This is a genomic window from Actibacterium sp. MT2.3-13A, assembly GCF_018139985.1.
In the GTDB taxonomy this organism is placed as follows: Bacteria; Pseudomonadota; Alphaproteobacteria; order Rhodobacterales; family Rhodobacteraceae; genus JAGSOU01.
Genome location: NZ_JAGSOU010000005.1, coordinates 1 through 194,231 on the forward strand (window position 1 = coordinate 1; position 194,231 = coordinate 194,231).

At 68.1% G+C, this 194,231-nt stretch carries 194 protein-coding genes, 5 tRNA genes and 1 pseudogene; 84 read left to right on the forward strand and 116 right to left on the reverse strand.

Annotated elements, in window-relative coordinates:
- Positions 1–563: 563 nt before the first annotated feature.
- On the reverse strand, positions 564–2,003 hold the full coding sequence (locus KCI33_RS06010; RefSeq protein ID WP_212523867.1) for a tetratricopeptide repeat protein: 1,440 nt from the start codon (positions 2,001–2,003) through the stop codon (positions 564–566).
- Between the two features lie 106 nt (positions 2,004–2,109).
- Positions 2,110–2,466: a hypothetical protein gene (locus tag KCI33_RS06015; protein ID WP_212523868.1), complete on the reverse strand. Its 357-nt coding sequence runs from the start codon at positions 2,464–2,466 to the stop codon at positions 2,110–2,112.
- Positions 2,467–2,826: 360 nt separating this feature from the next.
- On the opposite strand from KCI33_RS06015, the gene KCI33_RS06020 reads away from it, so the two are divergent.
- Positions 2,827–3,051, forward strand: a complete 225-nt coding sequence (locus tag KCI33_RS06020) for a hypothetical protein (protein ID WP_212523869.1) — start codon at positions 2,827–2,829, stop codon at positions 3,049–3,051.
- A 40-nt stretch (positions 3,052–3,091) separates the two neighbouring features.
- On the opposite strand, the gene KCI33_RS06025 is transcribed toward KCI33_RS06020, so the two are convergent.
- Together KCI33_RS06025 and KCI33_RS06030 are read right to left on the reverse strand one after the other, a co-directional pair.
- Positions 3,092–4,213, reverse strand: coding sequence for an NAD(P)/FAD-dependent oxidoreductase (locus tag KCI33_RS06025; RefSeq protein WP_212523870.1), 1,122 nt, complete (start codon positions 4,211–4,213; stop codon positions 3,092–3,094).
- A gap of 563 nt (positions 4,214–4,776) precedes the next feature.
- Positions 4,777–6,996, reverse strand: a complete 2,220-nt coding sequence (locus KCI33_RS06030; RefSeq protein WP_212523871.1) for a hypothetical protein — start codon at positions 6,994–6,996, stop codon at positions 4,777–4,779.
- A gap of 542 nt (positions 6,997–7,538) precedes the next feature.
- Here KCI33_RS06030 and KCI33_RS06035 point away from each other — a divergent pair.
- Positions 7,539–7,796, forward strand: a complete 258-nt coding sequence (locus KCI33_RS06035) for a hypothetical protein (RefSeq protein WP_212523872.1) — start codon at positions 7,539–7,541, stop codon at positions 7,794–7,796.
- Positions 7,797–7,801: 5 nt separating this feature from the next.
- On the opposite strand, the gene KCI33_RS06040 is transcribed toward KCI33_RS06035, so the two are convergent.
- The 4 genes from KCI33_RS06040 to KCI33_RS06055 form a co-directional block, all read right to left on the reverse strand.
- On the reverse strand, positions 7,802–8,239 hold the full coding sequence (locus KCI33_RS06040) for a hypothetical protein (protein WP_212523873.1): 438 nt from the start codon (positions 8,237–8,239) through the stop codon (positions 7,802–7,804).
- A 462-nt stretch (positions 8,240–8,701) separates the two neighbouring features.
- Positions 8,702–9,292 carry a hypothetical protein gene (locus KCI33_RS17875; RefSeq protein WP_249138944.1) on the reverse strand — a complete coding sequence of 197 codons (591 nt, stop codon included), beginning with the start codon at positions 9,290–9,292 and terminating at the stop codon, positions 8,702–8,704.
- A gap of 61 nt (positions 9,293–9,353) precedes the next feature.
- A tRNA-Thr gene (locus KCI33_RS06050) sits at positions 9,354–9,429 on the reverse strand.
- 50 nt (positions 9,430–9,479) lie between these two features.
- Positions 9,480–11,141, reverse strand: coding sequence for an iron ABC transporter permease (locus KCI33_RS06055; protein WP_212523874.1), 1,662 nt, complete (start codon positions 11,139–11,141; stop codon positions 9,480–9,482).
- A gap of 88 nt (positions 11,142–11,229) precedes the next feature.
- Here KCI33_RS06055 and KCI33_RS06060 point away from each other — a divergent pair, with 88 nt between their 5' ends.
- Positions 11,230–12,105: a hypothetical protein gene (locus tag KCI33_RS06060; RefSeq protein WP_212523875.1), complete on the forward strand. Its 876-nt coding sequence runs from the start codon at positions 11,230–11,232 to the stop codon at positions 12,103–12,105.
- 19 nt (positions 12,106–12,124) lie between these two features.
- On the opposite strand, the gene KCI33_RS06065 is transcribed toward KCI33_RS06060, so the two are convergent.
- On the reverse strand, positions 12,125–12,385 hold the full coding sequence (locus KCI33_RS06065; protein ID WP_212523876.1) for a DUF2312 domain-containing protein: 261 nt from the start codon (positions 12,383–12,385) through the stop codon (positions 12,125–12,127).
- Between the two features lie 137 nt (positions 12,386–12,522).
- On the opposite strand from KCI33_RS06065, the gene KCI33_RS06070 reads away from it, so the two are divergent.
- The gene (locus tag KCI33_RS06070; RefSeq protein ID WP_212523877.1) at positions 12,523–12,738 is read left to right on the forward strand and encodes a hypothetical protein; all 216 of its coding nucleotides are present in this window, start codon (positions 12,523–12,525) and stop codon (positions 12,736–12,738) included.
- A 4-nt stretch (positions 12,739–12,742) separates the two neighbouring features.
- Here KCI33_RS06070 and KCI33_RS06075 read toward each other — a convergent pair whose 3' ends face one another.
- The 3 genes from KCI33_RS06075 to KCI33_RS06085 form a co-directional block, all read right to left on the reverse strand.
- The gene (locus tag KCI33_RS06075) at positions 12,743–14,722 is read right to left on the reverse strand and encodes an enoyl-CoA hydratase-related protein (RefSeq protein ID WP_212523878.1); all 1,980 of its coding nucleotides are present in this window, start codon (positions 14,720–14,722) and stop codon (positions 12,743–12,745) included.
- Positions 14,723–14,935: 213 nt separating this feature from the next.
- A complete protein-coding gene (locus KCI33_RS06080; RefSeq protein ID WP_212523879.1) occupies positions 14,936–15,148 on the reverse strand; it encodes a hypothetical protein in 213 nt (70 codons plus the stop codon).
- 69 nt (positions 15,149–15,217) lie between these two features.
- Positions 15,218–15,550 carry a TraR/DksA C4-type zinc finger protein gene (locus tag KCI33_RS06085; protein ID WP_212523880.1) on the reverse strand — a complete coding sequence of 111 codons (333 nt, stop codon included), beginning with the start codon at positions 15,548–15,550 and terminating at the stop codon, positions 15,218–15,220.
- Between the two features lie 148 nt (positions 15,551–15,698).
- On the opposite strand from KCI33_RS06085, the gene KCI33_RS06090 reads away from it, so the two are divergent.
- From KCI33_RS06090 to KCI33_RS06100, 3 genes are all read left to right on the forward strand, one after another.
- On the forward strand, positions 15,699–16,562 hold the full coding sequence (locus tag KCI33_RS06090; RefSeq protein WP_212523881.1) for an MBL fold metallo-hydrolase: 864 nt from the start codon (positions 15,699–15,701) through the stop codon (positions 16,560–16,562).
- A 138-nt stretch (positions 16,563–16,700) separates the two neighbouring features.
- Positions 16,701–17,126, forward strand: coding sequence for a YeeE/YedE thiosulfate transporter family protein (locus tag KCI33_RS06095; protein WP_212524052.1), 426 nt, complete (start codon positions 16,701–16,703; stop codon positions 17,124–17,126).
- Positions 17,126–17,545, forward strand: a complete 420-nt coding sequence (locus tag KCI33_RS06100; RefSeq protein WP_212523882.1) for a DUF6691 family protein — start codon at positions 17,126–17,128, stop codon at positions 17,543–17,545. The genes KCI33_RS06095 and KCI33_RS06100 overlap by 1 nt, the downstream gene beginning before the upstream one ends.
- 52 nt (positions 17,546–17,597) lie before the next feature.
- Here KCI33_RS06100 and KCI33_RS06105 read toward each other — a convergent pair whose 3' ends face one another.
- From KCI33_RS06105 to KCI33_RS06120, 4 genes are all read right to left on the reverse strand, one after another.
- On the reverse strand, positions 17,598–20,288 hold the full coding sequence (locus tag KCI33_RS06105) for an ATP-binding protein (RefSeq protein ID WP_212523883.1): 2,691 nt from the start codon (positions 20,286–20,288) through the stop codon (positions 17,598–17,600).
- Positions 20,285–20,566 (reverse strand): hypothetical protein, encoded by a 282-nt coding sequence (locus KCI33_RS06110; protein WP_212523884.1) that lies wholly within the window; start codon positions 20,564–20,566, stop codon positions 20,285–20,287. Before KCI33_RS06110 ends, KCI33_RS06105 begins: the two co-directional genes overlap by 4 nt.
- A gap of 4 nt (positions 20,567–20,570) precedes the next feature.
- Positions 20,571–20,939, reverse strand: a complete 369-nt coding sequence (locus tag KCI33_RS06115; RefSeq protein WP_212523885.1) for a response regulator — start codon at positions 20,937–20,939, stop codon at positions 20,571–20,573.
- A gap of 74 nt (positions 20,940–21,013) precedes the next feature.
- Complete coding sequence (locus tag KCI33_RS06120) at positions 21,014–22,327, reverse strand: helix-turn-helix transcriptional regulator (protein WP_212523886.1); 1,314 nt, start codon at positions 22,325–22,327, stop codon at positions 21,014–21,016.
- Between the two features lie 221 nt (positions 22,328–22,548).
- Here KCI33_RS06120 and KCI33_RS06125 point away from each other — a divergent pair, with 221 nt between their 5' ends.
- From KCI33_RS06125 to acs, 6 genes are all read left to right on the forward strand, one after another.
- Complete coding sequence (locus tag KCI33_RS06125) at positions 22,549–23,895, forward strand: substrate-binding protein (RefSeq protein WP_212523887.1); 1,347 nt, start codon at positions 22,549–22,551, stop codon at positions 23,893–23,895.
- Between the two features lie 111 nt (positions 23,896–24,006).
- Entirely contained in the window at positions 24,007–25,038 is a 1,032-nt protein-coding gene (locus KCI33_RS06130) for a branched-chain amino acid ABC transporter permease (protein WP_212523888.1), read from the forward strand.
- 3 nt (positions 25,039–25,041) lie between these two features.
- Complete coding sequence (locus KCI33_RS06135) at positions 25,042–26,259, forward strand: branched-chain amino acid ABC transporter permease (protein WP_212523889.1); 1,218 nt, start codon at positions 25,042–25,044, stop codon at positions 26,257–26,259.
- A 13-nt stretch (positions 26,260–26,272) separates the two neighbouring features.
- Positions 26,273–27,028, forward strand: a complete 756-nt coding sequence (locus KCI33_RS06140) for an ABC transporter ATP-binding protein (RefSeq protein WP_212523890.1) — start codon at positions 26,273–26,275, stop codon at positions 27,026–27,028.
- Between the two features lie 12 nt (positions 27,029–27,040).
- Positions 27,041–27,796 carry an ABC transporter ATP-binding protein gene (locus KCI33_RS06145; RefSeq protein WP_212523891.1) on the forward strand — a complete coding sequence of 252 codons (756 nt, stop codon included), beginning with the start codon at positions 27,041–27,043 and terminating at the stop codon, positions 27,794–27,796.
- A gap of 79 nt (positions 27,797–27,875) precedes the next feature.
- Positions 27,876–29,825 (forward strand): acetate--CoA ligase, encoded by a 1,950-nt coding sequence (acs, locus tag KCI33_RS06150; protein WP_212523892.1) that lies wholly within the window; start codon positions 27,876–27,878, stop codon positions 29,823–29,825.
- A gap of 227 nt (positions 29,826–30,052) precedes the next feature.
- Here the strand turns inward: acs and KCI33_RS06155 are convergent, their stop codons facing one another.
- A complete protein-coding gene (locus KCI33_RS06155) occupies positions 30,053–30,202 on the reverse strand; it encodes a hypothetical protein (RefSeq protein ID WP_212523893.1) in 150 nt (49 codons plus the stop codon).
- 207 nt (positions 30,203–30,409) lie between these two features.
- Between KCI33_RS06155 and KCI33_RS06160 the strand changes: the two genes are divergently transcribed.
- On the forward strand, positions 30,410–30,685 hold the full coding sequence (locus KCI33_RS06160) for a glucose-6-phosphate isomerase (protein WP_212523894.1): 276 nt from the start codon (positions 30,410–30,412) through the stop codon (positions 30,683–30,685).
- Positions 30,686–30,694: 9 nt separating this feature from the next.
- Here the strand turns inward: KCI33_RS06160 and KCI33_RS06165 are convergent, their stop codons facing one another.
- The 9 genes from KCI33_RS06165 to KCI33_RS06205 all read right to left on the reverse strand — a co-directional run bounded on the left by KCI33_RS06165 (position 30,695) and on the right by KCI33_RS06205 (position 41,070).
- A complete protein-coding gene (locus KCI33_RS06165) occupies positions 30,695–31,498 on the reverse strand; it encodes a 3-hydroxybutyrate dehydrogenase (protein ID WP_212523895.1) in 804 nt (267 codons plus the stop codon).
- Complete coding sequence (locus KCI33_RS06170) at positions 31,495–33,012, reverse strand: AMP-binding protein (RefSeq protein ID WP_212523896.1); 1,518 nt, start codon at positions 33,010–33,012, stop codon at positions 31,495–31,497. Before KCI33_RS06170 ends, KCI33_RS06165 begins: the two co-directional genes overlap by 4 nt.
- A 212-nt stretch (positions 33,013–33,224) precedes the next feature.
- Positions 33,225–34,214, reverse strand: coding sequence for an ABC transporter substrate-binding protein (locus KCI33_RS06175; protein WP_212523897.1), 990 nt, complete (start codon positions 34,212–34,214; stop codon positions 33,225–33,227).
- Between the two features lie 29 nt (positions 34,215–34,243).
- Positions 34,244–35,089, reverse strand: coding sequence for an ABC transporter permease (locus KCI33_RS06180; protein ID WP_212523898.1), 846 nt, complete (start codon positions 35,087–35,089; stop codon positions 34,244–34,246).
- 28 nt (positions 35,090–35,117) lie between these two features.
- Positions 35,118–35,981: an ABC transporter permease gene (locus tag KCI33_RS06185; RefSeq protein ID WP_212523899.1), complete on the reverse strand. Its 864-nt coding sequence runs from the start codon at positions 35,979–35,981 to the stop codon at positions 35,118–35,120.
- A 78-nt stretch (positions 35,982–36,059) separates the two neighbouring features.
- Positions 36,060–36,884: an ABC transporter ATP-binding protein gene (locus KCI33_RS06190; protein ID WP_212523900.1), complete on the reverse strand. Its 825-nt coding sequence runs from the start codon at positions 36,882–36,884 to the stop codon at positions 36,060–36,062.
- A gap of 12 nt (positions 36,885–36,896) precedes the next feature.
- Positions 36,897–38,351 carry a dihydropyrimidinase gene (gene hydA / locus KCI33_RS06195; protein WP_212523901.1) on the reverse strand — a complete coding sequence of 485 codons (1,455 nt, stop codon included), beginning with the start codon at positions 38,349–38,351 and terminating at the stop codon, positions 36,897–36,899.
- A 99-nt stretch (positions 38,352–38,450) separates the two neighbouring features.
- Positions 38,451–39,701: a Zn-dependent hydrolase gene (locus KCI33_RS06200; RefSeq protein ID WP_212523902.1), complete on the reverse strand. Its 1,251-nt coding sequence runs from the start codon at positions 39,699–39,701 to the stop codon at positions 38,451–38,453.
- A 40-nt stretch (positions 39,702–39,741) separates the two neighbouring features.
- Positions 39,742–41,070, reverse strand: a complete 1,329-nt coding sequence (locus KCI33_RS06205) for an aspartate aminotransferase family protein (protein WP_212523903.1) — start codon at positions 41,068–41,070, stop codon at positions 39,742–39,744.
- A gap of 262 nt (positions 41,071–41,332) precedes the next feature.
- Between KCI33_RS06205 and KCI33_RS06210 the strand changes: the two genes are divergently transcribed.
- Positions 41,333–41,947 (forward strand): TetR family transcriptional regulator C-terminal domain-containing protein, encoded by a 615-nt coding sequence (locus tag KCI33_RS06210; protein ID WP_212523904.1) that lies wholly within the window; start codon positions 41,333–41,335, stop codon positions 41,945–41,947.
- Positions 41,948–42,066: 119 nt separating this feature from the next.
- Here the strand turns inward: KCI33_RS06210 and preA are convergent, their stop codons facing one another.
- Both preA and KCI33_RS06220 read right to left on the reverse strand, forming a co-directional pair.
- Positions 42,067–43,371 carry an NAD-dependent dihydropyrimidine dehydrogenase subunit PreA gene (preA, locus tag KCI33_RS06215; RefSeq protein WP_212523905.1) on the reverse strand — a complete coding sequence of 435 codons (1,305 nt, stop codon included), beginning with the start codon at positions 43,369–43,371 and terminating at the stop codon, positions 42,067–42,069.
- Between the two features lie 11 nt (positions 43,372–43,382).
- Positions 43,383–44,717: an NAD(P)-dependent oxidoreductase gene (locus KCI33_RS06220; protein ID WP_212523906.1), complete on the reverse strand. Its 1,335-nt coding sequence runs from the start codon at positions 44,715–44,717 to the stop codon at positions 43,383–43,385.
- Positions 44,718–45,009: 292 nt separating this feature from the next.
- Here KCI33_RS06220 and accB point away from each other — a divergent pair, with 292 nt between their 5' ends.
- Genes accB through aat form a run of 3 tightly spaced genes read left to right on the forward strand, consistent with a single transcriptional unit; the run spans position 45,010 to position 47,527 of the window.
- A complete protein-coding gene (gene accB / locus KCI33_RS06225; RefSeq protein ID WP_212523907.1) occupies positions 45,010–45,501 on the forward strand; it encodes an acetyl-CoA carboxylase biotin carboxyl carrier protein in 492 nt (163 codons plus the stop codon).
- Positions 45,502–45,511: 10 nt separating this feature from the next.
- On the forward strand, positions 45,512–46,861 hold the full coding sequence (accC, locus tag KCI33_RS06230) for an acetyl-CoA carboxylase biotin carboxylase subunit (RefSeq protein ID WP_212523908.1): 1,350 nt from the start codon (positions 45,512–45,514) through the stop codon (positions 46,859–46,861).
- Positions 46,862–46,885: 24 nt separating this feature from the next.
- Positions 46,886–47,527 (forward strand): leucyl/phenylalanyl-tRNA--protein transferase, encoded by a 642-nt coding sequence (gene aat, locus KCI33_RS06235; protein WP_212523909.1) that lies wholly within the window; start codon positions 46,886–46,888, stop codon positions 47,525–47,527.
- Here aat and KCI33_RS06240 read toward each other — a convergent pair.
- The 5 genes from KCI33_RS06240 to KCI33_RS06260 form a co-directional block, all read right to left on the reverse strand.
- Positions 47,491–48,042 (reverse strand): DUF2155 domain-containing protein, encoded by a 552-nt coding sequence (locus tag KCI33_RS06240; RefSeq protein ID WP_349252184.1) that lies wholly within the window; start codon positions 48,040–48,042, stop codon positions 47,491–47,493. The two genes, aat and KCI33_RS06240, sit on opposite strands and share 37 nt — an antisense overlap.
- On the reverse strand, positions 48,039–48,515 hold the full coding sequence (mlaD, locus tag KCI33_RS06245) for an outer membrane lipid asymmetry maintenance protein MlaD (RefSeq protein ID WP_212523910.1): 477 nt from the start codon (positions 48,513–48,515) through the stop codon (positions 48,039–48,041). The genes KCI33_RS06240 and mlaD overlap by 4 nt, the downstream gene beginning before the upstream one ends.
- A 2-nt stretch (positions 48,516–48,517) precedes the next feature.
- The gene (locus tag KCI33_RS06250) at positions 48,518–48,901 is read right to left on the reverse strand and encodes an NADH:ubiquinone oxidoreductase subunit NDUFA12 (protein WP_212523911.1); all 384 of its coding nucleotides are present in this window, start codon (positions 48,899–48,901) and stop codon (positions 48,518–48,520) included.
- A gap of 247 nt (positions 48,902–49,148) precedes the next feature.
- Complete coding sequence (clpX, locus tag KCI33_RS06255) at positions 49,149–50,417, reverse strand: ATP-dependent Clp protease ATP-binding subunit ClpX (RefSeq protein WP_212523912.1); 1,269 nt, start codon at positions 50,415–50,417, stop codon at positions 49,149–49,151.
- Positions 50,418–50,552: 135 nt separating this feature from the next.
- Positions 50,553–51,179: an ATP-dependent Clp protease proteolytic subunit gene (locus KCI33_RS06260; protein WP_212523913.1), complete on the reverse strand. Its 627-nt coding sequence runs from the start codon at positions 51,177–51,179 to the stop codon at positions 50,553–50,555.
- Positions 51,180–51,392: 213 nt separating this feature from the next.
- Here KCI33_RS06260 and KCI33_RS06265 point away from each other — a divergent pair, with 213 nt between their 5' ends.
- Genes KCI33_RS06265 through KCI33_RS06275 form a run of 3 tightly spaced genes read left to right on the forward strand, consistent with a single transcriptional unit; the run spans position 51,393 to position 54,926 of the window.
- On the forward strand, positions 51,393–52,595 hold the full coding sequence (locus KCI33_RS06265; protein WP_249138953.1) for an ABC transporter substrate-binding protein: 1,203 nt from the start codon (positions 51,393–51,395) through the stop codon (positions 52,593–52,595).
- A 4-nt stretch (positions 52,596–52,599) separates the two neighbouring features.
- Complete coding sequence (locus tag KCI33_RS06270; RefSeq protein ID WP_212523915.1) at positions 52,600–54,282, forward strand: ABC transporter permease subunit; 1,683 nt, start codon at positions 52,600–52,602, stop codon at positions 54,280–54,282.
- On the forward strand, positions 54,279–54,926 hold the full coding sequence (locus KCI33_RS06275) for an ATP-binding cassette domain-containing protein (protein ID WP_212523916.1): 648 nt from the start codon (positions 54,279–54,281) through the stop codon (positions 54,924–54,926). The genes KCI33_RS06270 and KCI33_RS06275 overlap by 4 nt, the downstream gene beginning before the upstream one ends.
- 4 nt (positions 54,927–54,930) lie before the next feature.
- Here KCI33_RS06275 and modC read toward each other — a convergent pair whose 3' ends face one another.
- The 10 genes from modC to ppsA form a co-directional block, all read right to left on the reverse strand.
- Positions 54,931–56,022: a molybdenum ABC transporter ATP-binding protein gene (gene modC, locus KCI33_RS06280; RefSeq protein ID WP_212523917.1), complete on the reverse strand. Its 1,092-nt coding sequence runs from the start codon at positions 56,020–56,022 to the stop codon at positions 54,931–54,933.
- Positions 56,023–56,025: 3 nt separating this feature from the next.
- Positions 56,026–56,703 (reverse strand): molybdate ABC transporter permease subunit, encoded by a 678-nt coding sequence (modB, locus tag KCI33_RS06285; RefSeq protein WP_212523918.1) that lies wholly within the window; start codon positions 56,701–56,703, stop codon positions 56,026–56,028.
- A gap of 3 nt (positions 56,704–56,706) precedes the next feature.
- Positions 56,707–57,495 (reverse strand): molybdate ABC transporter substrate-binding protein, encoded by a 789-nt coding sequence (gene modA, locus KCI33_RS06290; protein ID WP_349252185.1) that lies wholly within the window; start codon positions 57,493–57,495, stop codon positions 56,707–56,709.
- Positions 57,496–57,553: 58 nt separating this feature from the next.
- Positions 57,554–57,916 carry a LysR family transcriptional regulator gene (locus tag KCI33_RS06295; RefSeq protein WP_349252186.1) on the reverse strand — a complete coding sequence of 121 codons (363 nt, stop codon included), beginning with the start codon at positions 57,914–57,916 and terminating at the stop codon, positions 57,554–57,556.
- Positions 57,906–58,349, reverse strand: a complete 444-nt coding sequence (locus KCI33_RS06300; protein WP_212523921.1) for an ion channel — start codon at positions 58,347–58,349, stop codon at positions 57,906–57,908. Before KCI33_RS06300 ends, KCI33_RS06295 begins: the two co-directional genes overlap by 11 nt.
- Positions 58,350–58,422: 73 nt before the next feature.
- Entirely contained in the window at positions 58,423–58,671 is a 249-nt protein-coding gene (locus KCI33_RS06305; RefSeq protein WP_212523922.1) for an acyl carrier protein, read from the reverse strand.
- A complete protein-coding gene (locus KCI33_RS06310; protein WP_212523923.1) occupies positions 58,668–59,876 on the reverse strand; it encodes a dihydrolipoamide acetyltransferase family protein in 1,209 nt (402 codons plus the stop codon). The genes KCI33_RS06305 and KCI33_RS06310 overlap by 4 nt, the downstream gene beginning before the upstream one ends.
- A 2-nt stretch (positions 59,877–59,878) precedes the next feature.
- Positions 59,879–61,873 (reverse strand): pyruvate dehydrogenase (acetyl-transferring) E1 component subunit alpha, encoded by a 1,995-nt coding sequence (pdhA, locus tag KCI33_RS06315; RefSeq protein WP_212523924.1) that lies wholly within the window; start codon positions 61,871–61,873, stop codon positions 59,879–59,881.
- Positions 61,870–63,615, reverse strand: coding sequence for an acetate--CoA ligase (gene acsA / locus KCI33_RS06320; RefSeq protein WP_212523925.1), 1,746 nt, complete (start codon positions 63,613–63,615; stop codon positions 61,870–61,872). Before acsA ends, pdhA begins: the two co-directional genes overlap by 4 nt.
- A 42-nt stretch (positions 63,616–63,657) precedes the next feature.
- Positions 63,658–66,027: a phosphoenolpyruvate synthase gene (gene ppsA / locus KCI33_RS06325; protein WP_249138946.1), complete on the reverse strand. Its 2,370-nt coding sequence runs from the start codon at positions 66,025–66,027 to the stop codon at positions 63,658–63,660.
- A gap of 139 nt (positions 66,028–66,166) precedes the next feature.
- Between ppsA and KCI33_RS06330 the strand changes: the two genes are divergently transcribed.
- From KCI33_RS06330 to KCI33_RS06345, 4 genes are all read left to right on the forward strand, one after another.
- Positions 66,167–68,779, forward strand: coding sequence for an HAD-IC family P-type ATPase (locus tag KCI33_RS06330; protein WP_212523927.1), 2,613 nt, complete (start codon positions 66,167–66,169; stop codon positions 68,777–68,779).
- 100 nt (positions 68,780–68,879) lie between these two features.
- Positions 68,880–69,467: an imidazoleglycerol-phosphate dehydratase HisB gene (gene hisB / locus KCI33_RS06335; RefSeq protein ID WP_212523928.1), complete on the forward strand. Its 588-nt coding sequence runs from the start codon at positions 68,880–68,882 to the stop codon at positions 69,465–69,467.
- Between the two features lie 4 nt (positions 69,468–69,471).
- Positions 69,472–70,110, forward strand: a complete 639-nt coding sequence (hisH, locus tag KCI33_RS06340) for an imidazole glycerol phosphate synthase subunit HisH (protein ID WP_212523929.1) — start codon at positions 69,472–69,474, stop codon at positions 70,108–70,110.
- Positions 70,098–70,775 (forward strand): ATP-binding protein, encoded by a 678-nt coding sequence (locus KCI33_RS06345; RefSeq protein ID WP_212523930.1) that lies wholly within the window; start codon positions 70,098–70,100, stop codon positions 70,773–70,775. The genes hisH and KCI33_RS06345 overlap by 13 nt, the downstream gene beginning before the upstream one ends.
- A 3-nt stretch (positions 70,776–70,778) precedes the next feature.
- Here the strand turns inward: KCI33_RS06345 and KCI33_RS06350 are convergent, their stop codons facing one another.
- Positions 70,779–71,165 carry a DUF2147 domain-containing protein gene (locus KCI33_RS06350; protein ID WP_212523931.1) on the reverse strand — a complete coding sequence of 129 codons (387 nt, stop codon included), beginning with the start codon at positions 71,163–71,165 and terminating at the stop codon, positions 70,779–70,781.
- A 142-nt stretch (positions 71,166–71,307) separates the two neighbouring features.
- Between KCI33_RS06350 and hisA the strand changes: the two genes are divergently transcribed.
- The 3 genes from hisA (at position 71,308) to KCI33_RS06365 (ending at position 73,215) form a co-directional block, all read left to right on the forward strand.
- The gene (gene hisA / locus KCI33_RS06355) at positions 71,308–72,030 is read left to right on the forward strand and encodes a 1-(5-phosphoribosyl)-5-[(5-phosphoribosylamino)methylideneamino]imidazole-4-carboxamide isomerase (protein WP_212523932.1); all 723 of its coding nucleotides are present in this window, start codon (positions 71,308–71,310) and stop codon (positions 72,028–72,030) included.
- 112 nt (positions 72,031–72,142) lie between these two features.
- Complete coding sequence (gene hisF / locus KCI33_RS06360) at positions 72,143–72,904, forward strand: imidazole glycerol phosphate synthase subunit HisF (protein ID WP_212523933.1); 762 nt, start codon at positions 72,143–72,145, stop codon at positions 72,902–72,904.
- Positions 72,901–73,215 (forward strand): phosphoribosyl-ATP diphosphatase, encoded by a 315-nt coding sequence (locus KCI33_RS06365; RefSeq protein ID WP_212523934.1) that lies wholly within the window; start codon positions 72,901–72,903, stop codon positions 73,213–73,215. The genes hisF and KCI33_RS06365 overlap by 4 nt, the downstream gene beginning before the upstream one ends.
- 58 nt (positions 73,216–73,273) lie before the next feature.
- Here KCI33_RS06365 and KCI33_RS06370 read toward each other — a convergent pair whose 3' ends face one another.
- The 3 genes from KCI33_RS06370 to rlmB form a co-directional block, all read right to left on the reverse strand.
- Positions 73,274–73,750 (reverse strand): CoA-binding protein, encoded by a 477-nt coding sequence (locus tag KCI33_RS06370; protein ID WP_212523935.1) that lies wholly within the window; start codon positions 73,748–73,750, stop codon positions 73,274–73,276.
- 189 nt (positions 73,751–73,939) lie between these two features.
- A complete protein-coding gene (locus tag KCI33_RS06375) occupies positions 73,940–74,215 on the reverse strand; it encodes a hypothetical protein (RefSeq protein WP_212523936.1) in 276 nt (91 codons plus the stop codon).
- A 7-nt stretch (positions 74,216–74,222) separates the two neighbouring features.
- Positions 74,223–75,008 (reverse strand): 23S rRNA (guanosine(2251)-2'-O)-methyltransferase RlmB, encoded by a 786-nt coding sequence (gene rlmB / locus KCI33_RS06380; protein ID WP_212523937.1) that lies wholly within the window; start codon positions 75,006–75,008, stop codon positions 74,223–74,225.
- A 113-nt stretch (positions 75,009–75,121) separates the two neighbouring features.
- Between rlmB and KCI33_RS06385 the strand changes: the two genes are divergently transcribed.
- The 4 genes from KCI33_RS06385 to KCI33_RS06400 all read left to right on the forward strand — a co-directional run bounded on the left by KCI33_RS06385 (position 75,122) and on the right by KCI33_RS06400 (position 79,305).
- A tRNA-Tyr gene (locus KCI33_RS06385) sits at positions 75,122–75,205 on the forward strand.
- 233 nt (positions 75,206–75,438) lie between these two features.
- Positions 75,439–76,539, forward strand: coding sequence for a TRAP transporter substrate-binding protein DctP (dctP, locus tag KCI33_RS06390; protein ID WP_212523938.1), 1,101 nt, complete (start codon positions 75,439–75,441; stop codon positions 76,537–76,539).
- 93 nt (positions 76,540–76,632) lie between these two features.
- Positions 76,633–77,946 (forward strand): TRAP transporter small permease subunit, encoded by a 1,314-nt coding sequence (locus KCI33_RS06395; protein WP_212523939.1) that lies wholly within the window; start codon positions 76,633–76,635, stop codon positions 77,944–77,946.
- A 3-nt stretch (positions 77,947–77,949) separates the two neighbouring features.
- Positions 77,950–79,305, forward strand: a complete 1,356-nt coding sequence (locus tag KCI33_RS06400) for a TRAP transporter large permease subunit (RefSeq protein ID WP_212523940.1) — start codon at positions 77,950–77,952, stop codon at positions 79,303–79,305.
- A 91-nt stretch (positions 79,306–79,396) separates the two neighbouring features.
- Here the strand turns inward: KCI33_RS06400 and KCI33_RS06405 are convergent, their stop codons facing one another.
- The gene (locus KCI33_RS06405) at positions 79,397–79,813 is read right to left on the reverse strand and encodes a hypothetical protein (RefSeq protein WP_249138947.1); all 417 of its coding nucleotides are present in this window, start codon (positions 79,811–79,813) and stop codon (positions 79,397–79,399) included.
- 108 nt (positions 79,814–79,921) lie between these two features.
- Between KCI33_RS06405 and KCI33_RS06410 the strand changes: the two genes are divergently transcribed.
- Positions 79,922–80,926 (forward strand): hypothetical protein, encoded by a 1,005-nt coding sequence (locus KCI33_RS06410; RefSeq protein WP_212523941.1) that lies wholly within the window; start codon positions 79,922–79,924, stop codon positions 80,924–80,926.
- Here KCI33_RS06410 and KCI33_RS06415 read toward each other — a convergent pair.
- A complete protein-coding gene (locus KCI33_RS06415) occupies positions 80,923–81,336 on the reverse strand; it encodes a VOC family protein (RefSeq protein WP_212523942.1) in 414 nt (137 codons plus the stop codon). The two genes, KCI33_RS06410 and KCI33_RS06415, sit on opposite strands and share 4 nt — an antisense overlap.
- A gap of 82 nt (positions 81,337–81,418) precedes the next feature.
- Complete coding sequence (locus KCI33_RS06420) at positions 81,419–81,784, reverse strand: GIY-YIG nuclease family protein (protein ID WP_212523943.1); 366 nt, start codon at positions 81,782–81,784, stop codon at positions 81,419–81,421.
- Between the two features lie 79 nt (positions 81,785–81,863).
- Between KCI33_RS06420 and KCI33_RS06425 the strand changes: the two genes are divergently transcribed.
- From KCI33_RS06425 to KCI33_RS06435, 3 genes are read left to right on the forward strand one after another with little or no spacing between them, the layout of a single operon-like run.
- Entirely contained in the window at positions 81,864–82,397 is a 534-nt protein-coding gene (locus KCI33_RS06425; protein WP_212523944.1) for a DUF2239 family protein, read from the forward strand.
- Positions 82,390–82,809 (forward strand): DUF1330 domain-containing protein, encoded by a 420-nt coding sequence (locus KCI33_RS06430; RefSeq protein WP_212523945.1) that lies wholly within the window; start codon positions 82,390–82,392, stop codon positions 82,807–82,809. Before KCI33_RS06425 ends, KCI33_RS06430 begins: the two co-directional genes overlap by 8 nt.
- Before the next feature lie 48 nt (positions 82,810–82,857).
- Complete coding sequence (locus tag KCI33_RS06435) at positions 82,858–84,150, forward strand: O-acetylhomoserine aminocarboxypropyltransferase/cysteine synthase family protein (RefSeq protein WP_212523946.1); 1,293 nt, start codon at positions 82,858–82,860, stop codon at positions 84,148–84,150.
- Between the two features lie 3 nt (positions 84,151–84,153).
- Here the strand turns inward: KCI33_RS06435 and KCI33_RS06440 are convergent, their stop codons facing one another.
- Entirely contained in the window at positions 84,154–84,834 is a 681-nt protein-coding gene (locus tag KCI33_RS06440; RefSeq protein WP_212523947.1) for an SIMPL domain-containing protein, read from the reverse strand.
- 158 nt (positions 84,835–84,992) lie between these two features.
- Between KCI33_RS06440 and KCI33_RS06445 the strand changes: the two genes are divergently transcribed.
- Positions 84,993–87,299 (forward strand): hypothetical protein, encoded by a 2,307-nt coding sequence (locus KCI33_RS06445; protein ID WP_212523948.1) that lies wholly within the window; start codon positions 84,993–84,995, stop codon positions 87,297–87,299.
- 15 nt (positions 87,300–87,314) lie between these two features.
- On the opposite strand, the gene hppD is transcribed toward KCI33_RS06445, so the two are convergent.
- Positions 87,315–88,409, reverse strand: coding sequence for a 4-hydroxyphenylpyruvate dioxygenase (gene hppD, locus KCI33_RS06450; RefSeq protein ID WP_212523949.1), 1,095 nt, complete (start codon positions 88,407–88,409; stop codon positions 87,315–87,317).
- A gap of 137 nt (positions 88,410–88,546) precedes the next feature.
- Here hppD and KCI33_RS06455 point away from each other — a divergent pair, with 137 nt between their 5' ends.
- Both KCI33_RS06455 and KCI33_RS06460 read left to right on the forward strand, forming a co-directional pair.
- Positions 88,547–89,002 (forward strand): Lrp/AsnC family transcriptional regulator, encoded by a 456-nt coding sequence (locus KCI33_RS06455; protein ID WP_212523950.1) that lies wholly within the window; start codon positions 88,547–88,549, stop codon positions 89,000–89,002.
- A 74-nt stretch (positions 89,003–89,076) separates the two neighbouring features.
- Complete coding sequence (locus tag KCI33_RS06460; protein WP_212523951.1) at positions 89,077–90,987, forward strand: cation:proton antiporter; 1,911 nt, start codon at positions 89,077–89,079, stop codon at positions 90,985–90,987.
- Positions 90,988–91,212: 225 nt separating this feature from the next.
- Here the strand turns inward: KCI33_RS06460 and KCI33_RS06465 are convergent, their stop codons facing one another.
- The 5 genes from KCI33_RS06465 to KCI33_RS06485 form a co-directional block, all read right to left on the reverse strand.
- On the reverse strand, positions 91,213–91,722 hold the full coding sequence (locus KCI33_RS06465; RefSeq protein ID WP_212523952.1) for a CarD family transcriptional regulator: 510 nt from the start codon (positions 91,720–91,722) through the stop codon (positions 91,213–91,215).
- A 298-nt stretch (positions 91,723–92,020) separates the two neighbouring features.
- Positions 92,021–92,359: a ferredoxin FdxA gene (fdxA, locus tag KCI33_RS06470; RefSeq protein WP_212523953.1), complete on the reverse strand. Its 339-nt coding sequence runs from the start codon at positions 92,357–92,359 to the stop codon at positions 92,021–92,023.
- A gap of 54 nt (positions 92,360–92,413) precedes the next feature.
- Positions 92,414–92,794 carry an RNA-binding S4 domain-containing protein gene (locus KCI33_RS06475; RefSeq protein WP_212523954.1) on the reverse strand — a complete coding sequence of 127 codons (381 nt, stop codon included), beginning with the start codon at positions 92,792–92,794 and terminating at the stop codon, positions 92,414–92,416.
- On the reverse strand, positions 92,795–95,599 hold the full coding sequence (locus KCI33_RS06480) for a helicase-related protein (protein WP_212523955.1): 2,805 nt from the start codon (positions 95,597–95,599) through the stop codon (positions 92,795–92,797). It abuts the gene before it with no gap.
- 21 nt (positions 95,600–95,620) lie between these two features.
- Positions 95,621–96,184, reverse strand: a complete 564-nt coding sequence (locus tag KCI33_RS06485) for a tetratricopeptide repeat protein (protein ID WP_212523956.1) — start codon at positions 96,182–96,184, stop codon at positions 95,621–95,623.
- A gap of 69 nt (positions 96,185–96,253) precedes the next feature.
- On the opposite strand from KCI33_RS06485, the gene KCI33_RS06490 reads away from it, so the two are divergent.
- Together KCI33_RS06490 and KCI33_RS06495 are read left to right on the forward strand one after the other, a co-directional pair.
- A complete protein-coding gene (locus KCI33_RS06490; protein ID WP_212523957.1) occupies positions 96,254–96,541 on the forward strand; it encodes an SCP2 sterol-binding domain-containing protein in 288 nt (95 codons plus the stop codon).
- 5 nt (positions 96,542–96,546) lie between these two features.
- Positions 96,547–97,509, forward strand: a complete 963-nt coding sequence (locus KCI33_RS06495) for an alpha/beta hydrolase (RefSeq protein WP_212523958.1) — start codon at positions 96,547–96,549, stop codon at positions 97,507–97,509.
- A 40-nt stretch (positions 97,510–97,549) separates the two neighbouring features.
- Here KCI33_RS06495 and KCI33_RS06500 read toward each other — a convergent pair whose 3' ends face one another.
- The gene (locus KCI33_RS06500; protein ID WP_212523959.1) at positions 97,550–98,479 is read right to left on the reverse strand and encodes an NAD(P)-dependent oxidoreductase; all 930 of its coding nucleotides are present in this window, start codon (positions 98,477–98,479) and stop codon (positions 97,550–97,552) included.
- Positions 98,480–98,631: 152 nt separating this feature from the next.
- Between KCI33_RS06500 and KCI33_RS06505 the strand changes: the two genes are divergently transcribed.
- Positions 98,632–100,452 carry a M3 family oligoendopeptidase gene (locus KCI33_RS06505; RefSeq protein ID WP_212523960.1) on the forward strand — a complete coding sequence of 607 codons (1,821 nt, stop codon included), beginning with the start codon at positions 98,632–98,634 and terminating at the stop codon, positions 100,450–100,452.
- 12 nt (positions 100,453–100,464) lie between these two features.
- Here the strand turns inward: KCI33_RS06505 and KCI33_RS06510 are convergent, their stop codons facing one another.
- The 4 genes from KCI33_RS06510 to KCI33_RS06525 form a co-directional block, all read right to left on the reverse strand.
- Entirely contained in the window at positions 100,465–100,725 is a 261-nt protein-coding gene (locus KCI33_RS06510) for a DUF4389 domain-containing protein (protein ID WP_212523961.1), read from the reverse strand.
- A 25-nt stretch (positions 100,726–100,750) separates the two neighbouring features.
- On the reverse strand, positions 100,751–101,185 hold the full coding sequence (locus KCI33_RS06515) for a host attachment protein (protein WP_212523962.1): 435 nt from the start codon (positions 101,183–101,185) through the stop codon (positions 100,751–100,753).
- Between the two features lie 222 nt (positions 101,186–101,407).
- Positions 101,408–102,304, reverse strand: a complete 897-nt coding sequence (rpoH, locus tag KCI33_RS06520) for an RNA polymerase sigma factor RpoH (protein ID WP_212523963.1) — start codon at positions 102,302–102,304, stop codon at positions 101,408–101,410.
- Positions 102,305–102,456: 152 nt separating this feature from the next.
- The gene (locus KCI33_RS06525) at positions 102,457–103,497 is read right to left on the reverse strand and encodes an RluA family pseudouridine synthase (RefSeq protein ID WP_212523964.1); all 1,041 of its coding nucleotides are present in this window, start codon (positions 103,495–103,497) and stop codon (positions 102,457–102,459) included.
- On the opposite strand from KCI33_RS06525, the gene KCI33_RS06530 reads away from it, so the two are divergent.
- Positions 103,490–103,801 carry a DUF6476 family protein gene (locus KCI33_RS06530; protein WP_212523965.1) on the forward strand — a complete coding sequence of 104 codons (312 nt, stop codon included), beginning with the start codon at positions 103,490–103,492 and terminating at the stop codon, positions 103,799–103,801. The genes KCI33_RS06525 and KCI33_RS06530 overlap by 8 nt on opposite strands.
- Before the next feature lie 9 nt (positions 103,802–103,810).
- Here the strand turns inward: KCI33_RS06530 and KCI33_RS06535 are convergent, their stop codons facing one another.
- The 3 genes from KCI33_RS06535 to KCI33_RS06545 form a co-directional block, all read right to left on the reverse strand.
- Complete coding sequence (locus KCI33_RS06535; protein WP_212523966.1) at positions 103,811–104,434, reverse strand: CDP-alcohol phosphatidyltransferase family protein; 624 nt, start codon at positions 104,432–104,434, stop codon at positions 103,811–103,813.
- Between the two features lie 88 nt (positions 104,435–104,522).
- Positions 104,523–104,599, reverse strand: a tRNA-His gene (locus tag KCI33_RS06540).
- Positions 104,600–104,642: 43 nt separating this feature from the next.
- Complete coding sequence (locus tag KCI33_RS06545; protein ID WP_212523967.1) at positions 104,643–105,143, reverse strand: GNAT family N-acetyltransferase; 501 nt, start codon at positions 105,141–105,143, stop codon at positions 104,643–104,645.
- 102 nt (positions 105,144–105,245) lie between these two features.
- Here KCI33_RS06545 and KCI33_RS06550 point away from each other — a divergent pair, with 102 nt between their 5' ends.
- Positions 105,246–105,449: a DUF6324 family protein gene (locus KCI33_RS06550; protein WP_212523968.1), complete on the forward strand. Its 204-nt coding sequence runs from the start codon at positions 105,246–105,248 to the stop codon at positions 105,447–105,449.
- Positions 105,450–105,456: 7 nt separating this feature from the next.
- Here the strand turns inward: KCI33_RS06550 and KCI33_RS06555 are convergent, their stop codons facing one another.
- The 4 genes from KCI33_RS06555 to KCI33_RS06570 all read right to left on the reverse strand — a co-directional run bounded on the left by KCI33_RS06555 (position 105,457) and on the right by KCI33_RS06570 (position 108,118).
- A complete protein-coding gene (locus tag KCI33_RS06555; RefSeq protein WP_212523969.1) occupies positions 105,457–105,906 on the reverse strand; it encodes an MmcB family DNA repair protein in 450 nt (149 codons plus the stop codon).
- 236 nt (positions 105,907–106,142) lie between these two features.
- Positions 106,143–106,826, reverse strand: coding sequence for a DUF4386 domain-containing protein (locus tag KCI33_RS06560; RefSeq protein WP_212523970.1), 684 nt, complete (start codon positions 106,824–106,826; stop codon positions 106,143–106,145).
- A 222-nt stretch (positions 106,827–107,048) separates the two neighbouring features.
- Complete coding sequence (locus KCI33_RS06565) at positions 107,049–107,384, reverse strand: hypothetical protein (protein ID WP_212523971.1); 336 nt, start codon at positions 107,382–107,384, stop codon at positions 107,049–107,051.
- 98 nt (positions 107,385–107,482) lie between these two features.
- Positions 107,483–108,118, reverse strand: a complete 636-nt coding sequence (locus KCI33_RS06570; protein WP_212523972.1) for a hypothetical protein — start codon at positions 108,116–108,118, stop codon at positions 107,483–107,485.
- A gap of 78 nt (positions 108,119–108,196) precedes the next feature.
- On the opposite strand from KCI33_RS06570, the gene KCI33_RS06575 reads away from it, so the two are divergent.
- On the forward strand, positions 108,197–108,916 hold the full coding sequence (locus KCI33_RS06575; RefSeq protein WP_212523973.1) for an endonuclease/exonuclease/phosphatase family protein: 720 nt from the start codon (positions 108,197–108,199) through the stop codon (positions 108,914–108,916).
- On the opposite strand, the gene nusB is transcribed toward KCI33_RS06575, so the two are convergent.
- The 4 genes from nusB to KCI33_RS06595 all read right to left on the reverse strand — a co-directional run bounded on the left by nusB (position 108,913) and on the right by KCI33_RS06595 (position 111,779).
- A complete protein-coding gene (gene nusB / locus KCI33_RS06580; protein ID WP_212523974.1) occupies positions 108,913–109,377 on the reverse strand; it encodes a transcription antitermination factor NusB in 465 nt (154 codons plus the stop codon). The genes KCI33_RS06575 and nusB overlap by 4 nt on opposite strands.
- A complete protein-coding gene (locus KCI33_RS06585) occupies positions 109,374–109,925 on the reverse strand; it encodes a 6,7-dimethyl-8-ribityllumazine synthase (protein WP_212523975.1) in 552 nt (183 codons plus the stop codon). The genes nusB and KCI33_RS06585 overlap by 4 nt, the downstream gene beginning before the upstream one ends.
- A 3-nt stretch (positions 109,926–109,928) precedes the next feature.
- Positions 109,929–111,062 carry a 3,4-dihydroxy-2-butanone-4-phosphate synthase gene (ribB, locus tag KCI33_RS06590; protein WP_212523976.1) on the reverse strand — a complete coding sequence of 378 codons (1,134 nt, stop codon included), beginning with the start codon at positions 111,060–111,062 and terminating at the stop codon, positions 109,929–109,931.
- Positions 111,063–111,179: 117 nt separating this feature from the next.
- Positions 111,180–111,779, reverse strand: a complete 600-nt coding sequence (locus KCI33_RS06595; RefSeq protein WP_212523977.1) for a riboflavin synthase — start codon at positions 111,777–111,779, stop codon at positions 111,180–111,182.
- 177 nt (positions 111,780–111,956) lie between these two features.
- Between KCI33_RS06595 and KCI33_RS06600 the strand changes: the two genes are divergently transcribed.
- The 3 genes from KCI33_RS06600 to KCI33_RS06610 all read left to right on the forward strand — a co-directional run bounded on the left by KCI33_RS06600 (position 111,957) and on the right by KCI33_RS06610 (position 116,551).
- Positions 111,957–113,249, forward strand: coding sequence for a capsule biosynthesis protein CapA (locus tag KCI33_RS06600; protein ID WP_212523978.1), 1,293 nt, complete (start codon positions 111,957–111,959; stop codon positions 113,247–113,249).
- A gap of 103 nt (positions 113,250–113,352) precedes the next feature.
- Positions 113,353–114,477: a polysaccharide biosynthesis/export family protein gene (locus KCI33_RS06605; RefSeq protein WP_212523979.1), complete on the forward strand. Its 1,125-nt coding sequence runs from the start codon at positions 113,353–113,355 to the stop codon at positions 114,475–114,477.
- Between the two features lie 7 nt (positions 114,478–114,484).
- Positions 114,485–116,551 (forward strand): capsular polysaccharide biosynthesis protein, encoded by a 2,067-nt coding sequence (locus KCI33_RS06610; RefSeq protein WP_212523980.1) that lies wholly within the window; start codon positions 114,485–114,487, stop codon positions 116,549–116,551.
- 60 nt (positions 116,552–116,611) lie between these two features.
- Here the strand turns inward: KCI33_RS06610 and ribD are convergent, their stop codons facing one another.
- From ribD to KCI33_RS06630, 4 genes are all read right to left on the reverse strand, one after another.
- Entirely contained in the window at positions 116,612–117,715 is a 1,104-nt protein-coding gene (gene ribD / locus KCI33_RS06615) for a bifunctional diaminohydroxyphosphoribosylaminopyrimidine deaminase/5-amino-6-(5-phosphoribosylamino)uracil reductase RibD (protein ID WP_349252187.1), read from the reverse strand.
- Positions 117,712–118,179, reverse strand: a complete 468-nt coding sequence (gene nrdR / locus KCI33_RS06620) for a transcriptional regulator NrdR (RefSeq protein ID WP_212523981.1) — start codon at positions 118,177–118,179, stop codon at positions 117,712–117,714. Before nrdR ends, ribD begins: the two co-directional genes overlap by 4 nt.
- A 108-nt stretch (positions 118,180–118,287) precedes the next feature.
- On the reverse strand, positions 118,288–118,692 hold the full coding sequence (locus KCI33_RS06625; protein ID WP_212523982.1) for a secondary thiamine-phosphate synthase enzyme YjbQ: 405 nt from the start codon (positions 118,690–118,692) through the stop codon (positions 118,288–118,290).
- A gap of 73 nt (positions 118,693–118,765) precedes the next feature.
- On the reverse strand, positions 118,766–119,236 hold the full coding sequence (locus tag KCI33_RS06630; protein ID WP_212523983.1) for a hypothetical protein: 471 nt from the start codon (positions 119,234–119,236) through the stop codon (positions 118,766–118,768).
- A gap of 190 nt (positions 119,237–119,426) precedes the next feature.
- On the opposite strand from KCI33_RS06630, the gene KCI33_RS06635 reads away from it, so the two are divergent.
- Positions 119,427–119,936 carry a hypothetical protein gene (locus KCI33_RS06635; protein ID WP_212523984.1) on the forward strand — a complete coding sequence of 170 codons (510 nt, stop codon included), beginning with the start codon at positions 119,427–119,429 and terminating at the stop codon, positions 119,934–119,936.
- Here the strand turns inward: KCI33_RS06635 and rpoD are convergent, their stop codons facing one another.
- The 5 genes from rpoD to KCI33_RS06660 form a co-directional block, all read right to left on the reverse strand.
- The gene (gene rpoD, locus KCI33_RS06640) at positions 119,937–121,928 is read right to left on the reverse strand and encodes an RNA polymerase sigma factor RpoD (RefSeq protein ID WP_212523985.1); all 1,992 of its coding nucleotides are present in this window, start codon (positions 121,926–121,928) and stop codon (positions 119,937–119,939) included.
- Between the two features lie 119 nt (positions 121,929–122,047).
- The gene (gene dnaG, locus KCI33_RS06645) at positions 122,048–124,000 is read right to left on the reverse strand and encodes a DNA primase (protein ID WP_212523986.1); all 1,953 of its coding nucleotides are present in this window, start codon (positions 123,998–124,000) and stop codon (positions 122,048–122,050) included.
- A 225-nt stretch (positions 124,001–124,225) separates the two neighbouring features.
- Entirely contained in the window at positions 124,226–125,533 is a 1,308-nt protein-coding gene (locus KCI33_RS06650) for a pilus assembly protein TadG-related protein (RefSeq protein WP_212523987.1), read from the reverse strand.
- An 8-nt stretch (positions 125,534–125,541) separates the two neighbouring features.
- Entirely contained in the window at positions 125,542–125,931 is a 390-nt protein-coding gene (locus tag KCI33_RS06655; RefSeq protein ID WP_212523988.1) for a TadE family protein, read from the reverse strand.
- Between the two features lie 155 nt (positions 125,932–126,086).
- Positions 126,087–127,517, reverse strand: coding sequence for a Glu/Leu/Phe/Val dehydrogenase (locus KCI33_RS06660; protein ID WP_212523989.1), 1,431 nt, complete (start codon positions 127,515–127,517; stop codon positions 126,087–126,089).
- A gap of 319 nt (positions 127,518–127,836) precedes the next feature.
- Between KCI33_RS06660 and KCI33_RS06665 the strand changes: the two genes are divergently transcribed.
- The 3 genes from KCI33_RS06665 to KCI33_RS06675 are packed head-to-tail and all read left to right on the forward strand — an operon-like array spanning position 127,837 to position 130,751.
- A complete protein-coding gene (locus KCI33_RS06665; RefSeq protein ID WP_212523990.1) occupies positions 127,837–129,615 on the forward strand; it encodes a TadE/TadG family type IV pilus assembly protein in 1,779 nt (592 codons plus the stop codon).
- On the forward strand, positions 129,612–130,169 hold the full coding sequence (locus KCI33_RS06670; protein ID WP_212523991.1) for a TadE/TadG family type IV pilus assembly protein: 558 nt from the start codon (positions 129,612–129,614) through the stop codon (positions 130,167–130,169). The genes KCI33_RS06665 and KCI33_RS06670 overlap by 4 nt, the downstream gene beginning before the upstream one ends.
- A gap of 3 nt (positions 130,170–130,172) precedes the next feature.
- A complete protein-coding gene (locus KCI33_RS06675) occupies positions 130,173–130,751 on the forward strand; it encodes a hypothetical protein (protein ID WP_212523992.1) in 579 nt (192 codons plus the stop codon).
- 42 nt (positions 130,752–130,793) lie between these two features.
- Here KCI33_RS06675 and KCI33_RS06680 read toward each other — a convergent pair whose 3' ends face one another.
- Complete coding sequence (locus KCI33_RS06680) at positions 130,794–131,267, reverse strand: hypothetical protein (RefSeq protein WP_212523993.1); 474 nt, start codon at positions 131,265–131,267, stop codon at positions 130,794–130,796.
- 168 nt (positions 131,268–131,435) lie between these two features.
- On the opposite strand from KCI33_RS06680, the gene KCI33_RS06685 reads away from it, so the two are divergent.
- Positions 131,436–132,347 (forward strand): pirin family protein, encoded by a 912-nt coding sequence (locus KCI33_RS06685; RefSeq protein WP_212523994.1) that lies wholly within the window; start codon positions 131,436–131,438, stop codon positions 132,345–132,347.
- Between the two features lie 165 nt (positions 132,348–132,512).
- On the opposite strand, the gene KCI33_RS06690 is transcribed toward KCI33_RS06685, so the two are convergent.
- Entirely contained in the window at positions 132,513–133,100 is a 588-nt protein-coding gene (locus tag KCI33_RS06690; RefSeq protein WP_212523995.1) for a TetR/AcrR family transcriptional regulator, read from the reverse strand.
- Between the two features lie 103 nt (positions 133,101–133,203).
- Here KCI33_RS06690 and KCI33_RS06695 point away from each other — a divergent pair, with 103 nt between their 5' ends.
- From KCI33_RS06695 to KCI33_RS06715, 5 genes are all read left to right on the forward strand, one after another.
- A complete protein-coding gene (locus tag KCI33_RS06695; RefSeq protein ID WP_249138948.1) occupies positions 133,204–133,500 on the forward strand; it encodes a hypothetical protein in 297 nt (98 codons plus the stop codon).
- Between the two features lie 77 nt (positions 133,501–133,577).
- The gene (locus KCI33_RS06700) at positions 133,578–134,864 is read left to right on the forward strand and encodes a homoserine dehydrogenase (protein ID WP_212523996.1); all 1,287 of its coding nucleotides are present in this window, start codon (positions 133,578–133,580) and stop codon (positions 134,862–134,864) included.
- A 73-nt stretch (positions 134,865–134,937) separates the two neighbouring features.
- The gene (gene glpX, locus KCI33_RS06705) at positions 134,938–135,903 is read left to right on the forward strand and encodes a class II fructose-bisphosphatase (RefSeq protein WP_212523997.1); all 966 of its coding nucleotides are present in this window, start codon (positions 134,938–134,940) and stop codon (positions 135,901–135,903) included.
- Positions 135,900–137,651, forward strand: a complete 1,752-nt coding sequence (gene recJ, locus KCI33_RS06710; RefSeq protein WP_212523998.1) for a single-stranded-DNA-specific exonuclease RecJ — start codon at positions 135,900–135,902, stop codon at positions 137,649–137,651. Before glpX ends, recJ begins: the two co-directional genes overlap by 4 nt.
- A 114-nt stretch (positions 137,652–137,765) precedes the next feature.
- A tRNA-Glu gene (locus KCI33_RS06715) sits at positions 137,766–137,840 on the forward strand.
- Between the two features lie 275 nt (positions 137,841–138,115).
- Here the strand turns inward: KCI33_RS06715 and KCI33_RS06720 are convergent.
- The 5 genes from KCI33_RS06720 to KCI33_RS06740 all read right to left on the reverse strand — a co-directional run bounded on the left by KCI33_RS06720 (position 138,116) and on the right by KCI33_RS06740 (position 142,694).
- On the reverse strand, positions 138,116–139,099 hold the full coding sequence (locus KCI33_RS06720; protein WP_212523999.1) for a GGDEF domain-containing protein: 984 nt from the start codon (positions 139,097–139,099) through the stop codon (positions 138,116–138,118).
- 11 nt (positions 139,100–139,110) lie between these two features.
- On the reverse strand, positions 139,111–139,695 hold the full coding sequence (locus KCI33_RS06725) for a heme NO-binding domain-containing protein (RefSeq protein ID WP_212524000.1): 585 nt from the start codon (positions 139,693–139,695) through the stop codon (positions 139,111–139,113).
- Positions 139,696–139,761: 66 nt separating this feature from the next.
- Positions 139,762–141,537, reverse strand: coding sequence for a DUF4153 domain-containing protein (locus tag KCI33_RS06730; RefSeq protein ID WP_212524001.1), 1,776 nt, complete (start codon positions 141,535–141,537; stop codon positions 139,762–139,764).
- Between the two features lie 85 nt (positions 141,538–141,622).
- Complete coding sequence (locus tag KCI33_RS06735; RefSeq protein WP_212524002.1) at positions 141,623–142,333, reverse strand: HAD family hydrolase; 711 nt, start codon at positions 142,331–142,333, stop codon at positions 141,623–141,625.
- A 76-nt stretch (positions 142,334–142,409) separates the two neighbouring features.
- Positions 142,410–142,694, reverse strand: a complete 285-nt coding sequence (locus KCI33_RS06740) for a DUF3572 domain-containing protein (protein ID WP_212524056.1) — start codon at positions 142,692–142,694, stop codon at positions 142,410–142,412.
- A gap of 97 nt (positions 142,695–142,791) precedes the next feature.
- Between KCI33_RS06740 and KCI33_RS06745 the strand changes: the two genes are divergently transcribed.
- Positions 142,792–144,171, forward strand: coding sequence for a diguanylate cyclase (locus KCI33_RS06745; protein WP_212524003.1), 1,380 nt, complete (start codon positions 142,792–142,794; stop codon positions 144,169–144,171).
- Between the two features lie 171 nt (positions 144,172–144,342).
- Here the strand turns inward: KCI33_RS06745 and KCI33_RS06750 are convergent, their stop codons facing one another.
- On the reverse strand, positions 144,343–145,137 hold the full coding sequence (locus KCI33_RS06750; protein WP_212524004.1) for an EF-hand domain-containing protein: 795 nt from the start codon (positions 145,135–145,137) through the stop codon (positions 144,343–144,345).
- A gap of 219 nt (positions 145,138–145,356) precedes the next feature.
- Here KCI33_RS06750 and KCI33_RS06755 point away from each other — a divergent pair, with 219 nt between their 5' ends.
- The gene (locus KCI33_RS06755) at positions 145,357–145,734 is read left to right on the forward strand and encodes a DUF983 domain-containing protein (protein WP_212524005.1); all 378 of its coding nucleotides are present in this window, start codon (positions 145,357–145,359) and stop codon (positions 145,732–145,734) included.
- Complete coding sequence (locus KCI33_RS06760) at positions 145,695–146,411, forward strand: NUDIX hydrolase (protein WP_212524006.1); 717 nt, start codon at positions 145,695–145,697, stop codon at positions 146,409–146,411. The genes KCI33_RS06755 and KCI33_RS06760 overlap by 40 nt, the downstream gene beginning before the upstream one ends.
- A 55-nt stretch (positions 146,412–146,466) precedes the next feature.
- Here the strand turns inward: KCI33_RS06760 and KCI33_RS06765 are convergent, their stop codons facing one another.
- The 4 genes from KCI33_RS06765 to KCI33_RS06780 form a co-directional block, all read right to left on the reverse strand.
- Positions 146,467–147,369, reverse strand: a complete 903-nt coding sequence (locus tag KCI33_RS06765; protein ID WP_212524007.1) for a DMT family transporter — start codon at positions 147,367–147,369, stop codon at positions 146,467–146,469.
- A 71-nt stretch (positions 147,370–147,440) separates the two neighbouring features.
- Positions 147,441–148,808 (reverse strand): 3-hydroxyacyl-CoA dehydrogenase NAD-binding domain-containing protein, encoded by a 1,368-nt coding sequence (locus KCI33_RS06770; RefSeq protein WP_212524008.1) that lies wholly within the window; start codon positions 148,806–148,808, stop codon positions 147,441–147,443.
- Positions 148,809–148,912: 104 nt separating this feature from the next.
- Entirely contained in the window at positions 148,913–149,956 is a 1,044-nt protein-coding gene (locus KCI33_RS06775) for an aldo/keto reductase (RefSeq protein WP_212524009.1), read from the reverse strand.
- A 63-nt stretch (positions 149,957–150,019) separates the two neighbouring features.
- Complete coding sequence (locus KCI33_RS06780; RefSeq protein ID WP_212524010.1) at positions 150,020–150,454, reverse strand: DsrE family protein; 435 nt, start codon at positions 150,452–150,454, stop codon at positions 150,020–150,022.
- Between the two features lie 102 nt (positions 150,455–150,556).
- Here KCI33_RS06780 and KCI33_RS06785 point away from each other — a divergent pair, with 102 nt between their 5' ends.
- From KCI33_RS06785 to metG, 3 genes are read left to right on the forward strand one after another with little or no spacing between them, the layout of a single operon-like run.
- Positions 150,557–151,225: a hypothetical protein gene (locus tag KCI33_RS06785; RefSeq protein ID WP_249138949.1), complete on the forward strand. Its 669-nt coding sequence runs from the start codon at positions 150,557–150,559 to the stop codon at positions 151,223–151,225.
- Between the two features lie 10 nt (positions 151,226–151,235).
- Positions 151,236–152,459: an MFS transporter gene (locus KCI33_RS06790; RefSeq protein ID WP_212524011.1), complete on the forward strand. Its 1,224-nt coding sequence runs from the start codon at positions 151,236–151,238 to the stop codon at positions 152,457–152,459.
- A gap of 57 nt (positions 152,460–152,516) precedes the next feature.
- Positions 152,517–154,235: a methionine--tRNA ligase gene (gene metG / locus KCI33_RS06795; RefSeq protein ID WP_212524012.1), complete on the forward strand. Its 1,719-nt coding sequence runs from the start codon at positions 152,517–152,519 to the stop codon at positions 154,233–154,235.
- A 72-nt stretch (positions 154,236–154,307) separates the two neighbouring features.
- On the opposite strand, the gene KCI33_RS06800 is transcribed toward metG, so the two are convergent.
- The 3 genes from KCI33_RS06800 to KCI33_RS06810 all read right to left on the reverse strand — a co-directional run bounded on the left by KCI33_RS06800 (position 154,308) and on the right by KCI33_RS06810 (position 155,511).
- Positions 154,308–154,392 (reverse strand) — tRNA-Leu (locus KCI33_RS06800).
- Between the two features lie 47 nt (positions 154,393–154,439).
- Positions 154,440–154,979 (reverse strand): tetratricopeptide repeat protein, encoded by a 540-nt coding sequence (locus KCI33_RS06805; RefSeq protein ID WP_212524013.1) that lies wholly within the window; start codon positions 154,977–154,979, stop codon positions 154,440–154,442.
- A gap of 43 nt (positions 154,980–155,022) precedes the next feature.
- Entirely contained in the window at positions 155,023–155,511 is a 489-nt protein-coding gene (locus KCI33_RS06810; protein ID WP_212524014.1) for an Lrp/AsnC family transcriptional regulator, read from the reverse strand.
- An 80-nt stretch (positions 155,512–155,591) separates the two neighbouring features.
- Here KCI33_RS06810 and putA point away from each other — a divergent pair, with 80 nt between their 5' ends.
- Together putA and KCI33_RS06820 are read left to right on the forward strand one after the other, a co-directional pair.
- Positions 155,592–159,047 carry a bifunctional proline dehydrogenase/L-glutamate gamma-semialdehyde dehydrogenase PutA gene (gene putA, locus KCI33_RS06815; RefSeq protein ID WP_212524015.1) on the forward strand — a complete coding sequence of 1,152 codons (3,456 nt, stop codon included), beginning with the start codon at positions 155,592–155,594 and terminating at the stop codon, positions 159,045–159,047.
- A 31-nt stretch (positions 159,048–159,078) separates the two neighbouring features.
- Positions 159,079–159,819, forward strand: coding sequence for a rhomboid family intramembrane serine protease (locus KCI33_RS06820; protein WP_212524016.1), 741 nt, complete (start codon positions 159,079–159,081; stop codon positions 159,817–159,819).
- Positions 159,820–159,915: 96 nt separating this feature from the next.
- On the opposite strand, the gene KCI33_RS06825 is transcribed toward KCI33_RS06820, so the two are convergent.
- The 3 genes from KCI33_RS06825 to KCI33_RS06835 all read right to left on the reverse strand — a co-directional run bounded on the left by KCI33_RS06825 (position 159,916) and on the right by KCI33_RS06835 (position 162,392).
- Complete coding sequence (locus tag KCI33_RS06825; RefSeq protein WP_212524017.1) at positions 159,916–160,704, reverse strand: inositol monophosphatase family protein; 789 nt, start codon at positions 160,702–160,704, stop codon at positions 159,916–159,918.
- 145 nt (positions 160,705–160,849) lie between these two features.
- Positions 160,850–161,392, reverse strand: coding sequence for a flavin reductase family protein (locus KCI33_RS06830; RefSeq protein ID WP_212524018.1), 543 nt, complete (start codon positions 161,390–161,392; stop codon positions 160,850–160,852).
- A 94-nt stretch (positions 161,393–161,486) separates the two neighbouring features.
- Positions 161,487–162,392: a LysR family transcriptional regulator gene (locus KCI33_RS06835; protein WP_212524019.1), complete on the reverse strand. Its 906-nt coding sequence runs from the start codon at positions 162,390–162,392 to the stop codon at positions 161,487–161,489.
- A gap of 100 nt (positions 162,393–162,492) precedes the next feature.
- Here KCI33_RS06835 and metF point away from each other — a divergent pair, with 100 nt between their 5' ends.
- Both metF and KCI33_RS06845 read left to right on the forward strand, forming a co-directional pair.
- Positions 162,493–163,359: a methylenetetrahydrofolate reductase [NAD(P)H] gene (gene metF, locus KCI33_RS06840; RefSeq protein ID WP_212524020.1), complete on the forward strand. Its 867-nt coding sequence runs from the start codon at positions 162,493–162,495 to the stop codon at positions 163,357–163,359.
- A 47-nt stretch (positions 163,360–163,406) separates the two neighbouring features.
- Positions 163,407–163,895 (forward strand): PaaI family thioesterase, encoded by a 489-nt coding sequence (locus KCI33_RS06845; RefSeq protein ID WP_212524021.1) that lies wholly within the window; start codon positions 163,407–163,409, stop codon positions 163,893–163,895.
- Positions 163,896–163,999: 104 nt separating this feature from the next.
- Here KCI33_RS06845 and KCI33_RS06850 read toward each other — a convergent pair whose 3' ends face one another.
- The 3 genes from KCI33_RS06850 to KCI33_RS06860 are packed head-to-tail and all read right to left on the reverse strand — an operon-like array spanning position 164,000 to position 168,549.
- The gene (locus tag KCI33_RS06850; protein ID WP_349252188.1) at positions 164,000–165,049 is read right to left on the reverse strand and encodes a DUF2235 domain-containing protein; all 1,050 of its coding nucleotides are present in this window, start codon (positions 165,047–165,049) and stop codon (positions 164,000–164,002) included.
- Positions 165,050–165,053: 4 nt separating this feature from the next.
- Positions 165,054–167,351, reverse strand: coding sequence for a xanthine dehydrogenase family protein molybdopterin-binding subunit (locus KCI33_RS06855; RefSeq protein WP_212524022.1), 2,298 nt, complete (start codon positions 167,349–167,351; stop codon positions 165,054–165,056).
- A gap of 46 nt (positions 167,352–167,397) precedes the next feature.
- Positions 167,398–168,549: a type III PLP-dependent enzyme gene (locus tag KCI33_RS06860; RefSeq protein ID WP_212524023.1), complete on the reverse strand. Its 1,152-nt coding sequence runs from the start codon at positions 168,547–168,549 to the stop codon at positions 167,398–167,400.
- Between the two features lie 129 nt (positions 168,550–168,678).
- On the opposite strand from KCI33_RS06860, the gene KCI33_RS06865 reads away from it, so the two are divergent.
- From KCI33_RS06865 to KCI33_RS06875, 3 genes are all read left to right on the forward strand, one after another.
- A complete protein-coding gene (locus tag KCI33_RS06865; RefSeq protein WP_212524024.1) occupies positions 168,679–169,110 on the forward strand; it encodes an Lrp/AsnC family transcriptional regulator in 432 nt (143 codons plus the stop codon).
- 66 nt (positions 169,111–169,176) lie between these two features.
- A complete protein-coding gene (locus tag KCI33_RS06870; protein WP_212524025.1) occupies positions 169,177–172,185 on the forward strand; it encodes a valine--tRNA ligase in 3,009 nt (1,002 codons plus the stop codon).
- A 55-nt stretch (positions 172,186–172,240) separates the two neighbouring features.
- Positions 172,241–172,573 (forward strand): DUF1992 domain-containing protein, encoded by a 333-nt coding sequence (locus KCI33_RS06875; protein WP_212524026.1) that lies wholly within the window; start codon positions 172,241–172,243, stop codon positions 172,571–172,573.
- Positions 172,574–172,586: 13 nt separating this feature from the next.
- On the opposite strand, the gene KCI33_RS06880 is transcribed toward KCI33_RS06875, so the two are convergent.
- Entirely contained in the window at positions 172,587–173,138 is a 552-nt protein-coding gene (locus KCI33_RS06880) for a cysteine hydrolase family protein (protein WP_212524027.1), read from the reverse strand.
- A gap of 95 nt (positions 173,139–173,233) precedes the next feature.
- Between KCI33_RS06880 and KCI33_RS06885 the strand changes: the two genes are divergently transcribed.
- The 6 genes from KCI33_RS06885 to KCI33_RS06910 all read left to right on the forward strand — a co-directional run bounded on the left by KCI33_RS06885 (position 173,234) and on the right by KCI33_RS06910 (position 179,013).
- On the forward strand, positions 173,234–174,145 hold the full coding sequence (locus KCI33_RS06885; protein ID WP_212524028.1) for a helix-turn-helix domain-containing protein: 912 nt from the start codon (positions 173,234–173,236) through the stop codon (positions 174,143–174,145).
- Positions 174,146–174,236: 91 nt separating this feature from the next.
- Complete coding sequence (gene thrS / locus KCI33_RS06890) at positions 174,237–176,189, forward strand: threonine--tRNA ligase (RefSeq protein WP_212524029.1); 1,953 nt, start codon at positions 174,237–174,239, stop codon at positions 176,187–176,189.
- A 305-nt stretch (positions 176,190–176,494) separates the two neighbouring features.
- Positions 176,495–176,788: a DUF2282 domain-containing protein gene (locus tag KCI33_RS06895; protein WP_212524030.1), complete on the forward strand. Its 294-nt coding sequence runs from the start codon at positions 176,495–176,497 to the stop codon at positions 176,786–176,788.
- A 52-nt stretch (positions 176,789–176,840) separates the two neighbouring features.
- Entirely contained in the window at positions 176,841–177,701 is an 861-nt protein-coding gene (locus KCI33_RS06900) for a DUF692 domain-containing protein (RefSeq protein WP_212524031.1), read from the forward strand.
- A complete protein-coding gene (locus tag KCI33_RS06905; RefSeq protein WP_212524032.1) occupies positions 177,698–178,453 on the forward strand; it encodes a DNA-binding domain-containing protein in 756 nt (251 codons plus the stop codon). The genes KCI33_RS06900 and KCI33_RS06905 overlap by 4 nt, the downstream gene beginning before the upstream one ends.
- Positions 178,450–179,013, forward strand: a complete 564-nt coding sequence (locus tag KCI33_RS06910; protein ID WP_212524033.1) for a DoxX family protein — start codon at positions 178,450–178,452, stop codon at positions 179,011–179,013. Before KCI33_RS06905 ends, KCI33_RS06910 begins: the two co-directional genes overlap by 4 nt.
- Here KCI33_RS06910 and KCI33_RS06915 read toward each other — a convergent pair.
- Positions 178,995–179,351, reverse strand: coding sequence for a hypothetical protein (locus tag KCI33_RS06915; protein WP_212524034.1), 357 nt, complete (start codon positions 179,349–179,351; stop codon positions 178,995–178,997). The genes KCI33_RS06910 and KCI33_RS06915 overlap by 19 nt on opposite strands.
- A 48-nt stretch (positions 179,352–179,399) precedes the next feature.
- The gene (locus KCI33_RS06920; RefSeq protein WP_212524035.1) at positions 179,400–179,726 is read right to left on the reverse strand and encodes an ArsC/Spx/MgsR family protein; all 327 of its coding nucleotides are present in this window, start codon (positions 179,724–179,726) and stop codon (positions 179,400–179,402) included.
- 214 nt (positions 179,727–179,940) lie between these two features.
- On the opposite strand from KCI33_RS06920, the gene KCI33_RS06925 reads away from it, so the two are divergent.
- Positions 179,941–180,147 carry a cold-shock protein gene (locus KCI33_RS06925; protein ID WP_212524036.1) on the forward strand — a complete coding sequence of 69 codons (207 nt, stop codon included), beginning with the start codon at positions 179,941–179,943 and terminating at the stop codon, positions 180,145–180,147.
- A gap of 94 nt (positions 180,148–180,241) precedes the next feature.
- Here KCI33_RS06925 and KCI33_RS06930 read toward each other — a convergent pair whose 3' ends face one another.
- From KCI33_RS06930 to thyX, 4 genes are all read right to left on the reverse strand, one after another.
- Entirely contained in the window at positions 180,242–180,496 is a 255-nt protein-coding gene (locus KCI33_RS06930) for a hypothetical protein (protein ID WP_212524037.1), read from the reverse strand.
- 93 nt (positions 180,497–180,589) lie between these two features.
- The gene (locus KCI33_RS06935) at positions 180,590–181,006 is read right to left on the reverse strand and encodes a DUF1810 domain-containing protein (protein ID WP_212524038.1); all 417 of its coding nucleotides are present in this window, start codon (positions 181,004–181,006) and stop codon (positions 180,590–180,592) included.
- 116 nt (positions 181,007–181,122) lie between these two features.
- Complete coding sequence (locus KCI33_RS06940) at positions 181,123–181,644, reverse strand: hypothetical protein (RefSeq protein WP_212524039.1); 522 nt, start codon at positions 181,642–181,644, stop codon at positions 181,123–181,125.
- Positions 181,637–182,545, reverse strand: a complete 909-nt coding sequence (gene thyX / locus KCI33_RS06945) for an FAD-dependent thymidylate synthase (RefSeq protein ID WP_212524040.1) — start codon at positions 182,543–182,545, stop codon at positions 181,637–181,639. Before thyX ends, KCI33_RS06940 begins: the two co-directional genes overlap by 8 nt.
- Before the next feature lie 223 nt (positions 182,546–182,768).
- Between thyX and KCI33_RS06950 the strand changes: the two genes are divergently transcribed.
- The 3 genes from KCI33_RS06950 to KCI33_RS06960 all read left to right on the forward strand — a co-directional run bounded on the left by KCI33_RS06950 (position 182,769) and on the right by KCI33_RS06960 (position 185,686).
- Positions 182,769–183,809, forward strand: a complete 1,041-nt coding sequence (locus KCI33_RS06950; protein WP_212524041.1) for a hypothetical protein — start codon at positions 182,769–182,771, stop codon at positions 183,807–183,809.
- A 4-nt stretch (positions 183,810–183,813) separates the two neighbouring features.
- Positions 183,814–185,184, forward strand: coding sequence for a hypothetical protein (locus KCI33_RS06955; RefSeq protein WP_212524042.1), 1,371 nt, complete (start codon positions 183,814–183,816; stop codon positions 185,182–185,184).
- Positions 185,185–185,257: 73 nt separating this feature from the next.
- Positions 185,258–185,686, forward strand: coding sequence for a VOC family protein (locus KCI33_RS06960; RefSeq protein ID WP_212524043.1), 429 nt, complete (start codon positions 185,258–185,260; stop codon positions 185,684–185,686).
- Positions 185,687–185,761: 75 nt separating this feature from the next.
- Here KCI33_RS06960 and KCI33_RS06965 read toward each other — a convergent pair whose 3' ends face one another.
- The 3 genes from KCI33_RS06965 to KCI33_RS06975 all read right to left on the reverse strand — a co-directional run bounded on the left by KCI33_RS06965 (position 185,762) and on the right by KCI33_RS06975 (position 187,020).
- Positions 185,762–186,259: a winged helix DNA-binding protein gene (locus tag KCI33_RS06965; protein ID WP_212524044.1), complete on the reverse strand. Its 498-nt coding sequence runs from the start codon at positions 186,257–186,259 to the stop codon at positions 185,762–185,764.
- Between the two features lie 96 nt (positions 186,260–186,355).
- Positions 186,356–186,616, reverse strand: coding sequence for a succinate dehydrogenase assembly factor 2 (locus KCI33_RS06970; RefSeq protein WP_212524045.1), 261 nt, complete (start codon positions 186,614–186,616; stop codon positions 186,356–186,358).
- Complete coding sequence (locus KCI33_RS06975; RefSeq protein WP_212524046.1) at positions 186,616–187,020, reverse strand: helix-turn-helix domain-containing protein; 405 nt, start codon at positions 187,018–187,020, stop codon at positions 186,616–186,618. The genes KCI33_RS06970 and KCI33_RS06975 overlap by 1 nt, the downstream gene beginning before the upstream one ends.
- Before the next feature lie 87 nt (positions 187,021–187,107).
- On the opposite strand from KCI33_RS06975, the gene KCI33_RS06980 reads away from it, so the two are divergent.
- Positions 187,108–188,310 (forward strand): pyridoxal phosphate-dependent aminotransferase, encoded by a 1,203-nt coding sequence (locus tag KCI33_RS06980; protein WP_212524047.1) that lies wholly within the window; start codon positions 187,108–187,110, stop codon positions 188,308–188,310.
- A gap of 11 nt (positions 188,311–188,321) precedes the next feature.
- Positions 188,322–188,729: a hypothetical protein gene (locus KCI33_RS06985; RefSeq protein WP_212524048.1), complete on the forward strand. Its 408-nt coding sequence runs from the start codon at positions 188,322–188,324 to the stop codon at positions 188,727–188,729.
- A 124-nt stretch (positions 188,730–188,853) separates the two neighbouring features.
- On the opposite strand, the gene KCI33_RS06990 is transcribed toward KCI33_RS06985, so the two are convergent.
- The 3 genes and pseudogenes from KCI33_RS06990 to KCI33_RS07000 all read right to left on the reverse strand — a co-directional run bounded on the left by KCI33_RS06990 (position 188,854) and on the right by KCI33_RS07000 (position 191,686).
- Positions 188,854–190,212 carry an MATE family efflux transporter gene (locus tag KCI33_RS06990; protein ID WP_212524049.1) on the reverse strand — a complete coding sequence of 453 codons (1,359 nt, stop codon included), beginning with the start codon at positions 190,210–190,212 and terminating at the stop codon, positions 188,854–188,856.
- Positions 190,213–190,265: 53 nt separating this feature from the next.
- Complete coding sequence (locus KCI33_RS06995) at positions 190,266–190,862, reverse strand: class I SAM-dependent methyltransferase (protein ID WP_212524058.1); 597 nt, start codon at positions 190,860–190,862, stop codon at positions 190,266–190,268.
- Between the two features lie 55 nt (positions 190,863–190,917).
- Positions 190,918–191,686: pseudogene (locus tag KCI33_RS07000) on the reverse strand (polyphosphate kinase 2).
- 436 nt (positions 191,687–192,122) lie between these two features.
- Between KCI33_RS07000 and parE the strand changes: the two are divergent.
- Positions 192,123–194,084: a DNA topoisomerase IV subunit B gene (gene parE / locus KCI33_RS07005; protein WP_212524050.1), complete on the forward strand. Its 1,962-nt coding sequence runs from the start codon at positions 192,123–192,125 to the stop codon at positions 194,082–194,084.
- The last annotated feature ends 147 nt before the right edge of the window (positions 194,085–194,231 follow it).

A 194,231-nucleotide genomic window follows, 5' to 3' on the forward strand; every position in this document is an offset into this window, starting at 1 on the left:
CCAACCGCCCGTCTGGCGCCCCAGCCGCGCCTCAGCGCCGCCGGTGAAGGCGTATTTACGGTTCGACGAAGAGAGTCGCAAGCGCTTTTTTCGGTTTTCGTGACAGAAATCCGAAAAAGCCGCCGCACCCCCTTATTTTCAAGGCCTTCCAAGGCTGCGAAGGCCGTTTGCCCCCCTGGACCGGAACGCGCCGCCCCGCGCGTTCATCCAGTGCCGGATGCCACCGCGATTGAGCCGCTGCCGCAGCGCGCCGCGGTCCCGGAGGCCCCCGGTGCCAAGTATATAGGTATCGCCCCCCGCCGATTCCACCGGCGGCGGCGCCAGGCGGACGGTGCAGGGCCGTAGCCGTCGCGCGGCACCTCGCACGCCGGGATGTCGTCGGCACGGTTTTGGCCGAAGGCGATGTCGTTACGGGCGGTATCTTGACCCCCGCCAATCCGCCCGCCTTCGCCCGGCCGCGGACGGCGATCAGGTCCCGGATCGGAGGGACAGCAAAATCAAGCCGCGGCGGCGGGCGCAGCTGGCGGGTCGTGGCCACCATCGGCGTGCCCCGCCGCCCCCGCTCAACGCGCCAGAAGCGCGCCGATGACGTCGCGCTGCAGGGCGCCGTCGGCGCAGCGCGCGTTGTCGCTGAGGGTCATGCACTCCCGCCACAGGGCGCGCAGCGTCGGCCAGTTGGCATAGCCATCGACCGGTCCGGCATAGAGGCCCCGGCGCGCCAGATCGGCCTGCAGCAGATAGACCGCGAAATTCTCGTTCGCGGCGAAGAGCTGCTCTCCGAACCATTTCGACTTCAGTTCGGGGTGGCTGTCGTATTCCGCCGCCATCGCCGGGTAGGCCGATGCGACCCGGAACCTGGCCGCCTCGATGGTCAGGGCGAGCTGCGCGACCTCGACTGGCGTCAGCAGTTCGGAGAAGCGTTCGAGATAGGCTTGCGCCCGATCCGGCTCCTTGCGGATGTTCAGGTGGTTGCCGTCGCGGACCAGGGCGATGAGGTATTTCAGGGCCGCGGTGTTGCCCGCCTCCGCCGCCTGTTCGAGAATTTCGATCGTGCCGGGGCCGCTGGCGCGCATGCTGATGCCCCACATCCGCCGGATCGCCTCCAGCACCGCGATCCGCTCTTCGCCCGCCGCGCGCGCCTTCTCGGCGTAGCCGTCGAACTTGGCCCGCGACCGTCCCGCCAGGTAGCCATACATCGCCCCTTCGGCCAGCGTGGTCCAGGCCGAGCCGCGCCCCAGTTCCCCGGCGCGGCGCAGATACTCCTCCGCCGCGATGCGGTTGCGGACGCTCCACATCAGCTGGGCACCGTAGCGTTCCAGCCCCTGGCCGTTGCCGGCCTCCGCCGCCTCCTCGAACAGAGCCAGCGCGCGCGCCGGGTCCGGGCTCATCCCGGTGCCGTAGAGCAGGAACGAGCCCAGCGCGACCTTCGCCTTGGCGTCGCCCTTGGCCACGGCCTGCTCCAGCATCGGCAGACCGGTCTCGACGTCGCGGTCGAAAACCCAGGCCCCCACCAGCTGCTCGCCGAGCACGCGCAGGGCCTCGGTGTCGCCGCTCTGGGCGGCCTGGCCCAGCAGCACCCGCGCGCGCGCCGGATCGGCCTCGAGGTGCTCGCCCCACAGCAAGGCGCCCCCCAGCGCCGCCTGCGCGCGCGCATTGCCGGCCGCGACGGCCTCTTCCAGAAGCGGCACCGCCCGTTCCGGGTCCGCCGGGACATAATAACCGTCGAGCAGAATCTTCCCGAGGCTGGCCTTGGCGCGGATGTCGCCGCCCGCCGCGGCCTGCTCCAGCAGACGCAGCCCCGCGGCCTGGTCCTGCTCGGCCCCGCCGATGCCGTATACCAGCGCCTCACCCAGGGTGCGTTGCGCCTTCGCGTCCCCCGTCTGGGCCCCCGATCTGAGCGCGTCCAGATCGAGATCCTGCGCGAGAGCCGTCGAGGCGACGGCGAAATTGATGAGAAAAGCGCCCAGAAGAATGCGCGTTCCGGTCGATACAAGCCCGGTCAAATTGCCGCCTCCCAATCCTGATGGCGAAACGATGAAACGCCGTCACTATCCTGTGGATTGGCCCCGACATCAACAAAAGACGAAACCGGCGCGCGGCGCGGCAGAGTCACAGGCCGACAACGCGGTGGATCGCGGCGATCTCCCGGACCAGCCATTTGCGGAACAGGTCGACATGGGACTGCGCGGCGATGCTGGTTTCGGCGCAGGCCAGCCGGTAGCAGGCGCGCGGCTCGATATGGTTCTCCGAAACGATGGCGCTGCGCTCGCGCCCCACGTCCTGATGGATCAGCGCCCGGTCCACCAGCGCCACGCCCAAACCCGATCGCGCCGCCCCGATGATCCTGTGCTGGTCGTCGAAGACCAGGTTGGGATGCGCGACCGCCTCAAAGGCGCACGGCGCCTTGAGGCTTGGAAACCGGCGGCGCGAGGTTCGCGCGGCAGGCTTTGCATTGGTTTCTCTCATGAATGGAAATAACGGTTTTGCGCTGATGACGCCCGTCCAGCCAGCATACGTTGCCCCCCGGGGACAAGGCAAAACAATCCCGCAGAGAATGATGCAAGAAATCGAATCCCGCGCCCCGTGCGGGACAGGCAGAACTGTGTCGATCCCGGAGCGCAAAGCGGTTTGCCATCGGGCGGCCTGCGATTTACCGAACACCAACACGGAGACAGATGAACACAAAAATCCCTGATCCAAATCACCGGCCTCGCGGCGGCGCTGAGGGCCGCCGGGCTAACCGGCGCGACCGCCGAGACCCTGCGGGTCGGCACCAATTTCGCCTGCCACACCGGGCTGCTGCCCACGCGCGAGAACCTCGGCACCTTGGTCGCCCTGGCCGCGCCGATCGAGGCGCGCACGCGGCGCCCGCTCGACATCCTGTCGGGCGGCAACAGCGCCTCCATCCTGTCGATGCAGCGGGGCGACATCCCGCCGGGGATCAACCAGTTGCGGCTGGGGGCCGGCGACGAGTTGCGCTTCGCGATGAGCTACACCGCGGTGTCCAACGCCATGTCGGCGCCCTATCCGATGGTGGCGGTGCGCGATTGACCCCGCCCGCCCCGGCGCGGTCGTCGCCTCGGGCGCCGGCCTATCGGCTGCGGGTCAGCCTCTCGGCGACGTCCTCGGCGATGGACAGGGACGAGGTGAGGCCGGGCGACTCGATCCCATAGAGGAAGACATGCGGGCCAAGCCCGTGGGTCTCCGGCCCCTCGATGCGGAAATCGGGATACAGCCCGCCGGCGAGTTTGGGACGGACGCCCGCGTAACCGGGATCGAGATCGCCGTCCCGAACCTCGGGCCAGTAGCGGCGGATGGCCTCGGCGAACGCGCCGCGCCGGGTCGCATCCACGGAATAGTCGATGCCGGCCGGATCGCTTTCGGCGAGCCATTCGGTGTCGGGGCCGAACCGCGCGCGCCCCGCGAGATCGAGCGTGAGGTGGATGCCAAGGCCGCCGTCGCGGGGCACGGGGTAGATCAGCCGGGAAAACGGCGCCTTGCGGGACATCAGGAAATAGTTCCCCTTTACCAGCACCAGGTCCGGCGCCGGCGGCAGGCCCTCGATGCGCCGCGCCAGCGCCGGCGCCCACAGGCCCGCGGCATTGACAAAGGACCGCGCGCGCAGGCGCATCGGCTCTTCGCCGCCGATGTCGAGCCGGATCGTCCCGGCGGGCTCCACCGCGCCGCCCTCGACAGGGGCGCGCGTCACGGTCTGCGCCCCGTGGGCCTCCGCCTCCCCCAGGAGCGCGAGCATTAAGGCATGGCTGTCCACGATCCCTGTGGAGGGGGACTGCAGCGCGGCCACCGCGGCGAGCGCCGGCTCCAGCGCCCTCAGGTCTTTTCCCTCGACGAACTCCAGGTCGTCGACACCGTTGGCGCGGGCCCTGGCGGCGATGCCGGAAAGCCTCTGCGCCTCGTCCGCGTCGCCCGCTACGATCAGCTTGCCACAGCGCCGGTGAGGCACGCCGCGGTCCCGGCAAAACGAATAGAGCAGGGCCCTGCCCCGGACGCAGTGCCGCGCCTTCAGCGAGCCCGACTCGTAATAGATGCCGGCATGGATGACCTCGGAATTGCGCGCGCTGGTCTCCTCGCCGATGCCGCCGTTCTTTTCGAGCAGCAGCACCTCGCGCCCGGCCAGGGCCAGCGCGCGCGCGATCGCAATTCCGATGACCCCCGCGCCCGCGATCACCGTATCGACATCATGGGTTTCCATGGAATTGGCCCTTTCCTCAGTTCGCCCTGCCCGCGCACGCCCGGGCAGCCCGCCCTTGGCCCGGAACGGGAACAGGGCGCGCGCGCCTCTCCCGCCATCTGCACAGACACTGCTTCGGAAAGAGATGCGCGCGCAAGACATGCGTTCGCGCAGGCGCGCCCGCGCGGCAACGCCGCCGATCGCCGAACACCGCGGTTTGCCGGCCGTTGCGCGCGGAAACGCCCCACGGCCCCGGCCAGCCCGTCACCGTCGGAGCGCGCCCCTTGCGCCTGGGCTCACCTATTGACCTCGCCGCGCAACGCTTCGGAAACGGCCCCGAAGCGCACGCGATATTCGCCCCTGTCTGCGCCTTGCGTCAGACGAAACGGACCATCCGACAAGAACGCTTTCGGAGCGCGGGAGGGGCAGAGCGCTCAGGCGTGGGACGCATTCCGGAAAAATAAGGTATCGCTGGTGCACCTGAAGGGAGAAACTTCGAACTCTCTTTTTTCAGAGCTATCAAGATGGAGGAAGCAACTTCGCACGCTCGGAAGGGATATGATCCAAGAACGAGTGTAGAGGCTTCAAAATGGCTTCATCTTTGATCTCAGCCGCTCTGCCTCCGCCTGCAAGTCCGAGTAATCAATACGCAGAAGTGATGGCTTTGTTACCCAACGCATCCTGGCTGATGCAATCGATTGGTTCGGCTTCACCGCAAGTTCGAAAAGACGCAACCGATCCACCCCGAACGCTAGCGACAGGGCCTCAGCCTTCCGCGCAATCAAATCGCGGAGTTCTGGAATGTCGAAGCGCATCAGACCAAAGACTGCGACTTCGTCTCCCTGGATCGCAAAAAACGTGACCGGTTTGGCCCTCAGGTTTTGGAAAACGATGGCGAATTTGTCCGCGAACTGCGCTCGCCCTTCTCCAGAGAGGTCGCGTATAAACGCGTCACCAGCCAGCCAGAACTCGCCGTTTTCCCTCTCCAAAGCTTTCAAGAGATCAAGAGTCTTCGCTGGGTATTCTTGTGCAGGAATTGTCGCGTTGGGCCAATCCGGATCTGAGAAGTAAGGTCCGATCACATCCCGGTCCATTCCATCCACCCAAGCGAAATCGACCCCGTGCTCATCAATTAATTCCTTCAGTCGTTGGTCGGCGCGGTTCTGGGAGATGTACGCACCCAAATGGTCCATCTCATCAAAAAGCATCACGTTCTGCATAGCGGCCAAGCCCTGTCGAACATCTAGATAATGTAGGAACTCGCCAGTTCCCCTAAGTATTCGACGTATGACCATGAGATCGTCGATTGAGAGCGAAATGAAATCGTGTTGTCCTTGGATTGCTGACACGTCAGCACTTTCCTTGATGGAGGCGGAGAACGGCGTAAAAGCTTCCACCGTCAAGCCAACGGGAAAGATTTTGCGTAGTTCGGTCGCTTTTACTCTAGCGATCTCTCGATACTTGCCGTCCGGCAACAGTTCGTACAGCGGCGCTTCGGGGCGAGAGTAGAGGTAATCCACGAAGCGTTTGGTCTGCTTATAGGCGCCTCGGACCAGCTTCTCGACTGTCCGAATGTGGTTTTTCAAACTTTCGGCTGGAGGAGCCAGGGCCTCGGCCCCGGCCTTGGCCTCAACGTTTATGAGCACATCGCCCAGTAGAATTACACAATCGGTTTCCGCCCATTGCTTTACACCGATTGGATAGTAGACATCTTTGTATACCTTCGCGCCCCTAAGATGGCCTGACATCAAATCTGCGAACGCATCTTCTGACATGCGCTTTTGCCGCTTGTTCCACTCCTCTCGATATTCAGGATCACGACAGATCAGTGCACGTTGGAGGGAGCGATAAGATGCGTCCCTTATGAAATTGGGTTCGGTGCAGAAATAGCCAGAGTCCAGCTTGACCAGCGGCTTTACTCTTGCAGGAAGTGTCTTAAACGGTGTTCCAGAGATTTCCGATCCATCATCGAACTCGGTGTTCTCGCCGGGATTGAATGCTAGATCTGCAAGCAACGCGTCGGGTAAGTCGCTGTGCTTGCTCAAATTGAAAAGGCCACCATTGAACATGTCATCGAAGACGCTGGCTGCCTCACCAGAAGTCTCGGGCGACGCGCTCTTGTTTTTTTCTACGGCAGTCTCAATCTCCTCGGGCGTCATGCTCTCATCGACACCGACCTCTTTCATGAGTTCAATCATGCGACACCGTGCGTCGTCAAAACCAACTCGTGGAGCATCTGCGATCTTCTGAATTTGTCTTGCCAGATCATTCGAGGTTATGCCGTAAGTGGCTTGGATTGCCTCGTCGTGTGGGGCCAATGTGTAGGAAAAAAACTCTTCTTCGAGAACTTGATAGCGCCGACCACGTATCATCACCCAGTTGCTAAGAATCTGAAAGGCCAATCGCCGGTCTTCGATCTTCAAAGCCGCATTTTCTGGTACCGTTGCTGTAATCTCATACTGGAAGCAAAGCTTCAGCGCCTGATCTGATAGGCGAATGATCTCCTGTCCCACAGCCTCGTCGAACTCTTCAGGTTCATTGGGCACGCCGTCGACGGAAATTGTTGCGTGGACATATTCCATCGCAAACAGAATTGAATTCTCTTGTTGGGAAACACTTGGCAAATCATGACGGTCTTTGTCCGGCGCGTGCCTGGAAATCAAGGACAGGAGCACTTGCGCCCAGAAGTAACCAATAAGCGCTTGTGGCGAATTCCGTCTTATGAGTGCACGAATTGTTTGGCAGGTTTCTCGCAGTTCGAGAAGGACATCTTCTGACGAACGTGTTCCCAAAGGGTTGGTCATAAACTGCTTCCTCAAAAATTCTTGGGTTCAGTATCGCAGTCGCCTCCTATTCGCGCGACCCACGATCAAAGCGATCCACTTAAGGGGGAATCTATGGGGATGATGAGGTAACTTACAACACTGTTGCGGCGAGATTTTTCGCTCCAGCCATTCGATCAGTGAATTCGTGCCTAGGCAGGCAATACCTATCCTAGCCTGCTCCAGATCAGGTTCGCCGCCTCCGAAGGATTTGATCGCACCCGTCAGCCCTCTTCCGAAGCAGCGATTCGTGTAAGTAAAATTGACACTTGGCTTGCCAAGCTGACTTCCGCCTAGCCAGCGCAAAACCGAAATTGTGACATTTCCCAACCATGCGGACTCTGGCCCTGCCAACTGCTTGGATTCCTTGGAGCCGAGAAACCTGAATGTGACATTTTCCAATCTGCTGTGCGCAATTTATTCTAACCAAAACAATGCTTTACATGAAGTCCTCGCTTGCATCAGAAATTAATGCAGGGCGTCATCCATACCCCGTCAATCCAAACTGCAAGGAGGGTTTGAACATGCACAATCATGGTTCGAAGAACCTTAGACCTGATCAGGCGCCACCGGAGGCTTCCGGCTGGGCCGATGATCTCTTTTCCGCCCCGGAACGGATCGCACAGGAGAACGCTGAGTTCACCGAGGCACTAGGGATCATTGTCTCGGCCTTTGTCGATCTCGGGTTCGGCGCATCGGCGGCGCACTACGCCACGCGCGTCGCTAACGACAACCGCCGCCTGATCGCTATCGCCGAAGAATTCCAGCGCAAAGCCGCCTGACACCCTCAATGAAAGGTAAAGTAATGATCGTCAAATCCCCCGATACCCTTCCCAAGAAAAAGTGCATCATCTATGCGCGGGTTTCCTCGTCCAAGCAGACCAGCGACGGATCCGGCCTTACCAGTCAGGAGCGAAGCTGCCGCGAATACGCGGAGCGTAAGAACTACGAGGTCGTGGAAGTCTTCACCGATGTCATCTCGGGGCGCTATGCCGAGCGCCCGGGGATGAACGCCCTGCTCGCCTATCTCCGGCAAGCACACACGACAGACTGCGTCGTCGTCGTCGACGACATCTCCCGCTTCGCGCGTGACGTGTCCACACATGCCACGCTTCGGGACAAGATCACCGCCAGCGGCGCGAAGATCGAAAGCCCGAACCAGAAATTCGGCGAAGACGCTGGGAGCCGCTTCATCGAGACGATCATGGCAGCTATTGCGGAACATGACCGCCTCAAGAACGCGGAGCAGTCGCACCGCAGGACCGTTGCCCGCCTGCAGAACGGCTACTGGGTGTTTCACGCCCCGATTGGCTATCGCTACGAGAAGGCTTCGGGCGGCGGGAAGCGGCTTGTCCCCGACGAACCTCTGGCGAGCATCGTCAAGGAGGCGCTGGAAGGTTACGCGGCCGGTCGCTTTCAGACGCAAGTGGAGGTGAAACGCTTTCTAGAATCCAAGCCCGAAATTCCCAAGAGCTACAAGGGCACCGAAGTCCATTTCGACAAGGTGAAACGGCTGCTCACCAATACCCTCTACGCTGGGTATTTGCAGTTCCCGAAATGGGACATCCCGCTGACCAAGGCACAGCATGACCCCCTGATCAGCTACGCGACCCACCAGGTCATTCAGGACCGCCTCAGGGAGCGGAGCGTGGCCCCCGCACGGAAGGACATCAACAAGGATTTCCCCCTACGTGGCTTTCTCATCTGCGAGACCTGTGGTCATCGGCTCACCGCTTGTTGGGCAAAGAGCCGCACCGGCAAGAAGTATCCCTACTACCTGTGCCAATATCGGGGCTGCTCCGAGAAGGGAAAATCCATCCCGCGCGACAAGCTGGAAACGCAGTTCGGCAACCACCTGAAATCGTTGGTGCCAGCTCAAACCACGTTCGAACTCGCGGAACGCATGTTCAGGGATGCGTGGGACGATCGGAGCAATTCCGCATCGTCTGAAACCAAACGGCTCAAGACGAAGGCTCGCCAGATTGACCGTGACATTCACAATTTGCTCAAGCGTCTTGTTCAAACCGGCAACGAAAAGGCGATCTCTGCCTACGAGAACCGCATCTCTGAACTGGAGCAAGAGAAGGCCCTCATCGAGGAGGAAGCGGCCAGAATCGCCACCCCCGAGCATTCGTTCGACGAAATGTTCGAACACTCGATGCGCTTTCTCGCAAACCCCTATGAAATCTGGGAAAACGGTGACCTTGAGACCAAGAAAACCGTGCTTCGACTGGTATTTTCCGCCCCGCTTGTCGTCAGCCGGAAAACGGGTGTTCAAACCGGAGAAACCACCTTTCCCTTCAAGGCGTTAAAGTTCTTGGAGGGATCGGATTTTAAAGTGGTGCCCCCAGAGAGACTCGAACTCCCGACCCTCTGATTACAAATCAGATGCTCTACCAGCTGAGCTATAGGGGCACTGGCCCGGATGTAGCCGTCCGTTGCCCCCCGCGCAAGGGGCCTGTCGGTCAGGCCCGGCTGGAGCGCGCCAGCAGCAGCACGGCCAGCAAGCCCACCCCGATCACCAGCAGCGCCGCCGGGGCCGCGTCGCCCAGATTCTCCAGCGACGCCTTTTCGTAGACCCGCGTGGCCAGCGTGTTGAAGTTGAACGGCCGCAGCAGCAGCGTGGCCGGCAGCTCCTTCACGCTGTCGACGAAGACCAGCAACAGCGCCGTGCCGACCGAGCCGCGGATCAGCGGCAGGTAGACCGCCGCCAGCGTGCCCCGCGCCGTGCGCCCGAGAGAGCGCGCGGCCATGGGCAGGCTGGGCCGGATCCGCCCCATCGCCGCATCCGCCGCGCCCTGGGCGATGGCGAAGAAGCGCACTGCATAGGCGTAGACGATCGCAACCGCCGAGCCGGTCAGCACCAGCCCGATGTCGAGGCCCAGCACCCGCTCGGCCGCGTCCGCCAGCGCGTGATCTGCCGCGGCCATCGGCACCAGCAGGCCGATGCCCAGCACCGCCCCCGGCGCGGCATAGCCGATGGTCGTGACCGGCAGCAGCATCTTGGGCAGGGCGCGGCCGGTCAGGCGCACGCCGTAGACCAGGAACAGCGCCGCGGCCACGGTCAGCACCGCGGCCAGCCCGCCCACGGTGACGGTGTTGCCCAGCGCCAGCAGCAGCCCGGGATCGAGCCACCCGTCCCCCGCCGCCAGCGCGTGGTCGGCGATCACCCCCACCGGCAGCACGAATCCCAGCCCAAAGGGCAGCGCGCAGGCCACTGTGGCCGCCAGTGCGGGCAGGCCGCGCAGCGCGATCGGCGCGATGGGCCGGTGGTGGCGCGCCAGCGCGTGAAAGCGCAGCCGCCTGCGCGAGGCTTTTTCCAGCGCCATCAGCGCCAGCACCAGCACCAGGATCACGCTGGCGATCTGCGCCGCGCCGCCGGCGTTGCCGCCCTCCAGCCAGACGGCGAAGATGCCGGTGGTCAGCGTCTGCACCGCGAAATATTCGACCACGCCGAAATCGCTCACCGTTTCCATCATCACGATGGCGGTGGCGGCGGCGATGGCAGGGCGCGCCAGCGGCAGCCCCACCCGAAGGAACAGCGACACCGGCCCCGAGCCCAGCGCGCGCGCCACCTCGTAGGAGCAGCCCGACTGCTCGCGGAAGGCGGCGCGGGTCAGCAGGTAGACGTAAGGATAGAGCGCCATCGACAGCACCACCACCGCCGCCCCCTTGGAGCGGATCTCGGGGAACCAGTAGTCGCGCGCGCTGGTCCAGCCGAAGACCTCGCGCAGGCCGGTCTGGACGGGGCCGGCGTATTCCAGGAAATCGACCAGCGCATAGGCCCCCACATAGGCCGGGATTGCCAGCGGCAGCAGCAGCAGCCACTCCAGCCAGCGCGACAGTGGAAAGCGGTACATGGTGATCAGCCAGGCCGCGCCCGTGCCCATCGCCGCGGTCAGAACCGCGACCGAAGCCATCAGCACCCCGCTGTTGGCCAGGTAGCGGGGCAGCGTGGTACGGATCAGGTGCGGCCAGATATTGTCGGCCGGGTTCAGCGCCATCCAGACCACCGCCGCGATCGGCATCAGCACCAGTACGGCGATCACGACCGCCCCCGCCGACCAGGGATCGACGGCGAGGCGGCGGCGCGCGGCGGCGTTTACTTGAGTGTTTTGCTCGACCATGGGCGGTTCTTACAGGAAAGCCGTTGTGCTGTCCAGAATAGCTCGTGTAACAAGGTGCCACCAATCAACAAACAAAATGCGGGGCGCCATGCAGGTCGTCTATCATCTCGGGGTCCATTGCACGGATGAAGACCGGCTGCTGAAGTGCCTCCTGAAGAACAGGGGAACGCTGGCGCAGCAGGGCATCGTGGTGCCAAGCCCCGGGCGCTACCGCAAGCCTCTTCGCGAGGCCCTGCGCGGGCTCAACGGCAACCCCGCGTCGGCCGAGATGCAGGAGATGCTGCTCGATGCGGTGATGGACGAGGACCATGCCGCGCGGCTGGTGTTCTCGCAGGAGACCTTCCTCGCCGCCCCGGCGCGGGCGCTGGACATGAACCTCTTCTACCACGAGGCCGGCGAAAAGACCGCGGCGCTGGCCCGGCTGTTTCCGCAGGCCGGCTGCGAGTTCCACATCGGCATCCGCAACCCCGCCACCTTCATCCCGGCGCTGTTCGCGCGCAGCGGGGAGAGCGATTTCGCCGGCTTCGTCGCCGGAATCGACCCACTGTCGCTGTGCTGGTCGGAGATGGTCGCGCGCATCCGCAACGCCACCCCAGGCGCGACGCTCACGGTGTGGTGCAACGAGGACACGCCGCTGATCTGGACCGAGGTGCTGCGCGCGCTGGCCGACCACGACCCGCTGACCGAGCTCGAGGGCAGCGACGATTTCCTGGCCTCGATCATGAGCCCTCAGGGCCTGGCGCGGATGCAGGACTACCTGGCGGGCCACCCGCCGCTGAACGAGCTTCAGCGGCGGCGGGTGGTGGCGGCCTTCCTCGACAAATACGCGCTCGAGGAGGAGATCGAGATCGAACTCGACCTGCCCGGCTGGACCGAGGAACTGGTCGAGGAGATGACCGAGGCCTACGAGGAGGATCTCTTCGAGATCGAGCGCATGGAGGGCGTGCGTTTCATCACGCCCTGAGCGCGCCCGGCCCCGGCGCTCAGACCATGCCCAGCGCTTCCTTGTACATCTCCAGCACCGCCTCTTCCTCGGCGATGTCGTCCTTGTCGCGCTTGCGCAGGGAAATGACCTTGCGCATGACCTTGGTGTCATAGCCGCGGCCCTTGGCCTCGGCCATCACCTCCTTCTGCTGGTCGGCGATATCCTTCTTCTCGGCCTCCAGCCGCTCCCAGCGTTCGATGAACTGGCGCAGTTCGTCGGCGGTCACGCGGTAGGTGGCGTCGGTCACAGTTTCGTCCATGGTCTGCCTCTGGTGTCTTGATTTTCTTTCCATCGGATACCGCCCCCCCGCCCCTGCCGCAAGCCCCGCCCTTGCGCGGGTGGCGCCGATCGACTAGGCCGCAGCGAAACGCGGAAGGCCACTGAGGGGGACGCAGGATGGAATTGCTGATCTGGGCCGGGGCGGCGGTGTCGCTGGTGGGGCTGGCGGGGCTCGCCTGGTGCATCTGGCTGGCGGCCAGGGCGAAACGCGCGGGGCTTTCCGACGACGCGATGCGCGCCCGGCTGAAAGGCATCGTCGCGCTGAACATGGGCGCGCTGTTCGTCTCGGCCTTCGGACTGATGCTGGTGGTGGTCGGCATCATCCTGGCCTGAGGGCTCAGCCCCCGTTCAGATCCGCGAAGCGGCGGCCGTTCTTGATCAGTTCGGCGAACAGCGGCGCGGGCGCCCAGAACGCCGGGTTCTCCTCGCTCAGGATGTCCAGCGTCCGCTTCACCGCCAGCAGGCCAGTCTGGTCGGCCAGCATCATCGGCCCGCCGCGCCAGCGCGGAAAGCCCTGCCCCAGCATCATCGCCACATCCACATCCGAGGGGCGCAGCACCACGCCGGCATCGACCAGTTTCGCGCCCGCATTGGCCGCCGCCGCCATCATCCTCTGCACGATCTCGTCGCCGGAAAGGCTGCGCTGGGGCCTGCCGCCCTCGGCCTGAAGCGCGCGCAGCAGGGCCAGAACCTCCGGATCCTCGACGCGCGGCTCGGCCTCGCGGTCGTAGCGGTAGACGCCGCGCCCGGCGCCGCGCCCGGTCCAGCCGCGCCGCGCCAGCGCCACGCCCAGCGCGCCGGCCTGCGCCGCCTGCCCGTCGCGGTCCAGCCGCTCATAGGGCCCCAGCGCGAAGCCGAAGCCGCGCAGCGCGTCGTCGATGCGGTAGGGATCCGCGCCCCGGAGCAGCATGTCGCCCGCCGCGCGCAGCATCGCCGCGCTCATCGCCGGACCCACCGGCCCGCCCGCGCAGCGCAGCGCCACCCGGCCCAGCCGCCTGAGCGCGGCAAAGAGCGTGGCGGCGGTTTCGGGGCTCGTCTCGGGCGCCACCAGCACCTCGGCCAGACGCCCGCCTTCGGCGGCGGGCGGCAGGTAGAGCCCGGCGACACGGCCGCCGCCCCGCGCGGCCGCCGCGCCGGCCACGGCCAGCACCGCCTCGGGGGACAGATGGGCCAGGGCCTCGCCCGCCTGCGCGCGCCCGGCGATCACCAGATCGGCCCCGGCCAGCGCCGCCGGATCAGACGTCGCGCTCAACCGCGCCAGCCGCGCCACCTGGGCCTCGTCACCGGGGATCCCCTGCGCCGACACCCCGGCACAATGCCCCGCGACCTCGGCCGTGGCCGCCTCCGGGTCGGGCGCGATCAGCGTCACCGCCAGCCCGGCCTCCAGCGCCGCCGCCGCGAGGCCGGGATCACCCCCCGCCAGCCCCAGCCGCTGCACGGGGCGCGGCGCGGCGGACCCGCGCCCGGGAATCTTCGCCGCGCGGCGCTCGGCCAGGAAGGCATGGCGCAGCGCATGCGAGGCGTCGGAGGTCACGCAATCCTCGAAGGCCGCCCTCTCGAAGGCGAGCCCGGTCTCGAAGGGCAAGAGCAGCGCCGCCTCGACGCAATCGACGATCTTTTCCGGCGCCGGGACCGGCGCGTCGGAAAGCCAGGCGCGGTGATGGCGGATCGCCGCCATATACGCCCGCGTGTCGCGCAGCCCCGCGCGGCTGTCGCGCGTGCGGCGCGGCCCGGCGTCCGCCGCCAGCAACTCCCGCGCATAGGCCCGCGCGGCCTCGGACAGGTCGCCGCGCACCACCCTGTCGAGCAGCCCCAGCCGCTGCGCCTGCGCCGCGTCCACCGGCCGGCCGCCCAGCATGATCTCCAGCGCTGCGGCGCCGCCCGCCAGCCGCGGCAGCCGCTGCGTGCCGCCCGCGCCGGGCAACAGGCCCAGCGTCACCTCGGGCAGGCCGACCTGCGCATCCTCCGCCGCCAGCCGGTAATGCGCGGCCAGGGCCAGTTCGAACCCGCCGCCCAGCGCCGTCCCGTGGAGCACCGCGACCACCGGCTTGGCGCATGCCTCGATCCGGTCGCACAGATCGGGCAGCCAGAGGTCCTGCGGCTTGGCGTGGAATTCGTTGATGTCGGCGCCGGCGGGAAAGGTGCGCCCCTCGGCGGCCAGCAGGATCAGCCGCACGGCGCGGTCGGCCTCGGCGGCCTCCACCGCGTCCCACAGCGCCCGGCGCACCGGATGGCTGAGCGCGTTGACCGGCGGGTTGTCCACCGCGATGCGGGCGATGCCGTCCGCCGCGACGCTGAGCGCGACCGGCCCGCTCATCCCGAGACCCTCGCCCGCGCCGCGACGGCGCGGACGCGAGCCGCCCCGGCCCGGCGCATCGCCGGGGGCGGCATCAGGCGGCCGTTGCGGCCCTTATGAAACCCGCAGCCCATTGAGATCATTAGTAGACGGCCGCCCGCGAAACGCAATAGCGCGCGCCCGCTTCCGCGGGCGCGCGCCACTATCTGGGGTCTTTACCGGCCGCGGCCGGGATCACACCGGCATGTTGTCGAAGATGTCGTCGGCGTCGTCCTGCTCCAGCTCGCTTTCCAGCCGCAGGATGTCTTCGGGCACCGGCAGGCCGAGCGCGTGGAACTCGGCGATCTTTTCGCGCAGCTCCTCCTGCAGGACATGGCGGTCCTCGGGGCGCTTTTCGATCTCTTCGAGGATCAGCGCGATTCCGGCTTTCAGCTGTTCAAAGGCCATCTCGTTCTCCCTTGGGGTGCCGGCCGCGGCGGGTGCCGGGGCGGCAATTACAGTCGGCGGCGCCAGCCGTCACACCGCGCAGCTGCGGCAGAAGGGCGTGGCAGGCAGAAGGTCCAGACGCTCTTCGGCAATCTTGTCGCCGCATTTCGCGCAATAGCCGTAGGTCCCGTCCTCGATCCGCTTGAGCGCCGCGCGAATCTGCCCCATCTCGGCCTGCTCGGCATTGCCGAGCTCCTGCAGCACCTCGTCCTCCTCGCGCTCGAGGAACTGCTCCTCGAAGTCCTGCGACGGATGTTCTTGCGACTGGTGCGTGTCCAGCTCGTCCTCAATGACGTGGAGCCGCGAATCCAACTCGGCCAGCCTTTTTTCCAAGGCGTTCTTGCGTTCGGCAAGTGTGACCATACCCTAGTGTCCTCCGTAAAGATCAACGCACTGTCCCATGCTGGAGCAACGGACGCCTTGATGCACGTCAATAATAGCCTCCCGGCTATTGATAAACATATTCAAAATCGCATATGTTTTTGGAAACCCTATGGAGGAGTCATTCAAGATGTCACCCGAAGTGAAGGCCTTCTTCGACGAAGCCACCAACACCGTGTCCTACGTCGTGCGCGACCCGATGAGCAAAAAGGCAGCGATCATCGACTCGGTGCTCGATTTCGACTACGCCTCGGGCCATACCGACACTCGCTCGGCCGATGAGATCATCGCCTGGGTCAAGGAGCAGGAATTCGAAATCGAGTGGCTGCTGGAAACCCATGTCCATGCCGACCACCTGTCCGCCGCGCCCTATCTGCAGAAGCATCTGGGCGGCAAGATCGGCATCGGCGAGAAGATCAAGGTCGTGCAGGACACCTTCGGCAAGGTCTTCAACGAAGGCACCGAGTTCCAGCGCGACGGCAGCCAGTTCGACCAGCTGTTCAAGCAGGGCGACAGCTTCCATATCGGCCAGCTGCGCGGCGACGTGCTGCACACGCCCGGCCACACCCCCGCCTGCCTGACCTATGTGATCGAGGATGCCGCCTTCGTCGGCGACACGCTGTTCATGCCGGATTTCGGCACCGCGCGCTGCGACTTCCCCGGCGGCTCGGCCGAGACGCTCTACGATTCGGTGCAGAAGATCCTGGCGCTGCCTGACGAGACCCGCATCTTCGTCGGCCATGACTACAAGGCGCCGGGCCGCGACGTCTACGCCTGGGAATCCACCGTGGGCGAGCAGAAGGCCAAGAACATCCATGTCGGCGGCGGTCACGACAAGTCCGATTTCGTCAAGATGCGGACCGAGCGCGATGCGACGCTGGCCATGCCGCGCCTCATCGTGCCCTCGCTGCAGGTCAACATGCGCGCCGGCCAGATGCCGCCAGCCGAAGACAACGGCACGGTCTATCTGAAGGTTCCGGTCAACAAGCTGTGACCGTGACGGGGCGGTTCGGGAAAGCCGCCCCATTCGTGAAGCCGCGGCGCCCCGGCCCGCCGGGACGCCGTTCAAGGGAGACATCCCGCCACCCCTTCGCAACGGGCTGCGCGGGCATAAGGGACATCCGCGAAAATGATTGAACAAGATTGGATCTGGGGCTTTGTTGGTGGCCTCGTCATCGGCACGGCCGGCGCCGTCTACCTGCTGGTCAACGGCCGGATCATGGGGGCGAGCGGCATCCTCGGCGGGCTCGTGGACGGCAGCGGCATGCGCACCATGTGGGAGCGCATCGCCTTCATCGCCGGGGTGATCCTGGCGCCGATCCCGCTCTATCCGCTCTATAAAGAGGTCGACACACACATCACCGGCAACCTGCTGGCGATCGTGGCGGCGGGCCTGCTGGTGGGCATCGGCACGCGCCTGGCCAATGGCTGCACCTCGGGTCACGGGGTCTGCGGCATGTCGCGGCTGTCGCTGCGCGGCATCGTGGCCACCGTGTTCTACATCCTGGCCGGCGGCCTGACGATGGTGGTCTTCAAACATGTGCTGGGGGTGATCTGATGCGAAACCTGTTTGCCTTCATCTCCGGCGCGCTGTTCGGCGGCGGACTTTTCATCTCGGGCATGACCGACACCGCCAAGGTGCAGGGCTGGCTCGACGTGTTCGGCGACTGGGATCCGACGCTGGCCTTCGTGATGGGCGGCGCGATGATCCCCATGGCCATTGCCTGGTGGTTCACGCAAGGGCGCAAGCCCGCGCTCGGCGGCGACTTCCCCGAGCGCCCCGAGCCCCGGATCGGCCGCAACCTGGTCGTCGGCTCGGTGCTGTTCGGCATGGGCTGGGGGCTGGTCGGCCTCTGCCCCGGCCCGTCGCTGGCCTCGCTCACCTATGGCGGTCCCGGACACTGGCTGTTCGTGGCCGCGATGATCGCGGGCATGCTTGCCGCGGTGCCGCTGCGCCGCATGCTGCCGGCGACCTGAGACCCGGAACAACGGCACCGGCCCGTGCCCCGCGCGGGCCGGTGCTCCCGGCTTACGCCGCCTCGGCCCGCGAGGCCGGCAGGATCACGCGGAAGGCCGCGCCGCCCTGCCCGGGCAGATAGGCGATCGAGCCGCCCAGCTTGTCCATGATCTCGCGGCAGATGGCCAGGCCCAGCCCCGCCCCCCCGGCCGAGCTGTGATCGCCCAGCCGCGAGAATTTCTCGAAGATGATGTCCTGGCTCTTTTTCGGGATGCCGGTGCCGTTGTCGATGAAATCGACCGCCGTGCCCTCGGGCAGGCGACGCACCACGATGGTCAGCCGCGGCGCCGCGGCATCGCAGTATTTATGCGCGTTGGCGATCAGGTTGATGAAGACCTGGCTCAGCCGGTCGGTGTCGGTCATCAGCGCCACATCCTCCGAGGCCGGGTCGCGCGCGATCGCCATGCGGGCCTGCGTGTCCAGCGAGCCGGTGGCCGCCACGGCCCGGTCCAGCAACTCGCGCAGGTTGCCGCGCTGGCGGTTGAGCGAGACCTGCCCGCGCTCCAGCACGCTGAGGTCCAGCAGGTCGTCCAGAAGCCGCGTCAGCCGAATCGCCTCCTCGTAGATGATCGAGGAATAGCGCGTGAGTTGGTCCTCGCTCAGCGCCGCGCCTTCCATCAGGATCTCCGAGAACGCCCGGATGGAGGTCATCGGCGTGCGCAGTTCGTGGCTGATCTGGCTGAGGAAGGCGTCCTTCTGCTCCGAGATCTCGGTCAGCTTCTCGTTGGCCTCGCGCAGCTGGCGGGCGGTGCGCGCCAGCTCCTCGGACTTGGCCTCGAGCTGGCTGGAATATTCCATGATCTGCGCCGCCTCGTCGGCAACCGCCATCAGGTCCTCGACCGAGACCGAGGAATGGCCCGCGATCTGCCCCACCATCGCATGCGCCGTGGCCGCCCCGACCGAGCCCGCCAACTCGCGCTCCAGCCGCTCGATGAATTCGGGGGTGGGCTCGGGCAGGTAGCCCGCCTTGCCCTGCTCGGAGGCGGCGCGCTGAAACAGCGCCTGCGCCTCGCGCGAGCCGAGGATGCGCTGCGCCATCATCAGCAGGTCCTCGGCCTCGGCCGCGCCGTGGCTCCAGCCGCGCGCGCCGCTGGAATGCTCGAACACGTTGACGAATTGCGCGCCCTGCAGGCGCTCCATCGGCGAAGGGAAGCCCGACAGCGACACCGCGAAAAAGGCGAAGGTGTTCAGCGTGATGCTCCAGAACACCGCGTGCACCACCGGGTCGATCCCGGTGACCCCGAACAGCGCCTGCGGGCGCAGCCAGTCCAGCCCGAACGGCCCGTTGACCATGATCTCGGCGCTCATCGCCACGCCGGGGCCGAAGCTGGGCAGAAACAGCGTGTAGGCCCAGGTGGCGAAGCCCAGGATCAGACCCGCCGCCGCACCCTTGCGCGTCGCCCCGCGCCAGAAGATGCCGCCCAGCAGCGCCGGCAGCACCTGCGCCACGCCCGCGAAGGACACCAGCCCGATCGCGGCCAGAACCTCCGACCCGCCGGTCAGCCGGTAATAGAGATAGCCCAGCACCAGGATCGCCGCGATCGAGATCCGGCGCGCGCGCAGCACGATCTTTCGGACGTCGCCGGAGACGGTGGCGCCGGCCTCCTTCCAGTGCAGCCAGAGCGGCATGACGATATGGTTGGACACCATGGTCGACAGCGCGATCGCCGCCACGATCACCATCGAGGTCGCCGAGCTGAACCCGCCGAGGAAGGCCAGCGCCGCCAACCCCTCCTGCCCCTGCGACAGCGGCACGGTGAGCACGAAGAGGTCGGGGTTCGCCCCCTCCGGCATCACCCGCAGGCCGGTCACCGCGATCGGCACCACGAAGAGGCTCATCAGGAACAGGTAGAGCGGAAAGGCCCAGGAGGCGGTGGCAAGGTGCCGCTCGTCGGCGTTTTCCACCACCAGCACCTGGAACATCCGCGGCAGCGTGAAGATCGCTGCCGCCGAGAGGAAGGTCAGCCCCACCCAGCGGCCCGAGTTGAAATGCGTCTCGGCCAGGGGCGATGCCTCGATCCGGGTCAGCATCTCGCCCAGGCCCCCGGCCACGCCCCAGATCACGAACAGCCCCACCGCCAGCAGCGCGATCAGCTTGACCACCGCCTCCATGGCGATGGCGGTGACCACGCCGTGGTGGCGTTCGTTGGCATCGAGGTTGCGGGTGCCGAACAGCACCGTGAACAGCGCCAGCCCCGCCGCCACCCACAGCGCGGTGGCGTTCAGGTCGCCCATCGCCCATTGCGCCGGGCCGCGCTCGGCGAAGACGGCGAAGGACAGCGTCACCGATTGCAGTTGCAGCGCGATATAGGGGGTGGTGCCGACCACCGCCATCAGCGTCACGATCACGCCCAGCACGTTCGACTTGCCATAGCGCGACGAGATCAGGTCGGCGATCGAGGTGATGCGCTGGGTCTTTCCGATGCGCACCAGCTTGCGCAGCACCACCCACCAGCCGATCAGCACCAGCGTCGGGCCGAGATAGATGGTCACGAATTCCAGCCCCGAGCGCGCCGCGTAGCCGACCGCGCCGTAGAAGGTCCAGGCGGTGCAGTAGACCGACAGCGACAGCGTGTAGACCAGCGGCGAGCGCAGCCAGGCCACACGGCCCGCCGCCGCCCGGCGCTCGGCCACGAAGGCCACCACGAACAGCAGCACCACATAGGTCAGGCAGACCACCACGAGCATGTTGAAGGTTATCATCGCCCGTCCCCGCCCTCGCGGACCTCGCCCTCCTCGCCGTCCAGTCCCTCGCGCGAGAGCCGCCGCGCCAGCGCCCAGGCCATCACGATCAGCCCGAACCAGGCGAGGAAGAAATAGACCAGGTTGGTCGCGGTGCGGCTGATCCCCTCCGGCCCGCCCAGCAGCGGCAGCATGAAGGCGAACAGCCCCAGCACCGGCAGCAGCCGGGCGAGGTCCATCATCCGGCGACGGCGATAGCTCTGCCGCTCTAGGAACAGGGGCTCACCTCGGCGGGGCACGGCCTCAGCCTTCCGCCAGCTCGCGCACGGCGCTCAGCACGTCGGTGTTGGAAAACGGCTTGGCCATGAAGCGGCTGGCGCCGATCTGCTCGGCCATTTCGCGGTCCTTGGCCTGGCCCTTGGCGGTTAGCATCAGCACCGGCAGCGCCCCGGTCTCGGACCCGCCGCGGATGTCGCGCAGGATGTCGAAACCGCTCTTGCCCGGCAGCATCACGTCGAGAATCACCACGTCGGGTCGCTTCTCCAGCACCGACTGATAGGCCGTGGTGCCGTCGGAATGGGTGTGCACCACCCAGCCGTCGCGGGACAGGATGAAGCGGATCGCCTCTATGATATTCGGTTCATCCTCGATCAGAAGGACAGTCCTGCCCATTCAGATCCTCCCCCCTGTCCGGATGCGCCTTCGCGCTTTTGTTGGCGCAACTATCACCAAGAAGGCCACCGCTGTCAAAACCCATCGGCCAGGATCGAGGGTTCGCGCCGCGCCACGCAATCGCGCCGCGGGCAGATCCGGCAGCTCGTGCCGGCCGGCAGCACCTCGCCCTGCGCCGGCGCGAGCGGCGGGTCGGGCAGGATCAGCATCGCCGCCTCCAGCACCTGCGGCCCGTCGAAACGCGCCATCTGCGCGGGCTGGCAGATCGCATAGGTCAGGAAGCGGCGGGTGCTGCGCCCGGCCAGCTCGATCACCGCGCGCACCGGCGTCATCGGGCGCGACAGCGCCTGGTAGAGCGGCCACAGCGGACAGGCCGCGCCGAAGCGCGGCGGCGAAAACCCCTTTACCGGCTTGCGGAAGGTCAGCGTGCCCGAGCCGTCGCACATCACCAGCCCTGCGGCGACGCCGATCCGCTCTTCGGGCATGGCGGCGACCCGCCGGAACACCGCGCCGAGATCGACGCCGAAACGCTGCGCCAGCCGCGCCGGGTCGAGTTTCATCTCGACCGCTGCCGCGGCGAAGGCGGCCAGCGGCATATGCGCGGCGTCGCGGGCGTAGCGCTCCAGATAGCGCCGGGCGAGGTCGCGCGCCGGGCTCGACGACAGCTCGCGCGCCGCCTCGATCAGGCCGTCGATGCGCGGCGGCAGGTTCCGCTCCAGCGCCGAGACGTGGTAATCCTGCGCCCGCAGATAGGCCTCGACCTCCTCCTGCGGCGAACTGCGGACATGTTCCTCGGCCGCGCTGTCCTCGTCGAGATAGGCCACCAGCGCCTGCGCGCCCTCGGCCAGGCGCTGGCTCTCGTCATAGAGGTTGCGGTGAAAGCGGTCCTGCCAGTCGCTGTCGATGTCCTCGGTCTCGACCAGGATCGACGCGGTGGAGCGGATCGCGGTCACCGTGGACAGCACCTCGTGCAGCGAGGCCGACAGGAACGGGTCGTGGGTCATGCGGTCGGTCAGCAGTTCCACCGTGCGCTCCAGTTCGGCCACCCGGCGGTGGCTGTCGGCCAGAAGCTGCGCCCAGCCCGGAAAGCGGCCGACCAGTTCCTCGATGCGCGGCAGTTCGCGCGCGGCGGCCTCGTGGCCCACCGCGGCGTCGCGCAGCGCCTCCAGCAGCGCCGCCTCCACGCCCTGGGTCAGGGCCGAGGGCTCCACGTCCAGCTTGCGCGCGATATCCATCAGCAGCTTGCCGCCGATTCTGCGCCGGTTGTGCTCGATCAGATTGAGGTAGGACGGCGAGATGCCGACCGAACGGGCCAGATCGGCCTGCCGCAGCCGCATCCCCATGCGGCGTTCGCGGATTCGGGTGCCTGTCAGCGTGCTGCGCGCCATCTGGAAAACTCCGGCCTTTACAAGGGCTTTCTGCGCCTGCGTGATAACTTGTTTACAATGCATACCGTTGCATTGTGTAATTGTTTACAAAAAAAACGTTGCATTGAAAGCAGTTGTTGCGAAATTTTCGATACGACCGCGATACTGATGTTGCCTTGTAAAAGGCCGTGACCCGCGCAGAGGAGGCGCGGCGTCGCAGTTCACATCACGGGAGGATATTCATGTCCAATTCGAAATTCACACGTCGCGGCGTGCTGAAGACCGGGGCCGTTACCGGCGCCGGTCTTGCGCTGCCGACCATCTTCACCGCGTCCTCGGCCTCGGCGTTCACCAACGAGCCCACCGGGGCGTCGGTGACGCTGGGCTTCAACGTGCCCCAGACCGGCCCCTATGCCGACGAAGGCGCCGACGAGCTGCGCGCCTATGAGCTGGCGGTGGAGCACCTGAACGGCGGCGGCGACGGCGGGATGATGAACACCTTCTCGTCGAAGGCGCTGCAGGGCAACGGCATCCTGGGCAAGAAGGTGGAATACGTCACCGGCGACACCCAGACCAAGTCGGACGCCGCCCGCGCCTCGGCCAAGTCGATGATCGAGAAGGACGGCGCCATCATGATCACCGGCGGCTCGTCCTCGGGCGTGGCCGTCGCCGTGCAGGGCCTGTGCCAGGAGGCCGGCGTGATCTTCATGGCCGGTCTGACCCATTCCAACGACACCACCGGCAAGGACAAGAAGGCCAACGGCTTCCGCCACTTCTTCAACGCCTACATGTCGGGCGCCGCGCTGGCGCCGGTGCTGGCCAAGATGTACGGCAATGACCGCAAGGCCTATCACCTGACCGCCGACTACACCTGGGGCTGGACCCAGGAGGAGTCGATCGTGGCCGCCACCGAGGCGCTGGGCTGGACCACCGTGAACACGGTCAAGACGCCGCTCGCCCAGACCGACTTCTCGGCCTACATCACCCCGATCCTGCAGACCGACGCCGACGTGCTGGTGCTCAACCACTACGGCGGCAACATGGTGAACTCGCTGACCAACGCGGTGCAGTTCGGCCTGCGCGACCGGATCGTGAACGGCAAGCAGTTCGAGATCGTCGTGCCGCTCTACTCGCGCCTGATGGCGCGCGGCGCCGGCGAGAACGTGAAGGGCATCTTCGGCTCGACCAACTGGCACTGGTCGCTGCAGGACGCGGGCTCGCAGGCCTTCGTGAAGTCCTTCGGCACCAAATACGGCTTCCCGCCGAGCCAGGCCGCGCACACCTGCTATGTGCAGACGCTGCTCTATGCCGATGCCGTGGAGCGCGCCGGCAGCTTCAACCCCTGCGCCGTGGCAGAGGCGCTGGAGGGCTACGACTTCGACGGTCTGGGCAACGGCCCGACCCATTACCGCGCCGCCGACCACCAGTGCTTCAAGGACGTGCTGGTCGTGCGCGGGAAGGAGAACCCGACCTCCGAGTTCGACCTTCTGGAAGTCGTGGAAGTCACCCCGCGCGCCCAGGTCGAATACGCCCCCGATCACCCGATGTTCGCGGGCGGCTCGCTGGGCACCTGCAACCCGGGCGCGTGATCTGAGTCACTCCCGGCCGGCCGCGCCCTCGCGCGCGGCCGGCTTTTCGGCCTTTACTGCCCGGTCACGCCCGGCGCAGGCCACCAATCCAATGCTGCATGGGTGGGGATAATGGACGCGATCCTACTGCAAATTCTAAACGGTCTGGACAAGGGCTCGGCCTACGCGCTGATCGCCCTCGGACTGACGCTCATCTTCGGCACGCTGGGCGTGGTGAACTTCGCGCATGGCGCGCTGTTCATGATCGGCGCCTTCTGCGCCGTCACGCTGTCGAAGTTCCTGACGCTCAGCTTCGAGACCGTCGACCCGACCAAGACCGACTTCCTCGGCCAGCCGCTGAAGGTGAAGACCCCCTATGTCGAGGCCTGGTTCGGCCCCGACTTCGGCGGCGCGCTCATCGACTGGGCGGTGCCGCTGTCCATCCTCTTCGCCATCCCCGTCATGATCACCGTGGGCTTCGTGATGGAGCGCGGCCTGATCAAGCATTTCTACAAGCGCCCGCATGCCGACCAGATCCTGGTGACCTTCGGCCTGGCGATCGTGTTGCAAGAGATCATCAAGCAGGTCTACGGCGCCAACCCTATCCCGACCCCCGCGCCCGACGCGTTCCGCGGTTCGTTCGATTTCGGGGTGCTGCTGGGCTTCGACCCGAGCGTGATCATCTACCCATACTGGCGGCTGGTCTATTTCCTGTTCGCCGCCGTCATCATCGGCGCGGTCTTCGCCTTCCTGCAGTTCACCACCTTCGGCATGGTTGTGCGCGCCGGCATGGCCGACCGCGAGACCGTGGGGCTGCTGGGCATCAACATCGACCGCCGCTTCACCATCATGTTCGGCATCGCCGCCGCCGTGGCGGGGCTGGCCGGCGTGATGTACACGCCGATCAACTCGCCCAACTACCATATGGGCATGGATTTCCTCGTGCTCAGCTTCGTGGTGGTCGTGGTCGGCGGCATGGGCAGCCTGCCCGGCGCCGTGGCCGCGGGCTTCCTGCTCGGCATTCTCGAAAGCTTTGCCTCGATGAACGAGATCAAGTCGCTCATTCCCGGCATCGACCAGATCATCATCTACCTGGTGGCGATTGTAATCCTGCTCACCCGCCCGCGCGGGCTCATGGGCCGCAAAGGCGTGATGGAGGACTAATTCATGCTCGGTCTCGACAAGAAAGACTGGACCCTTCTGCTGATCGTGGCGGTGCTGGCCCTGGCCGCGCCCTTCATCCTGAACCCATTCCCGGCCGGCAGCGAACTGGCGCAGTTCAACGCAGGCTATCCCGACCTGATGCAGCGCTTCGCGATATTCGGGATCTTCGCCATCGGCTTCAACATCCTGTTCGGCCTGACCGGCTACCTCTCTTTCGGCCACGCGGCCTTCCTCGGGGTGGGGTCCTACTCGGCGGTGTGGATGTTCAAGCTGCTGAGCATGAACGTGGTGCCAGCGATCCTGCTGTCGATGGTGGTGGCGGCGCTGTTCTCGCTGCTGATCGGCTTCGTGTCGCTGCGCCGCTCGGGCATCTATTTCTCGATCCTGACGCTGGCCTTCGCGCAGATGTCGTTCAACCTGGCCTATTCGGTGCTGACCCCGATCACCAACGGCGAGACCGGCCTGCAACTGACGCTGGACGACCCCCGCATCCTCGGCGCCTCGGCGACCGCGGACGGCTCGATCCCGGTGACCAACCTGTTCGGCCTGGAGATGCGCTCCACGTTCGAGCTGGAGATCGGCGCCTGGCTGTTCCAGTTCAACGCCGGCTACTACCTCTGCGCGGTGATCATGCTGCTGGCCTTCTACGCCGCGATGCGGATCTTCCGCTCGCCCTTCGGCATCATGCTGCGCGCGGTCAAGTCGAACCAGCAGCGCATGACCTACACCGGCCTGAACCCGCGGCCCTACACGCTCGCCGCCTTCGTGATCTCGGGCATGTATGCCGGTCTCGCCGGCGGCCTGATGGCCTCGATGGACCCGCTGGCGGGCGCCGAGCGGATGCAGTGGACGGCAAGCGGCGAGGTGGTTCTGATGACGATCCTCGGCGGCGCCGGCACCCTGCTGGGGCCGGTGCTGGGCGCGGGCTTCATCAAGTATTTCGAGAACATCTTCTCGAAGATCAACGACAACGTCCTGCATGGCTGGTTCTCCTTCCTGCCCGACGGGCTGGAGGATCTGCTGGTGAGCATCGTGCACCCCTTCGTCGGCAAGGGCTGGCACCTGACGCTGGGCATCCTGTTCATGCTGGTGGTGATCTTCCTGCCCGGCGGCCTGATCGAGGGCGGCCAGCGCATCGTGCGGCTGTTCCGCAAGAAGAAGGCGCCCAGGGGCGAGGATGCCGATCATCACCCCAAAGAAACGCCCCATGTGGCCGAGTGAGGAGGACGCACAGATGGGAATTCTTGAAGTCAAGGGCGTCAACAAGCGCTTCGGCGGCCTCCAGGCGCTGGGGGATGTGAACCTCAGCGTGCAGGAGAACACCGTGCACGCCATCATCGGGCCGAACGGCGCGGGCAAGTCCACCCTGCTCAACTGCCTGGTGGGCAAGCTGATCCCCGACACCGGCTCGGTGATGTTCGACGGTCAAAGCGTGCTGGGGCGCAAGCCGCACGAGATCAACCAGATGGGCATCTCCCGCGTGTTCCAGACGCCCGAGATCTTCGGCGACCTGACGGTGCTGGAAAACGTGCTCATCCCCTGCTTCGCGCGGCGCGACGGCGCCTTCCGCATGCACGCCTTCGAGACCGTCGCCAATGAGGCCGAGATGATCGAAAAGGCCATGACCATGCTCGAGGACGTGAACATGGCCGACAAGCGGCACATGCACTCTGCCTCGATGTCGCGCGGCGACAAGCGGCGGCTGGAAATGGCCATGTGCCTGGTGCAGGAACCCAAGCTGCTGCTGCTCGACGAGCCCACCGCCGGCATGGCCCGCGCCGACACCAACAACACGATCGACCTGCTCAAGGAGATCAAGGCGAAGCGCGACATCACCATGGCAATCATCGAGCACGACATGCATGTGGTGTTCTCGCTTGCCGACCGGATCACGGTCTTGGCCCAGGGCACGCCGCTGGTCGAGGATACGCCGGAAAACATCAAGGGCCACCCCAAGGTGCGCGAAGCCTATCTGGGCGAAAGCGCGTAAGGAGCCGATGCCATGAACGTCAAACCCGACTTCTCCAAGCACGCCAACCAGGCGGCCACCGCCCCGGCCTTCCTGTCGGTCTGGGACGTGCACGCCTATTACGGCGAAAGCTACATCGTGCAGGGCGTCTCCTTCAACGTGCACGAGGGCGAGATCCTGGCGCTTCTGGGCCGCAACGGCGCGGGCAAGACCTCGACGCTGCGCGCCATCGCCCGGCTCGACAGCCCGCAGGTGACCTATGGCGAGATCTGGCTCGACCACCAGCCGCTGCACAACATGACCTCCTACCAGGCGGCCTCGGTGGGCATGGGCCTGGTGCCCGAGGACCGGCGCATCATCCCCGGTCTCACGGTCGAGGAGAACCTCCAGCTCGCCCAGATCGCGCCGCCCGTCGGCTGGTCGCTGGAGCGCCTCTACGAACTCTTCCCGCGTCTCGGCGAACGCCGCAAGCAGGAGGGCGTGACCCTCTCGGGCGGCGAGCAGCAGATGCTGGCCATCGCCCGGGCGCTGGCGCGCGACATCAAGGTGCTGCTGCTCGACGAGCCCTACGAGGGCCTCGCCCCGGTGATCGTGGACGAGATCGAGAAGACCCTCATCCACATCAAGGAACAGGGCATCACCACGGTGATCGTCGAACAGAACGCCGTGCGCGCGCTGGAACTGGCCGACCGTGCGGTCATCCTCGACACAGGTTCGATCGTCTTCGACGGCACCGCCGCAGAAGTGCTTGAAAACGAATCTCTCCGCGCAGAGTATCTGGCCATCTGAGCCCGTCCCTGCCTGGGGCCGCCGAAACGCGCGCCCCCGGGCAGGGCATTCCAAGACAGACTTCCAAGGGGGGAGACCCATGACCGATCAGGTTTACGCGCCGAGCGCCGAATTTGCGGCGGCGGCGCATGTTGATGCCGCGAAATATGAGGAGATGTATGCCGCCTCCATCGCCGATCCGGCGGCGTTCTGGGGCGAACAGGGCAAGCGGCTGGACTGGATCAAGCCCTATACGAAGGTCAAGAACACCAGCTTTGACCTCGGCAAGGTCAGCATCAAGTGGTTCGAAGACGGCTCGCTGAACGTCGCCGCCAACTGCATCGACCGCCATCTTGCCACCCGTGGCGAGCAGACCGCGATCATCTGGGAGCCCGACGACCCGGAGGAGGCGGCGAAACACATCACCTACCGCGAACTGCACCGCGAAACCTGCAAGATGGCCAACATCCTGGAGGATCTGGGGGTGCGCAAGGGCGACCGGGTGGTGCTCTACCTGCCGATGGTCCCCGAGGCCGCCTATGCGATGCTGGCCTGCGCGCGCATCGGCGCGATCCATTCGGTGGTCTTCGCCGGCTTCTCGCCCGACGCGCTGGCGGCCAGAATCAACGGCGCCGATGCCAAGCTGGTGATCACCGCCGACCACGCCCCGCGCGGCGGCCGCCAGACGGCGCTGAAGGCGAACACCGACGCGGCCCTGCTGCACTGCAAGGACAGCGTGAAATGCCTGGTGGTCAAGCGCACCGGCGGCCAGACCACCTGGATCGACGGGCGCGATTTCGACTACAACGAGATGCGGCTGGAGGCGGACGAGGTCTCGACCCCGGTCGAGATGAACGCCGAGGACCCGCTGTTCATCCTTTACACCTCCGGCTCCACCGGCCAGCCCAAGGGCGTGGTGCACAGCTCGGGCGGTTACCTGCTCTATGCCGCGATGACCCATGAATATGTCTTCGACTACCACGACGGCGACATCTTCTGGTGCTCGGCGGACGTGGGCTGGGTGACGGGCCACAGCTACATCGTCTACGGGCCGCTGGCCAACGGCGCGACCACGCTGATGTTCGAGGGCGTGCCGACCTGGCCCGACGCCGGGCGTTTCTGGGCGGTGTGCGAGAAGCACGGGGTGAACCAGTTCTACACCGCGCCGACCGCGATCCGCGCGCTGATGGGCCAGGGCCCGGAATGGGTGGAGAAATACGACCTGAGCGCACTCAAGGTTCTGGGCACGGTGGGCGAGCCGATCAACCCCGAGGCCTGGAACTGGTACAACACCCATGTCGGCAAGGGCCGCTGCCCGATCGTCGACACCTGGTGGCAGACCGAGACCGGCGGCCACCTGATCACGCCGCTGCCGGGCGCGACGCCGACCAAGCCGGGCTCTGCCACCAAGCCCTTCTTCGGGGTGCAGCCGGTGGTGCTCGACGCCCACACGGGCGCCGAGATCGACAGCACCGCGGCCGAGGGCGTCCTGGCGCTTAAGGACAGCTGGCCGGGGCAGATGCGCACGGTCTACGGCGATCACGAACGCTTCGAGAAGACCTATTTCGCCGATTACAAGGGCTACTACTTCTCCGGCGACGGCTGCCGGCGCGACGCCGACGGCTATTACTGGATCACCGGCCGGGTGGACGACGTGATCAACGTCTCGGGCCACCGGATGGGGACGGCCGAGGTGGAATCGGCGCTGGTGGCGCATCCCAAGGTGGCCGAGGCCGCGGTGGTGGGTTACCCGCACGCGATCAAGGGCCAGGGCATCTACTGCTACGTCACGCTGATGAACGGCGTGGCGCCCAGCGACGAGCTGCGCGCCGAGCTGCGCAACTGGGTCCGCTCCGAGATCGGCCCGATCGCCAGCCCCGACCTGATCCAGTGGGCTCCGGGCCTGCCCAAGACCCGCTCCGGCAAGATCATGCGCCGCATCCTGCGGAAGATCGCCGAGAACGACTACGGCGCGCTGGGCGACACCTCCACCCTCGCCGATCCCACCGTCGTGGACGACCTGATCGAAAACCGCATGAACAAGGTTTGACGCTCCCCGAAGGCGGCCCCGCGGGGCCGCCCTCCTGCGGGCCGGCCTTGCGCCGGCCCTTTTCTTTTTCGGAGAGGCCGAAAACCGCGGCCGGAGGGGCCGGTGCGCTGATCAGGCATCCCGCCTGCCCTTGTCACTGCCCCTCTCCACAAGCGCCCGCCCCAAAGAAAAGCGCCCGCCCTCACCGGACGGGCGCCAACCCCTGTCACGAATGGCAGTCGCCTGTCTCAGCAACCCGGCGGCGTCACCGTGGCCATCTCGCTGATCTCGGCCACGCCGGGCTCGCATTCGCCGATCTCCTCTTCGGTGGCGCAGGCGGTCAGCACGCTCAGCCCGACCAGGCAGGCGGCGATGCGCAGGGCAGTCTTGACGGTCATCTTCTCTCTCCCTCGTTGCGTGATGGGGTCCGGCCCGCATCCCTCCCGGCGATCTTTGCCAAGGCTTCGCGGCGGGTCAAGCGCGCCGGTTGCGCGACCCGACGTCAGCGGCCGGGGCGGGTTTGATGGATATCAATCCGCGCCCGCCGCCAAGCCGCTATCATGAGCGTGGGAAACCATTCCCCCACACGAGAGAGGAGTCTCGAGATGCGCAAGAATATCCTGATGGCCGCCACTGCCGGCCTGTTCACCCTGGCCGCCTGCAACGGCATGTCCCGCGACGAGGAGATGTTCGTTGGCGCCCTGGCCGGGGCCACCCTCGCCATCATCACCGCCGACGCGCTGGACGCCGACCCCAACTGGGTGGTCGTGGCCGCCCTGACCGGGGCCGCGGTGGGCTCGCTGGTCGCCATCGACCGGCGCAACGACCGCTGCGCCTATGCCCGCGCCGACGGCCGCTACCGCGTCACGCGCTGCCGCTGAACCGGCGGCTTACTGCGCCGTCCAGCCGCCATCTACCGGGATGGCGGTGCCGGTGACGTTATGCGCGATGGGCGCGCAAAGCCACAGCGCCAGCGCCCCGATCTCGGACGGGTCCGAGGTGCGGCGCGAGGGTTGCTTTTCGGCCAGGAGATCGGCGATGCCGGCGTCGCGGTCGCCGCCATGCGCCTTGGCGCGCGCCGCGACCTGCGGCTCGATCAGCGAGGTCTCGGTCCAGCCGGGGCAGATGCAGTTGACGGTGACGCCGCCCTGCGCCTTGGTGCCCGCTGCGGCATATTCCAGCGCCGCCACCCGGCTCAGACCCACCAGGCCGAATTTCGCCGCCACATAGGGCGCCTTCTCGACCGAGGCCACCAGCCCGTGCACCGAGGCGATGTTGATCACCCGCCCGTAGCCGCGCGCGGCCATGCCCGGCAGCGCCGCCTGCATGGTGGCGAAGGCCGCCGACAGGTTCACCGCCAGGATCGCGTCCCATGTAGCGCGCGGCATCTCGGCCAGCGGCGCGGTGTGCTGGATGCCGGCATTGTTGACCAGGATGTCCGGCCCGCCCCAGGCCGCCACCGCCTTCATCAGCCGCGCGGTCTCGTCGGCATCGCGCAGGTCTCCGTGAAAGAACTCCGCCTCCGGCGCGCCGGCCTTTTCCAGATGCGCGCAGGCCTCGCGGATCTCCATGTCGCCGGCGATCCCGTGCACCGCGATACGCGCGCCCGCACCCGCCAGCGCCTCCGCGATGGCCAGCCCGATGCCCTGCACCGAGCCCGTCACCAGCGCCGTCTTCCCAGTCAAGTCGGTCATGTCTCCGTCTCCTCCAACATCTTGCGCAGCTCGGTCTTCAGGACCTTGCCGTAATTGTTCTTGGGCAGTTCGGGCAGCATGACATAGGCCTTGGGCCGCTTGAAGCGCGCGATCTGCGCCAGGCAATGCGCGTCGAGCGCCGCCTCGTCGATCCCGGCGCCCGGCGCCGCCACCAGGAAGGCCACCACCTCCTCGCCCCACTCCGCCGATGGCCGCCCCACCACCGCGGCCTCGCGCACCGAAGGATGGCTCAGCAGCACTTCCTCGACCTCGCGGGGGTAGATGTTGCTGCCGCCCGAGATGATCACGTCCCTGGAACGGTCGACCAGCGTCAGGTAGCCCTCCGCGTCCAGCGTGCCGAGGTCGCCGGTCATCAGCCAGCCGTCCCTCAGCGTCTTCCGCGTGGCCTCCGGCGCCTGCCAGTAGCCCGGCATCACCGGCAGGCCGCGCACCGCGATCTCGCCCACCTCGCCCGGCGGCAGCGCCGCGCCCGCGCCATCGACCACCGCCACGTCCACCACCGATTGTGCCCGCCCGACCGAGGCCAGCCGCGCGCGCCAGCGCGGATGGGCGCGGTCGGCGACCTCGGCGCGGGAAAGCGCGGTGATCGCCATCGGGCATTCGCCCTGGCCGTAGATCTGGACGAAGCGCGGGCCGAACCAGTCCACCGCCTCCTCGATGTCCGCGCGGTACATCGGCCCGCCGCCGTAGACGATGGTCTTGATTCCGGCGCCGCGCTTGCCCGTTGCCCGCGCCGCGTCGGTCAGCCGCCGCACCATGGTCGGGGCCATAAACATCGACAGCGGTCCCAGCCGCTCCGCCAGGTCCAGCACTTCGCCGGCGTCGAAGCCCTGCGACGCCGGGCACAGATGCCGGGCCCCCATCCGCACATGGATCGGCGCATAGAGCCCCGCCCCGTGGCTCATCGGGGCGGCGTAGCAGGCCGCATCCTCGGCGCGCACCTCATCGACGTCGATCGGATAGGACAGCGAAGTCGCCGCCAGCATCCCGTGGGTGATCTGCACCCCCTTGGGCCTGCCCGTCGTGCCCGAGGTGTAGAACAGCCAGGCCAGATCCCCCGGCGCGCGCGGCGCCGGCGCCATGCCCACGCCCGCCGTCATCCCGGCGAAGGCCGCGCCGGTGACATCGACCAGCGGCACGTCGGTCTCCGCGGACAGCGCCGCCCCCGGATCGGGCGTCACGAATCCCAGCTTCGCGCCGCTCGCGGCGATGATCCACGCCGCCTCGCGCGCGTGCAGCTTGGCATTGACCGGCACCGCGGCCGCCCCCGCGAACCAGATTCCATAAAGCGCGACCAGATACTCGGGGCAATTCTTCATGAACAGCGCCACCCGGTCGCCGGGCGCCACGCCGCGTCCAGCCAGCGCCGCGCCCAGCGCGGCCGCGCGCGCGGCGAAGCCGGCATAATCGGCCACCACCCGCTCGCCCAGCATCAGCGCCGGCCGGTCGCCCCGCGCCCCCGCCACCCGCTGCAACCAAAGCGCAAGGTTCATGCCGCCCCTCCTCCCCACAGGCTTTCGCCCAGAACGCCACGGCCCGGCAGCCTTGTCAAACCGCCCCCTTCTTCTTGGCGAAAATACTCGTTCCACGGCCGCCCCCGCGCCCCCGCGCGAGGCCCTCGCGCATCGCGTTTTGAGTATTTGCGCCAAGAAGAAAGGGCGCCCGATCCAGGGGCGCCCTTCCGGTCGGGCCGATGGCGCGGGGCCTATTTCAGCGCCGCGTCGGTGATGGCGTGGGTCCAAGCCCCCTCGGGCTCGCGCGAGATCACCGGGTCCGAGCCGCCCGACAGCAGCGAGGCCACCGTGCGCGCGTAATCCCCCGGGTCGAGCGCGCCGTTCGAGCCGGCGGTCAGCTTTGCCACCTCGCGCATCATGCGCTTCTGGTGCTTCTCCGTCTGGGCGCCGGTCTCGTCATTCTCCAGCACGATCTCGGCGGCCTCGTCGGGGTTCTCCTCGGCCCATTTCCAGCCCTTCATGGAGGCCCGGACGAAGCGCACCAGCTTGTCCACCTCGGCCGGATCGGCCAGTTTCTCCTCAAGAACATAAAGCCCGTCCTCCAGCGTCGCCACGCCCTGGTCCTCGTATTTGAAGGTCACCAGATCGTCGGGGCTGAGCCCCGCGTCGATCACCTGCCAATACTCGTTATAGGTCATGGTCGAGACGCAATCGGCCTGCTTCTGCAGCAGCGGATCGACGTTGAACCCCTGCTTCAGCACGGTCACCCCATCCGCCCCGCCATCGGTGGGGATGCCCAGCTGGCTCATCCAGCTCAGGAAGGGGAACTCGTTGCCGAAGAACCACACGCCCAGCGTCTTGCCCGGGAAATCCTCGGGGCCCTTGATCCCGGTCTCGGCGCGGCAGGTCAGCATCATGCCCGATCTCTTGAAGGGCTGGGCGATATTGACCAGCGGCAGCCCCTTCTCGCGCGCCGCCAGCGCCGAGGGCATCCAGTCGATCACCACATCCGCGGCGCCGCCCGCGACCACTTGGGTGGGCGCGATGTCGGGCCCGCCCGGCTTGATCGTGACATCCAGATCCTCTTCCTCGTAGAACCCCTTGTCGAGGGCCACGTAGTAGCCGGCGAACTGCGCCTGCGTGACCCATTTGAGCTGGAGCGTCAGGTCGTCCGCGGCCTGCGCCCCCCCGGCCATCAGGGTGACGGCCCCGGCCAGCGTCGTCGTTAATAGCTTCCTCATGTCTAGACCTCCATGTTGTCGCCTGGTTCTTATCTGCGTTGCGAGGGGTGCCAGAACGTCACCCCTTTCTCGACGGCCGCGACCGCGCCATAAAAGGCCGACCCGGCGAGGGCCGCCACCGCGATCTCCGCCCAGACCATGTCGAGGCTCAGCCGCCCGACCTCGGTGGAAATGCGGAACCCCATCCCCTTGATGGGCGAGCCGAAGAACTCCGCCACGATCGCGCCGATCAGCGCCAGTGTCGTCGCGATCTTGAGCCCGTTAAAGATGAAGGGCATGGCCGCCGGCAGGCGCAGCTTCAGCAGCGTCTGCCAGTAGCTCGCCGACCAGGTCTTCATCAGGTCGCGCTGCATCGCGCTGGTGTCGGCCAGCCCCTGCACGGTGTTCACGAGGACGGGGAAGAACACCATCACCACGACCACCGCCGCCTTCGACTGCCAGTCGAAACCGAACCACATCACCAGGATCGGCGCGGTGCCGATGATCGGCAGCGCCGCGATGAAATTGCCCACCGGCAACAGCCCGCGCTGCAGAAAGGGAGAGCGGTCGATCAGCACCGCCACCAGCACCGCCGCGCCGCAGCCCATCGCGTAGCCCGACAGCGCCCCCTTCACGAAGGTCTGAACGAAATCCACCCACAGGATGTCCAGCGAGCCCCCGATCCGCGCCGCGATCGCGCTCGGCGGCGGCAGGATCACGCCCGGCACCTCCAGCCCGCGCACCAGCCCCTCCCAGACCACCAGGATGGTGATCCCGAAAATCGCCGGCACGGCCAGCCGCGCCGCCCGCCCGCCCGCATGGCGCGATGCCGCGATCCGCGCGTTGAGCCACCACGCCCCGGCCCAGAAGAGAAGCGCCAGCCCGACCAGGATCATGCCCACGCCCCCTGCTTCGCGAACGCCCTCATCGCGCCATCCCCATCCGCCTCAAGGTGATCCGCTGCGCCAGCCCGATCAGCCCGACCAGGGCCGCCGCCAGCACCGCCGCGCCGATCAGCGCACTCCAGATCTGCACGGTCTGGCCGTAATAGCTCCCGGCCAGCAACCGCGCGCCGAGCCCCCGCACCGCCCCCGTGGGCAGCTCGCCCACGATCGCGCCAACAAGGCTCGCCGCCATCCCCACCTTCAGCGAGGCAAAGAGATAGGGCATCGAGGAGGGCCAGCGCAGCTTCCACAGGGTCTGCACGCTGCTGGCGTTATAGGTCTTCAGCAGGTCAAGCTGCATCGCGTCCGGGCTGCGCAGCCCCTTGACCATGCCCACCACCACCGGAAAGAACGACAGATAGGCCGAGATGAACGCCTTGGGCAGAAGCCCCTGCACCCCGACCGAGTTCAGCACCACGATGATCATCGGCGCGATGGCGAGGATGGGAATGGTCTGCGAGGCGATCGCCCAGGGCATCACGCTCATGTCCATGGCGCGGTTGTGCACGATGCCGATGGCCAGCGCGATCCCCGCAGCGGTGCCGATGGCAAAGCCCAGCAGCGTCGCGCTCAGCGTGATCCCAGCGTGATAGACCAGGCTGCGCTTTGAGGTGATCTTCTTCGCCACGGTGGTGTCCCACAACTCGGCGGCCACCTGGTGCGGCGCGGGTAGCTTGGGGCGCTCCTGGTGCAGGGTGTCGGCCACCACCTCGGCCAGCGACAACTCGACCCCGGCGCGCACCGCCTGGTCGCGCGTCCAGGCCGCATTCATGCCCACGGCCGCAGCGTACCACAGCGCCAGGATCGCGGCGACGATCGTCACGATGGGCAGCACGCCTTTCATGGCCGCGCCTCCGTCGCGAAAGGTTTCACACGAGGGCCATATGGCAAACGCATGCTCCCCTGATCGCGGCTTCCGGCTTCAGTCGTCATAGGCATGCCCCGCCCTCAGCCCCTGGCGCACCCGGTGCGCCACCTCCAGGAATTCCGGCGTGTCGCGGATATCGAGCGGCCTCTCCCTCGGCAAAGGGCTCTCGATCACGTCGGTGATCCGCCCCGGCCGGGGCGACATCACCACGATCTTCGTCGACAGATACACCGCCTCGGGGATGGAGTGGGTGACGAAGCCGATCGTCTTTCCCGTCCGCGCCCAGAGCGCCAGCAACTGCTCGTTCAGATGATCGCGCACGATCTCGTCCAAGGCCCCGAAGGGCTCATCCATCAGCAGGATGTCGGCATCAAAGGCCAGCGCCCGCGCGATGCTCGCCCGCTGCTGCATGCCGCCCGACAGCTGCCAGGGGAACTTCTTGCCAAACCCGGCAAGATCAACGAGTTGCAGCACCTTCTCGACGCGCTCCTGCTGCTCCGCCCTGGAAAAGCCCATGATCTCAAGCGGCAGCCTGACATTGCCCGCGATGCTGCGCCAGGGGTATAGCCCCGCCGCCTGGAACACATAGCCATAGGCCCGGCTGCGCCGCGCCTCGTCCGAGGTCATGCCGTTGACGCTGACTGCGCCCCCGGTGGGGTGCTCCAGCCCCGCGATGACCCTCAGAAAGGTGGTCTTGCCGCAACCCGAGGGGCCGATGAAGCTGACGAAATCGCCCTTTTCGATCTCAAGGTTCACATCCTTAAGCGCCTGCACCGGCCCGTCGCCCGTCTGGAAGGTCAGGTCCAGCCCCCGCGCCGCGATCACCGGCGCGGGCGCGTCCGCGGCGCCATCGGAACAGAGGATTTTCTCCTGCTTCATCAAGACCTCGCCTCACACGCCGCTGGCCGGGATTCCGGTCCGTTCCACCTTGCGCGGCGCGGTCAGCTCCTTCCAGCTGGACAGCGCCCGGTTCACCGCCCCGTTCGGGTCGCGCCGGACAAAGCGGCCGTGGCCCTCCCGGGTGCGGATCTCGCCGTCATGCACGGCCACATGGCCGCGCGTCAGGGTAAACCGCGGCAGCCCCTTCACCGCCTTGCCCTCGAACACGTTGTAGTCGATGGCCGATTGCTGGATGGCGGCGCTGATCACCTTTTCCTTCTCCGGGTCCCAGACCACGATATCGGCATCAGCGCCGACCAGGATCGCGCCCTTCTTCGGGTAGCAGTTCAGGATCTTGGCGATATTGGTCGAGGTCACGGCCACGAATTCGTTCGGCGTCAGCCGACCGGTGCTGACCCCGTGGGTCCAGAGCATCGGCATCCGGTCCTCGAGGCCCCCCGTGCCGTTGGGGATCTTGGTGAAATCGCCCAGGCCGTAGCGCTTCTGCTCGGTGGTGAAGGCGCAGTGATCGGTGGCCACGACCGACAGCGACCCCGACTGCAATCCGGCCCACAGGCTGTCCTGGTGCTGCTTGTTTCGGAAGGGCGGGCTCATCACGCGGCGCGCGGCATGGTCCCAGTCCTTGTCGAAATACTCGCTCTCGTCCAGCGTCAGGTGCTGGATCAGCGGCTCGCCCCAGACGCGCTTGCCCTGCATGCGCGCCCGCCGGATCGCCTCATGCGCCTCCTCGCAGGAGGTGTGCACGACGTAAAGCGGCACGCCCGCCATGTCGGCGATCATGATCGCGCGGTTGGTGGCCTCGCCCTCCACCTGCGGCGGGCGCGAATAGGCATGGGCCTCGGGGCCGTTGTTGCCCTCGGCCAGCAGCTTGGCCGACAGCTCCGCCACCACATCACCGTTCTCGGCATGGACCAGCGGGATCGCCCCTAGTTCGGCGCAACGCTTGAAGGAGGCGAACATCTCGTCGTCGTTGACCATCAGCGCGCCCTTATAGGCCATGAAATGCTTAAAGGTGTTGATCCCCTTCTCGCGCACCACGGTCTCCATCTCGTCGAAGACCTGCTCGCCCCACCAGGTCACCGCCATGTGGAAGGAATAGTCGCAGTTCGCGCGCGTCGACTTGTTGTCCCACATCTGGATGGCATCGAGCAGCCCCTGCCCCGGCGAGGGCAGCGCGAAATCCACCACCATGGTGGTGCCGCCGGCCAGCGCCGCGCGCGTGCCGCTTTCGAAATCGTCCGAACTGTAGGTGCCCATGAAGGGCATCTCCAAATGGGTATGCGGGTCGATCCCGCCGGGCATCACGTAGCAGCCCGTGGCATCCAGCACCTCCGATCCCTTCAGATCCGCGCCGATCCCGACAATCTGGCCGCCCTCGACCAGCACATCGGCCTTGTAGGTCAGATCGGCGGTGACAATCGTCCCGCCCTTGATGACCGTGCTCATATCCATTCTCCCTGTTCCAGAGGGACTCTCCGGCCCCTTTTTCTTCTGGCTCGAAATATTCCGGGGGTCCGGGGGCAGAGCCCCCGGCCCGCCCTCAACTCATTCCACGACCTCCGCCACCTCCAGAACCGCGTGCAGCAGCACATCCGCCCCGACGGCAGCCCATTCCGGCGTGATCTCCTCCGCCTCGTTGTGGCTGAGACCATCCACGCAGGGGCACATCACCATTGCGGTCGGCGCCACGCGGTTGATCCAGCAGGCGTCATGGCCTGCGCCCGAGATGATGTCGCGATGCGAATAGCCCAGCCGCTCGGCCGCGTTGCGCACCGCGGCCACGCAGCCCTCGTCGAAGGTCACCGGGTCGAAGCCGCCGACCTTTTCGAATTCGACCTCCAGCCCCATGTTGTCGCAGATCTCGCGCGCGCCGGCCTTCAGCCGCTCTTCCATGTCCAGGATCACCGCCGGCTCCGGCGAGCGGAAATCGACCGTGAACACCACCTTGCCGGGGATCACGTTGCGCGAGTTGGGGTAGACGTCGATATGGCCCGCCGCCCCCACCGCATGCGGCGCATGAGACAGCGCGATCTCGTCCACCAGTTCCAGCACCCGCGCCATGCCCAGCCCGGCGTTGCGCCGCAGCGGCATCGGGGTGGAGCCGGTATGCGCGTCGCGGCCGGTGATCGTGACCTGCATCCAGCTCAGCCCCTGGCCGTGGGTGACCACGCCGATATCCTTGCCCTCGGCCTCCAGGATCGGACCCTGCTCGATATGCAGTTCGAAGAAGGCGCGCATCCTGCGCGCGCCGACCTCTTCCTCGCCGCGCCAGCCGATGCGCTGAAGCTCGTCGCCGAAACGCTTTCCCTGGGCATCCTGGCGCGCGTAGGCCCAGTCCTGCGTGTGGACGCCCGCGAAGACGCCCGAGGACAGCATCGCGGGGGCGAAACGCGTTCCCTCCTCGTTGGTCCAGTTGGTGACCACGATCGGGTGGCGGGTCTTGATGCCCAGGTCGTTGAGCGTGCGGATCAGTTCCAGCCCGCCCAGCACGCCCAGAACACCGTCGTATTTCCCGCCCGTGGGCTGGGTGTCGAGGTGGCTGCCGACATAGACCGGCAGCGCTTGCGCGTCGGAGCCCGGCCGGAGGGCAAACATGTTGCCCATCTGGTCGAGCCCCATCTCGCAGCCGGCCGCCTCGCACCATTTGCGGAACAGGGCGCGCCCCTCGCCGTCCTCGTCGGTCAGGGTCTGGCGGTTGTTGCCTCCCGCCACCCCCGGGCCGATCCTGGCCATCTCCATCAGGCTGTCCCACAGACGGGCGCCGTTCACCCGCAGGTTCTCACCGGGTGCGGTCATCGTAGTCTCCCTGTTGTTTCCGGCCGTTTGCGGCAGGTTGTCAGTCCAGGCCTTGCAGCACCTCCCGCAGTGTGCCGATCAGCTGGTCGATATGGTCCTTTTCGATGATCAGGGGCGGCGACATGGCGATGATGTCGCCGGTGGTGCGGATCATGATCCCCTTGTCATAGGCCTTGAGGAAGGCGGAGAAGGCACGCTTGGTGGGCGCCCCCGCGATCGGCTCCAGCTCGATCGCGCCGATCAGACCCATGTTGCGGATGTCGATGACATGGCGCGTGCCCTTGAGCGAATGCAGCGCGTCCTCCCAATAGGGCGCCATCTCGGCGGCGCGCTCGAAAAGCCCCTCCTCGCGGTAGGTTTCCAGCGTCGCCAGGCCGGCGGCCGAGGCGATGGGCGAGCCGGAATAGGTGTAGCCGTGGAACAGCTCGATCAGGTGCTCGGGGCCCTGCATGAAGGCGTCGTGGATCGCCGGGGTGGTCAGCACCGCGCCCATCGGGATGACGCCGTTGGTCAGGCCCTTGGCGGTGGTCATCAGGTCGGGCAGAACGCCGAAATGGTCGGCGGCGAAGGCCGAGCCCAGGCGGCCGAACCCGGTGATCACCTCGTCGAAGATCAGCAGGATGCCGTGCTTGGTGCAGATCTCGCGCAGCCGCTCAAGATAGCCCTTGGGCGGCAGCAGTACGCCGGTGGAGCCCGCCATCGGCTCGACGATCACCGCGGCGATGGTCTCTGCCCCGTGCAGTGCGACGATATCCTCCAGCTCGTCGGCGAGATGCGCGCCGTGCTCGGGCTGGCCGCGGGTGAAGGCGTTCTGCTCGGGCAGGTGGGTGTGCGGCAGGTGGTCTACGCCGTTCAGCAGCGATCCGAAGACCTTGCGGTTGTTGACGATGCCTCCGACAGAGATGCCGCCGAAATTGACGCCGTGATAGCCCCGCTCGCGCCCGATCAGGCGGGTGCGGCTGCCTTCGCCGCGGGCGCGGTGATAGGCGATGGCGATCTTCAGCGCGGTCTCGACGCTTTCCGAGCCGGAATTGGTGAAGAAGACATGCTCCATCCCCGCCGGCGCCATGTCGCGCACCGCATTGGCCAGTTCGAACGCCTTGGGGTGGCCCATCTGGAAGGCCGGCGCATAGTCCAGCTCGCCCGCCTGCTGCCGGATCGCTTCGACGATCTTGGGGCGGTTGTGGCCGGCGTTGCAGCACCACAGGCCAGCGGTGCCGTCCAGCACATCGCGCCCGTCGGAGGTGCGGTAATGCATGCGGTCGGCAGAGACCAGCATGCGCGGGGCCTTCTTGAACTGGCGGTTCGCGGTGAACGGCATCCAGAAGGCGGACAGATCATTCGGGGCGGGCTTGCGGTCAAGCGCCATGGCAGGTCTCCCTTCGTATCCTTTCCCGGTGCCATGGCCGGAAAAGTTGATTTAATTTGACCAATTGGTCAGGATTACGCTAGCAGAGCGTCTAGGCCAGTCAAGGATTACCATCTTTGTCTACGAAGCGCGAGGTGGGAAGCGGGTGCCGGAGCAGCAGCGAAAAGGGAGAAGTGATGCAAATTTGGGCGTCAGCTGAACAGGTTACCGAGACAAGGCCGGAGGCGCCCGCGCCGCGGAACTGTGCAGCGGGGGGCCGGCCATGACCTTGCCGCGCCCGCGTACGCGAATCCAGCGAAAAAACATCACCGCGATCCTGGAGGCGGCGCTGGAGGTGTTCTCGCAATACGGGTTCCGCGGGGCGACTCTGGACCAGATCGCGCAGGCGTCGGGACTGTCGAAGCCGAACCTGCTGTATTACTTCCCTTCCAAGGAGGCGATCCACGCCGCGCTTCTGGCGCAGCTGCTGGACACCTGGCTCGACCCGCTGCGCGCGCTCGACCCGGCGGGCGACCCGCGGCAGGAACTGCTGGCCTATGTCCGGCGCAAGCTGGAGATGAGTCGCGATTTTCCTCGCGAAAGCAGGCTCTTCGCCAACGAGATTCTGCAGGGCGCGCCGCGCATCATGGACGCGATCGAGGGCGAGCTTAAACCGCTGGTCGACGAGAAGGCCGCGGTTATCCGCGGCTGGTCGGCGGCGGGCAAGATCGCGGATGTGCATCCCTATCACCTGATCTTCTCCATCTGGGCGCTGACCCAGCACTACGCCGATTTCGACGTGCAGGTGCGGGCGGTTCTGGGCGAGGAAGGGGCAGACCCCTTCCCCGAGGCCGAGCGGTATCTGGACATGCTGTTCACCAAGTTGCTGGCGGTTTGAGCGGTTTCGTTTGCGGTGAGGGCAGGTCGGGGGCCCTGCCCGTCGCCATTGTCGCCCGGACCAATGGCGCTCCAATGGCGGCCCCGGAGTATTTCCGCCGATAAAATCAGGGCGGCGGATCATTCGGCCGCGCATGTGGCGCCGGGGTTGTTGGGGTGGGTGGTCCAGTTGACGTAACCGCCGACCACCTGGCCGGTGCGGGGGTCGGTCTGGCCCTTTGGCATTTCGACCATGGTGATGCAGTTCTCCACCGGGCAGACATTGACGCAGAGATTGCAGGCCACGCAGTCCTCGTCCTTCACGGTGAAGGTTCGGTCCCCGGACATGGCGATGGCCTGATGCGAGGTGTCCTCGCAGGCGGCATAGCAGCGGCCGCATTTGATGCAGGCGTCCTGGTCGATCCTGGCCTTGGTGACGTAGTTGAGGTTCAGATACTGCCAGTCGGTGACATTGGGCACGGCGCGGCCCACGACCTGATCGACCGATGCGTAGCCCTTTTCGCCCATCCATTGCGACAGGCCCGATTTCATCTCCTCCACCACGCGGAACCCATAGGTCATGGCGGCGGTGCAGACCTGGACGTTGCCGGCGCCCAGCGCAAGGAACTCGGCCGCGTCGCGCCAGGTGGTGACGCCGCCGATGCCGGAGATGGGCAGCTTGGCGGTTTCCGGGTTGCGGGCGATCTCGGCCACCATATTCAGCGCGATGGGCTTGACCGCCGGGCCGCAATAGCCGCCGTGGGTGCCCTTGCCGTCGATGGTGGGCTCGGGCGCCATGGCGTCGAGATCGACCGCGGTGATGGAGTTGATGGTGTTGATCAGCGAGACCGCGTCAGCGCCGCCCTTCAGCGCGGCGGTGGCGGGGCCGAGGATGCTGGTAATGTTCGGCGTCAGCTTGACGATCACCGGCATCCGGGTGCTGGCCTTGCACCAGCGCGTGACCATCTCGACATATTCGGGGACCTGACCCACCGCCGAGCCCATGCCGCGCTCGGCCATCCCGTGCGGGCAGCCGAAATTCAGCTCCACCCCGTCGGCTCCGGTTTCCTCGACCACCGGCAGGATGGCCTTCCAGGCCTCCTCCTCGCAGGGGACCATGAGCGAGACCACCAGAGCGCGGTCGGGGTAGTCGCGTTTCACCGATTTGATCTCGCGCAGGTTCTGCCGCAGCGGGCGGTCGGTGATCAGCTCGATATTGTTCAGGCCTAAGAGGCGCCGGTCGCCCCCCCATATGGCGCCGTAACGCGGGCCGTTGACGTTGACCACCGGCGGGCCTTCGGAGCCGAGCGTCTTCCAGACGACGCCGCCCCAGCCGGCCTCGTAGGCGCGGCGGACATTGTATTCCTTGTCGGTGGGGGGCGCCGAGGCGAGCCAGAAGGGGTTGGGCGATTTGATGCCCGCGAATTCGCTTGCAAGATGTGCCATTCTGTCCTCCCTCAGCCGATCAGGCTGGCGTGAATGTCTTCGGCGGCGTCGCGCCCCTCGGCCACCGCGGTCACGGTCAGGTCGTCGCCGCCCGCGGCGCAGTCGCCCCCGGCCCAGACCCCGGCGAGGCTGGTGCGCCCCGGCCCGGTGACGGCGATCTTGCGGCCGGACAGCGCCAGCCCCTCCGGCGCACCGTCGAGCGTCTGGCCGATGGCCTTGAACAGCTGATCGGCGCGCAGGTGGAAGGTCTCGGCGGTCATCGCCAGACTGCCGCCCTCGTCGCGCGTGTAGGCGAATTCCACCTCGCGCACCGCGCCGTTGCCGATGATGCGAACCGGCGCGGCGCCGGTGATGATGCGCACGCCCTTGGCGGCGGCTTGGTTCCGCTCGGCCTCGGAGGCGCTCATCTGGGCGCGGTCGCGGCGATAGACGATGGTGACGTTCTCGGCGCCCAGCAGTTTCGACTGCACGGCGGCGTCCACCGCGGTCATGCCGCCGCCGATCACCACCACGTCGCGCCCGACGGGAAGTTTCGACAGGTCGGTGGACTGGCGCAGTTCGGCGATGAAATCGACGGCGTCGCGGACGTGGCCCTTGTCCTCGCCCTCGGCGCGCAGGGCATTGACGCCGGCGAGGCCGATGCCGAGGAACACGGCGTCATAGTCCGCGCGCAGCGCGTCGAGCGTCAGATCGCGGCCCAGCGCCCTGCCGTTTTCGATCGTGATGCCGCCGATGCCGATCAGCCACTCCACCTCGCGCCGGGCGAAGCCGTCCGCCGCCTTGTAGGCGGCGATGCCGTATTCGTTCAGCCCGCCGGGTTTTTCGCGGGCATCGAAGAGCACCACGTCATGCCCCCGCGTCGCCAGACGGTGCGCGCAAGCCAGCCCCGCGGGGCCGGCCCCGACGACCGCCACGCGCCGGCCCGTGGACGCGGCGCGCGCATAGGGATGCGACCCGCCGGCCATCAGCGCGTCGGTGGCGAAGCGCTGCAATCGGCCGATCTCAACCGGCTGCCCCTCTGCCGCCTCGCGCACGCAGACCGCCTCGCAGAGCTGCTCGGTCGGGCAGACGCGGGCGCACATGCCGCCCAGGATGTTCCGGTCGAAGATGGTTCGCGCCGCAGCCTCGGGCCGGCCTGCCGCGATCTGGCGGATGAACATCGGGATGTCGATCGCGGTGGGGCAGGCGCGGGTGCAGGGCGCGTCATAGCAGAAATAACAGCGGTCCGCCGCCACCGCCGCCTCATGCGGGTCGAGCGGCGGCACCTTGTCGGAGAAATTCTCGGCATAGGCGCCGGCGGCCAGTCGGCCCGGGACCACGCCGGGGGTGCGATGGGTGTTGGACAAGGACGAACCCTCCCTGTTGGCTTGTCATTGGCTGGGTCCAGTGTGGCACGAGTCTGTTTTTTATCAAAAGGTAAATTTTAAGCCCGCTCCATTTCCCGCCCGTGGTCCGCACGCACGGCGGTTTTCGGCGCCACGCGCCCAAAAAATCGGCAAAGGCCGCGCGGGCTTGTGTCGGAATGCGGCCCGGATTACCTATCTGAAGCTTTCAACGGCTCCACGCCTCGCGTATAAGCGGGCGCAACAAAAGGCGCAGACCTGCCCCGGTGCAGGCACAAGACCGATCGAGGACGGCATGACAAAACACACCCATGACGCGGACGTGGCCTTCATCCAGGCCCTTGCGGAGCTCCTGCGCGAGAACGACCTGACCGAGTTGCAGGTCAAGCGCGAATACGGCGAGGACGACAGCCTGGACGTGCGCGTGTCGCGCGCCGCCCCCGTGGCTGCCCCCGCCCCGGTGGCCGTCGCGGCCCCTGCCCCGGCACCGGCCGCTGCCCCCGCTCCGGCCGCCGCGCCCGCCGCGCAGACCGTCGAGGATCTGGCCCGCCTGCCCGGCGCCGTGACCTCGCCGATGGTCGGCACCGTCTACCTGCAGCCCGAGCCGGGCGCGCAGCCCTTCGTCAGCGTCGGCCAGACCGTGACCGAGGGCCAGACCCTGCTGATCGTCGAGGCGATGAAGACCATGAACCAGATCCCCGCGCCGCACGCGGGCACCGTCAAGCGCATCCTGGTCGAGGACGGCGCGCCGGTGGAGTTCGGCGCTCCTCTGATGATCATCGAATAAGGCCCGGCCAATGTTCGAGAAAATCCTGATCGCCAACCGTGGGGAAATCGCGCTGCGGGTGATCCGTGCCTGCCGCGAGATGGGCATCAAATCGGTGGCGGTCCATTCCACCGCCGATTCGGACGCGATGCATGTGCGCATGGCCGACGAGGCCGTGTGCATCGGCCCGCCCCCCGGCGGGCAGAGCTACCTGTCGATCCCGGCGATCATCTCGGCCTGCGAGATCACCGGCGCCCAGGCGATCCATCCCGGATATGGCTTCCTGTCGGAAAACGCCAATTTCGTGCAGATCGTCGAGGATCACGACATCACCTTCATCGGCCCCACCGCCGAGCATATCCGCATGATGGGCGACAAGATCACCGCCAAGGACACCATGAAGGCGCTGGGCGTGCCCTGCGTGCCGGGCTCGGACGGCGGCGTGCCGGATCTGGAGACCGCCCGCAAGGTCGCGGCCGAGATCGGCTATCCGGTGATCATCAAGGCGACCGCCGGCGGCGGCGGGCGCGGCATGAAGCTGGCCAAGACCGCCGACGACCTGGACTACGCCTTTCAGACCGCGCGCTCGGAAGCCAAGAGCGCCTTCGGCAACGACGAGGTCTATATCGAGAAATACCTCGGCAAGCCGCGCCATATCGAGATCCAGGTCTTCGGCGACGGCAAGGGCAACGCCGTGCATCTGGGCGAACGCGACTGCTCTCTCCAGCGGCGCCACCAGAAGGTCTTCGAAGAGGCCCCCGGCCCCTGCATCGACGAAGAGACCCGCGCCCGCATCGGCCAAGTCTGCGCCGAGGCCGTGGCCAGGATCAACTATATCGGCGCCGGCACGATCGAGTTCCTCTACGAGGATGGCGAGTTCTATTTCATCGAGATGAACACCCGCCTGCAGGTCGAGCACCCGGTCACCGAATCGATCTTCGGCGTCGATCTGGTGCGCGAGCAGATCCGCGTCGCCGAGGGGCTGCCGATGTCCTTCACCCAGGACGAGCTGCAGCTCAACGGCCATGCGATCGAGGTTCGCATCAACGCCGAAAAACTGCCGAATTTCTCGCCCTGCCCGGGCCGGATCACGGCGTTCCACGCGCCCGGCGGCCTGGGCGTGCGGATGGATTCGGCGCTTTACGACGGCTATGTCATCCCGCCCTATTACGACAGCCTGATCGGCAAGCTGATCGTGCACGGGCGCGACCGCAAGGAGGCGCTGGCGCGCCTGGCGCGTGCGCTGGGCGAGCTGATCGTGGACGGCGTCGACACCACCGTGCCGCTGTTCCATGCGCTGCTGCAGGAGCCCGACATCCTGGCGGGGAACTACGACATCCACTGGCTGGAGCACTGGCTGGAAAGCACCTTGTCCGCCTGAGCCCGGCCGCAAGGCGAGGCGCGATTGGAACCGGAACTGACCCCCGACCTGCTGCTCAGGGCCTATGCCGCCGGCGTGTTCCCGATGGCAGAATCCCGCGACGACCCGGAGATCTTCTGGGTCGATCCGCGGCATCGGGGGATCATTCCCTTGGACGGTTTCCACATTTCCAGGTCTCTGCGCCGGGCGATCCTGCGGGGAAATTACACGATTCGAACAGACAGCGATTTCGCGGGCGTTCTGCGCGGCTGCGCCGACCGTGACGAGACCTGGATCAGCGACACGATCTTCGGCCTCTATCTCGCGCTGCACGAGGCGGGCTTCGCCCACAGTCTCGAGGTCTGGGACGGGGCCGATCTGATCGGCGGCGTCTACGGCGTGGCGCTGGGCGGGGCGTTCTTCGGCGAGAGCATGTTCTCGCGCCGTGCCAACGCCTCAAAGATCGCGCTGGCCTATCTGGTGGACCGGCTGCGCGCCGGCGGCTTCACCCTGTTCGACACGCAGTTCCTGACGCCGCATTTGGCCAGACTCGGCGGCATCGAGATTTCCCGCAAACGCTATCGGGAGCTTCTGGGCGGGGCGTTGCAGGTCGCGGCGGATTTCGACCGTGCCGGCCCGCCGCCCGCGCCTCACTCCCTGATGCAGCGCATGACCCACACGTCATAGCGCGGATGATCCAGCGCGTTCAGCGCCGGGCTCGAGGCGATCATCCAGCCGCCGAAAAGCGGCCTGTCCGCGCGCCGGTCGCGAATCGTCAGATAGGCATAGGCGTCCGAGGACGGATTGTCGGCGGGATATCGGCATTCGCCCAGCGTGATCTCGAGATAGCCGTAATCCGCGCTCTCACCGGCGAGGAGATCGAGATCGGTCAGCTCCCCCGACACCCGGTCGAGCCCGCGCAGGACCGCGCCGGGCGCGACGGCGGCCTCGGGCGCCTGCGGGGCGGTCTCTTCGAGCGGCGTGGTCTCGAGCACCGGGCCGGCGCCAGGCGCCTCTTCCAGCGGGGTGATCTCGATCTGCGGCAGGGTGCCCTGCGCCGGATCCAGCGGCTGGATCTCGATCTGCGGCAGGCTGTCCCGCATCGGGTCGAGCGGCAGGATCTCGATCTGCGGCAGGGGCTCCTGCGCGGCCAGCGGCGCGGCGGCGATCAGCCCCAGGCCCAGCGCCAGGCTGCGGATCACTGCCCGTCTCCGTCGGCGGCCCCGCTGCCGGTGCTGGAGGCGACGAATTTCATCAGCAGCGATACCAGGCTGACCGAGCCCTGCGTGTCCTCGATCTCGGCCCCGGGCTCGAGATTGAAGGGCGAGCCGCCGGGCACGATCTCCACGTAGTTGCCGCCCAGCAGCCCCTCGGAGGAGATCAGGATGGAGCTGTCGTCCGGCAGTTCGAGGCCGTCCTGCACAGTCAGCCGCGCGTCGGCGCGGAACGTGGTCGGGTTCAGGTCGAGATCGGTGATCGTGCCCACCTTGACCCCCGCCATCCGCACATCGGTGCCGACCGAGATGCCCTGCACCGAGCGGAAGCTGGCCGTCAGTTCATAATAACCGTCGCGGCCACCGCCAACATCGGTGGCGTTCGAGGCATAGACCAGGAACCCCACCGCCGCGGCCAGCACCAAGCCGCCCACTGCCACTTCTGTTGCGTTCTCGGCCATGATTATTCCGGTTGCCACGCCTCGTAATCGCGCCGCTCGACCGGCGCGGCCTGGCGGATCGAACCCGGCGGCGCATAGGCGAGAGCGGTGCCGGTCAGGTTCTCCTGATGCGGCCGTTCCCATGCCTTGTGCTTGAGCGGCGCCTTGGTGGGCGGTTCGTCATAGGTGTGGTGCAGCCAGCCGTGCCAGTCGGGCGAGACGCGCGAGGCTTCGCATTCGCCGTTGTAGATCACCCAGCGCCGCTTGCCGTCGCGGGTCTGGTAGAAGACATTGCCCTGCTCGTCCTCACCGACCTTGACGCCGTTGCGCCAGGTGAAGAGCTGCGTGCCGATGGTCTGGTCGTTCCACCAGGTGACGGCGCGAAGAACGGTGTTGATGATACCCATGTAACCCTCCGGGAGCGTTCCCTTTCATATGGACCAAGTGGCGCGCGAGGTCTAGGGCCAAGGCCCGCCCCCGGCGAAAGGATGCGTATCCCTGCGCGCGTCGTCGCAACGGGGGCCGAAATGCAGGGCTGCGCCCGCCCGCAGGCGGAGGCCTGCGCGCTCAGATCCAGGCGCGGCGCGCGGGGGCATCTCCCATGAAAAAGGCGGGCCGAAGCCCGCCTTCCATTCCTGTCCCGTGCCAGCCTCCTCAGCCGGCGCTGGCGCCCTCGGACTTGGAGTCGGCGTAGATCATCAGCGGCTTGGCCTCGGGGTGGATGACCGCCTCTTCGTTCACCACGACCTCTTCGACCTCGTCCATGCCGGGCAGTTCGAACATGGTATCCAGCAGGATGTCCTCCATGATCGAGCGCAGGCCGCGCGCGCCGGTCTTGCGCTCGATGGCGCGCTTCGCGATCGCCTTCAGCGCGTCGTCGGTGAAGGTCAGCTTGGTGTCCTCCAGTTCGAACAGGCGCTGGTACTGCTTGACCAGGGCGTTCTTCGGCTCGGTCAGGATGGTGACCAGCGCCTCCTCGTCGAGGTCCTGCAGCGTGGCGATCACCGGCAGGCGGCCGACGAATTCGGGGATCAGGCCGAATTTCAGCAGATCCTCGGGCTCCAGTTCCTTGAAGACCTCGCCGATGCCGCGGGTGTCCCGTTCCTTCACGTCGGCGCCGAAGCCGATGGCAGACCCCTTGCCCCGCTGGGCGATGATTTTTTCCAGACCGGCGAAGGCGCCGCCGCAGATGAACAGGATGTTGGTGGTGTCCACCTGCAGGAATTCCTGCTGCGGATGCTTGCGCCCGCCCTGCGGCGGCACGGAGGCCACGGTGCCCTCCATGATCTTCAGCAGCGCCTGCTGCACGCCCTCGCCCGACACGTCGCGGGTGATCGAGGGATTGTCGGACTTGCGGGTGATCTTGTCGACCTCGTCGATATAGACGATGCCGCGCTGGGCGCGCTCGACATTGTACTCGCTCGCCTGAAGCAGCTTAAGGATGATGTTCTCGACGTCCTCGCCCACATAACCGGCCTCGGTCAGGGTGGTGGCGTCGGCCATGGTGAAGGGCACGTCGAGGATGCGCGCCAGCGTCTGCGCCAACAGCGTCTTGCCGCAGCCGGTGGGGCCGATCAGCAGGATGTTGGATTTCGCCAGTTCGATATCGCCGGACTTGGCCGCGTGGTTGAGCCGCTTGTAATGGTTGTGCACGGCGACCGACAGCACGCGCTTGGCATGGGCCTGGCCGATCACATAATCGTCCAGAACCTCGCAGATCTCCTTGGGCGTGGGAACGCCGTCGGTGGATTTCAGGCCGGTGCCCTTGGTTTCCTCGCGGATGATATCCATGCACAGCTCGACGCATTCATCGCAGATGAACACGGTCGGGCCCGCAATCAGTTTGCGAACCTCATGCTGGCTCTTGCCGCAGAACGAGCAGTAAAGCGTGTTCTTGGATTCGTTGCCGGAGTTGTTCGCCATATCAATCCTCTGAGGCTTCTTGTGGCGGGGACGCGTTGCGCAGCCCGCCCCTGTCTACCCTTCGCACCAGCCTAGGGCAGAGTATTTCCGGGCACAACGCCAAAATCCGGCGATGCGCCCCATGTGTCCTGCGGCTTATTCCCCGTCGCCCTTGGCGCGGCTCTCGACGATCTCGTCGATCAGGCCCCAGGCCTTCGCATCCTCGGGCGACATGAAGTTGTCGCGTTCCAGCGCCGCTTCGACGGCGCCCAGCTCCTGGCCGGTGTGCTTCACATAGATCTCGTTGAGCCGGGTCTTGAGCTTCTGGGTCTCCTGGGCGTGGATCATGATATCCGTCGCCTGGCCCTGGTAGCCGCCCGAGGGCTGGTGCACCATGATGCGCGAGTTGGGCAGCGAGAAGCGCATTCCCGGCGCGCCCGCGGCCAGCAGCAGCGAGCCCATCGAGGCCGCCTGCCCCACCACCAGCGTCGAAACCTTGGGCTTGATGTATTGCATCGTGTCGTAGATCGACAGGCCCGAGGTCACAACGCCGCCAGGGCTGTTGATGTACATGCTGATCTCTTTCGACGGGTTTTCCGCCTCCAGATGCAGCAGCTGCGCCACGATCAGGCTGGCCATGCCGTCATGCACGGGGCCGGTGACGAAGATGATCCGTTCCTTCAGCAGGCGCGAGAAGATGTCATAGGCCCGCTCCCCGCGCGCGGTCTGCTCGACCACCATCGGCACCAGGTTGTTCATGTAGAATTCGTAAGGATCGTTCATCTCTGCCCGCCTGTTGCTGTGCGCCCATGGTAGCGGCGCGAAACCTCACAGAGTCTTAGGGCCGCGTTCGGGGGGCTGCAAGGGGCGCGGCACCAGTTTCCTGCCCCTCAAGGGCGTTCACGCCCGCACACGGGCATTTGTGCCATCGGGTCCTTCCCTGACCCGCGCCGGCTTGGCATAACCGCCGAAGGGGCAATGGAGGAACCAATAATGCTGAAACGCCTGATCGTGGGGCTGGGGCTGTCGCTCGCAACCGCCGCCGGCGCCGCGCCGGACCCGAAAAACTGGGACGCCGTGCTGGACGAGGCCAAGGGCCAGACCGTCTATTGGAACGCCTGGGGCGGGTCCACGGCGACCAACGACTTCATCCGCTGGGCAGGCGATCAGGTGGCATCGCGCTACGACGTGCGCGTCGAGCATGTGAAGCTGTCGGACACCGCCGACGCCGTGGCCCGCGTGCTGGCCGAAAAGACCGCCGGCAAGGACGAGGGCGGCGCGATCGACCTCATCTGGATCAACGGCGCCAATTTCGCAGCGATGAAAGACAACGGATTGCTGTTCGGCCCCTGGGCCGGGGATCTGCCGAACTGGCACTATGTCGATGTCGCGGGCAAGCCCGCCGTGGTCTCGGATTTCACCGTGCCGACCGAGGGGCTGGAAAGCCCCTGGGCCATGGCGCAGGTGGTGTTCTACTACGATACCGCGCGCCTGCCCGAGCCGCCGAAATCCATGCCCGCGCTGCTGGACTGGGCCCGCGCGAATCCGGGCCGGTTCACCTTTCCGCAGCCGCCGGATTTCCTCGGCACGACCTTCATGAAACAGGCGCTTTACGGCATGGTCGCGGACCCCGCCGTGCTGCAACAGCCGGTGGAGGATGTCGATTACGACGCCGTCACCGCGCCGCTCTGGGCCTTTCTCGACGAGCTGACGCCGAACCTGTGGCGGCAGGGCCGGGCCTATCCGCAGACCGGGCCGCGCCAGATCCAGCTGATGGCCGATGGCGAGATCGACCTCGCGATCTCCTTCAGCCCGGGCGAGGCCTCGACCGCCATCGCCAACGGCCAGCTGCCCGACACGGTGCGCAGCTTCGTCCTCGACGGCGGCACCATCGGCAACGCCAGCTTCGTCGCCATCCCCTACAACGCCAACGCCAAGGCGGGGGCGATGGTGCTGGCCGATTTCCTGCTCTCGCCCGAGGCACAGGCGCGGGCCCAGGACCCCAGCGTTCTGGGCTACGGCACGGTGCTGGACCTCGCCAAGCTCGGCGCCGATGACCGTGCTCGTTTCGACGCGCTGGAGCTGGGCATCGCCACGCTCTCGCCTGAGAATCTCGGTCCCGCCCTGCCCGAGCCGCACCCGTCGTGGATGACCCGGATCGAGGCCGACTGGCAGGCGCGCTTCGGCACCGCGCAGTAGGCTGATGCGCCTGCGTTACGCCCCCGCGCTGACGCTGGCGCTGATGCTGGGCCCGGTGCTGGCCGGGCTGGCGGGCACATTGCTGCCGGCCTTCGGCATCTTTCCCGCGCTGGGCGGCACCGCGCCCAGCCTCGCGGCCATGCGCGCGCTGCTGGGCTGGCCGGGCCTTGGCCCTGCCGCGGGCCTGTCGCTGAGCACGGGCCTCGCCGCCACCGTGCTGTCGCTGATCCTGACGGCGCTGATCGTGGGCAGCTGGCACGGCACGCGGGCCTTTCGCTGGCTGGAGGCCGCGCTGTCGCCGCTGCTGTCGGTGCCCCACGCCGCCGCCGCCTTCGGCCTCGCCTTCCTGATCGCGCCCTCGGGCTGGATCGCGCGGGCGCTGTCGCCCTGGGCCACGGGCTGGAGCCGCCCGCCCGACCTGCTGATCGTGCAGGACCCCTGGGGGCTGACCATGACCCTTGGCCTCGTGACCAAGGAGATGCCCTTTCTTCTGCTGATGATGCTGGCGGCGCTGCCCCAGGCCCAGCCGCGCCGCAGCCTGACGGTGGCGCAGGCGCTGGGCTACGGGCGGCTGACCGGCTGGCTGAAGGTCATCTTTCCCCGCGTCTACGCCCAGATCCGGCTGCCGGTATATGCGGTGCTGGCCTATTCGATGTCGGTGGTGGACGTGGCGCTGATCCTCGGGCCGAACACGCCGCCGCCGCTCGCCGTGCAGGTGGTGCGCTGGATGAGCGATCCCGACCTTGCGCAACGGTTCACCGCCGCGGCGGGGGCGACGCTGCAACTGGCGCTGGTGGTCGCCGCGCTGGTCCTGTGGCGTCTCGCGGAGACCGCCGCGGCGCGGCTGGGCCGCGCCTGGGTCGCGGGGGGGCGCCGCCACCATGCCGATGCGCCGGCGCGCCGTATCGCGCTGATCCTCGGGGCGCTGTCGGCAGGGGCCGTTCTGGCCGGCCTCGCGGGGATGGCGTTGTGGTCGGTGGCGGGATTCTGGCGCTTTCCCAACGTCCTGCCCGACACGTTGACCCTCAATCCCTGGATGCGCCACGGCCCGGCGCTGCTGGACCCGACCATCGACACGATCCTGATCGCGGGCGCCGCCACCACGCTGGCGCTGGCCCTGACGCTGGCCTGCCTTCAGGCCGAGCAGCGTTACGGCCTCAGCCCCGGCGCGCGCAGCCTGTGGCTGCTTTATCTGCCGCTGCTCATTCCCCAGGTCGCCTTTCTGCCCGGGTTGCAGACGCTGGCGCTGATGGCGGGGGCCGACATGGGGCGGGGCGCGGTGATCCTGGGGCACCTCGTTTTCGTCCTGCCCTACGTCTTTCTGTCGCTGGGCGACCCGTTCCGAAGCTGGGACAGCCGGCAGGCCACCGTCGCAGCGGCGCTTGGCGCGGGTTCCGCCCGCATCTTCTGGACGCTGCGCCTGCCGATGCTGCTGGCCCCGGTTCTGACCGCCGCGGCTGTCGGCTTCGCCGTCTCGGCCGGGCAATACCTGCCGACGCTGCTGATCGGGGCGGGGCGGGTGCAGACGCTGACCACCGAGGCGGTGGCGCTGGCCTCGGGCGGCGACCGGCGGCTGATCGGGCTTTACGCCATTGCTCAGACCGGCGTGGTGGTGCTGGGGTTCGCGCTGGCCATCGCCGCGCCGCGGCTCATTTGGGCCAACAGACGGGGGATGCGCGCGGGATGAGCGACAGCGGACTGATCCTCGAAAACCTGGCCATCCTGTGGCGTGGCGCACCGCTGGTCTCCGTCGACCTGCGGATCGCGCCCGGCGAGGTGGTCACGGTGATGGGCCCCTCGGGGGTCGGCAAATCCACGCTGCTGGCGGCGATCACCGGGACGCTGGCGCCGGGTTTCGCCCTGCAGGGCGGCATCAGGCTCGACGGGCGCGAGCTGACCGCGCTGCCACCCGAGGCGCGGCATGTGGGCATTCTGTTCCAGGACGATCTGCTGTTCCCGCATCTTTCGGTGGGGGCCAACCTGGCCTTCGGCCTCAGCCCCCGCATCCGGGGCCGCGCCGCGCGCCGGGCGCGGGTTGAGGCGGCGCTGGCCGAGATCGGGCTTGCGGGCTTCGCCGCGCGCGATCCGGCCACGCTGTCGGGCGGGCAGAAGGCGCGGGTGGCGCTGATGCGGATGTTGCTGTCGGAGCCTTGCGCGCTCCTGCTGGACGAGCCGTTCTCGCGGCTCGATGCCGCCCTGCGCGACCAGATCCGGGAGCTGGTGTTCACCCGTGCCCGGGCGCTGCGCCTGCCGACGCTTCTGGTCACCCATGACGCCGCCGATGCCGAGGCCGCCGGGGGCCGCGTGATCGAGCTGGCCACGCCGGGCTAAAGCCCTAAAGCACCCTGCGGTCGAAGGAAATCGCCTTGAGGACGGCAAAGACACGCTGCCCCGGCGCCAGCCCCAACTGCGCCACCGCCGCGCGGGTGACGCGGGCGCGCAGGGGCTGGGCGCCGACGCCGAGGAATATCTCGGCGAAGGCGGTCTCGGGCTCCTCGATCACCTCGCGCAGTTCCGCCTCCAGCACGTTCTGCGCACTCAGCCCCTCGGGGCGCCTTGTGGCCAGCAGCACGTCGCGCGCCCGCACGCGGAGCTGCACCTTCGCGCCGGGCTCGACCGGGGCGGCGGGCATGACCAGCGTCTGCCCGCCGAGATCCAGCCGCATCAGCTGCCAGCGCGCATCCAGCGCCGCGACGCGCGCCTCCAGGATCACGCCCGCCTCGAACCGGCTGCCGCCCGCGTCGATGTCGAGCCGGGCGAAGACGTCGGCCACCGGCCCCGCGGCCACCACGCACCCATCCTTGAGCGCGATCATGTCGTGGGCGATGCGGGCGACCTCGTCGATGGCGTGGGTGACATAGAGCACCGGCATCCCGAAGGCTTCGGGCAGGCGGGCGATATAGGGCAGGATCGCGGCCTTGCGCCTGAGGTCGAGCGCGGCCAGCGGCTCATCCATCAGCATCAGGCGCGGGCGGCTGAGCAGGGCGCGGCCGATCGCCACCCGCTGCCGCTCGCCCCCCGAAAGCTGCGCCGGACGGCGGCCCAGCAGCGGGCCGAGGTCCAGTGCCGAGATCACCGCGTCCGCGGCGATCTCGGGCGCCACGCCGCGCGCGCGCCGTTCCGCGTAGCGCAGGTTGCCCGCCACGCTGAGATGGCCGAATAGCCGCGCGTCCTGGAACACCATGCCCACGCCGCGCCGCTGCGGCGGCACGAAGAGGCGCCGGGCGCTGTCCTGCCAGACGGTTCCATCAAACCCGACGCGCCCCGCCGCGCCCCGCTCCAGCCCCGCGATGACGCGCATAAGCGTGCTCTTGCCCGCGCCCGATGGCCCGAAGAGCGCGGTAATCCCGGGCAGGTCGCCCGCGTGGCGCGCCTCCAGCCGGAAGCCCGGATGCGAAAGCGCCAGATCGAAGGACAGCTCCGCCATCGCCTAGCCCACATGCACCGGAAAGCGGCGGTTCACGCTGTAGACCACCAGCAGGATGAGGAAGGAAAAGACCAGCATCCCGGCCGAGAGCAGATGCGCCTCGGCATAGTTGATGGTCTCGACATGTTCGTAGATCGCGATGGAGATCACCTTGGTCTGGCCGGGGATGTTGCCGCCCACCATCAGCACCACGCCGAATTCTCCGATCGTATGCGCGAAGCTGAGCACGATCGCGGTCAGATAGGCCCGCGCCGATTGCGGCACCACCACCGAGAAGAACGCGTCCCACGGCCCGGCGCGCAGGGTGGCCGCGGCCTCCAGCGGCGCGCGGCCCAACGCCTCGAAGCCTGCCTGAAGGGGCTGCACCATGAAGGGCAGCGAATAGAGGCAGGAGGCCACCACCAGCCCGGTGAAGGTGAAGGTCAGGCTCTGCCCCGTCACGTCGCGCCAGGCCGCGCCGAGCGGCGCGTTGGGGCTGAGAAAGACCAGCAGGTAGAAGCCCAGAACCGTCGGCGGCAGGACCAGCGGCAGCGCGGTCACCGCCTCGACCACGGGTTTCCACCGCCCCCGCCCCCGCGCCAGCGCCCAGGCCAGCGGCGTGCCGATGAGCAGCAGCGCCAGCGTGGTCACCGCCGCCAGCTTCAGGGTCAACCACAGGGGGGCGAGGTCAGGCAGGCTCACGCGTCACTCCACCCCGTAGCCGAAGCGCGCGATCACCGCGCGGGCCTCGTCCGATTTCAGGAAATCGAGAAAGGCGCGGGCCGCCGCATTGTCGCCGTTCAGCAGGGCCGCGTCCTGGCGGATCGGCTCATAGGCCGATCGCGGCACGTCCCAGCGGCTGCCCGAGGCCGCGTTGCGCGGGCTCAGCGCGGCCGACAGCGCCACCAGCCCCATCTCGGCATTGCCGGTGGCCACCATCGAAAAGGTCTGGCCGATGTTCTGCCCCATCACCAGCTTGCCCCGCACCTGATCGGCAATGCCCAGCGCCGCCAGCGCCTGTTCGGCGGCCGCGCCATAGGGCGCGAGATCGGGGTTGGCGATGGCGATGAAATGCGTCTCCGGGTCGGTCATCGCGGCGATGCCGTCGCCCCGGATGCGCGCCGGGTCGGGCGACCACAGGGTCAGGCGCCCCACCGCGTAGGTGAAGCGCGCGCCGGGCACGGCGTCACCCTCCTCCTCCAGACGGGCCGGGCGGGCCTGGTCGGCGGCCAGCAGCAGGTCGAAGGGCGCGGCGGATTTGATCTGGGCGTAGAGCTTGCCGGTTGAGCCGGTCGTCACCACCAGATCCGCCTCCGGGTGGGCGTCCTCGAAGAGCGGCTCGATCTCGGCCATCGCCTCGGCGAAATTGGCGGCGACGGCGGCCAGCACGCGCTCTTTCGCGGCGGCGGGCAGCCCGCCCAGCGCCAGCGCCACGGCGGCCACGCCGAGCGCTCGCAGGATCGGGCGGATCGAGGACGGAAGGGATTCGGTCACGGAGGACTCCATCGTTATGCATGGACAAACATAACGACGACGCCTCCCGCCGCAACCGTTATGCGTCATCGGACAGATCGCCCAGCATCGTCGCCATGTCCGCGCGGCTGCCCTCGGTGGCGGCCAGCGCCTCCTCCTGCATCCGGCGATAGAGGGCGAGCACCGCTTCGCCGGTGTCCGACAGCCGCGCGCCGCCGCCCTCGGCGCCGCCGCGGCTGGTCTCGACCACCGGGGCGGCGAAGGCGGCGTTCATCGCCTCGACCAGCGACCAGGCGCGGCGGTAGCTCATGCCCAGCGCCCGCCCCGCCGCCGAGATCGAGCCGGTGCGCGCGATCCCGTCCAGGATGTCGGCCTTGCCCGGGCCCATGGCGAAATCGGCGCTGAGCTTGACCCGCAGCCGCAACACGGGTTCATCCCTCATCGACATAGCCCTCGACCTGCTCGGAGCGGACACGGCGCAGGATCTCGACCAGCATGGCGGTATAGAGCCCCATGTTCAGCAGCCCGTTCGAGGCCGCCAGCCCGCCCAGGATGCGCCACTCCAGCGGCAGCAGAACATCCCCGAAGCCCAGCGTGGTGAAGGCCACGATCGAGAAATAGGCCGCCGGCTCCAGCGCGTCGAACACGCCGAGATAGATGAAGGCCAGCGCCCAGACCCAGACCGAGATCGTCAGGATGGCCAGCACCATCAGCACCGTCACCAGCAGCGTCAGCGCCAGTTTCAGCGCATGCGGCGGGCGGATCAGCCAGAAGCCGGTCAGCGTGACCAGCGCCTCGGCCGCCCAGAAGCCTCCAGCGGCGATGACAACCGTCACCAGTATCAGTTCCGTGCCGATCAGCAGCTGGTAGAACATGCCTCAAACCCTTGCGGCCTAGCCGTTTCGCGCCATTTGACCCAAATGCGCCCGGCGCCGCAAGCGGGCAGTCCTAGCCGCCCAGCCGCTGCGCGAGGTAGGCCACGGCCTTGTCCGGGGTCTCTATCCGCGGATAATCCTCCTCGGCGATGGAGACGCCCAGGCGCTTGTGCAGCGCCGTCACCAGATTGAGGATGTCCATCGAATCGAGTTCGAGGTCATCCTGCAGATGCTCGTCGCCCTCCAGCGTGTCGGGGTCGATATCGGGCGCGATACTGACCAGTTCCTCGAGAAAGGCTTTGCGGATGTCGTCAGGGGTCATAGGGCCTCCGGATCTTGCAGAAGGGTTTCGATATCGGTCAGGAATTTCGCGCCGAGGCGGCCGTCGCTGGCGCGGTGGTCGCCGGCCAGCGACAGGGTGATCATCGTGCGCGGCACCACCTGACCCGCGACCACCGCCGGCTCCTCCGCCGGCGCGCCGAAGCCCACCAGCGCCACCTGCGGCGGGTAGATGATGCCGGCCAGCGCGCCCACCCCGTTCTCGCCGAGGCTTGAGACCGTGATCGTGCCGTCGGTCAGTTCCGAGCTGCGCAGCCGCCCCGCGCGCACCCGCGCGATCACGTCGCGCATGGCGGCCATGGTCTCGTCCAGGCTCAGCCGGTCGGCATCGCGGATCGCGGGCGCGATCAGCCCGCCGCCGCGCATCGCCACGGCAAAACCCGCATGGACCGCCTTGGAGGGGGTGAAGCCATCGGCGTAATGCCCGTTCACCGCCTTGGATCTGGCCGCAGCCACCGCCGTCGCCTTCAGCAGCAGCGCGCCCATCAGCAGCCGCTCTTCGGGGCCGCGCTGCGCGTTCGCGGCCGCCAGCCAGTCGGTCGCCGCCTGAAGGTCCACCTTGTGGAACAGGTAGTAATGCGGGATCTCGCGCTTGGATTTCGACATCGCCGCGGCGATCGCCTTGCGCATCTCTGCCAGCATCTGCCCCCGGTCGGCGGCGGGCGGCGCGGGGCGGGGGCGGCCGCGGTCCAGATCGGCCAGCCGCACCGCCCCCCCCGGTCCGGAGCCGGCGACGGCGGACAGGTCGATCCCGCGCAGCCGCGCCTCGTGCCGCGCGGCGGGCGACGCGGGGATCACGCCCCCGAACGCGGCGGATGCGGCAGGCGCAGGCTCCGGCGCGGGCTTCGCCACCTCCACGGGGGCGGCGGGTGCAACGGCCTCCGGCGCCTCGGCGGGCGGCGCGGCCGCCTCGGGTTCCGCGGCCGCCTCAGGGGCGGGCGCCGCCGTCTCCCCCGCGCCGCGGATCAGCGCCAGCGGCGCGCCCACGGGCAGTTTCTGCCCCACCGCCGCGTCCAGCCGGGCGACCTCGCCCTCGTCGAATATCTCGATCTCGATTGCGCCCTTCTGGGTTTCGACCACCGCAACCACGTCGCCGCGCTTCACCTGGTCGCCCGGGGCCACCAGCCATTCGACCAGCGTGCCCGCCTCCATGTCCGCGCCCAGCGAGGGCATCGTGAAAACGCCCATCGCTACCTCCCCAGCGCGGCCTTCGCCGCCGCCACGATGCGCGGCACCTGCGGGATGGCCGCATCCTCCAGATGCTTGGGATAGGGGATCGGCACCTCGGCCGAGCAGACCCGGCCGACCGGCGCGTCCAGCGTCCAGAACACGGTCTCGGTGATCCGCGCCGAGATCTCCGCCGAGATCGAGCCCGAGCGCCAGCCCTCGTCCACGATCACCGCGCGCCGCGTGCGGCCGACCGAGGCCATGATGGTGGCGTCATCGAGCGGCCGAAGGGTCCGAAGGTCGATCACCTCGGCCGAGATCCCCTCCCTGGCCAGCTCCTCCGCCGCCTCCAGCGTCTTGTAGAGCGATCCGCCATAGGTGATCAGCGTCAGATCCTGTCCGGCGCGCCGCACGGCGGCCTTGTCGATGTCCACCGCGCCGGCATTTGCCGCGATCTCGCCCTCGTAATTGTAAAGCAGCGCGTTTTCGAAGATCAGCACCGGATCGGGATCCTGCAGCGCCGTCCACAGCATGCCGCGCGCGTCCTCCAGCGTGGCCGGGGCCAGCACGCGCAGGCCGGGAATGTGGGCATACCAGCCCTCCAGCGAATGCGAGTGCTGCGCGGCGAGCTGCTTGCCCGCGCCGGTGGCCATGCGGATCACGCAGGGCACGCCGAACTGCCCGCCCGACATGTGGCGGATGGTGGCCGCCGTGTTCATGATCTGGTCGAGCGCGAGCAGGCTGAAATTCACCGTCATCACCTCGATGATCGGGCGCATCCCGGCGGCGGCGGCGCCGATCCCCGCCCCGGTGAAACCGCTTTCCGACAGCGGCGTGTCGCGGATGCGGTCCTCGCCGAACTCGGCCATCAGCCCCTTGGAGACCGCGTAGCAGCCGCCATAGGCGCCCACGTCCTCGCCCATCAGAAACACGCGCTCGTCGCGGTGCATCGCCTCGCGGATCGCCTGTTTCATCGCCTCGCGATAGGTCATGGTGACCTTCTCGGCCGAGGGCTCGACCGGCGGGGGCGGCGCGGGGCGCTCCTCGGCCATGACATGGCGGGTCAGGGTCTCCAGCGGCTCCCACGGGCTTTGCTCGGCGAACTCCACGGCCTCGGCGATCTCGGCGTCGATCTCCGCCTCGATGGCGTCGACCTCCGCCTCGTGCAGCAGCCCGTTTTCCAGAAGCCACCCCTGGAATTTCACGATCGGCCCGCGCAGGCGCCACGCCGCCACCTCGTCCTTGTCGCGGTAGAGCTGGGCGTCGAACATCGAATGCGCGCGGAAGCGGTAGGTGAGGCATTCCAGGAAGTGCGGCTGGCCGGTCTCGCGCACCGCGGCCAGCGCCTTGCGCGCCGCCACCTCGACCGCGACCACGTCCATGCCGTCGACCTGATGCGCCTCGATGCCGTAGCTCGCGGCCTTGGCGCGGATCTCGGTCTGGCTTTCGGTGCGCGCCAGCGCCGAGCCCATGGCGTAACCGTTGTTCTCGCAGACGAACAGCACCGGCAGCTTCCACAGTTTGGCAAGGTTCATCGCCTCGTGGAACTCGCCCTCGGCAACGGCGCCCTCGCCGAAGAAACAGACGGTGACATGCGGCAGCCCGCGCATCCTGTCGGCCAGCGCCAGCCCTGCGGCCAGCGGCAGCCCGCCGCCCACGATGGCGTTGCCGCCGTAGAAATTCAGCCCGGCGTCGAAGATATGCATCGAGCCGCCCCGCCCGCCCGAGGCGCCGGTGGCCTTGCCGTACATCTCGGCCATGACCTGGGGCATGGGCACACCGCGGGCCAGCGCGTGGCCGTGCTCGCGGTAGGTGGCGACGATGCGGTCCGACGGCTCCAGCGCCGGGATCACACCCGTCGCGATCGCCTCCTCGCCGTCATAGAGATGCAGGAAGCCGCGGATTTTCTCCTGCGTGTAGGCTTCGGCGCATTTGTCCTCGAACTTGCGGATGCGGATCATGCCCTTGAGCAACTCGCGCACATGGTCATGGGTCAGGTGGGGTTTGTCGGCGCTCATTTCTCATCCGTCTCCAGCGTGGAAATATCGCCCTCGGGCAGGCCCAGTTCGCGCGCCTTGAGAAGGCGGCGCATGATCTTGCCCGAACGGGTTTTGGGCAGGGTCTGGCGGAACACCACCTCGCGCGGGGCGACCGCGGGGCCGAGCTTTTTCCGCGCATGGCCGCGGATGGATTTCTCCAGCTCCTCCGAAGGTTCGAACCCCGGGTTCAGGGCGACATAGGCCTTCACCACCTCGCCCGCGGTCTCGTCGGGGATGCCGATCACCGCGGCCTCGGCCACGGCCTCGTGCTCGATCAGGGCGCTTTCCACCTCGAAGGGGCCGATCAGGTGGCCGGAGGTCTTGATCAGGTCATCGGCGCGGCCCACGAACCAGAAATAGCCGTCCTCGTCGCACATGGCGAGGTCGCCCGACAGGTACCAGCCATCGACGAAAGCCTTCTGGTAACGCGCCTCCTCGTGCAGATAGGCGCGCATCATCGAGGGCCAGCCGGGGCGCAGGGCCAGTTCGCCGATCTCCCCCGGTTTCAGTTCCCGCAGGGTGCCGTCCTCGCGCTCCACGATGCCGGCGCTTATCCCCGGCAGCGGCTTGCCCATCGAGCCCGGCTTGATGTCCATCGCCAGGGTGTTGGCGATCATGATGCCCCCCGTCTCGGTCTGCCACCAATTGTCGTGGAAGGGCTGGCCGAAGACCTCGTTGCCCCAGACCACCGCCTCTGGGTTGAGCGGCTCGCCCACCGAGGCCATGAAGCGCAGGTTGCCGAAATCGTAAGGTTCCGCCGCCGCCTTGCCCGCGCGCATCATCATGCGGATGGCGGTGGGGGCGGTGTACCAGACCTCAACCTTCTCGTCCTGGAGGATCGTGTACCAGCGGTCGAGGTCGAACTCCGCCTCATCCACGATCATCGTGCAGCGATGGACCAGCGGCGCGATGATGCCGTAGGAGGTGCCGGTGACCCAGCCCGGATCGGCGGTGCACCAGAATTTCGTGCCCGGCACGAGTTCCAGCGCATAGCGGCCGGTCATGGCGTGGTTGACCACCGCGCCATGCACATGCACCGCCCCCTTGGGCCGGCCGGTCGTGCCGGAGGTGAAATGGATCAGCGCGGTCTCCTCGGGCGCGGTGTGCACCACGTCGAACCGCGGATCGGCCGCCGCCATCGCCGGGCCCAGCGCCACGCAGCCCTCGGGCGCCTCGTCGCCCACGACAAGAACGCATTTGAGCGAGGGGATCTCCGCCGCCCAGTCCGCGATCTTGCGGCGGTAGAGGCCCGCCGTGGTGACCAGCACATTGGCCTCGGCGATCTCCATGCGGGTGCGGATCGGCTCGGGGCCGAAGGCCGAGAACAGCGGCGAAAACGTCATCCCCGCCTTCAGCGTTCCCAGCGCGGCGATGTAAAGCTCGGGCTCGCGGCCCATCAGGCCGTAGACCCGGTCGCCGCGCTCCAGCCCCTGCGCCTTCAGCACATTGGCGAAACGCGCGGTCGCCTCGGCGAGATCGGCATAGGAGAAATCGCGCCTCTCGCCCGATTTGCCCATCCAGCGCATCGCCACCTGCCCGCCATGTCCCGCCGCCACATGGCGGTCCACCGCCTCATGGGCGATGTTCAGCGCGCCGTCGGGCATCCCGTCGAGCATCGCGCGCGCCTCGTCCCAGTCGAAGCCGGCGCGCGTGGCGTCGGGGTCGGGCAGCACGGCGCGCGCCCTGGTCGCTGCGTCCTTCCTGATCGTGGCCCAGGTCATTCTGTCTCCTCCCAATCACCTCTTGGCCGGCATGAGGTTCGGCTAGCCCTCCGCCTCTGCCACATGATGTTTCACGGCCATGAAACTGTCCGGCGTGACCGAAATCGTGTCGATCCCCGCCTCCACCAGATACCGCGCGAAGGCGGGGTTGTTGCTGGGCGCCTGCCCGCAGAGCCCGACCTTGGCGCCCGCCTTGTGCGCGCGCGCGATCACCTCGCGGATCATCCACAGCACCGCCGGGTTGCTCTCGTCGAACAGCCCCGCCAGTTCGCCCGAGTCGCGGTCGACCCCCAGCGTCAGCTGGGTCAGGTCGTTCGAGCCGATGGAGAACCCGTCGAAGCGTTTGGCGAATTCCTCGGCCAGGATGACGTTGGAGGGGATCTCGCACATCACATAGACCTGGAGGCCGTTCTCGCCGCGCCTCAGCCCGTTCTCGGCCATGACCTCCAGCACGCGGTCGGCCTCCTCCGGCGTGCGGCAGAAGGGGATCATCACGATCACGTTGTCGAAGCCCATCTCCTCGCGCAGGCGCTTCACCGCGCGGCATTCCAGCGCGAAGCCGTCGCGATAGGCGGGCGCGTAGTAGCGCGAGGCGCCGCGGAACCCGATCATCGGGTTCTCCTCGTTCGGCTCGAACTGGCGCCCGCCCAGAAGGTCGGCATATTCGTTGGTCTTGAAATCGCTCATCCGCAGGATCATCGGGTGCGGGTAGCAAACGGCGGCGATCCGCGAGAGGCCCTGCGCCAGCCGGTCGACGAAGAACTCGGGCTTGCTGTCGTAGCCCGCGGTCAGCGCCTCGATCTCTTCGCGCGCGGCCTCGTCCTTCAGCGCGTCGAAGCGGGTCAGCGCCAGCGGGTGCACCTTGATGGCGTTGTTGATCACGAATTCCATCCGCGCCAGGCCCACGCCCTCGGCCGGCAGCCGCCACCAGCGCGCCGCCGCCGCCGGGTTGGCCATGTTCAGCATGATCCTCGTGCGGGTCTCGGGGACGTCGCCCAGCGCGATCTCCTCGACCTCGTAATCTGCGATGCCCTCGTAGATATAGCCCGTCTCGCCCTCCGCGCAGGAGACCGTCACCTCCTGCTGGTCATGCAGCATGTGGGTGGCGTTGCCGGTGCCCACGATGGCGGGCAGGCCGAGCTCGCGGCTGACGATGGCGGCGTGGCTGGTGCGGCCGCCGTGATCGGTGATGATGGCCGAGGCGCGCTTCATGATCGGCACCCAGTCGGGGTCGGTGGTCGAGGTCACAAGGATCGCCCCGTCCACGAAACGGCCGATATCGCGGGCGTGTTCGATCAGGCAGACCTGCCCCGTGGCCACCGCGCTGCCGACGCTGAGCCCGGTCAGCAGGGTCCTGCCCGCCTGTTTCACCGTGTAGGATTTCATCGCCGCCGCGCCCAGGCGCGACTGCACCGTCTCGGGCCGGGCCTGCACGATATAGAGCAGCCCGGTCTCGCCGTCCTTGGCCCACTCCATGTCCATCGGCTGGCCGTAGTGTTCCTCGATGGTGCAGGCCATGCGCGCGAGATCGAGGATCTCGGCATTGCTCAGCACGAAGGAGGCGCGCTCGGCCTTCGAGGTGGGCACGTTGCGCGTCTTGGCGCCGCCGCCGGCGTAGATCATCTTCTTTTCCTTGGCGCCCAGCGACTTCTCCACGATGGGCGTCAGGCCGGGACGGTCGAGGAAGGGCTTGTAGACCTGGTATTCGTCCGGGTTCACCGCGCCCTGCACGACGTTCTCTCCCAGCCCCCAGGCGGCATTGATCAGCACCACCTTGTCGAAGCCCGACTCGGTGTCGATGGAGAACATGACCCCCGAGCCGCCGACATCGGCGCGCACCATCTGCTGCACGCCCACCGACAGCGCCACCTTCATGTGGTCGAAGCCCTTGAGCTGGCGGTAGGTGATCGCCCGGTCGGTGAACAGCGAGGCATAGCAGCGCCGGCAGGCGTCCAGCAGTTCGGCCTCGCCCACCACGTTGAGAAAGGTCTCCTGTTGGCCGGCGAAGGAGGCGTCGGGCAGATCCTCGGCGGTGGCAGAGGAGCGCACCGCGACCGAGGGGCGCATCTCGCCCAGCCGGCTGGCCAATTCGGTGTAGGCGGCGCGGATCTCGTCCAGCACGCCGGAGGGAAAATCGCCCGCCCGGATCATCGCGCGGATCTGCTGGCCCGCCTCCGCGAGCGGCAGCTTGCCTGCCTCCAGCGCCGCCAGCGCCGCGCCGATGCGACCCTCCAGATCGTTCGCGGCGATGAAGGCGCGATAGGCCCGTGCCGTGGTGGCGAAGCCGGTGGGCACCCGGATGCCGCGCGCGCCCAGCGTCTGCACCATCTCGCCCAACGACGAGTTCTTGCCGCCCACGATGGCGACATCGCCCCGGCCGAGTTCCTCGAACCAGATTACGCTCTTGCCCAAACTCTCCTCCCAAGACCTGTGGCCGCGATACCCCGACGCTACGGGGGCCATTGTCGCCGCGCCTTGATCCGCATCAAGGCGAGTGCCGGCGCCGCCCCGCACTCTGCGCTGAGGCAAATCACACCGGGATGGCAAAAGAATGGCCGCAGACAGCCGGCAGGCCGCGCCGCGCCCGCCCGGCGCGGGGCTGACCCACGCAGAGGCGCAGGCGCGGCTTGAGACGCATGGCCGCAACGAACTGGCCCCCGTGCGCCAGACGCCGGCGGCGGTGATCCTGCTGCGCCAGTTCACCGGGCTGCTGGTGGTGATCCTGATCGTCGCCGCCGCCCTCGCCGCCGTGCTGGGCGAGGCGATCGACGCCATCGCCATCTCGCTGGTGGTGGCGCTGAACGGCGCGCTGGGTTTCGTGCAGGAATGGCGGGCCGAGACCGCGCTGGTTGCGCTGCGCAACATGCTGGCCACCCGCGCGCGGGTGATGCGCGACGCGGTCGAGCAGATGATCGACACCCGCGACATCGTGCCGGGCGACCTCATTCTGCTGGCCGCGGGCGACAAGGTGCCCGCCGACATGTCCGTCCTCAGCGCCGCCGAACTGCGCATCGACGAAAGCGTGCTGACCGGCGAATCCTTCCCGGTGGAGAAGGACGCCGCCGACCCCGAGGCGCGACTCTTCATGGGCACCTCGGTGGTGGCGGGCCGGGCCGAGGGGCTGGTGGTGGCCACCGGGCAGCGGACCGAATTCGGCCGGATCGCCGACCTCACCGGCGCGGTGGAACGCAAGCCCACGCATCTGCAGGTCAAGCTCGGCCAGCTCGCCCGCCAGATGGGCGTGATCGCGCTGATCGCGGCGGCGCTGGTGGGGGCGGCGGGCATCCACGCCGGCAAGGCCCCGGCCGAGATGTTCATGACCGCGCTGTCGCTGGCCGTCGCCGTGGTGCCCGAGGGGCTGCCGGCGGTGGTGACGATCACGCTGGCGCTGGGCGCCTCGGCCATGGTGCGCCAGAACGCGCTGGCCCGCCGCCTGCAGGCGGTGGAGACGCTGGGCGCGGCCACCGTGATCTGCACGGACAAGACCGGCACCCTGACCGAGGACGCGATGACCGCGGCGCGGATCTCGATGCCGGGGCGCGACCTCGTCGTCACCGGCACCGGCTACGACCCGGCGGGCCATATCGAGTTCGAGGGCGCCAGCCTGCGCGCCGCCGACGACGCCGATCTGGCCGACCTGCTGGAAACCGCCCTGCTGTGCAACAACGCCCGCCTGCGCCGCGAGGGCGGGCGCTGGCGCATGGTGGGAGAGCCGACCGAGGGCGCGCTGGTGACTCTGGCCTACAAGGGCTGGACCCCGATGCCGCGCGACGGCGCGGTGCTGGCCGAGATGCCGTTCTCCTCCGAACGCAAGCGGATGAGCGTGCTGTCCCCCGGCGGCGCGGGCTACGTCCTGCACGTCAAGGGCGCCCCCGAGGTGATCCTCGAGCGCGCCGCGACCCTGCGCGAGAACGGCCGGACCCTGCCGCTGGACACCGCCGCGCGCGGCCGGCTGCACGCCGCCTACGAGGCGCTCGCCGCCCGGGGCATGCGGGTGATCGCGCTGGCGCGCGCGCATCGGGACGATCCCACCCTGCCCGAGACCGAGCGCGACCTCGAATTCCTCGGCTTCGTCGGCCTGATCGACCCGCCCCGCCCCGAGGTCAAGGAGGCCATCCGGGGCTGCCAGGCGGCCGGGATCGGGGTGATCATGATCACCGGCGACGGCCCGCTCACGGCGCGCGCCATCGCCGAACAGCTCGACCTGCCGGTCGGGCGCGTGCTGACCGGCAACGAGGTGGAGCGCCTGACCGACGGGGAACTGGTCGAGGCGCTGGGGCAACAGCCGCTGTTTGCGCGCAGCACCCCCGCGCACAAGCTGCGCATCGTCTCGGCCCTGCAGGCGCGCGGCGAGATCGCCGCCATGACCGGCGACGGGGTAAACGACGCGCCGGCGCTGAAACAGGCCGATATCGGCGTGGCGATGGGGCTGCGCGGCACCGATGTGGCCAAGGATGCCGCCGACCTGGTGCTGCTGGACGACAATTTCGCCACCATCCTGCGCGCCATCCGCGAGGGCCGGCGCCAATATGAGAACGTCAAGAAATTCGTCCGCTACCTGCTGGCCTCCAACACCGGCGAGGTGCTGGCGATCGCCGGCAACCTGGTGATCGGCGGGCCGCTGGTGTTCCTCGCCACCCAGATCCTGTGGATGAACCTGATCACCGATGGCGCCACCGCCGTGGCGCTGGGGCTGGAAAAGCCCACCGCCGACCAGATGCAGCGCCCGCCCCGGCCGCGGTCCGCGCCGATCCTGGGGCGCGGCGGCTTTGCCACGCTGGTGCTGTTCGGCACCTATACCTCGGCGGCGACGCTGTGGATCTTCTACCACTTCCTGCCGCAGGGCGAGGGGCTGGCCCGCACCGCCGCCTTCACCGCCATGCTGCTGTTCGAAAAGGCCAGCGTCTTCGCCTTCCGCGCGCTGACCCTGCCCTGCAGCAAGATCGGATGGTTCTCCAACCCGCTGCTGCTGGTGGCGCTGACCGCCTCGGTGGGCGCGCAGGTGGCGGCGGTCTACTGGCCGCCGATGCAGCTGCTGCTGCACACCGAGGCGCTGGGCCGCGCCCACTGGCAGATGATCGCGCTGCTGTCGCTGCCGCTGCTGATCCTGCCCGAGCTCTACAAGGCCGCGACCTGGCGCCGCCGGCTGAAGGCGGCGGGCTGAGCGGACGGCGCCGCCCCCCCGGCGGCGATCGGGGCGCGACAGGTCTTGGCCAAAGCGGCGCCAGCGCCTATAGCTGCGCGCAGGCAAAAGGATGACCGACATGCGACAGGCCCAGATCACACGGACCACCGCCGAGACCGATATCACCGTCTCGGTCAATCTCGACGGCACGGGCGTCTACGACAACCAGACCGGCGTGGGCTTCTTCGACCACATGCTGGACCAGCTGGCGCGGCACTCGCTGATCGACATGACGATCCGGGCCAAGGGCGATTACCACATCGACGACCACCACACGGTCGAGGATACCGGCATCGCGCTGGGCCAGGCGCTGGCTCAGGCGCTGGGCGACAAGAAGGGCATCCGCCGCTACGGCGCCTGCCTGCTGCCAATGGACGACGCGCTGGTGCGCGCCGCGCTGGACCTCTCGGCCCGGCCCTATCTGGTGTGGAACGTCGAACTGCCCACCGCCAAGATCGGCACATTCGACACCGAGCTGGTGCGCGAGTTCTTCCAGGCGTTCAGCACCCACGGCGGCATCACCCTGCATGTGGACGCCCTGCACGGCATCAACAGCCACCACATCGCCGAGGCCGCGTTCAAGGCCGTCGCCCGCGCCCTGCGCGAGGCGGTCGAGACCGACCCGCGCAAGGCTGACGCCATCCCCTCCACCAAGGGGGCGCTGTAGGACCATGGTCACGGCCATCATCGACTACGAATCGGGCAACCTGCATTCGGCGGAAAAGGCGTTCCAGCGCATGGCGCGCGAAGTCGGCGCGGGCGAGGTGATCGTCACCTCCGACCCCGACGCGGTGCGCCGCGCCGAGCGGATCGTGCTGCCCGGCGACGGCGCCTTCCCGGCCTGCCGGAAGGAGCTGTTCGACCACCGCGGGCTGTTCGAGGCGATCGAGGAGGCGGTGATCGGCAACGGCCGCCCCTTCATCGGGATCTGCATCGGCATGCAGATGCTGGCCACCCGCGGACTGGAATACGAGGAGACGCCGGGCTTCGACTGGATCGGCGGCGAGGTGGTGCGGATCGCCCCCTCCGATCCGTCCCTCAAGGTGCCGCACATGGGCTGGAACGACCTGGTGATCGACCACCCCCACCCGGTGCTCGACGGCATCAAGACCGGCGACCACGCCTATTTCGTCCATTCCTACCACTTCCGCGTGGACGATCCGGCGCGTCGGCTGGCCTGGTGCGACTACGGCGGCGAGATCACCGCCATCGTCGGCCGCGACAATATCGTGGGCACCCAGTTCCACCCGGAGAAAAGCCAGGCCACCGGCCTGCGCCTGATCGGAAATTTCCTGAAATGGAAGCCGTGAGCCGGCCGCGCGCCGCGCTCAGCTGGTCCTCGGGCAAGGATTGCGCCTTCGCCCTGCACAAGGTCCGGCAGGGCGGCGAGGTCGAGGTGACCGCCGCGCTGACCACCACCAACGCGGCCTTCGACCGCGTGGCCATGCACGGCACCCGCAACGCGCTGCTGCGCCGGCAGGTGGCGGCGATGGGGCTGGAGCCGATCGAGGTGCCGCTGCCCTGGCCCTGCTCCAACGCCGAATACGAGGCGTGCATGGAAACGGCGCTGGCCGCGCTGCACGAACGCGGCATCACCCACATGGTGTTCGGCGACCTGTTCCTCGAGGACGTGCGCGCCTATCGCGAGGCGCAACTCGCGGGCACCGGCATCACGCCGCTCTTCCCGCTCTGGGGGCGCGACACCGCCGCGCTGGCGCGCGAGATGATCGCGACCGGCTTCGAGGCGCGGATCGCCACGCTCGACCCCTCGAAGATCCCCGCGGACCTCGCCGGGGCGCGCTTCGACGCGGATTTCCTCGACGCCCTGCCCGCGGGCGTCGATCCCTGCGGAGAGCGGGGCGAGTTCCACACCGCCCTTCTGGCCGGCCCAATTTTCTCCGCCCCGATCGCGGTGGAGTTGGGCGAGGTCGTCACCCGCGACGGCTTCACCTATGCCGACATCGTGCCTGTCTAGGCGTCACTTCACCCGCTGCCAGGTCTGCTTCTTGCAGATCGGGCCGAAACAGCCCGACACGCGCAGCGTATCGCCCGACAGCACCATCTTCGAGCTGAAGACCTTGTCGCTCGAGGGCTGCCAGATCCGCCCGTTGCGGTATTGGCCCTCTCCCCGCGGCTCCATGTCCCAGACCAGCCGCTTGCCGATGTTGCCGGACTGGTATTCGCCCTCGCCGTTGAAGGTGCGCGAGATCGTGCCGCAGATCGCCCCCTCGCCGCATGGCTGCATCTGGACATAGGCGAAGCTGCCGTCGTCGGGCTGCGTCTGCCAGGTGCCGATCACCGGGTCGGCCCAGGCCGGCGCCGCCAACCCCAGGCCCAGCGCCGCGCCGAGCATCGCTTTCCTCATGTCATCCTCCCTCATCTCCTTCGGGCAGTCTGAGACGGCGCCGCGCATCCGCGCAAGCGTGACGTGGGGTTCCGGCCCGCGTTGCATTCCGCCGCGATCGGTGCAAAGGAACGCCCAGACCTGCCAGACACGGAGCCCGGCCATGATCCTCTACCCCGCCATCGACCTCAAGGACGGAAATTGCGTGCGCCTCTACAAGGGCGAGATGGACCAGGCCACCGTGTTCAACGACGACCCGGCGGCCCAGGCCCGCGCCTTCCAGGACGCGGGCTGCGAATGGCTGCACCTCGTCGACCTCAACGGCGCCTTCGCCGGCGCGCCGGTCAACGCCCCGGCGGTCGAGGCGATCCTCGCCGCGACCGACGTGCCCGCCCAGCTCGGCGGCGGCATCCGCGACATGGCCACGATCGAACGCTGGCTCGACAAGGGGCTCGCGCGCGTGATCCTCGGCACCGTGGCGGTGGAGAACCCCGAGCTGGTCCGCGCGGCCGCCCGCGCCTTCCCCGGTCAGGTGGCGGTCGGCATCGACGCCCGCGACGGCCGCGTCGCCACCAAGGGCTGGGCCGAGGAGACCGACGTCATGGTGACCGATCTCGCCAGGTCCTTCGAGGACGCCGGCGTCGCCGCGATCATCTACACGGACATCAACCGCGACGGCGCCATGCAGGGCCCCAATGTCGCGGCCACGGCGGCGCTGGCCAACGCCGTCTCCATCCCGGTGATCGCGTCGGGCGGCGTCAGCTCGCTCGACGACCTGCGCGCGCTGAAAGCCTGCGGCGCGCCGCTCAACGGCGTGATCTCCGGCCGCGCCCTCTACGACGGCGCCATCGACCTGGCCGAGGCCCTTGAAATCCTGAAAGACTGACCCTTCTTCTTGGCAGAAATACTCCGGGGGAGTCGCGCAAAGCGCGACGGGGGCAGCGCCCCCGCCCCTTCGCCCCTTGCCCGACCGGCCCGATTGGATGTAACACTCGCCCATGCTGAAAATCCGCATCATCCCCTGCCTCGACGTGGCCGACGGCCGCGTGGTCAAGGGCGTCAACTTCGTCGATCTGGTCGATGCCGGCGACCCGGTGGAGGCGGCCAAGGCCTATGACGCCGCCGGCGCCGACGAGCTGTGCTTCCTCGATATCCACGCCACCCATGAAAACCGCGGCACCATGTTCGACCTGGTGCGCCGCACCGCCGAGCAGTGCTTCATGCCGCTGACCGTGGGCGGCGGCGTGCGAACGGTCGAGGATGTGCGCAACCTGCTGCTCGCGGGCGCCGACAAGGTCAGCTTCAACTCCGCGGCGGTGGCCAATCCCGATATCGTGCGCGAGGCGGCCGAACATTTCGGCAGCCAGTGCATCGTGGTCGCCATCGACGCCAAGACCGTGTCCCCCGGCAAGTGGGAGATCTTCACCCACGGCGGGCGGCGCCCCACCGGCATCGACGCGGTGGAATTCGCCCGGACCGTGGCGGAAAAGGGCGCGGGCGAGATCCTTCTCACCTCGATGGACCGCGACGGCACCCGCGCGGGCTTCAACCTGGAACTGACCCGGGCGATTTCCGATGCGGTGGACATCCCCGTCATCGCCTCCGGCGGCGTCGGCACTCTCGACCACCTGGTCGAGGGCGTGACCAAGGGCGGCGCCAGCGCGGTGCTGGCGGCCTCGATCTTCCATTTCGGCGAATTCACCGTGCAGCAGGCCAAGGAGCACATGGCCGCCGCCGGCATCCCGGTGCGGCTGACATGAGCGCGCTGGAGCGGCTCGCCGCCACGATCGCGGCCCGCAGGGGCGCGGACCCGGACAGTTCCTGGACGGCGAAACTGCTGGCCAAGGGCCCCGAGAAATGCGCCGAGAAATTCGGCGAGGAAGCGGTCGAGGCGATCATCGAGGCGGTGAAGAACGACCGCGCCAAACTGACGGCCGAGGCCGCCGACGTGCTCTATCACCTGCTGGTGATGCTCGCCGCCCGCGACGTGACGCTGGCCGATGTCCTGGCCGAACTGGAACGCCGCGAGGGCACATCGGGCCTCGCGGAAAAGGCCGCGCGCAACGGCTGACCCCTTCTTCTTGGCGAAAATACTCCGGGGGTCTGGGGGCAGCGCCCCCAGCCTCGCCTCACAACTTCGACGAGATCACGCCGGTCGCGAACCCACCCATCCTCAGTTCCCCGAACAGGCGCTGGTATTCGATCTTGGGGCAGCGGTCCATGATCACGTCCAGCCCGGCGGCCCGCGCCGCCTCGGCCGCCTCCTCGTTGTGCACGCCGATCTGCATCCACACCGTGCGCAGGCCCGGCAGGCAGGCCAGCGCCTCCTCGACGATCGGCTGCACATGCTCGGAGCGGCGGAAGATATCCACCATGTCCACCGGCACATCCTTCGGAATCGACGCGAGATCGGCGAAGATCTCCTCGCCCAGCACGGTCTTGCCCGCGTGGCCGGGGTTGACCGGGATCACCCGCATTCCCTTCAACTGGAGATAACGCGCCACATAATAGCTCGGGCGCACCGGGTTCGGCGACATGCCGACCACCGCCACCACCTTGGTGCGGTTCAGAATCTGTCGCAGGAATTCGTCGGAATAGCTGTTCATGCCTGCACCCTACGCAAAAAGAAGCGCCCGAGCCAAGAGGCCGGGCGCCAGTCACGGAACGAGGGACAGTGTAGTGAAACGCGAGAGTTCCGTATTCGCGCTTCATGATGGATAAATAGGAACCGCAGCGCGGTTTACCAGAGCATGTAATATATCTGTGAACGAAGGATGAACGGCGCTGCGGGCAGCTCAGTCGAACACGTCCTCGACGAAATCGGCCACCTCGCCCAGCAGCCAGCGCGCGCGGGACGTGCGCCTTTTCGGCTTGCCGGGTTTGCGCGGCTTCCGGGGCTTTTCCGCCGATTCCGCACTGGGCGCAGAGGGTTCGGACCCCAGCCGTTTCAGCGCATCGAGCGGCGCGCCGCAGGAGGCGCAGGTCAACTCGTGCCGCCCCTCATGGCCCAGCACCAGCGCGGCGCGTGTGCCGCAATAGCTGCAGGTGGCGATCTTGGGGCTGTGCGGCATGGGCTGACTACTCCGTCGGGTCCTTCCCGGCAGCATATAGGGCGACCGCCGCCGCGTTGGAGACATTGAGCGACCCGAAGTCGCGGGCGAAGGGGATTTTCACCAGCTTGTCGCACAGATCGCGGGTGCGCTCACGCAGCCCCGGTCCCTCGGCGCCGAGCACGAGCGCCAGCGGCAGCGCGCGCGCCTCCTCCAGCGCCGCCTCCAGCGTGACCTCCGCCGCGCCGTCGAGGCCGAGCAGGACATAGCCCATCTTGCGCAGCTCGGTCATCGCGTCGCCCAGGTTCTTGACCCGCAGGTAGGGCTGGCGTTCCAGCGCGCCCGAGGCGGTCTTGGCCAGCGCCCCGGTCTCGGGCGCCGCGTGGCGCTGCGGCGCGATCACCGCGCGGGCGCCGAACACCTCGGCCGAGCGCAGAATCGCCCCCACGTTATGCGGGTCGGTCACCCGGTCGAGCAGCAGCAGCCGCGGCGCGCCCTGTCCCGGCTCGCACAGATCGTGGAGGCTGCCCCAGTTCAGCGGCCTGACCTCCAGCGCCGCGCCCTGGTGCACCGAACCGGCCTCGATGGGCGCGGCGAATTTGCGCGGGTCGCTGATCTCGGGCGTCATGCCGGAGGCCGCGATCGCCTCGGCCAGCTTGTCGGCGGCGTTCTTGGTGACCACGAGCCGCAACCTTTCGCGCGCCGGATTCACCAGCGCGTCGCGCACCGCGTGCAGGCCGAACAGCCACACGGTTTCGGCCGCCGAAGCCCGCTTCGCACGCTCTTTTTCGATCACCCAATCCGGCTTTTTCATCGCGCCCGCGCCCTCTTTTTGTCGAGCGCGGACCATGCGTCACGCAAGGAGCCGGCGCAAGGGATTTTCCTGTTGACGACCCCGGTGGGGGGCGGTATCCAGCGCCCCACGTCGGGCGACGTGCTGCAAGGTGCGGCAGCGGACTGTAACTCCGCCGGGGAGACCCATGCCTGGTTCGATTCCAGGGTCGCCCACCATCTCCCCCCGCATTTTTCGACCGGAAAAACCGCCGCGGAAACCGATTCCGCCGCCCGCATGGCATGGCAGACACGGCCCGGGGGCGATTTCTGCTTTCTTTTTATCGACCATCAAACCCTTTCCGCAATTTGGAAAAAAAATATTACCAATTCCCGGAATCCCGCCCTATGATGCATCCATGCTCGCCTTTCCCCGTTCGGGCGGCGAGCCATGGAGACCTAGGGAGGAATACATGACCAAACATCCGACTAACCGTCGTGGTGCGCTGCGCGCGTTGGCAGGTGCCAGCGCAGCCGCGCTGGCGGCGCCTCATATCGCCTCGGCCGCGGCCAACGGCACGACCTGGAAGATCCAGACCAGCTGGCCCGGCGGCGCCGGCCTGCAGATCTTCAAGGACTGGTGTGCGACCATCGCCGAGAAGACCGGTGGCGAGCTGGCCTTCCAGCCCTTCGGCGCGAACGACGTGGTGGGCGACTTCCAGCTGTATGACGCGGTGAAGAATGGTGTGCTGGACGCGGTGAACCCGTTCACCATCTATGCCCAGGGCATCATCCCGGCCGCGACCTTCCTGACCTCGTACCCGCTGGGCCTGCGCAACCCGCACGAATGGGACGTGTTCTACTACGGCCTGGGCGGCCTGGAGATCGCGCGCGAGCTCTACGCCAAGCAGGGCCTGCACTTCGTCGGCCCGATCCACCACGGCCCGAACATCATCCACTCCAAGGTTCCGATCCGCTCGATCGACGACTTCCGCGGCCGCAAGATGCGGATGCCCGGCGGCATGGTCGCCGAGGTGTTCGGCGAAATCGGCGCCGAAACCACCGTTCTGCCCGGCTCGGAAATCTTCCCGGCGCTGGAGAAGGGCACCATCGACGTGGCCGACTATGTGGGTCCGGCGGTCAACTACTCGCTCGGCTTCAGCCAGGTGACCAAGTACATCTCCATGGGCCCTCCGGGCTTCATGTCGCTGTACCAGCCGGTCGACCTCATGGACCTGACCGTTGGCCAGGCCGCTTGGGATGCGCTGAGCCCGGCGATGCAGCAGTTCGTCGAGATGGAGACGCATGTCTACTCCGACATGCACCACGCCGCGATCCAGAAGGCAGACCAGGAAGCCTGGGCCAAGTTCGAGGCCGACGGCACCGAGGTCACCCGCCTCAGCCAGGACGACGTGGAACTGATGACCGAGGTCGCCGTGCCGATCTGGTTCAAATACGCCAACCGCGACAAGGATGCCGCGCGCGTGTTCAAGATTCAGCTGGACTACATGATGTCCGGCTCTCTGGGCTACGTGTCGCCGGAGCTGGTCGAAGGGCACACCCTCGACCTGTGATATCCTGCCGCGGTCGGGGATGACCGCACCGCCGCCCGGCGCTTTGGCGCCGGGCGGCTCCTTTCTTACTCTAGTACAACACAGGACAGTGATATGCCTGGTCTCAGCTTCACGCTGCCGCACTGGCTTTACTGGGTTGGCCTCATCGCGTTTCCGCTCATCGCGATGTCGCTGGCCCGACGGCCCAAGCCGCAGCAACAGGGGTACTCGACCGCCCTTGGCTACATGATCCTCGTCACCGGCGGGATCATCGGATTGCACCGCTTCTACCTCAAGAGCCTTCTGGGGCTGGTTTTCCTCCCCGTCTTCATCTTCATCCTGGTTGCCAACGGCCAGCAGCACGACGCACGCTCGATCGAGTCCGACCTGACCAATGCCCTGCGCATGGCGGAGCGCACCATCGAACGCGAAGAGCCGCGGATCGAAGAGGCCCGCGCCGCCCTTCCCAAGCTCGAGGCCGCCGTGGCCGAGGTCGAGGAAGGCTCCTTCGCGCAGCGCAGCGCCGAAAAGCGCGTGACCCGCGCCAAGGACACCATCGCCAAGGGTGAAGCGAGCCTGATCGAGGCCCGCGCGAAGGTCGAGGAAGTCAAACCGCTGGCAGACAAGGCGACCGAAACCCGCGCCTTCTGGCACAGCGCCGCCGGCTACGCCCTCTACGCCCTCATCGCGCTGATGCTGATCGACGCGGTGCTGCTGCCCGGCATGGTCAAGCGCGCCAACGCCTCGCTGCCCGCGGTCGAGCCGAAATCCGAAGCCGAACTGGCGCTGGAAGCGGCCGAGGCCGAGGAAGGTCCGAAGCATGACAGCGAGTATGCCCAGAACTGGATCGACCGTCTGTCGCTGTTCTGCGGCGAATACGTCAGCTACTGGGCGGTGATCGCGGTCTTCGTGTATTACTTCGAGGTTATCTCGCGCTATGTGTTCAACAGCCCGACCAACTGGGCGCACGAGGCGATGTACCTGATGTTCGGCATGCAATACCTGATCGCCGGCGCCTACGCGATGCTCACCGAAAGCCATGTGCGGGTGGACATCTTCTATGCGCCGCTGCCGCAGAAGCGGAAGGCCTGGGTCGATCTTCTGACCTCGATCTTCTTCTTCATCTTCGCGGGCACGCTGCTGGTGACCTCCTATGTCTTCGCGGTGGACGCGATTGCCGTTCCGACGGGCAATGCCATCGTGTCCGACTGGGCGCGCGGCGACGCGTCGTTCGGCGAGATGCTGGGTGGCCTGAACCTCGGCCTGTGGACCGATCCCGCGATCCGCTGGGGCGAAATCAGCTTCAACGAGTGGGAAGTGCCGCTGTGGCCGATGAAATGGGTCATGGTGATGGGGGGCCTTCTGCTGGTTCTCCAAGGTATCTCCAAGCTCAGCAAAGACATTCGCGAAATCGCGCGGGGGAACTGACGGATGGGTATTGATATCGGTATCGAGCTTCTAACGCTCATCATGTTCGGCAGCCTTCTGGCGCTGCTGATGGCAGGTCTGCCGCTGGCCTTCGTGACAGGTGGCCTGGCCTGCGTGTTCCTGTTCATCCTGGGCGACGCCCAGGCCCTGAACATCGTGCCCAGCCGGATCTTCCCGCTGATGACGAACTATCAGCTCTCGGCCATCCCGCTATTCATCTTCATGGCGGCGATGCTCGAGAGGGCGGGGATCATCAACGACATGTTCGATGTGATCTACAAGGTCCTCGGCGGCGTCAAAGGCGGCCTGGCCGCGGCCACGATCATCGCCTCGACGGTGCTGGCCGCAATGGTCGGCGTCATCGGCGCGGCGGTGGTGACCATGGGCATCATCGCCCTGCCCGCCATGCTGAAGCGCGGCTACGACCCGAAGATCGCGATGGGTTCGATCATGGCTGGCGGCACGCTGGGCATCCTGATCCCGCCGTCGATCCTGGCGATCATCTACGCGGTGGTGGCCGAGCAGTCGGTGGGCGAGCTGTTCATCGGCGCGGTCATCCCGGGCCTGATGCTGTCGGGTCTCTACATCCTGTATGTGACGGTCCGCAGCTACATCAACCCGGACCTCGGCCCCCCGATCCCGGTCGAAGAGCGTATCTCGACCCGCGAAAAGGTGGCCCTGGTCAGCAAGATGTCTGCTCCGATCGCGCTGATCGTGGTCGTGCTGGGCGTGATCTTCACCGGCGTCGCAACCCCGGTGGAAGCGGCTGGCATCGGCACCTTCGGCGCCTTCATCGTGGCCGCCATCCACCGCAAGCTGGACTGGCCCACGATCCGCGAGGCCTGCACCACCACGCTGAAAGCCTCGGCCATGGTCATCTGGATCATGTTCGGCGCCACGATCTTCGTCGGGCTCTACGTCCTCGAAGGTGGTCAGCAGTTCGTGCAGGAAGCGCTGGCCGCAACCGGCCTGGGCCCCTGGGGGATCCTGCTGCTGATGCAGGTGCTGCTGGTGATCCTGGGCATGTTCCTGGACTGGGTCGGCATCCTGCTGCTCTGCGTGCCGATCTTCGTGCCGATCATCAAGGCGCTGGGCGCGCAGGCCTTCGGCCTGGAAACCCCGGACGACCTGGTGCTGTGGTTCGGCGTGCTCTACCTGGTGAACATGCAGATGAGCTTCCTGTCGCCGCCCTTCGGCTACGCGCTGTTCTACCTGCGCGGCGTGGCCCCGGCCGAGATTCCGATGTCGGACATCTTCAAGTCGGCCCTGCCCTTCCTGGCGCTGCAGATTCTGGGACTGGTGCTCTGCATGCTGATCCCCGAGATCATCACCTGGCTGCCGAGTATCGTCTACGGCTAAGCCGCCTGGGATGAGGACAGGAAGGGGCGCGCGGGACACCGCGCGCCCCTTTCCTTTTGGGCCGGGCAGGACAGCCCGGCCCAACCCCGCCTCAGTCGATCAGCGCGCCGGAGCGGTCGAATTTCGCGGTTTCCTGCACGCCGTCGGCATAGGTGATCCGCACCGTGACGAAACGGATGTGGTTCAGCGGGAACGCCACATAGACCTGAGCGCCGCTGTCGGGCTTGATCGCGTAGGGCGTGGCCTCGTCGCGGTAGCAGGGCTCGGGCACAAAGCTCAGGATCGGCTGGTCGCTGTTCACCCCGTAGCGGATATCGCTCAGCGCACAGCGGTAGCTGGCGAGATGGGTGAAATAGAGCAGGTCCTGCCCGTCGAATTCGCGCACCGCGATCCAGTTGGCTCGGGTCATCCCGAGGATCGGGCGGGCCTCGGCGGCATCGGTGAACATGTCGGCCGAGGCCGGGGCGGCAAGCCCCAGCGCCAGCGCCGCAGCCATGATAAATCGCATCTCCAGAATCCTTTCCGCTGGTGGCGGGGCGCATGCGCGCCCCGGCCGTTGTGCCGGGGGCGATCCCGCCTATACTCGGCCCGGAAAACAACTCGGGCAGGATCGAGTATGGCCGCCAACGCCGCGCAGGGCAAAGACTTCAACATCGTGATCGTCGGGCAGAACGGCCGGCTGCAATACGAGGCGCTGCTGTTCGCGGCCTCGCTGCGGCACTCCGACCCCGGCTTCCGGGGCCGCCTGTTCGTGGCCGAGCCGCAACCCGGCCCCCGCTGGAGCCGCGACCCGCGCATCGGCAATTCCGAACTGCGCGCGGCGCTGGAACGGCTTGGGGCGGAGATCGTCCCCTTCGAGAGCGTGCATTTCGGCGAAGCCTACCCCTATGGCAACAAGATCGAGGCACTCTCCGCCCTGCCCGCGGGCGCGCCTTTCGTATTCTTCGACACGGACACGCTGGTCACCGGGCCGCTGTCGCAGGTGGCCTTCGATTTCGACCGCCCCGCCGCCTCGATGCGGCGCGAGGGGACATGGCCCGAGCCGCCGCTCTACGGTCCCGGCTACGGGGGGATCTGGAAATCGCTCTATGACCGTTTCGGGCTGGATTTCGACAGTTCCCTCGACCTGTCCGAGCCCGACGAAACCTGGCGCCGCTATCTCTATTTCAACGCGGGCTGGTTCTTTTTCCGCTGCCCGCGGGAATTCGGCGCGCGGTTTCTCGACTATGCGCTGTCGGTCCGCGACGACCCGCCCGACGCGTTGGCCAGCCAGTCGCTCGACCCCTGGCTCGACCAGGTGGTGCTGCCGCTGGTGATCCATTCCTTCGCCGGTGGGCGGCCGGGACCGGAGCTGGACGGCCTCGACGGCGCGATCACCTGCCACTGGCGCGCATTGCCGCTGCTTTATGCCCGCGAAAGCGACCGCGTGGTCGAGGTGCTGGAAACCGTCGCCGCGCCCAACAAGATCAAGAAGCTGCTGAAGCTCTACGATCCGTTCCGGCGCATGGTGTTCCAGGGCCGCGGCCACAAGCTGCGCGCGCTTTTCGACCGCGCCGACCTGCCGCCGCTGGAGAAGATGATCCGCAACCGGATCAAACAGGAAGGGTTCTGGATGCGCTAGGACGCGAAGACCCGGTCCATGTCGGCAAAGCCCTTGATCTCGATCGGGTTGCCGTCGGGATCGGTGAAGAACATCGTCCACTGCTCGCCCGGCTGCCCGGCGAAGCGCACCGAGGGCGCGAGGATGAAGGCCGTGCCCGCCTCCTCCAACCGCCGCGCCAGCTTGCGCCAGTCAGGCAGCGCCAGCACCACACCGAAATGCGGCATCGGCACCTTGTGATCGCCCACCTTGCCGGTGGCGGCGGTGGCGAAGGGCTGGCCCAGGTGCAGGCTCAGCTGGTGGCCGAAGAAGTCGAAATCGACCCAGGTTTCGGTGCTGCGCCCCTCGGTGCATCCCAGCACGCCGCCGTAAAAGCCGCGCGCGGTGCCGAGGTCGGTGACATTGATGGCGAGGTGAAAGGGCGTGGCCATGGGGGCATCCTCCATCTGCGGACTGGCTGCGTCGCCCCCTGTGTATCAGCGCGCGCGTGGCGGATGAACAGAAAAGTCGCGCTCAGATCGGCGGCTGCCGCCCGCGCTGCGCCGGCGAAGCCGGGCGCGCGCCGAGTTCGACCATCCAATGCGCCAGCCGCGCCGCCGCCAGCCGTTCGCGCGCGAGCGGCGCGAGGTCGTCGTCGAGCACCTCGACAACCTCGAAGCGGAACCCCTCACCGCCCTGCGCGCGCCAGGCCTCGGCCAGATCGCGCCCCGCCCAGCCGCCGCTGCGCAGCGAAAAGAAGATCCGGTTCGCGGCCATGTCGAGATCGGGCGAGGTCCCCAGCCAGACGGCGCCGCTGGCCTCGTGGCGCACGGCAAAGACGCCGCGCCGCTGCCTGCGCTCCCGATAGGCGGCCATCGCGGCCCTGCGCGTGGAGTTCATCTGTGCGTCCCTTCTGCGGTTGACTTCGGTCTTCTGTCATGTTTTTACCCGGGTGTAACTAATATTACCCGGGTATATCATGGTTCATCTTCTCGCCCTCAGGGGACATGATCTCGTCGCATCTGGCTCCGAGGCCGATATCCTGCGCGCCCTTCGCGACGCCGGGGCGGACGCGAATGCCACCGGCTTCGTGGTGATCGACAGTGAAACCGGGCGCAGGATCGACCTTGACCTGCGCCCCGCCGCGGAGGACCCGCCCCGCCCGGCGCGCGGGCGGCCAAAGCTGGGCGTGAGGGCACGGGAGGTCACGCTTCTGCCGCGCCACTGGGACTGGCTGGCGGCCCAGCGCGGCGGGGCCTCGGCCACCCTGCGCCGGCTAATCGACGAGGCCCGGCGACACGAGGGCACGGAGGCCCGGCAGGCCCGCGGCATGGACGCGGCCTTCCGGTTCCTCAACACGCTTGCCGGCGACCTGCCGCAATTCGAAGAGGCGATCCGCGCACTCTACGCGCGCGACCCGGCGGGCATGGCGGCGGCCATGCAGGGCTGGCCCGGCGACATCGCGGAACTGGCGCAGGCCATGGCGCGCGGAGACTTCCTGAACGATGACTGACAGTTACCTCTATCCGACCGAACGCGCGGCCGTCGCGCTGATGGAACGCGGCATCGCGGGGCCGGTGGTGATGCTGAACCTGCTGCGCTTTCGCGAGATTGCCGATTACGCCGGCAGCCCGGCCCGCGGCCCGGCCGCGCCGATCACGGGCGAGGCCGCCTTCGACCTCTATGTCGAGGAAACGCTGCCCCTGCTGCGCCGCTCCGGCGGAGAGCTGCTGTTCATGGGCGCGGCAGAGCACTGGCTGATCGGCCCGGAGGCCGAGCGCTGGGACCGGGCGATGCTGGTCCGGCAGGCTTCGGTCGAAGCGTTCCTTGCCTTCGGTGGGGATCCGGAGATCCGGCACGCTCACGCCCATCGCCTTGCGGCGCTGAGCGATTCGCGGCTGCTGCCGCTCGCACCGCTTGCCTGACCCAGCACTCTCTCCTAACGTCTCGCTAGCTGACGAAGGGAGAGAACCATGACCGACACCCCGCAATACGGCTTCGACACGCTACAGGTCCACGCCGGCGCCCGGCCCGATCCGGCCACCGGCGCGCGCCAGACGCCGATCTACCAGACCACGGCCTATGTGTTCCGCGACGCCGACCACGCCGCGGCGCTGTTCAACCTGCAGGAGGTCGGCTACATCTATTCGCGCCTGACCAACCCGACCGTGTCGGTGCTGCAGGAACGCATCGCCACGCTTGAGGGCGGCGCCGGCGCGGTGTGCTGCTCCTCCGGGCACGCGGCGCAGATCATGGCGCTCTTCCCGCTGATGGCACCGGGGCGCAACATCGTGGTCTCGACCCGGCTCTACGGCGGGACGATCACCCAGTTCAGCCAGACCATCAAACGCTTCGGCTGGTCGGCAAAATTCGTGGATTTCGACGACCTCGACGCCGTGACCCGCGCCATCGACGAGAACACCCGCGCAGTGTTCTGCGAGACCATCGCCAACCCCGGCGGCTATGTCACCGATCTCGACGCCATCGCCGCCATCGCCGATGAGGCGGGGCTGCCGCTGATCGTCGACAACACCTCGGCCACGCCCTACCTGTGCCGCCCGATCGACCACGGCGCGACGCTGGTGGTGCATTCCACCACCAAATACCTGACCGGCAACGGCACGGTCACCGGCGGCGCGGTGGTGGATTCGGGCAAGTTCGACTGGTCGGCGCTGGGCAAGTTCCCCTCGCTTTCCGAACCCGAGCCCGCCTATCACGGGCTGAAATTCCACGAGACCTTCGGGCCGCTGGCCTTCACCTTCCACAGCATCGCGGTGGGGCTGCGCGACCTGGGCATGACGCTGAACCCGCAGGCCGCCCATTACACGCTGATGGGGATCGAGACGCTGAGCCTGCGCATGGCACGCCACGTGCAGAACGCGCAGACGGTCGCCGGCTGGCTGGAAAACCACCCCAACGTGGATAAGGTCACCTATGCCGGCCTGCCCTCCTCGCCCTATTACGAGCGCGCGCAGCGGATCTGCCCCAAGGGCGCGGGTGGCCTCTTCACCGTGGCGCTGAAGGGCGGCTACGAGGCCTGCGTAAAATTCGTCGACAGCCTGGAATTGTTCAGCCACGTCGCCAACCTCGGCGATACCCGCTCGCTGGTGATCCACTCGGCCTCGACCACGCACCGGCAGCTGACGCCGGAACAGCAGGAGGCCGCCGGCGCGGCCCCCAACGTGGTGCGGATCTCGATCGGGATCGAGGATGCCGCCGACCTGATCCGCGACCTCGACCAGGCGCTGGCCAAGGCGCACGCCTGAGGCTCAGCCGCCCAGAGCGAAGACCATCGTCACCGTGGCCGTCTGCGACACCTCGCCGGCGGCCACGGGGATGGCGGCGCGGGCGGCCTCCAGCATCATCGGGACGGGGGCGACCCCGCCGGCCTCGCTGATCGACAGAACCGGCCCCAGGGCCACGCCCGCCGCCCCGGCGATCAGCGCGGCCTTGCGCCGGGCGTCGGCCGCCGCCGCCGCGAGGGCCTGATCGGCCAGCGGCTCCGGCTCCCGCAGGCCAAAGCTGAGGCCCTGGAAGGTGTTGGCGCCGACGCGCAGCACGTCGTCCAGCACCGCGCCCAGCCGGTTCAGATCGCGCACCCGCACGCGCAGCGTGTTGCGCGCGGCGAAGCCCACGATCCGGGGCGCGCGCCCGTCGCCGCCCACGTCCTCCCACACCGGATCGAGCGACAGCTCGCTGGTCTGCATGTCGCGGGCCGCGACGCCGGCCGCCTCCAGCGCCTTCAGGACCTCCGCCGTCGCGGCCGAGGTTTCGTCCATCGCCGCGGCCGCGGTTTTCGCCTGGCGGGTCACCCCCAGGGTGATCGTGGCCATGTCGGGCGCCGCGGCCACCTCGCCGTGCCCGGTGACAGTGATCGAGGGACCGTTTTCCGCCGCTTTCGCAGCCGTGGCCAGCCCCAGCACCACCAGAATAATGCTCAGAAATCGCATGGTTTTCTCCTTCGCTGCGCCAAGGCTGAGCGCTCGCCCCGGCAAGCTCAAGCTTTTCCCGGCGCAAACGGTCTCGCCATCGGCGAAATCCTGCTATAGTCGCCCTGCTGCGACGGCAGGACCTGCCGGCCGGCGGGAGGATATTATAAACGGACTCCATGACACCGCGTTTTTCCCTGACCCTCTCGCATGAGGGAATCGGCTTGCTCCACCGCACCAAGACCGGATGGAACGAGGTCGGGCATGTCGCTCTCGACGACCCCGATCTCAACGCCGCGTTGCGCGTGCTGCGCGCCACGGCCAGCGGGCTGGAGGGCGGCGGCGTGCTCAGCGAGCTGGTGCTGCCGGACAGCCAGATCCTCTATACCCGCGTGACGCCCGCCGGCGCGCTGGACGAGGCCGGCATCCGCAAGGGGCTGGAGGGGCTGACCCCCTACGCGGTGAACGAGTTGGTCTTCGACTGGGAGGCCGACGGCGACGGCGCGCTGGTCGCCGTGGTGGCGCGCGAGACGCTGGCCGAGGCCGAATCCTTCGCCGTCGAGCACCGCTTCAACCCGGTCAGCTTCACCGCCCGACCGGCGCCCGATCAGTTCCCCCGCGACCCGCTGTTCGGCCCGACCCAGGCCGCGGCCACGCTGCTGCCCGAGGACGAAAATCCCGCCCCCGCCGCCCCTACACAGACCGGCGCGCCCGAGGCACAGGAGGTCCCGGAGCCCGAGAAGGCCGCGCCGCCAGCCCCCTCGCCCGCCGCCCCTGAGACTCCATCAGCCCCGGAAAGACCGCTCATCGCGCCGCTGCCCGCGCCCGAGGATCGCCCGGCCTTCGCCACCCGGCGCGATCCCTCCCAGCCCCCCTCCGCCGCGGCGCCGGTGCCGCAAACGGCCTCGGCCAAGGCGCGGCTGACCCTCGCCCCGTCCAGAACGACCCCGCCGCCGGATCTGGCCGGCGGCAAGATCGGCGTCACCGCCCCCGAGGCGCCCGCGGTCAGCCCTCAACCGGAACGTGCCAGGGCGGGTGCCGCGAAGAAACCCGCCGCCAGGAAGGACAGCGCGAAGGCGCCCAAGGCGGAACCGCCCAAGGCGACCGCGCCCAGGGCGCCGGCGCCGGTCACGACCCGGGTGGCCGCCCCGCCGCCGAAGGCCCCCGAGGGCGATCTCGGTCTGCCCGGGCTCTTCGCGCCCGAGCCCCCCTCCTCTGGCCTGCCGAAGCTGGGGCTGGCCCTGACCGCGGCGCTGCTGCTCATCCTGCTGCTGGTGGCGCTGTGGGCGCTTTTCCTGCGCGACCCCGACGCGCCGGAAACGGCAGAGGTGACCGCGGACCCGCCCGCCGCGGCGACGCAGGCCGCCCTCGCCCCATCCGCCCCGGACGCCCCTCCCGCCGCCCCGGCCCCTGCGGCCGAGGCCGCCGCCGATACGCCGGCCCCGGCAGAGGATCTGCCGCCCGCCGAGGCCGATGCACCGCGCGACCTGAGCCCAGAGGAGCTCCAGACCCTCTATGCCGCGACCGGCATCTACCCGGTCTCCCCCGAGCCGCCCGCGGCGCCGGAACAGGACCGGGTCGATGACGTCTATATCGCCTCGCTGGACCCCAGGGTGACCGTGCAGGACGCCGTGGCGCTGCCCGCGGTGCCGGCCGAGAATCACGACGCGCGCCCGGATACGCCGGCCAGCCCCGCCGGGCCGGGCAACCGGTTCGACCTCGACGCGCGCGGCCTGGTCCGCCCCAGCCCCGAGGGCACGCTGAATCCCGATGGCGTGACCGTGTTCTCCGGCCCGCCGCGGATCACCCCGCCCGCGCGCCCCGAGACCGACACCGCCCTCGACCCCGCGGTCGCGCAAGAGGCCGCGCGGCTGGCCGCCGTTCGCCCCCGCACCCGGCCGAACGACCTGTCCGAGACGAACGAGCGTGCCAATCTCGGCGGGTTCAGCAGGGCCGAGCTGTCGGCCCGCCGCCCGTTGGCCCGCCCCGAATCGTTGCAGGAACAGGCCCTCGCCGAAGCCGAGGCCGAAGCGGAAGCCGACGGCGAGGTCGCGGACGCGGGCGCGGTCACGACCAGCGCGCTGGCCGTGGCCAGCTCGCCCAAGCCGCCAACGCGGCCCGGTGATTTCCCGACCCTGGTGGAGAAGGCCCTGGCAGAGGCGCAGGCCGCCCCCGCGCCGGCCGCCGTGGTGCCCGCGGCCGTGGTGCCGGCCGCGGTCGCGGTGGCACCGAACATTCCCTCATCGGCCTCGGTGGCCAAGCAGGCGACTTTGCCGAACGCAATCAACCTGCGCGAAATCAACCTGATCGGCATCTACGGCTCGTCTGTCGATCGGCGCGCGCTGGTGCGGCTGAAATCGGGGCGCTACGTCAAGGTGCAGGTGGGCGACCAGCTGGACGGCGGACAGGTGACCGCCATCGGCGAGGGCGAACTGCGCTACGTCCGGCGCGGGCGCAACGAGGTTCTGAAACTGCCGCAGGGCTGAGCGGGCCCTGCGCGTTCATTCGGCGGCAATCTCACCATTCTCGATCTGCTCGCGCTCGATCGATTCGAAGAGCGCCTTGAAATTGCCCTCACCGAAACCGTCATCGCCCTTGCGCTGGATGAACTCGAAAAAGATCGGCCCGATCACGGTCTTCGAGAAGACCTGCAGCAGGATCCGGGTCTCTCCGCCATTCACCACGCCCTCGCCATCGATCAGGATGCCGTGTTTCTTCATCCGCTCGATGGGCTCGTCATGGCCCTGCACGCGACGGCGGCTCATCTCGTAATAGGCATCATTGGGTCCGGGCATGAATTGCAGCCCGTTCGCGGCGATGGCGTCGGTGGCGTCGTAGATATTCTCGGTCCCTACCGCGATGTGCTGGATGCCCTCGCCGTTGTATTTCTTCAGGTAGGAGACGATCTGCCCGGTCTCGCCGCGGTCCTCGTTGATTGGAATGCGGATCTTTCCGCAGGGCGAGGTCAGCGCGCGGCTGAAAAGCCCGGTGTATCTGCCCTGGATGTCGAAAAAGCGGATCTCGTGGAAATTGAACAGGCGGCCGTAGAATTCGAACCACCTGTCCATGTTGCCCCGGAACACGTTGTGGGTCAGGTGATCGAGGTAATAGAAACCCACCCCGCGGGGATGAGCGTCGGCCACCCAGTCGAACTCGGCGTTATAGGGCGAGCTGTCGAAATACCGGTCGATGAAATAGATCAGCGAGCCGCCGATGCCACGGATCGCCGGCGCGTCCATGCATTTGCCGCCGCCCTCGTAGGGCTGGGCGCCGTTCCGCACCGCGTGCTCGAAGGCATGCTGCGCGTCCACCACGCGCCAGCCCATCGCCGACGCGCAGGGGCCATGTTCCTCGGCGAAACCGGCGGCCATCGAGCCCGGCTCGGCATTGATCAGGTAGCTGATATCGCCTTGCTGCCACAGCTCTACCGCCTTGCTCTTGTGCGTGGCGGTGTGGGCATAGCCCATTTTTGCAAAGAGATCGCGCAGCGCCTGCGGGTCGGGATGGCAGAATTCCACGAATTCGAATCCGTCCGTGCCGGCGGGGTTTTCGGCCGTGATCTCGGCGCGGGGGGCATCATGCGGGAAAGGTCCCATGCGCGTTTCCTCCTGTTCGTCGCGTTCGGCAGGAGGATAGCGCGCCCCCCGCGCGCAAGATGCGCGTTCATGTCGCCATTCCGTGGCATTTGCGCGTCATTCGCGCTAGTTTGGGAAGGTTAGCGCAGGAACCACGCATGTCACTGGACGAAACCGATGGCCGCCTGCTGGCGGCGCTGCAGAACGACGCCCGCCTCACCGCGCAGGAGTTGGGCGAGCGGCTGAACCTGTCGGCCAGCCAGGCCGGGCGGCGGCAGCGGCTGGAGGCCGAGGGTTATATCACCGGCTACGCGGCCAGGCTGGACGCAGCCCGTCTGGGCCTCGACGTGCAGGCCTTCGTGCAGGTGCAGATGGCCACCCACGCGCCGGAAGCCGCGAAAAGCTTCCAGCGCCTGCTGCGGACCCAGCCCGAGATCATCTCCGCCTGGACCCTGACCGGTGAAGCCGATTACCTGCTGCGCGTGTTCTGCGCCGATCTGCCCGCGCTGAACCGGGTGATCCACGAGGTTCTGCTGCCGCATGCCGCCGTCGCCCGGGTGCAAAGCCAGATCGTGATGAACCAGTTCAAGGCCGACGCGCCGCTGCCGACGTGATCGCGCCGGCGGGCGGCGCCTGTCCGTCAAAGGGCTGTTGTCTTTGCCCCGGCCGGCTGGTTTAGACTCGCGCCATGGAAAGCTTTCTGCTTCAGGCGACGATCTATCTGACCGCGATGCTGGTGGCGGTGCCACTGGCCGCGCGGCTGGGGCTTGGCTCAGTGCTGGGCTACCTGCTGGCGGGCATCGCCATCGGGCCGGTGCTGGGTCTGGTGGGATCTGAATCGCAGGATCTGCAACATTTCGCCGAGTTCGGCGTGGTGATCATGCTGTTCCTGATCGGGCTGGAGCTGGAGCCGCGCGCGCTGTGGGACATGCGCCATCGGCTTCTGGGGCTGGGCGGGCTGCAGATCAGCCTGACCACCGGCGCGGTGATGGCCGGAACCATGCAACTGGGGCTGGACTGGAACACCGCGCTGGCCGTCGGCCTGATCTTCGCGCTGTCCTCGACCGCGATCGTGCTCCAGACCCTCAGCGAAAAGGGGCTGATCCGCACCAGCGGAGGCCGGGCGACCTTCTCGGTGCTGCTGACGCAGGACATCGCGGTGATCCCGATGCTGGCCCTGCTGCCGTTGCTCGCGCTCCAGGCCGGCCCGTCGCTCGCGCCCGACGGCTCGATCCGGCGGGCCGGGGATGCGGGCGGGGACGCCGCGCATGGCGCCGCCGCGCCGGCACTGTCGCTGCTCGAGGGGCTGCCGGGCTGGGGTGTGACGCTGATCACGCTGGCCGCGGTCGCGGCGATCATCCTGGCCGGCCATTTCCTGACCCGGCCGCTGTTCCATTTCATCCACGGCGCGCGGCTGCGCGAGATGTTCACCGCCGTCGCCCTGATGATCGTGATCGGCATCGCCGCGCTGATGATCCTGGTCGGCCTGTCGCCGGCGCTGGGCACGTTCCTGGCCGGCGTGGTGCTGGCCAACTCGGAATTCCGCCACGATCTCGAGGCCAACCTGGAGCCGTTCAAGGGCCTGCTGCTGGGGCTGTTCTTCATGACCGTGGGCGCGGGCATCAATGTCGCGGTGCTGTTTGCCAAGCCGGTCACCATCGTCGGGCTGACGCTGGCGCTGATGATCGCCAAGGGCTTGATCCTTTACCTTCTGGGCAGCCTGTTCCGGCTGCGGGGGCGCAACCGCTGGCTGTTCACGCTGGGGCTGGCGCAGGCGGGCGAGTTCGGCTTTGTGCTGGTCAGCTTCTCGCTGAAGACCCATGTGCTGACCGCGGGGTTGGGGCAGACTCTGCTGCTGGTGATCGCGCTGTCGATGCTGATGACGCCGCTGTTCTTCATCCTCTACGAGGTGCTTTCGCGCCGGACGAAGGAGGTGCCCGAAGCGCGCGAGGCCGACCTGATCGACGAACAGCAACCGATCATCATCGCCGGAATGGGTCGGTTCGGGCAGGTGGTGAACCGGATGTTGCAGATGTCGGGGTTCCGGGCCACGGTGCTGGACCACGACCTCGCCACGATCGAGCTGATGCGCCGGTTCGGCTTCAAGGCGTTCTTCGGCGATCCGACCCGGCCGGAGTTGCTGCATGCCGCGGGGTTGGCCGAGGCGCGGGTCCTGGTGGTCGCGCTCGACGACAAGGACGCCTCCACGCGGCTGGTGCGCTACGCGCGGCGCGAACGCCCCGACCTGCATATCGTGGCCCGCGCGCGCGACCGGATGCATGTTTACGAGCTCTACCGCGCGGGCGCCGACGACATCGTGCGCGAGATGTTCGACAGCTCCCTGCGCGCCGGCCGCTATGTGCTGGAGAACATGGGCCTCACCGATTTCGAGGCGAACGAGATGGAGACCGCCTTCTACAAGCACGACCGGCAGGTGCTGCGCGAACTGGCCGAGCTGTGGAAGCCCGGCGTGCCGCTGGACCAGAACGACGCCTATGTCGAGCGCGCGCGCCAGCTGAACAAGGAGCTGGAAACCGCGCTGGCCACGCGCGCCGCAAAGGCAGAGAAAGAGCCTGCGGACAGGCCCGCGGAGGGCTGAAGTCAGGCCGATCCCTGCACGCCTCGGCGCGGCCCTCGGCCGGGGATCCGGAACTGCGGGCAGGCGCTGCCCCGCGTGAACGCCGGGCGGAAAGTTCGATCGTCGTGCCCGACCGGGGGACGGCCCCCTACCCGAAATGCGGGGCAACGCGCCATGCGGCGCTGTCCCAAACAGGAACAGCCGCAGCGGCGGGCGCTGCGGCTGTTTTCCGGCGAAGGGCGGCGATCACGCGGCGCGCGACACCAGCACCTCGTCCACCTGTTTCTGGGCCTTGACCTCGTCCATGCCCGCCACGGCGGCCACTTCGCGGGTCAGACGCTCCAGCGCGGCCTCGTAGAGCTGACGCTCCGAATAGCTCTGTTCGCGCTGATCGTCGGTGCGGTGCAGGTCGCGCACCACCTCGGCGATCGAGATCAGGTCGCCCGAGTTGATCTTCTGCTCATACTCCTGGGCACGGCGCGACCACATGGCGCGCTTGACCTTGGCCTTGCCCTTCAGCGTGGTCATCGCCTTTTCCACCACGTCGGGCGAGCTGAGCGAGCGCATGCCGACCTCGGTCGCCTTGTTGGTGGGAACGCGCAGGGTCATCTTGTCCTTCTCGAAGGAGATGACGAACAGCTCCAGCGCGATGCCGGCGATTTCCTGCTCCTCGATCGACACGATCTGGCCCACGCCATGCGCGGGGTAAACGACGTAGTCATTGGGGCGGAATTCGGATTTCTTGGTTTTACTCATATAGCTTCACTTCCTCGCACGAGCCCTTGACGAGACAGAGATACTTTTCCTGCCCGGAACGGGAATGATCCGGCAGGCTGTCGTATCTGGCGCTGAAAAGCCACACCGCAGGCGAGCATCGCTGCGCGTGGTTGTCAGGTCTAAACGGCACTTTATCGGATGCATATATAGCAAAAAACGCGGGGCTTTTGAAGTGCCGCGCCGCAGAACCCGCGGCAACCCCGTATTTTAAGGGGAATCTTTCCCGTCCGGGCGCGGCGCGGCGGGCGCGGCGGCGCGGCGGGGACCGAATCGGGGCTCAGCCGCCCTCGCCCGGCTTCTCCGAGAAATACTTCTCCAGCTTGCCGTCTTCGCCGTCGCGTGCCTCGGCCTCGGGCAGTTGGTCCTTCTTGGAGATGATCACCGGCCACATTTCGGAATACTTGCGGTTGAACTCCACCCATTTCTCCATGTCCGGCTCGGTGTCGGGTCGGATGGCGTCGGCGGGGCATTCGGGCTCGCACACGCCGCAATCGATGCACTCGTCGGGATGGATGACCAGCATGTTCTCGCCTTCGTAGAAACAGTCGACCGGGCAGACCTCCACGCAGTCGGTGTATTTGCAGGCGATGCAGTTCTCGATCACGACATACGTCATGCGGTGGCCCTCGTTCCTCTTGGCTTGGCCGATTAGCTAGACCAGCCCGATGGATCATTCAAGCGGCGACGTTTTGAAAAGATGATTCTGTCGTCTTTCTTTCTTCGTCGGCCGCCCCTTGCCCTCATATCGTGGCGCGGGCGGGTCGCTGTCCTTGATCGGAGTCAAGTCCTGGTAAAGCATTCTGGCCTCGGGCGCGGGGCCGCGCCGCTCGCCCGGCGCGAGGATGCGCACGACACGAATTTCGCGGCCCTGCAGAAAGGTCAGGGTATCGCCCGGCCCCACCTTGTGGGCCGGTTTCGCGGTTTTGACGCCGTTGACCCGGACATGGCCGCCCGAGACCACCTTGGCCGCCAGCGTGCGCGTCTTGAAGAACCGCGCCTGCCACAGCCACTTGTCGAGGCGGATCAGCGGGCGGGGTTCTTCAGCTGTCACTTACTTGCGGTCCTTCAGCCCCATCAGCGCGGCGGCGAAGGGGTTGTCGGGGTCGATGGCCTTTTCCTTGCGGGGCGGGCGCGCCTGGAAGGAGCGGGGCTTGCCGCCGGCGCCGGCCTCTTCCGGGGCGCGCTTGCCCTTGCCCTTGGGCTTGCCGCGGCCCTTGCCCTGCGGGCGCTCGCCGCGGTCCTGGCGCGGCTTGCCCGGACGGCGCGGCGCCCAGGTGAAGGTGTAGAAGACCTCGATCTCGGGCTCGGACGCGCCCGGTTCCGATGCCTCCGGCGCCTCGGCCGTCTCGGCGGCCGCCTCGGCAGCGGGCTCGGGCGCGGGTTCGGCGGCAGGCGCGGCCTCTTCGGCCTCCGGTTGCCCGGCGACCTCCGCAGTGGGGGCCTCCTCCGCGGCAGGCGCCTCGGCGGCTTCCGGCGCGGGTTTGACCTTGGGCCGCTCGCCGCGCTCGGCCTTGTAGCCCAGCCCCTGCATCAGGTCGGCGAACTGTTCCAGCGTCATGCCGGTGATCGACAGCATGTCCGCCGTCGACTCGAAGCCGCCCCGGCTGTCCTGCCCGCGCAGCATGTCGGCCAGGCGCTCCAACATGTCGATGCGGATCGCGCGCTGGCCCGCGCGGCGATAACCCGAAAGCGTGTAGTAGCCGTCCGGCACATCGCCGATCGCGGGGATGGTGACCAGCCCCGGCGGCGGGCTTTCGGGGAATTCCTGCAGGCCCTGCGCGAGCGACCACAGCACCAGCCGCAGCCGGGTCGGCGCCGGCTTCAGCAGCAGCGGCAGGAAGATCGTGAATTGGCCGAAGCGCACGCCGTGCTTGCGCAGCAGGCCGCGCGCCTCCTGGTCGAGGTCCTTGACCTCCGTGGCCACATCGTCACGCGGGATGACGCCCATCCCCTCGATCAGGCGGAAGGCGAAGCCACGCGCCATGCCGGCCAGCGCCTCGTCGCGCTGCATGTTCAGCAGCGGCTCGAACAGGGTGGCGACCTTGCGGTCGATGAAATGCTGCAGCCGGCGCTTGACCTTCTCGGTCACGTCGACGCCCGCCTCGTCATCGACGAAGGCCTCGACCTGCGGTTTCAGCGGCTCGGCCCCCGGGACCAGCTTGCCCACGGCATGCTCGCCCCACATCAGCCCGCCCTGCTCGGTGAAATCGAGCTCGGTATCGGGGGCATTGTAGAACCGGTCGGCGCGCAGGTGGAATTCCGGCTTCAGCGCGGCCAGGCTGGCCGAGCGCAGGGTCTTGGCCTCGTCCGGCCCGCTGCTGGAATCCTGACGGAAGCGGAACCCTTCCAGACGGCCGACGAACTCGCCCTCGACCGTCACTTCACCCTTTTCGTTCACGTCGGCCACAAGGCCCTCCTTCTGCTTCAACCGGCGCAGCAGCACAGAGGTGCGCCGGTCAACAAATCTCTTGGTCAGCGCGCCGTGCAGCGCATCCGACAGCCGATCTTCTACAGCGCGGGTGGCCCCGCGCCAATGGCTTTCATCGTCCACCCAGCCCTTGCGCTGCGCGACATAGGTCCATGTACGGATATAGGCCAGCCGTTTGGACAGCGTGTCAATGTCGCCATCCGTCCGGTCGAGGCGCTTGACCTGGCGCGCGAGCCAGTCGTCGGGCACCCGCCCCTCCTGCAGGAAGCCGAAGATCCGCTCCAGCATCCCGGCATGTTCGGCCTGGCTGATGCCGCGGAAATCGGGGATGCGGCAGACATCCCACAACAGCCGCGTGTCAGCGGGGTGCACCAGCCGGTCGCGCAGATCGGGCTGGCCGGTCAGCGCCTTCAGCGCGTGCAGGTCGTCGGCCTCGCGCGCGCGGGTCAGCCATTCGCTGTCGGTGCCGCGTTCGAGCGAGGCGATCAGCCGCTCGGGGGTGCCGAACTCCAGATCGCCGTTGCGCCATTGCAGCTTGCGGATGGGGGCGAAGCGGTGGGCGGTGATCGCCTCCACCACCTCGTCGTCCAGCGGCCGCGCCTCGCCGGTCACGCCGAAGCTGCCGGGCATGGTGTGGCGCCCGGCGCGGCCGGCGATCTGGGCCAGTTCGTTCGGGGCCAGTTCGCGCATGCGGCGGCCGTCGAACTTGCGCAGGCCGGAAAACGCCACATGCTTGATGTCGAGGTTCAGCCCCATCCCGATGGCGTCGGTCGCCACCAGGTAATCCACGTCGCCGTTCTGGTAGAGATCCACCTGCGCGTTGCGGGTGCGCGGCGAGAGCGCCCCCATCACCACCGCGCAGCCGCCCTTCTGCCGGCGGATCAGTTCGGCGATGGCATAGACGTTATCGACCGAGAAGCCGACGATGGCGGCGCGCGGCGGCATGCGGCTGATCTTCTTCGAGCCCGAATAGATCAGCTCGGAAAATCGCTCGCGCCGCATGAACTGCGCCTTGGGCACCAGCGCCGCGATGGCGTTGCGCATGGTGTCGGAGCCGAGGAAAAGCGTCTCGTGCAGGCCACGCGCGTGCAGCAGACGGTCGGTGAAGACATGGCCGCGCTCGGGGTCGGCGCAGAGCTGGATCTCGTCCACGGCCAGGAAATCGGCGCCGATGCCGGTGGGCATCGCCTCAACCGTGCAGACCCAGTATTGCGCCCGCTCGGGCACGATGCGCTCCTCGCCGGTGACCAGCGCCACCACCGAGGGGCCGCGCAGGCTGACGATGCGGTCATAGACCTCGCGCGCCAGCAGGCGCAGCGGCAGGCCGATCACGCCGGTGCGGTGCGCCAGCATCCGCTCGATCGCGTAATGCGTCTTGCCGGTATTGGTCGGCCCGAGGACCGCGGTGACCCGCGATTGCGCAAGCATACGGCTGTCTCTCCGCCCGGATTAAAGGGTCGTGCCGGAGAGTTCTTTCTCCAGACGCTCGATGGCCCCTTTTAGGTCGGGCTCGTTGGGATGTATAGCGCGCGCGGCGCGATAGGCCTCCAGCGCGCGGCCGGGCTGGCCCATCTCCTCGAAGATCGTGCCGAGCCCGATCAGCGCGCCGAAATGGCGCGGGTTCAGCGTCAGCGCGCGGGCGATATCCTGCATAGCGGGGCCGAACAGCCCCTGCCGGTAATAGGCGGTGGCGCGTGCGTTGAAGCCTTCGGCGAAATCGGGGGCGTGGTCGGTCAGCGCGGTCAGATGCTCGACCGCGGCATCCAGGTCGTCCGCCTCCATCGCCTCGCGCCCGCGCTGCAGCAGCAGGTCCATCGCGGACGAGCCGGATTTTGACCATTCCATCCAGATTTCCTGCTCGACCACCCGCCAGTTGGCCAGCCCGTCCTGCGCAAGCTGCGCGAACAGGTCGTCCAGTCGGCCGGATTCGGCCGCCGGGGCCGGCAGCGAAAACGTGTATGTGACGGCAAATGCCGCCACGGTATGATTGAGAAATCTGGTGAGTCCGCTCATATCGGGTTCAAATGTAGTGCATCGGCCGGCAAATGCGAGAGCCCACCGGCCAGAATCGGAGGAAGACCCATGAGCGACGTGATCGCGGCCGCGGTTGCCGCGCTGAGCGATAAGATCGACGGCGGACTCGACGGCTCGGCCAAATTCGTGATCACCGACGAGGGCAGCATCATCGTCGATGCCGACGGCGTGCGCGCCAGCGACGACGAGGCCGACGTGACCCTCACCGCGGATCTGGACACGTTCCGCGCGATGTTGGAGGGCGAGCTCAACCCCACCGCCGCCTTCATGACCGGCAGGCTCAGCGTCGATGGCGACATGGGCATGGCGATGAAGCTGGGCGCAGCCCTCGCCTGACCGCGATGCTCGACGCGCCTCTCTTCCACGATCTCGCCGACGGCCCGGCTAAAGGATCGGCCTACTGGCTGACGGCCGGGGACGGGCGGCGCCTGCGAATCGGGGTCTGGCCCGAGGGCGAGCGCGGCACGGTGCTGCTTTTCCCGGGGCGCACCGAATACGTCGAGAAATACGGCCGCGCCGCGCGCGATCTGCGCGCGCGCGGCTTTGCCACGGTGGTGGTGGACTGGCGCGGACAGGGGCTGGCCGACCGGCTGCTGCCCGACCGCGCGGTGGGCTTCGTCGAGAGATTCACCGACTACCAGCACGACGTGGCCGCGGTGGTGACGGCGCTGCCCGCGCTGGCCCTGCCCCGGCCGCTTTTCCTGCTCTCGCATTCGATGGGCGGCTGCATCGGGCTGCGCGCGATCATGACCGGGCTGAAGGTGGAGGCGGCCTGTTTCTCGGGCCCGATGTGGGACATCGAGCTTCCGGCGCTGATGCGTCCGGCGGCCTGGGCCCTCACCTATGCCAGCCGCAAGGTCGGGCTGGGAGCGCGCTACGCGCCGGGTTCCAGCGGGCAGGCGGCCTATCCCGAGACCGCCCCCTTCGACGGCAACGAGCTGACCACCGACCGCGAGATGTATGCCTGGATGCGCCGCCAGACCGAGGCCGAGCCCGCGCTGTCGCTGGGCGGGCCGAGCCTGCACTGGGTGCACGAGGCGCTGTGCGAGATCCGCGCCCTGCGCCCCCTTCCCTCGCCCGCGCTGCCGGCGCTGACCTTCGTGGGCAGCGACGAGACCATCGTCGCCCCCGCCGCGATCGAGGAACGCATGGCGCGCTGGCCCGGCGGTGTGCTGAACCGAGTCGCGGGCGCGCGCCACGAGGTGATGATGGAAACGCCCGAGCGGCGGGCGCTTTTCTTCGACACCGTGGCCGCCTTCTTCGACGCGGCCGGCAGCAAGGTGCCGTCCCGGGCCACGGCCTGACCGGCCGCCTTTCCCGCCAAGCCCGCGCCGCGCCGGGCCGTCAGCGCACCCGGTGCGCCGGCGCCAGCCGGCCGGCGAAGTGGTCGAGGATGTTCTGCGCCGCCATCAGCCCCATCTGGCGATAGCCCGCCGGACTCATGGCCCCGGCATGGGGCGTCAGCAGCGCGTTGTCGAGCTGCGCCAGCGGGCTGTCCGCCGGCAGCGGCTCGGTCTCGAAGACATCGAGGCCGATGCCACCCAGCCGCGGCGCGGCCTGCACCAGGGCATCTTCGTCGATGATGCCGCCGCGCCCGGTATTGAGCACGAAGGCCCCCGCGGGCAGCAGCGCCAGTTCCCCGGCCCCGATCAGCCCGCGCGTGCCGGGGACGAGCGGCAGGTGCAGGCTCAGCACCTCGGCCCGCGGCAGCGCCGCGCGCAGGTCGCGCACCACCGGAAAACCCGCCTCCGCCGCGTCCAGGCTGCGGTGCCAGACCGTGACCTGCATCCCGAAGGCAGCGCAGAGCGCAGCCACCCGCCGCCCGATGGCGCCGAAGCCCGCCACCAGCACCCGCCGCCCGGCGAGATCCACCGGCGCCAGCGTCTCGATCCCGGCGAAGCCGTTGCGCGCCACGCGGTCCATCGCGCACGCCTGCCGGGTCAGCGCGAGCAGCATCATCATCGTGTGCTCGGCCACGGGCTGGGCATTGGCGCCCGGCGTGTTGGAGACCGCGACACCGCGCGCGGCGGCCGCGGCGAGGTCGATATTGTCGACCCCGACCCCGTGCTTGGAGATGATCCGCAGCCCCGGCGCCTGTTCGATCGTCCCCGCCGAAAGGGGCGCGATCCGCACCAGCCAGGCGTCGGCCCCGGACATGGCACGGGCGCGGGCCCCGTCCGAAAGCTGCCAGCCGCGCGCGATCTGCCAGCCGGCGCCCGCCAACAGCGTCTCGGCGTCGGCGTGGATGGGTTCAGTCAGGAATACGGTTCGCATCGGGGCCTCCCTTTTCCTTTCGCATAGCGCATTGGCCGAAACTGTCCATGCCTCCGGCAGGAGTATTTTCGCCAAGAAGAAGGCCGCGGGCGCCTTGATGTGACCGGGCGGGAGGGCCTATGTCTGGCAGGACCGCAGACAGAGGATTGCAGATGAATTTTTCGCCCCGCCCCGTCTTCGACGCCAATGCCAGTGCCGGCGACGCCCTCGGCAACCTGCCGGAATGGAACCTTGACGACCTTTACACCGGCACAGACGCGCCGGAACTTGCCCGCGACATGGCGTGGCTGGAAAAGGCCTGCGCCGAGTTCGCCGCCGATTACCAGGGCAAGCTGGCCACGCTGGACGCCGGAGGCATGCTCGACTGCGTGAAACGCTACGAGCGGATCGACGTGGTGGGTGGGCGCATCATGTCCTTCGCGGGGCTGCGCTATTATCAGAACACCACCGACGGGTCGCGCGCCAAGTTCCTCAGCGACTGCCAGGACCGGATCACCAATTTTACCACGCCGCTGGTGTTCTTCTCGCTGGAGATCAACCGCATCGAGGACGCGGATCTCGCCGCTCTGTTCGCCGCCAATGCCGATCTGGCGCGCTACAAGCCGGCATTCGACCGGCTGCGCAAGATGCGCCCGCATCAGCTGTCGGACGAGCTGGAGACCTTCCTGCACGACCAGTCGGTGGTGGGCGCCAGCGCCTGGAACAAGCTGTTCGACGAGACCATCGCGGGGCTCAGCTTCGACGTGGACGGCGAGGAGCTGGGCATCGAGGCCACGCTGAACCTGCTGACCGATCAGGACCGCGTGAAGCGCGAGGCGGGCGCGCGCGCGCTGGCCGAGGTGTTCGGCGAGAACGTCAAGCTTTTCGCCCGCGTGCACAACACCCTGGCCAAGGAAAAGGAGGTCGAGGACCGCTGGCGCAAGATGCCCAGCCCCCAGGCCGGCCGGCACCTGGCCAATGACGTGGAGCCCGAGGTGGTCGAGGCGCTGCGCGACGCGGTGGTGGCGGCCTATCCGAAGCTGTCGCATCGCTATTACGCGCTGAAGGCCAAGTGGCTGGGGCTGGACACGCTGGAAGTCTGGGACCGCAACGCGCCCCTGCCCATCGAGGAGCAGAAGATCGTCGGCTGGGAACAGGCCCGGAAGACGGTTCTGGACGCCTATGCAGATTTCGACCCGCGCATGGCCGAGATCGCCGAACCCTTCTTCACCAGGGGCTGGATCGACGCGGGCGTGAAGCCCGGCAAGGCGCCCGGCGCCTTTGCCCACCCCACGGTGGTGGACGTGCATCCCTATGTGATGCTCAACTACCTGGGCAAGCCGCGCGACGTGATGACGCTCGCGCATGAACTGGGCCATGGCGTGCACCAGGTTCTGGCCGCGGGCCAGGGCGAATTGCTGGCCTCCACCCCGCTGACGCTGGCCGAGACGGCCTCCGTCTTCGGCGAGATGCTGACCTTCCGCAAGCTGCTGGACAACGCCAGGACCGAGGCCGAGCGCAAGACGCTGCTGGTCGGCAAGGTCGAGGACATGATCAACACCGTGGTGCGCCAGATCGCCTTCTACGATTTCGAGTGCAAGCTGCACGACGCGCGCCGCGAGGGGGAACTGACGCCGGAGGACATCAACGCGCTGTGGATGTCGGTGCAGGCACAATCTCTGGGCCCGGTGTTCAACTTCATGGAGGGCTACGAGACCTTCTGGGCCTATATCCCGCATTTCGTCCACTCGCCCTTCTACGTCTACGCCTATGCCTTCGGCGACGGGCTGGTGAACGCGCTCTACGCGGTCTACGCGGAGGGCGGCGCGGATTTCCAGGAGAAGTATTTCGACATGCTCAGGGCCGGCGGATCGAAGCACCACAAGGAGCTTCTCGCGCCCTTCGGCCTGGATGCCACGGACCCTAAGTTCTGGGACAAGGGCCTGAGCATGATCTCAGGGCTGATCGACGAGTTGGAGGCGATGGAGGGCTGAGGCCCTCCATCCTCACTTCCACTCGGACCAGGGAAACGGCTTTTCCTCGCTCGCGCCGGTCAGGAAACGGCCGGTGATGGCCAGCCAATTGCCCAGTTTTTCGCCGAACTGGGCAATGGCGCTGTTCTTCTCCCGGGAGAAGAGCAGCCAGCCGAATTGCAGCACGGCACAGACGAAGAGCACGATCTCCGCGACCCTGAGCAGGATCAGCAGGATCAGCATCCACGCCCCACGCAGCCAGGGGGAGGTCTGCCTGTAGCTTTCCTCGGTCATCTCAATCGCCCTCCTGTTCGGCGTTTCAGAGCATTGCCAAGTCCGCGAAATGGCCGGGCAGATCATGGACCGAAACATGCGTCAGGTCCTTGTCGAGATCGCCGCTCAGCGCATCGTCCAGCGGCGCTTCGAGCCGGACGCGCAGCACGCCCAGCATCTTGGGCGGGGCGGCCATGAGAAGGCGATTATAGCTGTTGTCCGCCCAGAGCTTGGCGGCGGTTTTCACGATCTCTGCCGCAAAGAGGTTGCGCGCATGCTCTTCCTCGCTGGTCGGGCGCTCGAACTTGTGGCGCGCCGTGCCCGACGAGGCCTGCGATCGTCCGGGGAAATCGGAATAGCCCTCTTCGGGCGCCTCCTTGATCACCTTGACCTCCTGCAGGCCCTCACCGTTGCCGGTGTTTTCCAGGAAACGCGCCACCCCGTCATTGGCGATGATCACCATCGTGCGAACAGATTTCATAAAGACCTCCCTGTGCGTTATCTGCGGCGATTATTCCACCACCGGGCGGCGCGCACTTTGACCCATCGCAAATGGCGGAGCGGATTTGCCGCGCGCCGGCGGCGGCCCGCCGGGCCTGGCCCCCCATGTCCCCCGTGCCGCAGCGCCGCGCCAAACGCACAAGAGCCCGCCGGGGGCGGGCTCTTGTCGGTGCTTCCGTTCCGGCCCGGCGCGGGCCGTGGCTCAGACCGGGGTCAGCATCCCCTTTTCGCGGGCCAGTTCCTTCATCCGCTTCTGCAGCTTCTCGAAGGCGCGCACCTCGATCTGGCGGATACGCTCGCGGCTGACGTCGTAGACCCCGGACAGGTCCTCCAGCGTCACCGGCTGATCCTGCAGGCGGCGCTGGACGAGGATGTCCTTCTCGCGGTCGTTCAGAACGTCCATCGCCTCGGCCAGCATCTCGCGGCGGCTTTCCAGCTCGTCCTTCTCGGCATAGGCCTCGGCCTGGTCGGCGTCCTCGTCCTCAAGCCAGTCCTGCCACTGGGTGGCGGTGTCGCCGTCGCTGCCCACGGTGGCGTTGAGCGAGGCGTCGCCCCCCGACAGGCGGCGGTTCATCGCGATGACCTCGTCCTCGGAGACGTTGAGGTCATGCGCGATGCGTTCGACATGCTCGGGCGTCATGTCGCCCTCTTCCAGCGCGCCGATGCGCGCCTTGGCCTTGCGCAGGTTGAAGAACAGCTTTTTCTGAGCGCTGGTCGTGCCCAGCTTCACCAGCGACCACGAGCGCAGGATATATTCCTGGATCGAAGCGCGGATCCACCACATCGCATAGGTCGCCAGGCGGAAGCCCTTTTCCGGATCGAAGCGTTTCACCGCCTGCATCAGGCCGACGTTGGCCTCCGAGATGACCTCGGCCTGCGGCAGGCCGTAGCCGCGGTAGCCCATGGCGATCTTGGCGGCCAGACGCAGGTGGCTGGTCACCATCCTGTGCGCGGCTTCGGTGTCCTGATGATCGACCCAGCGCTTGGCCAGCATGTATTCCTCTTCCGGCTCCAGAAGCGGGAATTTGCGGATTTCCTGCAGATAGCGGTTCAGGCCCTGTTCCGGGCTCGGTGCGGGAAGGTTTGCATAAGTGTTCATGGGTTGCCCCTCTGCTCCCTGAAGTCGCTCACGATATGGGAAACTGAACCGTTCGGTTCAAGACCCCGTGCGCCGTCACGCCCCTCAATTGGCCCGAAAACTGTCGAAACGCCATTAATTTATCACGATTTCACGGGTTTGTGCACCGTGTTTCAGCCGCCCGTCTCCCCGCGCAGAGCGGCGATCAGCGCCACCATGTCAGCGGGCAGAGGCGCCTCGAAGGCCATCTCCTCGCCGGTCTCGGGATGGGTGAAGCCCAGCGTGGCGGCGTGCAGCGCCTGGCGCGGGAAGGCGGCCGCGGCGCGGATGGCCGCCGCGCCCAGCGCGACCTCGGACAGCTTGCGCCGCCCGCCATAGGTCTGGTCCCCGATCAGCCCGAAACCGGCATAGGCCATGTGCACCCGGATCTGGTGCGTGCGCCCGGTTTCCAGCCAGCAATCCAGCAGCGACGCCGCGCCGGGGGTGCCGAATACCTCCTCGACCCGCGCGCGGGTAACCGCATGGCGCCCGCCCGACCACAGCACCGCCTGTTTCTGCCGGTCGGTCTTGTGCCGGGCAAGCTGCGTGGTGATCTTCAGGATATTTCCGGGCTCGAAACTCACACCGCGCAGCCCGCGCAGACGCGGATCGCCGGCCTCCGGCACGCCATGCACCACGGCCTTGTAATGCCGGGTGGCGGTGTGTTTCTCGAACTGCGCGGCGAGGGCGGCATGGGCCTTGTCGGTCTTGGCCACCACCAGCAGGCCGGAGGTGTCCTTGTCGATGCGGTGCACGATGCCGGGGCGCTTCTCGCCGCCGATACCCGACAGGCTGTCGGCGCAGTGATGCAGCAGCGCGTTGACCAGCGTGCCGCCCGGGCTGCCCGGCGCGGGATGCACCACCATGCCCACGGGCTTGTTCACCACGATCAGCGAATCATCCTCATAAACCACGTCCAGCGGGATGGCCTCGGGGCGGGTCTCCACCTCCTCGGCCTCGGCGAAGGCGATCTCCAGCACCTCCCCCTCGGCCACGCGGGCGCGCGGATCGTCCAGCACCACGCCGCGGCGCGACACGCCGCCCGCCGCGATCAGCTTGGCCAGCCGCGAGCGCGACAGCCCCTCATCCTCTGGCACGTCGCGCGAAAGCGCTTTATCAAGGCGGGCGGGCGGGTTTGGCCCGATGACCACCGAAAGGCGGCGCGTGATGGACATGGACGATGCTCCACAGCCGGTCGATGAGCCGGCCAACCTGAAATTCCTGCGCCGCCTGGTGACGGTCCTGACGGCAGTGATGATTGCCGGGGTTCTAGTGATCATCGCGCTGCTTGTCATCCGTTTGTCGGACCGCCCCGCGCCCTGGCCGGATGAGATCGCCCTGCCCGAGGGCGCCCGCGCCCAGGCCGTGACCCGCGGCAAGGGCTGGGTCGCGGTGGTGACCGAGGATCAGCGCCTGCTGATCTTCGACGCCGCGACCGGCGCGCTGGAGCAGGAGATCGCGATCACCGCGGGGCATTAGCAGGGGCTTCTAGAATCGCCCCTCCTCGCCCGGGAACACCTTGCGCGCCAGCAGCACGCGGCTGGCCGCGGTGACGAAACACAGCGCACCGAAGGCCCAGGCCAAAGGCGCGAACCACCCCGGCCACAGGCACAGCGCCACGAAAAACGCGATGGTTTCGGTGCCTTCCAGCAGCCCGCCGGTGAAATAGAGCGATTTCACTCCGCGCGCCTCGCTCGTCATCCCCTGGCGCTCGGCCAGGATGGCGAAGCCCAGGAAACTGGCGCCATTGGCGTAGAAGCTGGCCAGCAGGAACGCCCCCGCCGCGCCGTTTCCGCCCGGATCGGCCAGCACGAACCCCAACGGGATCGCGCCGTAGAAGACGAAATCGCAGGTGATGTCGAGGAAGCCGCCGAAATCGGTCTTCTGCGTGGACCTTGCGATCGCGCCGTCCAGCCCGTCTGCCAACCGGCTCAGCCCCAGCGGCAGCAGCGCCCAGCCCGGCGCGTCCAGCGCGATCAGCGCCGCCGCCAGCAGGCCGAATCCCAGTCCCGCCAGCGTCACCGCGTTGGCCGTCATCCCCGCCCGCGCGGCGCGCGCGCCCAGCCGGTTCAGCACCGGGTCGATCAGTTTGCGCATCGCGGCGTCGAGCATGGTCCCCTCCCCTGGCTGGACGCATGATGTCCGCCAAAGATCGCGCCCGGGCAAGGGCGATCACGCAGATGTTGTCTGAAGGGGGGAATGGTACCGCCTCCCCGGCTTGAACGGGGGACCTCTGGATCCACAATCCAGCGCTCTAACCAACTGAGCTAAGGCGGCACTGTTCGGGCGATTTAGCGCCCCCTCGCCGGCAATGCAAGACCTAGATCGCCGGTTTCAGGTCAATCTCCCAGCTTTGCTCCACCAGGTCGCGGCCGAAGTTGTGCACTGGCGCGGACTCTGCCAGACGGAACCCGTGGCGGGCATAAAGCGCGCAGGCCGCGCGGTGGCTTTCGTGGGTCCACAGCACCATCCGGCGGTAGCCCTTTTCGCGGGCGTAGCCGAGGCAGGCCTCCAGCAGCCTGTGGCCCAGCCCCTGCCCGCGTGCCTCCGGCTCGATCAGGAAAAGCCGCAGCTTGGCCACCTCCGGCGGCCCCGCCCGCACGCAGAAGATCGAGCCAATCCGCCGCCCGCCCCGCCAGGCGATCCAGGCCCGCTCGCGGGACGGGTCGCGGGTCCGCATGTAGCCGGTCAGGATCTCGGCCACCAGCAGCTCGAAACTGGCGTCGAATCCCTCTTCGGCGGCGTAAAGTTCACCGTGGCGCTGAATGAGCCAGCCGGCGTCGCCGATCTGTAGGTCATGCAGGGTGATCGCGTCGGACATGTCCCAGCAAAGGCCGCGGCGGGCCGGGCGTCAAGCCCCGGCCTTGCCAGCGGTCGCGCAACGCGTTACGCCGCGCGCAACCGGAACAGCAGGACAACCGTCATGGGCATCGACAAGGAAAGCGATATCGCCGCGAATCTGCAGATCGGACCGACCACCCTGGGCATGGTCCGCATCTATATCGAGGCAGAGGGGATCGACCTGCCCCTCGATTTCGAGCCCGAAGAGGCCGAGGAAATCGCCGAGGAAATCCGCGCCGCGGCCGCACGCGCCCGCGCGATGGGCGGCAAGGGCGGAAAGGGCTGAGGCCCGCCTAGGGGCTGACCGCCGCCGGCACGCCCGGGTCGCGCAGCCCCTGCAGCCGCCGCGCCGCGTGGCGGGCGAATTTCTGCACCATCACCTTGCGCCGCGCCGGCGCCAGCCGGCACTCCGGCCCCATGCGGAGGATCTCGGCGCCATAGGCGTCGGCCGCGATCAGCCCGGTCTCCTCGGGCAGCAGTTCGGTCGGGAAATCCGCGTCCACCGCCCAGAAGAACCGGTCGCACCAGTCCAGGTAGCCCCGCCATTTGCGATCCGACTGGAAATCGGCGCGGCTGGACTTGCACTCGATCACCCAGATCTCGCCCTTCGGACCCAGCGCCATCACGTCCACGCGCAGGCCGGGCGCCGGCACCAGTTCCTCCACGGTGACGAAATCATGGCTCAGCATGTGGCGGCAGACGCCGCGGGCCAGAAGCTGGCCGGGTTGCAGGATCTCGGTCATGGCCAGAATATGAACAAAAGGTGAATATCACGCAAGCCTTGCAGCCGGGCCCGGCGCGCACTATCTAGCGAGGAGGCGGGTTCTGCCCTTCTCGTGACGAGGTCAAATTCCGGTGGCCTTAAGCAATTCCGAGGGAGCTGGCTCTGTTCGGGTCCTGGCCCGATTACCTGGCGCCCACCTGTATATACAGGTCCTCGGGAATTCGTTGCCTCAACGGTTGCCTGGTGGTTCCCGCCTCATCCCCATTTCCGCGCGTCCACGCCGCGAATCAGCAGCCACAGGCACAGCGCGCTCTCGGCCATGAGCGGCAGCAGGTAGGCCGGCGCAAAACCCTCGGACAGGCCCGGCGCGAGGAAACGCAGCGCGCTGCCCGCCAGATAGACCAGCCCCGATCCCGTCAGCCCCGCCCCCAGCAGGCGCGGCAGGAAACCCGAGCGGCAGATCAGCCAACCGGTGAGCAGGCAGTTGATCCCGAAGAACAGCAGCCCGAGGTCGTAGCCGTGGCGGTGCAGGTCGAGGAACAGCAGCGCCCAGTCGGGCGCGCCCGGGGCGCCAACCTTCAGCACCAGCAGCGCGGCCTGGAGATTCAGCAGGTTCGCCCCCAGGATCGCCGCCTGGACCAGCCGGAACAGCATCGCCATGCGCGCCACGCCCCGGTGCACCGGCGCGAGCAGCGCAAAAAGCAGCGCCGCCAGCGCCACGTCGCTCAGCGCCATCACCGCGTCGGCGGCCAGCGCCCGGCGGAACAGCGCCTCGCCGGCCAGGATATTGACCGCCGTCTGCGCGGCGTCACCGTGGTCGATCAGCGCGGCCCGGGCGACGCCCTCGCTCCAGACGCCACAAAGGATGATGACGAGGTAGAGCGCGCCGGCAAGACGCGCGCGTGGCAGGATGGCAGGGGTAAGCGGGGTCGGTTGCATGGGGATCTCCGGCTGCGGTGTTGGGTGGGTCCGTCATATCCATGCAATGCGATTCCATGAATTGCCGAAATATGGCTAATTCATATGCGTTTTCGCATATATCTGAGAGCGCAAGCCCGGCGTCGGGATCAAGGCGCCGCCCGGGCCGCTTCGCCGGCACCGAAACGAAAAAGGGCGGCTCATCGCCGCCCCTCGCTCCGCTTTCCGCGCGCGCGCCGCGTTTCAGCGGTGCATGCGCCGCTCGTCCCTGACCGGCACGGGCACCAGCGCATGGCCGTGCGCGTGGGCGCGGACCAGGACCGGCTCGGGCCGGCGCCGGCCGCCGGAGCTGTCGTCATCCTCCGCCATGCGCATCACCGCGATGCCGAACTGCACGCCCGAGAACACGATGCCGTTGAAGACGAACAGCATCATGCAGGCCACGATGCCCAGGTTCGAGGTGCTGATCAGGTGCCACAGGTTGGCGACATTGGCAGAGAGCAGCGCTGCCACGAACAGGCCCGACAGGCTGAACCCGATCAGGCATTGACGGATATAGAGACGCACCAGTTTCGGCATGGACTCGGCTCCTTCGCAAGGGTTCGGAGGGAATCTAGGCGCGCGCCCGGCGGATTGCCACAGGGAAATCGTCGCGCAGGCCGCAAAGAGCGGGCCGGTCAGCGGAATTTCCTGAAAAAGCGGCGATTGCCCGTTATGAACTCGCGCAACATGCGCGAAGACAGGCCGATCTCGCGCCCCTTGAGATACAGGAACCCCGCCACGGACCCGAGCAGTCCGCCGGCCATGTCCACGATCAGGTCCCACATCGTGTCGGTCAGCCCCGATTTCTGCATGTTCAGCCCGAAAAGCTGATCCATCGCGAATTCGAACACCTCCCACACCGCCCCGATCGAGACCGCGAAGGTGAAGGCGATCATCGCCAGCGCCCAGGGCGGCGCGGCGTATCGGTCGCCCTCGAACAGGAACAGCACGAAAAGCAGCCCGATCAGCCCGAACGCGACCGCCGAGCCGCCATGCAGCAGCACGTCCCACCACCAGTAGCGTTCGTAGAAATCGAACACCTCGCCGAGGAAGATGGTGGAAAAGACGAAGACGGTGATCAGGGCGAGGAAACTGACCGGCAGCCGCACGTCCAGTCGCTTCACCACGATCCCCGGCAGCAGCGACAGCACCAGCGTGGCCACGGAGACGAAGGCCAGCGACCAGCGCGCGGTGGCAAGCGCCACGATCAGCGCCAGGGCGAGCACGCCCCAGATCACCTGCACGACCGTCGGTTGCTGACGCAGTTTCATCGCGACAGCCTATCGCGCGCCCCCGCCTGCGGCAATGCCGGCCATTGCAGCGCGCGTCCGCGCCCCCATATCTGCGCCATGAGAGACAGTGCCTCCGATCCGTCCACCCTGCGGGCGGCCAGCTACAACATCCGCAAATGCGTCGGGCTCGACTGGCGCCGCCGGCCCGACCGCGTGATCGAGGTCATCGCCGCGCTGCGCGCCGATATCGTTGCCCTGCAGGAGGCGGACAAGCGTCTCGGCGCGCGGCCTGCCGCGCTGTGCGGCGCGGCACTCGCCCGGCAGACCGGCCTGGTGCCGGTCGCTGTGGCCGATAACGACGTCAGCCTCGGCTGGCACGGCAACGCCATCCTGGTGCGGCGCGGGATCGAGGTGGAGCGGGTGACGCGGCTCGACCTGCCGGGGCTGGAGCCGCGCGGGGCGGTCATCGCCGACCTGCGCCGCGGCGGGCAGCCGCTGCGCGTGGTCGCGGCCCATCTGGGCCTGCTGCGGCGGCACCGCCAGCGGCAGTTGGGCACGATCGCGGACCGGCTGGCGGGTCTGGCCCCGCGCCCGACCATGATCATGGGCGATTTCAACGAATGGTCCGACACGGCCGGGCTGGAGCCGTTGCAGCCCGCTTTCACCGTCCATGCGCCGGGGCGCAGCTATCACGCCGCGCGCCGGCTGGCGCCGCTCGACCGGATCGCCACCTGCCCGGCCTTTGAACTGCGGGGCGCCGGCATGGAGGAGGGCCCCCAGGCCGCGCGGGCCTCGGACCACCTGCCGATCTGGGCCGATCTGTCGCTGCGGGGCTAGAACGCCTCGGGCCTGGCCTCGCGGGCCATGTGATCGAGCACGGCGTTGACGAATTTCGGCTCGCGCCCGTCGGGGAAGAACGCCTTGGCGACATCGACATATTCGGTAATCACCACCCTCGGCGGCGTGGCCGATTGCGTCAGCTCCGCCCCCGCGGCGCGGAACAGCGCGCGCAGGGTCGGGTCGATCCGGTCGATCGGCCATTTCGCCACCAGCGCGCGGTCGGTCATCTGGTCGATCTTCGCCTGCCAGTTCACCGCGTCGTCCAGCGTCTGGCGGAACAGCGCGACATCGCCCTCGGCCATCTCCTCGCCGTCATAGACGGCCCCGAAGCGGTGGGTTTCGAACTCGCGGCGGACCTCGTCCACCGTCTGGCCGGAATGCTCCATCTGGAACAGCGCCTGCACGGCATAGAGCCGGGCGGCGGATTTCATCTGGCGTTTGTCCTGTGCGCGGGTCATGCGGAGGCCGGTCCTTCACTGCCGCCGGCAAGGCGGATTTCCTCGGATGCGGGGCGGAAGCCCACCCCCCTCGTGGCGCCGCCCCATCTGCGCGCGAGCGCGATCAGGTGCAGCGCGGCGGCGGCGGCGCCGCCGCCCTTGTTCTGGTCGGCCGGGTCGGCGCGGACCTCGGCCTGGGCGCGGTTCTCGACGGTCAGGATGCCGTTGCCGAGGCAGGCGCCCTGAAGCCCCAGCAGGGTCAGCCCGCGCGAGCTGTCGTTGCAGACCGTGTCGTAATGCGTGGTCTCGCCCCGGATCACGCAGCCCAGCGCGACATAGCCGTCGTAATTGGCCATGCCATGCGCCAGCGCGATGGCCGAAGGGATCTCCAGCGCGCCGGGCACCTCGATGGTCTCATGTTCGGCGCCGGCGGCCTCCAGTTCGGCGCGGGCACCCGCGAGCAGGTTGTCGGCGATGTCCTTGTAATAGGGCGCGACCACGATCAGCACCTTCACCGGCTTGTCGAAGGCGGGGCGCGGCAGGATGTAATGGGTCTCGGATCCGGCCATGGCTCAGCCCTCCTTCTCGATCCGGCGGGTGCCCTCGATGGACAGGCCGTAGCCGTCCAGGCCGACGACCTTGGGCATCGGCGAATTGGTCAACAGCACCAGCTTGTGCAGCCCGAGCGTGGCCAGGATCTGCGCCCCCAGCCCGTATTGCCGCAGGATCTGCGGCGAGGCGGCGCTGTCGGTGATCAGCTTCATCGTGGTGTCGCGCAGCAGCACGACCACGCCCCGCCCCTCGTCGGCGATCATCCGCATCGCCTGATGCAGCTCGTCCGAGGAGCCGGGGCCGAGGCCCAGCACATCCTTCAGCGGGTTCAGCGCGTGCATCCGCACCAGCACCGGCGCCGCGGTGGTCAGATCCCCCTTGGTCAGCACGATATGCTCCGCGCCGTGGGTCTCGTCGGTGAAGATGCGCATCATCCAGTCGCCGCCGAATTCGGAGCTGACCGAGCGCACCTCGGTCTCGTTGACCAGGTTGTCATGGCGGCGGCGATAGGCGATCAGATCGGAGATCGTGCCGATCTTGAGGTTGTGCTTCTGCGCGAAGGACACCAGATCCGGCAGCCGCGCCATGGTGCCGTCCTCGTTCATGATCTCGCAGATCACCCCCGAGGGATTGAGCCCGGCGAGCCGCGACACATCCACCGCCGCCTCGGTATGGCCGGCGCGCACCAGCACGCCGCCCTCCTTGGCGCGCAGCGGAAAGACATGGCCGGGGGTGGCGATGTCGGACGCGGTTTTCGAAGGGTCGATGGCCACGGCCACGGTGCGCGCCCGGTCATGGGCGGAGATGCCGGTGGTCACGCCCTCGCGCGCCTCGATGGAGATCGTGAAGGCTGTCTCGTGCCGCGAGGAATTGTCCGACGCCATCAGCGGCAGGCCCAGCGCGTCGATCCGCTCTCCGGGCAGGCTGAGGCAGATCAGGCCGCGCCCGTGGGTGGCCATGAAGTTAATGGCCTCGGGCGTCGCCATCTGCGCGGGGATCACCAGATCGCCCTCGTTCTCGCGGTCCTCGTGATCGACGAGGATGAACATCCGGCCGTTGCGGGCGTCGTCGATGATCTCCTCGATCGACGAGATCGCGTCGCGCCAGTTTTCCTCGACCGGCCCCGGGGCTTGGTATGGAGTGCTGTCCGACATGGCGTCTTTCCTTGCTTGCGGCTTGCCAGATAGCCCAAGCCTCGGGCCTTGGCCAGAGTGAACCCGCGCACATCGTCCGCGCGCGGGAGGACCGGACGCGCGGCTACTCCGCCCCGCTCAGCCCCATTCGTGCAGCCGCGCGACATAGCGGGCCAGCGTGTCGATCTCCAGGTTGACCCGGTCGCCGACCTTGGCTTCGCCCCAGGTGGTGACCTCCTTGGTATGCGGGATCACGTTGACGCCGAAGGTGTCGCCTTCGACCTCGTTCACGGTCAGCGAGGTGCCGTTCAGCGCGACCGAGCCCTTGGGCGCGATGTATTTCGACAGCTCGTGCGGCACGCGGAAGCTCATCCGGGTGCTGTCGCCCTCGTCGGCCAGCGCGATCAGTTCGGCCACGCCATCGACATGGCCCGAGACGATATGCCCGCCCAGTTCGTCGCCGACCTTCAGCGCGCGCTCCAGGTTCACCGCGCTGTGCACCCGCCAGTCGCCGATATTGCTCTTGGCCAGCGTCTCGGCCGAGATGTCGACATCGAACCACGCCTCGCCCTCGTCCGCGCCCCGCCGGGTGACCGTCAGGCACACGCCGTCGCAGGCGATCGAGGCACCGACGACGATGCTGTCGGGGTCGTAACTGGTGGTGATGCGGGCGGTCAGGTCGCCGTTCTGCTCCAGCGTGCGCACCCGGCCGATATCGGTGATAATCCCTGTGAACATGGCACCTTCCTTTCCCTTCCCACCTAGCCCCTGCCCGGCCTCAGGACAAGGGACCAAAATCCGCCAAAAAACCGCCCCTTTTTCATGACCTTTTACCCAAATCGCATGACAGCGGCCGCCGCGGGCGGCATGATCGGCGCCGGAGAAGCGCCTGACGGAGAGATTGAGACGGGCGCCATGGGCAGCACATTGGGCACAGACAGGCATTTCCTGTTCCTTCAGGGACCGCACGGGCCGTTCTTCGACCGGCTGGCGCGGATGCTGCGCGCCGCCGGCGCGCGGGTCTGGCGCGTGGGGTTCAACGCCGGCGACCGCGCCTTCTGGACCGGCGCCGACAGCTACATCCCCTTTACCGGCACCGGGGCGGAGTGGCCCGAGACCTTCGCGGCGCTGCTTCGCGACCACGCCGTCACCGATATCGTGCTCTACGGCGACACGCGACCGATCCACGCCCGCGCGGTGGAGGCGGCCCGGGCCGCCGGCCTGCGCGTGCATGTCTTCGAGGAGGGCTATCTGCGCCCCTATTGGGTGACCTATGAGCGCGGCGGCGCCAACGGCCATTCGCGCCTGATGCAGATGAGCGTCGAGGAGATGCGCACCGCGCTGGCAGATGCCGACCCCGACCAGCCCGACGCGCCGGCCCATTGGGGCGACATGCGCCAGCACATCTTCTACGGCGCGCTCTACCATTACTTCGTGATGTTCCGGAACGCCGATTACGCCAATTTCCGCCCGCACCGGGCGCTGGACGTAACCAAGGAGTTCCGCCTCTACCTGCGCCGGCTGCTGCTGATGCCGCTGCAGGCGGCCGAGCGCTTCGTGGCGACCCAGCGCATCCGGCACGGCGGCTTTCCCTATCATCTGGTGCTGCTGCAGCTGGAGCACGACTCCAGCTTCCAGTGCCACAGCCCGTTCTCCACCATGCCCGAATTCCTGAAGCTCTGCATCGAGGGCTTCGCCCGCGGCGCGCCGCGCCACCACCACCTGGTGTTCAAGGCGCATCCGCTGGAGGATGGCCGCGTGCCGCTGCGCACCGAGATCCGTCATCTGGCGGCCAAGCACGGCGTCTCCGAACGGGTGCATTATGTGCGCGGCGGCAAGCTGGCGCGGCTGCTCGACCACGCCCGCAGCGCGATCACCGTCAATTCCACCGCCGCCCAGCAGGTGCTGTGGCGCGGCCTGCCGCTGAAGGTGTTCGGCGAGGCGGTCTATGCCAAGCCCGAGTTCGTCTCCACCGTGCCGCTGGCCGAGTTCTTCACCCATCCCGGTCGCCCCGACCGCCGCGCCTACCGCGACTACCGCCGCTACCTGCTGGAAACCTCGCAGATCCCGGGCGGGTTCTATTCGGCCCGCGGACGGCGGCAGCTGCTGCGCCAGGTGGTCGACCTGATGCTGGCCGACGAAGACCCCTATGACGCGCTGCAATCCGGCAGCGCGGCGCCTCGGCAACAGTTGCAGCTCGTCAAATGACGCGCCAGCAATCACTGGCTGGCTTTTTTACCGGGTTTTCTGTAGGGTTACGTCAAAATCTTGAGGCAGATAAGATTTACGAGGAGCCCGAGCAGTGAAAATCATGGCATCTCGCGGGGCCAGGGCGCTGGTTCTGTGCGCGCTCGTGGGCAGCGTGGCGGCCTGCGGCCTGCCGCGATCCGGCCCCAACAAGCGCGAAATCTTCGCAGGCTCCGTCCAGAAACAGGGCGACGCCTTCATCGTCGCCGTCAACGACCGGGTGACGCGAGCGACCGCGGTGATGCCCGCGCTCGGATTCTCCGACGGGTTCAAGCGCGCCGGCATCCTCGGCTCCGACACGATCAGCCCCGGCGACACGCTGGGCCTGACCATCTACGAGAACGTCGATGACGGGCTGCTGGCCGGCGAAGGGGTGAATGCCTCGGTGCTGGACGAGGTGCAGGTCGATGGCGCGGGATATATCTTCATCCCCTACGCCGGGCGCATCCGCGCCGCCGGCAACTCGCCCGAACGGCTGCGCCAGATCATCACCGAAAAGCTCGACGCGCAGACCCCCGACCCGCAGGTCGTGGTGCGCCGCCTGTCGGGCAACGGCGCCACCGTCTCGGTGGTGGGCGGCGTCGCCACCCAGGGCGTGCTGCCGATCGAGCGGCCGACCCGCACGCTCTCGGCCATGCTGGCCGCGGCCGGCGGCATCACCATCGAACCCGAGATCGCACAGATCACCGTGCTCCGCGGCAAGGAGCGCGGCAAGATCTGGTTCCAGGACCTCTACGAGCATCCCGGACTGGACATCGCCCTGCGCCCCGGCGACCGCATCCTCGTCGAGGAGGACACCCGCGCCTTCACCGCCGTCGGCGCCACCGGCAGCCAGAACCGCGTGCCCTTCACCACCCAGACCCTGTCGGCGATCGAGGCGATCGCGCAGGTCGGCGGGCTGAGCTCCAACCTCGCCGATCCGACCGGCGTCTTCGTGTTCCGCAACGAACCGGCCGAGATCGCCAATGCCGTGCTGGGCCGCACCGACCTGGTGGGCGACCAGCGCTTTGCCTATGTGCTCGACCTGACGGAACCGACCGGCATGTTCATGGCCCGCGACTTCGTGATCCGCGACGGCGACACCGTCTATGTGACCGAGGCGCCCTTCGTTCAGTGGTCCAAGACGCTGGGTGTGCTCTCGGGCTCGCTCAACACGGCCAACGCGGTGAATTCCCTCGCCGGCAACTGAGGCCCGCATGGCCGGATCATCCGACAGCTCCGAAGCCGCCGGGACCACCTCCCGGCGGCTTTTCGTTTACAACGGCGGCTTCCTGACCCAGCGCCGCCTGCGCCGCATTCTTACCCTTTCGGGCTACGAGATCCGGCTGGGCCGGCCCGGACCGGGCGACATGGTGGGGGTCTGGGGCCACTCCCCCACAGCCCGCCGCGGCGAAGCCGTGGCGCGGCGCGCGAGCGTCCCCCTGCTGCGGGTCGAGGATGCCTTCCTGCGCTCGCTGCGTCCGGGGCGCGCCGGGGGCGAGCCGCCGCTGGGCCTGCTCCTCGACCGCAAGGGGGTGCATTTCGATCCCTCCCGCCCGTCCGATCTGGAGGAACTTCTGGCCACGCATCCGCTGGACGACACCGCGCTGCTGAACCGCGCGCGCCACGCCATCGCCCGGATCCAGGCGGCGGGGCTGTCGAAATACAGCGGCTTCGACCCCGCCCTGCCGGTGCCCGCGCCCGGCTATGTGCTGGTGATCGACCAGACCGCGGGCGATGCCTCGGTCGCGGCCAGCGGCGCGACGGCCGCGACCTTCCGCGAGATGCTGGCCGTGGCGCGGATCGAAAATCCCGGCGCGCGCATCCTGATCAAGACTCACCCCGAGACGCTTAGCGGCCACCGGGCGGGCCATTTCACCCCCGCCGACCTGCGGCAGGGGATGGAATTCCTGACCGATCCGGTCTCTCCCTGGGCGCTGCTGGAGGGGGCGGTGGCGGTCTACACCGTGTCCTCGCAGCTGGGCTTCGAAGCGATCCTCGCGGGCCACAAGCCGCGCGTCTTCGGCCAGCCCTTCTATGCCGGCTGGGGCCTGACGCAGGACGAAAACCCCCTGCCCCGCCGCAGCCGCCGCCTGACCCGCGCCCAGCTTTTCGCCGCGGCGATGATCCTCGCGCCCACCTGGTACGACCCCTATGACGACCGGCTCTGCGCGCTGGAGGACGTGATCGAGACACTGGCCGCGCGCGCCCGCGCCGCGCGCGAAGACCGCGCGGGCTATGTCGCCCACGGCATGCGGCTGTGGAAGCGCGGGGCGCTGCAAGGCTTCTTCGGGGGGACACGCCGGGTGATCTTCGACGAGCGCCCCGTCCGCGCCGTTGCCCGCGCCGCCGCGAAAGGGCGCGGCGTGCTGGTCTGGGCCGGCAGGGAGACCGAACCGCTGCGCCGCGCCGCGCAGGCGGCGGGCGTGCCGCTGTTCCGGGTCGAGGACGGCTTCCTGCGCTCGCGCGGGCTTGGGGCCGAACTGGTGCCGCCGCTGTCGCTGGTGCGCGACGATCTCGGCATCTATTACGATCCCGGCCGCGAAAGCCGGCTGGAGCGGCTGATCGCCGAAAGCTGCGCCCTGCCGCCCGAGGAGGTGGAGCGCGCCGGCCACCTGATCGAGAGGCTGGCGCAGGCGGGCCTCAGCAAATACAACCTCGCCGCCAGCCCCCTGCCCGACCTGCCGCAAGGCCGCCGCATCCTGGTGCCCGGACAGGTGGAGGACGATGCGTCGGTCCGGCTGGGCTGCGGCGCGGAGCGGACCAACCTGGAGCTTCTGGCGCGCGCCCGCGCCGAGAACCCCGGCGCGGTGATCCTCTACAAGCCCCACCCGGACGTGGAGGCCGGGCTGCGGCCGGGCCGGCTGAGCCGCGATCAGGCGCTGGAACATGCCGACAGGGTGCTGGAGACCGCCGACCCCGCCGCCCTGATCGGCGCCGTGGACGAGGTCTGGACGCTGACCTCACTGACGGGGTTCGAGGCGCTGATCCGGGGCCGCGCCGTGACCTGCCTCGGCGCGCCCTTCTACGCGGGCTGGGGGCTGACCCGCGATCTCGGCCCGGTGCCCGCGCGCCGGACGGCACGGCCCAGCGTCGCGGGCCTGGCCCATGCGGCGCTGATCGGCTACCCGCGCTATCTGGATCCCGTGACCGGGACGCCCTGCCCGGTCGAGGTGATCGTCCAGCGGCTGGCCACGGGCGAGGTGCCGCGGCACGGGCCGGTCAACCGCGGGCTTTCAAGGCTTCAGGGGGTGTTCGCCGGGTTTGCGCCGCTCTGGCGGTAGCGCCCGTGGCGGACTGGGGACGCCTCCGGCGGGAGTATTTTTCCCAAGAAGAAGGGGCGGTCAGGCGCGTTCCCAGCGGTGCAGCAGGTCGGGCCCGACGGGGCGGCTGTCCAACAGGCGGAAGCGCGGCGCCTGGGCCAGGCGGTCGAGGCCCATTGCGCCGATCGACGGGTAGCCCTCGGCGCCCAGCGTCATGCCGGCGGTGAAGCCGATGAGTTCGTCCACCAGCCCCGCGCCGAGCAGCGCGGCGGCGAGCGCCCCGCCGCCCTCGCAGAACACACGGGTCAGCCCCGCCGCGCCCAGCGCCCGCAAGAGCGCCGCCGGGTCGAGCTGGCGGTCGCGGCCCACGGCGACGGGCAGCAGGCGCGCGCCCAGCCCCACCCACGCGGCGAGGATCTCGGGGGCGGCGTCGGCGCCGTGGCACAGCCACAGCGGCACCTCGCGCGCGCTGCGCGCCAGCTGGCTGTCGAGCGGCAGGTCGAGCCGGCGGGTGCAGACCACGCGCGCGGGCTGATGCCCGACGCCCAGGCCGCGCACGGTCAGCGCCGGGTCGTCGGCCCGCGCCGTGCCCGCTCCCACCATCACCGCGTCGTGGCGCGCGCGCATGGCGTGCACCGCGCGGCGCGCCTCGGGGCCGGTGATCCATTGGCTTTCGCCGCTGGCCGTGGCGATGCGCCCGTCGAAGGAGGCGGCGAGCTTCAGCGTGACCATCGGCCGGCCGGCGGTTCGGTTCAGCAGGAAGCCGCGGTGATCGCGGGCCGCGCGATCGGCTAGGACGCCGGTCTCCACCGTCACGCCCGCGGCCCGCAGGAGGGCGTGGCCGCCGCCCGCCACGCGCGGATCGGGATCCTCCAGCGCAGTGACGACGCGGGCGATCCCGGCCTCTGCCAGGGCCGCGGCGCAGGGCGGGGTCTGGCCGTGATGGGCGCAGGGTTCGAGCGAGACATAGGCCGTGGCACCGCGCGCCGCCGCGCCGGCCTGGGCCAGCGCCACCACCTCGGCATGGGGGCGGCCGCCGGGCTGGGTCCAGCCGCGGCCGAGGATACGGCCGTCCCTGACGATGACGCAACCCACCGCCGGGTTCGGCCAGCAGCGGCCCATCCCCCGCGCCCCGAGGCTCAGCGCAAGCGCCATGAAACGGCGGTCGGTGTCGGTCTGGCTCACGTCTCGGGCGGGGTCGGCGGGCGCAGTTCGTGGACGAAATCCTCGAAATCGTCGGCCGCCTGGAAGTTCTTGTAAACGCTGGCGAAACGCACATAGGCCACGGTGTCGATCCGGGCCAGGGCCTCCATCACGATCTCTCCGATCGTCTTGGAGGGGATATCGGTTTCGCCCATGCTTTCCAGCCGCCGCACGATGCCGGAGATCATCTGGTCGATGCGCTCGGACTCGACGGGACGTTTCTGCATGGAGATGCGGATCGAACGCTCCAGCTTGTCGCGGTCGAATTCCTCGCGCCGGCCGTTCGACTTGATGACCACGAGGTCGCGCAGCTGGACCCGTTCATAGGTGGTGAAGCGTCCGCCGCAGGCCGGGCAGAAACGCCGCCGGCGGATGGCGACGTGATCCTCGGCTGGGCGCGAATCCTTCACCTGAGTGTCGATATTTCCGCAAAACGGGCAGCGCATGGCCTCTCCCTTGGTCCATCGTGACAGTTATCCACAGGCACTATAGGGGAGCCTCTAGGATTTGGGTAGAGGGGAAATCGGGCGCTAGATCTGGTGGGTTGCGCGAACTCAACCGAGATGCGCGGCCACCTCGCGCCGGTGCGGCGCGGTGCGGTGCTCGAACAGGTAGATGCCCTGCCAGTTGCCCAGCCGCATCCGGCCGTTCTGCACCGGGATGGACAGGCTGACGGGCAGCAGCGCGGCCTTGATATGGGCCGGCATGTCGTCGGGACCCTCGTAGGTGTGGGTGAGATAGGACATCGACGGGTCGGACGTGGGCGGCACGAGGCGGTGGAAGAAATTCCGCAGATCGGTGCGGACCTCCGGATCGGCGTTCTCCTGTATCAGCAGGGAACAGGAGGTGTGGCGCACGAAAAGCGTGAGCAGCCCGTCGCCCTGCACCCAGCCCGCGACGTCGCGGGTAAACTCATAGAGGCCGGGGCCGTCGGTGGCGATGGTGAAGGTCGTGTGCATGGCGTCTGTCCGGCCTTGGCAGGAGAAGTATCGGCCGGGCGGAGGGAACCCGCCCGGGGCAGCGCGCCGCGCCTCAGGCGCCCGGCAGGTCCCAGAAGAAGGGAATGATATTCTCGCACAGCGACGCCCCCGCCCCGGCCTGGAAGCTTTCGCCCGGGCGGATCATCGCGAGGGTGTGGTCCTCCTGAAGGGCGGCGGCGGCCGTCCGCAGGGCGTCATCGGGCAGCACGGTGAAGGTGATGGCCCTGCGCCCGGGCCGGGTGGCGCTGGGCCCCAGCGGCGCGACGAGATAGACGCGGCGGTTGGGCAGCAGGCCCAGCGCCTTGGTGACATAGCTGCCGCCCGAGCAGCGGAAATGCTCGGCATCGTTGGCGGCATAGGCGATCACCTCGAAGGTGCCCGGCTTGCCGGGAACGGGCAGCACGTCGTTGCCGATGACGCTGCGATAGCTGGGCATGCGGTCGGGCACGGCGCGGGGGGCGGGCTTCTCGCCACAACCGGCGAGCAGCGCGGCGGCCAGAAATGCGGCGGTCAGGCGGATCATGGCGGGCTCCGGGTTTAGGGTTGGGGGACATTCTAGGAGATTTCACGCCGGGTGCCAGCGGGGAAGTGGCGGACGTGGAGCGGCCTGCGCAACAGAGGGCCGCGCCGGACCCGAGGGGTGGGCGCAAATCGCGCCCGCCCCTGGGGGGCGGGTCGGGCGCGGCCCGGATCGCAGGCGACCCGGGCGATTCATGCTTGGTTTCGTGAGTTCGACTTGCCTATCATTCGACATGGCTACGCGAACGGAAGTATACAGCAAATTCGGCCAAGCCGCGGAGGCCGCGCAGCTTCTAGAAACTGAATTGACTACGATACTGCTGGCGTTAGAGGGACTCGACAAAGGCTGGCACTTGGATCCCTCGCCGCTGGAAGGAGGTCATTTCCTGGCAAAGCTTGGCAGCAAGACAATGGGCCGGCTAATTGGCCAACTCAAAAAGCAGCTAGATGTTGAAGAAAGTGAGCTTTTGTACTTGCGAGGTGCTCTTGCGGCTCGCAACAGGCTAATGCACGGCTTCTACGAGCAGCATAATTTTCGCATCCAAACACCCGATGGGCGCGACATTATGCTGAAAGACTTGGAAGAAATCCATCAAGCACTCTTTGAGGCTTGGCAGACTTCTCAGCTCCTGTCTGAAATCCTTCTAGGCGCCCTGAAATTACTAAAGAAAAAAGAAACGTCCCCCGAAGGGGACGCCTCGTAATTACTGATCCAGGAAACTCCGCAGCTTGCGGCTGCGGCTGGGGTGCTTGAGCTTGCGCAGCGCCTTGGCCTCGATCTGGCGGATCCGTTCGCGGGTCACGCTGAACTGCTGGCCGACCTCCTCGAGCGTGTGGTCGGTATTCATGCCGATGCCGAAGCGCATCCGCAGCACCCGCTCCTCGCGCGGGGTCAGCGAGGCCAGGACGCGGGTGGTGGTCTCCTTCAGGTTTTCCTGAATGGCCGAATCCAGCGGCAGCACCGCGTTCTTGTCCTCGATGAAATCGCCCAGCTGGCTGTCCTCCTCGTCCCCGATCGGGGTTTCGAGGGAGATCGGCTCCTTGGCGATCTTCATCACCTTGCGGACCTTTTCCAGAGGCATCTGCAGCTTTTCGGCCAGCTCCTCCGGGGTCGGCTCGCGGCCGATCTCGTGCAGCATCTGGCGGCCGGTCCGGACCAGCTTGTTGATGGTCTCGATCATGTGGACCGGGATGCGGATGGTGCGCGCCTGGTCGGCGATCGAGCGGGTGATCGCCTGGCGGATCCACCACGTCGCGTAGGTCGAGAACTTGTAGCCGCGGCGATACTCGAACTTGTCCACCGCCTTCATCAGGCCGATGTTGCCCTCCTGGATCAGGTCCAGGAACTGCAACCCGCGGTTGGTGTATTTCTTGGCGATCGAGATCACCAGCCGCAGGTTGGCCTCGACCATTTCCTTCTTGGCCTGGCGGGCCTCTTTCTCGCCCTTCTGCACCTGGTTCACGATGCGGCGGAACTCGGAAATGTCGACGCCGACATACTGACCCACCTGCGCCATCTCGGTGCGCAGCTCCTCGACCTTCGGGCCGGAGCGTTCGACCAGCGCGGTCCAGCCGCGGCCGGATTTCTCGGCCATGCGGTCCATCCAGGTGGGGTCGAGCTCATAGCCGCGGTATTCGTCGATGAATTCGCGGCGGTTGATGCGGGCCTGGTCGGCAAGCTTCACCATCGCGCTGTCGATCTGCATGATCTTGCGGTTGATGCCGTAGAGCTGGTCGATCAGCGCCTCGATGCGGTTGTTGTGCAGATGCAGCTCGTTGACCAGCGCGACGATCTCGGCGCGCTTCTTCTGATAGGCCTCTTCCTCGCGGGCCGAGAAGGTGCCGGCCTCGTTCAGCGTGGCCGACATCCGCAGGTCCTGCATCTCGGACAGCATGGAATAGTCGCGCGCGATCTTGTCCAGCGTCTCCAGCACCTGCGGCTTGAGCGCGGCCTCCATCGCGGCGAGCGACATGTTGGCCTGCTCGTCCTCGTCCTCGTCCTCCTCGCTCCGGATCGGGTTGCCGTCGGCGTCGAGTTCGGGCTGCTGCTCCTCCTTCTTCTTGGAGGCGGCCGAGGTCACGTCGAGGTCGCCGACGACGGGCTCCCCGTCGTCGCCCTCCTCATCCAGCAGCGATCGGCCGAACGTGGCGTCGAGGTCGATCACGTCGCGCAGCAGGATGTCCTCGTTCAACAACTCGTCGCGCCAGATCGTGATGGCCTGAAAGGTCAGCGGGCTTTCGCACAGCCCCAGGATCATGGTGTTGCGGCCGGCCTCGATGCGCTTGGCGATGGCGATCTCGCCCTCGCGCGACAGCAGTTCGACCGAGCCCATCTCGCGCAGATACATGCGCACCGGGTCGTCGGTGCGGTCGAGCTTCTCGGTCTCGGTCTGGGCCAGCGCGACCTCGCGCGACGACGAGGTTTCGACCACGTCGGTCGAGGCCTTGTCCTCGTCGTCGGCCTCTTCGGCCTCGATGATGTTGATGCCCATCTCCGAGAGCATCGACATCACGTCCTCGATCTGCTCCGAGCTGACCTGATCGGGCGGCAGGACCTGGTTGAGCTGGTCATAGGTGAGATAGCCGCGTTCCCTGGCCTCGGCGATCATCTTCTTGACGGCGGCCTGGCTCATGTCGAGCGTCAGTTCCTGCTCCTGCTCGTCGGTCTTGCGGTCGTCAGTGTCTTTTGCGGCCATTCGATGCTCCATGCGGGGGCGTGTGATTCGCGCTCGAGGCTGATCCGAATCAATACCCCGAATCAAGGTGGTGCACACCCGTCTACTCTTCAATTCTTTGCCGCTTTGTAACCCGAGCGTCACGCTGGCGGCAGCTTGTCCTTGCCATAACCGATCTGGTCCAGAAGCCGGGCAAAGGCATCGCGCTCCTCGCGCGCCATGCGGGCACCGTTGGGGGCCAGATCGTAGGTCCCTTTTTCCTCCGTGTCGCTGCGCCCGGCCCGGTTGCGGGCCTCCGCCGCCTGGCTCAGCCGCCAGGTCAGCCCCTCGTCGGCAAATCCCGCCAGGTCCTGCATCGCCTCGGCAATCTCGCTTTCGGCCCCGCGTGCGGCCATGAGCTTGTCCAGCTCCTCGGCGAGGCACATCGCGGCGGCCTCGTCATCCTCGGGGCGCAACACGGGGGGCGCGATCTGCACATGGCGCAGCGCGAAGAGCTTTTCAAGGGGGCCGGGGCCGAGGCTGTCGGCCAAGGCCGCGCGCAGGCTGCCTGAATCCTCGATATGGTGATGGCGCAGGATGGCCGCAAGCAGGTGGCGGTGATCGTCAGTCGTCATCTCCAGCCGCTCGAGCTTGCCCTCGTGTTCGGGCAGCAGGCGCGGATGGGTGATCAGCGTGGCCAGGATCACCGCCTCGCGCAGCTCCTCCTCGAAGCGGGGGCCGGCGGCGACGAGCGGGCTGTTCTTGGTCGAGGGCTGCACGCGGGGCCCCGCGTCGCGGCCGCGCCATTTGCCCTTTGCGGGGCGGCGGGCCTGGCCGAACAGATCCCAGCGCAGGCGCTTGATCTCCTCGCCGTAATGGCCGCGGATCGAGGGATCCTTGATCTTCGAGATGGCGGCGCGCAGATCCTTGTCGAGCGCCGCCTTGCGCTCGGGACTGTCAAAGACGCGACCCTCGGTCTCGCGCTGCCACAGCAGTTGCACCATGGGCCGCGCGGCCTCCAGCAACTTCTGCATCGCCGGCGCGCCGCCGGCGCGGATCACGTCGTCCGGGTCCTGCCCCTCGGGCATCAGGGCAAAGCGCAGGCTCTGCCCCGCCTCCAGCAGCGGCAGCGCCAGGTCGACCAACCGCAGCGCGGCGCGGATACCCGCCGTGTCGCCGTCCAGCGCCACGATCGGCTCGGGGTGGATGCGCCACAGCAAGCGCAGTTGATCCTCGGTCACCGCGGTGCCCAGCGGCGCCACGGTCGCCCCGAACCCCGCCTCGCTGAGCGCGATCACATCCATGTAGCCCTCGGCCACGATCAACGGCTGGCCCTTGCCCGCGGCCTCGCGCGCGCGGGCCTGATTGTAGAGGTTGTGCCCCTTGTCGAACAGCTCGGTCTGTGGCGAGTTGAGGTATTTCGCGCCATCCGTCGGGTCCATCGCCCGCCCGCCGAAGGCGATCGCCCGCCCGCGCCCGTCGCGGATGGGGAACATGATGCGGTCGCGGAAGGTGTCATAGGGCTTGCCGCCCTTCTGCGAGGGCTTGGCCAGCCCCGCGGCGATGATCAGCTCCTCGGCCACGCCCTTGCCCCGCAGGTGATCCCACAGCCCCTGCCAGCCCGGCGCCGCGAAGCCGATCTCCCAGCGCGCCAGCGCCGCCGGCGTCAGCCCGCGGCGCTCCAGATAGGCGCGGGCCTCGGCGGCCTGGGCGGTGTTCAGCATCAGCCGGTAATGCTGCACCGCCTGTTCCATGACCTCGGCCATCTGGCTGCGGCGGTCAGCCTTTTCGCGGGCCTGCGGATCGCGCGCGGGCATCTGCATCCCCGCCTCGCCGGCGAGGATCTCGATCGCCTCGACGAAACTGACATTCTCGGTCTCGCGCACGAAGGAGATGGCGTCGCCCTTAGCGTGGCAGCCGAAGCAATAGTAGTAGCCCTTGCGGTCGTCGACGTGGAACGAGGCGGTCTTTTCCTGGTGGAAGGGGCATGGCGCCCACATGTCGCCCTTGGCCTGGTTCGACTTGCGGCTGTCCCACATGACCTTGCGCCCCACGACCTGCGACAGGCTGAGGCGGTTGCGAAGTTCATCCAGGAATCCGGGGGGCAGGCTCATGGCGCGAGTATCCACACGATGAGGGGCAGAGTCGAGAACCCCGGCGCGATGACCGCGCGCGATCACCGCAGAAAGCGCAGCGCGGCCCGATGGCCGCTTCCGTCCGCTGCCTTCTTCTTGGTCCAAATACTCTCGCCGAAGGCGTCCCGCCGCCGATCCGGGGCGGCCCGATGCCGCACCCTCCGGGCCTTCAGCCGGCCCGCACGGCCCGGCACCGCCGGACGCTCAGATCGCGAGGCGGAAATACTCGGTCTCGAAATTCCGCTCCATGCCGCCGTCGCAGAAGCCCATGGTCATGTTCGAGGTGCCCGAGATCGTGCCGCCGGAGATGAACGAGGCCCCCTCGATGCCGTTGGCATTGGCCGAGAAGGTGATATCGCCCATCGCGATCAGCTGTCCGCCATAGACCTTGAGATCGGCAGGCACCTCGATGCCGCCCATCGTCAGCAGTTGCGAGCCGCCATCGGCGGCGCAGTGGTCGTCGCGCCCGACCTGCACGCCCGAGGCGGCCGAGATCGATTTGGCGCTGGTGTCGGTGGTGGCGACGATCACGTTGTCCAGCACCACGCCCTGACCGAACTTTACCGGGCAATCGGTGACCAGCACGAGGTTTTTCAGAGTGGTGCCGTTCGGGATCTGCAGGGCGGCGCCCCCGGCGCAGGTGTAGGTGTGGATCCGCCCGGAGATGAAATCGGTCATGTCGGGGATCCTCGACGGCAGGATCTTGAGCAAGTCGGAGGTGATGTAGTCGGGCATGTAGGCGGATGTGGGATCATCGAGCACGCCGATGATTCCGGCCAGCCGGTTCAGGATGCGGATCTGGTAGGCGCCGTCGCGCAGCGCATCCTGCAACCCGTCATTGGTGTCGAACCCCGAACTGGGCAGCCCGATATCGTTGCGGTCGGGCATCGACACCACGGTATTTTCGGCGAAGAAGTTGTTGCTGTTGACCTCGACACGGCCGTTTGAGTGGATGCAGAAGCCGTTGGTATAGGTGTTGCCGCTCTGCAGATCGACCAAGTTCTGCGCGACGAAACCCTCGCGGAAACAGGTGGGCGTGTAGGTCTCGAAGACCGCGGCGCGGCGAACGTCCCAGGCGTCGAAGCCGATCAGCCGCAGCATGTAGGTGCCGACGCTGTTCTGGCGTTCGGCCACCTGGACGGTGTTGACCAGCACCGCAGATTTCGAATTCGGGTCCGGCGTGAAGGTCTCGCTCGCGCTGTCCCAGACACCGAACTGGATGTCCTCGGCGGTGATGACCTGGCCGTAGACCTGCGCCGGCAGGAAGGTCTCGACGACCTCCAGCGCGCGCTGCACGGCGGCGGCGCGCGTGCCGGTGTCGCGGGTGTAGATCGCGGCATGGGCGGCAGCGTCGGCCGTGACCTGCAGGTAGCTCCGCATCCGGTAGGCGTTGCTGACATCGATGGCGAGGCCGCCCATGGCGATCATCGTGGCCAGCAGCAACAGTCCGTAGCTGGAGAGAAAGCCACTGGTGTCCTTGAGGAAACGATCTGCGGCGGACAGCAGCTTCATGGCGGCTCCTAGTGCTCGATCAGATGCTCGGAGCGGATGACGAGGTTGATGTCCATCAGCCGGTTCAGCCAGCCCGTCGCCACCAGGTCCGAGGACGGGATGGTGACCCGCGTCACCACAGAGCCCGCAACGATCGAGGACTGGGCGGTCACATTCGGGCTGAGCGCGGAAAGGTGGCTGACGACCTCCTGCTCCACCTGCGAGGTGGTCTGCAGCCGCCCGATGGACATGTTGCGGTTGGCATCCTGCACGGTGCGCATCGCGATGGTCTGGCCGTTGAAGATGAAGGCCGCGTCGGCCATCAGGCAGAAGGCCCCGATGAACACCGGCAGCCAGAGCACAGCCTCGATCGTCGAAGACCCATCCTCGCCCGCGGCGATCTCGCGGATCCGCCCCATGAGCCCCTTGCCTGCAGATCTTTCATCGTAGCCGGTACGCACAGCCAGTTCCTCAACAACACTTCCCCGCCAACATCGCCACGGTTGCCAAGAATCCGGGCATAAATTGGGCGCCGCTGTGGCCTTTCGGGGAAATGCCGGCAGGGCCCGCGCCGCTACAGGCCCTTGGCGCGATAGCCGGAAGCCACCCGGCCGATCGCCACCAGATAGGCGGCGGTGCGCAGGTCATCGACATCGCCGCGCGCGTGCCACAGCTCGCTCATCGACTGGTAGGCGGTGCGCATGGTGTCGTCGAGGCCCGAGCGCACCAGCTCCAGCTCGTCGGCGCCGCGCAGGTATTTCTGCTTGAAGCCCGGCGACAGCCCGTCCGCGACACCCAGCCCGGCGGCCAGGCGCTCCAGCTCGTCGACCACCAGCTGGTGGCGCGCCTCTTCCTGGCGGCGCTGCATCCGGCCGAAGCGGATATGGCTGAGGTTCTTGACCCATTCGAAATAGGACACGGTCACGCCGCCCGCGTTGGCGTAGAGGTCGGGGATGATCACCGTGCCCTTGGTGCGCAACACCTCGTCGGCGCCGGCGGTGACCGGACCGTTGGCGGCCTCGATGATCAGCGGCGCCTTGACCCGCGCGGCGTTGCCGAGGTTGATCACGCCCTCGATGGCGGCCGGGATCAGGATGTCGCATTCCTCCTCCAGCAGCACGGCGCCCTCGGGCAGGTAGGTCCCCGCCGGACAGCCCTGAACCCCGCCGTTCAGGGTGATCCATTCATGCACCGCCCCGAGGTCCAGCCCCTCGGGGTTGTGGAGCCCGCCGTCGCGCTCGATCACGCCGATGATGCGGGCGCCGTCCTCCTCGGACAGGAACTTGGCGGCGTGATAGCCGACATTGCCCAGCCCCTGCACGATCACCCGCTTGCCATCCAGCGTGCCGGTGAGCCCGGTGCGCGCCACGTCGGCGGGATGGCGGAAGAACTCGCGCAGCGCGTATTGCACGCCGCGGCCGGTAGCCTCGACCCGGCCCTGGATGCCGCCGGCGTTGATCGGCTTGCCGGTGACGCAGGCATTGGCGTTGATGTCGGTGGTGTTCATCCGGCGATACTGGTCGGCGATCCAGGCCATTTCGCGCTCGCCGGTGCCCATGTCGGGGGCGGGCACGTTCTGGCTGGGGTGGATCAGGTCGCGCTTGGCCAGCTCATAGGCGAAGCGGCGGGTGATGCGCTCCAGCTCGTGTTCCTCCCATTCGCGCGGGTCGATGCGCAACCCGCCCTTGGAACCGCCGAACGGCGCCTCGACCAGCGCGCATTTGTAGGTCATCAGCGCGGCCAGCGCCTCCACCTCGTCCTGGGTGACGGTGGTGGCAAAGCGGATCCCGCCCTTGACCGGCTCCATGTGCTCGGAATGCACCGAGCGGTAGCCGGTGAAGGTATGCATCTGTCCGCGCAGCCGCACCCCGAAGCGCACCGTGTAGGTCGCGTTGCAGACGCGGATCTTTTCCTCCAGCCCCGGCGGCAGGTCCATCAGCGCCACCGCGCGGCTGAACATCAGGTCAACGGATTCGCGAAAGCTCGGCTCGACGATGCCGGTCATGTCTTCCCTCCCTGCGCGGCGGCGGCCAGCGACGGCGACTCGCCCCGGCAAGCCTTACGCGTTCCGGGCCGATCTGCCACCCCGAACCGCGGCGCGGCCAGCGCGGAAATAGTTTCCCAAGGCAACCCAATTGCTGCACATCCCGGACACTGACGCCTGGTCAACCCGTCAAATCGCTCGAAATGCCCGTGAATAGCCCTTTTGTGGCGCAGACCCGCCCCATTTGGGCCATATCCATCGGTTTGCCTCCCGCCCGCAGGCGCAGCTTCCGCGCGGCCGTTGCCCCCCCTCGCGGGCGGCCAGAAAAAGGTGATTGAGAATGTGTATCGACGCGTCCCCGCAACGCGGTGACACCCGCAGGCGCGGACGGCTGCGCCGGCTCGCGACGCTGCGGCGCTTCGCCCGCCGCGAGGACGGGTCGCTGGTCATTTTCGGGCTGTTCCTGCTGCTGATCATGCTGGGCATCACCGGCATGGCGGTCGACGTGATCCGGGTTGAGACCACCCGCACCCGGCTGCAGAACACCATGGACCGCGCCGTTCTGGCCGCCGCCGACATCGACAACGATCTCGACGCCAAGGCGGTGGTGACGGATTATTTCGACAAGGCCGGTCTGGGCCAGTATCTCGGCGATGTCCAGGTCACCAGCACCACCGCCGCCGACGAGGTGAGCTATCGCCGGGTCTCGGCCACGGCGCAAGCCGAGGTCAGGACAATGTTCATGAGGCTGTCGGGCATCGACACCCTGACCGCCGCCTCGGCCGCCACCGCCGAGCAGGGCATCACCGACCTGGAAATCTCGCTGGTGCTGGACGTGTCCGGCTCGATGGGAAGCTGGACCGACGGCGGCACCAAGATCGCGAAGCTGCGCGAGGCGGCCAAGGATTTCTCCTATTACATGCAGTGCAACCCCAACGCCGCGCGCGGCTCGGGCAAGCCCTGCACGGTGCAGGCGGGGAAGGTGTCGATCTCGATGGTGCCCTACGCCGAGCAGGTGACGGTGGGCCCGACCCTGCTGGCGCAGTTCAACGACCCCCAGCTCACCCTTGTCGACATCACCGACGAGCACGCGAACTCGCATTGCGTGACCTTCGACCCGGAGGATTTCGCAACCGCCGACATCATGGCGCGCAACGCCCAGATCCCCTATTGGGAGCTCAAGCGCACCGGCCACTTCGACGCCCGCAGCCGCTGGTATGACACCACGCCGGACAACCGCACCTGCCGCACCGACAGCTGGCGCGAGATCCGCCCTTTCGTCGGCGATCACAGTGAAATGGAGGGGTATATCGACGGGCTGCGCGCCGGGGGCAACACCTCGATCGACATCGGCATGAAATGGGGCACGGCGCTGCTGTCGCCCGAGATGCGCCAGATCGTGGGCAAACTGACCTCGACCGCCGGAGCGGGCGGCGCCCCGGTCGTGGACCCGGATTTCCTCGGCCGGCCCTACAATTACGACCAGGACTACTCGATCAAGGTGATCGTGCTGATGACCGACGGCGTGAACACCACGCAATATTACCTGAAGGAGCCCTATCGCAACGGCCTGTCCGAGGTGTGGCGCAACACATATTACGACGACGCCTTCTCGGTCTACGACCCCGGCCGCGGCCAGTATTTCTATACCAAGGACGGCACCTGGCACGACGACCCCTACGGCCAGGGCGTGGACCAGATCACCGTGACCCAGCGAACCTGCACCAGGGACAAGAAATGGTGGCGCGGCGTGCGCTGCACCGACACCACCTTGACCCAGACGGTGGATCAGCCCGGCTCGGCCGTGCAGATGAGCTATCCCGAGGTCTGGGAGACATTCCCGACCGACTGGTACGCGGGGTTCTCATGGCTGGCGAACCCGGTGGCCAGCCGCGGCAACGCCGACAAGAACGGCCAGCTCGACGCGATCTGCACCGCCGCCAAGCGGCAGGGCATCATCGTCTACACCATCGGCTTCGAGGTCGGCGGCGACGCCGACACGGTGATGGCGAAATGCGCCACCTCGCCGGGGCATTACTTCCCCGCCGACGGCACCAACCTGGCCGAGGTCTTCGGCACCATCGCCAGCTCGATCAACCAGCTGAGGCTGACGCAATGAGCGCGCGGCCCGGGTGCTCCGGCCGTCCCCTCGCCCGGCTGCGCCGCGACGAGCGCGGCTCCGCCTCGATCGAGTTCGTGCTGCTGTTCCCGATCTTCATGAGCCTCTTCCTGTCCAGCATCGAGATGGGCGTGGTCATGATCCGCCAGGTGATGCTGGAGCGCGCGCTGGACATCGCCGTGCGCGAGTTGCGCCTGGGCGCCTGGCCCAACATGACGCAGGACCTTCTGAAACAGCGGATCTGCGCCCGCGCCGGCATCATTCCCAACTGCGAGGACGAGATGTTGCTGGAGCTGCGGCCGGTGCGCGCGCCCGACTACACCCTGCCCGACCCGGCCGCGACCTGCCGCGACCGCAGCGCCAATATCCAGCCCGTGGTCACCTTCCGCGACGGCCCCGAGAACGAGCTGATGATCGTGCGCGCCTGCGTGCTGATCGACCCGATCATCCCGGGCAGCGGCCTGGGGATGAAGATGCAGGAGAACACCCGCGACGGCTTCGCGCTGGTGGCCACCTCGGCCTATGTCAACGAACCCGGCGCCGGAGGGAACTGAGCCATGCCGAACGCCCTGCGCGCCGCCATCGCCCGCTTTCGCCGCGACGAGCGCGGCTGGATGACCGCCGAGGCGGTGATCATCCTGCCGCTGCTGGTCTGGTGGTATCTGGGCGGCCTGGTCTTTTTCGACGCCTATGACGCGCGCAGCGTCAACCTCAAGGCCTCCTACACGATCTCGGACCTGTTCAGCCGCAATCTCGACGGCCGGATCGAGACCGGGGAGATCGAGGCGATGAGCGACCTGTTCGACTATCTCACCGCCGGCAGCGGCACCGACGGCGCGATCCGCGTCAGCCTGGTGCGCTGCGCCGAGAAATGCGCCGAGGCCGGCCGCAAGCTGGCGCTGGACTGGTCCTACGGCAGCAATGCCCGGGGCGCACTCTCCGCCGCCGATCTGCCCGACTACGACGCGGTCATTCCGATCATGGCGGCGGGCGACCGCGTGTTCGTGGTCGAAACCTTCACCAGCTACCACCCGCCCTTCAACGTGGGCCTGACGGAAAACAGCTATTCCAACGTGGTGGTCACGCGGCCGCGCTTCGTGGCCGCGCCCTGCCTGGTGGGCGCCGCCTGCCCCTAGCCGGCCAGGCGGCCCGCGCGCGGGGCGCAGCGGCAGCGGCGCTCAGCCGTCGCGCTCCATCAGCAGGACGGTCAGCGCCTCGGACATCACCTTGGCCTGCGCCGCGGGCGTGACGCCGCCCACGCCCAGCCGATAGCCCATGCGCCACCACAGCCCCGGCGCCCAGCCCCGGCCGCGCGCCGTGCTCAGCCGCACCGTGAAACCGTGCGAGGGCTTCATCGCAAAGGGGCCCCGGTCGACGCCGGTGATCTCCGCGATCGGCGCCAGCACCCGGCCCTCGCCGTCGAACAGCCCCTCTGCGGTCAGCACGACCTTGCCCAGCGTGGCGCGGCGCATCTTCTCGCCCAGCACCAGCGACAACGCGCCCAGCGCGATCAGGAAGATCTGCCATCCGACAGAGGAAGGCGGGCGCGCCAGCGCCAGGTAGATCAGCCCGAAGCCCAGGGTCAGCAACACCCCCAGGCCGAACAGGCGGCGGGGTTTCGAGGCCGACAGGGTGGCCAGAACATCAGACATCTCGGGTTCCTCACTGAAAACTCAGCCCCCTTTAACGCCCGCGCGCCGAAAGATCGAGAGCCCGCGTCACCCTTGCGCGGATGCACATATCCCCTGCGGCCATCGCGCACAGGCGCACATTGCCGCCGCGCTTCCCCGCCCCTACCTTCTGACGAAAGGAGACCTGCCATGTCCATCAGACCTGTCGCATCGCAACGCAAGGCCATCCCGACGCTGGAGGGCGCGGGCGTCCACCTGCACCGCGCCTTCGGCTTCCAGGACCCGACCGAACTGGACCCGTTCCTGCTGTTCGACGATTTCCGCAACGACCGCCCCGAGGATTACCTGCGCGGCTTCCCGTGGCATCCCCATCGCGGGATCGAGACCATCACCTATGTGCTGAACGGTACGGTGGAGCACGGCGATTCGCTGGGCAATGCCGGCACGCTGGGCGCGGGCGACGTGCAGTGGATGACCGCCGGGTCGGGCATCCTGCACCAGGAGATGCCCAAGGGGAACGCGACGGGCCAGATGCACGGCTTCCAGCTCTGGGCCAACCTGCCGTCAAGCATGAAGATGTGCGCGCCGCGCTACCAGGACGTGAAATCCGCCGACATCCCCGAGATCATCGACGACGACGGCACAGTGGTGCGGGTGGTCGTGGGCCGCTTCTGGGGCAGGACCGGCCCCGTGGACGGTATCGCCGCCGATCCGCAATACCTGGACATCTCGGTGCCGCCGGGCGTGAAGAAGACCTTCCCGGTCGACACCTACCGCCGCGCCTTCGCCTATGTCTTCGCAGGCTCAGGAGCCTTTGCCGCCGCATCTGCGCCCAGCGGCGTCCTGCTGGAGAAGGAGGTGATGGGCCAGGAGGTGAACATCCGCGACATGTCCGGCGACCGCACGCTGGTGCGCTTCGGCAGCGGCGACGAGGTGACGGTGCAGGCGGGCGAGGACGGCGTGCGCTTCCTGCTGATCTCGGGCGCGCCGCTCGAAGAGCCGGTGGCCTGGCACGGCCCCATCGTGATGAACACGCAGGACGAACTGCGTCAGGCCATGCGCGAACTGCGCAACGGCACCTTCATCAAGCCCGCCCATTGAGGGGGCGCCCCACCGCGAGCCGCCCCGCCGGCCGCGCGGTTCCGAAGTGAGTATTTATGGCCAAGAAGAAGACAGCCCCCTTCTTCTTGGCCCAAATACTCAAACCGCCGCGCGCCGCGCAAAGAAGAGAAGGGTCGCACGGTCCCGCCAGGCCGAAGGGCGGCGTCAGGCCCCCACCGCCTTGCGCACCATGTTCCAGTAGATCCCCACCACCCGGTCGCGGCTCAGCCGCCCCTCGTCGCGGTACCATGTGGTCACGCCGGTCAGCATGGCGATCACCGCCAGCGTCGTCAGCTTGCTGTCGGCGAGAGAGAACACGCCCGCCTCCTGCCCGTCGCGCAGGATTGCCTCCAACTCGCTTTCATAGCGCTTGCGCAACGCTTCGATCACCTCGAAATTCCCGGGCTCCAGGTTGCGCAGCTCCATATAGGCGATGAACACCGCCTCGGGCCGGTCGAGGTGAAAGCGGACGTGGAACCGCGCGAAGGCCTCCAGCCGCGTCAGGGGGCCCTCGCCCTTGGGCTCGGCCTCCCAGGCGGCGAGCAACTCCTCCATATGCGCCTTCATCATGTCGAACAGCAGGCTCTGCTTGTCCGGCGTGTAGTTGTAGAGGGCGCCGGCCTGCACCCCCACCTCGCCCGCGATCTGGCGCATGGAGACGGCGGCGTAGCCATACCGCGCGAAAAGTTTCTGCGCGGCGGCGCGGACCTTCGGTCCGGTGATGTCGGAATGGGAACCTGTCTTGCGTGCCATGGCCCATGGTTGAACTGAACAGCCGTTCAGTTCAACCCTTAGCTTGCCGCCCCGCCCCCCGCGGGGCTAAGGTCAGGCCAGATTCCCGCCACGGCCAGGGCCCATGACACGCGCCGCACTGATCATCACGCTCGCCCTGCTGGCGGGTTGCACGGATTTCCCCGCGCTCGACACCGCCACCAGCGCCGAGGCCCGCGCCGCACCCTATCCGCGGCTGGTGCCGCTGGAGGGTCTGATCGCCGGGGCCGAGGTGGCCGCGCTGGACGCGGAGACCGGCGCGCGGCTTGCCGCGCGGGCCGCGGCGCTGCGCCGCAGGGCCGCGCAGTTGCGCCGCATCTCCGCCCTGCCGCCCGCCGACCGGGCGCGGCTGATGCGCGCCATCGCCCGCCATCCGGGGTGATCCGGGCGCGTTGCAAGCGCGCGCGCAACGCGCTAACTGTCGCGCGTCCTGCACCCATCCGGATGGAGAGCCCGAACATGACCACCCCCCTGCGCCTCGGCATTGCCGGGCTCGGCACCGTCGGTGTCGGCGTCGTCAAGATCGTCCAGCAACACGCCGACCTGCTGTCCCGGCGCAGCGGCCGCCCGGTGGCGATCACCGCTGTCTCGGCCCGCACCCGGCACAAGGACCGCGGCGTCGATGTCGAGGCTTACGCCTGGGAGGACGACCCCGTCGCCCTGGCCACGCGCGAGGATGTGGACGTGTTCGTGGAGCTGATGGGCGGCTCGGACGGGCCGGCCAAGGCCGCGACCGAGGCCGCCATCGCCGCCGGCAAGGACGTGGTGACCGCCAACAAGGCGATGCTCGCCATCCACGGACAGGAACTGGCCGAGGCCGCCGAGGCCGCCGGCCGCGTGATCCGCTTCGAGGCGGCGGTCGCGGGCGGCATCCCGGTGGTCAAGGCCCTGACCGAGGGGCTGGCCGGCAACGAGATCACCCGCGTCATGGGGGTGATGAACGGCACCTGCAACTACATCCTCACCCGGATGCAGAGCGCGGGGCTGCCCTACGACGAGGTGTTCGAGGAGGCCAGCAAGCTGGGCTATCTGGAGGCCGATCCGGAGCTTGACGTGGGCGGCATCGACGCCGGGCACAAGCTGGCGCTGCTGGCGTCCATCGCCTTCGGCACCCGGGTCGATTTCGGCGGGGTGGAGCTGGAGGGCATCGGCGAGATCACCATCGAAGACATCCACCGCGCCGCCGACATGGGCTTCCGCATCAAGCTGCTGGGCGTGGCGCAGATGACCGGCCGGGGGCTGGAGCAGCGCATGACGCCCTGCCTGGTGCCGGCCTCCAGCCCGCTGGGGCAGCTCGAGGGCGGCACCAACATGGTGGTGCTGGAAGGCGATTCCGTGGGCCAGATCGTGCTGCGCGGCGCGGGCGCGGGCGAAGGCCCGACCGCCAGCGCGGTGATGGCCGATGTCATCGACATCGCCCGCGGCATCCGCGTGGCGACCTTCGGCCAGCCCGCGGCCGGGCTGGAGCAGGCCCGCCGCGCCCGCGTGGCCGCCGCCGCGCCCTATTACCTGCGGATGCAGCTGCAGGACAAACCCGGCGCGCTGGCCAAGGTGGCGGCGGTGCTGGGCGACGCCGGAATCTCCATCGACCGGATGCGCCAATACGGCCACGCCGAGCCCACCGCGCCCGTCCTGATCGTCACCCACAAGACGACGCGCGACGCGCTGGAGCTGGCGCGCAGCGCCCTGGCCGGCACCGGCGTGGTCGAGGGCAGTCCGGTCGCGATCCGCATCGAAAAGGTTTAGCCGAACTTGTGTCACCTCCCTGTCACCGGCTAGGTGTAGGGGGCGGCGCCCACATAACTACAGGATATTACGGATGTCTCACCCGACCGATTTCAACGACCGCATGCTGTCGCTGGGCCTTGCCCGCGTCTCCGAGGCTGCCGCCATGGCCTCGGCCAAGCTGATCGGCCGCGGCGACGAAAAGGCCGCCGACCAGGCCGCGGTGAACGCCATGCGCGAGCAGCTGAACATGCTGGACATCGCCGGCGTGGTCGTCATCGGCGAAGGCGAGCGGGACGAGGCGCCGATGCTCTATATCGGCGAGGAGGTAGGCACCGGCGACGGCCCGGGCGTGGATATCGCGCTCGACCCGCTGGAGGGCACCACGCTGACCGCCAAGGACATGCCGAACGCACTGACCGTGATCGCCATGGCCCCGCGCGGCACGCTGCTGCACGCCCCCGACGTCTACATGGAAAAGCTCGCCGTCGGGCCGGGCTACCCCAAGGACGTGGTGAGCCTTGAGATGACGCCTTGCGAGCGCGTCCAGGCTCTGGCCGAGGCGAAGGGCTGCGCGCTGTCCGACATCACCGTCTGCGTGCTGGAACGCCCGCGCCACGAGGACATGGTGGCCGAGCTGCGCGAGACCGGCGCCGCGATCCGGCTGATCACCGACGGCGACGTGGCCGGCGTCATCCACTGCGCCGAGGCCGAGATCACCGGCATCGACATGTATATGGGCTCGGGCGGCGCGCCCGAGGGCGTGCTTGCGGCCTCGGCGCTGAAATGCATGGGCGGGCAGATCTGGGGCAAGCTGCTGTTCCGCAACGAATATGAACGCGCCCGCGCCGAAAAGGCCGGGATCACCGATCTCGACCGCATCTATGCGCGCGACGAGATGGTGACCGCCGACGTGATCTTCGCCGCGACCGGCGTCACCGACGGCTCGATCCTGCGCGGCATCAAGCGCGAGCCGGGCTTCCTGACCGCCGAAACCATCCTCATGCGCTCCAAGACCGGCTCGGTCCGGCGCATGATCTACCGCAATCCGGTGAAGTGACCGGGCGGGCGGCCTTTCTGGGCGTCGAAAGCTCGGCTACGGGCCGACGCTGGGTGGGGCCCTCGGGGGTCGAGGACCGGCTGGCCGAGGCCGTGGCCCAGGCCACCGGCCTGCCCGCCCCCGTGGCGCAGGTGCTGGCCCGGCGCGGCGTGACGCCGGAGACGGCCGAAAGCTACCTCTCGCCCGCGCTGCGCGACCTGCTGCCCGATCCGCTGAGCCTGCGCGACATGGGCGCGGCGGCGGAACGTGTCCTGCAGGCGGTGCGCAGGGGCGAGCGCATCGCCATCTTCGCGGATTACGACGTCGATGGCGGCGCGTCGGCCGCGCTGCTGATCGACTGGCTGCGCGCGCTGGGACGGGCTGCCACGCTCTACATCCCCGACCGCATCGACGAGGGCTATGGCCCCAACGTGCCGGCCATGCGGGCGCTGGCGCGCGACCACGACCTGATCATCTGCGTCGATTGCGGCACGCTGAGCCATGAGCCGATCGCGGCGGCCGAGGGCGCCGATGTGGTCGTGCTCGACCACCACCTGGGCGGCGAGACGCTGCCGCCCGCGCTGGCCGTGGTGAACCCCAACCGGCAGGACGAATCGGGCGATCTGGGACATCTGTGCGCCGCCGGCGTGGTGTTCCTAATGCTGGTCGAGGCCGGGCGGCAGATGCGCGCGGCCGGCCATAACGGCCCGAACCTGCTGGATTACCTCGACCTCGTGGCGCTGGCGACCGTGGCCGACGTCGCGCCCTTGATCGGCGTGAACCGGGCGCTTGTGCGCCAGGGGCTCAAGATCATGGCCCGGCGCGAACGCCCGGGTCTGGTGGCGCTGTCCGACGTCTCGCGCATGGACAGCTTTCCCACGCCCTATCACCTCGGCTTCTTGCTGGGGCCGCGGGTGAACGCGGGCGGGCGGATCGGGCAGGCCGATCTCGGCGCGCGGCTGCTGGCTACCGACGACCCGGCCGAGGCCGCGGCCCTGGCCGCGCGGCTGGACGAGCTGAACACCGAGCGGCGCGAGATCGAGAACGCCGTGCGCGACCAAGCGCTGGAGCAGGCCGAGGCGCGCGGGCTCCACGGCCCGCTGGTCTGGGCCGCGGGCGAGGGCTGGCACCCCGGCGTCGTGGGCATCGTCGCCTCGCGCCTTAAGGAGGCCAGCAACCGCCCCGCGGTGGTGATCGGGCTGGATGGCGACGAGGGCAAGGGTTCGGGCCGCTCCATCGCGGGCGTCGACCTCGGCGCGTCGATCCACCGGTTGGCGACCGAGGGGCTGCTGCTGAAGGGCGGCGGGCACAAGATGGCCGCGGGCCTGACCGTGGCGCGCAACCGGCTGGACGAGGCGATGGAGCGCCTCGCCGAGCTGCTTGAAAAGCAGGGCGCGGGGGCGGCGGGCCCGGCCGATCTGCGCCTCGACGGGCTGCTCATGCCAGGCGCGGCGACGGTCGAGTTGATCGAGCGGATCGAGGCCGCCGGCCCCTTCGGCGCGGGTGCCCCTGCCCCGCGATTCGCCTTCCCCGAGGCCGAGATCCGCTTCGCCAAGAGGGTGGGCGAGAGCCACCTGAAACTGACGCTCAGCGACGGTCTGGCGGCGCGGCTGGAGGCGATCTGCTTCGGCGCCTTCGACGGCCCGCTGGGTCCGATGCTGGAAAACCACGGCGGCGCGCGATTCCACCTCGCCGGCCGGCTGGAGATCAACAGCTGGGGCGGGAAACAGCGCGTCCAGCTGCGTCTTGAGGACGCCGCGCGGGCCTGAAAAGGCCATTTTCGCGCGGGTCTCGGGGCGCCGAAAATTTCCCGGAACTTTTTTCAAAAATCCTCTTGCACCCTCCGCGCGTTTTGCCTAATTACCGCGTCACGCCACGGCGCTGGCCCGTTCGTCTATCGGTTAGGACGCCAGGTTTTCAACCTGGAAAGAGGGGTTCGATTCCCCTACGGGCTGCCACTTTTCCCAAAGTTTGCACGCAATATCAGAAGGTTGGCAGCGACCTCGCCCAACCTTACAGCCGCCGCGATGATAGCCGCAGGGCTGTCATTTGCGCTCCAGTGGCGTCTCTCCCTTTTTCCATTGCCCTGGCCGGTTCCAGCTGCCTCCGCAGTGCCGGCTCACCCACCGAACCGGATTTCCGGAAACGCGCGCCGAACAGTCGGCCCCGGCCGCGGCACACCCGCGGCAGCGGATATACCTCCTTCGTTTTCATTTTGCCCCCGTTCCCCGCGCTAGGGTGCGGGACGCGCGAAACTGGCCCGCGCGCGCCCCGCGCGCTTGGAGCGGTAGAGCGCCCGGTCGGCATCGCGCAGAATGGTGTCCGGATCGGGCTGCGCATATTGCGCGGACAGCGCGGCCCCGATGCTGGCAGAGATCCTGCAGGTTCCGTCGGCGCAGGCGATCGGCTCCTGCAGCCGCTCGATGATGCGCCCCGCGATCCGCTCCAGCGTGCCGGGGTCCGTCAGCCCGTCGAAGACGAGCACGAATTCGTCGCCGCCGACCCGCGCCACCACGTCCCGCTCGCGGGTTTCGGACAGCAACACATGCGCGGCGTGGATGAGGGCGCGATCGCCGGCCGCGTGCCCCAGCCGGTCGTTGACGGTCTTGAAATGGTCGAGGTCCAGATGCATCAGCCCGAAGGGCTGCCGCGCGCAGATCAGCCGGGACAGGACGTCATCCAGGGCACGGCGGTTCTTCAGCCCGGTCAGCGTGTCGGTGCAGGCCTGTTCCTCGGCCGCGATCCGGGCGCCCTGCAGGCGCTGGTTGAGCCTGCGCAACTCAGCCGTCACCGCCGATTTCGCCTCGGAGAGGTAGAGCAAATCCACCGCCAGATCGGTGACCGCGAAATCGCCCACGGTCAGGCCATACTCCGCCACCGCATCGACGACGGCGATCCCGAAGGACAGGTTCACGATGACGCCCGCGCCCCCGTCCAGGGCGAGGGCCTGCCCCCTCAACGCGGTGTGGGGCGGCGCGCGGAAGGCGAGGCGCATGCGCCCCTTGCACGGGCAGGGCCGCCCCTTGAGCATGGCCACCCCGCCGGGGCAATCGATCGCGAACACGTCGAAAAAAAGCCGGTTCAGCAGCGCCCCGGCCGTGCGCATCCGGATCAGCGTCGGGCCGGCATGGCGGATCCGGCGCTCGGGATCGACGATCACATGCATCGGCAGCAGCTTGTCGAGCGCGGCCGCGTTCAGGGCGTATGTGTCGGGCATCGGCACCTCGGTCACGGCGCGGCCAGCTTGAAGTTCCGGCCGCCGGCCGCGCGGCCCTTTAGCACCTCGATTTCCAGCACGCTGGCGCCGTCCTCCTGCTCGCCCAGAGGTTCGACCAGGACCCGCGCGCCGTAATCCTCGGCCATCGCACGCAGCGCGCCGGAAACAACGTGGCAGCCGCCGGGAAGGCACCAGCAGCAGGTCAACCGAAAGGCGTTGTCGCCGATCTGCCGCAGCTCCAGCCGCGGGCTTTCCAGTTCGGGCAGCACAATCCGCATCCGGCCCTCGACCTCGTCCAGAGAGCGCAGGAAATCGACGAATGTCTCGCCGCCGAAGCGCAGCAGCCGGCGCAGCATCCCAAACCTCGGGTGCACCACGAGGAAACCGCCGATCTCTTCGAGGACCGCCTCTCGGGGCCGGTCCCGCAGCCGCGCGATCGCCGCCAGCATGGCCTCGGTCAGCGCGTCGTCATAGGGCAGCAGCGGCTCGAACCCCTCGGGGCCGATGCCCGCCTGCGCGGCCACCGCCAGCCAGGCCTCCTGGCCGCAGGTTTCCTGCACGAAGGCCTGTATCGAACGGTTGATGAGACCGTGCATGGCGTGCGCTCCTGCCTGCGGGTTCGCGGCAGGGTATCGGGGGGCGATTAACAAATCCCCAACCGCTCAGCGGCCGAAGAACAGCTCTCCGCCCTCGAAGACCAGCGCATTGATCGCGACCGGACGCAGGCTGAACTCGCCCGCGATCAGGTCATCGACCACCGCCGCGCCGGTGCGGAGCCCGCCGGCGCTGGCGAGGACCTCGGGAACGCGCATGACCAGGCCCGCCCCGCCCTCCTCGGCGAAATAGCCGCGCAGGACCGGGCCGCCGCGGTCGCTGCCGGTGACCAGCACCGCCTCGTCGCCGGGGGTCGCGTCCGACAACTCGACGCGCAGCAGAACGCAGCCGGGATTGCCGCCCGGCGTGCTGCGGCCGCAGGCGCGCGAAAGCTCCTCCAACTCCCAGCTGCGCAGGCCCTCCAGCAGCCCCTCGGGCAGCGCGGCGCCCTCGGGCCGCACCGGCAGCTTCGCGCGCAGCGCGGCGATCAGCGCGGCGCTGTCGGCCTCGGCGGTCTGCCGCTCGAAGGCGTAGCGGGTGGGGGCCTCGTCCAGCGCGGCCAGACGCTCGGCCAGCAGCGCGGCCTCGGGGTGGTCGCTCAGCGCGGCCAGCCGGTCGAGCCCGGCGCGCCCGGCCCGGCCCCATTCGCGCCCGATGGTCCACAGGTCGAGTTGCCTGGCCCCGACCGCGCCCGCCCGGAACCGGGCCACCTGATGGGCGGTGGCCAGCTTCTGGGGGTCGATCAGCGGCGTCAGCCAGGCCAGCGCCAGCGCGATCACCGCCAGCGCCATCACGATATTGGCCTGCCGGATGCGCGCAGCCCAGTTGCGCCGCCGCAGCACGGCCAGCGCATAGGCTAGGCCATAGCCCAGCACCACCGCGGCCAGCGTCGCCGCCGCCAGCCGGTCGGGCGACCACCCGTATTGCACGACGCGCATCCGGATCGCCTCGCCCGCCAGCACCGCCAGCGCCGGCACCAGCAGCGCCAGCACCTGCGCGGCCAGCCTCATCGCGCCGCTCTGCACCGCTGCCTCGTCATCGGCATCGAGCGCGGTCGTCACCAGCGTCAGCGCGCCCATCGCCATGGCCAGCAGTGTCGCCGCGGCCGAGAATTCGCCAAAGAGATTGGACAGCCCCCGCATCGGCAGCGCCGCGAGAAAGACCAGCACCACCGCCAGAACCACCGGCAGCAGCAGCCGCAGCAGGCGCAACACCAGATAGGGCGAGACGTAGTCGCTCAGCTCATTGACCACCGCCAGCGCCAGACCGAGCGTCACGCCGGTCAGAAGATAGGGCACGACCTCCTGCTCCAGCAGCCATTCGATCACGTCGATGCCCACCAGCTTCAGCAGGGCATCCGACAGGGTCAGCACCGCCCAGACCGTCCCCACGAACAGCCAGGCCGCGGCATAGCGCACCACGATATTCCACGATTGCTGGAACAGCTGCGGATAGCTGTTCCACTGCCCCGCGCGCTTCCACGCGATGACGAAGGGCAGCGGCACGGCGCTCAGCAGCCCGAAGGACACCAGCGGATGCCCGGTCTGGAAAAAGGCCGCGGTGGTGTCGAAGCGCAGGCTGGCCCAGGCCAGCAGCCCCGCCGCCGGCAGGGCCAGCGCCGCCGCCAGCGCCCCGGCCACCGCCAGGCTGAGTGGGCCGGCCATGGCCAGCCAGGCCGAAAACAGCACCCAGGCCAGGGCCGAGAGGAACAGGTAGAGCCGCGGCGCCTCGGTCAGAAGGTCGGGCAGCACGTCGGACAGCATCCACATCGCCAGCCCCGCCAGCGCCCCCACCAGCGCCATCGAAAGCCGCCCGAGGGCTTCGGTCTGCTCTGTCCTGTTCATGGCTGCCTCCCCGTTTAGAGCGACAGCCTATCCGGTGGCGTGGGGGCCTTCCAGAGCGGAGTTGAGCGCGCCGCCCTCCGTCCGCTCAGCCTCCGCGCCCGCGCAGGTGACGGAGGTATTCGGGCAGATGCCCGATGTCGGGCAGCACCGCGTCGGCGAGATCGGCGAGGTCCCCGGCCCGCGCCGGGCCGGTCAGCACCGCCACCGTGCCCATGCCCGCGGCGCGCCCGGCGGCGAGGTCGTGGCGACTGTCGCCCACCATCAGCACCGAGGCCGGCGCCAGCCCGGTCACCTCCGCGAAAGCCAGCAGCTGCCCCGGCGCGGGCTTGGCCCCGAAACCCGAGTCGCAGCCGGCGATGAAATCGAAGTGCGCATCGACCCCGGCGGCGGCCAGATGGGCGCGCGCCGGCGCCTCGGCGTCGTTGGTGGCGACGCCCAGCTTCAGCCCCATCCCGGCGAGGCGCGTCATCAGCGCGGCCAGAGGCGCGGCCTCGCGCATCGGCGCGCGGGCGGCTGCGTCATTCATCCGCGCGATCAGCGCGGCGGGGTCGGTGCCAGGCAACAGCGGCAGCAGCAGCTCGGCCGCCTCGTCGGGGGTGCCGGCGATCACCGGGCTGTCGGGCGCGAAGAGCCCGGCCTCGAAGCCATAGCCGATCGCGGCGCCCAGCTCGGCGGCGCGCGCCGTCTCGCCCCCTGCGATCTCCGTCAGGAAGCTCTGCGCCCAGGCGCCCCAGGTCGCCTGGAAATCGAAAAGCGTGCCGTCCTTGTCGAACAGGATGCCGGTGATCTGCTGCATGGTCTCTCCGCCGCGTGGGTCCGGTCCCGATATGGGCCGGATCGTGCCCCGCCGCAACGGCAAGCCCGGCCGCGGCTCAGGTCCAGTGGGTCTGCGCGCCGCCCGGCAGCGCCTGACACGCCTGCATCGGCGCGGTATAGGGCAGCGCATGGGCGTCGCAGAAGGCCATCACCCAGGCGTCGTCCATGGTCAGGAACTCCAGCACCGACAGCAGGAAGCCCGGCTCGTCCGCCCGCGCCCGGAGATCCTCCAGCGCCGCGCCGCTGGCGCCCAGGAACACCGGCAGCAACTCATCATTGGCCGCCAGCCAGCCCAGCGCCTGCAACGCCAGCGTTTCCGCCTGATCCTGTGTCATTTGCAGCCCTCCGCGCGGCCTCTGAAAGGGTTTGTTAACCCTTCTGCGGCAAAGCTCAACGCGAAAACACGAAATCGAAGGCACCGGCTAGGGAGGCGACACGATGCCCGGGCGTATCCTCGTCGCGGATGACGTCGCGACCAACCGCATCGTCATGAAGGTCAAGCTTTCCGAGGCCTGCTACGAGGTGCTGCAGGCCGAGGGCGGGCGCCGCGCGCTGGACCTGGCGCGGGCCGAGCGACCGGATCTGATCCTGATGGACCTGGTGATGCCCGACATGGACGGGATCGCGGTGTGCCGGCAGCTGCGCGCCGATCCCGCCACCGCCGGGATCCCGGTGATAATGATCACCGCCCAGCGCGACTCGGCCGCGAAGATGCGCGCGCTGAAGGCCGGGGCGGACGATTTCCTGTCCAAGCCGCTCGACGACGTGATCCTGCTGGCCCGCGTCCGCTCGCTGCTGCGGGCGCGTGAGACCGCGCAGGAACTGGCGCTGCACGACGGCACCCGCCGCGCGCTGGGGTTTCACGAGGCGCCGCAGGGCTTCGCCATACCGGGGCGGATCGCGCTGGTGGCGCAGCGCCGCGAACTGGCGCTGGGCTGGAAGACCGCCCTGCAGCCGCACCTGCCCGGCGCCCGTCTGGAGGTGCTGAGCCGGAACGCCGCGCTGGCCCGGCCCGAGGCCGTCAAGGCCCCCGACGTCTATGCCATCGCCGCCGATCTGGACCGTCCGCGCGCCGGGCTCAGCCTGCTGTCGGACCTTCGCGCCCGCGCGGCCACCCGGCACGCGGCGGTGGTGATGGTGGTCGACGACGGTGCGCGCGAAGCCGCGGCGATGGCGCTGGACCTCGGCGCCAGCGACCTGGTCACCGCGCCCTTCGACCCCGAAGAGATGGCCCTGCGCCTGTCCACCCAGCTGGCCCGAAAGCAACAGGCCGACCGGCTGCGCGCCTCGGTCAAGGACGGGCTGCGGCTGGCGGTGACCGATCCGCTGACGGGGCTGTTCAACCGCCGCTACGCACTGCCGCATCTGGCCCGCATCGCCGAACGCGCACGCGCCTCGGGGCGGCCTTTCGCGGTGCTGCTGATCGACCTCGACCGGTTCAAGGCGATCAACGACCTCCACGGCCACGCCGCAGGCGACGCGGTGCTGGCGGCGATGGCGCAGCGGCTGACCGCCAACCTGCGCGCCGTCGACCTGACCGCGCGCATCGGCGGCGAGGAATTCCTCGTGGTGCTGCCCGACACCGCCCTGGACGAGGCCGCCGCCACCGCCGAGCGGCTGCGCGCGCGCATCAACGCCACGCCGGTGCCGCTGCCCGGCGGCGCCGGGGCGCTGTCGGTCAGCGCCAGCATCGGGCTCGCGCTGTCCGAGGACGGGGCGGGCTGCGTCGACGCGCTGCTCGCCCGCGCCGACCGCGCGCTCTACGCCGCCAAGGCGGAGGGGCGCAACAAGGTGACGGTCAGCTGCCCGGCGGCGTGAGGGGCGGCGGCGCGTCCCCGTTGGCGTAGAGCACCAAAAGCGCCTCGTCCGAGCCCTCGCTTTTCGGGCCGAGGGCCGTGTCCCCCCTGCTCGGCCCTGGCGGTTTCGCCGCGCAACTGCAATCTCCCGTCCCCCAGGCCGCCCCTGGGGACGAGAGATCTGTCACCGCGCTTACGGACGGCCGGCCCGGCCACGCATCGGCCCGAAGGCGTCCCGGGCGGCCTCGAACTCCTCCTTGCTGATCGCGCCGTCGCCATCGGCATCCATCCGGTCGAACAGCCAGCCCCTGCCGGGCGCGGCCGTCAGCTCCTCGGCGCTCAGCAGGCCGTCGCCGTTCTGATCGCGCATCTCGATCATGGCCTCCGCGCGGTCTTCAGACATCCCGCCGCGCGGGCCTTCGCCGCGGCCTTCCTCCCAGAACGGTCCGCCCTGCCAGCCGCCGTAGGGGAAGCCGTGCATCATCGGTCCCATATGGCCCATCATCGGCCCCATATGGCCGTAGCCATGATCGTCGCCGCAACCAAATCCCGGGCCAAAGCCATAGCCGTGCCCGTGCCAGTGCCCGAACTCGTGACCATCGCCGGGGCCAAAGCCACAGCCATAGCCGTAGCCGGCGCCGAAGCCACCGCGCCGGTCATCGGCGCGGCGGCGCCGGTCATCGTCATCATCGTCGTCATCGTCGTCGCGGTCCCAGCCGCGCCCCATGCCCAGTTCGTCGCTGCCCAGCGCGCCGTCGCCGTCCGCGTCCATCGCCGCAAACCGGGCCTCGGCGGCGGCGCGGTATTCCTCCAGCGTCACCTTGCCGTCGCCGTCTGCGTCCAGTCCCCCGAACGCCATCGGCCCCGGGCCGTAGCCGCCCATGCGGCCCTGCTGCATGCCCTGCGCCGCCGCCGGCACCGCGCCCGCCACCAGCGCCGCGCCAAGGGCCAACGCCGGAAATCCACCGAGAAAGAACTTGCGTGTCATGTCATTCCCTCCTGAGTCTGGTCTGTTGCAGCGCAAGGCATTTGCCTTGCGCCCTGCACGCATCACGCAGCATGACACGATTTCGGTCGCCACCCGTGTCACTTTCGCGACATCCCGCCGCATGGACATCCCGCCCCCTGTGAGCCCGCCAATAACCTGTTAGAGTGGCCACGGCGCATGGAGGGGTGCGCCACCGGAAAACAGGTACAAGGGAAGATCATGGACGAGGTGATGGAACGGCCGATGCGGCCTGCGCTGATGCGCGGCTGGCGGCGACGCTGCCCCAATTGCGGCGCGGGACCGATGCTCAGCGGCTATCTGAAGGTGCGCGACACCTGCCCCGTCTGCCACGAAGAGCTCTGTCACCACCGCGCCGACGACGGCCCCGCCTATCTGACGATCCTGATCGTCGGCCACCTGATGGCCCCCATCATCCTGTGGACCTTCACCGCCTTCCGCCCCGACCCGCTGGTCCTCGCGGCGATCTTCACGGTTGGCTGCGTCGCGCTTTCGCTCTACCTTCTGCCCCGACTGAAGGGGGCATTGGTGGCACTGCAATGGGCGAAACGCATGCACGGCTTCGGGGGCCAGAGCTGACCGAGACGGACAAATCCGCGCTCCGCGATGCCGCGACGGTGATCATGCTGCGCGACGCGTCCACCACGCCGCGGGTCCTGATGGGCCAGCGCGGCGCCTCCGCCGCCTTCATGCCCAACAAGTTCGTCTTTCCCGGCGGCGCGGTGGACGCGGTCGACGCCACGGTGCCGCTGGCCTGCCCGCTCAACTCCGATTGCGACACCCGCCTACGCGCCATGGCCGACCCGGCGCTTGCCCCTGCCATCATCGCCGCCGGCATCCGTGAGGTGTGGGAGGAAACCGGCCTCCTGCTCGGCCGCCCGGGCGACTGGCCCATGGAGGCGCCGAAAGGCTGGCGCGGCTTCGCCCGCACCGGCCACCTGCCCTCGCCCGAGGGCTTCCACTTCATCTTCCGCGCCATCACCCCGCCGGGCCGCCCGCGCCGCTTCGACGCGCGCTTCTTCTTGGTCGAGGCCGAGGCGGTGACCGGCGATCTCGACGATTTCTCGCGCGCCGAGGACGAGCTTTCCTGCCTGCAATGGATTCCGCTCGACGAGGTGCGCCACTTCAACCTGCCCTTCATCACCGAGGTCGTTCTGGCCGAGGTCGCCGGCCTGCTGAAGACCGGCCTGCCGCCGCGCTCGGTGCCGTTCTTCAACAACGCCGGCGCGCGCTCCGAATTCCTGCGCCTGACCTGAGCCTTCTTCTTGGCGAAAATACTCAAGATCCCTCCCGCGCAGCCGGACGCCGCGCTCAGAGGGTCAGGATCAGCAGAACGATGCTGGCGCTCAAGAGCCCCATCGCCAGCAATTCGCGCCCCGAGGTCTTCTCGCGGAACACGAAGACCGTGGCGGCAAAGCTGAACAGCAACTCGATCTGGCCCAGCGCCTTCACATAGGCCGCCTTTTGCAGGGTGAAGGCCAGGAACCAGCCCAGCGACCCCAGCATCGAGGTGATCCCGACCAGCCCCGCCACGCGCCAGCTCGCCAGCACCCGGCCGATCTCGCCCGGCTCGCGCCAGCCCAGCCACAGCGCCATGGCGGCACTCTGGCTCGCCGTCACCACCGCCAGCGTGAAGGCCGCGCGCAGGAACACGTCGTCGAGCCCCAGCGCCAGCGACGCGCCGCGATAGCCGGTGGCCGAGACCGCGAACAGCACCCCCGACAGCAGCCCCAGCCCCGCCGCGCGGTTGAGGATGCGCCGGTGCCACGCGCCCCCGCCGCCCGGCGGGTCCGACAGCAGCACCACGCCGGCGAAGCCCACCAGGATCGCCATCAGCCCCGGCCCCGAGACCCCCTCGCCCAGCACCACCAGCCCGACCAGCGCGGTCTGCAGCACCTCGGTCTTCTTGAAGGTGATGCCGACCGCGAAGTTGCGCTCGGAAAACAGCGCCACCACGCAGAGCGTGGCCAGGATCTGGGTCAGCGCCCCGCTCAGCGCGAAGGCCCAGAACGCCGCCCCCGGCACCGGCAGCGCCTGCCCGGTCGCGCCCAGATAGGCCGCCACCATCGCCGCCACCAGCGGCGCGGAATAGACGAAGCGGGCAAACGTGGCCCCTGCGGTCGACAGCCGCGTGGCCTTGAGATGCCTTTGCAGCATGAAGCGCAGGTTTTGCACGAAGGCCGCGGCGATGGTTATGGGGATCCACAATGTCATGCCGCCACTCTGCACGGAGCGGGGCAATTGTCGAGCCTGGACAATGGCCTGCGCGCGCGGCCCGGCTGGAATCAGTGCCCCTGCCCCACCGCCCGGCCCACGCCACGGGGCCGCGGCAGCGCCGCGTGGGCCGCCGCGATCTCGGCCAGCCTGCCGGCCACATGCGGCGCGGGGGGCGCGGCGCGGCGGGTCTTCAGGCTGACATGCAGCAGCATGTGCTCGCCCGTAGCCAGCAGCGTGTCGCCGGAGTGTATCTGGTGGAAGAGGTGCATCCTCTTGCCCTCCGCGCCCAGGCACAGCGTCTCCACCCGCAGGGCCGCGCCTGCATGTACCTCCATCAGGTGGCGGATATGGGTCTCGACCGTGAAGAAGCTGCCGCCCGAGGCGAGGTATTCGGCGTCGACGCCGATGATCTCCATGAAACGGTCGGTGGCGTCCGCAAAGGCCTGCAGATAGCGGCTTTCGGTCATGTGGCCGTTGTAATCGGTCCAGTCGAGCGGCACCGCATGTTCCGAGGTCACGATCGGGCGCGCAATGTCGATTTCCGGCAGCGGCCTGGCACCATCGACGCGGTTCAGATGCGCCCCCGCGCCCCGGTCGGCCCATTTCAGCGCCCGCAGCATCGCCACCAGAGCGGCGTCGCGGGTCTGCGCCAGCCCGCGCCCGGGCGGCGCATCGGGCGGGGCGGCGAGGGGCTCCGACACTTCATCGAACGGCTCGGACGTCAGGTCCGCGGCGATCCCGCGGGTCTCGAACGGGCCCATCTGCGCCCAGCGCAGGCCCGGCCCCATGCGGATCGCCGCATCGATCTGCTGCGGGGTGGCGATGCCGTCGCGCACCAGCCCCAGCGCCTCGCGCCACAGCGCCTCCTCCAGGCGCTCGGCGATCCGGTCTTCGCTCTCGGCCGTGACGTGCAGTGGGAACATGCCCAGCCCCTGCAAGACCTCTTCGGCGCGCGCGACCATCTCGGGCGGGTTCGCCGGGCTCACCGACAGTTCCACCAGCGGCAGCAGGTAGACCGGGTCGACAGGATGCGCGCCCAGGATCTGCGCCGGCGTCGTGGCGCAGCCTTGCAGGGCCGCGGGCGTGAACCGCGCGCTGGAGGAGGCGATCACCGCGCCGTCGCGGCAATGCGCCTGGATCTTCTGGTAGACCTTGCGCTTCAGCGCCAGACGCTCGGGCAGGCTTTCCTGGATCCAGGCGGCGCCCGCGACGGCCTCGGACAGGACGGCGGGAAAGCTCAGCCCGCCCTCGGGCGGCAGGGGCCGGTCGGACAGACCGGGCAGTGCGCGGCGGGCGTCTTCCAGCACCGCGCCCACCCTGCGCTCCGCCTCGGGATCGGTATCGAAAACCCGCACATCCCAGCCCGACAGCAGAAACCGCGCCGCCCAGCCGGCGCCGATCACGCCCGCGCCGATGATGGCCGCTGCCCGTGTCATGTGCCTTCCCCCTCTGGCCCCGCGCTCCGAAGGCCCGGGCCCGTTCCGGCTCCAGCTTGGGCGGGAATGGGGCGCGTGGGCAAGCGCCGCGTGGCCACCCGGCCTCAGAACGGCATCGGGTGCGCCTTGTAGGCGGCCTCGATATCGTCGAGCACCTCCTGCGACAGGGTCAGATCGGCCGCGCCCAGCACGGTGTCGAGCTGCGCCAGAGAGGTCGCGCCGATGATCGGGATCACCGGGAAGGGCCGCGACATCACGAAGGCGATCGCCATCTGCACCGGGTCCAGCCCGTGATCGTTGGCGATGCCGAGATAGGCCGAGACCGCCTCCCACACCCGCGGGGTGATGCGCCCGCCAAGGTTGGCGTTCAGCGCCCGGCGCGTGCCCTCGGGCGTCACGTCGCCCGCGTATTTGCCCGACAGAAGGCCCGCCGCCAGCGGCGTGTAGGCCAGAAGGGTGACGTCTTCGTTCACCCCCAACTCGGCCATGTCGAGATCGTAGAGCCGGCAGAGCAGCGAATATTCGTTCTGCACCGACTGCACCCGCGGCAGGCCGCGCTGTTCGGCGATGCGCAGCCATTGCGCGGTGCCCCAGGCGGTTTCGTTGGACAGGCCGAAATGGCGGATCTTGCCGGCCTCGACCAGGTCCTGCAGCGTCTCCAGCGCCTCGTTCATGTGCTCGATCGTCCGGGCGCGGTTCTGCCCCGAGGGGTCGTAGCCCCAGCATTTGCGGAAATGGTAGGAGCCGCGGTTCGGCCAGTGGAACTGGTAAAGGTCGATCACGTCGGTCTTCAGCCGCCTCAGCGAGCCCTCGACCGCCGACAGGATGCGCGCACGGCTGATCTCGGGACCGCCGGGCACCGCGTTCGAGCCCTCGCCGGTGATCTTGGTGGCGATCACCACCTCGTCGCGCCGGCCGGTCCGGGCCAGCCATTCGCCGATGACCTCCTCGGTGCGGCCGGCGGTCTCGGCCGAGACCGGGTTGACCGGATACATCTCGGCTGTGTCGATGAAATTGACCCCGCGGTCGAGGGCCATGTCGATCTGCGCATGGCCCTCTTCCATCGTGTTCTGCGTGCCCCAGGTCATCGAGCCCAGGCAGATCTCGGAAACGCTGATTTCGCTGCGGCCGAGTGTAACGTGCTTCATGTCTGTCCCCCTGACGGTTCGGGGGGAGACAGTAATCACGTCAGGACCGAGGGCAAGACCCGGTTACGGCCGGATGTAGGAATATCCCTGCTGCTGCAACTCCACCAGGCGCACCACGCCCGAGGGCACGACCTTGGCCTCTTCCAGCAGCTGGACGTCCTGGCCCGCCTTCTCGCTCATCTTGCGCAGCGTGTTGCCGCAGGCCGCGAAGGACAGGCCCTCCACCTCCAGCGACATGGCGGCGATGCGGTCGGCCACCGGGCTCTTGCCGGCGACATACATGTTCAGGCCGGGGCCATAGGCAACCACCTCGATCACGGCGCTGTCGCCCTGGCTTTTGTAGAAGGCGGCGACATTGGCGACGTTGTTCAGCGCCATGTTCATGACGGCCGGATCGTTCTGGTCGACATGGATCGCGATGTGATGCGTGGCGCCCTCGGCATGGGCGCCCACGGCGGAAAGCGCCGCCAGAGCGGCGGCTGCGATGACGTTCTTCATTAGATCCTCCCTAGCGCAGGGTTCCCTCTCCTGCGGAGGGTTAGCCTAACATCTCTTTTTTCGTCTTGTCTGCCCCTGATCGTTGAGAACAAAAAGCGAACCTTGTATTTTTACCCCATGACCGCCCCGATCCTGAGTCGCGCCCCGCACCGCCCCCGCCCGGCCCTGACCGCGCTGGGCGAGCTGACCTTCACGCTCGCCCGCGCGCATGAGATCTGCGGCGCGGCGCGGCGGGTGCTGGCGCTGCTGCTGGCGCGCGAGACCGCGGGGCCGGTATTCTGGGTGCAGCCCGCCTGGGCCCCCGACCGGCTTTACCCCGACGCGGTGACGCGCTTCATCGCGCCGGGGCGGCTGCATTTCGTGCATCCGAAGCGCGCCGAGGACCTGCTGTGGACCGTCGAGGAGGTGCTGCGCAGCGCCGCCGTGCCGCTGGTGGTGGCCGATCTGCCCGCGCCGCCCGGCCTGACCCCGGTGCGCCGGCTGCACCTCGCCGCCGAGGCGGGCGCGGCGCTGGGCGGCACGGCCCCGCTGGGCCTGCTGCTGAGCCCCGGCGCGGGCGGCGCTGCGGGGGTGGAAAGCCGCTGGCACGTCGCGCCCCGCCACCGCGCCGGGACGAGCGAATGGCGGCTGGAACGCCGCCGCGCCCGCAGCGACCCGCCCCGCGCCTGGCACGTGCGCGACGACGACGGCGCGGCCTTTTCCCTGCACCCGGCGCCCGAAACGACCGATCCGTCGCATTCGGACCTGACAGCCGCCGCGCAACTCGGCTAAGCCCGCGTCCATGCGACTGATTCTCTCCTTCGCCGCCCTCTTCATGTCCACCGCCCTGATGCAGCTCAGCACCGGCGCCGTGGGCCCGCTCGACGCGCTGTCGGGACTGGTCCAGGACTTCACCCGGGCCGAGGTCGGCGCGCTGGGCTCGGCGCATTATGTGGGCTTCTTCATCGGCTGCTGGTGGGCGCCGCGGCTGATGGGCACGGTCGGCCATTCGCGCGCCTTCGCCGCCTTCACCGCCGCCGGCGCCATCGGCCTGCTGGCGCATATGATGCTGGTCGATCCCTATGCCTGGGCCGGGATGCGCGTGGCCTCGGGGATGAGCGTGGCGGGCTGCTATACGATCATCGAGGCCTGGCTTCAGGCCAAGCTGACCAACGAGACCCGCGGCCGCGCGATGAGCATCTACCGCCTGGTGGACATGGGCGCGGCGCTGGTCGCGCAGCTGATGATCGGCGTGCTGGAGCCGGCGGCCTATGTTTCCTACAACCTGCTGGCGCTGATCTGCTGCGCCGCGCTGCTGCCGCTGACGCTGACCCGCATCCCCCAGCCCGAGATCCCCTCGGCGCCGCGGCTGCGGCCGCGGCTCGCCTTCGAGAAATCGCCGCTGGGGGCGGCGGCGGTGATCGTGGCGGGCCTCTCCTCGGCCGCCTTCCGCATGGTCGGCCCGATCTACGGCCAGGAGGTAGGGCTGCGCGCCGACCAGATCGGCCTGTTCCTGGCCACCTATGTGCTGGGCGGCGCGCTGGCGCAGTATCCCGTCGGCTGGGCCGCCGACAAATACGACCGGCGCTGGGTGCTGATCTGGCTGTCGGGCGCGGCGATGGTGTCCTGCGCGGTGACCGTGGGCACCGCGGGCACCGGCACATGGGGCGTGCTGCTGGCTGCAGGGCTGTTCGGGCTGACCACCTTTCCGATCTATTCGGTCGCCGCCGCCCATGCCCACGACTTCGCCGAAAGCCACCAGCGGGTGGAGCTGTCGGCGGCGCTGATGTTCCTCTTTGCGCTGGGGGCCATCGCCTCGCCGCTGCTGGCGGCGCGGCTGATCGACTGGTTCGGCCCGGCCGCGCTGTTCGCGCTGATCGCCGCCGGTCACCTGGTGCTGCTGGTGGTGGGGCTGCTGCGGATGCGCGCCCGCCCCTCGACCGGACCCCGCACGCCCTATGTCTACACCCCGCGCACCTCGTTCCTGATCGGGCGGCTGACCAAGGGCAGCCGCGAGAGGCGCTAGCCTTCGCCCCGCCCCTGCGTTAAACGGGGCCGCAAAGTACAGCACCAAGGCAATCGCATGGCACGTATCCTGATCACCTCGGCAATTCCCTACATCAACGGGATCAAGCATCTGGGCAACCTGGTGGGCTCGCAACTGCCCGCCGACCTTTTCGCGCGCTACATGCGCCAGAGGGGCCACGAGGTGATGTTCATCTGCGCCACCGACGAGCACGGCACCCCCGCCGAGCTCGCCGCCGCCAAGACCGGCGAGGAGGTCGCCGATTACTGCGCGCGCATGCATGACGTGCAGGCGGAACTGGCCCGCGGCTTCCGCCTGTCCTTCGACCATTTCGGCCGCTCATCGTCGCAGCGCAACCACAAGCTGACGCAGCATTTCGCCGGCAAGCTGGCCGAGAACGGCTATATCGAGGAAGTGACCGAGAAACAGGTCTATTCCAAGGCCGACGGCCGCTTCCTGCCCGACCGCTACATCGAAGGCACCTGCCCCAACTGTGGCTACGACAAGGCCCGCGGTGACCAGTGCGAGAACTGCACCAAGCAGCTCGACCCGACCGACCTGATCGACCCGCGCAGCGCGATCTCGGGCTCGACCGACCTGGAGGTGCGCGAGACCAAGCATCTCTACCTGCGCCAGTCGGCGCTGAAGGACCGGCTCGACGCCTGGATCGATTCCAAGACCGACTGGCCGGTGCTGACCACCTCGATCGCCAAGAAATGGCTGCATGACGGCGACGGGCTTCAGGACCGCGGCATCACCCGCGACCTGCACTGGGGCGTGCCGGTCAGGAAGGGCGAGGAGGACTGGCCCGGCATGGAGGGCAAGGTCTTCTACGTCTGGTTCGACGCGCCGATCGAATATATCGCCGCCACCGCCGAATGGGCCGACGCGCACGGCCTGGACGAGGCCGCCTGGCGGCGCTGGTGGCGCGAGGACGAAGGCGCCGGGGATGTTCGATATGTGCAATTCATGGGCAAGGACAACGTGCCCTTCCACACCCTCTCATTCCCCGCGACGATCATGGGATCGGGCGAGCCGTGGAAGCTGGTGGATTACATCAAGTCCTTCAATTACCTGAATTATGCGGGCGGCCAGTTCTCGACCAGCCAGGGCCGAGGCGTGTTCATGGACCAGGCGCTGGAGATCCTGCCGGCCGATTACTGGCGTTGGTGGCTTTTGTCTCATGCGCCGGAGAATTCCGACAGTGAATTCACCTGGGAGAATTTCCAGGTCAGCGTGAACAAGGACCTGGCCGACGTGCTGGGCAATTTCGTCTCCCGCGTGACCAAGTTCTGCCGCTCGAAATTCGGCGAGGAGGTCCCCGCGGGCGGCGAGAACGGCCCTGCGGAACGGGCCCTGATCGAGGAGCTGACCACCCGCATCCGCGCCTACGAGGGTCACATGGAGGCGATGGAGATCCGCAAGGCTGCGGGCGAGCTGCGCGCGATCTGGGTGGCGGGCAACGAATACCTGCAATCCGCCGCGCCCTGGTCGACCTTCAAGACCGACACCGAAGCGGCGGCGGCGCAGGTGCGCCTGGCGCTGAACCTGATCCGGCTCTACGCGGTGCTCTCGCGCCCCTTCATCCCCGATGCCTCGGCCGCGCTGATGACGGCGATGCAGACCGGCGACGACAGCTGGCCCGACGACGTGCCCGCCGCCCTTGCTGCGCTGCCCGCCGGCCACGCCTTCACCGTGCCCGACGTGACCTTCCGCAAAATTGCGGACGAGGAGCGCGCGGAATGGGAGGCGAAATTCGCCGGCACCCGCGGCTGAGCGCGTGACATCCGGCCCCACGCCACGCGGCCGTGGGGCCGATCCCCCTGAAAAGGCGCTGGAAATTCCCAGTGGTGCCCGCGGCCGGACTCGAACCGGCACGGCGCTATGCCTAGGGATTTTAAGTCCCCTGTGTCTACCATTCCACCACGCGGGCCGCACTGTGGGGCGACAATAGGCAACGCGCGCGCGGTGTAAAGCGGTTCAGATATCCTTGCCCGGCGCCGCGATCAGCAGGCCGCGTTCCGGCAGCCAGGGGTTCAGCGCCAGCGCCGCGCGCAGCACCGCCTGCCCCTCGTCCATGCGCCCCAGCCCCATCAGCGTCAGCGCCTTGCCGGCCAGCGCCGGGATGTGATCCGGCGTGAGCGCTAGGGCGCGCTCCAGATCCTCCAGCGCCGCCGCGTAGTCCTGCCGCAGAAATGCGACGAAGGCTCGCTGGTTATAGCCCTCGGCATAGTCCGGGCAATAGGCCACCAGCGCGTCGAAGGCCCTGGCCGCACCCGCGAAATCATAGGCGGCGCGCCGCTCCATCCCCGCATTCAGCAGCTCCTGCGCGCGGGCATCGGGCGCGTCGGTCCACAGCGCCCACATGTCATCGGTGATCCGCCGCGCCTCGGGCTCGGTCGCGGCGGCCTGCGCGGCCGCGATCAGCGCCGCCAGCCGCGCCCCGTGATCGGGGGCGGGCGGGCAGTCCCCGGCCCAGGCGGGGCCGGAAAGCAGGATCAGGCTCAGCAGCGCGCGCATGGGCAAGAGTCTGGGCCGCACCGGCGCGAAGTCAAATCACGTTTCAGAACGTCTCTTCCTTGACCGCCTCCATCGCCACATAGGTCGAGGTGTTGGCCAGATAGGGCAGCGCCGAGATCCGCTCGGCCATCACCGCGCGGTAGCTGGGCATGTCGTGGGTCCGCACCTTCAGCAGATAGTCGAAGCCGCCGGCAACCATGTGGCACTGCTCCACCTCCGGGATCGCCCGCACCGCCGCGTTGAAGGCCGCCAGCGCCGCCTCGCGCGTATCGGTCAGCCGCACCTCGACGAAGGCCACATGCGCCAGGCCCAGGCGGATCGGGTTCAAAAGCGCCGCGTAGCCGGTGATGTAGCCCTCCTGCTCCAGCCGCTTCAGCCGCGCCTGGGTGGGCGATTTCGACAGCCCGATCCGGCGGGCGAGCTCCGTCACCGGCATCCGGCCGTCGGTGGACAGCGCCCGCAGAATCGCATGATCGAACGCGTCCAGGTCGGAAAGGTCTGATTGCGGGAGATTTCGGTTGTTTTCGGTCATATCGACTTCCTTTCTCCCTTATTGCGGTCCACTTGGCCGCCACAGCCACGGTATACTGGGACAAATACCGGAGGTCCATGATGACACAGCCCCTTGCCCCGCTGCGCGCCCGCATCGACGCCGCGACCTATGCCGACGAAGGCGCGGCCCTGCGCGCGCTGCTGGCGCTGGCCGCGCTGTCGCCCGCCGACCGCGCCCGCATCGGCGCCCGCGCCGCCGGGCTGGTGCGCGACATCCGCGCCACCGCGCGCCCCGGCCTGATGGAGGTGTTTCTTGCCGAATACGGGCTCTCCACCGACGAGGGGATCGCGCTGATGTGCCTGGCCGAGGCGCTGCTGCGGGTCCCGGACGCCGAGACCATGGACGCGCTGATCGAGGACAAGATCGCGCCGTCGGACTGGGGGCGGCATCTTGGCCACTCCGCCTCGCCGCTGGTCAATGCCTCGACCTGGGCCCTCATGCTGACCGGAAAGGTGCTCGAAGAAAAGGCGCCAGGCGTGATCGGCGCCCTGCGGGGCGCGGTGAAACGGCTGGGCGAGCCGGTGATCCGCAACGCCGTGCACCGCGCCATGCGCGAGATGGGGCGGCAGTTCGTCCTGGGTGAAACCATTGAAAACGCGATGAAACGCGCCGCCGGGATGGAGGCCAGGGGTTACAGCTATTCCTACGACATGCTGGGCGAGGCGGCCCGCACCGAGGCCGACGCGCGGCGCTATCAAAAATCCTACTCCGAGGCGATCGCCGCCATCGGACGCGCCGCCCGCGACACGGATTCGCGCCGCAATCCCGGGATCTCGGTCAAGTTCTCGGCGCTGCATCCCCGCTACGAAGAGGCCCAGCGCGCCCGGGTGATGGATGAACTCGTGCCGCGCGTGCGCGCGCTGGCGTTGCAGGCAAGAGAGGCCAACATGGGCTTCAACGTCGATGCCGAGGAGGCCGACCGGCTGTCGCTGTCGCTCGACGTGATCGAGGCGGTGGCCGCCGACCCCGCGCTGGCCGGCTGGGACGGGTTCGGCGTGGTGGTGCAGGCCTACGGCCCCCGCGCGGCTCATGTGATCGACTGGCTCCACGCGCTGGCCGAAACCCTCGACCGTCGCTTCATGTTGCGGCTGGTCAAGGGCGCCTATTGGGACAGCGAGATCAAGCACGCGCAGGTTCTGGGCGTCGAGGGCTTCCCGGTTTTCACCCGCAAGGCCGCCACGGACGTCAGCTATATCGCCAATGCGCGCAAGCTGCTGGCGATGACCGACCGGATCTATCCCCAGTTCGCCACCCACAACGCGCATACAGTCGCCGCGATCCTCGACATGGCGGTCGACCGCGACAGCTTCGAGTTCCAGCGCCTGCATGGCATGGGCGAGCGGCTGCATGACATTGTTCAGGCAGCCGAAAACACCCGCTGCCGCATCTACGCGCCGGTCGGCGCGCATCGCGACCTGCTGGCCTATCTGGTGCGCCGGCTGCTGGAAAACGGCGCCAACAGCTCCTTCGTCAACCAGATCGTCGACGTAACCGTCCCGCCCGAGGTCGTCGCCGCCGACCCGTTCGAGGAGGTGCTGGCGCATCTCGATGCGCCGGCCCACCCGGCGCTGAAACGCGGCCCCGATCTGTTCCCCGGGCGGCGCAATTCCCGCGGCTGGGATATCGCCCACCGCCCCGCGCTGGCCGCGATCGAGGCCGCCCGCGCCCCCTTCCGCGCGGCACGGTTCACCGCCGCACCGATCCTCGCCGCCGACCTGCCGAACGGCGCGCCCCAGCCGGTTCGGAATCCCGCCGACCTGACCGACAAACTCGGCCAGGTGCATCCGGCGACGCCCGAACAGGTCGCCGCTGCGCTCGATGCCGCCCGCCCCTGGGACGCCCCCGCCGGGGAGCGCGCCGCGATCCTCGATCGCGCCGCGGACCTTTACGAGGAACAGCACGGGAAAATCTTCGCCCTCCTCGCCCGCGAGGCGGGCAAGACCATCCCCGATGCGGTGGGCGAACTGCGCGAGGCGGTGGATTTCCTGCGCTACTACGCCACCCGGATCGACCCCGGCGCGCACCCGCGGGGGATCTTCGCCTGCATCTCGCCGTGGAACTTCCCGCTGGCGATCTTCACCGGGCAGATCGCGGCGGCGCTGGCCGCGGGCAACGGCGTGCTGGCCAAACCGGCCGAGCAAACGCCGTTGGTCGCCCACGCGGCGGTGGAGTTGCTGCATCAGGCCGGCGTGCCGCGCGCGGCGCTGCAACTGCTGCCCGGCGACGGGGCGACCGTGGGCGGGGCGCTGAGCTCGGACCCGCGCATCGCCGGCGTGGCCTTCACCGGCTCCACAGAGACCGCGCAAGTGATCCGCCGCGCCATGGCCGACCACATGGACCCCGGCACCCCGTTGATCGCCGAGACCGGCGGGCTGAACGCCATGATCGTGGACAGCACCGCGCTGCCCGAACAGGCTGTGCGCGATGTGCTGGCGTCAAGCTTCCAATCCGCCGGTCAGCGCTGCTCGGCCCTGCGCTGCCTCTATGTTCAGGAGGAAATCTCGTCCAATTTCAAGACTATGCTGATCGGCGCCATGCAGGATCTTGCCTTGGGGAACCCGTGGGATCTGGCCACCGACACCGGCCCTCTGATCGATGCCGAGGCCCATGCCGAGATCGCCGCCCATGTCGAAAGGGCCCGCGCCGAGGGACGCCTGATCTGGCAGGGCGCGGCGCCGCAGCAGGGGCATTTCCACGCCCCCGCGGTGATCGCGGTCAACGGCATCGCGGATCTGCGGCGCGAGGTCTTCGGCCCGGTCCTGCATCTCGCCACCTTCCGCGCGGGCGAGGTGGAGCGGGTGATCGACGACATCAACGCCACCGGCTACGGCCTGACCTTCGGCCTGCACAGCCGCATCGACGACCGGGTGGAGGAGGTGACCGCGCGGCTGCGCGTGGGCAACCTCTATGTCAACCGCAACCAGATCGGCGCGGTCGTGGGCAGCCAGCCTTTCGGCGGCGAGGGGCTGTCGGGCACCGGACCCAAGGCGGGGGGGCCGCATTACCTGCCGCGCTTCACCCGGCCCGCGCCGGGAAGGGCCGGCAGCGACACCGAGCCGCCCGCCGATCCGGCCGCGGTGCAGGCCGCGCTCGATGCCGCCGCCCGCGTCACGGGCCCGCTGGAGACACGGGACCTGCCCGGCCCCACCGGCGAATCGAACCGGCTGTCGCATTTCCCGCGCCCGCCGCTGCTGTGCCTCGGCCCCGGTTCGGCGGCGGCCCGGGCGCAAGCCGGGGCCGTCCGCGCGCTGGGCGGCGCCGCGGTCGAGGTGCCGGGCAGCCTGACGCCGCAGGCGCTGGAGGGGCTGACAGGCTTCGGCGGCGTGCTTTTCTGGGGCGATGCCGGGACGGCGCGGCGCCATGAACAGGCACTCGCCCGCCGCCCCGGGCCGATCCTGCCGCTGATCGCCGCGCGGCCCGACGCCGGCCATGTGCTGCTGGAGCGCCATGTCTGCATCGACACCACCGCCTCGGGCGGCAACGCGGCGCTGCTGGCAGAGGTGGCGGAGGCTTGACCCCCGGCGCGGGCGGGCTAGCCTGCGCCCCATGTTTCCGATCCGCGATCACAACCCGTCGAGTCGCACGCCATACGTCACCTACGGGCTGATCGCGGTGAACGTGCTGGTGTTTCTCAGCTACTGGTCGCTCATGTCCGACCCGCGCTCGCTGCAGCGCTTCTTCTTCGACTGGGCGCTGATCCCGGCGGCGATCTCGCAGGGGGTGCTGCTGCACGGCCTGGTGACCTCGATGTTCCTGCATGGCGGGCTGATGCACCTGGGCGGCAACATGCTGTTCCTGTTCATCTTCGGCGACAACCTGGAGGACGAGCTGGGGCACCTGCGGTTTCTCGGCTTCTACCTCGCCAGCGGCATCGCGGCGGGGCTGGCGCAGTTCCTTGCCGATCCCGGCTCGCTGGTGCCGACGGTGGGCGCCTCGGGCGCCATCGCGGGGGTGATGGGGGGCTATCTGCTGATGTTCCCCCGCGCGCGGGTGGACGTGCTGTTCGTCTTCGTCATCTTTTTCCGCATCTTTCCCCTGCCGGCCTGGATCATGCTCGGGGTGTGGTTCGCCTTCCAGCTGTTCGGCGGGGCCTCGGCGGCCTCGGACGTTGGCGGCGTGGCCTACTGGGCGCATGCGGGGGGCTTTGTCGCGGGACTGGTGCTGATCCTGCCGCTGTGGCTGGCGCGCGGCGGGCCGGCCTTCTGGCAGCGCACCCACGGCCACCCGCCGCATCCCGATGCGCGCTACCGGCGCAGCCCGATCCCGGTGGTCCGGCGGCGGCGCTGAGGGGCGAGGAAGGGCCTTGCAGGGGACGCAAACGCCCCGGCCGCGCGAGCGCGGCGAGGGCGGCTCAGATGAGTATTTTTGCCAAGAAGAAGGGGGTCACGCCCCCCGGATGACCTTGGCGAAGGCGTCGTAGATGGATTCGTTGGCGACCAGAACGTCGCCATGTTCGAGCGGATCGTGGCCCTCGCGGACGGGGCCGACGAGGCCGCCCGCCTCCTTGACGATGATCAGGCCGGCGGCGAGATCCCAGGCGTGCAGCTCGCGTTCCCAGTAGCCGTCGTAGCGGCCCGCGGCGACATAGGCGAGATCGAGCGAGGCCGCGCCCCAGCGCCGCACGCCGGCGCATTGCGGCATCAGCCGGCTGAGGTCGTGCAGCGTGGCCGGCAGGGTCTTCTTGGTGCCGTAGGGCACGCCGGTGGCGAAGACCGCCTCGGTCATGCGGTTACGGCCCGAGACGCGGATGCGGCTTTCGTTCATCCAGGCGCCCGCGCCCTTCTCGGCGAAGAACATCTCGTCCTTGGCCGCATCGAAGACGACGCCGGCCACGATCTCGCCCTTGTGCTCCAGCGCGATCGAGATCGCCCAGTGCGGCAGGCCGTGCAGGAAGTTGGTCGTGCCGTCCAGCGGATCGACGATCCAGCGGCGGGTGGGATCCTTGCCGTCAGCGCCGCCGGTTTCCTCGCCCAGCCAGCCATAGGTGGGGCGCGCGCCCATCAGTTCGTCGCGCAGGATCTTCTCCGCCGCGATATCGGCCTTGGAGACGAAATCCCCCGCCCCCTTCATCGAGACCTGCAGGTTCTCCACCTCGCGGAAATCCTTCACGAGGCTGCGGCCGGCCTTGCGGGCGGCCTTGATCATGATGTTGAGATTTGCGCTGCCGATCATCGGGGGACTCCTTTGTCAGGCCGCGCGTATACGCCGCCGAGGGACTGTTGCCAAGGGGGATGGCCGAATCGCGGGCGAAGCGCGCGCCCCGAGCGGCGAAAGCGGCGCGGCGCGACGGGTGCGAGCTGTGGGACCCGGCCCGGGTCTATATCCCGTCCGGGAGCTTGGCGCGCATCATCTCTTTTCGGTCGATCCTGCGCCCGTCCACGATGAAGGTGCCGTCGCCGACGGCATGGATCATTCTTGTCTCCGCGCGGGAGCCGTCGAAATAGGCGGCAAGGCCATCGAGCACGACGATGTTGTAGGGCTCCAGGATATCGACGACCCGGCATTCGATATTCGCCAGGCACTCCTTTATGAGCGGCGCGCGAACATGCCGGGCCTTCACGGGGGTGAGGCCGAACCGAGCGAACTTGTCCGTGTCCTCTCCAGAACAGGTTCCCACGCCGACGGCGGTGTCGATCAGGTCCGCCGCGGGGATCGAGAGCACGCATTCCCGCGAGGCCCGAAGCGCGGCGTAGGAATGGTTCCAGGGCCCGGTCGCGATGGCGAATCTCGGGGAAAAGTCCAGCACCATGGTCCAGGTGATGGTCATCACGTTGTCTTTTCGCCCGTCATGCGTCGTGACCAGAACAACCGGCCCCGGCTCTATCAGGGTGAACGCCTTGCCGATCCGCAGAGTTTCCATCGCCGCCTCCGTTCCGCACGAGGGGACTATAGCATACCGCATTTCGGGTGGTCGCGGCCTGCCGGGGCATCTCTGCGCACTCCGCCCTTGGCGCCTATTCCCGCTGCAGCTTCACCGGCACCGTGCGGGCGAGGCGGATGAAATGCGCCATGTAGGGTTTCGCTGCATCCTCACTGCGCGTCGCGGCATACATCCGCCGCGTCAGCCCCGCCTCGGTGATCGGGCGGATGGCGTAATCGGGGTTGTCGGCCACGTCGCGCAGCACCCAGTCGGGCAGCACCGCCACGCCCCGGTTGGAGGCCACCAGCATCAGGATCACCGCCGTCAGCTCCACCTGCCTTATCGCCCGCGGCTCAACCCGCGCGGGGGTCAGCAACTCGGTGAAAATGTCGAGCTTGCTGCGCTCCACCGGGTAGGTGAAGAGCATCTGTTCACGGAAATCCTCGGCCTCGACATAGGCTTTCCGCGCCAGCGGGTTCTGCGACGAGGCCACCAGCACCGGCGCGTAGTCGAACAGAGGCGCGAACTGCACGCCGGGGATGTCCTCCGGGTCGGAGGAGATCACCAGGTCCACCGCCTCGCGCGCCAGCGCGGGTAGCGCGTCGAACGACAGGCCGGGGCGGATATCGACATCAACCTCGGGCCAGGCGTGGCGGAACTCCTCCAGCACCGGCAGCAGCCAGTCGTAACAGGCGTGGCATTCCAGCGCGATGTGCAGCCGCCCCGACTTGCCGGAATGCAGCGCGCGGAACTCCTCCTCGGTGGCGGCGATCTCTGGCAGCACCTTTTCGGCGAGCCGCAGCAGGCGCATCCCCGCCGAGGAGAGTTTCAGCGGCTTGGAGCGTCGCACGAACAGCTCCATGCCCACCTGCTCCTCCAGGCCCTTGACCTGGTGGCTCAGCGCGGACTGGGTCATGTGCAGCTGCTCTGCCGCGCGGGCCAGCCCGCCGGCCTCATGGATCGCCTTGATCGTGCGCAGGTGGCGCAGTTCCAGGTGCATATCGTCGCGAATTTCATATTGATCTTGAGAATTATGAATTTGTTTCACAAATGCTCCCGTGCGACAAGAGCCTCAACACATAACCCAGATGGAATCTGCCATGACCGCCCCGCGCGTTTCGTTCGAATTCTTCCCGCCCCAGTCGCTGGAGGCCAGCTTCCGGCTGTGGGAGACCGTTCAGGTGCTGGCGCCGCTCAACCCCGGTTTCGTCTCGGTCACCTATGGCGCGGGCGGCACCACCCGCAAGCTCACCCATGAGGCGGTGGCCACCATCCACAAGAATTACGGGCTGAACGTGGCCGCGCACCTGACCTGCGTGGACGCCACCCGCGACGAGACGATGGAAATCGTGAACGCCTATGCCGAGGCCGGCGTGACCGAGATCGTCGCGCTGCGCGGCGACCCGCCGAAAGGCGCGGGCCGGTTCACGCCCCACCCGCAGGGCTTCGCCAATTCGGTCGAGCTGATCGAGGCGCTGGCCGGGACCGGCAAGTTCAAGATCCGCGTCGGCGCCTACCCCGACCCGCATCCCGAGGCCGCCAGCGCCCAGGCCGACGTGGACTGGCTGAAGCGCAAGATCGACGCCGGAGCCTCCTCGGCCATCACCCAGTTCTTCTTCGAGGCGGAGACCTATTTCCGCTTCCGCGACGCCTGCGAGAAGGCCGGCATCGACGCGCCCATCATCCCCGGCATCCTGCCGATCGAGAACTGGAAAGGCGTGCGCAAGTTCGCCGAACGCTGCGGCGCGCATGTGCCCGCCTGGCTGGACGAGGCCTTTGACGCCGCCAGCCGCGACGGGCGCGAGGAGCTGCTGGCCACGGCGCTGGCCACCGAGCTGTGCACCGATCTGATCGAGGGCGGGGTCGAGGATCTGCATTTCTACACGCTGAACAAGCCGCACCTGACCCGCGACATCTGCCACGCGCTCGGCGTGCAGCCCGCCGGGTCGCTGGAAAAGGTCGCCTGAGCCTTGCCCCCGCGGGCTATCTGCCCGCGCGACACCCGGGAGGCCCCATGACCCGCTTCAAGACCGCCCTCAGCCCCGCTGACCTGCCCTCGCGCGACGAGATGCTGTCGATCTCGGGGCTCGAATTCATGCAGATGATGCTGCGCGGCGAGATCGCCCGCCCGCCGATCTCGGAGGGGCTGAACTACCACCCCCACCTGGTCGAGGAGGGGCGCGTGGTGTTCCGCGGCACGCCGGAGTTCCGCCACACCAACCCGATGGGCACGGTGCATGGCGGCTGGTACGGAACGCTTCTGGACAGCTGCATGGCCTGCGCGGTGATGACCCGCGTGCCGAAAGGCGCCGCCTACACGACGCTGGAATACAAGATCAACATCCTGCGCCCGATCCCGCCCGGAACGGAGATCGAGGCCGACGGCCGCGTCGCCCATGCCGGCCGCTCCACCGGCGTGGCCAGCGGCGAGATCCGCGGTGTCGCGGATGGCCGGCTCTACGCCACCGGCACGACCACCTGCCTGATCCTGCAAATGCGCTGATCCCTTCTTCTTGGGAAAAATACTCATCGCGACCGGCCGACCAGAGGTGCGGCCGCCGGGACGCGCCGAGGCCGTGGGATTTGAGTATTTGCGCCAAGAAGAAGTCAGGACAGTTCGGACAGGCCCAGCCGCAGATGCGCGGCGCGCGGGGCGCCCCGGGCGCTGGGGTGCAGCGCCTCGGAGGGATCCTGCCCGGGGCGGCGGCGGCGACGCAGCAGGAACAGCCTGCCCCAGCCGCGCCACGACCCGACCGAGGGCGCGCCCGCGTCGCAGGGAAAGCGCCCGCGCCAGTCCTCGGGCAGGGGCAGGCCGCAACCTTCGGCCTTTTCCAGCATCCAGACCAGCGGGATATTGGCCAGCGGCCGGGCCGGCTCGAACCCGTCGAGCTGGCCGCCGATATCGCCGTGGCAGCCGCGGAACCACATCTGCTCGACCGCGTCCTCCCGGCCCGGCGGGCAGCGCCAGAGCACCGGCGCGAAGACCGCGCGCGTCTCGTCGAGCGCCAGCGCGTGGTAGCCGTGGCGCACCGTCTGCCCCAGCGCGTGGTTGTGGAAGGCGTGCCGCCGCTCGGCCAGGATCCAGACCAGCGGCAGCCGCAGGCCCAGCGCCTTGACCGTGTCCCAGACCCCGATCATCTCGATCTCGGCGTCGGCGTGGCAATAGGCGCGGGAAAAGGCGCGCGCGGCCGGGCCGTCGCCCTGCGCCTGGTAGTGGCGGTAGGCCTGGCGGACATTACGCACCGTGGCGTGTTCCGCCTTGAGCAGCCCCACGCTTTCGATCACGCCCGCCAGAGAGCGCGCGGCGTAGGCGCCGCGGGAATAACCGATCAGGAAGATCCGGTCGCCGGGATGGTAGCGCGAGGCGAGGTAGCCGTAGGCGCGGCGGATCTGGCGGTTGATGCCGCGGCCCAGCGCCACGTCATGGCCGCGGCGCCAGCCCGGCCACTGGATTCCCGCCTCGTAATAGAGCGAGACCGCGGCGCCGGCCGGCAGTTCGCTCAGCAGCTTGTAGGTGGTGCCGGCATGGGTCTCGCGCCCCGGCGCGAGCGAGGACAGGGTGCCGTCGAGGATGATCACATGACTCAGCGGCTGGCGCCCGCGCAGGGGCGTGTGCGCCTCGGTTCCGCGGCGCGGGCCGCGGAACCAGCGGGTTATGCGGTCAAGCAGCCGCGTCTTCGGCCTCCTGCAGCATCTGCCAGACCCTCAGCGGCGTGAACGGCATGTCGGCTGCGCGCACCCCGCGCGCCCAGAGCGCGTCCTGCACCGCGTTGGCGATGGCGGCCATGCCGCCCACGGTGCCGGCCTCGCCGCAGCCCTTCATGCCCAGCGGGTTGGCGGTGGAGGGGGTGGGTTCGGTGGCGAAGGTCATCATCGGCCAGATATCGGCGCGCGGCATGGCGTAGTCCATGAACGTTGCCGTGAGCAGCTGGCCCTCGTCGTCGTAGCCCACCTGTTCGCACAGCGCCTGGCCGATGGCCTGGGCCACGCCGCCCTGCACCTGGCCCTCGACCAGCGTCGGGTGCATCAGGTTGCCGAAATCATCGACCACGGTGTATTTCGCCACGCTGACCTTGCCGGTCTCCGGGTCGATCTCGACCTCGGCCAGATGCGCCCCATTGGGGTAGGAGCGGCCCGGCAGGGTATAGCGTTCCTGGTGCACCAGCAGATCGTCGCGGCCCGCGGCGCGGGCCATCCCGGCGGCCTCCATCACGGTCGGGCGCTGGTTGGTGCCCTCGGCGCGGAAGGTGCCGTCCTCGAAGCGCAGATCGGCCTCGTCCACGCCCAGCTCGCCGGCGACGAAGGGGGTGAAGGTGGCGATCATCTTCTCGACCGTGGCCAGCGTCGCGCTGCTCTGCACGGTGACCGAGCGCGAGCCGCCGGTGCCGCCGCCCGTGGCGATCAGGTCGCTGTCGCCCTGGATCACGGTGATGGCGTCAAAGGGGATGCCGCTCTGGTCCGACAGGAACTTGGCATAGACGGTTTCGTGCCCCTGCCCGTTCGACTGCGTGCCGACATAGAGGTTCACGCCGCCGTCTTCGCGGAACTCCACCTTGGCGCCCTCGGTCGGGTCGCCGAGGATCGATTCGATGTAATAGCACAGCCCCAGCCCGCGCAGCCTGCCCTGCGCCTCGCTCGCCGCGCGGCGCGCGGGGAAACCGGCCATGTCGGCCAGTTCCTCGGCGCGGCCCAGCACCCGGTGGAAATCCCCCACGTCGTAAAGCTGGTCGGACACCGTCCGGTAGGGAAACGCGTCGCCGGGGATGAAATTGCGCCGCCGCAGCTCCAGCGGGTCGACGCCCAGTTCGCGCGCGGCGCGGTCCATGAGGCGTTCCAGCACATAGATCGCCTCGGGCCGGCCTGCGCCGCGATAGGCGTCCACCTGCGTGGTGTTGGTGAAGATGCCGCGCGTCCGCATGTAGGCGGCCTGGATGGCATAGGGGCCGGTCAGCACCTTGGCGAACAGCTCCGACTGGATCGGCTGGGCATAGCCCGAGTTGTAGGCGCCGAGGTTGGAGATCGTGTCCACCCGGTAGCCGACGATCCTGTAATCGGCGTCGAAGGCCAACTCAGCCTCGCTCACCAGGTCGCGCCCGGCATTGTCCGACAGCATCGCCTCGGTGCGCTCGGACATCCAGTGCACCGGCCGGCCGAGCCGGCGCGCGGCCTCGGCGATGACGAAATATTCCGGGTAGGCCATGCCCTTCATACCGAAGCCGCCGCCGACATCGGGGTTGGTCACGCGCACCTGCTCTGGCGCGAAGCCGAAGGCGCGGCAAAGCTCGCCCTTCATGCCCCAGACCCCCTGCCCGCCGAAGCACAGGTGCAGGCGGCCGTCCTGCCACTCGGCATAGGCGCCGCGCGGCTCAAGCGAGTTCACGATGATGCGGTTGTCGGGGATGCGCAGCTTCACCACATGGGCGGCCTTGGCAAAGCCGGCCGCCGCCGCGGCCTCGTCGCCGAGGCCGAAATCATAGGCCAGGTTGCCGGGCGCCTCGGCGTGGATCGCCGTGCCGCCGGGGGCCAGCGCCAGATGCGGCTCCAGCTCGTCATAGTCGAAGCCGATCAACTCGGCCGCGTCGAGCGCCTGCGCGCGGCTCTCGGCCACGATCAGCGCCACCGCCTCGCCGACGAAGCGCACCCGCCCCTTGGCCAGCAGCGGCCGGACCGGCGCGGCGCCCCGCGTGCCGTCGCGGTTCTCGACCACGGTCGCCTCCATGTCCAGCCGCACGCCCGCGGCCTCCAGATCCCCGGCCGTCAGCACCAGATGCACGCCCGGCGCGGCGCGCGCCGCCTCGAGGTCCAGCGCCGCGATCTCGGCATGGGCCACCGGCGAACGGAAGAAATGGGCGTAGAGCGCCCCCTCGGGCGCGATATCGTCGACATAGCGGCCGTGCCCGGTCAGCAGGCGCACATCCTCGGTTCTCTTTACGGTCTGGCTCTGCCCGAATTTATCCATCATGCTCTCCCCGCGGCTGGCTTTTCCCGCAGGTGACAGTAGCCGTTCAGTTTCCGCTGTCCAGCCCCGCAGACAAGACCGTCACCCGGCGCAACTCGCCATAGCCGTTGAAGCGGGTCGCGGTGGCCGCCGAGTAGGCGCCGAAACCGGAAAAGAGCAGGTAATCGCCCTCCACCATGTCCGCCGGCAGGGCGGGGCGGCCCGGCAGGGTGTCGAGGCTGTCGCAGGTCGGACCGAACACCGCGCGCGGCAGCGCCGCGCCCCGGCGCGGGGTGCCGTCGGGGGCAATCACCGCGACGCGACCGGGCACACCCATCAGCGGCAGTTCGGCCAGCGCGCCGTAGATGCCGTCGTTGAGGAACACGTCCGCGCCGTCGCGGATCGCCTTGACCCGCGCCGCCAGCACCAGCCCCTCGGCCACCAGCGCCCGGCCCGGCTCGCAGACCAGCGCGGGGCCGCGGGCGCCGAAGGCGCGCCGCGTCGCGGCGTGGATCGCCTCGAAGATCGCGCCGAGCGCCGGCGCCGCGCCGCCGCGATGCGCCGGAAACCCGCCGCCGACGTTCAGCCGCACCAGCCGCACCCCGGCCGCCCCGGCGATCCGGGCGGCGGCCTCGATATGGCGCGCCCAAGCGCGCGGCTCGGTGCACTGCGTGCCGGGATGGAAGGTCAGCGCCGGGCGCAGCCCGCGCGCCGTCACCGCCCTCAGCAGCGCCGGCGCCGCGTCCTCGCCCGCCCCGAACTTGGTGCCGAAATCATAGGCGCCGCCCGGCGCGGGCAGCTTGAACCGCACCGCGATCTCGCTGCCCCGGGGCACGCGGCCCGCCAGCTTGCCCAGCTCGCTCAGCGAATCGACCGACCAGGAGGCAACGCCGTGGTCCAGCGCCGCCGCCACCTCCGCCTCCGAGCGCACCGGGTTGTGGTAATGCAGCACCGCGCCGGGCAGCACCGCGCGCACCTGCGCCATCTCGGAGGGCGAGGCAACATCGAAGGTGCCGATCCCCGCCGCCGCCAGGCTTTCCAGCACCTGCGCCTCGGGGTTGGCCTTGACCGCGTAGGTGACCAGCCCGCCGAAGCCGTCGATGAACCCCCGCGCCGTCTCGCGCAGCACCGAGGGCGCGCAGAACAGCACCGGCGCGTCCGGCTGCTCGGCGCGCAGATACTGGCCCGGATCGGCCCAGATGCGCTGTTTCAGTTCCATGTGCTGTTGCTCCCTGTCCCTTGCGTTTTCTGGACAGGATGTCGCCTGGCACAGCCGGATTCATCCGGCACATCGGTTGAAATGACGTCTTTTATCGTTATTATGACGGTAAAAACTGGCATTTTGACCATGGACCCGATCGACCAGCAGATTCTCGCCCTTCTCGCGCAGGACGCGCGCATCTCGGTGGCGCAGCTTGCGCGCCGGCTGGGGCTGGCGCGCTCCACCGTGCAGGCGCGGCTGGAGCGGCTGGAGGGCAGCGGCACCATCGCCGGTTATACCGTCAGGCTCGGCGCCGCGATCAGCGGCGCGCGCATCCGCGCCACGGTGCTGCTGACGGTCGAGCCGCGCGCGCAGCCCGCCGTGCTCAGCCGCCTCAGGGCGCTGCCGGCGGTCGAGGCGGCACATACCACCTCGGGCCGGTTCGACATGCTGCTCCAGGTCGCGGCCGAGACCACCGCGGCGCTCGACGACGTGCTCGACCGGATCGGCGAAATCCCGGGCGTGAAATCCTCGGAAAGCCTGATCCACCTGTCCACGCGGATCGACCGGGCGCTCTGAGGGGTTGGCCTCCCCGCCCCCATTCGCTAGATCACGCTGCAACACTTGCCGAGATGGGGCCCCAAGATGCCGATGGAAAAGACCTTCAACGCCGCCGAGGCCGAAGCGCGCCTCTATGACGCCTGGGAGAAATCCGGCGCCTTCAAGGCCGGCGCCAACGCGTCGCGCGACGAAACCTTCTGCATCATGATCCCGCCGCCGAACGTGACGGGCTCGCTGCACATGGGGCATGCCTTCAACAACACGCTGCAGGACATCCTGGTGCGCTGGCACCGCATGCGCGGCTTCGACACGCTGTGGCAGCCCGGGCAGGACCATGCCGGCATCGCCACCCAGATGGTGGTGGAGCGCGAGCTGGCGAAAAGCCAGCAGCCTTCGCGCCGCGAGATGGGGCGCGAGAAATTCCTTGAAAAGGTCTGGGAATGGAAGGCGCAGTCCGGCGGCACCATCGTCAACCAGCTCAAGCGCCTCGGCGCCTCCTGCGACTGGTCGCGCAACGCCTTCACCATGTCCGGCGCCCCCGGCGCGCCCGAGGGCGAAGAGGGCAATTTCCACGATGCCGTGATCAAGGTCTTCGTGGACCTCTATAACAAGGGCTACATCTACCGCGGCAAGCGGCTGGTGAACTGGGACCCGCATTTCGAGACCGCCATCTCCGACCTCGAGGTCGAGCAGGTCGAGAAAGACGGCAACATGTGGCGCCTGCGCTACCAGCTTGAAGGCGGCGAGACCTACGAGCACCCCGTCGAGTTCGACGAGGACGGCAAGCCGACGGCCTATGAAACCCGCGACTACCTGGTCGTGGCCACCACCCGCCCCGAGACCATGCTGGGCGACACCGGCGTCGCCGTGCACCCCGAGGATCCGCGCTACAAGCACCTGATCGGCAAGACCGTGCGCCTGCCGCTGTCGGGCCGCTCGATCCCGATCGTGGCCGACGACTACGCCGACCCCGAAAAGGGCACGGGGGCCGTGAAGATCACCCCGGCGCATGACTTCAACGACTGGGAGGTGGGCCAACGCGCCGGCCTGCGCGTCATCAACGTGATGAACACCCGCGCCGGAATGTTCCTGAAGGACAACGCCGATTTCGCCGAGGGTTGCCCCGCCGATGACGTCGCCAAATGCATCGAGATGTTCGAGGGCGCCGACCGCTACGAGGCGCGCGACGCCATCATCACCGAGGCGCGCGACAACGGCTGGCTCGATGGCATCGACGCCGACCGCCACATGGTGCCGCACGGCGACCGCTCCAAGGTCGCGATCGAGCCCTACCTGACCGACCAGTGGTTCGTGGACACCTCGAAAATCGTCGAGCCCGCCCTCGACGCCGTGCGCAAGGGCATGGCGGCGCAGGAGGCGGGCACCTTCGACGAAACCGCAGGCTACACCCGCATCCTGCCCGAGCGCGACGCCAAGACCTATTTCCACTGGCTGGAGAATATCGAGCCCTGGTGCATCTCGCGCCAGCTGTGGTGGGGCCACCAGATCCCGGTGTGGTACGGGCCAAAAATTTCGCACACCAAAGACGGCATTCCGCTCGCTGACGGTGTTGAGAAGGTCGCCTTCTGTGCGGCTTCTCAGGCCGAGGCTGTGCAGCAAGCAACCGACTTTTACGAGCATATTCTGGATTGTGATTTCACAGTCCGGGTCGATCCTGCCGCCACACCCGAGGATCGTTTGTTCGAACCACTTGTTGTCTCTTTGAACCATGACGGAAGCCCAAAGACAGCTTCGGTCAATCTGACGCGCGACCCCGACGTGCTCGACACCTGGTTCTCCTCCGGCCTGTGGCCCATCGGCACGCTGGGCTGGCCCGAGCAGACCCCGGAACTGCAGAAATACTTCCCCACCGACGTGCTGATCACCGGCTTCGACATCATCTTCTTCTGGGTCGCCCGGATGATGATGATGCAGCTCGCCGTGGTCGATCACATCCCCTTCCACACCGTCTATGTCCACGCCCTCGTCCGCGACGAGAAGGGCAAGAAGATGTCGAAGTCCTTGGGCAACGTCCTCGACCCGCTGGAGCTGATCGACGAATACGGCGCCGACGCGGTGCGCTTCACCCTCAGCGCCATGGCCGCCATGGGCCGCGACCTGAAGCTTTCGACCGCCCGCATCGCCGGCTACCGCAATTTCGGCACCAAGATCTGGAACGCCGCGCGCTTCGCCGAGATGAACGGGGTCTATGAGCCCGATGTCAGGCCGGTCGCCTCCGCCGCCGAACTGCGGGCCAGCCACACGGTCAACAAGTGGATCATCGGCGAGACCGCCAAGGTGCGCGAAGAGGTGGACGCGGCGCTGTCGGCCTACCGCTTCAACGATGCCGCCAACGCCCTTTACGCCTTCGTCTGGGGCAAGGTCTGCGACTGGTATGTCGAATTCGCCAAGCCGCTGCTGCAGGGGGAGGACGCCGAGGCGCAGACCGAGACCCGCGCCACCATGCGCTGGGTTCTCGACCAGTGCCTGATCCTGCTGCACCCGATCATGCCCTTCGTCACCGAGGAACTGTGGGCGGTGCCGGGCGGCCGCGACAAGATGCTGGTGCACGCCGACTGGCCGACCTATGCCGCAGCCGATCTGGTGGACGTGGCCGCCGACCGCGAGATGAACTGGGTGATCTCCCTGATCGAGGATATCCGCTCCGCCCGGGCCCAGATGCATGTGCCCGCGGGCCTGCATCTGCCCATGTTGCAGCTGGAGCTGGACGAGGCCGGACAGCAGGCCTGGGCGCGCAACGAGACGCTGATCAAGCGGCTGGCGCGGATCGACAGCCTGACGGCGGTCGACAGCCTGCCCAAGGGCTGCATCACCATCGCGGCCGAGGGCGGCACCTTTGCCCTGCCGCTGGCCGATGTCATTGATGTGGCTGAGGAAAAGGCACGTCTGGAAAAGACGATGGGCAAGCTGGCCAAGGAAATCGGCGGGCTGAAAGGGCGCCTCAACAACCCCAAATTCGTGGCCTCCGCCCCCGAGGATGTGGTCGAGGAAGCCCGCGAAAACCTCGCCGCGCGCGAGGAGGAGGCCGAGAAGCTGCAGGCCGCGCTCACCCGTCTGGCCGAGCTGGGCTAGACGCTAACGCTTTCGTCGCAAAGGGTGTATATGAGGGGCGGAAAGGACGCCCCTCATGCCCCGCTGGGACCGGATCGCCGAAAAACGCATGCGCAAGGCCGAGAGGGAGGGCCAGCTCTCCGGCCTCGAAGGCGAGGGCAAACCCCTGCCCCAGCGCCCCGGCGACGCCTTCATCGACGCGGGCGAGGCGCTGGGCGCGCGCATCATGGCCGAGGCCGGCGTCCTGCCCCGCGAGGTGGAACTGAAGAAACGCATGCTGGCCCTGCAAGAGGCCTATGCCGCCGAGACCGACCCGGAAAAGCGCCGCGCGATCATGGCCGAACTCGCCGAGGTGCAGATGCGCCACGAGATGGAGGCCGAGGCAAGGCGCAAGTTCCTGCGCGGCTGACGCCCCGCAGGGCTCAGGCCGCGGGCAGCAGATCCCCGGCGGGCAGGATCTGGGCGTAAATCCCGGAAAGACCGGCCAGAAACGCCGCATGCACCTGCACGGCGGGCACCGCAACACCGCCGAATTCCAGATCGCGCGTGGCGCAGGCATCCTGCGCCAGACGGCAGCGGAAACCCAGATCAGCCGCCGCCCGGGTGGTGGCGTCGATGCACATGTGGGTCATCGCCCCGGCGATCACCAGCGTCTTCACCTCCAGCGCCTGCAGCCGCTCCAGCAGGTCGGTTCCGCGGAAGCTGTTGGGGAAGTTCTTGGTGATCACCGTCTCGCCTTCGGCCGGGGCCAGCAGGGGGTGGATCTCGGCCCCCTCGGTGCCGGGGGCGAAGAAGGGCGCGGGCTCGCGCAGGGTCTCGTGCCGGACGTGGATCACCGGCAGCCCTGCCGCGCGGAACGCGGCCAGCAGCCTGCTTGCCTGCCGCGCGGCCTGATCGGAGCCGCTCAGCGGCATCTTGCCGCCGTCGAAATAGTCGTTCTGCCAATCCACCAAAAGCAGGGCCGTGCGTTCCATGTCATCCTCCGCAAACCATCGTTGCGGCCATATTGACGGGGATCGCCCGCGCGCCCTAGCGTCAGAAATGACAAATAACATGCCGTTTCCGCCAAATGCCCGCTGATCTCGCCCTCGTCCACTATCCCGGCGCCTCGCAGGCCGCGCTTGCCGGCATGACCGAAATGTTCAGCCATTGCGCCCGGATGCAGCGGCGCGAGGGGATGGAGGCGCTGACGCTGGCCACCGTCACCGCCGACACCCTGCCCGCGGCGCGCCTTGACGCGGTGATCCTGCCTCCGGCCTTCGGCAACGACGACTTCCTTTCCCCCGACCCGGCGCTCGTGCGCTGGCTGCGCGGACAGCACGCGGGCGGCGCGCTGATGGCCTCGGCCTGCGCGGGGGCGTTCTATCTGGGCGCGGCGGGGGTGCTGGACGGGCGCCGCGTGACCACCCACTGGGGGCTGGAGGCGCGGCTGCAGCAGCGTTTCCCCAGGGCGAAGGTGAACACCGACCCGATCCTGACCCGCGACGGCCGCATCGTGACGGCGGGCGGGCTGTTGTCCTGGATCGACCTGGCGCTTGAGCTGACGGCGCAGATGTCCTCGCCCCGGCTGATGCGCGAGCTGGGGCGCCATTTCGTCACCGACACCGGACGGCGCGAGCAGCGGCATTACCGCGGCTTCCGCCCGCCCGCCGATCATGGTGACACCGCCATCCTGCGCGTGCAGCGGCGGATCGAGACGGGCTTTGCCCAGGCGCTGACCATACGCGGCCTCGCCGCCGAGGCGGGGCTGTCGGAGCGCAGCCTTCTGCGCCGGTTCCGGGCCGCCACCGGCCTGACCCCGCTGGCCTATCTGCAGCACACGCGCATCCAGGCGGCGCAGCAACGGCTGGAGGGCGGCCCCGACCCGGTGGAGACCATCGCCCATGAGGTGGGCTACGAGGACGCCACCGCGTTTCGCAAGGTGTTCCGGCGGCTCACCGGGCTGACGCCGTCGGACTACCGGCGGCGGCTGCGGCGTTGACATCGCCCGGCCGAGCGGTCAAATACGCGCCGACACCATAACCCGCAACCGGGCGTTCCGTGGGCGCCAAACCGACGAGGAGAGCCAGATCATGGCCCAGATCACCCTCACCTTCCCAGATGGCAATTCGCGCAGCTTCGAGGCCGGGATCACCCCCGCCGAAGTCGCCGCAGGCATCTCCAGCTCGCTGGCGAAAAAGGCGATCTCCGCCACCGTCAACGGCGCGCACTGGGATCTCCAATGGCCGATCGCCGAGGATGCCTCGATCGCCATCCACACCATGAAGGACGACGCGCAGGCGCTGGAGCTGATCCGGCACGACTGCGCCCATATCATGGCCCGCGCCGTGCAGGAGATCTGGCCCGAGGTGAAGGTCACCATCGGCCCGGTGATCGAAAACGGCTTCTACTACGATTTCGACCGCGAAGAGCCCTTCACCCCCGAAGACCTCGGCGCGATCGAGAAGAAGATGAAGGAGATCATCAACCGCCGCGACCCCGTCACCACCGAGATCTGGGAGCGCGACCGCGCCGTGGCCTATTACGAGGCCAACAACGAGCCCTACAAGGTGGAGCTGGTGGGCATGATTCCCGAGGGTCAGCCGATCCGCATGTATTGGCACGGACACTGGCAGGACCTTTGCCGCGGCCCTCATTTCCAGAATACCGGCCAGGTGCCTGCCGACGGCTTCAAGCTGATGTCGGTCGCCGGCGCCTATTGGCGCGGCGACAGCAACCGGCCGATGCTGCAGCGGATCTACGGCGTCGCCTTCAAGACCAAGGACGACCTGAAGAAGCACCTGCTGATGCTGGAAGAGGCCGCCAAGCGCGACCACCGCAAGCTGGGCCGCGAGATGGAACTCTTCCATATGCAGGAAGAGGCGCCGGGCCAGGTGTTCTGGCACCCCAATGGCTGGCGCATCTACACCACGCTGCAGGACTACATGCGCCGCCGCCAGTTCGAGGCCGGCTATGTCGAGGTCAACACGCCGCAGGTCGTCGACCGCCGGCTGTGGGAGGCCTCGGGCCACTGGGAGAAATACCAGGAGCACATGTTCATCGTCGAGGTCGACGAGGAGCACGCCCGCGAAAAGACCATCAACGCGCTCAAGCCGATGAACTGCCCCTGCCATGTGCAGATCTTCAACCAGGGGCTCAAATCCTACCGCGACCTGCCGCTGCGAATGGCCGAATTCGGATCGTGCAACCGCTATGAGCCCTCGGGCGCGCTGCACGGCATCATGCGGGTGCGCGGCTTCACCCAGGACGACGCGCATATCTTCTGCCGCGAGGACCAGATCGAGAGCGAGACCGAGCGTTTCATCGCTCTGCTCAGCTCGATCTACAGGGATCTCGGCTTCGAGAGCTTCCGGGTGAAATTCTCCGACCGGCCAGAGAAACGCGCCGGCTCCGACGAGGTCTGGGACAAGGCAGAGGGCGCGCTGAAGGCCGCGACCGAGGCCGCAGGCTATGATTTCGAGCTGAACCCCGGAGAGGGCGCCTTCTACGGCCCCAAGCTTGAGTTCGTGCTGACCGACGCCATCGGGCGCGACTGGCAATGCGGCACGCTGCAGGTGGATTTCGTCCTGCCCGAGCGCCTGGACGCCAATTTCATCGCCGAGGACGGCGCCAAGCACCGCCCCGTGATGCTGCACCGCGCGATCCTCGGCTCGTTTGAGCGCTTCATCGGCATCCTGATCGAAAGCTTCGCCGGCAAGCTGCCGTTCTGGCTGGCCCCGCGGCAGGTGGTGGTGGCCTCGATCGTGTCGGGGGCCGATGGTTTCGTGCACGAGGTGGTCGCGGCGCTGAAGGCTGCGGGCGTGCGCGCCGAGGCCGACATCCGCAATGAGAAGATCAACTACAAGGTCCGCGAGCATTCGGCGGTGGGCAAGGTGCCGGTGATCCTGGCCGTGGGCATGAAAGAGGTGGACGAGCGCACCGTCTCCGTCCGCCGCCTGGGCGAGAAAGAGACCCGCAGCGCCACGCTCGACGAGATCGTGGCCCAGCTGCGCGCCGAGGCGCTGGCGCCCGACCTGGCGCGCTGAGGCGCCTGCTCCGAGGGTCAAGGGCCGCGACGCACAGGCGCCGCGGCCTTTTTTCATGCCACCGGGGCTGCAACATTCCCACGCTGGCACCTTTTGGCGCCACAGCCCAACAACCGGCCCACGAACTGTTTTTCCCGTTTCTTATCCAACGCTTGAGCGGCACGGCTCCCTGCGACAAAATGTAACAATGGGACACGCGCGCGTGTGGCACGCCCATGTGACTGGCAGTTGATCGGGGCCTGTCGCTACCTCTCCCCTGTCGCCCGACGCGACGTTTCACGAACCGATTTAGGGAGAATACCGATATGTCACATGCAATGAAGACCCTCGCCGTGGCCGGCGCCGTCGCCGCCGCACTCAGCGCCCATGGCGCCCAGGCCCAGGACAGCGCCGCTCAGGAGAAATGCTACGGCGTCGCGATGGCCGGCCAGAACGACTGCGCCGCCGGCCCCGGCACCACCTGCGCCGGCACCGCCAAGGTCGATTACCAGGGCAACTCGTTCAAGCTGGTCGAGAAGGGCACCTGCACCACGATCGAGCTTCCGGGCGGCCGCATGGGCTCGCTCGAGCCGCTCGACCGCGACCTGCCGGCCTCGTAACGCCCACACCCCCGGCGGACGCCGCCGGGGGCCCTCAACACTGGAGGTTCCCATGCTGGACTCCCGCACAAACCGCCCCGAACCGTTGCCCGACGGCGCCGGCGTCGGCTACAAGCCACAGCACTTTTCGAACATTCTTGAGGCGCCGGCCGCCGTGAGCTGGTTGGAAATCCATGCGGAAAACTACATGGGTTCCGGTGGCCGGCCTCTCGCCCAGCTCCGCCACCTGGCCGAGCGTTTCCCTATCTCGGTGCATGGCGTGGGCCTGTCCATCGGCGGCGAGGCGCCGCTGGACCAGGACCACCTGTCCCGGCTGAAGCATCTGATCGGCTGGCTGAACCCGGCCAGTTTCTCCGAGCACCTCGCCTGGTCGACCCATGACAGCCATTTCCTGAACGACCTGCTGCCCCTGCCTTACACGCAGGCGACGCTGGCCCGCGTCTGCGCCCATATCGACCAGGTGCAGCAGGTGCTGGGCCGCGAGATGTTGCTGGAAAACCCCTCCACCTATCTCGCCTTCGCCGAAACCGAGATGGAGGAGACCGAATTCCTCGCCGAGATCGCCCGGCGCACCGGCTGCGGGCTGCTGCTGGACGTCAACAACGTCTTCGTCTCGACCACCAACCAGCAGACCGATCCGCACGCCTATATCGCGGCCTTCCCGATGGCGCGGGTCGGCGAGATCCATCTCGGCGGCCATGACATGCAAACCGACGCGCATGGCGCGCCGCTGCTCATCGACAGCCACGGGCGCGAGGTGGTCGACCCGGTCTGGGCGCTCTATGCCGAGACCCTCGCCCGCGCTGGCCGCCGCCCGACGCTGATCGAATGGGACAACGACGTGCCCGGCTGGCCGGTGCTGGAGGCCGAGGCCGCCCGCGCCGCCGCCCTGCTGGCCGAGGTGCCGGCATGAGACAGCCGGGTTTCACCGAAGCGCTGCTCGACCCCGCCCGCGCGGTGCCGGCCGGTTTGACCGACCCGCAGGGTCGCCCGGCCGGCAAACGCTTCGACGTCTACCGCAACAATGTCGCCGCCAGCCTGACCGCGGCGCTGGAGACCGCCTTCCCGGTGCTCCGGGCGCTGCTGGGCGCGGAATTCTTCCGCCGCATGGCCGGAATCTATCTGCGCCAGCACCCGCCGACCTTGCCGCTGCTGATGTTCTACGGGGCGGAAATGCCGGCCTTTCTGGCGCATTTCCCGCCTGTGCAAGACCTGGGTTACCTGCCCGACGTTGCCCGGCTGGAACTGGCTCTGCGCCACAGCTACCATGCCGCGGATGCGGCGCCGGTCGATCCGGCGGCGCTGGAGGCCATCGCCCCGGAGCGGTTGATGCGCGCCCGGCTGCGGCTGGCGCCGGCGCTGCGGCTGGTGCGCTCGGACTGGCCGGTCGTCACCCTCTGGCAGATGCACCAGCCGGGCGGCGGCGCGCCTCCCGAGATGCGCGCCGAGGACGCGCTGCTGACGCGGCCCGGCTTCGACCCTGCGATTTCCCCGCTGCCGCCGGGCGGCGCGGCCTTTCTCCTGGCGCTTCAGCGCGGCGAGACCTTCGGCGCCGCGCTGGGGCACGCCGAGGCAGAGAGTCACAATTTCGACCTTGGCGCGGTTCTGGGGCTCTTGCTGAAAGGTGAGGCCATCATTGCGATAGACCATGAGGATAACCGATGAAATCGCTGATATCGCTTCACGACATGGCTTTCCTGTCACGCAGCCACGCCACCGACGGCTGGCTTCTGCCGACGCTCGCGCGTTTCACTTTTGCTGCAACGCTGCCGGTCTATTTCTGGGCCTCCGCCCTGACCAAACTGGGCGAGGGAATCCCCGGGCTGATCCGGCCCTCGCTGGGCGCCTATGCCCAGATCTTTCCCCGCCAGATGGAGGCCGTGGGCTATGATGTCGGGCAGCTCGGCACGTTTCACTGGCTGGTGGTGCTGGCCGGCACCTACGCCGAATTCCTGCTGCCCGCGCTGATCGTTCTGGGGCTCGCCACGCGCCTCGCAGCGCTGGGCATGATCGGCTTCGTCACCGTGCAGAGCCTGACCGACCTCTACGGCCACGGCGGCATCGCGCAGCCCGAAACCCTTGGCGCCTGGTTCGACCGGTTTCCCGATGGCGCGATCCTCGACCAGCGGCTGTTCTGGATCTTTGTCCTGACGGTGCTGGTGGCGAAAGGCGCGGGGCCGCTGTCTCTCGACCGGGCGTTGCGCGTTCAGGTCGCGTCGGGCTGACGGGCCAGCAGCGCCAGGAGGCCGCCGAGGCCGCACATGGCGATCGGGAACATGGTGAAGACGTTGAAGCTGAACGCCCAATACATCCCCGCCGCCGACAGCAGCATCAGCCCCCCCGCCGCCACGTTTTGCGAACGCGCCATCGCGCCGCCCGCGATCGCCAGGATCGGCGAAAGCAGCGACACCGCGCGGATCAGCCCGGGATTGTCGACCTGTTCGGCCACGTCCTCGACCTCGCCGAACCAGTCGATGAAGACCGTGTAGCCATAGCCGAAAAATCCCACGATCAGCCCGATGATGCCGGCGATCACGCCCAGGGTCAGCGCCGCGTTGCGCATGGTGCTCTCCTTTGTCGCTTTCCCCGCGATCTAGACAATCGGCGGCGGTTATCCAAGGAGCTTGTCCTGCACATCCTTGCCCCAGCCGAGGTAAAGCCGCCCGTCTGCCTCGATCACCGGGCGCTTCATCAGGGTCGGGTGGGCGGTCAGCAGGGTCAGCGGATCGCCGGCGCGCTCGGCCTCGGAGAGGCCGCGCCAGGTGGTGGAGCGCCTGTTGATCAGCGCCTCGCCGAATGCGTCGAGAAAGCGCCGCAAATCCGCCTCCGGCACCCCGTCGCCGCGCACATCGACTTCGTCGGGCTCCCGCCCCGCCGCGGCCAGCGCCCTGCGCGCCGCCCGGCAAGTATCACATGTTTTCAAACCGTATAGCCGCATGGTGCCCCCTTTTTGCGCCACTATAGCGGGGCACCAGCGGAAGGCGAGACTTCGCCCTTGATTTTCGTCTGATTCGCCCCACATGCTTGGCCCGTGACGACAGACTTTCTATGACGACCGCTCCTCCTTCAGGGGCAGCCGGAAGGCTTGGAAGACCTGGCTGTGACCTACCCGTCGCATAATGCGGACGGTTGACTACAAGGAGAGAACGGAAATGCCCACTGGCACCGTGAAATGGTTCAACACCACCAAAGGCTATGGTTTTATTGCGCCCGATGACGGCGGCAAGGACGTGTTCGTGCACATCTCGGCCGTGGAACGCGCAGGCATGACGGGCCTCGCCGACAACCAGAAGGTCAGCTTCGAGATGATCGAGGGCCGCGATGGCCGCCAGTCGGCCGGCGACCTGCAGGCGCTCTGAACCATGCATTCCCTGCCGCGCGGGCCCACCGCGCGGCACCTTGGGCCGGGACGTCCCGTCCGCCCATTCCGCAGAACATCCGGGGCCGCGGGCCCTAGTTGCGCGGGCTTTTCGAATAGCTCACATCATCGCGGGCGTCCGCGCGCCGCACGGCCTCACCGTTGCGGTTCGGCACGCCGCAGCTGACCATCCCGTTGACGAAAACCGGCCGAAGCCCCTCCGGGCAGGAATTCTCGGCCTGCGGATAGGCCCAGATCGCGACGTCATGTTGCGGCTCCTGGGTCATGCCGGCCCGCACGGGCGCGGCCGCCAGTCCGAGGCCGAGGGCGACGCAAAGTAGGCGGAACATGCTGAATACCCCCCTCGAAAATCGTGACTTCCGGCGCAGCATAGCACGGATCGGTCGCGCGCGCGGTCATCGCGGACGGAAGCAGAGCATTTCCTATTCCGCGCGCAGTTCCTGAATCGTCCGCGCACAGGGCGCGCCGCCGTAGAAGGTGTCGAGCAGGCGCTGGAACACCGCCCCGCCGCCCGCCGCGCGGAACAGCGTGGCCGAGGAGCGCAGCTTGAGCCCGTCGATCGGGCCCATGATCTGCTCGGCGTCGCGCTCGGGATGCGTCAGGACCGCCTCGGCCGCCTCTTCGAGCCGGGGGCCGAGCACCGGGTCGGCCAGGTAGGCGCGGGCCTCGGCCAGGTTTTCGATGCCGTAATATTTCGCCGTGGCCGAGCGGCCCAGCACGGCAAGCTGGGGAAAGATGAACCACATCCAGTGCGTCGCCTTGCGCCCCGCGCGCAATTCGGCCAGCGCGGTGGCGTAGGTGTCGGCCTGGGCATCACGGAAGCGGGCGAGGTCGGGCATCGGATGAGCTTAGCCCAAACGTGCCTCCCGGAACAGAGGGCACCACACGCCCGGTTACAGGATCATTTCTCGGCGCAGCGTTGGGTTGGCACCACCCTACAGGTGCCTCAACAACTTCACGCGGTTTGAGCCGAAGACACTCGCGCTCCAAGCTTTTCCTCAACGAGACTGAGGCTAGCGTCCCACTCGGGTAACTTCGTATCGATGACCCAGTCAAGAAAACCCAATGACTGCCCCTCTTCGTGCTGCGCACGAAGAGCATTCATCATCCATGAAGCTCGCTCTATGTTTAGCTCATTGGCAAATCTGAAGTATTGCGTAACACCATCCGGGCCAAGAAGCGCGTGGAAATGCCCTGTGTTAACAAGGGGATCTATAATGCGGTAATTGAATCCCGACATATCGACGAAAAAGTCAACGTCCGATACCTGTCGCGCCACAAATCGCTCTTTTTTTCGTTTCAAAGCTTCACTGAGTTTTCTCAACTCCTCTCGATTTATGGCGGTTTCCACTCGAAACAAGCGTTTCGCAGTCGATCTTTGTTGTCGCTGGACGATCCAATTCAACGTGAATTGTATCGCGGCTCCAGATACTACGCCCAAAAACAGCCAGAGGGAGTTGAAGAACATCTCACTCACTCAAAACCCCCTGGAACTCCCGCCATTCGCCTTTCGACATGCCGGAGGTCTCCTGCGTCACCTCTTCGCCCTTCAGCATGCGCCGGATGCAGTCCAGAGCCTTGGCCGAGAGCGTCTCGCCGCCCATCCGGTAATCCTCGAATGCGGCATAGGCGAAAGGCACCCAGTCGGCCACGACCCGCGCGATGGCCTCGGCATAGACGCGGATCTCGAATTGCGCGTGGGCGTCCGCGCGCAGGCGCAGGAAATGGAAGAGGTTGTGCAGGTCCACCTTCCAGTACCACTGGGTGTAGATATTGGCGGGCAGGTTCATCCGCGCCAGCTCCCGCGCGAGGCCGGCCTTGCCCTCCTGGCTGAGCATCTCTTCGTAGTGGTCGTAGCTCCGGGCGCTGTCGGATTTCAGGATCTCCAGCACCCGCGCGGCCTCGGCCCCCCCCAGCACCTCGCCGCGGCCCTGGTTGTTCACCGTGGACTGCGCGGCCAGCGCGTCGGGCTCGGGGATGTAGAACTCGCGGTCGAGGATCGAGTAGCGGGCCGAATATTCGTTGACGTTGGCGGTGCGGTGGCGGATCCACTGCCGCGCCACGAAGACCGGCAGTTTGACGTGCAGCTTGATCTCGCACATCTCGAACGGGGTGGAGTGCCAGTGCCGCATCAGGTAGCGGATCAGCCCCTCGTCATTGCTGACCGATTTGGTGCCCTTGCCGTAGGAGACCCGCGCCGCCTGGCAGATCGCGGCGTCGTCGCCCATGTAGTCGATCACGCGGACGAAGCCGTGGTCGAGCACCTCGTGGGCGAGGTAGAGATGCTTCTCCATCCCCTCCGACACCGCGCGCAGGGTCTGCCGCGGGGTGGAGCGCAGCTCTTCGATTTCGGCGATCTGGTCGGGTGTCAGCGGCATCGGGCGGGTCCTTCATCTGGAATTCGTGAGTCGCCCCCCACTATATCTATGTGCGGCGACTGGCGGAACAGCCACATGCTGTGGCCTCCACGGTCCCTCTCCGGGCGCATCCTTTTGGCAACGGATGTCGGCGGCGTTTTGCGAATGGATTGACTTTTCGAGGACTTAAGAGGACGATTTCACGAAAAGCGCCATTTCATAGAGCAAAAGAGCGAGCGGGTTCATGGGACAGAAATTGATCTTGGCAGCGCTGCTGCTGCCCTTGGCAGCATGTTCGTCGGGCGTCGGCACGAACCCCGTCACCGGCGGCGGAACGGGCGGGGGCACCGGCGGCACGGGCGGCGGCGGCATCACCAGCGACCGCACCATGCCCCCCGGCACGGCCAGCCCCAGCCCGCGCAACAGCCTCTACCGTTACGAACCCAGCGACGGCGAGGGCAGCGGCTACGCCACCGGCTTTGCCTACGATTCCACGAATGACACCTTCACGGTGGACAACCTGGCCTTCGACGGGGACAACTCCTACACGCGCGACGCCGTGGTGGGCAGCCTCGGCCCCTATGCGGTCTACGAGAACGCCAACCTGTTCAACGACTCCACGACCGGCGCGCCGATCACACAGTTTTCGCACAAGGTGCTCTACGGCGTCAGCACCAACACCGATGGCAATGGCGATGCCACCGCAGAATTCGCCATCGTGCGGACCGGCGCCTATCTCGGCTATGGCTTCGGCGGCTTCATCTACCAGCGCAACGGCGGCGTGACGCTGCCCACCTCCGGCCAGGCGCGGTATAACGGCGACTACGCCGGTCTGCGCGATTTCGACGGGCGCGGCGGGCTGGAATATGTCACCGGCGACATGCAGGTGGCGATCGACTTCGAGGATTTCGACGCCGGCGACGCGGTGCAGGGCAGGGTCACCAACCGCCGCATCTTCGACACCGGCGGCACCGACATCACCAACGACATGCTCACCGCGCTGGCGGCGGAATACGGTGGCAGCTATACCGCCCTTCCGACGCTGCTGTTCACCGTGGGCCCCGGCGTGCTGGACGCCAACGGCGAGATGCTGGGCGGCCTGACCAGCCAGGTGGCCGACGGCAACGGCGATCTGGTCGATTTCGAAAGCGGCAACTACTACGCGCTGCTCTCGGGCGCCAATGCCGACGAGATCGTGGGCGTGCTGGTCGTCGAGGCCGACGATCCCCGCTACAACGGCGTGACCGTGCGCGAGACCGGCGGCTTCATCCTGTATCGCCCCTAAGGCGGTGTCTCCGCTGCGCCTGATCCGAAGGCTGGCGCTCTGCGCCGGCCTCATGCTGGGCGCGGCCGGCGGCGCGCTGGCCGCCCCTGTCACCCTGACCCCGGAGGAGATGCGCGCAGCGGCCGCGCAGGCGCTGGAAGTCCATGACGACCGGCTCGCCCTGACCCTGGCGGAGGCGCTGCTGCTGCGCGACCCGCGGGACGGCTTCGCCCTGATCATCCGGTCGCGCGCCGCCCGCAACCTCGGCGACAATGCCACCGCCCGGCGCGCCGCGCGCGCGGCCTGGGACCTGGCACAGAGCGACGGCGACCGCTACGCCGCGGCGCTGGTCATGGCACAGGCGCTGTCGTCGGACGGCCACCGCACCCGGGCGCAGCTGTGGCTGCGCCGCGCCGCGCAATTCGCCCCCGACGACCGCAGCGCGGCGCTGATCGCGCGCGATTTCCGCTATCTGCGCGGCCGCAACCCCTGGTCCACGCAGCTGCGTTTCGGCGTCACCCCCTCGTCCAACATCAACAACGGCTCGAAATCCGACACGATGGTGATCGGCGGGCTGCCCTTCGCGCTGAGCGGCGGCGCGCAGGCGCTGTCGGGGCTGGAGATCAGCTATGGCGCCAGCACGCGCTACAGCCGCGACCTGTCCGAGGGGCTGACCCTGCACGTCGGCGGCGCGTTCGAGGGCAAGGCCTATCGCCTGTCTGACGCGGCGCGGCGCAAGGCGCCGGGGCTGGGCGCCTCGGACCTCGCCTATCAGGCGGTGGAACTGAGCTTCGGCGCCACGATCCGTGGCACGCGCCCCGCCAGCCCGCTGGACGCGACGCTGCGGCTGGGCCGGAATTTCTACGGCGGGGCGCATCTGGCCGATTACGCGGCGGCCGAACTGGCCAAGACCGTGACCCTTGGCCGGCACGATCAGCTGCGCTTCTCCCTGGCCGCGGAGGAGCAGTGGCGCAAGGATCGCGCCGTCCGCTCGTCCACGGCGCTGACCGGCCGGGTGGACTGGCGCACCCGCATCGGCAATTCGGGGTTGCTGCAACTGTCGCTGGGCCTGCGCGACACCGAATCCGACAGCGCGATCATCGCCCACTCGGCGCAGATCGCGGGGCTGGACTACCGCTTTCTAAAGCCGGTCTTCGGCGCCTATCTGGGCCTATCCGCGGCTTACGAGTCGCGCGATTACGACCAGTCGCTTTTCGGCGCCCGGCCGCGCCGCGACGACAAGCTGATGCTGGGCGCGAGCGTCTTCCTGCCCGAATACGACTATTACGGCTTCGCCCCCGAGATCGGCCTCAGCGTGGTCACCAACCGCTCCAACGAGGCGATCTACGAGACCGAGGATATCGGGCTGACGCTGGGCTTCCGCTCGGCTTTCTGAGCCGCGGCCGCATTGCCCCTCGAACCCCGCGCGCGATATGTTACTTTGACCGCAAACAAGGGAGAGTTTTGCGATGGAAATCCGTTACCTGCACACCATGGTCCGCGTGAAGGACCTGGAGAAGACCATGGCCTTCTTCCGCCTGCTGGGGCTGAAGGAAACCCGACGCTACGACAGCGAAGAGGGCCGTTTTTCGCTGATCTTCATGGCCCCGCCGGGCCAGGAGGATTGCCCGGTCGAGCTGACCTACAACTGGGACGGCGACGAGGGGCTGCCCTCGGACAGCCGCCATTTCGGCCATCTCGCCTACGAGGTCGAGGACATCTACGCCATGTGCCAGCACCTGATGGACAACGGCGTGACCATCAACCGCCCCCCGCGCGACGGGCGCATGGCCTTCGTGCGCAGCCCCGACAACATCTCGGTCGAGCTGCTGCAGATGGGCGGGGCCAAGGCCCCGGCCGAGCCCTGGGTCAGCATGGAAAATATCGGGCACTGGTAGGGTCAGCCAAGGTCAGCGTCCGCCCCGCGCGAGGGCATCGCGCCGGGCGGGCGGGGCCGTCTGCCCGCGGCCGGGTCAGTAGATGTAGCGGATCTGGTCGCTCCAGTAGCGCTCCATCCGGCGCAGGGTCGCGGTGATCTCGTCCAGCCGGTCGAGGCCTAGCACACCCTTCTGCTCCATCCCCTCGGCATGGCGCTGGAAAAGCTCGGTCACGACGTCGCGCACCTCGCGCCCCTTTGGGGTCAACCGCACCCGCACCGAGCGCCGGTCGCTCTCGCAGCGCTGGTGGTGCATGTAGCCCTTTTCCACCAGTTTCTTGAGGTTGTAGGAGACGTTAGAGCCCTGGTAATAGCCGCGGCTTTTCAGCTCTCCGGCGGTGACCTCGTGGTCGCCCACGTTGAACAGCAGCAGCGCCTGCACCGCGTTCAGCTCCAGCACGCCCACGCGCTCGAACTCGTCCTTGATCACATCCAGCAGCAGCCGGTGCAGCCGCTCGACCAAGGCCAGGGCCTCCAGATAGCTTGTCATGAAGCCGTGCCGCGCCGGCGCCATCAGGGGGGGCTGGATACTCATCTGTCTCTCCCTCCGTCTCTCGGGATGAGATCAGGGATACGGAGGGAGAACCAAAGATTCGGTTAAAACACGAAAAAACTTCGCCGGATCTTTCGCTCAGCGGGCGCCGGCATGGGTTGCGATCTCGTCGATCAGCGCGGCGAACCGCTCCGGCGCCGGGGCCTGGCCCGTGACCCACTGGTAGAGATCCTGGTCGTTCTCCTCCATCAGCGCGTCCAGCAGATCGAGTTGCGGCGCGGTCATCGCGGCCAGCTTCGCGTCGGCGAAGCGGCCCAGGATGATATCCATCTCCTTGGTGCCGCGGTGCCAGGCGCGCATTTTCATGCGTTTCAGGCGGTTTTCCGGTGTTTCGGCCATCAGGCCCCCTCTTTCAGTGTCGCGCGCAGGCGCTTTTCCAGCAGGCCCAGCCGGTCGGCCATGGCGTTCATCTCGGTCTTGACCTGGCGGATCTCGGTCAGCATGGCCCGCACGTCGGCGGGCAGAATAGCCTCTTCGGCGGGCGCGTCCAGCCCGTCGCCCTCGCCGTTCAGCAGCCACATGATCGAGACGTTCAGCAGCCCCGCCAGCATCTGCAGCCGGTTGGCGCGCGGCTCGGCCATGTCGTCCTCCCAGGCGCGCACGGTCTTGAGCTTGACGCCCAGCCGCCTGGCCAGTTCCGCCTGGCTCAGGCCGACCGCCTCGCGGGCGCCGGCCAGCCGGTCGCCGAAGGTGGCGATTTCGTTCGAATACCAGTCGGTGTTGCCTTCGTTTGCGTCGCTCATCGTCCCCTCCGCTGCGCCAATCCCGCTTGAACGGGTGTCCTGTGCAGCCTATGAGAGTGGCGATCGAGTTTCAAACCGGAGACGACCATGTCCTTTCTTTCCGCGACACTTGACCGTGTGAAACCCTCGCCCACCATCGCCGTCACCACCATGGCGAGCGAATTGAAGGCCGCGGGCAAGGACGTGATCGGCCTTGGCGCGGGCGAGCCCGATTTCGACACGCCCGAGAACATCAAGAACGCCGGCAAGGCCGCGATCGACGCGGGCAAGACGAAATACACCGCCCCCGACGGCCTGCCCGAGCTGAAAAAGGCGATCTGCGCCAAGTTCAAGCGCGACAACGGGCTGGACTACACCCCCGCGCAGGTCAGCGTCGGCAGCGGCGGCAAGCAGATCCTCTACAACGCGCTCATGGCGACGCTGAACCCCGGCGACGAGGTGATCATCCCCGCGCCCTACTGGGTCAGCTACCCCGACATGGTGCTGCTGGCGGGTGGCGAGCCGGTGGCCGTGGCCGCCACCGCCGCCAATGCCTACAAGCTGACGGCCGAGCAACTGGAAGCCGCCATCACGCCGAAGACCAAGTGGTTCATCTTCAACTCCCCCTCCAACCCCACCGGGGCGGGCTATACCTGGGACGAGCTGAAGGCGCTGACCGATGTGCTGATGCGCCACCCGCATGTCTGGGTGATGTCGGACGACATGTATGAGCATCTGGTCTACGGCGATTTCGAATTCTGCACCCCCGCGCAGGTGGAGCCCGGCCTCTATGACCGCACGCTGACCTGTAACGGCGTGTCCAAGGCCTATGCCATGACCGGCTGGCGCATCGGCTATGCCGCCGGCCCCGAGAAGCTGATCGCGGCGATGCGCAAGATCCAGTCGCAATCGACCTCGAACCCCTGCACGATCAGCCAGTGGGCGGCGATCGAGGCGCTGAACGGGCCGCAGGATTTCATCGCGTCGAACAACGCCATCTTCAAGCGCCGCCGCGACATGGTGGTGGAGATGCTGAACGCGGCCGAGGGCGTCACCTGCCCGACGCCCGAGGGCGCCTTCTACGTCTACCCCTCGATCGAGGGCTGCATCGGCAAGACCTCGGCAGGCGGGACTGAGATCGTCGACGACGAGGCCTTCGCCAAGGCGCTGCTGGAGGAAACCGGCGTCGCCGTCGTCTTCGGCGCGGCCTTCGGTCTGTCGCCCTGCTTCCGCGTGTCCTACGCCACCTCGGACGCGGCGCTGAAAGAGGCCTGCACGCGCATCCAGAACTTCTGCGCGCAGCTGAGCTGAGCGGGGACGGCATGAGCGACCTGCCGGATTATTACTTCCGCGTGCGCGAGAACGGCGCGCTGGTTTTCCGGATCGAACCGGAAAACCGGCAGCGCCGGGTCGAGCTGGACCAGATCGCGGTGGTCAATATCCGCAACGGCGAGATCAAGCCGCATGGCGACCGGGCGCTCACCGAGGAGGATCTAGAGGTCATCCGCGACTGGATCGCGGATCGGCGCGAACTGCTGGCAGAGCGCGAGATGGACGACATCCTGCGCGCGGTCGATCACCTCAACCTGACGACGCAATGGGCGCAGTCGCGCGCCAGCGACGAACAGCTTGAGATGGTGACCGACGCGCTGCTCCTGGCGATGCACGACCTGCGCGGCGTGTTGGTGCGCAAGAAGGCCGACCGGCTGATGCAATCCGACAGGGACTGAGGGCAAGGGACCGGCATCACGGCGTTGAGCCGTCGTGGTCCCTCCCGCCCTGAGCGCGCAGCGCGCCGGGTCCCGCCCGACCGCCCCCGCCCGGGCGGGCGCGGCCCTCTGTCATATCCGAGGATCAAGTCCGAAAAGCCCGCCCCGCCTGCCGCCAGAACCGCGCCGTCATCAGCACGCCCGCCACCGCCAGCCCGCAGGCCAGCCCCAGCCACACGCCGACCCCGCCCCAGCCCAGCGTGAAGCCCATGACGTAGCTCGCGGGAACCCCCACGCCCCAGTAGCTGACCGCCGCCATCGCCAGCGGCACGCGGGTGTCCTGCAGCCCGCGCAGCAGCCCCAGCGCCATCACCTGCGCCGCATCGACCACCTGGAACAGCGCCGCCGCGGCCAGCAGCCCCACGCCCATGGCCAGGATCTCGGGGCGCAGCGGGTCTGAGGGATCGACGAACAGCCCGATCAGCGGCCCCGGCAGGCCGAGGAAGGCCACGATGGTCAGCACGGCCACGGCCGCCGACAGCGCCAGCGCCACCAGCGCCCCCTGCCGCAGCCCCGGCGCGTCGCGGCGCCCCAGCGCCCGGCCGGCGCGGATGGTGGCGGTGTTGGACAGGCCCAGATGCACCATGAACACCGCCGAGGTGACCTGGATCGCGATGCCGTGGGCGGCCAGCGCCACCGTGCCCAGCCAGCCCATCATCACCGAACTGGCGGCGAACAGGCCGACCTCGGCCAGGCTCGTCAGCCCGATCGGCACGCCCATTCGCAGCACCATGCCGAAGGCCTCCCGGTCGGCGCGCCAGAACCGCCGAAACAGCGCGTGCTCGGGCGTGGCGAGCGCCGCGTAGGCGCCCAGCCCCAGCATCGAGGCCATATGCACCGACAGCGAGGCCAACGCCGCCCCCCGGATCCCCATCTCGGGCGCCCCCCAGTTGCCGAAGATCAGCGCGTAGTTCACCAGCGCGTTCACCCCCACCGCGCCCAGCGTGATCCACAGCACGACCTGCGTGCGCTCCAGCGCCGAGAGGTAGCTTTTCAGCACCATCACCATCAGCCCGGGCAGGATCGCTGGACCCGCGATATGCAGGTAGTCCTGCGCCAGAACCGCCATCGCCGGCGCCTGCCCCGCCGCGCGCAACAGCGGCGCGGCAAAGACGAAGAACGGCAGCGTCAGCAGCGCGAAAAGCGCCGAGATCCACAGCCCCATCCGGGTGACCCGGCGCACCTGCGCCTCCTCGCCGGCGCCGGCAGCGGTGGCCACCATTGGCATCACCGCCCAGGCAAAGCCCGAGCCCATGATGAACAGCACGAAGAACAGCGTGCCCGCCAGCACCTGCGCGGCCAGGGTCTCGACGTCGTACCAGCCCAGCATCACGGCGTCGGTCAGGGTGATGGCGAATTGTGCGAGGTGGCTGCCGACCAGCGGCAGGCCAAGGCTCAGCGTGGCCCTCAGGTGCTGGGCATATGTCGTCCGGGGCGCGTCCATTCCCCCGGCTTAGGCCAGCGGCGGCGGCCCGTCCAGCGCGGACGCGGCGGCACTCAGCGCGGCTTGCGCGCCACGCAGTCGACCAGCGCCGAGCGGCCGCTGTGGCGCAGCCCCTCGTGGATCTCGGCATCGTAATCGGAAAGTTCGAGGAACTCGAACCCGGCGAAGCGCTCGCGCAGCAGATCGGTCGTATAGAGGTGGTCCAGCTTGCCCGGCCCGCCGGTGCCGTAGCCCAGCTGCCGCGGCCCGTAGCCGTGCAGCATCAACAGCCCGCCCGGCCTCAGCGCGCGCGCCATGCCGGCGAAGATCGCGTCGCGCATCGCCGGCGGGGCAAACTGGATGAAGACCGCCAGAACGGCGTCATACGGCGCGTCGTCCCAGTCCCAGTCCACTATGTCGGCGACATGGAAATCGACGCGCACCCCGCGCGTCGCCGCCAGCCTGCGGGCCTTCTCCACGGCATTGGGCGCGCCGTCCATCGCGGTGACGTCCATGCCCTGCCCCGCCAGCCAGACCGCGTTGCGCCCCTCGCCGTCGGCGACCGACAGCACCCTCGCGCCGGGCGCAAGGTAATGCGCATGGCGCGTCACGAAGGCCGCCGGTTCGGTCCCGAAAAGATAATCCTCGGTTGCGTAGCGTTCGTTCCACATCGCGCGCCCTCCCTGCTGCCCGTTGTCCGACAGATAGAGCCCCGCACCGCGCCGCTCAAGCGTCGGTGCCACGGCGCGGGTCGGGATGCAGCGAGGTGCCGAGGATATTCTCGGACCTGTGGACCACATGGGCGGCATGGCCCACGATCAGCGGATCGGGCGCATGGGCGATCTTCTTGTCCTTGCCAGGATGGTCCAGCGTGCTCAGGAAATGCCTCATGCAGTTGAGGCGCGCGCCTTTCTCGTCGTCCGATTTGATGATCGTCCAGGGCGCATCGGCGGCGTCGGCGTAGAAGAACATCGCCTCCTTGGCCTCGGTGTCGTCGCCCCCTTTATCGAGGCTGGCCCTTTATCGAGGCTGGCCATGTCGATCGGGCTGAGCTTCCAGCGTTTCAGAGGGTCGGTCTCGCGCACCTCAACCGGCGGCGCTGCTCCGCCTGCGTCACCGAGAACCAGTATTTGCAGAGCCTTATGCCGGAGCGCACCAGCATCCGCTCCAGTTCGGGCGTCTGGCGCATGAATTCGAGATACTCCCGGGGCTCGCAAAAGCCCATCACCCGCTCCGCGCCGGCGCGGTTGTATCAGGAGCGGTCGTGGAACGCCATTTCGCCCACCGTGGGCAGTTCGCGCACATAGCGCTGGCAGAACCACCGGCCCCTTTCCTCCCAGGTGGGCTTGTTCAGCGCCACCGCCCGGGCCGAGCGGGGGTTGGGATGCTCCGTGAACCGCTTGATCGTGCCGCCCTTGCCCGCCGCGTCGCGGCCCTCGAACAGGATCACGAATTTCTGGCCCGTCTCCTGCGCCTCGCAGCTGCGGCGCGACATCTTGCGGTCGTAGGGATACTCGCCGCTCTCGAAGAGATGCGCGATCGAGGCCGATGTCACCTTGAGGAACCGAGCATCCGCCGCCGTCGCGGTCACGGGCGTCTCGGCGGCGGCAGGGGCGGGCTTATCAGTCAGGATCCCGGTCTTGGCGTCCATGCGTCTCTCCTCTCGACAAAGCCTTGTTTCCTTGCCGCAAAAGCGCCCGGTGCGCCTTGACGGGGGCAAGAACCGCTAAGGAAAGACCGACAAGACCAGGCTGCAGGCGCGGCCTGCCGCTTCCGCTCCGCAGGAGCGGTTGCCGCGAATGGCAGAGCAGGACTTGCCCCTCGATCACCATGATCTGTGGCACCTGCAAGCGCCCACGCAAGATGTTGCCCCTCCTGCCCGGCAATGGTCTAATATGCGTCCAATCACAGCGAAGAAGAATCGAGCATCCATGCCCAACGACCTGCTGACCGGCGCCACGCCCGACCCGTCCTACGACGCCTCCTCGATCGAGGTCCTGGAAGGGCTGGAGCCCGTGCGCAAGCGACCTGGCATGTATATCGGCGGCACGGATGAGCGCGCGCTGCATCACCTCGTGGCCGAGGTGCTGGACAACTCGATGGACGAGGCCGTGGCCGGCCACGCCACCCGCATCGAGGTGGAGCTGCACGCCGACTATTCCGTCACCATCCGCGACAACGGCCGCGGCATCCCCATCGACCCGCACCCCAAGTTCCCCGGCAAATCGGCGCTGGAGGTGATCCTGTGCACCCTGCACGCGGGCGGCAAGTTCTCGGGAAAGGCATACGAGACCTCGGGCGGCCTGCATGGCGTGGGCGTGTCGGTGGTCAACGCGCTGTCCGATCACGTCCGGGTCGAGGTCGCGCGCAACCGCGAGCTTTTCGCGCAGGAATTCTCGCGCGGCATCCCGCAGGGGCCGGTTCAAGCGGTGGGCGCGGCGCCCAACCGGCGCGGCACCTCGGTCACATTCCACCCCGACGCGGAGATCTTCGGCACGCTGAAATTCAAGCCCGCCCGGATGATGAAGATGGTCCGCTCCAAGGCCTATCTGTTCTCGGGCGTGGAGATCCGCTGGAAATCCGCGATCGACGACGGCGAGACGCCGATGGAGGCCGTGTTCCACTTCCCCGGCGGCCTGTCGGATTACCTGACCGAGACGCTGGGCACGGCCAGCACCTATGCCGACAAACCCTTCGCCGGGAAGGTGTCGTTCGCCGAGAAATTCGGCGAACCGGGCTCGGTCGAATGGGCGATCAACTGGACGCCCTCGCGCGACGGCTTCATCCAGTCCTACTGCAACACCGTGCCCACGCCTGAGGGCGGCACGCATGAGGCGGGCTTCTGGGCCGCGATCCTGAAGGGCATCCGCGCCTATGGCGAGCTGGTGAACAACCGCAAGGCCGGCCAGATCACCCGCGACGACCTGATCACGGGCGGCTGCGCGCTGGTCTCGTGCTTCATCCGCGAACCGCAATTCGTGGGCCAGACCAAGGACCGGCTGTCCACCGAATCCGCGCAGCGGATGGTGGAAAACTCAGTCCGCGACCATTTCGACAACTGGCTGGCGGCGGATACGAAATCGGCGGGCGCCATCCTCGATTTCCTCGTGCTGCGCGCCGAGGAGCGGCTGCGCCGGCGGCAGGAAAAGGAAACCGCGCGCAAGACCGCGACCAAGAAGCTGCGCCTGCCGGGCAAGCTGGTGGATTGTTCGGCCACCAACCGCGAGGGAACCGAGCTGTTCATCGTCGAGGGCGACAGCGCGGGCGGCTCGGCCAAGATGGCGCGCGACCGCAAGACCCAGGCGCTGCTGCCCCTGCGCGGCAAGATCCTGAACGTTCTGGGCGCGGCCAGTTCCAAGCTCGGCTCCAATCAGGAGATCAGCGACCTGACGCAGGCGCTGGGCGTCGGCCTCGGCAGCCGCTTCAACATCGACGATCTGCGCTATGACAAGATCATCATCATGACCGACGCCGACGTGGACGGCGCGCATATCGCCTCGCTCTTGATGACCTTCTTCTTCACCCAGATGCGCCCGATGATCGACCACGGGCACCTGTATCTGGCCTGCCCGCCGCTGTTCCGCCTGACGCAGGGGGCCAAGCGCATCTACGCGCTGGACGATGCGGAAAAGGAGATGTGGATGGAGAAGGGCCTGGGCGGCAAGGGCAAGATCGAGGTCAGCCGCTTCAAGGGTCTGGGCGAGATGGACGCCAAGGACCTGAAGGAAACCACGATGGACCCGAAGTCGCGCAAGCTGATCCGCGTGACCATCGACGAGGACCAGCCGGGCGAGACCGGGGACCTGGTGGAGCGGCTGATGGGCAAGAAGCCGGAGAAGCGGTTCGAATATATCCAGGCGAATGCGCGGTTCGTGGAGGAGCTGGATATTTGAAGAACCGAGGAAAACGGCTCTACAAATTTTATAGCGCGGAACGCGCACTGACCTGCCCCCCGGTGGTCCCTCGTTCATAACGAGAGTCTGCGGGTTTGGGATTGGTAGTTGGGTTGGTCGGTTTGGGCAAGCGCGCCGGGAGCGGAG

Excerpts from the sequence above, each read along its gene's own strand:
- parE (WP_212524050.1), top strand. The coding sequence starts at position 192,123 with ATGCCCAACGACCTGCTGACCGGCGCCACGCCCGACCCGTCCTACGAC.
- KCI33_RS06950 (WP_212524041.1), top strand. The coding sequence starts at position 182,769 with ATGGGACAGAAATTGATCTTGGCAGCGCTGCTGCTGCCCTTGGCAGCA.
- KCI33_RS06440 (WP_212523947.1), bottom strand. The coding sequence starts at position 84,834 with ATGCGATTTCTGAGCATTATTCTGGTGGTGCTGGGGCTGGCCACGGCT.
- KCI33_RS06760 (WP_212524006.1), top strand. The coding sequence starts at position 145,695 with ATGGGCGAAACGCATGCACGGCTTCGGGGGCCAGAGCTGACCGAGACG.
- KCI33_RS06735 (WP_212524002.1), bottom strand. The coding sequence starts at position 142,333 with ATGCAGCAGATCACCGGCATCCTGTTCGACAAGGACGGCACGCTTTTC.
- KCI33_RS06750 (WP_212524004.1), bottom strand. The coding sequence starts at position 145,137 with ATGACACGCAAGTTCTTTCTCGGTGGATTTCCGGCGTTGGCCCTTGGC.
- KCI33_RS06275 (WP_212523916.1), top strand. The coding sequence starts at position 54,279 with ATGAGCGACAGCGGACTGATCCTCGAAAACCTGGCCATCCTGTGGCGT.
- KCI33_RS06880 (WP_212524027.1), bottom strand. The coding sequence starts at position 173,138 with ATGGAACGCACGGCCCTGCTTTTGGTGGATTGGCAGAACGACTATTTC.
- hppD (WP_212523949.1), bottom strand. The coding sequence starts at position 88,409 with ATGGGACCTTTCCCGCATGATGCCCCCCGCGCCGAGATCACGGCCGAA.
- KCI33_RS06920 (WP_212524035.1), bottom strand. The coding sequence starts at position 179,726 with ATGCGGCTATACGGTTTGAAAACATGTGATACTTGCCGGGCGGCGCGC.
- KCI33_RS06975 (WP_212524046.1), bottom strand. The coding sequence starts at position 187,020 with ATGAGCGACGCAAACGAAGGCAACACCGACTGGTATTCGAACGAAATC.
- accC (WP_212523908.1), top strand. The coding sequence starts at position 45,512 with ATGTTCGAGAAAATCCTGATCGCCAACCGTGGGGAAATCGCGCTGCGG.
- KCI33_RS06015 (WP_212523868.1), bottom strand. The coding sequence starts at position 2,466 with ATGAGAGAAACCAATGCAAAGCCTGCCGCGCGAACCTCGCGCCGCCGG.
- KCI33_RS06545 (WP_212523967.1), bottom strand. The coding sequence starts at position 105,143 with ATGTCCGACGCGATCACCCTGCATGACCTACAGATCGGCGACGCCGGC.
- KCI33_RS06525 (WP_212523964.1), bottom strand. The coding sequence starts at position 103,497 with ATGTCCATCACGCGCCGCCTTTCGGTGGTCATCGGGCCAAACCCGCCC.
- dnaG (WP_212523986.1), bottom strand. The coding sequence starts at position 124,000 with ATGAGCCTGCCCCCCGGATTCCTGGATGAACTTCGCAACCGCCTCAGC.
- ribB (WP_212523976.1), bottom strand. The coding sequence starts at position 111,062 with ATGTCGGACAGCACTCCATACCAAGCCCCGGGGCCGGTCGAGGAAAAC.
- KCI33_RS06060 (WP_212523875.1), top strand. The coding sequence starts at position 11,230 with ATGCAGGTCGTCTATCATCTCGGGGTCCATTGCACGGATGAAGACCGG.
- KCI33_RS06925 (WP_212524036.1), top strand. The coding sequence starts at position 179,941 with ATGCCCACTGGCACCGTGAAATGGTTCAACACCACCAAAGGCTATGGT.
- KCI33_RS06160 (WP_212523894.1), top strand. The coding sequence starts at position 30,410 with ATGCGCAAGAATATCCTGATGGCCGCCACTGCCGGCCTGTTCACCCTG.
- KCI33_RS06875 (WP_212524026.1), top strand. The coding sequence starts at position 172,241 with ATGCCCCGCTGGGACCGGATCGCCGAAAAACGCATGCGCAAGGCCGAG.
- KCI33_RS06965 (WP_212524044.1), bottom strand. The coding sequence starts at position 186,259 with ATGAGTATCCAGCCCCCCCTGATGGCGCCGGCGCGGCACGGCTTCATG.
- KCI33_RS06140 (WP_212523890.1), top strand. The coding sequence starts at position 26,273 with ATGGGAATTCTTGAAGTCAAGGGCGTCAACAAGCGCTTCGGCGGCCTC.
- KCI33_RS06990 (WP_212524049.1), bottom strand. The coding sequence starts at position 190,212 with ATGGACGCGCCCCGGACGACATATGCCCAGCACCTGAGGGCCACGCTG.
- KCI33_RS06295 (WP_349252186.1), bottom strand. The coding sequence starts at position 57,916 with ATGAGGGATGAACCCGTGTTGCGGCTGCGGGTCAAGCTCAGCGCCGAT.
- thrS (WP_212524029.1), top strand. The coding sequence starts at position 174,237 with ATGGCCCAGATCACCCTCACCTTCCCAGATGGCAATTCGCGCAGCTTC.
- KCI33_RS06510 (WP_212523961.1), bottom strand. The coding sequence starts at position 100,725 with ATGACCGAGGAAAGCTACAGGCAGACCTCCCCCTGGCTGCGTGGGGCG.
- KCI33_RS06660 (WP_212523989.1), bottom strand. The coding sequence starts at position 127,517 with ATGACCGGCATCGTCGAGCCGAGCTTTCGCGAATCCGTTGACCTGATG.
- KCI33_RS06445 (WP_212523948.1), top strand. The coding sequence starts at position 84,993 with ATGACACCGCGTTTTTCCCTGACCCTCTCGCATGAGGGAATCGGCTTG.
- KCI33_RS06635 (WP_212523984.1), top strand. The coding sequence starts at position 119,427 with ATGCTTGGTTTCGTGAGTTCGACTTGCCTATCATTCGACATGGCTACG.
- KCI33_RS06915 (WP_212524034.1), bottom strand. The coding sequence starts at position 179,351 with ATGCGCAACGCGGCGCTGACCCTGGGCGTGATCGCCGGCATCATCGGG.
- KCI33_RS06130 (WP_212523888.1), top strand. The coding sequence starts at position 24,007 with ATGGACGCGATCCTACTGCAAATTCTAAACGGTCTGGACAAGGGCTCG.
- KCI33_RS06395 (WP_212523939.1), top strand. The coding sequence starts at position 76,633 with ATGCCTGGTCTCAGCTTCACGCTGCCGCACTGGCTTTACTGGGTTGGC.
- nrdR (WP_212523981.1), bottom strand. The coding sequence starts at position 118,179 with ATGCGCTGCCCGTTTTGCGGAAATATCGACACTCAGGTGAAGGATTCG.
- KCI33_RS06090 (WP_212523881.1), top strand. The coding sequence starts at position 15,699 with ATGTCACCCGAAGTGAAGGCCTTCTTCGACGAAGCCACCAACACCGTG.
- KCI33_RS06960 (WP_212524043.1), top strand. The coding sequence starts at position 185,258 with ATGGAAATCCGTTACCTGCACACCATGGTCCGCGTGAAGGACCTGGAG.
- dctP (WP_212523938.1), top strand. The coding sequence starts at position 75,439 with ATGACCAAACATCCGACTAACCGTCGTGGTGCGCTGCGCGCGTTGGCA.
- mlaD (WP_212523910.1), bottom strand. The coding sequence starts at position 48,515 with ATGGCCGAGAACGCAACAGAAGTGGCAGTGGGCGGCTTGGTGCTGGCC.
- KCI33_RS06650 (WP_212523987.1), bottom strand. The coding sequence starts at position 125,533 with ATGAAGCTGCTGTCCGCCGCAGATCGTTTCCTCAAGGACACCAGTGGC.
- nusB (WP_212523974.1), bottom strand. The coding sequence starts at position 109,377 with ATGACCCGCGCACAGGACAAACGCCAGATGAAATCCGCCGCCCGGCTC.
- KCI33_RS06860 (WP_212524023.1), bottom strand. The coding sequence starts at position 168,549 with ATGGAACTGAAACAGCGCATCTGGGCCGATCCGGGCCAGTATCTGCGC.
- KCI33_RS06830 (WP_212524018.1), bottom strand. The coding sequence starts at position 161,392 with ATGGAAACTCTGCGGATCGGCAAGGCGTTCACCCTGATAGAGCCGGGG.
- KCI33_RS06680 (WP_212523993.1), bottom strand. The coding sequence starts at position 131,267 with ATGTCTGATGTTCTGGCCACCCTGTCGGCCTCGAAACCCCGCCGCCTG.
- KCI33_RS06770 (WP_212524008.1), bottom strand. The coding sequence starts at position 148,808 with ATGACACGGGCAGCGGCCATCATCGGCGCGGGCGTGATCGGCGCCGGC.
- KCI33_RS06300 (WP_212523921.1), bottom strand. The coding sequence starts at position 58,349 with ATGTTCTACCAGCTGCTGATCGGCACGGAACTGATACTGGTGACGGTT.
- KCI33_RS06560 (WP_212523970.1), bottom strand. The coding sequence starts at position 106,826 with ATGCAACCGACCCCGCTTACCCCTGCCATCCTGCCACGCGCGCGTCTT.
- KCI33_RS06870 (WP_212524025.1), top strand. The coding sequence starts at position 169,177 with ATGCCGATGGAAAAGACCTTCAACGCCGCCGAGGCCGAAGCGCGCCTC.
- preA (WP_212523905.1), bottom strand. The coding sequence starts at position 43,371 with ATGGCACATCTTGCAAGCGAATTCGCGGGCATCAAATCGCCCAACCCC.
- KCI33_RS06260 (WP_212523913.1), bottom strand. The coding sequence starts at position 51,179 with ATGAACGATCCTTACGAATTCTACATGAACAACCTGGTGCCGATGGTG.
- rpoD (WP_212523985.1), bottom strand. The coding sequence starts at position 121,928 with ATGGCCGCAAAAGACACTGACGACCGCAAGACCGACGAGCAGGAGCAG.
- KCI33_RS06810 (WP_212524014.1), bottom strand. The coding sequence starts at position 155,511 with ATGACCGAAAACAACCGAAATCTCCCGCAATCAGACCTTTCCGACCTG.
- KCI33_RS06575 (WP_212523973.1), top strand. The coding sequence starts at position 108,197 with ATGAGAGACAGTGCCTCCGATCCGTCCACCCTGCGGGCGGCCAGCTAC.
- KCI33_RS06610 (WP_212523980.1), top strand. The coding sequence starts at position 114,485 with ATGGCCGGATCATCCGACAGCTCCGAAGCCGCCGGGACCACCTCCCGG.
- fdxA (WP_212523953.1), bottom strand. The coding sequence starts at position 92,359 with ATGACGTATGTCGTGATCGAGAACTGCATCGCCTGCAAATACACCGAC.
- KCI33_RS06855 (WP_212524022.1), bottom strand. The coding sequence starts at position 167,351 with ATGGATAAATTCGGGCAGAGCCAGACCGTAAAGAGAACCGAGGATGTG.
- KCI33_RS06535 (WP_212523966.1), bottom strand. The coding sequence starts at position 104,434 with ATGCTCGACGCCGCGATGCGCAAACTGATCGACCCGGTGCTGAACCGG.
- KCI33_RS06425 (WP_212523944.1), top strand. The coding sequence starts at position 81,864 with ATGGTTCATCTTCTCGCCCTCAGGGGACATGATCTCGTCGCATCTGGC.
- KCI33_RS06460 (WP_212523951.1), top strand. The coding sequence starts at position 89,077 with ATGGAAAGCTTTCTGCTTCAGGCGACGATCTATCTGACCGCGATGCTG.
- KCI33_RS06600 (WP_212523978.1), top strand. The coding sequence starts at position 111,957 with ATGGGCAGCACATTGGGCACAGACAGGCATTTCCTGTTCCTTCAGGGA.
- KCI33_RS06530 (WP_212523965.1), top strand. The coding sequence starts at position 103,490 with ATGGACATGGACGATGCTCCACAGCCGGTCGATGAGCCGGCCAACCTG.
- KCI33_RS06170 (WP_212523896.1), bottom strand. The coding sequence starts at position 33,012 with ATGAACCTTGCGCTTTGGTTGCAGCGGGTGGCGGGGGCGCGGGGCGAC.
- KCI33_RS06845 (WP_212524021.1), top strand. The coding sequence starts at position 163,407 with ATGACCCGCTTCAAGACCGCCCTCAGCCCCGCTGACCTGCCCTCGCGC.
- acsA (WP_212523925.1), bottom strand. The coding sequence starts at position 63,615 with ATGACCTGGGCCACGATCAGGAAGGACGCAGCGACCAGGGCGCGCGCC.
- KCI33_RS06200 (WP_212523902.1), bottom strand. The coding sequence starts at position 39,701 with ATGACCGCACCCGGTGAGAACCTGCGGGTGAACGGCGCCCGTCTGTGG.
- KCI33_RS06745 (WP_212524003.1), top strand. The coding sequence starts at position 142,792 with ATGCCCGGGCGTATCCTCGTCGCGGATGACGTCGCGACCAACCGCATC.
- acs (WP_212523892.1), top strand. The coding sequence starts at position 27,876 with ATGACCGATCAGGTTTACGCGCCGAGCGCCGAATTTGCGGCGGCGGCG.
- KCI33_RS06175 (WP_212523897.1), bottom strand. The coding sequence starts at position 34,214 with ATGAGGAAGCTATTAACGACGACGCTGGCCGGGGCCGTCACCCTGATG.
- KCI33_RS06100 (WP_212523882.1), top strand. The coding sequence starts at position 17,126 with ATGCGAAACCTGTTTGCCTTCATCTCCGGCGCGCTGTTCGGCGGCGGA.
- KCI33_RS06670 (WP_212523991.1), top strand. The coding sequence starts at position 129,612 with ATGAGCGCGCGGCCCGGGTGCTCCGGCCGTCCCCTCGCCCGGCTGCGC.
- KCI33_RS06405 (WP_249138947.1), bottom strand. The coding sequence starts at position 79,813 with ATGCGATTTATCATGGCTGCGGCGCTGGCGCTGGGGCTTGCCGCCCCG.
- rpoH (WP_212523963.1), bottom strand. The coding sequence starts at position 102,304 with ATGAACACTTATGCAAACCTTCCCGCACCGAGCCCGGAACAGGGCCTG.
- KCI33_RS06625 (WP_212523982.1), bottom strand. The coding sequence starts at position 118,692 with ATGCACACGACCTTCACCATCGCCACCGACGGCCCCGGCCTCTATGAG.
- KCI33_RS06310 (WP_212523923.1), bottom strand. The coding sequence starts at position 59,876 with ATGGGCGTTTTCACGATGCCCTCGCTGGGCGCGGACATGGAGGCGGGC.
- KCI33_RS06905 (WP_212524032.1), top strand. The coding sequence starts at position 177,698 with ATGAGACAGCCGGGTTTCACCGAAGCGCTGCTCGACCCCGCCCGCGCG.
- KCI33_RS06980 (WP_212524047.1), top strand. The coding sequence starts at position 187,108 with ATGTCCTTTCTTTCCGCGACACTTGACCGTGTGAAACCCTCGCCCACC.
- KCI33_RS06030 (WP_212523871.1), bottom strand. The coding sequence starts at position 6,996 with ATGACCAACCCTTTGGGAACACGTTCGTCAGAAGATGTCCTTCTCGAA.
- KCI33_RS06330 (WP_212523927.1), top strand. The coding sequence starts at position 66,167 with ATGGCCGCAGACAGCCGGCAGGCCGCGCCGCGCCCGCCCGGCGCGGGG.
- KCI33_RS06420 (WP_212523943.1), bottom strand. The coding sequence starts at position 81,784 with ATGAACTCCACGCGCAGGGCCGCGATGGCCGCCTATCGGGAGCGCAGG.
- metG (WP_212524012.1), top strand. The coding sequence starts at position 152,517 with ATGGCACGTATCCTGATCACCTCGGCAATTCCCTACATCAACGGGATC.
- KCI33_RS06515 (WP_212523962.1), bottom strand. The coding sequence starts at position 101,185 with ATGAAATCTGTTCGCACGATGGTGATCATCGCCAATGACGGGGTGGCG.
- KCI33_RS06085 (WP_212523880.1), bottom strand. The coding sequence starts at position 15,550 with ATGGTCACACTTGCCGAACGCAAGAACGCCTTGGAAAAAAGGCTGGCC.
- KCI33_RS06910 (WP_212524033.1), top strand. The coding sequence starts at position 178,450 with ATGAAATCGCTGATATCGCTTCACGACATGGCTTTCCTGTCACGCAGC.
- KCI33_RS06970 (WP_212524045.1), bottom strand. The coding sequence starts at position 186,616 with ATGGCCGAAACACCGGAAAACCGCCTGAAACGCATGAAAATGCGCGCC.
- KCI33_RS06685 (WP_212523994.1), top strand. The coding sequence starts at position 131,436 with ATGTCCATCAGACCTGTCGCATCGCAACGCAAGGCCATCCCGACGCTG.
- KCI33_RS06120 (WP_212523886.1), bottom strand. The coding sequence starts at position 22,327 with ATGGCGCGCAGCACGCTGACAGGCACCCGAATCCGCGAACGCCGCATG.
- KCI33_RS06350 (WP_212523931.1), bottom strand. The coding sequence starts at position 71,165 with ATGAGGAAAGCGATGCTCGGCGCGGCGCTGGGCCTGGGGTTGGCGGCG.
- hisH (WP_212523929.1), top strand. The coding sequence starts at position 69,472 with ATGGTCACGGCCATCATCGACTACGAATCGGGCAACCTGCATTCGGCG.
- KCI33_RS06595 (WP_212523977.1), bottom strand. The coding sequence starts at position 111,779 with ATGTTCACAGGGATTATCACCGATATCGGCCGGGTGCGCACGCTGGAG.
- KCI33_RS06895 (WP_212524030.1), top strand. The coding sequence starts at position 176,495 with ATGTCACATGCAATGAAGACCCTCGCCGTGGCCGGCGCCGTCGCCGCC.
- KCI33_RS06400 (WP_212523940.1), top strand. The coding sequence starts at position 77,950 with ATGGGTATTGATATCGGTATCGAGCTTCTAACGCTCATCATGTTCGGC.
- clpX (WP_212523912.1), bottom strand. The coding sequence starts at position 50,417 with ATGGCGAACAACTCCGGCAACGAATCCAAGAACACGCTTTACTGCTCG.
- KCI33_RS06370 (WP_212523935.1), bottom strand. The coding sequence starts at position 73,750 with ATGAACAGCTATTCCGACGAATTCCTGCGACAGATTCTGAACCGCACC.
- KCI33_RS06995 (WP_212524058.1), bottom strand. The coding sequence starts at position 190,862 with ATGTGGAACGAACGCTACGCAACCGAGGATTATCTTTTCGGGACCGAA.
- pdhA (WP_212523924.1), bottom strand. The coding sequence starts at position 61,873 with ATGAGCGCCGACAAACCCCACCTGACCCATGACCATGTGCGCGAGTTG.
- KCI33_RS06125 (WP_212523887.1), top strand. The coding sequence starts at position 22,549 with ATGTCCAATTCGAAATTCACACGTCGCGGCGTGCTGAAGACCGGGGCC.
- KCI33_RS06495 (WP_212523958.1), top strand. The coding sequence starts at position 96,547 with ATGCTCGACGCGCCTCTCTTCCACGATCTCGCCGACGGCCCGGCTAAA.
- KCI33_RS06765 (WP_212524007.1), bottom strand. The coding sequence starts at position 147,369 with ATGACATTGTGGATCCCCATAACCATCGCCGCGGCCTTCGTGCAAAAC.
- KCI33_RS06180 (WP_212523898.1), bottom strand. The coding sequence starts at position 35,089 with ATGATCCTGGTCGGGCTGGCGCTTCTCTTCTGGGCCGGGGCGTGGTGG.
- KCI33_RS06885 (WP_212524028.1), top strand. The coding sequence starts at position 173,234 with ATGCCCGCTGATCTCGCCCTCGTCCACTATCCCGGCGCCTCGCAGGCC.
- KCI33_RS06865 (WP_212524024.1), top strand. The coding sequence starts at position 168,679 with ATGGACCCGATCGACCAGCAGATTCTCGCCCTTCTCGCGCAGGACGCG.
- KCI33_RS06210 (WP_212523904.1), top strand. The coding sequence starts at position 41,333 with ATGACCTTGCCGCGCCCGCGTACGCGAATCCAGCGAAAAAACATCACC.
- KCI33_RS06250 (WP_212523911.1), bottom strand. The coding sequence starts at position 48,901 with ATGGGTATCATCAACACCGTTCTTCGCGCCGTCACCTGGTGGAACGAC.
- KCI33_RS06730 (WP_212524001.1), bottom strand. The coding sequence starts at position 141,537 with ATGAACAGGACAGAGCAGACCGAAGCCCTCGGGCGGCTTTCGATGGCG.
- KCI33_RS06565 (WP_212523971.1), bottom strand. The coding sequence starts at position 107,384 with ATGCCGAAACTGGTGCGTCTCTATATCCGTCAATGCCTGATCGGGTTC.
- KCI33_RS06115 (WP_212523885.1), bottom strand. The coding sequence starts at position 20,939 with ATGGGCAGGACTGTCCTTCTGATCGAGGATGAACCGAATATCATAGAG.
- KCI33_RS06040 (WP_212523873.1), bottom strand. The coding sequence starts at position 8,239 with ATGTTCCGCAATAGCTGCCATGATCGTCTCGATGAAGCGGCTCCCAGC.
- KCI33_RS06490 (WP_212523957.1), top strand. The coding sequence starts at position 96,254 with ATGAGCGACGTGATCGCGGCCGCGGTTGCCGCGCTGAGCGATAAGATC.
- KCI33_RS06665 (WP_212523990.1), top strand. The coding sequence starts at position 127,837 with ATGTGTATCGACGCGTCCCCGCAACGCGGTGACACCCGCAGGCGCGGA.
- glpX (WP_212523997.1), top strand. The coding sequence starts at position 134,938 with ATGTCTCACCCGACCGATTTCAACGACCGCATGCTGTCGCTGGGCCTT.
- KCI33_RS06185 (WP_212523899.1), bottom strand. The coding sequence starts at position 35,981 with ATGAAAGGCGTGCTGCCCATCGTGACGATCGTCGCCGCGATCCTGGCG.
- KCI33_RS06550 (WP_212523968.1), top strand. The coding sequence starts at position 105,246 with ATGGGCATCGACAAGGAAAGCGATATCGCCGCGAATCTGCAGATCGGA.
- KCI33_RS06070 (WP_212523877.1), top strand. The coding sequence starts at position 12,523 with ATGGAATTGCTGATCTGGGCCGGGGCGGCGGTGTCGCTGGTGGGGCTG.
- modC (WP_212523917.1), bottom strand. The coding sequence starts at position 56,022 with ATGGCGGAGCTGTCCTTCGATCTGGCGCTTTCGCATCCGGGCTTCCGG.
- KCI33_RS06365 (WP_212523934.1), top strand. The coding sequence starts at position 72,901 with ATGAGCGCGCTGGAGCGGCTCGCCGCCACGATCGCGGCCCGCAGGGGC.
- KCI33_RS06080 (WP_212523879.1), bottom strand. The coding sequence starts at position 15,148 with ATGGCCTTTGAACAGCTGAAAGCCGGAATCGCGCTGATCCTCGAAGAG.
- KCI33_RS06700 (WP_212523996.1), top strand. The coding sequence starts at position 133,578 with ATGACCACCCCCCTGCGCCTCGGCATTGCCGGGCTCGGCACCGTCGGT.
- KCI33_RS06655 (WP_212523988.1), bottom strand. The coding sequence starts at position 125,931 with ATGGGGCGGATCCGCGAGATCGCCGCGGGCGAGGATGGGTCTTCGACG.
- KCI33_RS06430 (WP_212523945.1), top strand. The coding sequence starts at position 82,390 with ATGACTGACAGTTACCTCTATCCGACCGAACGCGCGGCCGTCGCGCTG.
- KCI33_RS06675 (WP_212523992.1), top strand. The coding sequence starts at position 130,173 with ATGCCGAACGCCCTGCGCGCCGCCATCGCCCGCTTTCGCCGCGACGAG.
- KCI33_RS06055 (WP_212523874.1), bottom strand. The coding sequence starts at position 11,141 with ATGGTCGAGCAAAACACTCAAGTAAACGCCGCCGCGCGCCGCCGCCTC.
- KCI33_RS06755 (WP_212524005.1), top strand. The coding sequence starts at position 145,357 with ATGGACGAGGTGATGGAACGGCCGATGCGGCCTGCGCTGATGCGCGGC.
- KCI33_RS06375 (WP_212523936.1), bottom strand. The coding sequence starts at position 74,215 with ATGCCGCACAGCCCCAAGATCGCCACCTGCAGCTATTGCGGCACACGC.
- metF (WP_212524020.1), top strand. The coding sequence starts at position 162,493 with ATGACCGCCCCGCGCGTTTCGTTCGAATTCTTCCCGCCCCAGTCGCTG.
- hydA (WP_212523901.1), bottom strand. The coding sequence starts at position 38,351 with ATGAGCACGGTCATCAAGGGCGGGACGATTGTCACCGCCGATCTGACC.
- KCI33_RS06205 (WP_212523903.1), bottom strand. The coding sequence starts at position 41,070 with ATGGCGCTTGACCGCAAGCCCGCCCCGAATGATCTGTCCGCCTTCTGG.
- KCI33_RS06065 (WP_212523876.1), bottom strand. The coding sequence starts at position 12,385 with ATGGACGAAACTGTGACCGACGCCACCTACCGCGTGACCGCCGACGAA.
- KCI33_RS06505 (WP_212523960.1), top strand. The coding sequence starts at position 98,632 with ATGAATTTTTCGCCCCGCCCCGTCTTCGACGCCAATGCCAGTGCCGGC.
- KCI33_RS06695 (WP_249138948.1), top strand. The coding sequence starts at position 133,204 with ATGACACGCGCCGCACTGATCATCACGCTCGCCCTGCTGGCGGGTTGC.
- KCI33_RS06585 (WP_212523975.1), bottom strand. The coding sequence starts at position 109,925 with ATGGCCGGATCCGAGACCCATTACATCCTGCCGCGCCCCGCCTTCGAC.
- KCI33_RS06480 (WP_212523955.1), bottom strand. The coding sequence starts at position 95,599 with ATGCTTGCGCAATCGCGGGTCACCGCGGTCCTCGGGCCGACCAATACC.
- KCI33_RS06410 (WP_212523941.1), top strand. The coding sequence starts at position 79,922 with ATGGCCGCCAACGCCGCGCAGGGCAAAGACTTCAACATCGTGATCGTC.
- KCI33_RS06345 (WP_212523930.1), top strand. The coding sequence starts at position 70,098 with ATGGAAGCCGTGAGCCGGCCGCGCGCCGCGCTCAGCTGGTCCTCGGGC.
- KCI33_RS06075 (WP_212523878.1), bottom strand. The coding sequence starts at position 14,722 with ATGAGCGGGCCGGTCGCGCTCAGCGTCGCGGCGGACGGCATCGCCCGC.
- KCI33_RS06790 (WP_212524011.1), top strand. The coding sequence starts at position 151,236 with ATGCGACTGATTCTCTCCTTCGCCGCCCTCTTCATGTCCACCGCCCTG.
- KCI33_RS06805 (WP_212524013.1), bottom strand. The coding sequence starts at position 154,979 with ATGCGCGCGCTGCTGAGCCTGATCCTGCTTTCCGGCCCCGCCTGGGCC.
- KCI33_RS06465 (WP_212523952.1), bottom strand. The coding sequence starts at position 91,722 with ATGAGTAAAACCAAGAAATCCGAATTCCGCCCCAATGACTACGTCGTT.
- KCI33_RS06135 (WP_212523889.1), top strand. The coding sequence starts at position 25,042 with ATGCTCGGTCTCGACAAGAAAGACTGGACCCTTCTGCTGATCGTGGCG.
- thyX (WP_212524040.1), bottom strand. The coding sequence starts at position 182,545 with ATGCCGCTGACACCCGACCAGATCGCCGAAATCGAAGAGCTGCGCTCC.
- KCI33_RS06165 (WP_212523895.1), bottom strand. The coding sequence starts at position 31,498 with ATGACCGACTTGACTGGGAAGACGGCGCTGGTGACGGGCTCGGTGCAG.
- KCI33_RS06270 (WP_212523915.1), top strand. The coding sequence starts at position 52,600 with ATGCGCCTGCGTTACGCCCCCGCGCTGACGCTGGCGCTGATGCTGGGC.
- KCI33_RS06500 (WP_212523959.1), bottom strand. The coding sequence starts at position 98,479 with ATGCGAACCGTATTCCTGACTGAACCCATCCACGCCGACGCCGAGACG.
- KCI33_RS06035 (WP_212523872.1), top strand. The coding sequence starts at position 7,539 with ATGCACAATCATGGTTCGAAGAACCTTAGACCTGATCAGGCGCCACCG.
- KCI33_RS06605 (WP_212523979.1), top strand. The coding sequence starts at position 113,353 with ATGGCATCTCGCGGGGCCAGGGCGCTGGTTCTGTGCGCGCTCGTGGGC.
- rlmB (WP_212523937.1), bottom strand. The coding sequence starts at position 75,008 with ATGAAAAAGCCGGATTGGGTGATCGAAAAAGAGCGTGCGAAGCGGGCT.
- KCI33_RS06305 (WP_212523922.1), bottom strand. The coding sequence starts at position 58,671 with ATGACCCCTGACGACATCCGCAAAGCCTTTCTCGAGGAACTGGTCAGT.
- KCI33_RS06835 (WP_212524019.1), bottom strand. The coding sequence starts at position 162,392 with ATGCACCTGGAACTGCGCCACCTGCGCACGATCAAGGCGATCCATGAG.
- KCI33_RS06435 (WP_212523946.1), top strand. The coding sequence starts at position 82,858 with ATGACCGACACCCCGCAATACGGCTTCGACACGCTACAGGTCCACGCC.
- KCI33_RS06935 (WP_212524038.1), bottom strand. The coding sequence starts at position 181,006 with ATGCCCGACCTCGCCCGCTTCCGTGATGCCCAGGCCGACACCTACGCC.
- hisB (WP_212523928.1), top strand. The coding sequence starts at position 68,880 with ATGCGACAGGCCCAGATCACACGGACCACCGCCGAGACCGATATCACC.
- putA (WP_212524015.1), top strand. The coding sequence starts at position 155,592 with ATGACACAGCCCCTTGCCCCGCTGCGCGCCCGCATCGACGCCGCGACC.
- KCI33_RS06720 (WP_212523999.1), bottom strand. The coding sequence starts at position 139,099 with ATGCCCGACACATACGCCCTGAACGCGGCCGCGCTCGACAAGCTGCTG.
- KCI33_RS06555 (WP_212523969.1), bottom strand. The coding sequence starts at position 105,906 with ATGACCGAGATCCTGCAACCCGGCCAGCTTCTGGCCCGCGGCGTCTGC.
- KCI33_RS06190 (WP_212523900.1), bottom strand. The coding sequence starts at position 36,884 with ATGAAGCAGGAGAAAATCCTCTGTTCCGATGGCGCCGCGGACGCGCCC.
- KCI33_RS06825 (WP_212524017.1), bottom strand. The coding sequence starts at position 160,704 with ATGATCGGCAGCGCAAATCTCAACATCATGATCAAGGCCGCCCGCAAG.
- KCI33_RS06630 (WP_212523983.1), bottom strand. The coding sequence starts at position 119,236 with ATGATCCGCCTGACCGCCGCATTTCTGGCCGCCGCGCTGCTCGCCGGT.
- KCI33_RS06415 (WP_212523942.1), bottom strand. The coding sequence starts at position 81,336 with ATGGCCACGCCCTTTCACCTCGCCATCAATGTCACCGACCTCGGCACC.
- hisA (WP_212523932.1), top strand. The coding sequence starts at position 71,308 with ATGATCCTCTACCCCGCCATCGACCTCAAGGACGGAAATTGCGTGCGC.
- KCI33_RS06780 (WP_212524010.1), bottom strand. The coding sequence starts at position 150,454 with ATGAAGAACGTCATCGCAGCCGCCGCTCTGGCGGCGCTTTCCGCCGTG.
- KCI33_RS06930 (WP_212524037.1), bottom strand. The coding sequence starts at position 180,496 with ATGTTCCGCCTACTTTGCGTCGCCCTCGGCCTCGGACTGGCGGCCGCG.
- KCI33_RS06155 (WP_212523893.1), bottom strand. The coding sequence starts at position 30,202 with ATGACCGTCAAGACTGCCCTGCGCATCGCCGCCTGCCTGGTCGGGCTG.
- hisF (WP_212523933.1), top strand. The coding sequence starts at position 72,143 with ATGCTGAAAATCCGCATCATCCCCTGCCTCGACGTGGCCGACGGCCGC.
- KCI33_RS06690 (WP_212523995.1), bottom strand. The coding sequence starts at position 133,100 with ATGGCACGCAAGACAGGTTCCCATTCCGACATCACCGGACCGAAGGTC.
- KCI33_RS06775 (WP_212524009.1), bottom strand. The coding sequence starts at position 149,956 with ATGAAGCACGTTACACTCGGCCGCAGCGAAATCAGCGTTTCCGAGATC.
- accB (WP_212523907.1), top strand. The coding sequence starts at position 45,010 with ATGACAAAACACACCCATGACGCGGACGTGGCCTTCATCCAGGCCCTT.
- KCI33_RS06455 (WP_212523950.1), top strand. The coding sequence starts at position 88,547 with ATGTCACTGGACGAAACCGATGGCCGCCTGCTGGCGGCGCTGCAGAAC.
- KCI33_RS06485 (WP_212523956.1), bottom strand. The coding sequence starts at position 96,184 with ATGAGCGGACTCACCAGATTTCTCAATCATACCGTGGCGGCATTTGCC.
- KCI33_RS06145 (WP_212523891.1), top strand. The coding sequence starts at position 27,041 with ATGAACGTCAAACCCGACTTCTCCAAGCACGCCAACCAGGCGGCCACC.
- KCI33_RS06820 (WP_212524016.1), top strand. The coding sequence starts at position 159,079 with ATGTTTCCGATCCGCGATCACAACCCGTCGAGTCGCACGCCATACGTC.
- KCI33_RS06985 (WP_212524048.1), top strand. The coding sequence starts at position 188,322 with ATGAGCGACCTGCCGGATTATTACTTCCGCGTGCGCGAGAACGGCGCG.
- KCI33_RS06025 (WP_212523870.1), bottom strand. The coding sequence starts at position 4,213 with ATGGAAACCCATGATGTCGATACGGTGATCGCGGGCGCGGGGGTCATC.
- KCI33_RS06725 (WP_212524000.1), bottom strand. The coding sequence starts at position 139,695 with ATGCACGGTCTCATCAACCGTTCGATACAGGCCTTCGTGCAGGAAACC.
- KCI33_RS06900 (WP_212524031.1), top strand. The coding sequence starts at position 176,841 with ATGCTGGACTCCCGCACAAACCGCCCCGAACCGTTGCCCGACGGCGCC.
- KCI33_RS06570 (WP_212523972.1), bottom strand. The coding sequence starts at position 108,118 with ATGAAACTGCGTCAGCAACCGACGGTCGTGCAGGTGATCTGGGGCGTG.
- KCI33_RS06105 (WP_212523883.1), bottom strand. The coding sequence starts at position 20,288 with ATGATAACCTTCAACATGCTCGTGGTGGTCTGCCTGACCTATGTGGTG.